At 40.8% G+C, this 230,686-nt stretch carries 196 protein-coding genes, 2 tRNA genes and 1 riboswitch (2 of these 199 running past the window's edge); of the genes, 119 read left to right on the forward strand and 79 right to left on the reverse strand.

Annotation, left to right across the window (positions count from 1 at the left end; translation table 11 throughout):
* From HWV58_RS04270 to HWV58_RS04350, 17 genes are all read left to right on the forward strand, one after another.
* On the forward strand, positions 1-790 hold the 3' portion of the coding sequence (locus tag HWV58_RS04270; protein ID WP_175632902.1) for an NADH-quinone oxidoreductase subunit D. Its footprint begins 425 nt before the window's first position; only the last 790 of its 1,215 coding nucleotides appear in the window; its start codon lies beyond the left edge, outside the window; it ends in the stop codon at positions 788-790.
* Positions 783-1,298, forward strand: coding sequence for an NADH-quinone oxidoreductase subunit NuoE family protein (locus HWV58_RS04275; protein WP_124558028.1), 516 nt, complete (start codon positions 783-785; stop codon positions 1,296-1,298). Before HWV58_RS04270 ends, HWV58_RS04275 begins: the two co-directional genes overlap by 8 nt.
* 77 nt (positions 1,299-1,375) lie before the next feature.
* A complete protein-coding gene (gene nuoF / locus HWV58_RS04280; RefSeq protein ID WP_175632903.1) occupies positions 1,376-2,743 on the forward strand; it encodes an NADH-quinone oxidoreductase subunit NuoF in 1,368 nt (455 codons plus the stop codon).
* A gap of 99 nt (positions 2,744-2,842) precedes the next feature.
* Positions 2,843-3,853, forward strand: a complete 1,011-nt coding sequence (locus tag HWV58_RS04285; RefSeq protein ID WP_124558026.1) for a 2Fe-2S iron-sulfur cluster-binding protein — start codon at positions 2,843-2,845, stop codon at positions 3,851-3,853.
* A complete protein-coding gene (nuoH, locus tag HWV58_RS04290; RefSeq protein WP_175632904.1) occupies positions 3,853-4,890 on the forward strand; it encodes an NADH-quinone oxidoreductase subunit NuoH in 1,038 nt (345 codons plus the stop codon). Before HWV58_RS04285 ends, nuoH begins: the two co-directional genes overlap by 1 nt.
* A 2-nt stretch (positions 4,891-4,892) precedes the next feature.
* A complete protein-coding gene (locus HWV58_RS04295; RefSeq protein ID WP_039472989.1) occupies positions 4,893-5,396 on the forward strand; it encodes a NuoI/complex I 23 kDa subunit family protein in 504 nt (167 codons plus the stop codon).
* A gap of 145 nt (positions 5,397-5,541) precedes the next feature.
* The gene (locus HWV58_RS04300) at positions 5,542-6,045 is read left to right on the forward strand and encodes an NADH-quinone oxidoreductase subunit J family protein (protein WP_124558023.1); all 504 of its coding nucleotides are present in this window, start codon (positions 5,542-5,544) and stop codon (positions 6,043-6,045) included.
* On the forward strand, positions 6,045-6,374 hold the full coding sequence (gene nuoK, locus HWV58_RS04305) for an NADH-quinone oxidoreductase subunit NuoK (protein ID WP_039472993.1): 330 nt from the start codon (positions 6,045-6,047) through the stop codon (positions 6,372-6,374). Before HWV58_RS04300 ends, nuoK begins: the two co-directional genes overlap by 1 nt.
* Before the next feature lie 13 nt (positions 6,375-6,387).
* Complete coding sequence (nuoL, locus tag HWV58_RS04310; RefSeq protein ID WP_394354231.1) at positions 6,388-8,292, forward strand: NADH-quinone oxidoreductase subunit L; 1,905 nt, start codon at positions 6,388-6,390, stop codon at positions 8,290-8,292.
* 20 nt (positions 8,293-8,312) lie between these two features.
* Entirely contained in the window at positions 8,313-9,776 is a 1,464-nt protein-coding gene (locus HWV58_RS04315) for a complex I subunit 4 family protein (protein WP_175632905.1), read from the forward strand.
* A gap of 3 nt (positions 9,777-9,779) precedes the next feature.
* Positions 9,780-11,153: an NADH-quinone oxidoreductase subunit N gene (locus HWV58_RS04320; RefSeq protein ID WP_175632906.1), complete on the forward strand. Its 1,374-nt coding sequence runs from the start codon at positions 9,780-9,782 to the stop codon at positions 11,151-11,153.
* Positions 11,154-11,200: 47 nt separating this feature from the next.
* Entirely contained in the window at positions 11,201-11,860 is a 660-nt protein-coding gene (locus HWV58_RS04325; RefSeq protein WP_124558020.1) for a DedA family protein, read from the forward strand.
* A gap of 2 nt (positions 11,861-11,862) precedes the next feature.
* Positions 11,863-12,414 (forward strand): inorganic diphosphatase, encoded by a 552-nt coding sequence (locus tag HWV58_RS04330; RefSeq protein WP_124558019.1) that lies wholly within the window; start codon positions 11,863-11,865, stop codon positions 12,412-12,414.
* 116 nt (positions 12,415-12,530) lie between these two features.
* A complete protein-coding gene (locus HWV58_RS04335) occupies positions 12,531-13,841 on the forward strand; it encodes a hemolysin family protein (RefSeq protein ID WP_449415944.1) in 1,311 nt (436 codons plus the stop codon).
* 8 nt (positions 13,842-13,849) lie between these two features.
* A complete protein-coding gene (locus HWV58_RS04340; protein ID WP_175632907.1) occupies positions 13,850-14,554 on the forward strand; it encodes a 16S rRNA (uracil(1498)-N(3))-methyltransferase in 705 nt (234 codons plus the stop codon).
* 119 nt (positions 14,555-14,673) lie between these two features.
* On the forward strand, positions 14,674-15,258 hold the full coding sequence (locus HWV58_RS04345; protein ID WP_235972647.1) for a DUF4159 domain-containing protein: 585 nt from the start codon (positions 14,674-14,676) through the stop codon (positions 15,256-15,258).
* Between the two features lie 2 nt (positions 15,259-15,260).
* Positions 15,261-15,761, forward strand: a complete 501-nt coding sequence (locus tag HWV58_RS04350; RefSeq protein WP_175632908.1) for an acetyl-CoA carboxylase biotin carboxyl carrier protein subunit — start codon at positions 15,261-15,263, stop codon at positions 15,759-15,761.
* Between the two features lie 205 nt (positions 15,762-15,966).
* On the opposite strand, the gene HWV58_RS04355 is transcribed toward HWV58_RS04350, so the two are convergent.
* On the reverse strand, positions 15,967-17,658 hold the full coding sequence (locus HWV58_RS04355; protein ID WP_175632909.1) for an SUMF1/EgtB/PvdO family nonheme iron enzyme: 1,692 nt from the start codon (positions 17,656-17,658) through the stop codon (positions 15,967-15,969).
* 606 nt (positions 17,659-18,264) lie between these two features.
* Between HWV58_RS04355 and porV the strand changes: the two genes are divergently transcribed.
* Together porV and ispF are read left to right on the forward strand one after the other, a co-directional pair.
* Positions 18,265-19,455, forward strand: coding sequence for a type IX secretion system outer membrane channel protein PorV (gene porV / locus HWV58_RS04360; RefSeq protein ID WP_175632910.1), 1,191 nt, complete (start codon positions 18,265-18,267; stop codon positions 19,453-19,455).
* Between the two features lie 47 nt (positions 19,456-19,502).
* Entirely contained in the window at positions 19,503-19,982 is a 480-nt protein-coding gene (gene ispF / locus HWV58_RS04365; protein ID WP_175632911.1) for a 2-C-methyl-D-erythritol 2,4-cyclodiphosphate synthase, read from the forward strand.
* Between the two features lie 130 nt (positions 19,983-20,112).
* Here ispF and HWV58_RS04370 read toward each other — a convergent pair whose 3' ends face one another.
* From HWV58_RS04370 to HWV58_RS04420, 11 genes are all read right to left on the reverse strand, one after another.
* Positions 20,113-20,295, reverse strand: coding sequence for a hypothetical protein (locus HWV58_RS04370; RefSeq protein ID WP_175632912.1), 183 nt, complete (start codon positions 20,293-20,295; stop codon positions 20,113-20,115).
* Between the two features lie 86 nt (positions 20,296-20,381).
* Positions 20,382-23,789, reverse strand: a complete 3,408-nt coding sequence (locus HWV58_RS04375; RefSeq protein WP_175632913.1) for a glycosyltransferase — start codon at positions 23,787-23,789, stop codon at positions 20,382-20,384.
* 201 nt (positions 23,790-23,990) lie between these two features.
* Positions 23,991-24,860 carry a pirin family protein gene (locus tag HWV58_RS04380; protein ID WP_175632914.1) on the reverse strand — a complete coding sequence of 290 codons (870 nt, stop codon included), beginning with the start codon at positions 24,858-24,860 and terminating at the stop codon, positions 23,991-23,993.
* A gap of 81 nt (positions 24,861-24,941) precedes the next feature.
* Positions 24,942-25,472, reverse strand: a complete 531-nt coding sequence (locus HWV58_RS04385) for a YceI family protein (RefSeq protein ID WP_175632915.1) — start codon at positions 25,470-25,472, stop codon at positions 24,942-24,944.
* Positions 25,473-25,701: 229 nt separating this feature from the next.
* Positions 25,702-26,289, reverse strand: coding sequence for a Crp/Fnr family transcriptional regulator (locus HWV58_RS04390; protein WP_175632916.1), 588 nt, complete (start codon positions 26,287-26,289; stop codon positions 25,702-25,704).
* A 12-nt stretch (positions 26,290-26,301) separates the two neighbouring features.
* Positions 26,302-26,460 (reverse strand): FeoB-associated Cys-rich membrane protein, encoded by a 159-nt coding sequence (locus tag HWV58_RS04395; protein ID WP_166208511.1) that lies wholly within the window; start codon positions 26,458-26,460, stop codon positions 26,302-26,304.
* A gap of 267 nt (positions 26,461-26,727) precedes the next feature.
* Positions 26,728-27,915: an ATP-grasp domain-containing protein gene (locus HWV58_RS04400; RefSeq protein WP_175632917.1), complete on the reverse strand. Its 1,188-nt coding sequence runs from the start codon at positions 27,913-27,915 to the stop codon at positions 26,728-26,730.
* 192 nt (positions 27,916-28,107) lie between these two features.
* Positions 28,108-28,935, reverse strand: a complete 828-nt coding sequence (locus HWV58_RS04405; protein ID WP_175632918.1) for a type 1 glutamine amidotransferase — start codon at positions 28,933-28,935, stop codon at positions 28,108-28,110.
* 7 nt (positions 28,936-28,942) lie between these two features.
* Complete coding sequence (locus HWV58_RS04410) at positions 28,943-30,043, reverse strand: carboxylate-amine ligase (protein WP_039473039.1); 1,101 nt, start codon at positions 30,041-30,043, stop codon at positions 28,943-28,945.
* A gap of 26 nt (positions 30,044-30,069) precedes the next feature.
* A complete protein-coding gene (locus HWV58_RS04415) occupies positions 30,070-31,125 on the reverse strand; it encodes an ATP-grasp domain-containing protein (protein WP_175632919.1) in 1,056 nt (351 codons plus the stop codon).
* A gap of 166 nt (positions 31,126-31,291) precedes the next feature.
* A complete protein-coding gene (locus HWV58_RS04420; RefSeq protein WP_175632920.1) occupies positions 31,292-31,999 on the reverse strand; it encodes an esterase family protein in 708 nt (235 codons plus the stop codon).
* Positions 32,000-32,172: 173 nt separating this feature from the next.
* Between HWV58_RS04420 and HWV58_RS04425 the strand changes: the two genes are divergently transcribed.
* Positions 32,173-32,985 (forward strand): alpha/beta hydrolase, encoded by an 813-nt coding sequence (locus HWV58_RS04425; protein WP_175632921.1) that lies wholly within the window; start codon positions 32,173-32,175, stop codon positions 32,983-32,985.
* A 21-nt stretch (positions 32,986-33,006) separates the two neighbouring features.
* Here the strand turns inward: HWV58_RS04425 and HWV58_RS04430 are convergent, their stop codons facing one another.
* Both HWV58_RS04430 and HWV58_RS04435 read right to left on the reverse strand, forming a co-directional pair.
* The gene (locus HWV58_RS04430) at positions 33,007-33,447 is read right to left on the reverse strand and encodes a DUF1801 domain-containing protein (protein WP_175632922.1); all 441 of its coding nucleotides are present in this window, start codon (positions 33,445-33,447) and stop codon (positions 33,007-33,009) included.
* A gap of 184 nt (positions 33,448-33,631) precedes the next feature.
* Positions 33,632-34,309: a TIGR02117 family protein gene (locus tag HWV58_RS04435; protein WP_175632923.1), complete on the reverse strand. Its 678-nt coding sequence runs from the start codon at positions 34,307-34,309 to the stop codon at positions 33,632-33,634.
* A gap of 146 nt (positions 34,310-34,455) precedes the next feature.
* Here HWV58_RS04435 and HWV58_RS04440 point away from each other — a divergent pair, with 146 nt between their 5' ends.
* Entirely contained in the window at positions 34,456-34,908 is a 453-nt protein-coding gene (locus tag HWV58_RS04440) for a VOC family protein (protein ID WP_175632924.1), read from the forward strand.
* Here HWV58_RS04440 and HWV58_RS04445 read toward each other — a convergent pair whose 3' ends face one another.
* Complete coding sequence (locus HWV58_RS04445; RefSeq protein ID WP_175632925.1) at positions 34,909-36,669, reverse strand: caspase family protein; 1,761 nt, start codon at positions 36,667-36,669, stop codon at positions 34,909-34,911. It lies immediately after the preceding gene.
* 42 nt (positions 36,670-36,711) lie between these two features.
* On the opposite strand from HWV58_RS04445, the gene HWV58_RS04450 reads away from it, so the two are divergent.
* On the forward strand, positions 36,712-38,085 hold the full coding sequence (locus HWV58_RS04450; protein WP_175632926.1) for a tetratricopeptide repeat protein: 1,374 nt from the start codon (positions 36,712-36,714) through the stop codon (positions 38,083-38,085).
* Positions 38,086-38,102: 17 nt separating this feature from the next.
* Here the strand turns inward: HWV58_RS04450 and HWV58_RS04455 are convergent, their stop codons facing one another.
* Positions 38,103-38,330, reverse strand: coding sequence for a hypothetical protein (locus HWV58_RS04455; protein WP_175632927.1), 228 nt, complete (start codon positions 38,328-38,330; stop codon positions 38,103-38,105).
* Positions 38,331-38,528: 198 nt separating this feature from the next.
* On the opposite strand from HWV58_RS04455, the gene HWV58_RS04460 reads away from it, so the two are divergent.
* The 6 genes from HWV58_RS04460 to HWV58_RS04485 all read left to right on the forward strand — a co-directional run bounded on the left by HWV58_RS04460 (position 38,529) and on the right by HWV58_RS04485 (position 45,487).
* Positions 38,529-39,116, forward strand: a complete 588-nt coding sequence (locus tag HWV58_RS04460) for a Crp/Fnr family transcriptional regulator (protein WP_175632928.1) — start codon at positions 38,529-38,531, stop codon at positions 39,114-39,116.
* Positions 39,117-39,192: 76 nt separating this feature from the next.
* Positions 39,193-39,972 (forward strand): alpha/beta hydrolase, encoded by a 780-nt coding sequence (locus HWV58_RS04465; RefSeq protein WP_175632929.1) that lies wholly within the window; start codon positions 39,193-39,195, stop codon positions 39,970-39,972.
* 219 nt (positions 39,973-40,191) lie between these two features.
* Positions 40,192-41,994, forward strand: coding sequence for a translational GTPase TypA (typA, locus tag HWV58_RS04470; protein ID WP_175632930.1), 1,803 nt, complete (start codon positions 40,192-40,194; stop codon positions 41,992-41,994).
* Between the two features lie 173 nt (positions 41,995-42,167).
* Positions 42,168-43,085, forward strand: coding sequence for a lysophospholipid acyltransferase family protein (locus tag HWV58_RS04475; RefSeq protein ID WP_175632931.1), 918 nt, complete (start codon positions 42,168-42,170; stop codon positions 43,083-43,085).
* Positions 43,086-43,144: 59 nt separating this feature from the next.
* Positions 43,145-44,335: a serine hydrolase domain-containing protein gene (locus HWV58_RS04480; protein WP_175632932.1), complete on the forward strand. Its 1,191-nt coding sequence runs from the start codon at positions 43,145-43,147 to the stop codon at positions 44,333-44,335.
* Positions 44,336-44,443: 108 nt separating this feature from the next.
* Complete coding sequence (locus HWV58_RS04485) at positions 44,444-45,487, forward strand: hypothetical protein (RefSeq protein ID WP_175632933.1); 1,044 nt, start codon at positions 44,444-44,446, stop codon at positions 45,485-45,487.
* 65 nt (positions 45,488-45,552) lie between these two features.
* Here HWV58_RS04485 and HWV58_RS04490 read toward each other — a convergent pair whose 3' ends face one another.
* From HWV58_RS04490 to HWV58_RS04500, 3 genes are all read right to left on the reverse strand, one after another.
* Entirely contained in the window at positions 45,553-46,113 is a 561-nt protein-coding gene (locus HWV58_RS04490; RefSeq protein ID WP_175632934.1) for a type 1 glutamine amidotransferase domain-containing protein, read from the reverse strand.
* Positions 46,114-46,337: 224 nt separating this feature from the next.
* Complete coding sequence (locus HWV58_RS04495; protein ID WP_175632935.1) at positions 46,338-47,084, reverse strand: glycosyltransferase family 2 protein; 747 nt, start codon at positions 47,082-47,084, stop codon at positions 46,338-46,340.
* Positions 47,085-47,219: 135 nt separating this feature from the next.
* Complete coding sequence (locus HWV58_RS04500; RefSeq protein WP_175632936.1) at positions 47,220-48,500, reverse strand: glycosyltransferase; 1,281 nt, start codon at positions 48,498-48,500, stop codon at positions 47,220-47,222.
* Between the two features lie 129 nt (positions 48,501-48,629).
* On the opposite strand from HWV58_RS04500, the gene HWV58_RS04505 reads away from it, so the two are divergent.
* From HWV58_RS04505 to HWV58_RS04515, 3 genes are all read left to right on the forward strand, one after another.
* The gene (locus tag HWV58_RS04505; protein ID WP_175632937.1) at positions 48,630-51,824 is read left to right on the forward strand and encodes a S41 family peptidase; all 3,195 of its coding nucleotides are present in this window, start codon (positions 48,630-48,632) and stop codon (positions 51,822-51,824) included.
* A gap of 271 nt (positions 51,825-52,095) precedes the next feature.
* Positions 52,096-52,845, forward strand: coding sequence for a class I SAM-dependent methyltransferase (locus HWV58_RS04510; protein ID WP_175632938.1), 750 nt, complete (start codon positions 52,096-52,098; stop codon positions 52,843-52,845).
* A 6-nt stretch (positions 52,846-52,851) separates the two neighbouring features.
* On the forward strand, positions 52,852-54,375 hold the full coding sequence (locus tag HWV58_RS04515) for a rhomboid family intramembrane serine protease (RefSeq protein ID WP_175632939.1): 1,524 nt from the start codon (positions 52,852-52,854) through the stop codon (positions 54,373-54,375).
* Here HWV58_RS04515 and HWV58_RS04520 read toward each other — a convergent pair.
* On the reverse strand, positions 54,372-55,823 hold the full coding sequence (locus tag HWV58_RS04520) for an alpha-L-fucosidase (RefSeq protein WP_175632940.1): 1,452 nt from the start codon (positions 55,821-55,823) through the stop codon (positions 54,372-54,374). The two genes, HWV58_RS04515 and HWV58_RS04520, sit on opposite strands and share 4 nt — an antisense overlap.
* Before the next feature lie 144 nt (positions 55,824-55,967).
* On the opposite strand from HWV58_RS04520, the gene HWV58_RS04525 reads away from it, so the two are divergent.
* Positions 55,968-56,663 carry a hypothetical protein gene (locus HWV58_RS04525; RefSeq protein ID WP_235972648.1) on the forward strand — a complete coding sequence of 232 codons (696 nt, stop codon included), beginning with the start codon at positions 55,968-55,970 and terminating at the stop codon, positions 56,661-56,663.
* Positions 56,664-56,721: 58 nt separating this feature from the next.
* Positions 56,722-57,129 (forward strand): hypothetical protein, encoded by a 408-nt coding sequence (locus HWV58_RS04530; RefSeq protein WP_175632941.1) that lies wholly within the window; start codon positions 56,722-56,724, stop codon positions 57,127-57,129.
* Positions 57,130-57,174: 45 nt separating this feature from the next.
* On the opposite strand, the gene HWV58_RS04535 is transcribed toward HWV58_RS04530, so the two are convergent.
* The 8 genes from HWV58_RS04535 to HWV58_RS24470 form a co-directional block, all read right to left on the reverse strand.
* A complete protein-coding gene (locus HWV58_RS04535) occupies positions 57,175-57,945 on the reverse strand; it encodes a ThuA domain-containing protein (RefSeq protein WP_175632942.1) in 771 nt (256 codons plus the stop codon).
* A gap of 42 nt (positions 57,946-57,987) precedes the next feature.
* On the reverse strand, positions 57,988-58,422 hold the full coding sequence (locus HWV58_RS04540) for a low molecular weight protein-tyrosine-phosphatase (RefSeq protein ID WP_175632943.1): 435 nt from the start codon (positions 58,420-58,422) through the stop codon (positions 57,988-57,990).
* Positions 58,423-58,503: 81 nt separating this feature from the next.
* Positions 58,504-58,944, reverse strand: a complete 441-nt coding sequence (locus HWV58_RS04545; RefSeq protein WP_175632944.1) for a hypothetical protein — start codon at positions 58,942-58,944, stop codon at positions 58,504-58,506.
* A 111-nt stretch (positions 58,945-59,055) separates the two neighbouring features.
* On the reverse strand, positions 59,056-59,862 hold the full coding sequence (locus tag HWV58_RS04550) for a S1/P1 nuclease (protein WP_175632945.1): 807 nt from the start codon (positions 59,860-59,862) through the stop codon (positions 59,056-59,058).
* Between the two features lies 1 nt (position 59,863).
* On the reverse strand, positions 59,864-60,379 hold the full coding sequence (locus HWV58_RS04555) for a fumarate hydratase (protein WP_175632946.1): 516 nt from the start codon (positions 60,377-60,379) through the stop codon (positions 59,864-59,866).
* 6 nt (positions 60,380-60,385) lie between these two features.
* Positions 60,386-60,733 (reverse strand): hypothetical protein, encoded by a 348-nt coding sequence (locus HWV58_RS04560; protein WP_175632947.1) that lies wholly within the window; start codon positions 60,731-60,733, stop codon positions 60,386-60,388.
* Positions 60,734-60,833: 100 nt separating this feature from the next.
* On the reverse strand, positions 60,834-62,231 hold the full coding sequence (gene fumC, locus HWV58_RS04565; protein ID WP_175632948.1) for a class II fumarate hydratase: 1,398 nt from the start codon (positions 62,229-62,231) through the stop codon (positions 60,834-60,836).
* Between the two features lie 57 nt (positions 62,232-62,288).
* The gene (locus tag HWV58_RS24470) at positions 62,289-62,423 is read right to left on the reverse strand and encodes a hypothetical protein (protein WP_262890319.1); all 135 of its coding nucleotides are present in this window, start codon (positions 62,421-62,423) and stop codon (positions 62,289-62,291) included.
* A 15-nt stretch (positions 62,424-62,438) separates the two neighbouring features.
* Between HWV58_RS24470 and rsgA the strand changes: the two genes are divergently transcribed.
* A complete protein-coding gene (gene rsgA, locus HWV58_RS04570) occupies positions 62,439-63,359 on the forward strand; it encodes a ribosome small subunit-dependent GTPase A (RefSeq protein WP_175632949.1) in 921 nt (306 codons plus the stop codon).
* 134 nt (positions 63,360-63,493) lie between these two features.
* Positions 63,494-64,447: a Smr/MutS family protein gene (locus HWV58_RS04575; protein WP_175632950.1), complete on the forward strand. Its 954-nt coding sequence runs from the start codon at positions 63,494-63,496 to the stop codon at positions 64,445-64,447.
* A 120-nt stretch (positions 64,448-64,567) separates the two neighbouring features.
* Here the strand turns inward: HWV58_RS04575 and HWV58_RS04580 are convergent, their stop codons facing one another.
* The 3 genes from HWV58_RS04580 to HWV58_RS04590 all read right to left on the reverse strand — a co-directional run bounded on the left by HWV58_RS04580 (position 64,568) and on the right by HWV58_RS04590 (position 66,574).
* Positions 64,568-65,260, reverse strand: a complete 693-nt coding sequence (locus HWV58_RS04580; protein WP_175632951.1) for a pirin family protein — start codon at positions 65,258-65,260, stop codon at positions 64,568-64,570.
* Between the two features lie 2 nt (positions 65,261-65,262).
* Positions 65,263-65,721 (reverse strand): hypothetical protein, encoded by a 459-nt coding sequence (locus tag HWV58_RS04585; protein WP_175632952.1) that lies wholly within the window; start codon positions 65,719-65,721, stop codon positions 65,263-65,265.
* 121 nt (positions 65,722-65,842) lie between these two features.
* A complete protein-coding gene (locus HWV58_RS04590) occupies positions 65,843-66,574 on the reverse strand; it encodes a dioxygenase family protein (protein WP_175632953.1) in 732 nt (243 codons plus the stop codon).
* A 233-nt stretch (positions 66,575-66,807) separates the two neighbouring features.
* Here HWV58_RS04590 and HWV58_RS04595 point away from each other — a divergent pair, with 233 nt between their 5' ends.
* The 13 genes from HWV58_RS04595 to HWV58_RS04655 all read left to right on the forward strand — a co-directional run bounded on the left by HWV58_RS04595 (position 66,808) and on the right by HWV58_RS04655 (position 80,666).
* Positions 66,808-67,107 (forward strand): hypothetical protein, encoded by a 300-nt coding sequence (locus HWV58_RS04595; RefSeq protein ID WP_175632954.1) that lies wholly within the window; start codon positions 66,808-66,810, stop codon positions 67,105-67,107.
* Between the two features lie 136 nt (positions 67,108-67,243).
* Positions 67,244-70,546: a preprotein translocase subunit SecA gene (gene secA, locus HWV58_RS04600; protein ID WP_175632955.1), complete on the forward strand. Its 3,303-nt coding sequence runs from the start codon at positions 67,244-67,246 to the stop codon at positions 70,544-70,546.
* Between the two features lie 227 nt (positions 70,547-70,773).
* A complete protein-coding gene (locus tag HWV58_RS04605; RefSeq protein ID WP_175632956.1) occupies positions 70,774-71,145 on the forward strand; it encodes a PEGA domain-containing protein in 372 nt (123 codons plus the stop codon).
* Positions 71,146-71,264: 119 nt separating this feature from the next.
* On the forward strand, positions 71,265-71,492 hold the full coding sequence (locus HWV58_RS04610) for a hypothetical protein (RefSeq protein ID WP_175632957.1): 228 nt from the start codon (positions 71,265-71,267) through the stop codon (positions 71,490-71,492).
* A 136-nt stretch (positions 71,493-71,628) separates the two neighbouring features.
* Complete coding sequence (locus tag HWV58_RS04615) at positions 71,629-72,072, forward strand: SPOR domain-containing protein (RefSeq protein WP_175632958.1); 444 nt, start codon at positions 71,629-71,631, stop codon at positions 72,070-72,072.
* Entirely contained in the window at positions 72,059-73,243 is a 1,185-nt protein-coding gene (locus HWV58_RS04620; RefSeq protein ID WP_175632959.1) for a M20 metallopeptidase family protein, read from the forward strand. Before HWV58_RS04615 ends, HWV58_RS04620 begins: the two co-directional genes overlap by 14 nt.
* A 109-nt stretch (positions 73,244-73,352) precedes the next feature.
* A complete protein-coding gene (locus HWV58_RS04625; RefSeq protein WP_175632960.1) occupies positions 73,353-74,294 on the forward strand; it encodes a hypothetical protein in 942 nt (313 codons plus the stop codon).
* A gap of 59 nt (positions 74,295-74,353) precedes the next feature.
* The gene (locus HWV58_RS04630; protein ID WP_175632961.1) at positions 74,354-75,919 is read left to right on the forward strand and encodes a serine hydrolase; all 1,566 of its coding nucleotides are present in this window, start codon (positions 74,354-74,356) and stop codon (positions 75,917-75,919) included.
* A 19-nt stretch (positions 75,920-75,938) separates the two neighbouring features.
* Positions 75,939-76,598, forward strand: coding sequence for an SGNH/GDSL hydrolase family protein (locus HWV58_RS04635; RefSeq protein WP_175632962.1), 660 nt, complete (start codon positions 75,939-75,941; stop codon positions 76,596-76,598).
* Between the two features lie 85 nt (positions 76,599-76,683).
* A complete protein-coding gene (locus HWV58_RS04640) occupies positions 76,684-76,983 on the forward strand; it encodes a GIY-YIG nuclease family protein (protein WP_175632963.1) in 300 nt (99 codons plus the stop codon).
* A 159-nt stretch (positions 76,984-77,142) separates the two neighbouring features.
* A complete protein-coding gene (gene dnaG, locus HWV58_RS04645; RefSeq protein ID WP_175632964.1) occupies positions 77,143-79,140 on the forward strand; it encodes a DNA primase in 1,998 nt (665 codons plus the stop codon).
* 100 nt (positions 79,141-79,240) lie between these two features.
* Positions 79,241-79,606: a YraN family protein gene (locus HWV58_RS04650; protein ID WP_175632965.1), complete on the forward strand. Its 366-nt coding sequence runs from the start codon at positions 79,241-79,243 to the stop codon at positions 79,604-79,606.
* Positions 79,584-80,666, forward strand: coding sequence for a glutaminyl-peptide cyclotransferase (locus HWV58_RS04655; RefSeq protein WP_175632966.1), 1,083 nt, complete (start codon positions 79,584-79,586; stop codon positions 80,664-80,666). The genes HWV58_RS04650 and HWV58_RS04655 overlap by 23 nt, the downstream gene beginning before the upstream one ends.
* Positions 80,667-80,709: 43 nt before the next feature.
* Here the strand turns inward: HWV58_RS04655 and HWV58_RS04660 are convergent, their stop codons facing one another.
* The 4 genes from HWV58_RS04660 to HWV58_RS04675 all read right to left on the reverse strand — a co-directional run bounded on the left by HWV58_RS04660 (position 80,710) and on the right by HWV58_RS04675 (position 83,004).
* Positions 80,710-81,240 carry a DUF4251 domain-containing protein gene (locus HWV58_RS04660; protein ID WP_175632967.1) on the reverse strand — a complete coding sequence of 177 codons (531 nt, stop codon included), beginning with the start codon at positions 81,238-81,240 and terminating at the stop codon, positions 80,710-80,712.
* Between the two features lie 97 nt (positions 81,241-81,337).
* Complete coding sequence (locus HWV58_RS04665) at positions 81,338-81,976, reverse strand: prealbumin-like fold domain-containing protein (protein ID WP_175632968.1); 639 nt, start codon at positions 81,974-81,976, stop codon at positions 81,338-81,340.
* A 72-nt stretch (positions 81,977-82,048) separates the two neighbouring features.
* The gene (locus HWV58_RS04670) at positions 82,049-82,408 is read right to left on the reverse strand and encodes a TfoX/Sxy family protein (protein WP_175632969.1); all 360 of its coding nucleotides are present in this window, start codon (positions 82,406-82,408) and stop codon (positions 82,049-82,051) included.
* Complete coding sequence (locus tag HWV58_RS04675; RefSeq protein WP_175632970.1) at positions 82,405-83,004, reverse strand: hypothetical protein; 600 nt, start codon at positions 83,002-83,004, stop codon at positions 82,405-82,407. The genes HWV58_RS04670 and HWV58_RS04675 overlap by 4 nt, the downstream gene beginning before the upstream one ends.
* Positions 83,005-83,089: 85 nt before the next feature.
* On the opposite strand from HWV58_RS04675, the gene HWV58_RS04680 reads away from it, so the two are divergent.
* The 4 genes from HWV58_RS04680 (at position 83,090) to HWV58_RS04695 (ending at position 86,930) form a co-directional block, all read left to right on the forward strand.
* Positions 83,090-83,698 (forward strand): ribonuclease HII, encoded by a 609-nt coding sequence (locus HWV58_RS04680; protein ID WP_175632971.1) that lies wholly within the window; start codon positions 83,090-83,092, stop codon positions 83,696-83,698.
* A 21-nt stretch (positions 83,699-83,719) separates the two neighbouring features.
* Positions 83,720-84,922, forward strand: coding sequence for a glycosyltransferase family 4 protein (locus tag HWV58_RS04685; protein WP_166208564.1), 1,203 nt, complete (start codon positions 83,720-83,722; stop codon positions 84,920-84,922).
* Positions 84,923-85,049: 127 nt separating this feature from the next.
* The gene (gene gcvT, locus HWV58_RS04690; protein WP_175632972.1) at positions 85,050-86,129 is read left to right on the forward strand and encodes a glycine cleavage system aminomethyltransferase GcvT; all 1,080 of its coding nucleotides are present in this window, start codon (positions 85,050-85,052) and stop codon (positions 86,127-86,129) included.
* Positions 86,130-86,213: 84 nt separating this feature from the next.
* Positions 86,214-86,930, forward strand: a complete 717-nt coding sequence (locus tag HWV58_RS04695; RefSeq protein ID WP_175632973.1) for a 2-phosphosulfolactate phosphatase — start codon at positions 86,214-86,216, stop codon at positions 86,928-86,930.
* Here the strand turns inward: HWV58_RS04695 and HWV58_RS04700 are convergent.
* The 4 genes from HWV58_RS04700 to gldB form a co-directional block, all read right to left on the reverse strand.
* Positions 86,927-87,841 (reverse strand): omptin family outer membrane protease, encoded by a 915-nt coding sequence (locus HWV58_RS04700; protein ID WP_175632974.1) that lies wholly within the window; start codon positions 87,839-87,841, stop codon positions 86,927-86,929. The two genes, HWV58_RS04695 and HWV58_RS04700, sit on opposite strands and share 4 nt — an antisense overlap.
* 73 nt (positions 87,842-87,914) lie before the next feature.
* The gene (locus tag HWV58_RS04705) at positions 87,915-88,709 is read right to left on the reverse strand and encodes a M12 family metallopeptidase (RefSeq protein WP_175632975.1); all 795 of its coding nucleotides are present in this window, start codon (positions 88,707-88,709) and stop codon (positions 87,915-87,917) included.
* A 310-nt stretch (positions 88,710-89,019) separates the two neighbouring features.
* Positions 89,020-89,790 (reverse strand): patatin-like phospholipase family protein, encoded by a 771-nt coding sequence (locus HWV58_RS04710; RefSeq protein ID WP_175632976.1) that lies wholly within the window; start codon positions 89,788-89,790, stop codon positions 89,020-89,022.
* 92 nt (positions 89,791-89,882) lie between these two features.
* Positions 89,883-90,917 carry a gliding motility lipoprotein GldB gene (gene gldB, locus HWV58_RS04715; protein WP_175632977.1) on the reverse strand — a complete coding sequence of 345 codons (1,035 nt, stop codon included), beginning with the start codon at positions 90,915-90,917 and terminating at the stop codon, positions 89,883-89,885.
* A 30-nt stretch (positions 90,918-90,947) separates the two neighbouring features.
* Here gldB and HWV58_RS04720 point away from each other — a divergent pair, with 30 nt between their 5' ends.
* Together HWV58_RS04720 and HWV58_RS04725 are read left to right on the forward strand one after the other, a co-directional pair.
* Positions 90,948-91,631, forward strand: a complete 684-nt coding sequence (locus HWV58_RS04720; protein WP_175632978.1) for a porin family protein — start codon at positions 90,948-90,950, stop codon at positions 91,629-91,631.
* A gap of 116 nt (positions 91,632-91,747) precedes the next feature.
* Positions 91,748-93,388, forward strand: a complete 1,641-nt coding sequence (locus tag HWV58_RS04725) for an NAD+ synthase (RefSeq protein ID WP_175632979.1) — start codon at positions 91,748-91,750, stop codon at positions 93,386-93,388.
* A 306-nt stretch (positions 93,389-93,694) separates the two neighbouring features.
* Here HWV58_RS04725 and HWV58_RS04730 read toward each other — a convergent pair whose 3' ends face one another.
* From HWV58_RS04730 to rsmI, 6 genes are all read right to left on the reverse strand, one after another.
* A complete protein-coding gene (locus HWV58_RS04730) occupies positions 93,695-94,111 on the reverse strand; it encodes an OsmC family protein (protein ID WP_175632980.1) in 417 nt (138 codons plus the stop codon).
* Between the two features lie 109 nt (positions 94,112-94,220).
* Positions 94,221-94,745 (reverse strand): signal peptidase II, encoded by a 525-nt coding sequence (gene lspA, locus HWV58_RS04735; RefSeq protein WP_175632981.1) that lies wholly within the window; start codon positions 94,743-94,745, stop codon positions 94,221-94,223.
* Between the two features lie 6 nt (positions 94,746-94,751).
* Positions 94,752-95,189: a DinB family protein gene (locus tag HWV58_RS04740; protein ID WP_175632982.1), complete on the reverse strand. Its 438-nt coding sequence runs from the start codon at positions 95,187-95,189 to the stop codon at positions 94,752-94,754.
* A complete protein-coding gene (lnt, locus tag HWV58_RS04745; protein WP_175632983.1) occupies positions 95,182-96,810 on the reverse strand; it encodes an apolipoprotein N-acyltransferase in 1,629 nt (542 codons plus the stop codon). Before lnt ends, HWV58_RS04740 begins: the two co-directional genes overlap by 8 nt.
* A gap of 126 nt (positions 96,811-96,936) precedes the next feature.
* Entirely contained in the window at positions 96,937-97,584 is a 648-nt protein-coding gene (locus HWV58_RS04750; protein WP_175632984.1) for a PH domain-containing protein, read from the reverse strand.
* Between the two features lie 39 nt (positions 97,585-97,623).
* Complete coding sequence (gene rsmI / locus HWV58_RS04755; RefSeq protein WP_175632985.1) at positions 97,624-98,337, reverse strand: 16S rRNA (cytidine(1402)-2'-O)-methyltransferase; 714 nt, start codon at positions 98,335-98,337, stop codon at positions 97,624-97,626.
* Positions 98,338-98,471: 134 nt separating this feature from the next.
* Between rsmI and serS the strand changes: the two genes are divergently transcribed.
* Positions 98,472-99,743, forward strand: a complete 1,272-nt coding sequence (serS, locus tag HWV58_RS04760) for a serine--tRNA ligase (RefSeq protein WP_175632986.1) — start codon at positions 98,472-98,474, stop codon at positions 99,741-99,743.
* Positions 99,744-99,943: 200 nt separating this feature from the next.
* On the opposite strand, the gene HWV58_RS04765 is transcribed toward serS, so the two are convergent.
* The 5 genes from HWV58_RS04765 to fabV form a co-directional block, all read right to left on the reverse strand.
* On the reverse strand, positions 99,944-100,258 hold the full coding sequence (locus tag HWV58_RS04765) for a hypothetical protein (protein ID WP_124562554.1): 315 nt from the start codon (positions 100,256-100,258) through the stop codon (positions 99,944-99,946).
* Positions 100,259-100,354: 96 nt separating this feature from the next.
* Positions 100,355-101,044, reverse strand: a complete 690-nt coding sequence (locus HWV58_RS04770; protein ID WP_175632987.1) for an SIMPL domain-containing protein — start codon at positions 101,042-101,044, stop codon at positions 100,355-100,357.
* Positions 101,045-101,565: 521 nt separating this feature from the next.
* Entirely contained in the window at positions 101,566-102,018 is a 453-nt protein-coding gene (locus HWV58_RS04775) for a cold-shock protein (protein WP_175632988.1), read from the reverse strand.
* A gap of 147 nt (positions 102,019-102,165) precedes the next feature.
* Positions 102,166-102,699, reverse strand: a complete 534-nt coding sequence (locus HWV58_RS04780; protein ID WP_175632989.1) for a GNAT family N-acetyltransferase — start codon at positions 102,697-102,699, stop codon at positions 102,166-102,168.
* A 114-nt stretch (positions 102,700-102,813) separates the two neighbouring features.
* A complete protein-coding gene (fabV, locus tag HWV58_RS04785; protein WP_175632990.1) occupies positions 102,814-104,007 on the reverse strand; it encodes an enoyl-ACP reductase FabV in 1,194 nt (397 codons plus the stop codon).
* Positions 104,008-104,541: 534 nt separating this feature from the next.
* On the opposite strand from fabV, the gene HWV58_RS04790 reads away from it, so the two are divergent.
* Complete coding sequence (locus HWV58_RS04790; RefSeq protein ID WP_175632991.1) at positions 104,542-105,249, forward strand: DUF2490 domain-containing protein; 708 nt, start codon at positions 104,542-104,544, stop codon at positions 105,247-105,249.
* Positions 105,250-105,334: 85 nt separating this feature from the next.
* Positions 105,335-106,225: a hypothetical protein gene (locus HWV58_RS04795; protein WP_235972649.1), complete on the forward strand. Its 891-nt coding sequence runs from the start codon at positions 105,335-105,337 to the stop codon at positions 106,223-106,225.
* Positions 106,226-106,242: 17 nt separating this feature from the next.
* Here HWV58_RS04795 and HWV58_RS04800 read toward each other — a convergent pair whose 3' ends face one another.
* The 9 genes from HWV58_RS04800 to HWV58_RS04840 all read right to left on the reverse strand — a co-directional run bounded on the left by HWV58_RS04800 (position 106,243) and on the right by HWV58_RS04840 (position 117,053).
* Positions 106,243-106,614: a helix-turn-helix domain-containing protein gene (locus HWV58_RS04800; RefSeq protein ID WP_175632992.1), complete on the reverse strand. Its 372-nt coding sequence runs from the start codon at positions 106,612-106,614 to the stop codon at positions 106,243-106,245.
* Positions 106,615-106,991: 377 nt separating this feature from the next.
* Positions 106,992-107,873, reverse strand: coding sequence for an archaemetzincin (locus HWV58_RS04805; RefSeq protein WP_175632993.1), 882 nt, complete (start codon positions 107,871-107,873; stop codon positions 106,992-106,994).
* A 3-nt stretch (positions 107,874-107,876) separates the two neighbouring features.
* Positions 107,877-108,326: a DinB family protein gene (locus HWV58_RS04810; protein WP_175632994.1), complete on the reverse strand. Its 450-nt coding sequence runs from the start codon at positions 108,324-108,326 to the stop codon at positions 107,877-107,879.
* A 10-nt stretch (positions 108,327-108,336) separates the two neighbouring features.
* Positions 108,337-109,092: a hypothetical protein gene (locus tag HWV58_RS04815; protein ID WP_175632995.1), complete on the reverse strand. Its 756-nt coding sequence runs from the start codon at positions 109,090-109,092 to the stop codon at positions 108,337-108,339.
* Positions 109,093-109,140: 48 nt separating this feature from the next.
* Positions 109,141-110,013, reverse strand: a complete 873-nt coding sequence (locus tag HWV58_RS04820) for a DUF4261 domain-containing protein (protein WP_175632996.1) — start codon at positions 110,011-110,013, stop codon at positions 109,141-109,143.
* 217 nt (positions 110,014-110,230) lie between these two features.
* Positions 110,231-110,962: a head GIN domain-containing protein gene (locus tag HWV58_RS04825; protein ID WP_175632997.1), complete on the reverse strand. Its 732-nt coding sequence runs from the start codon at positions 110,960-110,962 to the stop codon at positions 110,231-110,233.
* Between the two features lie 445 nt (positions 110,963-111,407).
* Positions 111,408-113,060, reverse strand: a complete 1,653-nt coding sequence (locus HWV58_RS04830) for a M1 family metallopeptidase (RefSeq protein WP_175632998.1) — start codon at positions 113,058-113,060, stop codon at positions 111,408-111,410.
* 71 nt (positions 113,061-113,131) lie between these two features.
* Positions 113,132-114,997, reverse strand: coding sequence for a CocE/NonD family hydrolase (locus tag HWV58_RS04835; RefSeq protein ID WP_175632999.1), 1,866 nt, complete (start codon positions 114,995-114,997; stop codon positions 113,132-113,134).
* Positions 114,998-115,181: 184 nt separating this feature from the next.
* Positions 115,182-117,053: a CocE/NonD family hydrolase gene (locus HWV58_RS04840; RefSeq protein WP_175633000.1), complete on the reverse strand. Its 1,872-nt coding sequence runs from the start codon at positions 117,051-117,053 to the stop codon at positions 115,182-115,184.
* A 251-nt stretch (positions 117,054-117,304) separates the two neighbouring features.
* Here HWV58_RS04840 and HWV58_RS04845 point away from each other — a divergent pair, with 251 nt between their 5' ends.
* From HWV58_RS04845 to HWV58_RS04880, 8 genes are all read left to right on the forward strand, one after another.
* Positions 117,305-118,135, forward strand: a complete 831-nt coding sequence (locus tag HWV58_RS04845) for a DUF6515 family protein (protein WP_175633001.1) — start codon at positions 117,305-117,307, stop codon at positions 118,133-118,135.
* Positions 118,136-118,334: 199 nt separating this feature from the next.
* A complete protein-coding gene (locus HWV58_RS04850; protein WP_175633002.1) occupies positions 118,335-119,492 on the forward strand; it encodes an esterase-like activity of phytase family protein in 1,158 nt (385 codons plus the stop codon).
* Positions 119,493-119,504: 12 nt separating this feature from the next.
* Positions 119,505-120,179: an HAD family hydrolase gene (locus HWV58_RS04855; RefSeq protein WP_175633003.1), complete on the forward strand. Its 675-nt coding sequence runs from the start codon at positions 119,505-119,507 to the stop codon at positions 120,177-120,179.
* A gap of 138 nt (positions 120,180-120,317) precedes the next feature.
* On the forward strand, positions 120,318-121,724 hold the full coding sequence (gene lpdA, locus HWV58_RS04860) for a dihydrolipoyl dehydrogenase (protein ID WP_166208615.1): 1,407 nt from the start codon (positions 120,318-120,320) through the stop codon (positions 121,722-121,724).
* A 352-nt stretch (positions 121,725-122,076) separates the two neighbouring features.
* Positions 122,077-123,624 carry a choice-of-anchor I family protein gene (locus HWV58_RS04865; protein WP_175633004.1) on the forward strand — a complete coding sequence of 516 codons (1,548 nt, stop codon included), beginning with the start codon at positions 122,077-122,079 and terminating at the stop codon, positions 123,622-123,624.
* A 462-nt stretch (positions 123,625-124,086) separates the two neighbouring features.
* On the forward strand, positions 124,087-124,905 hold the full coding sequence (gene thiD / locus HWV58_RS04870) for a bifunctional hydroxymethylpyrimidine kinase/phosphomethylpyrimidine kinase (protein ID WP_175633005.1): 819 nt from the start codon (positions 124,087-124,089) through the stop codon (positions 124,903-124,905).
* Positions 124,902-125,555 (forward strand): thiaminase II, encoded by a 654-nt coding sequence (tenA, locus tag HWV58_RS04875; protein WP_175633006.1) that lies wholly within the window; start codon positions 124,902-124,904, stop codon positions 125,553-125,555. The genes thiD and tenA overlap by 4 nt, the downstream gene beginning before the upstream one ends.
* Before the next feature lie 111 nt (positions 125,556-125,666).
* Positions 125,667-126,872, forward strand: coding sequence for an MFS transporter (locus HWV58_RS04880; RefSeq protein ID WP_175633007.1), 1,206 nt, complete (start codon positions 125,667-125,669; stop codon positions 126,870-126,872).
* Between the two features lie 125 nt (positions 126,873-126,997).
* On the opposite strand, the gene HWV58_RS04885 is transcribed toward HWV58_RS04880, so the two are convergent.
* From HWV58_RS04885 to HWV58_RS04905, 5 genes are all read right to left on the reverse strand, one after another.
* Positions 126,998-127,801, reverse strand: coding sequence for a hypothetical protein (locus HWV58_RS04885; RefSeq protein ID WP_175633008.1), 804 nt, complete (start codon positions 127,799-127,801; stop codon positions 126,998-127,000).
* A 346-nt stretch (positions 127,802-128,147) separates the two neighbouring features.
* On the reverse strand, positions 128,148-131,342 hold the full coding sequence (locus HWV58_RS04890; RefSeq protein ID WP_175633009.1) for an efflux RND transporter permease subunit: 3,195 nt from the start codon (positions 131,340-131,342) through the stop codon (positions 128,148-128,150).
* An 84-nt stretch (positions 131,343-131,426) separates the two neighbouring features.
* Positions 131,427-132,494 carry an efflux RND transporter periplasmic adaptor subunit gene (locus tag HWV58_RS04895; RefSeq protein ID WP_175633010.1) on the reverse strand — a complete coding sequence of 356 codons (1,068 nt, stop codon included), beginning with the start codon at positions 132,492-132,494 and terminating at the stop codon, positions 131,427-131,429.
* Between the two features lie 2 nt (positions 132,495-132,496).
* Positions 132,497-133,837 (reverse strand): TolC family protein, encoded by a 1,341-nt coding sequence (locus tag HWV58_RS04900; RefSeq protein ID WP_175633011.1) that lies wholly within the window; start codon positions 133,835-133,837, stop codon positions 132,497-132,499.
* 85 nt (positions 133,838-133,922) lie between these two features.
* Complete coding sequence (locus tag HWV58_RS04905) at positions 133,923-134,534, reverse strand: TetR/AcrR family transcriptional regulator (RefSeq protein ID WP_124562579.1); 612 nt, start codon at positions 134,532-134,534, stop codon at positions 133,923-133,925.
* A gap of 166 nt (positions 134,535-134,700) precedes the next feature.
* On the opposite strand from HWV58_RS04905, the gene HWV58_RS04910 reads away from it, so the two are divergent.
* The 5 genes from HWV58_RS04910 to HWV58_RS04930 all read left to right on the forward strand — a co-directional run bounded on the left by HWV58_RS04910 (position 134,701) and on the right by HWV58_RS04930 (position 138,125).
* Complete coding sequence (locus tag HWV58_RS04910) at positions 134,701-135,138, forward strand: sterol desaturase family protein (RefSeq protein ID WP_175633012.1); 438 nt, start codon at positions 134,701-134,703, stop codon at positions 135,136-135,138.
* Between the two features lie 74 nt (positions 135,139-135,212).
* Positions 135,213-135,887, forward strand: coding sequence for a hypothetical protein (locus HWV58_RS04915; protein ID WP_175633013.1), 675 nt, complete (start codon positions 135,213-135,215; stop codon positions 135,885-135,887).
* Positions 135,888-135,959: 72 nt separating this feature from the next.
* On the forward strand, positions 135,960-136,406 hold the full coding sequence (locus tag HWV58_RS04920) for a hypothetical protein (RefSeq protein ID WP_175633014.1): 447 nt from the start codon (positions 135,960-135,962) through the stop codon (positions 136,404-136,406).
* 39 nt (positions 136,407-136,445) lie between these two features.
* Positions 136,446-137,462, forward strand: coding sequence for a UDP-N-acetylmuramate dehydrogenase (murB, locus tag HWV58_RS04925; RefSeq protein ID WP_175633015.1), 1,017 nt, complete (start codon positions 136,446-136,448; stop codon positions 137,460-137,462).
* A 132-nt stretch (positions 137,463-137,594) separates the two neighbouring features.
* Complete coding sequence (locus HWV58_RS04930; RefSeq protein ID WP_025142035.1) at positions 137,595-138,125, forward strand: RNA polymerase sigma factor; 531 nt, start codon at positions 137,595-137,597, stop codon at positions 138,123-138,125.
* 428 nt (positions 138,126-138,553) lie between these two features.
* On the opposite strand, the gene HWV58_RS04935 is transcribed toward HWV58_RS04930, so the two are convergent.
* A complete protein-coding gene (locus tag HWV58_RS04935) occupies positions 138,554-140,035 on the reverse strand; it encodes a phytoene desaturase family protein (RefSeq protein ID WP_175633016.1) in 1,482 nt (493 codons plus the stop codon).
* 209 nt (positions 140,036-140,244) lie between these two features.
* Here HWV58_RS04935 and HWV58_RS04940 point away from each other — a divergent pair, with 209 nt between their 5' ends.
* From HWV58_RS04940 to HWV58_RS04950, 3 genes are all read left to right on the forward strand, one after another.
* Entirely contained in the window at positions 140,245-140,775 is a 531-nt protein-coding gene (locus tag HWV58_RS04940) for a hypothetical protein (RefSeq protein ID WP_175633017.1), read from the forward strand.
* A complete protein-coding gene (locus tag HWV58_RS04945) occupies positions 140,776-141,489 on the forward strand; it encodes a lycopene cyclase domain-containing protein (protein WP_175633018.1) in 714 nt (237 codons plus the stop codon). It abuts the gene before it with no gap.
* 275 nt (positions 141,490-141,764) lie between these two features.
* On the forward strand, positions 141,765-142,007 hold the full coding sequence (locus tag HWV58_RS04950; protein ID WP_175633019.1) for a cytochrome b5 domain-containing protein: 243 nt from the start codon (positions 141,765-141,767) through the stop codon (positions 142,005-142,007).
* Here the strand turns inward: HWV58_RS04950 and HWV58_RS04955 are convergent.
* Positions 141,994-142,821 (reverse strand): helix-turn-helix domain-containing protein, encoded by an 828-nt coding sequence (locus HWV58_RS04955; protein ID WP_175633020.1) that lies wholly within the window; start codon positions 142,819-142,821, stop codon positions 141,994-141,996. The two genes, HWV58_RS04950 and HWV58_RS04955, sit on opposite strands and share 14 nt — an antisense overlap.
* A gap of 85 nt (positions 142,822-142,906) precedes the next feature.
* On the opposite strand from HWV58_RS04955, the gene HWV58_RS04960 reads away from it, so the two are divergent.
* The 3 genes from HWV58_RS04960 to HWV58_RS04970 are packed head-to-tail and all read left to right on the forward strand — an operon-like array spanning position 142,907 to position 146,901.
* Positions 142,907-144,244 (forward strand): TolC family protein, encoded by a 1,338-nt coding sequence (locus tag HWV58_RS04960; RefSeq protein WP_175633021.1) that lies wholly within the window; start codon positions 142,907-142,909, stop codon positions 144,242-144,244.
* Between the two features lies 1 nt (position 144,245).
* Positions 144,246-145,313 (forward strand): HlyD family secretion protein, encoded by a 1,068-nt coding sequence (locus tag HWV58_RS04965; RefSeq protein WP_175633022.1) that lies wholly within the window; start codon positions 144,246-144,248, stop codon positions 145,311-145,313.
* Positions 145,306-146,901, forward strand: a complete 1,596-nt coding sequence (locus HWV58_RS04970; protein ID WP_175633023.1) for an MFS transporter — start codon at positions 145,306-145,308, stop codon at positions 146,899-146,901. Before HWV58_RS04965 ends, HWV58_RS04970 begins: the two co-directional genes overlap by 8 nt.
* Positions 146,902-147,250: 349 nt before the next feature.
* Here HWV58_RS04970 and HWV58_RS04975 read toward each other — a convergent pair whose 3' ends face one another.
* Positions 147,251-148,171 (reverse strand): PfkB family carbohydrate kinase, encoded by a 921-nt coding sequence (locus HWV58_RS04975; RefSeq protein ID WP_175633024.1) that lies wholly within the window; start codon positions 148,169-148,171, stop codon positions 147,251-147,253.
* A 144-nt stretch (positions 148,172-148,315) separates the two neighbouring features.
* Between HWV58_RS04975 and HWV58_RS04980 the strand changes: the two genes are divergently transcribed.
* The 22 genes from HWV58_RS04980 to HWV58_RS05085 all read left to right on the forward strand — a co-directional run bounded on the left by HWV58_RS04980 (position 148,316) and on the right by HWV58_RS05085 (position 178,165).
* Positions 148,316-148,389: transfer RNA gene (locus HWV58_RS04980), tRNA-Asn, on the forward strand.
* Positions 148,390-148,913: 524 nt separating this feature from the next.
* The gene (locus tag HWV58_RS04985; RefSeq protein WP_175633025.1) at positions 148,914-149,825 is read left to right on the forward strand and encodes a cellulase family glycosylhydrolase; all 912 of its coding nucleotides are present in this window, start codon (positions 148,914-148,916) and stop codon (positions 149,823-149,825) included.
* Positions 149,826-150,406: 581 nt separating this feature from the next.
* The gene (locus HWV58_RS24260) at positions 150,407-154,273 is read left to right on the forward strand and encodes a collagen-like protein (RefSeq protein WP_217706948.1); all 3,867 of its coding nucleotides are present in this window, start codon (positions 150,407-150,409) and stop codon (positions 154,271-154,273) included.
* Positions 154,274-154,291: 18 nt separating this feature from the next.
* Positions 154,292-155,881 carry an L-type lectin family protein gene (locus tag HWV58_RS04995; protein WP_175633026.1) on the forward strand — a complete coding sequence of 530 codons (1,590 nt, stop codon included), beginning with the start codon at positions 154,292-154,294 and terminating at the stop codon, positions 155,879-155,881.
* A gap of 25 nt (positions 155,882-155,906) precedes the next feature.
* On the forward strand, positions 155,907-157,208 hold the full coding sequence (locus HWV58_RS05000; protein ID WP_217706949.1) for a gliding motility-associated C-terminal domain-containing protein: 1,302 nt from the start codon (positions 155,907-155,909) through the stop codon (positions 157,206-157,208).
* A gap of 78 nt (positions 157,209-157,286) precedes the next feature.
* Positions 157,287-158,255, forward strand: a complete 969-nt coding sequence (locus HWV58_RS05005) for a PorP/SprF family type IX secretion system membrane protein (protein WP_175633028.1) — start codon at positions 157,287-157,289, stop codon at positions 158,253-158,255.
* A gap of 42 nt (positions 158,256-158,297) precedes the next feature.
* Entirely contained in the window at positions 158,298-160,256 is a 1,959-nt protein-coding gene (locus HWV58_RS05010; protein WP_175633029.1) for an OmpA family protein, read from the forward strand.
* A gap of 204 nt (positions 160,257-160,460) precedes the next feature.
* The gene (locus HWV58_RS05015; RefSeq protein ID WP_158674122.1) at positions 160,461-160,619 is read left to right on the forward strand and encodes a hypothetical protein; all 159 of its coding nucleotides are present in this window, start codon (positions 160,461-160,463) and stop codon (positions 160,617-160,619) included.
* A gap of 533 nt (positions 160,620-161,152) precedes the next feature.
* The gene (locus tag HWV58_RS05020) at positions 161,153-161,722 is read left to right on the forward strand and encodes a helix-turn-helix domain-containing protein (protein ID WP_175633030.1); all 570 of its coding nucleotides are present in this window, start codon (positions 161,153-161,155) and stop codon (positions 161,720-161,722) included.
* A gap of 79 nt (positions 161,723-161,801) precedes the next feature.
* Positions 161,802-162,692 carry an alkaline phosphatase gene (locus HWV58_RS05025; RefSeq protein WP_175633031.1) on the forward strand — a complete coding sequence of 297 codons (891 nt, stop codon included), beginning with the start codon at positions 161,802-161,804 and terminating at the stop codon, positions 162,690-162,692.
* 158 nt (positions 162,693-162,850) lie between these two features.
* The gene (locus tag HWV58_RS05030; protein WP_175633032.1) at positions 162,851-164,230 is read left to right on the forward strand and encodes a DUF5690 family protein; all 1,380 of its coding nucleotides are present in this window, start codon (positions 162,851-162,853) and stop codon (positions 164,228-164,230) included.
* A 63-nt stretch (positions 164,231-164,293) separates the two neighbouring features.
* A complete protein-coding gene (locus HWV58_RS05035) occupies positions 164,294-165,457 on the forward strand; it encodes a TIGR03364 family FAD-dependent oxidoreductase (protein WP_175633033.1) in 1,164 nt (387 codons plus the stop codon).
* Positions 165,458-165,562: 105 nt separating this feature from the next.
* Positions 165,563-168,790 (forward strand): SusC/RagA family TonB-linked outer membrane protein, encoded by a 3,228-nt coding sequence (locus HWV58_RS05040; RefSeq protein ID WP_175633034.1) that lies wholly within the window; start codon positions 165,563-165,565, stop codon positions 168,788-168,790.
* A 20-nt stretch (positions 168,791-168,810) separates the two neighbouring features.
* A complete protein-coding gene (locus HWV58_RS05045; RefSeq protein ID WP_175633035.1) occupies positions 168,811-170,379 on the forward strand; it encodes a SusD/RagB family nutrient-binding outer membrane lipoprotein in 1,569 nt (522 codons plus the stop codon).
* A gap of 199 nt (positions 170,380-170,578) precedes the next feature.
* A tRNA-Asn gene (locus HWV58_RS05050) sits at positions 170,579-170,655 on the forward strand.
* A gap of 394 nt (positions 170,656-171,049) precedes the next feature.
* Complete coding sequence (locus HWV58_RS05055) at positions 171,050-171,367, forward strand: hypothetical protein (protein ID WP_175633036.1); 318 nt, start codon at positions 171,050-171,052, stop codon at positions 171,365-171,367.
* Between the two features lie 134 nt (positions 171,368-171,501).
* Positions 171,502-173,889, forward strand: coding sequence for a TonB-dependent receptor (locus HWV58_RS05060; RefSeq protein WP_235972650.1), 2,388 nt, complete (start codon positions 171,502-171,504; stop codon positions 173,887-173,889).
* Positions 173,890-173,899: 10 nt separating this feature from the next.
* Positions 173,900-174,370 (forward strand): DUF4625 domain-containing protein, encoded by a 471-nt coding sequence (locus tag HWV58_RS05065; protein WP_175633037.1) that lies wholly within the window; start codon positions 173,900-173,902, stop codon positions 174,368-174,370.
* 32 nt (positions 174,371-174,402) lie between these two features.
* Positions 174,403-175,641, forward strand: coding sequence for a hypothetical protein (locus HWV58_RS05070; RefSeq protein WP_175633038.1), 1,239 nt, complete (start codon positions 174,403-174,405; stop codon positions 175,639-175,641).
* A gap of 19 nt (positions 175,642-175,660) precedes the next feature.
* The gene (locus HWV58_RS05075; protein WP_175633039.1) at positions 175,661-176,578 is read left to right on the forward strand and encodes a DUF4625 domain-containing protein; all 918 of its coding nucleotides are present in this window, start codon (positions 175,661-175,663) and stop codon (positions 176,576-176,578) included.
* 260 nt (positions 176,579-176,838) lie between these two features.
* A complete protein-coding gene (locus tag HWV58_RS05080) occupies positions 176,839-177,288 on the forward strand; it encodes a DUF2059 domain-containing protein (RefSeq protein ID WP_175633040.1) in 450 nt (149 codons plus the stop codon).
* Positions 177,289-177,469: 181 nt separating this feature from the next.
* Positions 177,470-178,165, forward strand: a complete 696-nt coding sequence (locus HWV58_RS05085) for a glycosyltransferase family protein (protein WP_175633041.1) — start codon at positions 177,470-177,472, stop codon at positions 178,163-178,165.
* A 46-nt stretch (positions 178,166-178,211) separates the two neighbouring features.
* Here the strand turns inward: HWV58_RS05085 and HWV58_RS05090 are convergent, their stop codons facing one another.
* Positions 178,212-178,601 carry a hypothetical protein gene (locus tag HWV58_RS05090; protein WP_175633042.1) on the reverse strand — a complete coding sequence of 130 codons (390 nt, stop codon included), beginning with the start codon at positions 178,599-178,601 and terminating at the stop codon, positions 178,212-178,214.
* Between the two features lie 10 nt (positions 178,602-178,611).
* Here HWV58_RS05090 and HWV58_RS05095 point away from each other — a divergent pair, with 10 nt between their 5' ends.
* From HWV58_RS05095 to HWV58_RS05105, 3 genes are all read left to right on the forward strand, one after another.
* Complete coding sequence (locus HWV58_RS05095; protein ID WP_235972651.1) at positions 178,612-180,381, forward strand: helix-turn-helix transcriptional regulator; 1,770 nt, start codon at positions 178,612-178,614, stop codon at positions 180,379-180,381.
* 303 nt (positions 180,382-180,684) lie between these two features.
* A complete protein-coding gene (locus tag HWV58_RS05100) occupies positions 180,685-187,923 on the forward strand; it encodes an MBG domain-containing protein (protein ID WP_175633043.1) in 7,239 nt (2,412 codons plus the stop codon).
* A 33-nt stretch (positions 187,924-187,956) separates the two neighbouring features.
* A complete protein-coding gene (locus HWV58_RS05105; RefSeq protein WP_175633044.1) occupies positions 187,957-188,823 on the forward strand; it encodes a PorP/SprF family type IX secretion system membrane protein in 867 nt (288 codons plus the stop codon).
* Positions 188,824-189,684: 861 nt separating this feature from the next.
* On the opposite strand, the gene HWV58_RS05110 is transcribed toward HWV58_RS05105, so the two are convergent.
* Complete coding sequence (locus tag HWV58_RS05110) at positions 189,685-190,098, reverse strand: VOC family protein (protein ID WP_175633045.1); 414 nt, start codon at positions 190,096-190,098, stop codon at positions 189,685-189,687.
* A gap of 594 nt (positions 190,099-190,692) precedes the next feature.
* Positions 190,693-193,005: a 5-methyltetrahydropteroyltriglutamate--homocysteine S-methyltransferase gene (metE, locus tag HWV58_RS05115; RefSeq protein WP_175633046.1), complete on the reverse strand. Its 2,313-nt coding sequence runs from the start codon at positions 193,003-193,005 to the stop codon at positions 190,693-190,695.
* A 181-nt stretch (positions 193,006-193,186) separates the two neighbouring features.
* Positions 193,187-193,353, reverse strand: a riboswitch (cobalamin riboswitch).
* Positions 193,354-193,509: 156 nt separating this feature from the next.
* Between metE and HWV58_RS05120 the strand changes: the two genes are divergently transcribed.
* Entirely contained in the window at positions 193,510-193,971 is a 462-nt protein-coding gene (locus HWV58_RS05120; protein WP_175633047.1) for an Lrp/AsnC family transcriptional regulator, read from the forward strand.
* Positions 193,972-194,317: 346 nt separating this feature from the next.
* Here the strand turns inward: HWV58_RS05120 and HWV58_RS05125 are convergent, their stop codons facing one another.
* On the reverse strand, positions 194,318-195,139 hold the full coding sequence (locus HWV58_RS05125; RefSeq protein WP_175633048.1) for a glycoside hydrolase family 16 protein: 822 nt from the start codon (positions 195,137-195,139) through the stop codon (positions 194,318-194,320).
* A gap of 233 nt (positions 195,140-195,372) precedes the next feature.
* Here HWV58_RS05125 and HWV58_RS05130 point away from each other — a divergent pair, with 233 nt between their 5' ends.
* Positions 195,373-196,731, forward strand: a complete 1,359-nt coding sequence (locus HWV58_RS05130) for an alkaline phosphatase family protein (protein WP_175633049.1) — start codon at positions 195,373-195,375, stop codon at positions 196,729-196,731.
* An 85-nt stretch (positions 196,732-196,816) separates the two neighbouring features.
* Here HWV58_RS05130 and HWV58_RS05135 read toward each other — a convergent pair whose 3' ends face one another.
* Together HWV58_RS05135 and HWV58_RS05140 are read right to left on the reverse strand one after the other, a co-directional pair.
* The gene (locus HWV58_RS05135; RefSeq protein WP_175633050.1) at positions 196,817-198,163 is read right to left on the reverse strand and encodes a hypothetical protein; all 1,347 of its coding nucleotides are present in this window, start codon (positions 198,161-198,163) and stop codon (positions 196,817-196,819) included.
* Positions 198,164-198,180: 17 nt separating this feature from the next.
* Positions 198,181-200,580 carry a TonB-dependent receptor gene (locus tag HWV58_RS05140; protein ID WP_175633051.1) on the reverse strand — a complete coding sequence of 800 codons (2,400 nt, stop codon included), beginning with the start codon at positions 200,578-200,580 and terminating at the stop codon, positions 198,181-198,183.
* Between the two features lie 80 nt (positions 200,581-200,660).
* On the opposite strand from HWV58_RS05140, the gene HWV58_RS05145 reads away from it, so the two are divergent.
* The gene (locus tag HWV58_RS05145) at positions 200,661-201,659 is read left to right on the forward strand and encodes a helix-turn-helix transcriptional regulator (RefSeq protein ID WP_175633052.1); all 999 of its coding nucleotides are present in this window, start codon (positions 200,661-200,663) and stop codon (positions 201,657-201,659) included.
* Between the two features lie 22 nt (positions 201,660-201,681).
* Here the strand turns inward: HWV58_RS05145 and HWV58_RS05150 are convergent, their stop codons facing one another.
* From HWV58_RS05150 to HWV58_RS05170, 5 genes are all read right to left on the reverse strand, one after another.
* A complete protein-coding gene (locus tag HWV58_RS05150; protein ID WP_175633053.1) occupies positions 201,682-202,182 on the reverse strand; it encodes a GNAT family N-acetyltransferase in 501 nt (166 codons plus the stop codon).
* Positions 202,183-202,419: 237 nt separating this feature from the next.
* Complete coding sequence (locus tag HWV58_RS05155; protein ID WP_175633054.1) at positions 202,420-204,150, reverse strand: DUF4091 domain-containing protein; 1,731 nt, start codon at positions 204,148-204,150, stop codon at positions 202,420-202,422.
* 149 nt (positions 204,151-204,299) lie between these two features.
* The gene (locus tag HWV58_RS05160) at positions 204,300-204,506 is read right to left on the reverse strand and encodes a helix-turn-helix domain-containing protein (RefSeq protein WP_039479388.1); all 207 of its coding nucleotides are present in this window, start codon (positions 204,504-204,506) and stop codon (positions 204,300-204,302) included.
* A 2-nt stretch (positions 204,507-204,508) separates the two neighbouring features.
* Complete coding sequence (locus HWV58_RS05165) at positions 204,509-205,033, reverse strand: DUF2975 domain-containing protein (protein WP_175633055.1); 525 nt, start codon at positions 205,031-205,033, stop codon at positions 204,509-204,511.
* Between the two features lie 72 nt (positions 205,034-205,105).
* Positions 205,106-205,906, reverse strand: a complete 801-nt coding sequence (locus tag HWV58_RS05170) for an AraC family transcriptional regulator (RefSeq protein ID WP_175633056.1) — start codon at positions 205,904-205,906, stop codon at positions 205,106-205,108.
* An 85-nt stretch (positions 205,907-205,991) separates the two neighbouring features.
* Between HWV58_RS05170 and HWV58_RS05175 the strand changes: the two genes are divergently transcribed.
* On the forward strand, positions 205,992-207,053 hold the full coding sequence (locus HWV58_RS05175) for an SDR family oxidoreductase (RefSeq protein WP_175633057.1): 1,062 nt from the start codon (positions 205,992-205,994) through the stop codon (positions 207,051-207,053).
* 70 nt (positions 207,054-207,123) lie between these two features.
* Here the strand turns inward: HWV58_RS05175 and HWV58_RS05180 are convergent, their stop codons facing one another.
* Complete coding sequence (locus tag HWV58_RS05180) at positions 207,124-207,879, reverse strand: SDR family oxidoreductase (RefSeq protein ID WP_175633058.1); 756 nt, start codon at positions 207,877-207,879, stop codon at positions 207,124-207,126.
* 132 nt (positions 207,880-208,011) lie between these two features.
* Between HWV58_RS05180 and HWV58_RS05185 the strand changes: the two genes are divergently transcribed.
* The 14 genes from HWV58_RS05185 to HWV58_RS05250 form a co-directional block, all read left to right on the forward strand.
* Positions 208,012-208,425, forward strand: a complete 414-nt coding sequence (locus HWV58_RS05185) for a winged helix-turn-helix transcriptional regulator (protein ID WP_175633059.1) — start codon at positions 208,012-208,014, stop codon at positions 208,423-208,425.
* A gap of 64 nt (positions 208,426-208,489) precedes the next feature.
* Positions 208,490-210,025: a SulP family inorganic anion transporter gene (locus HWV58_RS05190; protein WP_175633060.1), complete on the forward strand. Its 1,536-nt coding sequence runs from the start codon at positions 208,490-208,492 to the stop codon at positions 210,023-210,025.
* A gap of 600 nt (positions 210,026-210,625) precedes the next feature.
* The gene (locus HWV58_RS05195) at positions 210,626-213,559 is read left to right on the forward strand and encodes a SusC/RagA family TonB-linked outer membrane protein (protein ID WP_175633061.1); all 2,934 of its coding nucleotides are present in this window, start codon (positions 210,626-210,628) and stop codon (positions 213,557-213,559) included.
* Positions 213,560-213,590: 31 nt separating this feature from the next.
* On the forward strand, positions 213,591-215,105 hold the full coding sequence (locus HWV58_RS05200) for a RagB/SusD family nutrient uptake outer membrane protein (protein WP_235972652.1): 1,515 nt from the start codon (positions 213,591-213,593) through the stop codon (positions 215,103-215,105).
* 92 nt (positions 215,106-215,197) lie between these two features.
* Positions 215,198-216,307: a fasciclin domain-containing protein gene (locus HWV58_RS05205; protein ID WP_175633063.1), complete on the forward strand. Its 1,110-nt coding sequence runs from the start codon at positions 215,198-215,200 to the stop codon at positions 216,305-216,307.
* A 36-nt stretch (positions 216,308-216,343) separates the two neighbouring features.
* Positions 216,344-217,432: a DUF5007 domain-containing protein gene (locus tag HWV58_RS05210; protein WP_175633064.1), complete on the forward strand. Its 1,089-nt coding sequence runs from the start codon at positions 216,344-216,346 to the stop codon at positions 217,430-217,432.
* Between the two features lie 21 nt (positions 217,433-217,453).
* Positions 217,454-220,603: a SusC/RagA family TonB-linked outer membrane protein gene (locus HWV58_RS05215; protein WP_235972653.1), complete on the forward strand. Its 3,150-nt coding sequence runs from the start codon at positions 217,454-217,456 to the stop codon at positions 220,601-220,603.
* A gap of 11 nt (positions 220,604-220,614) precedes the next feature.
* Positions 220,615-222,138 carry a RagB/SusD family nutrient uptake outer membrane protein gene (locus HWV58_RS05220; protein ID WP_175633065.1) on the forward strand — a complete coding sequence of 508 codons (1,524 nt, stop codon included), beginning with the start codon at positions 220,615-220,617 and terminating at the stop codon, positions 222,136-222,138.
* A gap of 27 nt (positions 222,139-222,165) precedes the next feature.
* Positions 222,166-222,915 (forward strand): hypothetical protein, encoded by a 750-nt coding sequence (locus HWV58_RS05225; RefSeq protein ID WP_175633066.1) that lies wholly within the window; start codon positions 222,166-222,168, stop codon positions 222,913-222,915.
* 32 nt (positions 222,916-222,947) lie between these two features.
* The gene (locus tag HWV58_RS05230) at positions 222,948-224,567 is read left to right on the forward strand and encodes a DUF5008 domain-containing protein (RefSeq protein WP_175633067.1); all 1,620 of its coding nucleotides are present in this window, start codon (positions 222,948-222,950) and stop codon (positions 224,565-224,567) included.
* A gap of 31 nt (positions 224,568-224,598) precedes the next feature.
* Positions 224,599-226,293 (forward strand): DUF4983 domain-containing protein, encoded by a 1,695-nt coding sequence (locus tag HWV58_RS05235; protein WP_175633068.1) that lies wholly within the window; start codon positions 224,599-224,601, stop codon positions 226,291-226,293.
* A gap of 30 nt (positions 226,294-226,323) precedes the next feature.
* Positions 226,324-227,766 (forward strand): PA14 domain-containing protein, encoded by a 1,443-nt coding sequence (locus HWV58_RS05240; protein WP_175633069.1) that lies wholly within the window; start codon positions 226,324-226,326, stop codon positions 227,764-227,766.
* Positions 227,767-227,790: 24 nt separating this feature from the next.
* Complete coding sequence (locus HWV58_RS05245; protein WP_175633070.1) at positions 227,791-228,624, forward strand: PKD domain-containing protein; 834 nt, start codon at positions 227,791-227,793, stop codon at positions 228,622-228,624.
* A 220-nt stretch (positions 228,625-228,844) separates the two neighbouring features.
* Positions 228,845-230,686, forward strand: the 5' portion of a protein-coding gene (locus HWV58_RS05250) for a glutaminase family protein (protein WP_175633071.1). Its footprint extends 633 nt past the window's final position; 1,842 of the gene's 2,475 nt are visible here — the first part of the coding sequence; the start codon lies at positions 228,845-228,847; the stop codon falls past the right edge of the window.

Consider the following 230,686-nt stretch of genomic DNA (forward strand, 5'->3'; position numbering starts at 1 on the left):
CCAGTTCCGTGAGCACATTTACGAAATTTTTGAAGAGGTTTGCGGAGCACGTTTAACCACAAACATTGGCCGAATTGGTGGTTTTGAAAGAGATTTCAATGATATCGCCTTTGCTAAAATCAATAAATTCTTAAAAGAATTTCCGGTTGCTTTAAAAGAGTTCGAAAACCTTTTAACACGTAACCGTATTTTTATCGACAGGACTGCAGGTGTTGCGGAAGTAACCAAAGAAACAGCTTTAGAATACAGCTGGACTGGTCCACTTTTACGCGCTACGGGTGTAGATTATGATGTTCGTGTAAGCGATCCATATTCTTCTTATCAGGATTTCGATTTCGAGGTTCCAGTAGGTACGAGTGGCGACATTTACGACAGATATCTGGTTCGTAACGAAGAAATGTGGCAAAGTGTACGCATTATTGAACAGGCTTTGGAAAAATTGAAATCAGAAGAAAAAGGTATTTTCCATGCCGATGTTCCTGAATTCTATCTTCCTCCAAAACAAGAGGTTTACAACAATATGGAAGCATTAATCTATCACTTTAAAATTGTGATGGGCGAAATTGATGCGCCAAAAGCAGAAGTTTATCACGCTGTAGAAGGTGGTAACGGCGAATTAGGTTTCTATCTGATCAATGATGGAGGACGTACACCGTACCGTTTACACTTCCGCAGACCAAGTTTTATAAATTACCAGATGTTTGCGCCAATGAGCGAGGGCATGTTATTGTCTGATGCCATTATCAACATGAGTAGTATGAACATTATTGCAGGAGAATTAGATGCTTAAAGTAGAAGAACAAACACCTGTAACGTTTTCATCAGAATTGCTGGCCAAATTTGATGAAATAAAAAGTCGTTATCCGGAAGGAAAACAAAAATCAGCTTTGCTACCCTTATTACACCTGGTGCAGGCCGAATTTCTTTGGGTTCCAACATCGGCAATGGATCAAGTTGCTGCGTATTTAAATATTCAGCCAATTGAAGTATATGAGGTAGCAACATTTTATACCATGTACTTTTTAAAACCACAAGGTAAATATGCTTTGGAGGTTTGCCGTACAGGGCCTTGCTGCCTGGTAGGTGCCGAAAAAATATTAAGCCACTTAGAAGACAAGTTGGGCGTAAAAGAAGGTGAAGTAACTGCCGATGGCCTTTTCAGCTTTAGAGGAGTTGAATGTTTGGCCGCATGCGGTTTCGGTCCGGTGTTACAAATTAGTCCGGAATATACTTTCTATGAAAACCTAACTACCGAAAGTGTAGATAAACTGATTGAAGATTTGAAAAATAAGTCCTAAGTCGCAAGTCTTAAGTCGGGAGTTAATTTAGACTCAAGACTATGGACTATTTGACTACAGACTATAGACTAATTAAAATGTCTCGAAAACTGTTACTTGAGCATATAAACGTACCAGGCATCAATACACTTGAAGTCTATCGCCAAAAAGGCGGGTACCGTGCCGTTGAAAAAGCCCTTAAAACTTTAACACCTGAAGAGATTGTTGAAGAAGTTAAGAAATCAGGCTTACGCGGTCGTGGTGGTGCGGGTTTCCCAACGGGAATGAAATGGAGCTTTTTGGCTAAGCCAGAAGGTGTTGCACGTTATCTGGTGTGTAATGCTGATGAGTCTGAGCCCGGAACTTTTAAAGACCGTTACCTGATGACATACATTCCACATGCTTTAATTGAGGGAATGATTGTTTCGAGTTTTGCTCTGGGAGCCAAGGTTTCATACATCTATGTTCGCGGAGAGATGATGCCTCAGATCCGTATCCTGGAAAAAGCGATTGCAGAAGCAAAAGCTGCAGGATGGTTAGGTAAGAACATTTTAGGAACTGGTTACGATTTAGAATTATATGTTCAGCCTGGTGGAGGTGCTTACATTTGTGGTGAAGAAACCGCTTTGTTAGAATCGCTTGAAGGTAAAAGAGGTAATCCACGTATTAAACCACCTTTCCCTGCTATTGCAGGTTTATATGGCTGCCCTACGGTAGTTAATAACGTAGAATCGATTGCTGCTGTAGTGCCAATTATCAATGATGGAGGCGATGAGTATGCTAAAATCGGTATTGGCAGAAGTACAGGTACCAAATTAATTTCAGCATCGGGTAATTTAGTAAAGCCTGGCGTTTATGAAATCGAATTGGGTTTACCGGTAGAAGAATTTATCTATTCTGATGAGTATTGTGGCGGTATTGCCAATGGGAAACGCCTGAAAGCAACAGTTGCAGGTGGTTCATCGGTGCCAATTTTGCCAGCTAATTTAACTTTAAAATATGCCAACGGCGAACCTCGTTTAATGAGTTACGAATCCTTATCAGAAGGTGGATTTGCGACTGGAACGATGTTAGGATCGGGTGGTTTTATTGCTTTTGATGAAGATCAGTGTATTGTTCGCAATACCTGGAATTTTTCTCGTTTCTACCACCACGAGAGTTGCGGACAATGTTCACCATGTCGTGAAGGTACAGGCTGGATGGAAAAAATCCTCCACAAAATCGAACACGGTCATGGAAGCATGGAAGATGTTGATTTATTGTGGGATGTTCAGCGTAAAATTGAAGGAAACACGATTTGCCCCTTAGGTGATGCAGCTGCATGGCCAGTGGCAAGTGCTATCCGTCATTTCAGAGATGAATTTGAATGGCACATTAAAGAGCCGGTTAAAAGCCAGAGCCAAAATTATGGTATTGCAAATTATGCAAACCCGATTGAAAAAGCTCCTGTAACGGAAGAGAAATAAAATCGCATTGGTTCGTGTTTTCACGAAACGAAAGCTAAATAAATACAATTGGTTCGTGGTGGCACGAACCAAGTAGAAAATAAAAGAATATCATTAACCATGAGTGAAAAAGTTAAGGTTACGATAGATGGGATAACAGTAGAGGTTGATAACGGAACCACCATCCTGAATGCTGCAAGGCAAATTGGAGGTGATATCGTTCCGCCAGCCATGTGCTATTATTCTAAGTTACAAGGCAGTGGTGGTAAATGCCGTACCTGTATTGTTAAGGTAACAAAAGGGTCGGAGAAAGATCCCCGCCCAATGCCAAAATTGGTTGCTTCTTGTCGTACAACTGTAATGGATGGGATGGAAGTGCTTAATATTACTTCGCCCGAAGTTTTGGAAGCACGTGCAGGTGTAGTAGAGATTTTGTTGATTAACCACCCTTTGGATTGTCCGGTTTGCGATCAGGCCGGTGAGTGCGATTTACAAAATTTAGGTTACGAGCACGGTTTGCAAAAAACACGTTATGAGTTTGAGCGCCGTACTTTCGAGCGTATTGATATTGGCGATAAAATTCAGCTGCACATGAACCGTTGTATTCTGTGCTACCGCTGTGTTTTTACTGCAGATCAGATTACCAACAAGCGTGTTCACGGTATTTTAAACCGTGGCGATCATTCAGAAATTTCTACCTATATCCAGCAGGCGGTTGATAACGATTTCTCAGGAAACGTAATTGATGTTTGTCCGGTTGGTGCTTTAACCGATAAAACTTTCCGTTTCAAAAACCGTGTTTGGTTTACCAAACCAGTTGATGCACACCGCAATTGCGACCATGAAAAATGCAACGGTAAGGTAACCCTTTGGTATAAAGGAGAAGATGTGATCCGTGTTACTGCGCGCAAAGATCAGTTTGGCGAAGTAGAAGAATTTATCTGCAATACCTGCCGTTTCGATAAAAAAGCTACATCCGACTGGACAATCGAACATCCAACACATATTGATGATACTTCGGTAATTGCATCTAACCACTACGAAACATTAAAACCATTGCCGGTAATTAAGCCAAATGCAGCGTTACAGGCAGCGAATGAAATTGAATTACATAAAACAGTTAAATACTAATGGATACAGGTTTTATCATAGAAAAATTTATTCTAGTAGCGGTAATTTTCGGTATCAGTTTGGTAATTGCCATGTATTCTACCTATGCTGAACGTAAGGTTGCTGCATTTTTGCAAGATCGTTTAGGACCGGACAGAGCTGGTCCCTTTGGTATTTTACAGCCTTTGGCCGATGGTGTTAAGATGTTTATGAAAGAGGAGATTATCCCAACTACATCAAACCGTTTCTTATTTATTGCAGGGCCGGGTTTAGCTTTACTTTGTGCCTGTATTGGTACAGCAGTTATTCCCTGGGGTAGTCCGATAGAAATTGCCGGAAAAACAATCCCTTTACAGGTTACTGATATTAATGTAGGTGTTTTATACATTTTCGGTGTGGTTTCTTTAGGCGTTTATGGCGTAATGATTGGTGGTTGGGCATCTAACAACAAATATTCTTTGTTAAGTGCTATCCGCGCGGCATCACAAAATATCAGCTACGAGATTGCAATGGGTTTATCCATCATTGCATTGCTTCTGATGACGAATACCCTAAGCTTAAAAGCTATTGTTGAACAGCAACATGGCCTTAACTGGAATGTGTGGTATCAGCCGCTTGGGTTTTTGATATTTATGGTATGCTCGTTTGCTGAAACCAACCGTGCTCCTTTCGATTTACCTGAGTGTGAAACTGAGTTAATTGGTGGTTACCATACCGAGTATTCATCTATGAAATTAGGTTTCTACCTGTTTGCCGAATACATCAATATGTTTGTATCATCGGCTGTAATGGCAGCTTTATATTGGGGTGGTTACAATTACCCTGGTATGGATTGGGTTGCAACACATGCAGGAACAACCTGGGCACCACTTATCGGTACTGCCGTTTTCTTTGGAAAAATATGTGCATTTATCTTTTTCTTCATGTGGGTACGCTGGACCATCCCGCGTTTCCGTTACGATCAATTGATGAATTTAGGTTGGAAAGGCTTAATTCCTTTAGCTATTGCCAACATTATAATAACTGGAGTTGTGATTGCGATTATTGAGAAGTTTTAATTATGGAATCATTAAGTAATAAGAAAAAAGTACTGGAACAAAAGCCACTGAGCTTTATGGAACGGATGTACCTTCCGGCAATCGTAAAGGGAATGGGCATCACCATTAGCCACTTATTCAAAAAAGAGGCTACAGTAAGATATCCGGAAGTAGAACGCGAATTCTCAACCAACTTTAGGGGGATGCACTCGCTAAAGCGTGATGAAAACGGTAAAGAGCGTTGTACTGCCTGCGGTTTATGTGCTTTATCTTGCCCGGCCGAAGCAATTACCATGATTGCTGCAGAACGTAAGCCTGAAGAAAAACATTTATACCGTGAAGAAAAGTATGCTGCAACTTATGAAATTAACATGTTGCGTTGCATTTTCTGTGGATTATGTGAAGAAGCCTGCCCGAAAGAGGCTATTTATTTAGACGGACCAATTGTACCTGCTGATTATTTGCGTAAAGATTTTATTTACGGAAAAGATAAATTGGTAGAGGCTCCGTTAGAAATGAAAAAATAATAATATTGTTCGTGAGGACGCGAACCATATAACTGAGATAATCGTCATGCTGAATTTATTTCAGCATCTCTTGTACAAGATCCTGAAATAATACCGATAGCTATCGGATCAGGAGGACGAAAAACAAATTAAAAACAACAAATTAATGAGTACACAAGTATTCTATTTCGTAGCCACATTAAGTATCCTCTTTTCACTGTTGGTGATTTTTGCTAAAAATCCAATCCACAGTGTATTGTACTTAATCCTAACTTTTTTCACATTTACGGTGCATTATGTACTGTTGAATGCTCAATTTCTGGCTGTTGTAAACTTCATTGTTTATATGGGAGCCATCATGGTATTATTCCTCTTCGTACTGATGTTGCTCAACCTGAATAAGGAAACAGAGCCATCAAAATCTCCATTAATTAAAATTGTTGGGGTAATTGCTGGCTGTTGCTTAATTGTAACCTTAATTGGTTCGTTAAAAGCGGCAAGCATTAGCAGCCCGTTAATTTTAAAAAATCCGGGATTAGGTTTGGTAGAAAACTTAGGTAAAGAGCTTTTCGGACCATTCTTGTTACCATTCGAATTATCATCTCTGTTACTGTTGGCAGCAATGGTTGGAGCCGTTTTATTATCTAAAAGAGATGAGGTAGAAGCATAATGGAAAATTTAACTACACAAATGGCAGGCGTTCCGCTAAACCACTACATCTATTTAAGTGCAATTATTTTCACTATTGGTGTAATTGGCGTGTTAACCCGCAGAAATGCAATCGTAATCTTTATGTCGGTAGAGTTGATGTTAAATGCAGTTAACCTGCTTTTAACCGCTTTCTCTGTGCATAGCAATGATCCTTCCGGACAGGTTTTCGTATTCTTCATTATGGCTTTGGCTGCTGCAGAAGTTGCAGTAGGTTTGGCCATCATCGTAATGGTGTACAGAAATACAAAATCGATAGATATTAATGTTTTAAATCGCCTTAAGTGGTAAATATATAATAAGAATGACAATAGAACAATTGATTTGGTTGGTTCCGTTACTTCCTTTTTTAGGTTTTGTAATTAACGGACTAGGCAGAAAATCTTTATCTAAAGGACTTGTTGGAATCATCGGAAGCGGCGTAATTTTAGCTTCTTTTATCATCAGCGTAGTTATTTTCTTTAGTTTACAAGGCGATACCCAAAAATCTCACGAAGTATTTTTATTCGACTGGATTAGCGCTGGCGCATTACACATTCCTTTATCATTTTTGGTCGATCCGTTAAGCTCGATCATGCTTCTGATTATCACAGGAATTGGTTTTTTAATCCATTTATATTCTACAAGCTACATGCACGATGACGAAGGATTTGGTAAATTTTTCAGTTACCTTAACCTGTTTGTATTCTTCATGCTATTATTGGTATTGGGGTCTAACTACATCGTGATGTTTATCGGTTGGGAAGGTGTTGGTTTATGTTCGTACTTGCTAATTGGTTTCTGGTATACCAACAGTGCCTATGCATCAGCAGCTAAAAAAGCTTTCGTAATGAACCGTATTGGTGATTTAGGCTTTTTGCTGGGTGTATTCCTAATATTCAATTTCTTCGGAAGTGTTGAATTCTCTAAAATTTTCCCTCAGGCAGCTAATATGTTGCCAGGTAAAGATACCCTGGTTTTGATTACCATTTTATTGTTTATCGGTGCCTGCGGTAAATCGGCGCAATTGCCATTGTTTACCTGGTTACCAGATGCGATGGCCGGACCAACTCCAGTTTCGGCGTTAATCCACGCAGCTACGATGGTAACGGCAGGTATTTACATGATTGCGCGTTCGAGCGTATTGTTTGATCTGGCTCCGTTAACCCAGCACATCATTGCAATTGTTGGTGCTGCAACCGCTTTAGTTGCTGCCATTATCGCCTTAACACAAACGGATATTAAAAAGGTACTGGCTTATTCAACTGTATCTCAGTTGGGCTATATGTTTTTAGGTTTAGGCGTTGGTGCTTATACTGGTTCGTTCTTCCACGTATTAACCCATGCCTTCTTTAAAGCTTTATTGTTCTTAGGCGCTGGTTCGGTTATTCATGCCATGCATCACGAGCAAGATATGCGCCACATGGGTGGATTAAGAGCTAAGCTTAAAACTACTTTTGCCACCATGATGATCGGTACCATTGCAATTGCAGGTTTACCACCATTCTCTGGTTTCTTCTCAAAAGATGAAATTTTGGCACATGCCTTTCAAGCCAGTCCAGTACTTTGGGGAATTGGCGTGTTAACCGCATTCTTAACCGCATTTTACATGTTCAGGATGATGTTCCTTACTTTCTCTGGAAAATACCGCGGAACACACCACGCTGAAAGCCATATTCATGAGTCGCCAGCTGCAATGACATTGCCTTTGGTAATCTTAGCGATCCTTGCTGCAATTGGTGGAGCAATCAACTTCCCGCACATTTTTGGCGGTAACGAATGGCTGGCACACTGGTTAACGGGAGCAGGTGTTGCCCAGCACGAATTGGATTTAAGTCATTCTACCGAACTCGCTTTAATGGGTACTTCGGTTGCGGCAGCAGTTATTGCTTTATTGTATGCTTATACTAAATATGTAAAAGGTGCACATGTTCCGGTTGCTGATGAGGCACCGCGTTCTGCATTGGCTAAATTATCATACAACAAATTTTATTTAGATGAGATTTACGATTTCATAATTACAAAACCTTTAGATATCCTTTCGAAATTCTTTTACAGGATTATCGATAACAAGTTTATTGATGGTATTGTAAACGGATTGGGATGGAGTACAAATGAAGCCAGTAAAGGCCTTCGCCTGTTACAGAGCGGAAACGTTGGTTTCTACCTGTTTATGATGGTATTCGGTATCATCGCGTTATTGATCTATACATTTAGTTACATATTATAAAAAGGGTTCAAAAATAAATAATGGAACAACTTTTACTACTTATATTTCTTCCGCTTGCGGGTGCTATTATTACAGCATTTGCAGGTAAGTCGGCTAAAATAGTGTCGACCGTATTTTCGGTGGTTTCCTTAGGGCTGGCTTTGTTTATCGCATGTAACTTCATTCCGAATGCAAGTACACAGTTTGAAGCGAATTTACCATGGATTGCTGATCTGGGCATTAATTTCCATGCAGGTATTGATGGTATTAGCATGTTGGTGGTATTACTTACCAACTTATTAATCCCGATTATCATCCTATCGAGCTATAAACACGACTACAAAAATCCAGCTGCTTTTTACGCATTAATTTTATTTATGCAAACCGGCTTGTTACTGGTGTTTACAGCATTAGATGCTTTCCTTTTCTATATTGGCTGGGAAGCGGCATTAATTCCAATTTATTTCATTTGCGCATTCTGGGGTGGAAAAGACCGTATCCGCATTAACATGAAGTTTTTTGTGTATACCATTGCCGGTTCGTTATTTATGCTAATGGGTATTATTTACCTGTACTTACAAAACCCGGCACATAACTTTGATATCCAGGCTTTTTATGCTTTAAATTTGGATGCAGCACAACAAGGGTGGATTTTCTGGGCTTTCTTTATTGCTTTTGCGATTAAGATGCCAATTTTTCCTTTCCATACCTGGCAGCCAGATACCTATACTGCAGCACCTACACAAGGTACTATGCTATTATCAGGTATTATGTTAAAAATGGGTATTTATGGTGTAATCAGATGGTTATTGCCAATCGTACCTGCAGGCGTTCAGGATTGGTCTTGTTTAGCTATTAGCCTATCTATTATCGGTATCGTTTACGCTTCTTTAATTGCCTTTACACAAAAGGATGCCAAACGTTTAGTAGCTTATTCATCAATTGCTCACGTAGGTTTAATTTCGGCGGGTATTTTTGCATTAAACCAGCAAGGTATGCAGGGAGCAATGGTTCAGATGTTGAGTCACGGTATTAACGTAGTAGGTTTATTCTTTGTTTTGGATATTATTTTCTCTCGCGTTAAAACCAATAAAATTGAAGAACTTGGCGGTATTGCCAAAGCAGCACCACACTTGGCAATTGCTTTTCTGATTATTGTTTTAGGAACAGTAGCTTTACCAGGAACAAACGGCTTTATCGGCGAATTTTTATTGTTGCTGGGTGTGTACAATGTTGGCATTTGGGCTGCTGCAATTGCGGGCTTAACCATCATTTTCGGCGCTGTTTACATGTTGCGCATGTATCAGAATGTAATGCTTGGCAAAACCAACGAATTAACCATCACTTTCACCGATATCCAGGGATCAGAGAAATTTGTCCTGTATTTGATCTGTGCTTTGATTATCGTTTTGGGTGTTTATCCGAAACCATTATTGCACTTAACAGAGGCATCTGTACAACATTTATTAGAACAGGTAAATCAAAAATTAACATCAGTAAAATAAGCAATGAATATTATAATAACCATTAGTATAACAGCTTTTATTGTACTTTATGCAGGTTTGTTTAAAGCAAATAAAGCATTATTGCCGCTTACCGTTGTTGGCTTACTTACTGCCTTAGGCTTTACTTTTTGTGCCTGGGGTGGCAATGCTGTTCATTTCGGAATGATGCAGACTGATAATTTCGCCCTTGCATTTTCTGGCGTTTGTATAGTTGGTACACTTTTGATTTTCTTATTAACCCAAAACTATTTTCACGCTAAAAGCGATAACGTTGCCGAATATTATACCTTAATCCTTTTCGCCCTTGCTGGGATGATTATGATGGTATCGTATAAAAACATGGCGATGCTTTTTGTTGGTCTGGAAATTATGTCGGTAAGTTTATATATCCTTGCCGGTATCCGTAAAAGAGATTTTGCCTCAAACGAAGCTTCGTTAAAGTATTTCTTAATGGGTGCTTTTTCAACAGGTTTCCTGTTGTTTGGTATTACTTTAATTTACGGAGCTACAGGTTCTTTCGATTTAGATAAAATTCAGGCTTACCTGGTAAATAACAGTACTGCAGTTTCACCGATCTTTTATCCGGGCGTAATCCTGATGATGATTGGTTTATGCTTTAAAATAGGTGCAGCACCTTTCCACTTCTGGACACCGGATGTTTACGAAGGCGCACCATCTTTAATTACCACCTTTATGAGTACGGTAGTTAAAACTGCTGGTTTTGCTGCTTTTTTACGTTTGTTTGCCGGACCTCTTGAGCCTTTACACGAGTTCTGGGTAATGCCGTTAATCGTTATTGTTTGCCTGACTTTATTCATCGGTAACGTAACAGCCTTGTTCCAAAAGAACTTTAAACGTATGCTGGCTTATTCAAGTATTTCGCATGCAGGATACTTATTGTTTTCTTTAATAGTTATAACTAAAAATTCTGGCAACAACGTATTGGTATATGCTGCCGCTTATACCTTTGCTTCGATCATTGCCTTTGCGGTATTAATTCTGGTAAAACAGAAAACTGGTAGCGACAGCTTCGAAAGCTTTAACGGTTTAGGAAAGAAAAACCCATTGGTGGCTTTATGTTTAACTGTTGCAATGTTATCATTAGCCGGAATTCCGTTAACAGCTGGTTTTATCGGTAAATACCTGATGTTCCTGAATGTAATGACCGAGTATAAAACCTTATTGGTAGCTTTTGCTATTTTAAATGCATTGGTTGGTTTCTACTACTATTTCAGGGTTATTGTAGCCATGTGGTTTAAAGATGGCGCAGATACAACCCTTACGACGCCTATACAATACAAAGTGGTACTATTGGTTTCAGTGGTAATTACACTTGTTTTGGGTATCTGTCCGGCAATAATTTTAAACCTGATATAGGTATGCTGTTGTTTAATAATTATTTGTAGTTTTACGAATAATTGAATATGCACGATTTTTGGAATAACCTGCATCAGCTAATTGATCCCGAGAAATTATTGAGGGAGGGCGGTTTCTATCTCGTTGTATTCGTAATCTATGCAGAAACCGGCCTGTTCTTTGGGTTCTTTCTCCCGGGCGATTATTTACTGTTCCTGGCTGGCATGTTTGTTGCTACCGGTAAACTGGATGTAAATATTGCTGTGCTTTTAGCCGGTTTATGTGTTGCGGCAATTTCGGGTAATTTTACGGGCTATTGGTTCGGACGTAAAACCGGGCCGGTATTGTACACCAGAAAAGATAGCTTCTTTTTTAAGAAACGTTATTTAAAAGCAGCAGAAGACTATTACCATAAACAGGGCGCATTCGCATTAATAATGGGCAGGTTTGTTCCGATTGTAAGAACTTTTGCACCTATTTTTGCGGGGGTAGTAAAGCTCGACTTTAAAAAATTTGCACTTTATAACGTAGTTGGAGGAACACTTTGGATCTGTTCTCTAACTTTATTGGGCTATTTTTTAGGTCGCCGCTTCGAAAAAGAAATAAACGATTATTTATTATATATTATTATTGGCTTTATCCTTATAACAACTATACCATTATTAATTACCTTTGTAAAAAGTAAAGTAGTGAAAGGTCCTGAAGAGGATAAAACAGATTTAAATTAGAAATGGTAAAAGACGATCATCACGCGTGGCATAGCGTATCTCCTGGAAACAATGTTCCAGAAATTGTAAACGCAATTATTGAAATTCCAAAAGGTTCAAAAGCAAAATACGAAATAGATAAAGAATCAGGTCTGATTAAATTGGATAGGGTTCTTTTTTCATCAGTTATGTATCCGGCTAACTATGGCTTTATTCCGCAAACTTATTGCGATGATAAAGATCCTTTAGATATCCTGGTTCTTTGTTCAGTTGATGTTTACCCAATGACTTTAATTGAAGCTAAAGTAGTAGGCGTAATGCACATGGTTGATAACGGCGAGCAGGACGATAAAATTATTGCTGTTGCAGCACATGATATGTCGGTAAACTACATCAACGATTTAGACCAGTTACCTCCACACCAAATGAAAGAAATTGTTCGCTTCTTTCAGGATTATAAAGCATTAGAAGATAAAAATGTAACCATCGAACATTTATTAGGTGTTCGTTATGCGCATAAAGTAATTAAAGAAAGCATAGAACTTTATAACACAACATTTAGAGAATTAGCTTAATGGATTTACCCACGGTCTGTTTGTTTTTAAATTCAGCGTTAAGTACAATACTGCCAACCCCAAATGTAGTTCTTGTAGCTTTACAGGAGCCCGATACCGGATCAGTTGGCTGGCGTTTGTTTTTCGCCTTATTTTTGGTGCTTTTAAACGGTTTCTTTGTGGCAGCAGAGTTTGCCATCGTAAAAGTCCGGGCATCACAAATAGAGATAAAAGCAAAATCAGGCAGTCGTGTTGGTAAAATGGCTAAAAGCATCATCCATAACCTGGATGGTTATTTAGCCGCCACTCAGCTGGGTATAACGCTTGCATCACTTGGCTTAGGTTGGGTTGGTGAAGGCGTTATGCATACCATCTTTAAAAACCTTTTCGATAGTTTAGAATGGGGACTTAGCGATGCTTCCATCCATACGGCATCAACAATTGTAGCTTTCTCGTTAATTACGATCATGCACATTGTTTTTGGCGAGCTGGCCCCAAAATCGTTTGCCATACAAAGGCCCGTAGCTACAACTTTATTCGTATCGTTACCGCTTCAGTTGTTTTATGTGGTATTCAAGCCCGCAATCTGGACTTTAAACAGTTTAGCCGCAGTTATTCTTAAACCATTTGGTATCGATACTGCTGGCGGTCACGAATCGCTGCACAGTACAGAAGAACTTCAATATTTACTCGATCAGGGTAAAGAAAGTGGTGCACTCGATAACAATGAGCACGAACTGATTAAAAACGTGTTCGATTTCAACGAGCGCGTGGTGAAGAACATTATGGTACCCCGAACTAAAATTTCGGGTATCGAACTTACTTCAGATAAAGAAGAGGTAATCGACACGATTATCAAAGAAGGCTATTCGCGTTTACCGGTGTACGATGATATTATGGATAAGATCGTAGGTATTATCCATGCCAAAGATATTTTGCCTTTGGTTGCAGCCGGTAACCAGCACTGGACTTTAAATGACATTATCAGGAAACCATATTTCGTAACGGAGACTAAAAAAATCAATGATCTGATGAGTGAGCTGCAAAGCAACCGCATTCAGATTGCCATTGTTTTGGATGAGTTTGGCGGAACTGCCGGTATGGTAACCTTAGAGGATATTGTGGAAGAACTTGTGGGCGAAATTCAAGATGAATACGATGAAGAAAAACCACTGGTTGAGAAAGTATCGGACAACGAATTTATCGTAAATGCATTTGCAACAGTTTATGATGTAAATGAGCACCTGCCACACGATTTACCTGAAGACGAAGATTTCGACACAATAGGAGGTTTGGTTTCGCATGTTTTCGGGCGTATACCTGAAGTTGGCGAAAGCAACGAATCGTATGGTTATTTGTTTACCATTCTTAAAAAAACAGAGCAGAATATCGAAACCATTAAGCTCGAACTGGTGATTAATCAAGCAGATATGGTTGATAATCACTAATTTCAACCATGCATATTTTTTACACACCGGATATCACCCAAAATACCTATACGCTTAACGAAGAGGAAAGCAAACACTGCGTTCGGGTACTTCGTTTAGCCGTTGGTGCTGTGGTTAACCTGGTTGATGGTAAAGGCGGTTTCTATACGGCCGAAATTACTTCCGATAATCCTAAAAAAGTTGCTTTATCGATATTAAAAGTAGAAACTGAGTATCATAAACGGAACCATTACCTGCATATTGCTGTAGCACCTACCAAAAATATCGATCGTATCGAATGGTTTTTGGAGAAAGCTACGGAGCTGGGGATTGATGAAATTACCCCCATTATTACCGATCGCTCTGAGCGAAGGGTAGTAAAAGAAGACCGCTTGAATAAAGTAATCACCTCGGCGGTAAAACAGTCTATAAAAGCATATCACCCTAAACTGAACGATGCCATTGCGTTCGATGCTTTTTTGAAACAACCTTTTGAAGGTGAAAAACTAATGGCACATTGTATTGATGAAGGAGAGAAGCAGTATATTTCACAGCTTGTGGCACCACATCAAAAATATCTGATCCTGATCGGTCCCGAAGGAGATTTCACACCAGAAGAAGTGAATTTAGCTTTGAACAAAGGCTTTAAAGCATTAACTTTAGGTGATAACAGGTTGCGCACCGAAACTGCTGCGCTGGCTGTTTGTTTTGAAATCAATTACCTTAACCGATAACCAGTTTGAAGTTTTCAGTTTTTAATTTTCAGTTTTCGAGATTCCGGACATGGACTGCATGCTTTGTGCTTTTAGTTTCCTGCATAAGTCTTTTCGCTTTCATTCCCCCAACCTACCGCATGGCGAAGCTGAAATATAACGGGGGTGGCGATTGGTATGCAGACCGTACCGCACTTCCAAATCTGATTGCTTTTTGCAACGCCAACCTTAAAACTAATTTTTACGCCGAAGAAAGCATAGTAGAAGTTGGATCGAAGGAACTGTTTAATTACCCTTTTGTTTATATGACAGGGCATGGTAATGTGGTTTTTAGCGATCAGGACGTTAAAAATTTACGACAATACCTTATTGGGGGTGGTTTCCTGCATATCGACGATAACTACGGTTTGGATAAGTTTATCAGGCCGCAAATGAAAAAGGTATTTCCTGAACTTAGTTTTGTGGAATTACCGGCAAACCATGTCATTTACAATCAGAAATTTAAATTTCCGGCTGGCTTGCCCAAAATACACGAGCACGATAATAAACGCCCGCAGGGATTTGCCCTGATCTATAAAGGCAGGATGGTCTGTTATTACACTTATGAATGCGATTTAGGGAACGGTTGGGAGGATTTCGGTACTTACCCTGAAGATACACAGGAAACACGCGCTAAGGCGCTTAAAATGGGCGCAAATCTGGTTCAATATGCTTTAACCCAATAAACATGTACAAAGTAAAAGTCAACGATCAGTTTTTATTCGAGGTAGAAAATAAGGATTCAGCATTTTTAGTAAATGGCGACCCCGTTCAACTTGATTTAAGCGAAATAAACAACAGCCACGCACATATTTTATATCAGCATAAATCTTTCCGTACAGAAATTGTGGAGGTTAATAAAGCGGAGAAAACCTGCAGGATTAAAGTAAATGGAAACACTTACCAGATTAGTATTGAAGATCAGTTTGATGCCTTGCTGAAGCAACTCGGACTTGATAACCTAACGGCAAATAAAGTATCTGAAATTAAAGCACCTATGCCTGGTTTGGTATTAAAGGTTCTGGTAGCTGAAAATACTGAAGTTAAAAAAGGCGATAACCTGCTCATTTTAGAAGCAATGAAAATGGAGAACATCCTGAAATCTTCTACCGATGGTACCGTTAAAAAGGTTTTGGTAGTGCAGGGCGATAAAGTAGAAAAGAACCAGGTGTTGGTTCAGTTTAAGTAGCGTTTTTGCGAGGCACGAAGCAATCTTAATGCGTATGCAAGGTAGCGATCGTTGTGGGCTTGCCTGCCTGTTTGCAGGCAAGCTTCGTCGGCTGAAAAAGCCTGCTCACAATGACGACTTTGGATGGCTTACGATCGCCTTAAACTAATTACAAAATATAAAACATAAAAAAGTCCCGGCTGTTTAAAACCGGGACTTTTCTTTTTTATTTACCTCTGCTTACCCTGTAAGGTTTTTGCGGAGGGTTTTTAAAGCTTCTTTTTCCTGCTGTGCTAATTTCTGGTGCACCAAGCATCGTCATGGCGCAACGGAAACCAACTTCGGCTGATGATTCATCCTGTTGCATAAAACGACGGGTTGCCGGGTTTAACCAGTAAGCCATGTCGTTCCACGAACCGCCTTTATAGACTCTCGATTTATCGTTAACCAACGTTACACCTTCTTCATTTAACAAGGTATTCTGTCTGTCGCGATACCCTCTTTGGTCGGCCTGGTAGCTTGTAGAAGCAGTGGCTCCCTGAGGATCTGTTGATTTAGAAATCGAATCGGCACGTTTAGTTTGCGCTTGTTTCTCTGCCCAGGTTTGTTTGCGGCCTGAATATGCATTTTCCTTAATCGGATTGCCATACTTATCCAGTGCAATTTTGCCGTTTTGAGCATCTTCTAGTTTTTTATTGGTGAAATAGTTACCACGGTAAGGGTTAAATGCATCAGCATCGGTAAATGTACCCGTTCTGTATACGTCGTTTACCCATTCGTTCACGTTTCCAGCCATGTTATACAAACCAAAATCGTTTGGTGTATATTGGATAACCGGAACAGTTAAATCACCTTTATCATTCAATGAACCGCCCACACCCATGTAATCGCCGGGTGCCCTTTTAAAGTTGGCCTGAATCATACCTCTGGTTTTCTTTTTGGCCGAACTTACGCCTAAACCATTCCATGGGTAGATTTTATTTTGGTTAATATTTTCATATTCTGTATTACCAATTAAACCTAAAGCGGCGTATTCCCACTCTGCTTCGGTTGGTAAACGGTAAGGCTGCATAATTACACCATCCTCTAAAGTCGCATTTCTTCTCGGCTGACTGTTTCTTCCACCACCTGTAGCTGCTGTTGAAGCGCCTGCTGTAGTAGTTGCCGAACCAGACCTGGTATTGTAGTCAACTGGTGCGTTCCTACCTTTATCATCATACTGGCCGTTTAAATAAGCATCAGTATTAAATGGTTTGTCAGGTCTTTGGGTTGTAGCTGCTGCAGTAGCATTATTGTTTCTGCCTGTGTTTCCACCAGCTAAAGTTCTATAGTCGGTTAAGATACCTTTTTCACGTAAGATAAATTCGTTTGCTCTGGAAGTTCTCCATTCGCAATAGCGTGAAGCCTGTTCCCATGATACACCTACAACAGGATAATCGCGGTAAGCCGGGTGCCTTAAATAGTTGTCTACGTAAGGTTCGTTGTAAGATAGCGCACGACGCCAAACCAAAGTATCGGGAAGCTCATTGTAATAATACTCACGATCTTCAGGATAATTGTACCTGATCCAATGTAAATACTCTAACCAATCGGTGTTCGAAACTTCTGTTTCATCCATGTAAAAAGACGGAACGGTAACTTGTCTTTTGTAGTTGTAGATATTAGGCTCAACACCTGCCACCTCAATGGCACTACCACCAACTACCAAAACACCACCTTCAATCGGGATCAAACCAGGGCCTGGTGCACGCTTGTATTGCGTAGCTACGGCAAAAGCACCAGATTGATTCTTTTTGCTTTTCCTATCTGCATAGGGAATACCTGTTTTGCTAGAACTGTTCCCACCTTTAGAGCTACAGCCAGAAAGGAGGGCGGCTAATGATAAACAAGTAAAAGAATATAGTATTAGTTTTTTCATATAATGCAACGGGATATAGCCTAATGGCCTTTCAACCGATAAAATTAAACAATTTTAAATGAATATATAAATAATGTGACAATAAAATATCTAATATATTTTTAAGCCATAACGTGTTATTTTTCTGCGTATTGTGTCTGTTTACTTTTTCAACGAAATTTTAGCTAAATAATTATAAATAAGCGAGATAATTTTTAAGTTCTTTAAAAACACTGCCAGTTTTTTCTCAATCTGCGAGTATGCAAGGAAATAGGCTTTGGCTCATTTTGTATAGGTTCTGAGCTGAAACAGTAAAGTGGTGGAATCAGAAATTCTTTTCAATAAAGCTGAATGGCAATTAAACACTGTTATTCGAAAATTTTGTTCACCGAATAAAAAACTATCGAAAATTAAGTTTATAATTGAATAAGATAATCGTGCTAAATTGCTGTTAATTTAATATTTAGGTTAAATGCAGTCACAGCGATATGTAAAAATCGTAGGTTTAATTAGTAATTAATGATAGAATTCGTAATTTGGTGAAATATAATTTTTGGTTTTACGTTACAAGATATATTCTCTAGTATTTGCTAAGTACCAAAATCTAAAATTACGGACCTTCAAAGGATGAATTTCAAGTATATCAGTAAGCTTGCTTTTTCTGCACTCTCCATGGCATTGCTGTATGGCAAAACAAATGCTCAGGTAACCATAGGGAATACACAGACAAATGGAAGTGAATCGAACAATATTGTAACAGCAGTTCCGTTCCTGCTTATTACGCCCGATGCCCGTGCCGGCGCAATGGGCGATGCAGGTGTAGCTGTAGCCGGAGATGTAAATTCGGCCAGTATTAATGCTTCGAAGCTGGCATTTTTGGATAAACCTTATGGCTTTTCCGTTTCTTACAGCCCCTGGTTAAAAAGCCTGGTGCCCGATATTAACCTGGCTTACTTAAGTGGTTTTTATAAATTAGACGATCGCAATACCATTGGCGCTTCGTTAAGGTATTTTTCTTTAGGATCAATTCAGCTTACCGATATTAATCAGCAGGATTTGGGTATTTCAAACCCTAACGAGCTGGCTTTTGATGTTTCTTTTGCCCGTAACTTTGGCGAAGAATTTTCATTGGGAACTTCTGTAAGGTACATTTATTCTAATCTGGCTTCTGGTCAGTTTTCATCTTCAGGACAGGTACACAGTGGAAATGCTCTTGCAGTTGATGTTTCCGGATTGTACAAAACCAGTACCTCGATGTTTGGTAAACAGGCTATCCTTTCGGCCGGTGCCAATATTTCTAATATCGGTACAAAGATGAGCTATTCAGATGGTGGCCAGAATTTTTTCCTGCCCACTAATTTTAAACTGGGCGGCGCATCAACCATTATTGTTGATGATTTTAGTACCATTACCCTTGCACTCGATTTTAATAAACTATTGGTGCCTACACAACCGATATACGATTCGAACAACAATATTGTAAGTGGCAAAGATCCGAACCGCTCGGTACCTTCAGGTATTTTTGGTTCGTTTAGCGATGCACCGGGAGGATTTAGCGAAGAGCTTAAAGAGGTTGGCATTTCAACCGGACTGGAATATTGGTATAACCAACAATTTGCGGTAAGGGCTGGATACAACTACCAAAGCCCGATGAAAGGCGATAGCCGCTATTTTACCCTCGGTCTTGGCCTGAAATACAACGTTTTTAACATCGATTTCTCATATTTATTGGCCAATGCGCAAACTAGTCCGCTGGCTAATACCTTACGTTTTGGTCTTTTGTTTAACTTTGGCGACAAGAAAGCAGTTAAAAATTAATCCTTTTAACGATTTCTGTTACAGTTTAACAATTAACCCAAATTTCAATGAAAATTAGAGTAGGCTTCGGATTTGATGTGCACCAGTTAAAAGATCAGCACCCTTTTGTAGTAGGAGGTGTAACGCTCGATCACCATAAAGGGGCTTTTGGTCATTCTGATGCAGATGTATTGCTGCACGCCATTTGCGATGCACTTTTAGGTGCGGCCAACCTTCGCGATATTGGTTTCCACTTTAAAAATACAGATGAAAGATGGAGAGGAATAAGCAGTTTAATCCTGTTGAAGGAAACCGTTAAATTGTTGAGTGAAAAGGGCTGGCAGGTAGGTAATATCGATGCAATGCTTTGTTTAGAAGCGCCGAAAATCAATCCGCACATCCCGGCAATGCAGCAGCACATTGCTGATGCGATAGGTATTTCTACCGAAGATATTTCTATTAAAGCTACAACAAACGAGCAAATGGGCTTTGTAGGCAGGGAAGAAGGCGTTGTAGCCTATGCCGTTTGTCTCATAGAAAAAAACTAGATATTCAAAGAAGTCAATTTTATAGCGCACTGATTATTAAGCTTGAGTTCTTTTTTTACTGTCTATGATGGAAACCTTAGACTACGGGCGGTTAGGTAAGAAATTGGTAAACCAATACAAAATATCAGTATTACAGCATTGATAATCGCCAGGCTGCTTTGCCCATAATTGCACTGGCAATGTATTGAAATATCCCAGTGAAGTTCATTTTTGCAAGGAATATTACTGTTGCCAGTCCATCTAATGTGCCCGCAATTAATGCTGTAATAAGTAGGTTTCCTAATGAAAGTACATTTTGGTTAGCTTTTTTCATGCATTAATCTTTTATATAGGCCAGAGGATAAATTTAACGGTTCTAATGCACAATCAGTGATTAAAACCGTTAAATAATTCAATTTTCTATAAGGCTACCTGCTCTTTCACATTACCGGTTCTTTTTAATGTTCCCCATGTTTCCAGCTCGCCTTTTATGGCTCTTCTAACCGACCGGAACAAAACAATATACATTAGTTGGCGCCAGAAAAAACGTTGAGGAAAAAGATAAAGCAGGTTTTTATATTTTTCTTTTTCCATTCTGAAAGCCATAGCCGCAAAAACCATATCTACTACGATAAAGATAATGTAGTAGAAAAGTACCTGGCCAAAACCATTGTGTAAACTTAAAATACCCGAAAAACCCGTTAGCGTAAGGTTGTTGATAGCACTGAGCGAAAATAAACCACTGATAAGCGATATGAGCATAAACAAATCAGCTAACGGAGAGAACAAAGGCAAAATAATCTGATAAATGAGGATGTTAGGCATACCCACCATACCAAAGTAGCCGTATTTTTTATTCAGTAAGGTTTTTCTGTTTTTCCAGAAACTTTGCATTACGCCAAAACTCCAGCGGAAGCGTTGCTTTAACAACATACTTACTGTTTCGGGTGCTTCGGTATAAGCCACTGCTGTTGCACAGTTTTTTACTTCGTAGCCGGCTTTTAAAATGCGCATGGTTAAATCGCAGTCTTCGGCTAACGTATCGATGGTGAAACCGCCAACTTCTAAAATTACATTCTTCCTGAAAGCACCAATGGCACCCGGTACTACGGTTATGGTATTCAATAAATCAAAAGCACGCCTGTCCATATTCTGGGCGGTAATGTACTCGATTGACTGCCATTTGGTAATAATATTGTGGGCATTACCAACTTTAACCGTTCCAGCTATTGCGGCTATTTTGTCGCTGTAAAAATAACGCATCAGTTCGGTTACCGCATCATTTTTAAGCTGGGTATCGGCATCAATGCAAACTACAAAATTGGCACTGGCTTTTGATATCCCATAGTTTAGGGCTGAAGCTTTACCTCCATTGGCTTTGCGGTAAACCTTTACTTGCGGGTGATTTCCAAACTGTTCGTTAATAATTTCGAAGGTTTTATCTTTCGAGCCATCATCTACAAAAATCAGTTCAAAATCTGGATAAGTGGTTTTTAAAAGGCTGTTAATGGTTTGAACGGCCGTTACTTCTTCATTGTAAGCCGGAATAATGATGCTTACTTTTTCAGTGGGATTTTGTACCAGTTTGGGCGCATTTTGTTTGCCTCTTTGTCGCTGCCTGATAGCGAGATACGCAATAAATAATGTTCTTAATATGGCGAGTACAATGGCTACCGAAAAGATGATATTCAAAGTCATGTTGCCGTAGTAAAAGAAATTGATGAAAAAGTAATCACCCGATCCCGAAAAACCGCTATTGGCTGTTGATTTAACTGCAGGCATCAGTTCTGAACGTTTTTTACCCATCAAATCGCCAACGGTTGTAAAGGTATAGCCTTTTGCTTTAAAGAATTTGATAATCCTGGGCAGGGCTGCAACTGTGGCCTCACGGTTACCTCCGGCATCGTGTAGCAGTAAAATATTGCCGTTATCCTGCTGTTTAACCACTTCGTTAAAAATCTGATCGGCAGTTTTTCCGGGTTCCCAATCTTCAGGGTCGATGAATTCGCCAATATTGATGTAATTTTCTTTACGGCTCTGCGCAACCGGTAAAATTTCGGAAATGTTCTGCGGTTCGGCATCGGCATTAAATGGCGCACGGAACAAAATGGTACTGTGCCCGGTAACCGCTTCAATTAGTCGGCGGGTAGCATTCAGTTCAAATTTTACGCGTCGCGGGCCAATAGCCGACATATCCGGATGGAAGAAAGTGTGGTTACCAATTTCGTAGCCATCGTTATATTCCTGCCTCAACAATTCCATATTCTGCTCGGCCATAATACCAACCACAAAGAAACAGCCGGGGACCTTTTCTTTTTTCAGGATATTGAGCACCTGTGGTGTATACACCGGATCGGGGCCATCATCGAATGTGAGTGCAATTTTTTTATCGGCTTCACCGAATCTTTTAATTACGTACTGCTCGGGTAAGCGGATGTATTGCTGATCGGCGATAGAAAAATTGGTTGGGTTGAGCGTAAATTTGACCATACCAGGCTGTGGGGTCGAAATCAGATCAAGAATTTCTCCGTCGCCGATGTACGAAATACCACCCATATTTAGCGAAGCTATTTTTCGCAGGTCGAAAGGTTTTTTCTTTAGGGTGTCTAAACTCAAATCGTTTGAAATAAAGCTCCATAAGCGTTTATCTTCAGATCCTAAACGCCACAGGGCAACGCCAGCAATATTCCAGTCGTCGGCTTTGCGGATTAAGTTAAAATAAGTGGCCGCATCGGTAAAATATACATTGTGTTTTATTCCGCTGCCATCGCTATAGCTGTAGTTTAAGTTGGCAGATTCGGGATCGTAATTGATTTTGCTTTTGTAGTTTACCGCATTAATCATGGCATCTTCGTAAGTAACCGATTTGCCAACACGATTTTGCGGCCAGTCGTAACCATAACAGGCGAGGGCCAGAATCACTTTATCGGCATCAACCTTACTGCAAATGTTATCCAGTTTTTCTTCTACCCATTCCTGATGTGAAATATCTCCCGCATTACTTTGTTCGGTGTGCTGATCGTAAGCCATCAACACAAGGTAGTCGTTGTATTTTTGAAGAATTTCGGGCTTGTAGTCGTCATTTTCCGGCGAAATATCCTGTGAAACGATTAGTTTCTGGGCGTGAAATTGGGTGTATAGGTTTTTCATGAAGGCATTAAAACCATCGCTGTTTTCGAGATTAAGCTCTTCAAAATCAATATTGATACCTTTATAACCATATTTTTTGGTAACGCTGATTAAATCGCCAATCAATTTTTCCTGTGCCTGCTGGTTATTTAACAGGCGTTTTACAGCTGCACCATCCCAATGGTCTTTGTTATAGTTCGAAACTACTGCAATGGCCGATTTTTTACCGGCATGGATAACTTTCAATGCAGCAGTATCGGCTTTATCCACAATCGAATCGCCGTTTAAGAAGAACGATTCGGTAGCCACCATATCTAGATGACTAATGTTTCTTTTTAAATCGGAAAGGGAGTTTTCTTTGGTAGCGGCCCAGCTTACATAGAAAGCCATATTGATGCGCTTGCTGTTGCCACGGTGGGTTAAAAGGCGGCGCTCACGGTCTTTCTTAATTTTTTCGAGCTGCGATTTCTCTATCGAAAAAGCTTTGTACTGTTGTGATTTCTTTAACTTATCTAACTGTTTTTGAGTTAGCGGTGTGTTGGTGTTAATAAAAGGCAAATTTGGTGCCTGTACCGACGATAAGGTGTAAACCACGCAAATGATTGCGATGATGAAGACTAAAAAGAAAGTGCGGCTAACCCATGTAAAGGTGTTCCAGCGGGTTTTAGTCTCAGTTTGAAATATTTGTTTTCCGGACATTTTTCTGTTCTGATTAATAGTCAAATGTCAATAACGAATATGAAGATTTTGTGAAAATGAAAATGGGGAGAAGTTTTTGTTTGTTATGCTATCAGGCTTTAAACTAATGGCTTCCGGTGTTGAGGCATAAAAAAACCGGCACATCTTCGATATGCCGGCTTAATATGAACATGCTGATTAAGATCAGCAAGAGGGATTATTTTATTCTTCTAAATACCCAAATCTGCCCTGGTTATAATCTTCAATGGCTTGTTGTATTTCGGCTTCTGTATTCATCAAAAACGGGCCATACTGAACAATAGGTTCATTTATTGGTTCGCCACTTAATATCAGGATCACGCTATTTTCTAATGCTTCGATTTCGATTGCTGTTCCCGTATTTTCAAAATGAACAAAGCTATCTACAGCGGCATTTTCACTACCATTTATTTTTATAGCACCTTCAATTACCGCAAAACCAGTGTTAAAGTTAGCCGGGAAAATAAAATTTGCCTTGGCTCCTTTATTTAAACGCGCATTGTATACTTCAATGGGAGTAAAGGTATGGGCGCTTCCTTTTATGCCCTGGTAATTGCCGGCTATGATTTCGATTTTACCTCCATTTTCTGGTAAATCGAAATGGGCCATATCCGCTTGTTTTATCGCCTGATAGCCGGGTTTCCCCATTTTATGTTTTGCAGGCAAGTTTACCCAAAGCTGTACCATCTGGAACGGACCTCCGGTTAAACTGTATTGTTCTTCGTGATATTCTTTATGCAAAACGCCGCCTGCAGCTGTCATCCATTGCACATCGCCGGGGTAAATTACGCCACTATTGCCAGAGCTATCGTGATGTGCTACTGCACCATGATACGCAATGGTTACGGTTTCGAAACCCCTGTGCGGATGTACCCCCACGCCACGAGGTTCTTTCCGAGCCGAGAATTCGATTTTTGAGCCATAATCCATTAAAAAAAATGGGCTCATATCGATCTCATATCCGCTTGGGAAAAAATTATGTACCCTAAAGCCATCGCCCACCATGTGTGGAGCGGGTGCTTTAAGTATGTTTTTTATTTGTTTTGTGTCCATTACCTTTTAATTTTTAATAAGGCATGGCGCATAGCGCAGGGAGCACTTTAAAAAGCTCCATGCACTTTGCTCTATGCTAAATTATGCTTGTTTCACGAATTGCAATTCGCCTAAAATGCGCACTTCTTCACTTACCATCACACCACCGGTTTCTAAAGCTGCATTCCAGGTTAAGCCAAATTCGCTACGGTTAATTTTTCCGCTTAAAGTAAAACCTGCTTTTGTATTTCCCCACGGATCGGTAGCAATACCACCAAATTCTGCAGTTAATTTTACAGGTTTGGTTTCGCCTTTAATGGTTAAGTCGCCATTAACGATGTAGTCGTCGCCGTCTTTTTTTACCGAATTAGATTTGAACTCAATGTGTGCAAATTGCTCGGCATCGAAAAAGTCTCCGCTTTTTAAGTGATTATCACGATCTGTATTTCCGGTATCGATTGAGCTGATATCGCCTTTGAAAGAAATTTCTGCATTTTCAAATTCATCACCCTCTGATGATAATTCTGCTGAGAAAGATTTTAAGCTACCGGTTACAGTAGTAATCATTAAGTGTTTTACTTTAAATTGTAATTCGCTGTGGGTTGGATCTAATGTCCATTTTGTAGTTGCCATATTTTTGTTTTTTGAGATGTTTAATATTTACAACACAAAAGTACAGCCTGGGTTTTACACGCAAATTGATGTATGGTAAGTAATTAGGGGGGAGGGGAATGGTTGAATGTTGTAATGTTAGCTTGGCCAAATCATTCACTCATTCAAAATTCAGTCATTCGTTTATTTGTTGGCCTGTTGAAATGTTAGTTTATCGAAATCATTCAATAATTCATTCATTCAAAAATCGTTATGGTTTAAAATGCTTATTGGCCAGTTCTTTTCTCACGCGGCTGAGTGATTCTGGTGTGATACCCAAATAAGAAGCAATCATCCATTGTGGTACACGCAAAGTAAGATTTGGATAAAGTTTAATGAAATCGAGGTACCTTTCTTCGGCGGTGGCGCTTAATAACATGTTAATCCTTTTCTGCATAAAGCGGATCGAATTATTGAGTAGCCTGATTTGCATGGGTTGCAAGCACGGCACTTTATTGGCCGCCTGTTCCATAAAATCGTTGGGCATTAGTACAGCTTCTGTTGCTTCAATAGCATCGATAAAAAATATCGAAGGTTCGTTGTTCATGCTGTTGCGGTCGGAGATCAGCCAGTTTTCGGGTGCAAACTGTAAAATATGCTCTTTGCCTTTTACATCGATAGAGTAGGCCCTTAATAAACCTTTACCCACAAAGAAGCCGTGTTTGAGGTTATCGCCAGTATATTGAAGGATTTCGTTTTTCTCGAATTTCTTTACTTTTAATCCAGCTGAAATGCTTTCAAACTGCTCATCAGTAATTTCTATTTTTTCTTGCAGGTACTTCTTAAACTGAAGGATCATAAAAAGGGGATGCTACTTTTTTACAGGTTTAATATCCGAAAAATCTACACCACATTTGCAATTACCACCGCAGCCATCCTTTTTTACCTGTACAGATTTAAAAACCAAACGGCCAACATATACCAATGCTACCGCAAAAAGTAAAAAGACTAAAATCGTTTGAATATCCATAACACAAATATAAGGGCTTTTGGGGTTTGGGTGTTCAATTGAATGTAAATTAATGGTTTTTTACCACAAAGCACACTGAGTTTTACACCGAGGGCGCGGAGCTGTTTATCGCCATCTTTTTTACACTATGGATCTGTAGCCACGGATTCACGGAAAACACGGAGAGAAGTGTCGAAGTGTTTTTTAATGTTACTAGAAAGATTATAACTCTGTGTAGCTTTGTGCTTTTTCTTTGTGAGCTCTGTGGTAAAAAAACGCGGTTAAACGCTATATTTCCATGAAGCCCACTGTTCCGCCTACCCAATCAAAATCGGCATTATAGCGTACGCCAATCATTTTTCCTCTGCTTAAACGGGCCAGGTTTATACATAATTGCGGTTCGCCACCATCCGGCCATAAATACATCATCCTGATTTCAGCTTTTACACCTCCATCTGGTGCCTGCACCGCAGGCTCGTAACTTACTTTTCTTTGTAAAATCCAGTTTTCGGGGTCTTTAATGCTGGTAATATCTGCAGCGCTGACATCAATGATTACACCCATCCCAGCGAAAGAGAATAAGGGCTTAAGCACATAGTTTTCTAAGTCGGCTGGAATGGTTTCCACTTCGCTTAAAAAGCGTGTTTCGGGTACAAATTCGCTCTTTAAAAAGGGCATGGTATATTTACTTATCCGGTAAAACCAGTTGGGGTGTGTTACCCATTCAATATCCAGTTCTTCGCGCGGATCGAAACTTTTTTTAAAAATTTCGGTATCGTTAGCCACTTCATCAAATATCAATCGGTTATAAATCCTTTTGAGTTGAACCAGCCTACCGTTTTCTTCGTAAAACAATTGCTTGCCAACTTTTTTAATATCTGCTAAAGCCAAAATCTTAATGCCCAGCATCTTTTGGGTAACGAAAAAATCGATAGCCGTTTTTTGGTTGAGTGCATCAACATCCATCAGTGCTACTTCTTCGGGTAGATGCCGGCCAACAATTACTTCCTTCAGTAGAGCAATGTATCTTTCTTCGTTAAAACCATTTAAAAAATGATTTACGGTATCGTCTATCCCAAAACTGCTTTTAAAAGTTTTGGCCAAATGGTGCTGAAAGCCATATAAAGATGGAAAGCCCTGCATTTCGATTAGCATAGGCGTAAGTGCCCCGGCTTCGTTTTTACAGATGCCGAAATCGAAAGTTAAGAAGTGAGGCTGTTCATTTTCATTGGGTACCTGCCAGTCTGCTGGGATTGCTTTTTGGGTAAGTGCTTTAAAGTTGGGCTGCTTAATGAGGTTGATAATTTCTTCTCCGGCAGCAATCAATTTTTCCTTTAATGCCTGCGGAACAAAAATTGGGGTTTCTGCAACCCGGAAAGGAATTTCGGGATAACCTTCAGCAAGACGGGTTAAAAATGCCTGGTACTTTTCTGTAGTAAATTGTTGATTGTACTTTTGGCGTTGTGCAGGTATCATAGGTTTTATTTGATTTTTGTTATCTAAAACTTAATTTCGATCCGATAGCTACCGGATGAAGCATCACGGCACGGAGAAAACGCTATGTTTTTTCCAAAAAGATTTCTCCGCTGCGGTCGAAATGACGATTACTGTAAAAAAGATTGCTTCATTCCAAATCTCTGCCCAGCGCTTCAGTTCGCAACCACAAGACTATACCTCCTGCAAATTCCCGATGGCTTTATGCAGAAAATTAGGCAAAATAACCTTTTGGGTTAATACTATCCTTGCCGGATCATCTAAACTATTTAGCATATCCAGGTATTTTTGTTCGCCATGCATATCTGCAATGGCTTTTTTTCTTTCATCCTGAAGCAGGTACATTTTCATGCCCACCGGATCGGCTTCCGGATGAAACTGGGTGCCGATAATTTCATCAGAAAAGCGGATCGACATCATACAGCGTTCCAAATCCACATGTTTACGCTCCTTTTCAATAGCTAAAAGTTTAGCACCCTTCTTCTCAAAAGCTTCAAAATCGGGTTCGATAACCTGCCAGTCGCGGCTATCTACAGAATAGAATGGATTGGTGATGCCTTCAAAAATTTCATCTTTTTCTCCTTCATCGGTTAGCGTAATCGGGAAAATGCCAAATGCGTTCGAACGCCTTTCGGTAACATTGCCTAACTGGTATTTCCGGCAGGCCAGCTGAAAGGAGTGACAGATTAAGAAAGCATATTTCTTTTTTTCTTCATTATTCTGGTTAAATGCCTCAATCTGATCGAGCAGGTTAAAGAAATCATTTTCCCATTTTTCGCCTTCACTTTCAACCGGGCTTCCCGGGCCACCGCTCGAAATATAAGCATCGTAATCAATGCCAGGTATTTCGCCTTTTTGCCTTAAATCAAAAATATCAAAGGTTAAATCGATATTGTTTTCGTTTCTAAAACGGGATAAAATTTCCTGAATTCCCCGCATACCCTGATTAGGTGCGCCGTTATTCATGTCAATAACAGCTACCTTTAAGCCTCTTTTATCCATTGTAAAATTACTTTGCGCCTATAAGTGTTTGAGTAGTAATGTAATCTACTACGGCTTCAAAGTTACCAGTTTGTTGGTAAACGGCCAACTGTCTGTCTGCACCGGTACCGTGCTCTAATATTTTGTGTACATAATTGATGTCATCGCGGCAGCCTAAATCATCTACTACGTCATCCACAAAATCCAATAATTCCAGAATCAGGTTTCGGCAGTTTATTTCCATTTCTTTACCAAAATCGATCAGGTTGCCATCGATACCATAACGGGCAGCGCGCCATTTATTTTCGTTAATAAGGGCACGGGAGTAACTGATAAACTTCATGTTTTGCAGGCGTAATTTATAGAGCTTGGCACATAAAGCCTGAAATAGCGCTGTAAAAGCCATGGTTTCATCAATCAGCATGGGGCAATCGCAAATGCGGAACTCAACAGTATCAAAGAAAGGATGCACGCGGATATCCCACCAGATTTTCTTGGCGTTATCCATGCAATTGGTTTTGATAAGGAGCTTTACGTAGTTATCGTAATCTTCGATGCTGTTAAAAATATCCGGAATTCCGGTACGCGGAAATTTATCGAAAATTTTTGTCCTGAATGATTTATAACCGGTATTACGCGACTCCCAGAAAGGGGAGTTGGTAGATAATGCAAACACATGCGGCAGGAAATATCTTACCTGGTTGGCAATGTGGATAGCCAGCTCACGCGATTGAAAACCAACGTGTACGTGCAAGCCAAAAATTAAGTTTGAACGGGCGGCTTCCTGCAGTTCGTTAACAATTTCGTTGTAACGCGGGTGTTCGGTAATTAATTGTTTTTCCCAATGCGAAAATGGGTGTGTACCGGCGGCACCAATTCTTAAACCTTGCTCTCCGGCCAGCTGCGATACGGTATAGCGCAACTGGGAAATTTCTTTACGGGCTTCAGTAGTGGTTCGGCAAATACCGGTACCCACTTCCACCACTGCCTGGTGCATTTCTGCTTTAACCTGGTCTTTGTGTATTTTTTGTGCGGCCTCTACAATTTTTTGTTCGTGAGAGGTAAGTTCTCTGGTAACGGGATCAATTACCATGTACTCTTCTTCTATGCCCAGCGTGAACTCATTCATATTAATGCGTATTTATTTTATCCCACTTATTTTTTTGGAGTTGTTTTTTTAGGTTTTGCCACTGCTTTTTCGGTTGTGGCTTTCTGAGCATGAGCCTTTTTAGGAGCTGCTTTCGGGGCAGATTTAGCAATTAAGGGATTCCCAGCAACAGAGGCCTTAATGTATTCGCCCCAGGTTAGATTGTCTTGTCCGTCTTTTTGTGCTTTGGCTCTTTCAATGGCATAATTTGCAGTAGTTTCTACAACCCAGTCGAAATTTTCCTGTCCAACACTTTTAACATCAGCATCAGGCGCAGGGTTACAGAAATCAATCGCAATTGGCACACCATCGCGCACAGCAAATTCTACGGTATTAAAATCGTAGCCTAAGTATCTGCATAGTTTTAAGGTATATTCTTCTACGGTTTTAAGTAATTTCGGATCGGGCGATTTACCTTCGGTAGCGTATCGTAAATGATGCGGATTGCGTGGGTCGTATTGCATAATGCGTACATGCTTACCTCCAATGCAATAACACCTGAAATATTCTTCAAAAATAATTTCTTCCTGCAACAACATGACCAGTTGTTTGGTACCGCTGTGTTTGTCAAAAAAATCTTCTTTATCATGTAATTTATAAACATCACGCCAGCCACCACCGTCATAAGGTTTCATGTATGCCGGAAAACCGGTGTATTCAAAAATAGCATCCCAATCCAGTGGCATGGCCAGGTTAGAAAAAGATTCACTTGTAGTGCCATCAGGATGTTCTCTCGAAGGAATTAAAGCTGTTTTAGGCACAGGAACCCCAATCTGTTCGGCCAGTGCATTGTTAAAAAACTTTTCGTCGGCACTCCACCAGAAGGGGTTGTTAATTACGGCAGTTCCAGTTATGGCTGCATTTTTTAAAGATGCGCGGTAAAACGGTACATCCTGAGATATTCTGTCGATGATTACAGAGTAACCCAGCGCAGCATTCTGAAATATTTTGTCGATTTTAACAGCTTCGGCTACAATGCCTTTTTCTGCTTTTTGATTAATCCTTTCGATTACGGCTTCAGGAAAAGAGCGTTCCTGTCCAAATAAAATCCCTATTTTTTTCATTATGTGAAATTTTGTCTTTTAATGGTAATGAAGCGATCGTGAGCGGTAAGGTTGTTTTTTATGCTTGTTTGCTCACGATGGTTTCATTGGTACATTTTTAGTTTTATGATATAACCCATTAAGGTTAACTGATGAATCGGTTAATTGTTTAACTGCCAGTTGAAAACTACAGTTGTGCGATGTAATTTGGAAACATTTCACGCCATATTGGCCAGTCGTGATCGGCATTGGGTCGGATATCAAGCCAGTGGTCGATTCCTTTTTTGCTTAATATTGCCGACAGGCGTTCATTATCTGGTCTGCACATATCGCGATCAGTAGTGCCCAATACAATTTTCATGTAGTGCAGTTCGGGATTACTGTTGTTTAACAGAAAATCGACCGGATTGTTAAAGTACACGTCATCATTGTAAAAACCATCTAACTGACCGGTAATATCAAACGCACCGCTCATGCTAAACATGTGGCTAACCAGCCAGGGATGCCTGAAAGCAAAGTTTGCGGCATGGTAACCGCCAAAGCTACAGCCTGCAGTAATAATTTTGCTGTGCCCGGTTTCCTGCCTGGCCAGCGGTGCAACTTCTTCCAGCAAATACTTGTCGTACCAGATATGGTTTTTTACCCTATCGGCCGGGTGAATGCTTTTGTTGTACCAGCTCAGCTTGTCAACTCCATCGGGACAATAGATTTTGATTTTGCCTTCATTAATAAACCCTTCTACAGCATCTATCAGTTTGAAATCTTTGTTTTCAAAGTATCGCCCCATGCTCGTGGGGAACAACAGGATGGGGATACCACTGTGACCAAAGATGAGCATGTCGATTTCGCCGCTGAGGTTAGGGCTGTACCATTTCTTATGTTCTTCTTTAACCATAACAAAAAATTGAATGATTTAAGGTAGAAATTAAAATCTATAAAAAGAATACTTTAAACGGTAATTTAAAGGTGTAATGTAAAAATTAACCTTTGATAATTAATAGTTTATAGAGATTTGTACCTTTGCACCCTAATTCTGAGGCGGCAGCCATGTGATAGGGATTTTTGATTATGATGTACACAACAATTTTACCGTTAAAAATTAATACAAACAGTTATAAGATACAATCAGCTCATTTAAAGCACGAGGTAGAGATTGATATTTATACTCCCGAAGGTATTTTGGGGAATGAAAAAATAGAACTTCTGTTATTGAATGATGGACAGGATGTTGCCAAAATGAATTTTAACCAGATTTTGGAACATGCACACCATGGTAAAAGAAATCACAGGTTAATTGTTGTGGCCATTAAAGCATCGGAAGAACGTTTGCTTGAGTATGGTGTAGCTGGTGTTGCCGATTTTAAAGGTCGCGGAGCGAAAGCCAATTTGTACACCGATTTTATCATTAAAGAGCTTTTACCTTTTGCTAAAAAGAAAATTGCCATGCCAATTACCGGAAAAATAGGTTTTGCAGGCTTTTCTTTAGGTGGTTTATCTGCTTTTGATATTGCCTGGAATAATCCATCAGCTTTTGATGTGGTGGGTGTTTTTTCGGGTGCATTTTGGTGGCGCAAAAAAGACCTTACCGATGGTTATACCGATGCCGACCGCATTATGCATGCCCGGATTGAAAGTACTGCCAGCAAACCTGAAATGAAATTCTGGTTAATGACCGGTACCGAAGATGAAAAGGCCGATCGCAATAAAAATATGATCATCGATTCGATTGATGATACCATTGATGTGGTTAAATTGCTCTTAAATAAAGGATATAAAAGACCGGATAATCTTTTTTACTACGAAAAAGTTGGTGGTAAACACGATGTTCCAACCTGGGAAAGTGTAATGCCTGCATTTTTAAGCTGGGCATTTGGCTATTAGGTTTAAGCAGCTATCCCCTCACTATTTTTTCTTAATTTTTGAAATCCGCTGACCTATAATTTTTGTAGGTTTTTCCATGTCTTTTATGGCCAGGGCTATTGCATCTTTAATCAGTTGTTTTACGGCTTCGTTTCTATATTCTGCAGGGTGTTTAACTGGGATATGCCTGATGAGGTTTCCGCTTCCGGCCAGCAATTGCTGCGGGTCTTTTAATAAAGCGCCTTTATTGAAACCGAGGTTTAAATGGTTGCTATAAATCGGGATCATACAGAATGAATCGCTCAGTTTATCTGAAAGGGAGTATACCGTTGTAAGCGCATGGGTATGGTAAAGCAGTTCATTGGCTTCAGGATGGAGCTCCAGTATGAATGTGCGTAAATCGCAAAAGAGGTCGATAAGCTCTTTCTCCTTAAAATTTAATAAATAGCCAAAATCAGGGTGTATAGGTTTAACTCCTGCCATTTTACTTAGTTTTGATTACTCGGGTGTTTAAAAGTAACGAATTTTTGCAACACCTCAGCAGTTCATCTGTGGCTTTAAATTTTACCTAAAGAATTAAGCAAAAACATAAATCTCCAATCCCGGAAGGCATAAAAAAGTATGTAAAGCAAGCTGTGAAAGCATTGTACGCCTGCTTGCAGTTAAATTACCTGTATTTGATGAAAATCCCGGTATCAAAAATTGTCCACAGACAGCTTTTTTGCCCACAAGCCTTTAGTGCGGCGTTTGTCCAGGTGTTGCAGGTTTTAAAAATGCTGTAACTACCTTTTGCTTCGTAAAAGGCATCGCCAATATCGTAATGTACGGGTGTTTTGATAGGAATTAAATGTCCGGCCTTATCTTTTTCGAAGCTGTTCAGCACATAATCAATCAGGCGTTTATATTGTTCACGGCTGATCATGATTTTTTTACAGTCGTTATCTTCGCTTATATTTTGATAATAAGTGGTGTGCATAGCCGATGTACTTAATCCGGAAATCGCCCTGATTGCCGTGCCCAGTTTAAGATCTTCAAAACCAGGTGTTTCGATATAGAACTTTTTATCGCCCCAGCCCACTGCCACGTATTGATAGCTGCTATCTGCCTCTAAAGTATTTTGATAGCTGATTTCTTTCGTCCAGTTTATTTGATCGCTAATCGCCGGCATCACAATATCGGTATGTACACCGTTGGTCATGATGTAGATGGCAACCTCGGATTTATTTACTGGTTTAGCGTTTATGGTAATGCGCGATAAACAAAAGGCAAGCAGGAAATAAAATCCGATCAAGCCAATCAGAAACAGACTAAAGCGTGCGGCATATTTAAGAAACCTTCTATTCATTTAATTAATTCGAAATTTATCCTTAATACAAATTTAAGCTTTCGGGTAACCCAAATGGCAAGGTTAAACAGGGATATCAATTTTATTGATGTGTTTATCGAAGATCGTGATTTTTTATGCAGATGCCGTATCGCTACCTTCACTTTATGATTAAAGGACTATTTGAAACACACATTTATGTAGAAAACCTGGAAAGATCTATCGATTTCTACAGCACTACTTTGGGTTTAACCCAGTGCCATTATGAAGCAGAACGGCGGATTGCCTTTTTCTGGATTGGTGAGCCTAAAGGGGCCATGCTGGGAATTTGGGAGAAACCAAAGCACGAAATTGATATCAGGCATTTTGCATTTAGGTGCGAGCTAGCTGATGTGCTCAATAAATCAGTCAGTTTTTTAGCGCAACGCAACCTGAAGCCTTATAATTTTTTAAAAAGTGATGATATGGTTCCAATGGTGTTTGCATGGATGCCTGCTGTAGCCATTTATTTTAACGACCCTGATGGCCATGCTTTAGAGTTTATTGCCATTTTACCTGGCGAGGGGCGACCAGAGTTAGGCGTTATTACTTATGAAAACTGGTTGATGATAAATCAATAACTACTTCCGTTTGGCATACATATTAATCCATCGCGTGCCTTTACTCCGTATAGCATCGTAAGTAATTTGTTGTATCTCATTTGTAAGCGCAGTTAACGCCAATTTATTTAGCATTAAGCGTGGGGCTGTTGCACGATAACCATAAAAACGAATGCGGCTAATTGCTCCCGAACTGATATCTGGTGGTAGCGGCTCGTGATAGGTAAAAATAAAACGGGGTTTTTTATTATCTTTAGAAACAACTGCGTAATTTAAATAGAGTACCAGGTTTGCCTCTTCCGGCGAATTTACCAACTGTATACTTTGTTCCTTTTCCAGTTTTGTTGTTATCGCATTCGCCAGATCTTTTGGTATTGACATCAGCACATAAAACCCGCCCCGTTTGGTCATCGCAGAGATTTCGCGATGTGGATTTAGCTGGTTGCTGTACAAAAAAGTTGAGCTGTTTATGTCAAAAGTCCAGTTGAAATAATCCTGGTAGCCTTTATCTTTGGTGTAAGGCAATATTTCTTTGTTGAACATCGTCGTAAATTCGGCTGAATTAAGGTTTGCGGCAGGGATAAAAATTTTAAGCAAAGGAGCTGAAATTCTGTAGGGATCTGATCGAACAAACACATCTCCTTTTTTAACTTTTAAAGCCGGATTTATTGTGGCTATGGAGCTATCGGAAAACACCTTTAAAATTGTAAGGCTGATTTTATTGTCTTTTGATTTAAAGATATTTCCGAAGGCGATTTCATTATTATAGCCTGCATTCAGTGTAATTTTACTGTTTCCTGTGTTAATACAAGTCGCCGTAAATAATGGCGTAATTTTTTGTAAGGGTAAGCCTATAAAATTGGTGTACCTTCTTAAACTATCGAAATGATAAGTTGGGTCTTGTTGCAAACGTTGCTTAATGTCGACCTCGTTTGTTATCCTGGATATTACTTCTGAAAAAGAAAGGTCTACTTTACTTCTTTCGAAAACACTGATCAGCGATTTGGTAAATGCACCATGCGACCGACCCGATTCATCATAAATTTCCAGCGCCTTTTCTGCATTTGTGCAGGCCGAAAGTGAGGCAAAACGCGAGTTTTTGGTTTCTGACGGTCTAGGAATGTTGGCTGTATCGGCAATTGTTAGTGTAGCAGTCATATCAAAAGGGATGCTTCCACGCGGAACATCCTTGTTTCCTTCAATTTCGTTATAACGATAACCATTGTGCATAGGTGGAGCTTCTTTTCCCATGGCAATATTTCCGCTATAACAGCAATCGAATAGGGTAGTCAGGATTAATTTTTTTTCTACGAAGCGGTTAAACAAGAGCTTTAAAGTATTGTCTTTTACCAGGCATCCGTGGTTGGGTGCGTAAAGGTTGCTCATGCAAATGGCCTGACTATAACCCAGTTTGAAAGGATTTTTTAAGGTTGCCGGATTATCGATGTAAACCCCATGGCCACAAAAAAAGAAAACTACCGCATCACCTGCCTTGCCTTTATTCAATATTTCGAGCATGGCATCCGTCATGTTTTTCTCTGTAGCGGCAGCATTTAACAGCATGGTAATATTTTCTTTTGGAAAACTGAAACGGTTTAAAAGCAATGATTTTATGCTTAGTGCATCGTTTACACAGCCTTTTAGATTGTGCCTGCTGCTTTTTACTCCCGGTGCATCAAAATATTCGTTTATCCCTATAACAACGGCATATTTATTTTGCGCTATACCATTTAGGGGTAAAAAGAAAATGAAAAATATTATTATGATCAGGAACTTGCGCATATCATTCATTTTTAATTAAATTTAGTTTTTAAATAACTGATAATGAAAGTAATAACTATTTTTTGTGCAATATGCTTTACATGTTTTACAGTTTTTGCACAAACCAGGGAAGTAGATAGTTTATATGAAAATTTATCCTATCAGAAAACAGATACCGGCAGAGTTATTGCACTTTATAATCTCAGTTATTATTACCATAAGTATAAGCCGGATTCTGCCATGTTGTTGGCAAAACAGGCTTTTGATCTATCTAAAAAGATCAAATTTTTAAGAGGCGAATCGTGGGCTTTAAACAGTATTGCAAATGCTTTTCATTCCCTGCATAATTATCCAAAGGCGATAGAATATTTTATTGAGCAGATAAAAATTGAAGAAAAAAGAGCTATACCAGAAAATATTGGGAGTGCTTACCTGAGTATTGCACTGGTTTATAACAGCGAAAAAGAAGTGAAAAAAGCTTTGTTTTATGCCTTCAAGGCCGATTCTATTGCAAAAGCGAACAAGCTGCCCGAACTTGCATTATACGCAAAGCTCAATATTGGAGATATTTATGAGAAGGCAGATAGCCTCTCATCAGCCATGGTATATACACAAAATGCCTATGAGTTATCGCTGCTTCAAAAAAACGGACTGATAACCGGAACTTCATTAAATAATTTAGGCAACATTTACATTAAGCGGGCCGATTTTGCACAGGCCTTTACTTATTACAAAAGAAGTATACCGTATTTAACTGCAGTTGAAGATTATAATACACTGGCTGAATGTAACTTAGGTTTAGCCAAAATTTACCGCGAGCAGGGGAAAATAGATTCTGCTATTTATTATGCGCGCTATGTGTATCAACTGGCCAGTAAAAATGAATTTTTAGCGAGGGCTGTAGATGCTAGCGCATTTTTGGTAAAGCTTTATAAAAGCCAGGATAAGATCGATAGCGCATTTGCTTATCAGGAAATAATGATTAACCTTTCTGATACCATTGATAGTAAAGAACGGGCAAAAGAAGTGCAAAGCATTACCATTGCCGAAGAAATGCGCCAAAAAGAAATTGTAGAAGCCCGGGAAAAAGAAGCTGAAGAAAGGCAACAGAAATTGCAGCTGCTTGCCATTGGTATCCTTATCCCCATCTTCTTTTTCATCAGCATATTTTTGAGCAGAAGAAAAGTAAATAAAAAGCTGATCGAGTTTTCGGGCATTGTTTCGTTGTTAATGCTGTTCGAATACCTTACACTGTTTATTCATCCCTTTGTTGCCGAAAAATCGCACCATTCGCCATTGATAGAAATTGTAGTTTTTGTGGTTATTGCATCCTTACTTACACCAGCCCACCATAGAGTAGAGCACTGGTTGATTAATAAGTTAAGTAAAATACGAGAACACCACCAGCAAATGAGGCAACTTAAAAACAATGACTAATAACCTGGATCAGCGACTTATTTTTTTGGAGGTGGCGCCTGACCATTTCTTCCTCCTGTATCGGTAGTGTCTTTCATTTTTGATGATGACATTACTTTTGTGCTATCAACAACTACTGTATCAGTCGTTTTTACGATAGTTGTGTCTGTGGTGGTTTCGGTTTTCTTTTCGTTGTTACAGCTTTGCAGCGATAGTGCCGATCCAAGTGAAACAACAATTGCCCCGGTTAAAATGATTTTTTTCATCTGGTTTGAGTTAAGTTTCTTGAAAGTTACAGCTTAAAATTTGTTTAGTAAATGGTTGTAAATCATTTTGTTGAAATGTGTAAACTGTTTCTGCTTGCTTAATAAGCGAATATTAAGCTTAAAATGTTAACCGCAGTTATTGCTATTTGGAAAGCAATAGCGATATTTAGTATTCAAAGCTATTTAACCTCCTAAGCCATGCAAGAAATAGATGTTGTTGCTTACGCCCTTTCTCAATTCGCTAAAATGGACAGTGCGGCCTTCGAACTTTCAAAGCTCAACTGGAAAATAAAACGATATAAGAAAGGCGAATTTTACAATGAACATAGAACAGTTTGCAAATTTCTGGGCTTTATAATAGATGGGGTATTCCGTTCTTATGTGGTTGACGAAAAGAGTGGTGAAGAAAAAAATGTATTTCTCTATTCGGGCAACCAGTTTGTAGTTACCTTTAAAAGTTTCATTAATCAGCAACCCTGCGATTACCACACGCAGGCCATGACTGATGCATTGGTGGTTTACATTCACATCGATGATTTACTGCAGCTCTACCAGCAATCGCACCAATGGGAAACCTTTGGGCGGCTTTTAGCACAAGAAGCATTTAATATTGCCATGGATAGGGCAGAGAGTTTTGTGTTTAAAACGCCCGAGCAGCGTTATCTGGATCTGATTAAATATCACCCACAGATTTTTAACAATATTCCGCTCTATCACATTTCTTCTTATTTAGGCATTCAGGGACCATCATTAAGTAGGATAAGAAAAAGACTTACAGGTAAATAACGATTTTAACCTGGGTTAAAATTATTGCTGTTTTTATGGCGGAGATTTGGGGTATCAAATTAAAACTAAAAACAACATGAAAAATTTAAAATCAAAAACAATCGTATTGGTACATGGCCTTTTTGTAAACAACAAAAGCTGGGAAAACTGGAAAACTTTCTTTGAAACCAAAGGGTATACCGTTTATGCTCCTGCCAATCCATCGCACAGTGGCAATCCCGAAGCACTAAGGAAAAATATCGATCCCAATTTAACCCAGGTCAATTTTGTTGATGTAGTCAATAACCTCGTTCAGTTTATTGATACCTTACCCGAAAAACCAATTCTAATTGGCCATTCCTTAGGCGGTTTAACTGTTCAGAAATTGATGGACCTTGGTAAAGGCGAAGCAGGTGTAACGATTGATGGCGCTCCTCCACAAGGTGTTATTCCATACGAATGGAGTTTCTGGAAATCCAATTTTACTGTGGTTAACCCATTTAAAGGCAACTCCGTTTTTATGCCGACTAAAGCCTGGTTTCATTATACATTTGGTAATACCTTGCCAAGAGTAGAATCAGATAAGGTATTTGATGAATTTGTAGTTCCCGAAAGCAGGGCAATTGCATGGGGAACATTAAAAAGCTATGCAAGAATAGATTTTAAAAAAGCCCATCAGCCACTGTTGTTCATAGCCGGCGAGAAAGATCACATTATGCCAGCAAGCTTAAATAAACGAAACTACGAAGCCTACAAAAATCAGGATAGTACTAGCGTAACTGATTTTAAAATGTTTAACGGCAGAAGTCATTTTATTTGTGGTGAGCGTGGCTGGGAAGAGGTGGCCACTTACATTTATAACTGGATCAGAAACTAACGTCGCTTTCCGTTTATGCTGGTAATGGCAAATTTACAATATTGCTTCTGAAATTGTTGGTAGAAGTTAAAGCGCCCAGGTTCGCCATTAATTGTTGCTTTGGCTTTTCTAATTAAAAATGAGATAATTGCAACATTATCATAGCATTAAATAGTGAGTTGTATAGTAGAAATCCCATTTTTAAACACTATCTTTGCGCCAAATTTATAGGCGCATTTTATGCAAAAGATTAGAAATATAGCTATTATAGCACACGTTGACCACGGTAAAACCACATTGGTTGATAAAATTTTACACTCTTGTTCTGTTTTTCGTGATAACGAACAGAAAGGAGAATTGATATTGGATAACAACGATTTAGAGCGTGAACGTGGTATCACTATCGTATCTAAAAACGTATCTGTTCAATATAAAGACGTAAAAATTAACATCATTGACACTCCTGGTCACGCGGATTTTGGCGGTGAGGTAGAGCGTGTATTAAAAATGGCTGATGGTGTACTTTTACTTTGCGATGCTTTTGAAGGTGCAATGCCTCAAACACGTTTCGTAACACAAAAAGCTTTGGCGCTGGGTTTAAAACCAATTGTGGTTGTAAACAAAGTAGATAAAGAAAACTGTCGCCCGGAAGAGGTTTACGAACAAATTTTTGAATTGTTCTTTAACCTTGAAGCAACTGAAGATCAATTGGATTTTCCGGTTATTTACGGTTCATCTAAACAAGGATGGATGAGTACTGACTGGCAGAAACCAACAACTGATATTTTTGCTTTGTTAGATGCTGTAGTAGAAAATATTCCTGCTGCACCAATTAACGAAGGTACTTTACAAATGCAGATCACCTCTTTAGATTATTCTTCTTTCGTAGGTCGTATTGCAATTGGCCGTGTTCACCGTGGTACTATTAAAGAAAACCAACCGGTTACTTTAATTAAGCGCGATGGTAAAATTGTTAAATCAAGAGTAAAAGAACTTTATACTTTCGAAGGTTTAGGTAAAGTTAGAACTTCTGAAGTAAGTTCAGGAGATATTTGTGCTGTTGTAGGTATTGATGGTTTTGATATAGGTGATACTATCGCTGATTTCGAAGCACCAGAGCAATTACCAGTTATCAGTATCGACGAGCCAACAATGAACATGTTGTTCACCATTAATAACTCACCTTTCTTTGGTAAAGAAGGTAAATTAGTTACTTCTCAACGTATCAAAGATCGTTTGATGAAGGAAATGGAGAAAAATTTAGCCCTTAAAGTTGTTGAAACTCAAGGTGCAGATTCGTGGTTAGTTTACGGTCGTGGTATTCTCCATTTATCAGTATTAATCGAAACCATGCGTCGCGAAGGTTATGAGTTGCAAGTTGGTCAGCCACAAGTTATTGTTAAAGAAATCGACGGTAAAAAACATGAGCCTGTTGAAACTTTAATTGTAGATGTACCTGCAGAAGTTTCTGGTAAAGTAATCGAATTGGTAACGCAACGTAAAGGTGAGTTATTGATTATGGAACCAAAAGGTGATTTACAACACTTAGAATTCGAAATTCCATCTCGTGGTATCATCGGGTTACGTAACAACGTTTTAACAGCTACTGCTGGTGAAGCAATTATGGCTCACCGTTTCAAAGCTTACGAGCCTTGGAAAGGTACAATCCCTGGTCGTTTAAATGGCGTTTTAATCTCTATGGATAAAGGTACAACTACTGCTTATTCAATTGATAAATTACAAGATAGAGGTCGTTTCTTCGTTGATCCGGGAGTTGATATTTACGAAGGTCAGATTCTAGGAGAGCACATTCGCGATAACGACTTAGTAATTAACATCGTTAAAGGAAAAGCTTTAACCAACATGCGTGCTTCTGGTACCGATGATAACACCCGTATTGCACCAGCAATTAAATTCTCGCTAGAAGAATCTATGGAGTATATCCAGGCTGATGAGTACATAGAGGTTACACCGCAAAGCATGCGTTTACGTAAAATCTTCTTAACAGAGCAACTACGTAAAATGAACGGTAGTAAAAACTAATAATTTCTAAATCTCCAAAAAGGGATTTAAATATATACAGCCCATTTCTTAATTGAGATGGGCTTTTTTTATGCTAAACCTTAATACGCGGAGGGATATAAAAATTAACAATTAAATGGCGGTTAATTTTCGTTTCAGTCCTAAATTTGTAAATTTATATCCTAATCTTTATCATGCTTAATAAAGAATTATCCTACGTGGGTATATTTTTCCTTAATATGCTCTCCCTTTTGCCATTGTTTGTTTTATACAGGTTGGCTGACTTGTTTTATGTGCTTTTGTTTTATGTTTTCGGTTACCGCCGTAAAGTGGTGAAAGAAAACCTGATGAATGCATTCCCCGAAAAAGACCCTACCGAAATTAAGACCATAGAAAAAAAGTTCTACAAGTTTTTAGCTTCGCTTTTTATTGAAGTAATTAAAATGAAAAGCATCTCTAAAAAAGAACTGAATAAACGGGTAGTTTTTAAAAATGCCGATCTGGTAGAGGCCTATCTTAAAAATAACGAAAGTGTAATTTTCTGCTCATCGCATTATGGCAATTACGAGTGGGTTTGTATGGCCATAGGCCTAAACTTTTCGGGCGGGCATTATCCCATTTACAAGCCATTGAGCAGTGAAGCTTTTGATAACTGGTTTATTAAAATGCGAAGCCGTTTTGGTAACCACATGGTTTCGATGCGACAAACATTAAGGTCAATTCAAGCAACCAAAAATGAAACAACCATGTTTACTTTTGGTAGCGACCAGGCACCTACAAGAGAAGATTCGAGTTACTGGACGACCTTTTTAAACCAGGAAAGCGCCATTCAGTTGGGAGTAGAAAAGATTGCTAAAAAAACAAACCGGCCAATTTTTTACCTCAAAATAAATTACCTGAAAAGAGGTTATTATGAAGTAGATTGTGTGCCAATATGTTTAAACCCTACAACAACTGTTGAGTTTGAAATTACAGAACTTCATACCCGCTTCCTGGAAGATATGATAAGGGACACGCCGCCTTATTGGTTGTGGAGTCACCGTAGGTGGAAATATAAAAGGGAAGATAATGGACCAAGAGCCGCCGTGAAAGGTCGAAATTTAGAAGCTTAAACCATCTAAATGTTGGCTTAATATCTAAATTGTATTAATGGGTATAATGTCTGCAAGCAATGAAAACCATCAAAAAAATACTCTTAATTTTCATTTACGCCTTTTTTTTATCCCTATTTGGGTTATTCCTATGGCATCCATATCTGCTTAAAGTATTAAAGTACCGTACACCAGGTGCCGAAACTTATAAAGTTTTTCCGCAGGAAATTGTACATAAAAGTGATTCAGCTTTTCATTTTATCCGGCTGGCAAGTCAGCGGAATGATCTGGATACACTTCATGTTTTAGACGGGAAAAACCAATCGGTTCCCTTAAAAGATTATCTGAAAAACGGAACAATTAATGCTTTTTTGGTTATTAGAAATGATAGCGTGTTGTACGAAAGGTACGATAAGGGGTATAGGGATAGCACCTTAACCACTATATTTTCTGGTGCAAAAAGCATGATTTCCATTATGATTGGCCAGGCTTTGAGTGAAGGAAAAATCAGGCACTTAAGCGATAAGGTGACCGATTACATACCAGAGTTAAAGGCTAACCCTGCATTTGAACAAATTACACTGAAAAATCTGTTGGATATGAAATCCGGACTGGATTTTCAGGATGCTATTGGAGGCATATTAAAGGCTTTCTTTTCTGATGAGGCTAAATATTATTATACCGATGATGTTCAGGCTGAGCTGATGAAAGTGAAGCTGGTGAATAAACCCGGTACAGTTTGGAAATACAAGAGTATCGATCCGATTTTATTGGGTTGGGTGTTGAAAAAGGCAACAGGGCAATCGGTTACCCAATATTTCGAATCACATCTTTGGAAGAAGATAGGATCCGAGTATAATGCTACATGGGGTTTAGATCAGGTAAATGGAATAACCAATACCGCCAGCCGTTTTCAGGTTACAGCTATCGATCTGGCTAAAATTGGTCGATTGTATTTAAATAAAGGTAAATACAATGGCCGGCAGGTGGTACCGGAGGCTTGGGTAGAACAATCGGTAACGATTGGTGCCGAAAAACCCGCTTCGGCAAAAGGTTGGCAGCAATCTGCCCATCATTACCTCTGGTGGATTCCGCAGGCTGGCGAAAATGGCGATTACGCAGCCGAAGGGATGCTGGGGCAGCGTTTGTATGTCGATCCGAAAACGAATACCATTATTGTGCAGTTTGCCGATCATGGCGCTGGTAATTACCCTTATCGCAGAATAAGCCGGTATTTAAGTGGCTTGCCATTTAGCTACCCTAAGCCTTAACCGCGAAGTGCGCAAAGAAAATAGGCGCAAAGTACGCAATTTAGTTTCGCTTAGCGTAAAACTTAGCGTTCTTTGCGGTTAAATTTTTAAACTGTACATTGCCTTTGCATGGAAAACAACGACGTAAAAATTTCGAAAAAGAAACCGATATTTCCGGTAACGCCTGCTTTGCAGAAATATTTGCGTACCTACCAGCGTGAGGCTAAGCTGCCTATTTCGTATCAGGATTTGATGCAGTTCAACGAGGCTTTTCCGTTAATGGATAAGTTTGGCAAGGATTCGCTTTGGGAAGGACCTATTTATGCCCAGGATTTAATTGAAAATCTGCATAACGGGCTGAAAGAAGTTTATGCAAACTTAAAGGCATCGGGCAATTTGCGTATTGTAGAGCATAAATACATCGATAAAATTGAATATTGTACTTTTGGGAATACGCATCCGTTCCGCATCAGGATTGTAAACCGCTTAAATGATGTTTACGATTATTTCTATATCAAAAAAGCTGATGCTTCGCGTATTTATGGCCTGGAGATGGAAGAAATACTGTCGCCTAATCAGGTTAATTATCTGGTAGATGGTGATACGCTGGTAGAAGAGCATATTGCAGGTATCCCCGGTGATGTATTTACCAAAGGACAGTTGTATGCACCCGAATTTAACCCAACACGTATAGCAAAAGAGTTTGTAAAGTTTAACGAGCGTTGTTTAATTATGCTTTTGGGCGATATGAGGGCCTATAATTTTGTAGTTCAGATTACACCCGATTTTGATGATATTCAGTTCCGTATCAGGGCAATCGACTTTGATCAGCAGTTTTACGAAGGGAATCTGAAGGTTTACCTGCCGCAGTTTTTTAAAGAGAACCTGCCTTATGTAAAAATGAGTATGGAGCAGCTTACCGATAAAACGGTGCTGCAATATCAGCAGGAAGAAAGATCTTCTATCGTACATCGGGTTAGGAGCGAGCGCCACCGTTTAACTGATTTGAGGGATGTATCTAACAAAGAGGAGCTAACTACACCCGAAAATATTGCTATGCTGAAACAGGGCATGAGCGATTATTTTAAAGATGCCAACTACCTGAAGTGCAATACCATGACCGATATTATTGAACTGAACATTAAAAATATTATCAGACAGGTTAAACTTTAAACAAGAAACGGCTGGTAAAATTACCAACCGTTTTTGAGTGAATCTAGAAAGAGCGTCCAAAATTTTTAGGCATGCTGGCCTTCGTGAACTCCTTCGGCAAATTCCTCTACAATTTTATCGTTAAATGCGGGTAAGTCTTCTGGCGTACGGCTGGTAACTAAACCCTGGTCTACTACAACTTCCTCGTCAGACCATAAGGCACCTGCATTGATTAAATCCTGTGAAATATTTTTAACAGAAGTCATTTTGCGACCCTGAACTACATCTGCATTAATCAGCGTTTGTGGTCCATGGCAAATAGCGGCAACAGGTTTACCATCGGCAAAGAAAGACTTTACAAAAGCGAGGGCATCGGCATTAACACGCAGCTGATCTGGATTAATTACCCCGCCCGGTAAAAGTAAGCCGTTGTAATCATCGGCATTTGCTTCTGAAATGGTTTTATCCACATCTACTTCTATCGACCAATGATCGTGATCCCAGGCTTTTATTTTACCGCTTTTTGAGGAGATGATGTGAACAGTTGCGCCTTCTTCTTTTAACCTTTTTACGGGTTCTGTTAATTCTACTTCTTCAAATCCACTTTCTGAAAGAACAGCAATAATGCGGTTACTTAATCGTCCCATAATCTTTTCTGTTTTTAATAGGTATGTATTAAAGACAGTTTGGGGAAGTTATTGTTTTTAGAAAGTTGAGATTGCGATTATTATGGTTGATTTAAATGGGCACTTGTCACCTTGAGCCTGTCGAAACGTTTTGATATCTATTTTAGATGAAATCGTTGGATAAATCCAAATAAAATTTATAGATGCTGAAACAAGTTCAGCATTGCGCTGATGCAATGAAAGGGCTAATCATTAGTTCTTCGGTGCTTAACAAAATACAAAGCTAAATTGCCCGCAATAACCACGTGGTTGAAGATGTTAGGTAATAAACCATAGTATTTGCTAAAGATATTAAACCGCTCTTTTAAACTTTCGCGGTGTTTTTTCTTACTCATGCCACCAACCAGATATTTGGCTACATAACGGTGTACATTTACGATATTGGAGGCTTTTTTAGCTGCTTTGATAATCCAATCGATATCTGAGCTGTATTTATAATTTAAATCGTAAGGCACAATAATGCTGCGGCGGATATAAATGGCCTGATGACTGATATTCATGCCGTATTTAAAGCTGGTCCAGTCAAATTTTTCGGGAGCTTCGTGTCTTCTGCGGCCTAAACTTTCCCAGTTATCATTGTACATTTCGGTTTCGCCATAATAAATATCCGCGCCTGGTGAACTGGCAAAAACTTCTTCCACTGTATGCAAGTCGTATATTTCATCCCCCGAATTCATAAAAAGCACATAGTCGCCAGTAGCCAGGGCCAAGCCTTTGTTCATGGCATCATAAATACCTTTGTCGGGCTCAGATACGATTTTCGAAATCTGGTCTTTATATTGTTCAACCACCTGCAGCGTTCCGTCAGTGGAGGCACCATCAATTACGATATATTCTATTTTTTTATAAGTCTGGTTTAAAACAGATTTTAAGGTACGTTCAATATCACGAACGTTATTGTACACAATGGTAATGACAGTTAATTTTGGCAAGGGTTGGGTTTTTTGGATTGGAGTAAATTTAATAAAGATTGTGTAATTTTTGTTTACTGTCAGTGAAAATGAAATTGGCCAAACATTTTGAATGGGTCCATATTATATGCTAAGCTGAAAGGTAATTTCTAGCGGTTATTTCGGCTGTAAATCAATCAAAGTTTCGTACAAATGAATATGTTCTGCAGCAATTACTTCTTCCGAAAAATCGGTGAGGATGCTTAACCGTGCAGCTTTTTGAATCTCATCTTTATTGGGGCGGTGGTAAAGCCACTCAATACCATTAGCCAGATCTTCGGCATTCTGGTATTCGGCCAGATAACCGTTTTGCATGTGTTTAACCATATCCGGAATGCCACCTGTAGTAAAAGCCACCACCGGAGTGGCACAGGCCAGACTTTCCATTACGGTGTTGGGCAAATTATCTTCCAGCGAGGGGGTGATAAAAGCATCAGCTGCTGAATAGCATTTGGCCAAATGGTCATCTTTATTGATGGTGCCCAAAAAAGTAGTTTTAAACGGGAATTCGGGCATTTCGGCATTCTCCTTATTGCCGAAAATAACAATCTCAATATTTTCTTTTTGAATGCCGGAACGGCGCGCTAAAATTTCTAATGCTTCTATTAAATAAGGTGTTCCTTTATGCTTATCGTTTTTTGAGGGCATAAAGCCACTCATCAGTACAAATTTATCTGGATTAATTTTCAGGATTTTTTTTGCTTCGGCCTTTACATAAGGCTTAAAAATTTTGGTTTCGATGGTGTTCGGAATAACGGTGGTTTTTCTGGTGCCCAGCAAACTGCTGAATTTTACCGATGCTGCCATCCACTTGCTCGGCGCTACAATATGAAAATTTAATTCGGTGTAGGCCTTCTGTTTCCTCATCCAGGTTTTATGCGAAATATCATGCTTGCCACTGATTTTTAAAATCGGGCAATTCCCACACTGCTGGTGGAAATGCTCGCAGCCATAGCGCACGTGGCAGCCGCCGGTAAAAGCATTGCTATCATGGAAAGTCCACACAATAGGTTTTTCCAGCTCATCCAGCTGCGCTAAAAATTTAGGGTTCAGAAAACCGTGGTTAACCCAATGTAAGTGGATAATATCGGCATTTTTAACATCGGGATGGTTGATAACCGAACGGCCAAACCATTGCAAACTAAAGGGTGTTTTTACCGATTTGCTTAACCATTTTGAAAAATACCTTTCTGATAAGATATTGTAAACGGCCCTGGCTTTTTGCAAAGGCGATTTACTAAAAGTGTCTATTTTGGGGTTTTGCCCAAATTTATAGTAAACCAATACTTTTGAATCGATTCCACTGGCTTTTAAAGCATTGCTCAGGCGTAAGCAGGCACGGCCTGCTCCACCATTTCCATCATAGGTATTTAGGTGTACTACTTTCAAATCAATCAAAAATACATTTTATTGTTTACGATTATAAAATCTGTTGCGTAATTTCATCCACATATTTTACCGTTCTAAAGGTTAGGCATGCCTTTTATCAAAAAAGGACTGTCTTTCCGGAGCCAAACTAACTTAATCATGATTAAATCCTTACTAAAATCACTTGCAGCCCTGGCTTTTTTATGGCCGGCGCATTCATTTGGCCAAAACCAAACTTATTTTGCTGCATATCCAGCTTTAACGCCCGATGCACAGACAATAGTATTTAGCTACGATGGCGATATTTGGAAAGTTCCTGTAAAAGGCGGTGTGGCATCGCGCATTACAGCCATGCAGGGCGAAGAAATTAATCCTAAAATATCTCCTGATGGAAAGTGGCTGGCATTTTCATCTAACCAGTTTGGTAATTACGATGTTTACCTGATGCCTGTTGCCGGTGGGGATATTAAACAGTTAACCTTTAACGATGCGTCGGATGAGGTTGATAACTGGAGCTGGGATTCGAAAACCATTTATTTTACCTCTGGACGCTACAATTCTTTTTCGAGTTATAAAGTAAATATAAACGGAGGTACGGCGGTGCGCTTATTCAACAATTACTTTAACACTACACACCACATCGCCGAATCGCCAGGTGGGGAGTTGTTCTTTAGCGATACCTGGGAAAGTATGCGCTTTGCCAACCGTAAACATTACAAAGGAGCTTACAATCCCGATATCCAGTCTTATAACCCGAAAACAAAAAACTATAAACGTTATACCGATTATATTGGCAAAGATTTCTGGACCAGTGTAGACCAGAAGGGAAATGTGTTTTTTGTATCGGATGAGGGAAACGACGAATACAATCTCTATACCTTTATCGGGGGTAAAAAAACAGGACTCACGAATTTCGATACCTCTATTAAACGTCCGTTCGTTGCTGCAAACGGAACTACCGTAGTATTTGAAAAAGATTATCAGTTGTACACCTACGATGTTGCAACGAAGAAAACGGAAAAAGTAAACATCAGTACATCTCGCAACCAGGTGTTGAGCAAAGAGCAGGAGTATGATGTGCGGGGCAATATTTCGGCATTTGATGTTTCAACCGATGGCAAAAAAATGGCTTTCATTTCGCGTGGCGAAGTTTTTGTAAGCGATGCTGATGGGAAGTTTATCCGCAAAATAACCAACAGTGGCGAGCGCGCAATGGAATGCAAGTGGCTGGCCGATAACAAAACGATTTTATTTAGTCAGACGGCTAACGGCTATCAAAACTGGTTTACCATAACCGGAGACGGCAAAGGAACGATAAAGCAATTAACGAAAGACAGGGCAAATAATCGCGATATTACCTTGAATAAGACCAAAACCATTGGCGTTTATTTAAGCGGTAGAAATGAACTGAAACTAATTGACCTTAAAAATTTTGAAAGCAAAACACTGGTAACCGATGAGTTTTGGGCTTTGCAAAGTGCCGCACCAAGTTTTTCTCCCAACGATGAATATGTACTTTTTACTGTTTACCGCAATTTTGAGCAGGATATTGTAGTACACAACATTAAGGGGAATAAAACCATTAATTTAACCAATACAGGTGTTACCGAAACCGGCCCGACATGGTCGCCAGATGGGAAATACATTTTCTTTACGAGTGCACGTACCAAGCCTTCGTACCCTACGGGTATGTCTAATGCCCATATTTACCGCATGGCTTTAGATAATTACGGAGAGCCTTTCCGTTCGGATAAATTTGACGACCTCTTTAAAGAAACCAAACCTGCTACTACAGAAGTAAAGCTTAATCCGGCGACTCAAAATGATAAAAAGGCAAAAACAGATACGGCCAAAAAGAAAACAGAGGTTAAGCCTACGCCAAAACCAGCAAACATAATTACCATTAATACCCAGGATATTCTGGATAGGATTGAGTTGGTTGGGCCTTCTTTTGGTGGTCAGTATGGAACGGATGCTTATGCCAAAGGCGATAAAACCTATGTGTTTTATTCTTCTAACCATGAAGGCGGTGCTCCGGGTTTGTACCGTACTACTATTGAGCCTTTTGAAGCCAATAAAACCGAAAAAGTAGCTGATGGTGGCGATTATTCACTGATTCAGGCTGGTGATAAGTTTTTTGTGTTAACGCGGGGAGTAATTAACAAGTATACTTTAGAGGCCAATAAGCTGGATAGGGTAGACCATGGCTACAAATTTACCAGGAACTTAAATGCCGAGTTTAACCAGATGTTTTATGAAACCTGGGTAGGGCTTGATGAAAATTTCTACGATGAGAAATTTCACGGGGTAGACTGGGATAAAATGAAAAACCGTTATGCCGCTTATTTGCCCTATGTAAATAACCGCAGTGACCTGCGCATCCTGTTAAACGATATGCTTGGAGAGCTCAACTCATCGCACATGGGCTTTAATAGTTTGGGAGCCGAAGAGCGTAAAAACTTAACCTATGTAACCAATGAAACCGGAATTATCTTCGACGATGAAAATCCGTTAAAAGTAGCGCGTATTGTAGCTAAAAGTAATGCTGCCCACACCGGTACAAATATTTTAGCTGGCGATATTTTAATAGAAGTAAACGGAGTTAAGGTAGATGAAAACATAGACCGCGATTATTATTTCAGTAAACCTTCTTTAGATCGCGAAATGACCCTGACCTTTAACCGAAATGGCAAGCAGGTTTTCGTAAATGTACATCCCGAAAGTACCGGTGCTTTAAGAGGTAACCTGTACGATGAATGGATTACCCAAAACCATAAAAATGTAGATAAATGGAGCAATAACCGTATTGCCTATTCGTACATGAAAAATATGGGTACCGGAGAGCTGGAAACTTTCCTGCTTGATATGGTGGCTCAGGAAGAAAATAAGGAGGCCATTATATTAGACCTTCGTTACAATACCGGAGGTAATGTGCACGATGATGTGTTGAAATTCCTTTCTCAGCGTCCATACCTGCAATGGAAATACCGTGGCGGGAAATTGGCACCACAAAGTAATTTTGGCCCAGCTGCGAAGCCGATAGTACTGTTAATTAACGAGCAATCGTTAAGTGATGCCGAAATGACTGCAGCTGGCTTTAAACAGTTAAAACTGGGTAAGATAATCGGTACGGAAACCTATCGCTGGATTATTTTTACTTCAGCCAAAGGTTTGGTAGATGGTTCTTCATACCGTTTACCATCGTGGGGTTGTTATACCATGGATGGTAAAAACATAGAAAAAGAAGGCGTTAAGCCCGATATTTTTGTGAAAAATACCTTCGAAGACCGCCTGGCTGATAAAGATCCGCAATTGGAAAAAGCCGTTGCTGAGATTTTGAAAGATTTGAAGTAGGGTTAATCGGGTATGGTGAGGAAAGATTGTTTTATTGTCGGATTGTTAGCTTGCTGGCAACCGACAATAAAGCTATAGAATGCTCTCACAGTTTAAACAATTAACCAATTTCAACGATTAACCAACTTGCATCAACTTAGCAATGAATCCAATTTAACAATCAAGCAATCGAAAGCTTTCACAGTTTAAACAGTTAACCGATTTAAACAATTAACCATTTTAGGCAGTTAACCAAATTTTTCCGTTTCTTTGGAGCTGGAATTTTTAAAATATGGCAAATTTATTAACCGACAGGGCTTTTTGGGTAAATTATTGGGAAAGTAAAAAAGGACTTGCGGTTCGGCTACCATCAAACTATTTGTTTCATCGCCAGCTGGCTGATGTAATTCAGCAAAACCAGGTTAAAACGGCTATAGAATTGGGTGGTTTTCCGGGATACTATGCAGTGTTTTTAAAAAAATATTTCAAACTGGATGTTACCTTATTGGATTATTTTGTACATCCGCCTGTTGTAAAAGAGCTGTTGGAAAAAAATGAATTGACTGAAAAGGATATCCACATCATTGAAACAGATTTGTTTAATTACACGCCCGAAAAACAATACGACCTGGTACTCAGCTGCGGTTTAATTGAGCATTTTAACGATACAGCCGATATTATTAACCGCCACATTGCCTTTGTAAAACCCGGAGGAACTTTATTTATCACCTTGCCTAATTTTAAAGCGGTAAATGGCTGGTTCCAGAAGAATTTCGATAAAGAGAACTACGATAAACACAATATCGACAGCATGAATCCGGTATTGCTTCAGAAAATTTGCGAAGACGCAGGGTTGAAAGAAGTAAAATCGGGCTACTTTGGCCGTTTTAGTGTTTGGCTCGAAAACGAAGACCAAAAATCAGCTGGTGTGCGTGTTTTCAAGAAAGCAGTGTGGTTAGCAGGAAAAATATTTACGAAGATTATTCCATTCGAGAGCAAAAATCTATCTCCATATATTATATTAGAGGCGAAAAAAAACTAGCGCTCTATGGCAATCAGTTGGGGTTACTCGCCTAAAATTGAAAAATATATCCCTTTGGCCGATTTTCCGGCCGATAAATATTTAATTATTGCCCGTAAGGTAATTGAAAACCTGGGCTGGAAATTAAGCCACATTTCCAAAACCGGGATTATAGCTTATACACCAATCTCTTTTCAATCGTACACTGAAGAGGTTTCTATTCGTATTCATGGCAATTTTGCCGTAGTAAAAAGCGAGTGCGTAGGTATTCAGATGCTTTTTAACGATTACGGGAAAAACGACCTCAATCTGGAGAAGTTTTTTAATGAATTTGAATACGTTCAATTCCACTTGCAGGATGTTTGGAGCGAAAGTCTGGCCGCATTCCATACCTTAATTGCCACACAGGATGATACCTATTTCGAGAAAGCTCCGCTAACGGCAAAGAATAAGATTAAAAACATCCTTTATCTTTTTCTACCTCAAAAGGGCTATCTGGTTACACCTATTCTGGTAATTTTAAATATTATCTATTATGTAATAACCCTTGTATTTGTCACCATTGTATTTAAACTCCGTAGTGAAGATGCGATTGTTTCGGAGGTAATTACAAATGCTTACTTAAACCTGGGGGCAAACAGCCGAGAATTGGTTTTAGAAGGCCAGCTCTGGCGTTTAATTACACATCAGTTTATTCATTTAAGTATCTGGCATGTGTTTTTTAATCTCTACGCACTCATTTATATTGGCCTTATGGTTGAGCATAAATTGGGCTCAGTTAAATTTCTGGTTACTTATCTTTTAAGTGGTATTTGTGGCGGTTTGGTGAGCATCATTTTCCATAAATTTGGTTTTATGGCCGGTGCATCAGGAGCCATTATGGGTATTTTTGGCGCTTTTATGGCCTTAAGTGTGAGTAAGGCATTCGAAAAGAATGCAAGTCGTGCACTTTTGATCAGTACTATTGTCGTAACCGTCCTTATGCTTTTAAATGGCATAGGTGGTAACGTAGATAACAGCGCACATATTGGCGGACTGGTTTCGGGCTTTGTAATTTGTTATTTGCTTTTTAATGAAAAGTTAGGGAGCTATAAAATCACTTCTGGCTTACAGTATGGGTTATCAAGTATGATTGTTGTGATCTTTGCCGCTGCGGTTTTAATCCTTACGCCAAATTATCAGAACAGGAAGTTTTACAAGCTACAGTTTGCCTTTGACCTCAATATTTCCGATTTTAATAAAGTCTATTCAATTCCAAAAGATCTTTCGAAAGCTGAAAAGGTAAAGATGATTGAACAATATGGCATACAGGTATGGCGCAAGAATAAACAGATTGTTGCCGAAATGAAGAAGCTCAAACTCGAAAGGAAGGAAAACTATAGAAGAGATTTTGATGGTAAGATTACCAATCTGGCCATCAAAATCTCTGAACTTTTACATCGCGAATACCAGGAAGAAACATCAAGATACCGTGATGAAATTGAGCAGCTTACCGACGAGGTGAATATCATTCGTGGTGAAGCCAGCACAAGCGAATTTAACCGCGATTAAGCGGTTTTTTTGTAAAGACCTATTTCGCTTAAAGTAATGCAAACAGGCGATTTGGTGATGTTGATTTTCACTTTATTTGTGGTAACCGCCGCATCGAGTTGAATTAATCTTTTGGCACCTATACTGGTTCCATCATAAACCTTTTTCCACGCTCCGTTTTCAAAAATCTCAACGGTATAGGCTTCAATTCGTTGTCCTAATTGAATATATTCCTGGAGGCTAATGATGTCGAAAGTTTTTGAAGCGGGTAAATTGAGTTCAATTGTAGCTTCGTGCACCTGATCTGTTGTAGCCCAATAGGTTGCTTTGTTATTATCCAATAATGCAGCTGCATTGTATTTGCCACCCCTGCTATTGCTCAGTTTTAGTTTTGCATTTTTAGCCAGATTATTGGCAAAGGTATGTTTAACCATATCGCCGAAGGTTTTTAGCGAGGCAACATCGTCGGCATGGAGCTGTCCACGGGTATCGGGAGCTAAACCAAGGTCTAAACCGGCACCGCGACCAACGCTTTTTAAATATAAATCAAAAAGTGTTTCAGGGCTTTTAGGTTTTTCGTTGGCGTGGAAAAACCAACCTTTTCTCAGCGGAACATCACACTCTGCCGGCATCCAGAATTTACCATTTCTGATGCCTTCCGGGCTTTGCGGGTAATTGGCTTGTCCCGGAACGGCAACACTCTTCCCATCAGGTGCCATTGGGGTAAAAGTAGCCCAGCTTGTTTCGGCTGCGTGCCCGTCTTCGTTTCCTACCCAGCGGATATCTAAACCAATATCGCTAAATATGTTTGCCATAGGTTGCATTTTACGGGTAATGGCCCAGGTGTTGTTCCAGTCGTAATAAGTGGTGTTGTCGATCGAACGCTTTTCTCTTGCTCCGCCATAATAACCATCTCCACCATTTGCACCATCATGCCAGCTCATAAAAAGTGCACCAAAATTGCTGTACAGTTCTTTTAACTGGGCCTGGTAAATGGCCAGATACTTATCCGTTCCGTAAAGGGCATTGTTCCGGTCCCATGGCGAACAATATACGCCAAACTTTAAGCCATTTTTGCGTACGGCCTGCTCAACTTCTTTAACCAGGTTGCCTTTACCACCTCTAAAAGGACTTTGGCTGATGTTATAACGGGTTGTTTTGGTTGGCCACAAAGCAAAGCCATCATGGTGTTTAGCTACTAGGATAATGCCTTTTAAACCTCCTGCTTTTGCGGCTTGGATAATCTGATCGGCGTTAAAATCGGTTGGGTTAAATGTTTTCGGATCGGCATCGCCAAATCCCCATTCTTTATTTTCGAATGTAGTGGGGGTAAAATGGATTAAACCGTATACTTCAGTATCGTGCCATGCCAGCTGACGTTTAGAAGGTAGTGCCCCATAAGGTTTGGGCGGGTTTTGGGCATAGGTTGCTGCCGAAAGAAATAAAAATAGAATCAATAAAGGTCTCATATTGGTTGTTGCTTAGGCTGACTAAAATACATAAAATAACGGTTGAGCGATTAGAATTAACTAATATTTAACCGGTTGCTCATCTAATTGCCAAATTATTTTTCCATCTTGATCGTTACATACGGGCCTCAAACATTTAATTTTATGATGCGTTTACCTACTATGATTTCCATGCTCCAGATTCCTCCAGACGGAGGTACCATATATACCGAAACAAACCTTAGCCAGTTTTTTCCTGAGCCTTTTAATACGATAACCAGTGCGTTCTTTTTGGCAATTGCTTTATACTGGACTCTTAAATTGCGCGGGAATTTTAGTCAGCATAAATTTTTAAGCGGTGCTTTGGTATTACTTTTTATCGGAGGTATTGGCGGAACAACCTATCATGGTTTAAGACGCTGGCCAGTATTTATTCTGATGGACTGGATGCCAATTATGCTGCTTTGCCTTTCGGCCGGAGTTTACTTTTTAGCTAAACTAACCAGGTGGTATTTTGCGGTTTTAATTGTGGCTGTGTATGCCTTTTTTCAGTTTTATGTGCGGCAACTCTTTAGTCATGGCGATTTTCAAGTATTTATTAACATAAACTATGCATTTATGGCCGCCCTGGTATTATTCCCTGTGTTTGGCTATTTGGTAAAAACCGACTGGAAAAATGGCAAATGGGTTGGGTTTGCATTAATTGCCTTCATATTTGCCCTTACTTTCCGCATTGCTGATAAATGGGAGATATTTACAATAGGCACCCATTTCCTGTGGCATACTTTCGGAGCCATGGCTTCTTTCTGTATGCTCAACTATATTTACCTGGTGAACATTAAAAAAACAAAACTTAATTAAAAATTCATTCTTAATAGTTGTATTAGTTCTATATTTAGGTTAATAAATTATTTTAGAAATGAAGAAACTATTGATCTTATCAGCCCTGGTATTGGGTTTAAACTTAAGCTCGAACGCTCAGAGTATTTTAAATAAGGTTGGAACGGCCGCGGCTGCTGCAAGTGGCTTTGATGCCAATAGCTTAACCTCGAGCATTCTAGGCAAGCTTACGCCTGCATTGAGTTTAACTCCGGCGCAAAAACCAACTGTAACTACCATTATTAAAGATTTTTTGGTGCAGAAAGCCACTATCATGGCTACACAGAAAACAGATCCTGCCGCTTATACGAGCAAATTCGGTAAATTGTATGCTGGTTTAAAATCTAAATTGGGTACAGCCTTAACCGTTGCTCAATTGGCGAAATTTACTTCGTTAAAACCTGCTGCACCAAGTGCAAGCAACGTTTTATCGCAATTGTTCTTTTAAAAAAAAAACGCCTGTCAAACTTAATTAGCAGGCGTTTTTTTTGGCTTAAAGCAGTTTAGATTTTGCTTTACTGTAATCCAGTTTCTTTTGTTTGCCTATAGCATATTCTATGCCTCCCCAAAGGTGGTTTAAGAATTTTTCTTCTGCCCATGCTTCGTTAGTATGCCCCATCGAAGTGTAAAATGCCCGGCCACCATCGAAATTGTGGTACCAGCTAAACGGATGGAAAGCACCGTTTTTACCACCTTTGTAAGATTTCTCATCCAGGGTGATTAAAACTTTAATATCGGGGTTGATATCTTTAAAGTTATAAAGCTCATCTTTGTGCAACCAAACCGAATCAGTGAAAAATTTGGTTGATGGATGGTTTTTATCTTTAATTACAAATCTGGCATCCTGTATTGCCGGGTGACTGGTAAAATAAGCTCCAGCAAGTTTTCCATACCATGGCCAATCGTATTCTGTATCGGTTGCCGCGTGGATCCCTACATAACCACCACCTGCCTGGATATACCTTTCGAATGCCGCTTGCTGGGCATCGTTTAATACATCGCCTGTGGTGCTTAGAAAAATGATTGTAGCATATTGCTTAAGGTTTGCTTCTGTAAAAACATCGGCATTTTCGGTAGTGTCTACTTCAAAATTGTGGCTTAAGCCCAGTTTTTGGATGGTTGTTTTGCCCACCCCGATAGAACCGTGCCTAAAACCTTTGGTTTTCGAAAAAACCAGGACTTTTGCAGGCTTTTTTACTGCGGTAAATGCCTGAAATAAAATAACGGTTGCAATTAATAAGCACAGTGAAAGGAATTTTTTCATTTTCGATTTGGCTAGTGTGTGTTGTTATAGTGAAAGCTAAAATTAAGAAAGTTGTTTGATAATTTCTAAACATCTTGCTTCGACCTGCTTACAAACCGGGGCAAATAGGGCATTATCCCAATAAGGGTCTGTAACTTCGTCGTTATCTAGAAAAAGTTGAATCTTTTTTTCTTCTGCTTCGGTTCTGGCCAAACTTTTAACATCTTTCAAATTATTCCTGTCCATAACCAAAATCAAATCGTATTGGCTAAACATGCTTTGGTTAAATTGTTGCGCGCGTTGTTTACTGATGTCGTAACCAAAGGCTTTGGCGGCTGCTATACTTCTGTGATCGGGTGCCTGGCCAATGTGCCAGTTGCCGGTACCTGCTGAGGCGATTTCCCAGTTCAGGTTTTGTTTCTCAGTTAGGTGGCGCATAATGCCTTCTGCCAGTGGCGACCGGCAAATGTTGCCCAGGCATACCATTAAAATTCTCATAATATCAGGTTCTTAATAGTTTTAAGGCTATTCTGTGCAATATTATTCTTTTTTTGGTATTACCTCATGATGATTTCAAAATTATTTAGACTTTGCCACAAATAAGTAAGTTACCGTATAGGTTTTACCATCTCTTTCGAAAGTTTGTTTTTGAGTAATGGTTTTGCCATTTAAAATTACAGTTTCATCGTTGCCAAAGCCCGTATTCAATGTAATTTCATTTCCGTTTTTAGTCCATTTGGCTTTATGAAAAGAAATCATATCACATAATGCTCCGGTAGAAGTAAAGGCATAAGATCCATTTGCTGAAAATCTTAAAGTATAATTGCTGTTGAGGCATGATGAATCATCTTTATCAGTTTTAAAATTGGTTACTGTACTGCCGTTAATCTGTATTGCCGGATTAACCATTGCCGATTCTAATGGCCAGTTGTATCTTGTAATATCAACATTAGCTTCATCATTTTTCTTTTTGCAGCCTAATGCCAGGAATAAGGTCAAAATTAAGAGTAGTTTTTTCATCACGTTTTTTAGTTTGTTTACCTTAAAACGAGTGGGTTAGGCAATACGCTACAAAAAAAATGCTCCAGCTTTTTTTATAACCGGAGCACTCAAATTCGAAATTCTATATAATTAGCCGTAAATATCGTTTAGCATTTTGGCTAAGCGCACACCGCCTTTTAACAATTGATTATTAAGTGTATCTACCCAATCAAAGTTGTAACGGTAGCTTAATTTAGCATCGGGCTTAGTGGTGTCGTAAATTTTGTTGCAAATGTTGTACGATTCGAAAATGCAATCTTTTAAACTGGTATTTTGCCAGTTGTAAAGCTGAACCGCCGAAGCATGATTGATGGCCTTAGCATATTCGGTATAGCTTAATTGCTGGTATTCAATTAGCTGCTCATCCCAAACGCGGTGGATATTCGATTTTTCGTTAAACCACAATACTGAAATGCGGTTACCACCCAAATCTTCTTTACGCGCTACGTGCATGGGTTGGCATAAATCACCAGCTAGGTGTACCAACATGCGCAATGCTAGTTTCTTTTCATCAGGCGTGCTACCTGCTTTCTTTAAAACGGCAATTAAATCAGGGATTTTGGTATATAAGCTTACCGATTTGTCGGTTTCCAGGAAATTAAATACGCCTTCCTTGTTCAATCCGGCTGGCAGGTTAACAAAGTGCCAGTTGTACATGTAATTGTAGGTCGAATCTGATTTGATAAAATCGCCCCAATTGGCGCACATGGCCAGGGTTTCGTAACCTAAAATATCCTGAACGGCTTTGCGGGTTTTAGCTTTTAGGTAACTATCGGCAATTTCGCCAACCACCCGGTGTCCAATAGTGCCCCAGGCACTTACCTGTGCAGGTGTGTAAGCTAAAAATCCTACGATTATAGCTGCAGCTAGTTTTTTTCTAATGGATGTTAAGATCATTCTATAGTTCTTTTTGGATGCAGGTAACTTTTTCTTTCAACGTCATTTTGATTTCGCGTTGATCGTTTATGCTTTCGAGCGTAAGGCTATCTGCCGAACGTTTTTTAATCAGGAAGTTTTTTTCGTACCGGCCAATTCGATAACAGCCTGATATTTTTTGTTTATAATTGGCATGGGTAAAGGTTGCGCCTATAATTAAAGTATCGCCCCTTACCGCGTAAACACCTTTTGCATATTCTTTCCAGATGCCGTTGTTGTAGCAGGAATCTTCGTAAAAATTAACCTTACTGTGGGTAACCAGATCGATATAAACCGAATCGCAGGTAATTTTGAAATGGTGTTGGGTGTAATTGCTCAGTTTATTGCTAAAAGCGACTGAATCTTCATTCCAAACGCCCTGCATAAATGCTTCGCCTTTGCCCTGGATATTAGGCCTTGGGCTACAAGCGATCTGTAAGATGGATAATGTAAAAAGGATAGTGTAGAAATACCTTAAACGGGGATGCAGTTTGTTCATGGTGTTTTAATCGTTGCGCTTAGGGAACTGATCATGGAATACATTGTTCTTTTTAACGGAGTTGTGTATCAAAAGCAGAAAACCTACTGCAAAACAAAGACTGGCTAAGGCACCAATAATACCCGTTAACGTGTAATATTTTGAAATTTCAGTGTAAGGGATATTGTTGCTGCTAATCCAAAATGGTATCAGGAGATAAAATAAGTGTATCAGTATGCCAATTCCTGAACCAATGGTCATTAAAACTGCTTCAACTGATTTTTTTTTGGTTAAAAAATAGCAGCAGGTTCCAAATACGAGGCATGGCGCGATAACAGATAGCAGGCTCATGAGTACATTAAGTATTGAAGTCATTTTTGTCTGTTGTTTAATTAGCCATGTTGATTTAGACCTGTAAATATATTTTAACTGAAAAGCCATTCCCACACAGGCGGGAATGGCGATCTTCTTTAGTTTATTTCAAGCTACCTACCATATCTTCCGGACGAACCCACTCATCAAACTGTTCGTTGGTTAACAGGCCTAGTTCTACAGCTGCTGCTTTTAAAGTTTTATTTTCTTTATGCGCTTTCTTCGCAATTTTTGCTGCGTTTTCGTAACCCACGTGTGGGTTTAATGCGGTAACCAGCATTAACGAATTTTGCAAATGTTTTTCAATTTCCGGCAAGTTAGCGGTAATTCCTTCTGCACATTTATCGGTGAAAGAAACGCAGGCATCGCCAATTAAACGTGCCGATTGCAATACGTTAGCCGCAATTAATGGTTTAAACACATTCAGCTCGAAATGACCTGACATGCCCCCTACTGAAACGGCTACATCGTTACCAATTACCTGGGCACATACCATCGTTAAGGCCTCAGGCTGGGTTGGATTAACTTTACCCGGCATGATAGATGATCCTGGTTCGTTATCCGGAATAACAATTTCGCCAATACCGCAACGTGGGCCAGAGCTCAACATACGTACATCATTAGCTACTTTCATTAAAGCAACGGCAGTACGTTTTAAAGCGCCAGAAAGTTCAACCATGGCATCGTGTGCAGCTAAAGCTTCAAATTTATTTGGCGCAGTAACGAAAGGTAAACCCGTTAAATCAGCAATTTTTTTAGCCACTAAAACATCATATCCTTTCGGGGTATTTAAACCGGTACCTACTGCAGTACCACCCAAAGCCAGCTCAGCAACCATAACCAAAGCATTTTTAATGGCCCTGATACTGTTATCAATCTGCTGTACATAACCAGAAAATTCTTGCCCTAAGGTAAGCGGCGTAGCGTCCATAAAGTGGGTACGTCCGGTTTTGGTAATTCCGGCAAACTCCTCCACCTTTTTAGCCAAAGCGTTTCTTAAATGGGTTAAGCCCGGGATAGTATTTTCTACGGTTAATTTATAGGCTGCAATGTGCATTGCAGTTGGGTAGGTATCATTTGATGACTGCGATTTATTTACATCATCATTCGGGTGAAGTACTTTTTTATCATCAGCCAGCGCACCACCGTTAATAACGTGTGCACGGTTTGCAATCACTTCGTTTCCGTTCATGTTACTTTGCGTACCAGAACCGGTTTGCCAGATCACCAATGGAAACTGATCATCCAATTGGCCGGCAATAATTTCATCGCAGGCTTTTGCAATTAATTCAGCTTTATCGGCCGAAAGCACACCAAGTTCGGTATTGGCAAGCGCTGCTGCTTTTTTCAGGTATCCAAAAGCATGGATAATTTCTTTTGGCATCGAACCTTCTGGGCCGATTTTAAAGTTATTGCGTGAGCGTTCGGTTTGTGCACCCCAGTATTTGTCGGCAGGCACCTGCACCTCGCCCATGGTATCGTGTTCTATTCTGAAACTCATTATATTTTAATTTTTGTTGTGGCAAATTTAGGTTTTTTGACTTTTAAAGCGTTGTATTTATGTAAGATATTTAGTGTATTGCGCAATATGTGGAGAAAATGTAGCCTGTGTTTCTGCTTTCGGCGGTAAAGGCGGACTAATGCCCGAATTTTTATCCTTACCGGCGGCTTCTACCAATGAAATCATATTCATACCTTTACGGCAAATATGCAGGGATTAGTTATTAAATCTACAGGAAGTTGGTATAACGTGCTGGCCGATAATGGCGAGCGTTACGATTGCCGCATTGTAGGCAAGTTCAGGATTAAGGGTATTAAAACCACCAACCCGATTGCGGTTGGCGACCGGGTGAAGTTTGAGCTGGAAAGGGATAGCAATCAGGGCCTGATTAATGAAATGCTGCCCCGCAAAAACTACATCATCCGCAAATCGATAAACCTGAGCAAGCAGGCGCAGATTTTGGCCGCTAATTTAGATATGGCCATTCTGGTGGTTACTTTAGCTTCGCCGCGTACCTCTTTGGGCTTTATTGATCGTTTTTTGGTTACTGCCGAAGCCTATGATGTACCAGCAGTTTTGGTATTCAATAAACTCGATCTGTTTAGTAAAGAGGGACTGGAGATTCTTCAGGAATTTAAAGATATTTATCAAAATATAGGTTATGCCTGTTACGAGGTATCAGCTTTAAAGGGAATTAATATCCCGGTTATTCAGGAGTTGATTACCGATAAAATTACCTTGATTTCAGGTCATTCGGGCGTAGGTAAATCGAGTTTGATTAATGCTTTGTTGCCCGATCGCGATTTAAGAACAGGTGAAGTGTCAGACTGGAGCGATAAAGGGCAGCATACCACAACATTTGCCGAAATGTTCGAATTGCCGCAGGGTGGTTTCATCGTAGATACGCCCGGGATTCGTGAGTTAGGTGTAATTGATATTGAAAAAGAAGAGCTTGGTCATTTTTTCAGGGAGATTTTCGAAACGTCGCATAATTGCCGTTTTAACAACTGCCGCCATGTTAACGAACCAGGATGCGCAGTTATTGAAGCCGTTAATGAAGGCGAAATTGCCATCTCAAGATATGAAAGTTACCTGAGTATTTATCACGGAAACGATACGAGGCACTAGTCGTATAAAGCTTAAAGCAGTTAAAGGCCTTTTGCCTACTTGAAAAGAGCCTGATGTACTTTGTGCCTTAGTGGTTAAAATAAATAGAAACGATATTAAATAAATGGAGAGATCTCTTTTGAGATTTGGGAAATATGAAATTTAAACTGGGAGATTTTGTGCGTTTTGTGGATGAGAAACGTGAGGGTTATGTTACCCGGGTTATCGATGCCCAAACTTTAGGGGTAACTGACGAAGATGGTTTCGAAATTCCGGTTGCAGTAAGCAACTTAACATCTGTACATGGCCATGGCGTTGTGGCAGAGGAAATAGATGTACCCAAACCTATTCAGGTGAATGTGCCAGGCCTTACTGAAATAGAGAATGGTATTTATGTTGCCGTAGCCACTGATGATAAGGCAGGTAATGTGGTGCATTTTCATCTGCAGAACCAATCGCCAAATACTCTATTGGTGAGCCTGAACACTGAAAGGAAGGAGAAATATGCCAGCGCTTATCATGGTGTTATTGCCTCTTACAGTTCCACCCTCGTATACTCGGCTGCTTTGGCTGATTTAGATCTTTGGCCTGAGTTTACTTTTCAGGTTTTGGTGGTGAGTACGGCCGATGCCAAACCTATCGATCCATTGGTGATCCGCAAGAAATTCAGGGCAAAAGATTTTAGCACTGAACAAAAAGCGTTGCCTAACCTTAAAAATAAAGGCTGGCTGATTCGCCTGGATGACCTGGTGCCGGTAACAATCGATGCGCAAAAATTAAAGGAAAGCTTTTTTAAATCTGCCGACGAAAAGAAGATGGTTGATGCACCTGCAAAGGAGATCGATTTGCACATCGAGAAATTGCGCGATGATCATCACTTTTTAGAAGCCAGCGAAATTTTGCAGATTCAGCTCACGCACTTTCAAAATGCGCTTGATGCAGCAATTGTGCACCATTTCGATAAGATGATTTTTATCCACGGTTCAGGCAATGGTACTTTACGTGATAAAATTCATAAACTGATTAGCAAAAATCCACACATTAAAACCTATATGGATGCCCGGAAGGAAAAGTTTGGATATGGTGCTACGGAGGTAGTTTTTAAGTAATTCTGTACTGTCATGCTGAATTTTTTTAAGAATGATTGAATTTTGAATGATTGAATGTCTGAAGCGTAATGCTGATTCATTCATTCAAAATTCACTCATTTTAGCATTCAAAAAGGAATGTTAGTACCCAAATTCCAAAACCACCACAATCGCATTATTGCTCAATGCTTCCAGCTCAACCTTTGGTAAATCCCAAAGCGCAAGGCCATCGCGGGCATGGAGTAATCGGCCCTCAATTTCAAAGGCACCATCTATAACAAAGCAGTAAAATTTGCTGTTGCTATGCTGCAGGGTGTAAACAGCCTCCTCGCGACCGGCAAAAATCCCGGCACTTAATTTAAATGGCAGTTTTGGGTTGGAAATGAGTTCGATTAACTGGTTCTGGTCTTTTTCAAAGTCGAACTGATAAAGCATTTCACTCGGGCGCAGTAAAAAGAAATCCGTTTTTATCCCCAGCTGCAGATAGTTAATGGTATCGTTAGGGTAGGGGTTACTAATTTCCAAAACTTCACCTTTACCCAGGTTTAACACTTGTACTTTACCAGTATCAATCGAAAATTCTTTGTTTCCCTGCACCACATCAATGCCGCCGGTAATGGGAAAGAAAATTTGAAAAGAATCTTCTTTGGAGAGGAAAAAGGAAACTTTCCCCCCTGCTAACGATTCGTCATTACAGAGAAAAAGGTTTTCAAGTGGCTCCCTGTGCTCGCTGTAATATTTTTCGAAATTAAAGGTGCTATACCTTCGGATTGTTGAATTTTCCGTCAGCCCACGCTGATCGGCCAGGTAAATTTTTCCGGGGCTAAGTTCCATGCTTAATCGATATTTTTTATAGAGTGGATGCTAACAAATGGCTGGATGGTAAAAATATTGGTGAAAACCTCTTCTTCAGTGGTTTCTTTATATTGCGATACCAGCAACTGATCGCCGATCGTATCATGCCAGATCAATGGCTTTGAAAAGAAGTTGATGGCAATTTTATGCTTATCCAGATGGTTGATATCGGAATTGATGATTTCGAATTTAAAATGCTCAAAAGTTAAAAACCGTCTGCCCAGATTATCTAAAACATCAGGAATTATCCCGTTTAACTGTCGCAGGTAGCCTGTAATAGCCGCACTAACCAAAAAATGGAGCTTTTCGGCATCAGGTACATGTAATAGTATTTCTGCAAATGAAGTAAACTGTTGTTCCTGGTTATAAAATTGCGATTGCATTTTGAACTCAGCAAAACTGTCTTCATGCACAAACTTACTCCATGGATTATTATCCATAGCATCGATTATTTTTCGATAGCATAAAACGATCACTTTTTTTGGCATGGCATAAAATTAAAAAAGACGTTAAGAAAACCCAACGTCTTTAATGAAAATAAAACAAATAATAAGGATGATATTATGCTTTAACGTTCAATTTAAATGTAAGATCGAACCCTGAGGTTAATGTTCCTGTTACTGTGGCAATTTCTACACCTGTTTTGTCGTCGCTAAAAACATTGTCGGCATTGTTGTACGTATAACCTGTCATTCCCTTGCTATAACCATTTACCAAAGCCAGCGAAGTACCGCTGCCTTCGGGAAAAGCAATTTGTGTTACATTTAACGATGTTCCTGCTGCATTATACACATGAACATGAATATGTGTTGCCCGGCCACTGTACCAGCCCGGAAAAATAGTAGTAAAAGTTACCAGCCCATTGGCATCGGTAGTTTGGCGGCCACGTAAAAAGTGTACCGATTGATAATTGGTACTTTGCATCCCTGTGCCGCCATATTCAGAATAATTGCCTTCTGCATCGCAATGCCAGATATCAACCAGGGCACCAGCCAGCGCCGCACAACTGTTATTCAGGTTGCCAATGGTTATCTTAACCGTCATTTTGTAACCAGTACGCCCATCGGTAATATCGCTACGCACGTACGATGCAGGTACTTTAGTAGGGAAAGGCCCCTCAGTTTCGGTTGGGGCTACAGTACAGGTTCCGTTGCTGCTGGCAGTTGTACCTGCTGTTCCCGAGCCTGATGTACTGGCGCCATCTGTTATGCTGCTTTTTTTGCAGGCTTCGATAATTACCGGAGTAGAAACTGCTCCAATCATTAAGCTTCTGATGAAATTTTTTCTTTCCATAGGGTTGACTGTTTTGCTTTGTTGATATAAAGGTAAAACCTTGAAGCTAAGTAACAGCGATGTGACGATGTATGCCGATTTTGTATCGTTTAATCACAAAAAAAAAGAGCTTGTGTTATACCTTAATAGTGTGTAATGACCGGAAGGCCAAAAGACACCGAAATTTGAGGTACGCTTTTTGCGATAATCGAATTTCTTTTTATAAAAGATTAAAACTAGCTTTGCCGCTATTAATGAAACACCTGGTTACCATATCTCTTGTATTTTTTAGCTTAACGCATTTGGCCAAAGCCGAGCGCGTTGAAGGGCTTAGAATATTAAACGAATATTGTAATGAGTATAAAATCAGTTCAAATGCTACTGATAAAAGCACTGTTCAGTTCAACGAACAGCGCAACCCTTATTTATTATCGTACACCCGACTTGCTTTAATTGGAACCCAACCCCAATTAAAAGTCGCAAAATATGTAAGCGTAAATCAGGTAGTCACCGATTTAACCATCCGTAAAAAACCGAAGAACAACAGTCCCTAGTACACTTCGTTAAAAGATCTTTTTAAGATTTTGAGCCCCCATTTATATCAATAACTGCCAAACTGACTTAATACTGACAGTGGCTTAGTTGTTGTAACACACCATTTTTTAATAAATAAATACAATTTAAAATATAATGTTAGGATTTTTAGCGAAGATTTTCGGAAGTAAATCAGAAAGAGATATAAAGCTTATTCAACCACTGGTTGTTAAAATAAACGAACACTACAGTAAACTTTCGGCGCTTAGCCATGATGAGTTACGTGGTAAAACCATCGAATTTAAAAGCAGGATTGCAGATTTTTTAACTGAAATTGATGGAAAAATTTCGGCCCTTAAAACTGAGGCAGAAAACGAGGAGTTAGATCTTCACGAAAAAACGGCTATTTACGATCAGGTTGATGCTTTAGGTAAAGACCGTGATGCGGAATTGGAAAAGGTATTGTTAGAAATCCTTCCAGAGGCTTTCGCAGTAGTTAAAGAAACTTCGCGCCGTTTAAGCGAAAACGATTATTTAGAGGTTACTGCAACTCAGTTTGACAGAGACTACGCTGCAAGAAAAAACAATGTTAAAATTGTTGGCGATAAAGCACAATGGGCCAATAAATGGGATGCCGCCGGAAACGAGGTAGCCTGGAACATGGTACACTACGATGTACAGTTAATTGGTGGTATTGTATTGCACAGCGGTAAAATTGCCGAGATGGCTACAGGTGAGGGTAAAACCCTGGTAAGTACTTTACCGGCTTACCTAAACGCACTTGCCGGACAAGGTGTACACATCGTAACGGTGAATGATTACCTGGCACGCAGGGATAGTGAGTGGAATGGCCCGTTATTCGAATTCCACGGTTTAAGCGTTGATTGTATTGATAAACACGAGCCAAACTCTGAAGAGAGAAGAAAGGCTTATGCAGCAGATATTACTTACGGAACCAACAATGAGTTTGGTTTTGATTACCTGCGTGACAATATGTCGCAAACGCCAGATCAGTTGGTGCAGCGCAAATTGCACTTTGCAATGGTGGATGAGGTCGATTCAGTTTTAATCGATGATGCCCGTACCCCATTAATCATTTCGGGCCCGATCCCGCATGGCGATCAGCATGAGTTTTACGAACTTAAACCACGCATTGAGCGTTTGGTTAATGCACAAAAAGCTTATGTTACCCAGGCTTTAAACGAAGCGAAAAAATTAATCAATGCTGGTAATACCGGTACCGAAGAAGGCGAAGGCGGTTTGGCTTTATTACGTGCTTACCGTGGTTTACCAAAAAATAAGGCTTTAATTAAGTTTTTAAGCGAGAGCGGTGTTCGTGGTTTGTTGTTAAAAACAGAAAACTACTACATGGCCGATCAGTCTAAGAACATGCCGAAGGTAGATTCGGAATTGTTCTTCTATATTGATGAGAAAAACAACCAGGTAGAATTAACCGAAAAAGGTATTGAGTTAATTACCCAATCGGGCGAAGACCCTCATTTCTTTGTACTTCCTGATGTAGGCACTGAAGTGGCTGAGTTAGAAAAATCTGACCTTCCTTTAGAAGAAAAGGTAGTTACCAAAGATGCCCTGATGCGCGATTATTCTGTTAAAGCAGAGCGTATCCACTCGGTAAACCAGTTGTTAAAAGCCTATACCTTATTCGAAATTGACGTAGAGTATATCATCGATGAGGGTAAAATTAAAATCGTTGATGAGCAAACCGGCCGTATTATGGATGGTCGCCGCTACTCTGATGGTTTGCACCAGGCGATTGAAGCTAAAGAAAATGTAAAAGTTGAAGATGCGACCCAAACTTACGCAACTGTAACCTTGCAAAACTATTTCCGTATGTACCACAAGCTTTGCGGTATGACGGGTACTGCAACAACTGAAGCAGGTGAGTTCTGGTCGATCTATAAACTGGATGTGGTTGAAATCCCGACCAACAGAAATATTTCGAGACAAGATCAACAAGATTACGTTTACCGTACAGTGCGCGAAAAATACAATGCTGTTGCCGACGAAATTGTAAAACTAACTGAAGCAGGCCGTCCGGTATTGGTGGGTACAACTTCGGTTGAGATTTCTGAGTTGCTAAGCCGTATGCTTAAACTTCGTGGTATAAAGCACAACGTATTAAACGCGAAAATGCACCAGAAAGAGGCTGATATCGTTGCCGAAGCTGGTCAGGCCGGAACCGTTACTATTGCAACCAACATGGCTGGTCGTGGTACCGATATTAAATTGGGCCCAGGTGTTAAAGATGCGGGTGGTTTAGCGATTGTAGGTACTGAGCGTCACGAGTCGCGTCGTGTAGACAGGCAGTTACGTGGTCGTGCCGGTCGTCAGGGTGATCCGGGTTCGTCTCAATTCTTCGTTTCATTAGAAGATAACTTAATGCGTTTATTCGGTTCAGAAAGAATTTCGAGCATTATGGTGCGTATGGGTATCGAAGATGGCGAGGTGATCCAGCATTCTATGATTACCAAATCTATCGAGCGTGCGCAAAAGAAAGTAGAAGAAAACAATTTTGGTATCCGTAAACGTTTATTGGAGTACGATGATGTGATGAACTCGCAGCGTACCGTAATTTACGCTAAACGTAAAAATGCTTTGTTTGGCGAGCGTTTAGATGTAGATATGAACAATATGGTGTTCGATGTTGCTGAAGATATTGTAACCGAATACAAAACAGAAGCAAACTACGAAGGCTTTAAGCTTGAAGTAATTAAAAACTTCTCATTGGATACAGCAATTACCGACAAAGAATTTTCATCAACCGCTATTCCACAGTTAACTGAGCGTTTGTTTGAAGAAGCTGAAGCGTTTTATGCACGTAAATCAGAAGCCATCATTCAGCAGTCGTTACCGGTATTAACACAGGTTTACGAAGAACGCGGTCAGCACATTGAGCAGATTGTAGTTCCGTTTACTGATGGTATCCGTGGTATTCAGGTAGCTGTTGATCTTAAAAAAGCAATCGATAATAAAGGAAAAGAAGTGGTTCGCTCATTTGAGAAAACCATTGTACTCGCTTTAATTGATGATAGCTGGAAAGAGCATTTACGCGAAATGGACGATTTGAAACAATCAGTTCAGAATGCAGTTTACGAACAAAAAGATCCATTGGTAATTTATAAAATGGAAGCTTTCAACTTGTTTAAAGATATGCTTAACGCAGTAAATAAAGAGGTGGTAAGTTTCTTATATAAAGGTGGTATTCCGGTTCAGCAAGAGCCAGATCAGGTTAGGGAAGCACCAGCTCCGGTAAAACAGCCTAAGTTGCAAACCACTAAACAGGAGTTTGGCAGAGAAGAGCCTGGTATTGAGTTTGGCGATACCCGCGAGGCCGTTCCACAACAACCAATTCGTAAAGAAGCAGCCATTGGCCGTAACGAGCCATGCCCATGCGGAAGTGGTAAAAAATACAAAAACTGCCACGGCGCTAATTTGTAATTAGCACATTATAATACATCAAGCCCCGACATTTTTTGTCGGGGCTTTTTTTATAACTAAATTTTTAAGTTTCAGGATTAGTTATATCTTTATCAAACAAACAGAGTCATTGGTAAACTGGTAGGCAGTTTATCTGTATGGCCATTAAAATGGAGCTGTAACCAAAAAAAAAACGGGGCGTAACCGAAAAGCCATAAGAGTAGGAGCACATACACAAATACACACAAATGAAAAGAATCTTTAACATTGCCGCTGTTTCAGCGACACTGCTGCTATCTGGCTGCGCCACTGTTTTTACAGGGACAAAACAAACCGTTCAAATTAATTCTTCACCACCTGCTGCCGATATTGAGGTAGATGGTGTTAAGGTGGGAGTAACCCCAATGGCAGTTCCCTTAAAAAAAGGTTTTACAGGTCAAACCTTAACGCTGAAACTTGATGGCTATGAAAGCAAAACATTCCAGCCGCAAACAGCTTTTAATGCTGTATCTGTGGTAAATTTCCTGTTTATTCCTGGTTTTATTATAGATGCAGCGACAGGCTCGATGATGAAATACGATCCAAAGGTTTATGAACATAAATTTGAACCTAAAAAATAAATTAATTTGATTCCATTAATGGAAATAATTCGAAAAGCCAGATTTTGAAAAGGATCTGGCTTTTTTATGTGAGCATGTTTTATATTGATAGCAGGCTTTATTTTTAGTATTTTTGAGATATGGAAACATTAACCATAAAAATTCCAGAAGATAAAAGCACAATTGTACGGCAGGTACTTAAAGAACTTGGTGTTACAATTCTCGATACCAATTCTAAAAATAAAACCTTGGTTCTAACTGCAGAATTACAACAAGAAATTATTTCATCTCAGCAACAAGTCAGTAACGATCTGTTAGTAACCCAATCAGACTTAGATGATGAAATCGATAAGTGGTTAGCGCAATAATTCAGAACCGAGGGCTCGCTATTGCAAATACCAACAAATTAACAATTTGCACAACCCATAAAGAATGCCGATTTTTGTAACAAATCTGGCATTCCTGTTTTTAAAACAATTTTCGTCTGCCTGATGTAATACCATCATGAAAATATTTTATACGTTAATCTTCAGTTTACTACTATTTAAAACATCTTTTGCACAAAAGGGAGAGGTTATCGTAATAAAAGATCCCTTAATTGATAGTTTAATTGCGAAACGGCTTGAAGTGTATAAAACTTCGGGCGAGGTAAAAACAGGCAAACCCATTGTTTCTGCCTACGGCTACCGGGTGCAGATTTTTTACGGATCAGACCGGCGGGAAGTTTTTAATGAGCAGGCACGGTTTAAAGGACTTTACCCTAAATTAAATACCTACCTCATTTATAAAGAACCCAACTATTATGTTCGTGTAGGCGATTTCAGGACCCGCCTTGAGGCACAACGCTTAATCAACGAACTCAGACCAAATTTCCCTACGCTGTTTATTTTCAGGGAAAAAATCAATGCCCCAAATTTAGATACCAATACTACTGATGATCAAAAATAAAGTACAGGAACTGGCCGCAAACATTTTTAACGATGTTGTAGGCTATCGTCAACATATACACGCTAACCCCGAACTATCTTTTAAAGAATTTGAAACCTCTTTATATGTTAAGGATAAATTAAAAAAATGGGGAATCGAATATACCGATTGCGCCAATACCGGTGTAGTAGGTTTAATTAAAGGCAACCTGCCATCTGATCAGGTAATTGCTTTACGTGCAGATATGGATGCTTTACCGATCCACGAAGCCAACGATAAGCCTTATGCCTCGAAAAATCCTGGTGTAATGCATGCCTGTGGGCACGATGTGCACACCTCTTCGCTTTTAGGAACGGCTTACATTTTAAGCCAGCTGAAAGATGAGTTTGGCGGAACCATTAAGCTAATTTTTCAACCGGCAGAAGAGTTGTTGCCAGGTGGTGCAAGCATCATGATCAAAGAAGGCGTACTCGAAAATCCAAAACCACACCATATCGTTGGTCAGCATGTTATGCCGCTAATTGATGCAGGTAAAGTGGGTTTTCGTTCGGGTATTTACATGGCCTCAACCGATGAACTTTATGTTACCGTTACCGGAAAAGGTGGTCATGGCGCACAGCCACACCAAAATATCGATCCAGTGGTAATTGCTTCGCACATTATCATTGCCTTGCAGCAAATTGTTAGCCGCAATGCCGATCCGCGTATTCCTTCGGTTCTTTCCTTCGGTAAGGTAACCGCAAGTGGTGCTACTAATATTATTCCAAATGAAGTAAAAATTGAGGGTACATTCAGAACGCTGGATGAAGATTGGAGAGCAGAAGCGCATAAACGCATGAAAAAAATGGCCGAAGGAATTGCCGAAAGCATGGGCGGAAGCTGCGATTTCGATATTCATAAAGGCTATCCTTTTTTAATCAACGAAGAAAAGCTAACGGCTAATGCCAGGGCTTTTGCCGAAGATTTCTTAGGCAAAGAAAACGTAGTAGATTTGGATATCTGGATGGCTGCCGAAGATTTTTCTTTCTACTCGCAGGTAACAGATGCCTGTTTTTATCGTTTAGGAACAGGGAATGCTGCGAAAGATACACAGTATTCAGTGCATACACCCCGATTCGATATCGATGAAGATGCACTAAAAATCTCGACGGGCTTAATGGCCTACATTGCTTTAAAGCAACTAGGAAATTAATGATGTAAAATGTAATTATGGGAGATGGATGAGGTGGTTTTTTTACTGCATCCATTTTCCAGCTCATATTCTTCATCACCCGTCTTCCATCATACATTATCCATTTTCCATGAAAAAGATATTTTTGTTTTTACTGTTAACGTTAGCTTTTTATACCGGTTTTGCCCAGGAAATCCAACGGTTTAATCCAGATACCATTAAAACCATTACGCTCGATTCAACTGTAAACATTAAGGCCGAAAAGCTGAATATCGAAACTTTCATCAATAAGGTAATAAACGATACTTCATTTTATCAGTCGTTCAGGGATATGAAACGCTACAGTTTCATTGCCGAGAACCGCATTTACAGTTACGATAAAAAGAACAAGGTTGATGGTAAGATTTACCGCAAAATAAAGCACAATAACAGCGGACCTTATAAAATGGAATACCTGGTAAAGCAGGATACCGGGAAAATTTATAAGAAGAACGGGAAGTACCAATTGTATACCGTTGAAATGTTCGATTACATTTTTATGAACGCCTACAATACCGATTTTGTACCTAATGCCCCGGCATCAGTTGGAAAAAGTGGTACAAATGAAAGTTATAAAGATAAACTCAAAACACTGATTTTTAATCCCGGCCGGCCGGTTAAAGTACCTTTTATCGGCAGCAAAACCGAAATTTTTACTGCCAATATGCGCCAGTATTACGATTATGGTTTTACCAGCGGTACCTATTTAGATTCTATTCCAGTTTACCGTTTTAAGGTTTCAGTTAAGCCCGGTTTAAGCAGCTGGACCAAAGATGGAATGATGATTAAAGAACTGGTTACTATTTTCGATAAACGTAATTTCAATATTCTGGGTCGTTACGTAGATATGAAATACAGCAATATGCTTTTCGATTTCGATGTACAGATGAATATTGAAATGGGGTATTTCGGCGATGATAAATTACCAACTAAAATTACCTATCAGGGCAACTGGGATTATCCTTTCAAAAAGGAAGAACGCGCCAGTTTTTTAATTGTCCATAAAGACTACAAACTCGAAAAGGGTAAATAAGGATGAATGATCGCCTGAAAGATTTATTATCTTTAAGCGAATAATTTAAATCTCTATCCATGCAATTACTCTCGCGTGCCAAACTGGTACTGTTTTTATTTTTATTTGCTGTTAGCCAGCTCAATGCTCAGGTTTTAACCTCGAAACAGATCGACAGCATTTCTGAAAAAACGTTAAGTGCCTTTAATGTTCCGGGTTTAGCTGTTGCGGTAGTTAAAGATGGGCAGGTAATCCATGCAAAAGGTTATGGTGTGCGCTCATTAAAAAATAATCAAAAGGTAGACGAAAATACGCTGTTTGGCATTGCTTCAAATTCGAAGGCCTTTACAACTGCAGCGTTGGCTATATTAATTGATGAAAAGAAACTCTCATGGGATACCAAAGTAACCGATATTATTCCCGAGTTTAAAATGTACGATCCCTATGTAACCTCCGAATTTAATATTCGCGATTTACTTTCACACCGCAGTGGTTTGGGTTTAGGGGCTGGCGATTTAATGATCTGGCCCGATTCGTCAACCGTAAGCAAGAAACAGATTATCCATAATTTACGGTATCTAAAGGCTGTTTCTGGTTTCCGCAGCAAGTGGGATTATGATAATCTGCTGTACATCGTGGCTGGAGAAGTAATTGAGCGGGTTTCGGGCAAAACTTACGAAGACTTTGTAGAAAGCCGGATTATGCAGCCATTGGGAATGAACAGAAGTGCTACCTCCTTTAACCGCTTAAAAGATAAATCGAACAGCATTGATGCCCATGCGCCGGTAAACGGAAAAATTACCGCTATTCCAAAAGATTTTTCGGAAAACAGCAATGCCGCCGGAGGGATTAATACGAGTGTAAGCGATTTGAGCAAATGGGTAATTACCCAGCTAAATGGTGGTAAGTATGGCGAAAAGCTCGATAAAACCTTGTTTAGTAAGCAAGCCCAAAACCAAATGTGGACCATGCATAGTGTTATCACCGCTGGTAAAGGTGCTTACAATAGGCATTTCTTTGGTTATGGCCTGGGTTGGTTTCTGAGTGATGAAAAAGGCTATCTTGTTGCCGAACATACCGGAGGCTTAGCCGGAATGGTGAGCGAGGTAACTTTAATCCCCGATCTTAAATTGGGAATCATCGTTTTAACCAATCAGCAATCGGGTGGGGCATTTTATGCCATTACGCAAGCGATTAAGGATGGATATTTCGGTATTACCGGGAAAGACCGTATTAAAGAACATGTGTCGAATGAGCAGGACGAAAAGGATGAAGCTAAAAAGGTAACCGATAAAATATGGGCTGATATTGCTGCCGCCCAAAAAAATGTAGTAAGCAAGGCTGATGAAAAAAAATATCTGGGTGTATATAACGATGTCTGGTTTGGCGATGTAACCATTAGCAACCTGAATGGCAAAATGCATTTTCAGGCCAAAAATTCGCCCAAATTAAAAGGCGATATGGTGTTTTATAAAGGCAATACCTTTATTGTGAAATGGTACGACAGGAGTTTGGATGCAGATGCCTTTGTAAACTTTAGCCTCGATAATGAAGGCAATCCACTTAGTATTAAAATGGAACCCATTTCGCCATTAACCGATTTTAGCTTTGATTTTCAAGACCTCGACTTAAAAAAGAAACCATAATTTAAACGAATTAATAAATATGAAAACCCTGTTCAGAACCACTGTTTTACTTAGTATTTGCTTAATTGCTTTAACATCAATGACATTTAAACCCAAACGCATCATCTTTTTTGGCGATTCTATTACCCAGCAAGGTGTATCTAAAAATGGCTATGTAACCTTAATCAAAAAATCACTCGATTCTACCAAGTACGATATTATTGGTGCAGGGATTGGTGGTAATAAAGTGTACGATTTATACCTGCGTTTGGAAGATGATGTGCTAAATAAAAAACCTGATTTGGTGGTGATTTATGTGGGGATTAACGATGTGTGGCATAAACAATCCTCTCATACCGGAACCGATTACGATAAATATTTAAAATTTTATCAGGCTTTAATCAATAAAATTCAAGGTGTGGGCAGTAAAGTTGTGCTCGTTACCCCATCAGTTGTTGGCGAGAAAAAAGATGGTACGAACGAGCTGGATGCCGATTTGAATAAATATGCTGCCGGAATCAGAGCCTTGGCTGCCAAAAACAATCTGCCAGTGTGTGATTTGAGAAAAATTTTTGCCGATTATGAAGCACAAAATAATCCTGAAGATAAAGAAAAAGGAATTTTAACCGTTGATAGGGTACACCTGAACGAAACCGGTAACAAACTGGTTGCCGATCAGTTATTGCCTTTGGTTAGATAAGCTTTCGTCATTGCGAACAGAAGAAAGGGATTTGCGGTGGAGTGAAGCAATCTTTACTGTTTAATGATGAACTTAAAATAGTATAATGGAAAGAGGTGGAACGGTTTACATCATTACTAATTTTACTCATACCGTATTATACACCGGGGTTACTTCTGATATTATGTTTAGGATAAAGGAGCATAAAGATAAAGAGTACCCAAATTCTTTTTCTGCAAAATATAACGCAAATAAACTTGTGTATTTTTGTTCTTATGATTCAATAGAGGAAGCGATTGCAGAAGAAAAGAGAATTAAAGGCGGAAGTCGGTTAAAGAAGATAAAATTAATACAGGCCATGAATCCTGAATGGAATGATTTGTGGGAGATAGTGAAAGAATGGTGAACGTCATTTAATTAACGTTTCGTCATTGCGAACTGAAGAAGAGGGATTGTGTGATGGAGTGAAGCAATCTTTCCAGCAGGTAATAACAGTTTAAAAATAAAATAATAGCATAAAAGATTGCTTCGTCGTGCCTCCTCGCAATGACGATCAACAGAAAGTATGATAAACCGCGAAACGATAGATAAGATAATGGATACCGCCCGTATTGAGGAGGTAGTTGGGGATTTTGTGCACTTAAAAAAACGCGGAACCAGTTTAATTGGTAATTGCCCCTTTCATGGCGAAAAAACACCTTCCTTTCACGTTTCCGTAACCAAGGGTATTTACAAATGCTTTGGCTGCGGTAAAGGAGGCGATTCGGTGCGTTTCATCATGGATCATGAAAAATATTCATATCCCGAAGCACTTAAATTTTTAGCCAATAAATACAATATCGAAGTAGAGGAAGCCGAACTTTCTCCCGAAGCTGCCGAAGCCCAGAGTGCCAAGGAAAGCCTTTACATCGTATCACAATATGCCAGTGCATTTTTTGTGAAACAACTTTGGGATACCGATGAAGGGCGGGGGATTGGATTAAGCTACTTTAAAGAACGTGGCTTTAGAGAAGATATCCTTAAAAAGTTCGAGGTAGGTTACTCGCCCGATGTTTGGGATGCGCTAACACAAAGTGCTACAAATGCAGGGCACAAGCTCGAGTTTTTAGAATCGACCGGTTTATCCATTAAAAACGACAACGGCAAAATTTACGACCGTTTCCGTGGGCGGGTAATGTTTCCAATCCATAACTTTACTGGCAGGATTATCGGTTTTGGTGGACGTACGTTAAAAACCGACAAAAATGTTCCGAAATATGTAAACTCGCCTGAAAGCGAAATTTACCATAAATCGAATGTGCTTTATGGTTTGTTCCATGCAAAAAAAGCCATCCGCGATTTAGATAACTGTTACCTGGCCGAGGGCTATGCCGATGTACTTTCCGTGCACCAGGCAGGCATTGAGAATGTGGTGGCCTCATCAGGTACTTCGCTTACCGTAGAGCAAATTAAGCTCATTGGGCGTTTTACCCAGAACATTACCATTTTATTTGATGGTGATGCCGCAGGGATTAAGGCATCGCTGCGCGGTTTAGACATGATTCTGGAAGAAGGCTTAAACGTAAAAATCGTTTCCTTCCCCGATGGGCACGATCCTGACTCGTACATGCACCATGTTGGGGCAGGTGCTTTTAAAACCTATCTGGAGCAAAACCGGAAAGACTTTATCCTTTACAAAGCCAATGTATTGCTGAAAGATGCCGGAAACGACCCGATAAAAAGAGCAGGTATTATCCGCGATATTGTGGAGAGTATTGCCAAAATTCCCGATCAGATTAAGGCATCAGTATTTATCCGCGAGTGCAGCAGTTTGCTCGAAATAAGCGAACAGGTCTTATCAGGCGAGCTAACTAAAATGCGTTCGGCTAAGCTTAAAAAGAACTTTGATAGTAACCAGCGAAGCAATCAATCGGCTGCTCCAAAACAGTCATTCTCTTCTTTTTCTCCTGGTCCGCCGGAGCCGCTTGGCCCACCCGATGATTTGTGGGATGATAGTTCCGGCCCGATGGGCTACGAGCCACAGGAACCTGTTAAAGAAGAAGAGTATCAGGAAAAGGAAATTGTGCGCCTTTTGCTGGCTTATGGACACGAATTTGTAAACTGGGACAAAATAGACGATATGTATATTGGTCCGTTTATTATGCAAAACCTGGCCGATGTAGAGTTTGACGATCCGCTTTGCAAAAAAATTATTAATTATTATAAATCAGAGATCGATAACGGTCGCTTGCCTACAGCCAATCACTTTATTACGCATAAGGAACGCGAAATTGCCGATTTGGCCATTACCTTATCAAGTTCAGAACACGCATTAAGTGAAAATTGGCTGAATAAGCACCTGATTTACGTTAAAGATGAATCAATGAACCTGAAAGCAACGATTTTGGGCGGAATTTTTCACCTTAAAAAGCGTAAAGTTGAAAATATATTGATGAGCCTTTTAAAAGAAATTAAAGAAGAGAAGGATGCCGATAACCAGATGATTTTGATGCAGCGTTACGGGGTGATTAAAGGGGTAGAACGCGAAATTTCTAAATTTTTAGGTTCGGTTATTGTGAAATGAGGATTGAATGTAGAATGAGAGAATTATTGAATGTATTTGACAACGATATGCTTAAATTCAATCATTCAAAATTAAACCATTCAAAATTCAATAATTAAAGATGGCGCTCCATAATGATTTAGGCCGTTTAGGCGAAAGTATTGCCAGGAAATATCTGGAAGACAAGGACTACGAGCTACTGGATGAAAACTGGACCTACGGTAAATCAGAAGTCGATCTTATTGTTTATAAAGATGGGATAATGATCTTTGTAGAAGTGAAATCGCGTAGTTCGGTTGCTTTTGGGGAGCCCGAAGATTTTGTCGGCAAAGCCAAACAGATACAAATGGAACTTGCCGCCAATGCTTATATAGAAATCATGAATCATCAAAATGATATCCGTTTTGATATTATTGCAGTTACATTTACCAAAAATAAAGATTATACATTAAACCATATTGAAGATGCATTTTGGCCTGAAGACTAACGCTATTAAAAAAATTATATACCTCGGTTTAACCTGTGCAGTGTTTAGTGCCTGCAAAAACGATGCTAGTACCAATTACCGCAGTTTTCTATCTCCCATGATTGGTGTTAACGTGCCCTTAGGCAACGAGATCGATGTAAAGGTGCAGTTTGGCAGCGGAGAGCCCATAGATTCGGTGGTTTACTTAATCGATACCATAAAAGTAATTGCCAAAACAGATACCGGAGCCGTTAAGCTTAAAACCGAAGGACTTAAACTGGGTAACCACCTGTTAACCGCGAAAATTTTCGGAGCAGGTAAATCAGAAGATATTACATCCAATATCAACTTGCTGGCAGCTAAGGCACCCGTAGCATATACCTATAAAGTAATAAAAACCTTGCCACACGATACCGCTTCATATGTAGAAGGTTTGGAATACCACAACGGCTTTTTTTACGAAAGTGCTGGCGATTACGGTCATTCGAGCCTGCGTAAAGTAGAACCTTCAACCGGTAAAATATTACAGAAAACCGATTTGGATAAACAATATTTCGGAGAAGGGATTACAGTGGTAGGAGATAAGATTATCCAGCTTACCTACCGCGAGAAAGTAGGTTTTGTGTACGATAAAAATACCTTAAAAAAACTATCAGAATTTGCCTACACCACCGGCCGGGAAGGTTGGGGACTTGCTTTTGATGGCGAAAAAATATTAAATACCGATGGTTCGAATACCATCTTTTTCCTGAATAAAGATAACTACCAGAAAATTGGTTCTATTGATGTATTTGATGATAAAGGGGCTATTCAGAACCTGAACGAACTTGAGTACATTGATGGTAAAATATATGCCAACGTGTATACCACCAATAATATGCTGATCATCAATCCCCAAACAGGCGTTGTAGAAAGCAGCATAGATTTATCGGGATTATTGCCGGCCGATTATTTCAAAACAGAAGATGCAAGGGCCAATAATGTACTTAACGGCATTGCTTACGATAAGGTTGGTAAGAGACTCTTTGTGGCAGGTAAGAAATGGCCACATATTTTCCAGATTGAACTGATTAAAAAGTAACCAAAAAGGCCGGATTTTAGTAAAAATTCCGGCCTTTTTGGTTTTAATCTTTTTTCTTGGGCTCATCCAGATAGCCATTAAAAAGAATGGGTTGCTTGTTTATACTGGTAGCCGTTAAAGAGGCATAACCATTGGTAGAAATATTAATGGTAAACCGGTAATTTTCCTTGCTTACATCCTTAGTATTAATCTGGATGGTATAGGCTCCTCTTTTATTTTTGGTTTCGGTATAACTAAAATCTTTCGAAGTAAATTTAATTCCGCCCTGTGTTGGGTCCATGGGGGCCGAAAATGCTCTGCCGTAATAAGGCAGGTAAGCTACAATACTATCTTTAGTTACCCTAACATCGTATTGCGAACCCGAAAGGTTAATACTCGATCCTCCCTGCCCGCCGGGCATCATCATCAGTACTTTATTGATGTCGTTATTAGCCATTGGGATAGCCGTATTGGCTACAAATATATAATTCTTATCGCCAACAATCCGGGTAGTGGTTTCTTTGTTTGTTTGGGCAAACAACTGAGTAGCAAAAGAAATAAATGCCAGGCTCAATATTAAATTTAAACGTTTCATAATGTGTGTTTTTAAATGTTTAACAATTTAAAGATGCGCCAATACGGAATATTCCATAATGGTGCCAAGAATGAAATGCTTAGTAAATTTAACGAATTTAGTTCTTATATAAAGGGTTTACGCCTGTAGAATTACTCGACTTATAAAGGGGATTGCTCTTTTCAGTTTCTGATGCGCCAAGTGCTGTGAATTTATAGTTTCCCGGTTCCAGGTTGTTTAGTGCTATCGTTCCGTTTTCATCCGTAATCAGGGTAATTAAACTACCACCTGGATTTTTGCCACCCTTAACAATAATGCCGCCAATTGGCGAGCCTGCAACCCTCGATTTAGGGTTACTTGCTGGTACAGAAATAACCAGTTTAAGGTTCCCGGCAGTGGGATTTTCAAATTGTATTTCTCCTTTTTCGTTTGTGGTGAGGTTAATGGTATTATCGCCTGTATTTTTACCTCCTTTAACCACAATACCGCCAATGGGCTGACCTGCAACAAAACTGACTTCACCAGTGGTAACATTGAGTTTGCCTTTTATTGATTTCATGATGCAGGGGAAATGCGATTCAGGATAATTGAGTTTACAATAATCGCAGTAGTGCCCTTCTGGAGCGGCCATTTTTAATTGCTGCGGTGCAGCTTCTTTTATAGCAGATGAAGTTGAGGTGGCAGATCTTTGTACTTGTGCAAAAAGAGCAAATGAAATGGATAGCAGAAATACCGCTATTGCAGCACATTTTTTCATAATATTTGATTAGAAGGATAAAATTAATCAAAAAATGTGGCTCTTGCTACTTTTTGCCCGGTGGTAAATGGGTTAATGGGCTTTTTTTGCCTTATTCTTCTTCGATGCTTTGGCAAAGGGATTATATGCCAGGGCAAGTTTAATCCAGTAATCGAGTTCATCGTTCCGGTTTAAAACATCGGCCGATACCAGGATGTAACCCTTCATGGGGCGGCCACCCATTACCATTTGTTCCCAGCCATCTTTATCGCTCAGGCTATCTAAAGTATTCGGGTCGAGGCGCACCATCATGTCGTTTCTGGAAATACCCAGGCACATTTTACCGTTAACCATAAAAACCAAACCGCTAAACATCACTTTCTCCTCTACATCGCTTAAATATTGCAAACGCTCGGCAATACGCAGTGCCAGGGCTTCGTTGTAAGTTCTCATTGTTCGTCTTTATAGTTTACTGAAACAAGTTTTATTCCATTCGAGGTAAAGAAATCTTTAAGTTTATCAAATTTTTCGGTGCAATTTTCACCAAAATGAACGTTTTCTGAACTCGCTCTTGTGCGGTGGCAATCAAAACAGATTTCAATAAAGGATATTACCTTTCTCTCTTTATTAAAGAATAAAATAGCATTATGCGGGTCATAACAGCTCATTCTGGTAGTTATAACACCATATTTTTTGGAGGTATAGCCGGTATTGTAAAATAAATCAGTTAATTTATCAATGTCCTTTAATGAAAGTTTTACTTCCTCTTTAACCATCCCCATGTCTATAACCCCTTCTTTAAGAGGTAGATGACTTGAAAATTCAGAAATGGTGTCCTGAAAAGAAATTATAGAAATAAACTCTGTTTGGTTAAAAGGATAGAACTGTTTTCTTTGTGCAGCATTATATTTATTGGTATGTAAGCAATGAGAGTTTTGCTCCATCAACAAGTCTTGCTCTTCTATCGATAATTTTTTTGATTTTTTTGTTTGCGCAAATAAAGCACTACTAATGCAAATCAGACAAAGAATATTTAAGATTTTTAACATTTTAGAAGCTTGTAGTGTTTAAAACTAATTTACATCTTTATAAACCATTTTTCAATAAACTACCGTTATTCTTTAAATTTACAAAATGTTATTAAACTGCTATCAGGAAGAATTTTTAGAAGCTGGATGTGATGAAGCCGGGAGAGGTTGCTTAGCGGGGCCTGTATTTGCTGCCGCAGTAATTTTACCTAAAGGTTATGTGCTTGAAGGCTTAAACGATTCGAAGCAGTTATCGCACGGGCAGCGCGATTTGTTAAGGCCAATTATTGAAAAAGAAGCTTTGGCCTGGGCTGTGGCATCCTGCGATCATGAAGAAATAGATCGTATTAATATCCTCAATGCCTCTTTTTTGGCCATGCACCGTGCAATTGAAAAACTAAAAGCACAGCCAGGCTATCTGGTTATTGATGGTAACCGGTTTAAAGCCTACCCCAGCATTCCGCATAGCTGCATTGTAAAAGGCGATGGTAAATATTTAAATATTGCCGCGGCTTCTATTTTAGCCAAAACCCACCGCGATGAATACATGACCAATTTGCATGTAGATTATCCGCATTACAACTGGCAAAAAAATAAAGGCTACCCAACCATTGCGCACCGAAAAGCAGTTTTGGAAATCGGTTTGTCGCCTTTTCACCGCAAAACTTTTAATGTAAGTGAGCCTCAGCTCGAGCTGTTTTCAAAAAACGCCTAAAATTTCGTATTTTCACAGCACGTGAAGATTCTGTTAATTACTAAGCGGGTTCCCTTTCCGCCAAATAGTGGTTATCCGATTGTGGTTTATAACACCATAAAAGGCCTGCTGCAACTTGGTGCAGATATTACTTTGTTTAGTCTTAACCCCAGCAAAGCCCGTGTTGATATAGAAGATATTTACGATCCGGTATTTGAACAGATTAAATACCATACCTGCGATCTGGATACCGAAGTAAATATTTGGTCGGCCTTTTTTAATATTTTCACTAACGAATCCTACAACGTTTCCAGATATTATAACGAAGATGCAGCCCGACAGCTGGAAAGCCTGCTTCGGGAAAATGCATTTGACATTATCCAGTTTGAAGGTCTTTTCGTTGTTCCTTATTTAGATGTAGTTAAGGCCAACAGCAACGCCAAGCTGATTTACCGGGCCCATAATATCGAATTTACCATGTGGGAGCGTCTATCACACTCCGAAAAATTCCTCATCCGGCGTAAATATCTTGCTTTTCTGGCCCAGCGGTTAAAGGCTTACGAAACCGACCAGATTAATCGTTTTCACCAGATTTTTGCCATTAGTGAACCCGACAGGCAAAGTATATTGCGGTTTGGCTGCGAAGTCCCCATGTCGGTTTTTCCGGTAGCCATCGATCTGGAAAAATATAAGGTAGATAAAAGTAAAACCAGTTTTCCTACACTTTTTCATTTAGGAGCTATGGACTGGAGGCCAAACCAGGAAGGTTTAGAGTGGTTTTTAGATGATATCTGGCCGGATATTGAAAAACTGAATAAAGACCTGCGCTTTTACATTGCGGGAAAAAACATGCAGAAACATTTTTTTGAGTATGATTCTGAAAACCTGATTGTTGAAGGCGAAGTTTTCGATGCGATAGAATTTATGAACTCGAAGGCAATTATGATTGTGCCTTTAATTTCGGGAACAGGTATGCGGGTAAAAATTATTGAAGGCATGGCCATGAAAAAATGCATTATTGCCACTGCCACTGCTGCCGAAGGTATAAACTGCCGTCATGGTCACGATATTTTAATCGCCGATTCGGCTGATGAGTTTTACCGTTCTATACTGCAATGCATCATTAACCCTAAACGCTGGATGGAAATCGGCGAAAATGCAAGGAAAACCGTAGAGAACGACCACGGGGTACATTTAATCTCTTCAAAAATGTTAAAGATTTACGAAGAACTGATTGGTATTTAGCATAAAATCAGGCAACAGCAGCATCGAAATCCGTTCATGCATTTTCAAAAAACAGCTAAAATCTCCTGAATTTTAGCCTTAAACATTGTCATTTTCTTAGTACTTTTGCCGCAACTAAAAAATTAGCATGAAAAATACCGCATTAACAGAAAAACACATCGCTTTAGGCGCTAAAATGGTTCCATTTGCTGGCTATAATATGCCGGTTACTTACGAAGGTATAAACGCAGAACATGCAACTGTTCGTAATGGAGTTGGTGTTTTCGATGTTAGCCACATGGGTGAGTTTATTTTAAAAGGTGAAAATGCATTAGACCTTATTCAACGTGTAACCAGTAACGACGCTTCGAAATTACACGATGGTAAAGTGCAGTACTCTTGCCTGCCTAATAAAGATGGTGGTATTGTTGATGATTTATTGGTGTACCGCATAGATGAGAAAACTTATATGCTGGTTGTAAATGCATCAAATATTGAAAAAGACTGGAACTGGATTGAGCAGTTTAATACCAATGGTGTAGAAATGCATAACATATCCGACCAGACTTCTCTTTTAGCTATTCAGGGACCAAAAGCTGCTGATGCTTTACAAAGCTTAACAGATGTAAACTTAGCCGCTATGGAATATTACACTTTTGTTAAAGGTACCTTTGCCGGTATTGAAAATGTAGTAATTTCAGCAACAGGTTATACCGGTGCAGGTGGTTTTGAGATTTATTTCGAAAACCAATACGCCGACCAGATTTGGGATGCCATTTTTGAAGCCGGAAAAGCACAAAATATTAAACCAATTGGCTTAGGAGCACGTGATACGTTGCGTTTAGAAATGGGTTTCTGCCTTTACGGAAACGATATTGACGATACTACTTCGCCAATTGAAGCAGGTTTAGGCTGGATTACCAAATTTTCGAAACCATTTACCAATTCTGAAGCTTTGCAGGCCCAAAAAGAAGCCGGAATCCAGAAAAAACTCGTTGGTTTTGAAATGATCGACCGTGGTATCCCGCGTCACGATTATGAAATTGCTGATGCTGAAGGAAATGTAATTGGCAGGGTAACTTCGGGTACACAGGCACCTTCGTTGCAAAAAGCAATTGGAATGGGCTACGTAGCCAAAGATTTTGCTAAAGAAGGAACTGAGGTTTTCATCAACATCCGCAATACACCTATTAAAGCAAAAGTGGTTAAATTCCCTTTTTATAAATAAGATTTGAGATTATAGATATGAGATTTTAAATGGCTTGACCATCAAGATCTCATATCTCCAATCTTGATACTCCAATCTCGTCAAATGTCAAAAAAAATAGAAGTTTGCTTAACACCCGCTTTGATCGATTTATACGATATTGAGCAAAGTATTGTGGTGGTTATTGATATTTTAAGGGCTACATCATCTATTACTTATGGGATAGATAACGGCGCAGAAGCTATTATTCCGGTAGCCCATGTAGAAGATTGCTTAAAATACAGCGATAGTGGATTTTTATTGGCTGCCGAAAGAAACGGTGAAGTTGTGGCAGGTTACGATTTTGGAAATTCGCCCTTTTCTTATACCAGCGAAAAAGTTGGCGGAAAAACAGTGGTTTTAACCACAACCAATGGCACCAAAGCCCTTCACCTGGCTCAAAAGAGAGCTTTTCAGGTGGTAATTGGCTCTTTTCTGAATTTGGATGCGCTTTGCGATTACTTAAAAAGCCAGGATAAGCACGTATTGTTGTTATGTGCAGGCTGGAAAGATCAGTTTAACCTGGAAGATACCTTATTTGCCGGTGCTGTTGTAAATCAGCTACGCAAGAGTTTTGAGCATTTTGATGATTCGAGTGTTGCGGCAGAGGATTTGTACCTGCTGGCTAAAGATGATTTACGAACCTACTTACATAAATCATCACACAGCCACCGTTTGGCCCAACTTAACATAGAAGAGGATGTTGTGTTTTGCCTGCAATTAAATATTTGTAAGGCCATCCCTGTTTTGCAAGGGGAAAGTTTAGTTGCTTTAAAACATTAAAAGCTAAAATTCAAGCCCAGGGCAATTGTATTTGCCCTGAAATTAGCCCCGTTAAATTGTGTTTCTTCTGGTTGCTTGTTATTAAAATAGGCCCTGTCTACACCGCTGTAAGTATTGATGTTATTAATCTTATAATCGAGCTCCAGTTGCAGCGTTTTGTTTAGCGGAACGGCCAGATTAACATTTCCACTAATGGAAAAAGAATTTGCCGCATGCGTAAAGCTAACGGGTTTCTGAAAATCGGGGATTAAATTCCAGTTCGCCTTTGCCGAATAGGTATAAAAACCACCCAAGATACCTGCAGTTACACGGAATGATTTGGCCTTAAAAGTTCCCTCAAGCCCAAAGTCAAAACCCTTGTACCTGGTTTGATAAGTAGAATTTAAGCCTGCACTAGTGATGTTACTGGCACTTTCTAGTAAATGAAATTTTTGCTGATGGTAAGATAAGCCGATAATAGGATTAACTGCAAACTGATCGAAACTAAACAGTTGGTAGCTAAGTTGTAAGCTGCTATTGAATAGATAACCCTTATTGGCGTTGAGCAGATCGAAGTAAAAAGCATTTTGCCGGTTATCGTCAGCATAATCAGTATCTTCTACTTCGCCTTTGGTAATATTGCCATATTGATTGCTGGTTTTTACCGTTAACCGGTCGGTAATATGATATTTTATGTCAAGCCCAAAACTCGGGCCTTTAAGGTTTTTCCAGATCAATTCTGATAAGATGTTGGGGCTTGTACCCGAAGCATTGCCGGCAATAGACCAATCTGATTTAGCTTGCTGGATGCCAATCGAAGGTTTAATTTCCCATTTTTTTTTGGTGTTTTGTGCTAATGCAGCTTCGCAAAAGAGTAGTAAAGTTAAGCAGGTTAATAAACGGTTAATGTTATGCTGGAAAATAAGCTGCATATTCTGTTTTTGGTTTTAAACAACAAAATACACATAGTGGTTTACTAAACCACCATGTGTAAATTTATTTATTTTAAAAAGGATATACTGAGGCGATAAATGATTTGTCGGTAGCAGAAAGTACAGTATTCCATCCCACTTCAAAATCACCAATGGTTAATTCGTTCGGAACCGAATAGTGCATGATTGAATATTTATCATACGAACTGTAATTGGTTTGTGTAGTGCTGTATTTAGCAAACAGGTTGTTGTCTACATCAGCCTGGCTCCAGTAATTTGGCGCTGCCGCGTAATAAGCATAAACAGCTGGTTTATCCCACGGAATAGATACAAGCGGATGCTGATGTTCGTGGATCATACCTAAAGCATGGCCAAATTCGTGTATCACCACACGGCTATATTCCGAATCGGCAGTTGATGCAGTAAGCCAGCCAAAGTTCATGGTAGCACCAGTACTTGGAGTCGATTTTCCAATGTAAGACCACGAGCCATCGCCACTTACAAAGCTAACCCTGATTTTAGCAGTATTATCGTTGGTTACAAAGTTGAACTTAATGTTGGCGTATTTTTCCCATTCTCTGGCATACTGTATTACTTTGTTTCTAATGGTCGAAGTGCTGCCATTTAAACTCACTTTAATTGTAGTGCCCGCAGTCCATTTTGTTGATTTTAATACGGCACCCCTTGGCGTAGTACCATCTAATGATCTTTCAGTACAGATCTTGATATCACCAAGTGGATTAACACTTAAGCTTTCGGGTTGATCTAAGGTTTCGGTTTGGGTAGGTTTTTCTTTTTTACAAGAATAAAGAGACAAAGTAAGGCATAAGGCAATAAGTGCTGCCTTATTTAATTTTAAGAAATTCATGTTTTAGGTTTTTAGGTAAAAATTAATGATCTGTGTTTTTTGACTGAAAAATCAAGTTAGAAAATAGTAAACACAGGGATTCTCCGCTTCTGTTGAAGCATAATCTGATAAAAATACATAGGTAGACGTTTAGGTTAAAATACCGTGCATTTTGCAAAGTATAATCCTAAAGTAAAATAATATTATATAAACACCAAAATAAATGTAATATTTTTATTGCATATGTGTAATCGTTACACTATGTTATGGTTGGATAAAAATATTCATGTTTGTAGTTTTAATATTACTTATTAGGGAGCTTGTATACCCTTTATTTTGTGATCAGGTCAGAAATAGTAGGACTGTTTTTAATGGTAATTAAGGCTTCTTCATGCGCAAGCCAGTAAATATCTTCAGCCCTTTTCATGTCGAAAGTGCTAATCGCTCCCAAACCTTTAGGTTCGATAAGTACATTACAGAATTTTGCTTTTCTTTCCATGTCGTGGTTAATAGACATGATGCCTGCACGCCCCATTAAATTGGTAATGCCCGTAATTTTATCAACCGGTTTTAAGTGGTTGCAAGACGATCCGATAATAAAATCGCAGTCTTCCATTAAAGGTTCGACCGGGAAATTGTTTAAAATACCTCCATCTACATACATCTGCCCATCAATCATAATCGGCTTAAAAATACCGGGTATGCAACTCGATGCATGGATGGACCTGATTAGTGGCCCTTTTGTAAAATATACCAGCCGGCCTTCGCTAAAGTTTACTGCTGCTATGGTTAACGGAATTTTTAGCTTTTCAATGGTATCTTCAGGGAAGTATTCTTTTAAAATTAGTGAGGTATTTTCGATATTAATTAAGCCGAGCGAACCTACCGCTGGCCGTACAAAACGCCATAACTTGGTTTTAAGGAAAATATTTAGTCCCTCTTCAGGATCTATACCAGCGGCAAAAAAAGCTCCGGCTATTGCTCCCGCACTTGTTCCGCTTATGTGACTAAAGGTAATGCCTAAATTGCTAAAGGCTTTTAAAACACCTAAATGCGCTATTCCTCTAATGCCTCCGCCCGATAATACAATGCCAACTTTCATAGGTTTAATTTAGGTAATTACTTTATTGCTTAATGGTTGTATTAAATTGTTTTCGGGTGGCAAACTATAAATTGCGAATTGAAAACTGCCAACTAATTCTGTTGTTTCGGCTTGTATTTCGATTTATTTAAAATTTTCTGTGCATCCTGTTCGGCCATGAGCTGTTGCAGGGTTACATCAGGATTTTCTTTCATATACTTCTTCACCATTTGCCATCCAATCCACACACCCAATTTTGGTGCCGAATCTCTGTTTTCACCTAAACCAGGTGTAAAAGGACCTTCTGATAAAAAGACCTGTATTTTTTGGTAATCAGTTTCGAACAAAAAATTGTTCGCTAAAAAATAAGCCCAAATATCACCTTCGAAATGCTGAGCCCATTCCAGCTGTTCTGTGCTGTAACCAATTTTAACCGAATCGGGTAATTGTTCGGGCAATACCTGATCAAGAAAGTAAAGGATTTTTCCCTGAAAAACCATTTTCGATAATAGCGATTTATTTGCATCAGGTTCGGCAAAAAGTTCTTCGTGAGCATAGGTTTCAGCTACGCGTGGCACTATATATTCTGGCGCAAACCTTCTTGACAGGTACAACGGAACACTTTGAACAATGGCTTTGTAAAATTTACTGTCTTTACCCAAAAACATATCGAGGCCAATGCCCAGATAGTTATCGCCAACTGGCATTTGGTAGGCAAAACCCGAAGCAAAAGCAATAAATTTTGGGGTTTTGGCTTTGGGATAATAGTATTTGATGTATTTGAAAGTTTCGGTTAAACCGGCTTCCTGGGTTTTAAGGTTAGGAAAAACACTATCTACCTCTTTGGTTAAATCGGTATAAGCCTGATCGCGGTAAAGTGTAGATAATGATTCGGTATTTTCATATTTGGTATCGAGGATCTTATGCAGAAAATCGTCATAAAATATGCCATACTTCGTACTTAGCGCTTGGTTTATCTCAACAGGATTTTTGCTTTTTCCTGCAAACAGCTCTTTATCAAATCGTTCTATTTTAATATCTACCGCAATATTGCTAACATCGGGCCTGTTGCTTTGCTTACAGGAAATAAATGCAATGGCAAAAAGAAAAATTAGATAAATTTGCCTATGTTTTACGTTATACATCATGTAGAACAAATATATATAAACACCTATAGCATGAAAAGAATATCGACCATTTTAATTTTGTTACTCTTCAGTTTCGGCGCCTGGGCGCAAAACTCTACCTTAACCAGTTACGGTTTCAGGTTAGGCTTAACTGCTACCCCAACCGTTGGCTGGATTAAACCCGAACAGGGAAAAACAAATGGTGTGGCTTTAGGATTCTCCTACGGTTTAATAGGAGATTTTAATTTTGCCCCGAATTACAGTTTTTCTACCGCTTTAACCATTACCAGCATCAACGGTAAAAGTACCGAGGTAAATGTATCACCCTATTACATGCCGCCTTACGTAGTTGGTGGAAATGCACCCAAAGCTTACGATTTAAAATATAAACTTCAATATGTGGATTTACCCTTAACCATCAAATTGAAAACAGTTAAAGCAGATGGAAAACGTTGGTATGGCCAGTTTGGATTATCGAATTCCATTAATATCAGTGCCAAGCAGAATGCAGTAAGTGGCAGTGAAGTTGTTGGTGATAATTTAAACGTATCAGACCATATTAAGCTTTACCGTGCCGGTTTAATAATTGGTGGTGGAGGAGAATTTGATGTTTCGGGTAACACCAGTATTTTAGCCGGTTTAACTTTTAACAATGGCTTTACCAATATCGCAACTGATGGTAGCCGGAATGTTAAAAATCACTACCTGGCACTTAATTTTGGTGTATTCTTCTAATCCTTGATACTCCAACTTCATCCTTGCTACTTCAATCCTGATACCTAATACTCGTTACCCAATATTCAATCTTGATACTTAATACCTACTAACTACGCTTTAACCCCGATCTCTTTATGAAAATCGCTTTAGCCCAACTCAATTACCACATCGGAAACTTTGAGGCCAACACCAAAAAAATAACCGAGCATATTCAACTGGCAAAAGATAAAGGTGCCGATCTGGTTGTTTTTGCCGAACTGGCGATTTGTGGTTATCCGCCGAGGGATTTTTTAGAGTTTGACGAGTTTATTGTGCTTTGCGAAAATGCAGTACAGGAAATAGCAAAACATTGTACCGATATTGCCTGTATTGTTGGCTTGCCGATAAAAAATGAAGTACTTCAAGGTAAGGATTTGTTTAATGCAGCCTATTTTATTGAGGGTGGGCAAGTAAAAGGAGTTGTAAGAAAAGCTCTTTTACCTACCTATGATGTATTTGACGAGTACCGTTATTTTGAGCCTGCTACACAATTTGGTTGCATTGATTTTAAAGGTAAAAAAATTGCGCTCACGATTTGCGAAGACCTATGGAACATCAACGATAACCCGCTGTATGTTTCCAACCCAATGGATGAACTCATTAAAGAAAAGCCTGATTTAATGATCAATATTGCGGCTTCTCCTTTTTCGTACACACACGACGATGAGCGTATAAAGGTACTGGCTGATAATGCCAAAAAATACCACTTACCTGTATTTTACGTGAACCAGGTTGGTGCGCAAACCGAAATTATTTTTGATGGAGGTTCGCTGGTTTTTGATGCCGACGGAGCCATGAAGGCCGAAATGAAGTATTTTGAAGAAGATTTGCAGGTTTTTGATCTCGAAGAGGTTGAACATGTGCGCAATAAATATCCTCAGGCCGAAAGGTTGAGCGATATTGAGCAGATTCATGATGCGCTAATTTTAGGAATTAAGGATTATTTCCGGAAATCAGGTTTTAGTAAGGCTGTGCTTGGCTTATCAGGCGGAATCGATTCGGCGGTGGTATGTGCACTGGCTTGCAGGGCGTTGGGTGCCGAAAATGTAATGGCCGTTTTAATGCCTTCCAAGTTTTCATCCGATCATTCGGTACAGGATGCCTTAGACCTGGTAAATAACATTGGCTGTATGCACGAAATTATCCCGATTAAGGAAGTTGCAGAAGCTTTTGATCAGATACTGGCACCGGCATTTAAAGGCTTGCCGTTTAACCTGGCAGAAGAAAATATTCAGGCGCGTATCCGCGGGATTATTAATATGGCCATGAGCAATAAGTTTGGCTATATATTACTCAATACCTCCAATAAAAGTGAGTGTGCTGTAGGTTATGGTACTTTGTACGGCGATATGTGTGGTGCAATAGGGGTGATTGGCGATGTATATAAAATGCAGGTTTTTCAGCTGGCCAGATACATCAATAAGGAACGCGAAATTATTCCGCTTAATACCATTGTTAAACCACCTTCGGCAGAGCTAAGGCCCGATCAAAAAGATTCTGATTCGCTACCTGAATACGAGATCCTGGATAAAATCCTTTATCAGCATATCGAAAAGAAACAGGGATCGAAAGCCATTATTGCACAGGGATTTGATGCGGCACTGGTACAACGGATATTAAAAATGGTTAATATTGCCGAATTTAAACGTTACCAAACGCCACCGATTTTAAGGGTTTCGCCTAAAGCTTTTGGTATGGGTAGAAGGATGCCTATTGTAGGGAAGTATATGGCTTAGGCTGTAAGGTATTGGAAGGTTTGAACGTTGGTTGAATTGTTGGAATGTTAAATTGCTTTATAATTCCTTTCTGAATAGAAATTTGCAATAAGGAGGTAGATTTGTAGGATGAAGTATCTCAGACAGGTGCTTCGAATTTATGAATTCCAGAATCCCACAAGGAGGTCGTCATCTCGATCCGATAGCTATCGGATGAAGCGTAGCGAAATGCCTGCCCGTACAGGCGGGGAGAGATCTGTGTGATAGATTTCTCGACTGCGTTGCACTCCGCTCGAAATGACGACCTCTTGAAGTTGTTATTAATTCTTATGCTAAAGTAGCATCAACCGTAATGGTGGTATTTAATAATTTAGAAATCGGGCAGTTTTTTTCTGCATCAGCCACTAATTCATCAAATTTATCTTGCGATAAACCCGGTACCGAAGCTGTTAACGTTAAATGCGATTCTACAATCTCTCCTTTTGAAGGATCGAGGTCAATCTCACATTTGGTTTCCAGTTTATCTGCAGTAAAACCTGCTTCAGTTAAGTTCGCTGATAATTTCATGGTGAAACATCCGGCATGTGCCGCTGCAATTAATTCTTCAGGATTGGTGCCCACACCTTCTGCAAAGCGCGAGTTAAAAGAATATTGTGTATTGTTTAAAGTAGTACTTTGTGTAGTAATGTTACCAGTACCTTCTTTAATAGAACCTTGCCAAACGGCCGTTGCATTTCTTTTCATGGTCAAAATTTATTTTTGGTTGATTTTTGATTGTTTAACAGCTAAAGATAATTATATGTTTGTATACGGAATGAAAATCTTTGTTAAGAAATATGCCTGTTTAACTTAATTATTCAATTTCCGAAATAGTTTCTTCTTCAGGCCGGGTGATTTTATTCCTAAATGATTGTATCAGTAAAATACCTACACCGATCATAATCGAAATATCGGCGAAATTGAATACACCCGTTTGAAAAATATAAAAGTCCATGTGCATAAAGTCGGTAACCGAGCCATGCACAATTCTGTCGTATAAATTACCGATTCCTCCTCCAATTAAAAAGCAGAGTGCAATTTGGATACTGATGGGAAGGTTGCGTTTAGCAAAAAGAAAGTAAAGGCCATAACCTAAAAATAACAAGGGCAGCCCTGTTAAAATAATCAGTCTGAAAATATAGGGCATCTCATCTCCCAGACTCAGAAAAGCCCCGCTGTTTTCTACACGGGTTAAGGTGAAACGTTCTTTAATGATACTGATGTGTTCGTAATCGCTGATGTTGGCGCGCACGATTTTTTTGGATATCTGGTCGCAACCAAAATTTAAGGTTAATAATAAGAGCAATACCGACCAGCGTAGGTTTTTTATTTTTTGCATAATTTTTTATCTGATAATATCGGCATCAACCGGTGTATAGCCTAAATGCCTGCTTAACGACATAATTTGCCCTTTATGATGAAACTCGTGGGTAATAACGTGGGTAAATAACTTCAGGGGATTTACAATTAACGTTTCCCCGTTTCTTTTTAGCTCAATTTCCTGTTGTTCATTTCCTTTAAATTTTTCAATAAATAAGCCGATGTACTCATCTACCTGCTTAAAATAGCTTTGACAGTTGCTTAAAAAATCCTGTTCAATGCCTAAAGCGCGTTCGCCAATCCAGGCACTATAGGTTTGGCAAATATGTACCAGTAAATTTCGGATAGAACCTCTGCCGAACGAACTGTTTTCGGTTAAAAAATCCTGTTCGGATATAGTCCCAATATAAGTTAACAGGGTATTTCTTGAGGACAAAACGAAATCATATTGTTGTTTAAGCATGGCCCGATTTTCTGATCCACTTTCTATATGGAATAATTAAAGCTAAAAGAATAGCAGCAAGGCTCAGGAATTTTGCAATAATATCTCCGCTTTTTACGTAAAAGGTTATTTCATCATTCAGGTTAATATTTGCTTTTATGGCTGTTCTTGTCCACCACTTGGTGCTTTGGGTTACATCGCCACGCTGGTTAATGAAGCACGAAATACCTGTATTGGCCGAGCGTGCCACATCGCGGTGTGTTTCGATAGCCCTGAGTTTAGCATACATTTCATGCTGATCTTTACCCGAGGTATTTCCCCACCAGGCATCATTGGTAATAACCGCAATAAACTGGGCACCATCTTTAACCGATTGGCCAACCCATTCACCCCAAAGACTTTCATAACAGATTACCGGCGCAACGCCAATACCGCTTTGTGCGTAAAGTACTTCTGGCTTATCTTGCCAGCCCCAGCCACCAACAGTTCCACCAAGTTGAGCGAATACACCATCCATAAAAGAAAATACTTTTGGGAAAGGCATTTTTTCTACACCAGGCACCAGCTTCGATTTATGATAAAACTGTACGTTCGCAGAATTCTCTACCTGCATGGCTGTGTTAAAATTATCCCAATACAGGTTGCTTTGCGAGTCGTACTTTGCCGAAACAGTTTTTTTTGTCTGGTAAACCTTTATACTTTCTATCCCGGTAATAAGCGTTCCGTTTTTGTATTTACTTAAGAAGTTTTGCAGTGCAAAGAAATCTGGATTTGATCTGATCCGATCCTCCTCGGCACGGTTAGGGATAGCCGTTTCCGGCCAGATAAAATATTCGGTGTTGGTTTGGCCAATTGAGTCGGAAAGATGTGTTAAGATTCTCACCTGCTCGGCAGTAGGTATACTCTCTAGTTTTTGATAAGGATCGATATTGGGCTGAACCACCACTACATTGCTGGGTGTTCCTTTTTGCTCAGCGTTAAAGTATTTTGTTAAAGAAATGGCAACCGGAATAATAACAACCAATGCCCAGATACCCAAAGTCCTGAACTTTAAATAGCCACTTTGTGTTTTTAATTTTTTGTAGGCTTCGAAAGCAATGATATTGCTGGTTAATATCCACAATGAACCACCGTAAACCCCGGTGTAATCATACCATTGTGCCAGCTGGTGCATACGTGCCAGGCCGTTACCCAGCGTCATCCAGGGAAAAGCCAGATCCCAGGTTTGTTGCAGATACTCTAATGCAATATAAAAGGAGATTAAGCCAATGTATGCTACAGTTTTATTAACGTACCTACCTAAACGGTAATAAAGCCAAACCGAAAAAGTCATTAACAGTGCACCCAAACCGTATGGGATTAACGATACTGGTATAGCTACGATAGGGTTGTTATATGCACTAATGGCATTGTAAACCCAGTAAATAGCCGCTGTATTCCAAACCAGGAACGTTAAGCCTGCAGTGAGGAAAATCCGCTTGCCTGTTTTTTTATGATCACTGTTCGCAATACTGTCAATTGCAATTAACAGCGGCACCAATCCGATTAATAACAGTGGTGTGGTAAATGGCATAGGCGGCCAGGCTAGCCACAGTAAAAATGCACTTAAGAGGGCGAGGAGGTAGGTTTGCTTGGATTTCATATAAAATTACTTGTCATTCTGACGTAGGAAGAATCTCTACACAGCAGAAAACTGACGCTGTTCTTGTTAATATAAGGCAGTATTACTATGTCAGAGATGCTTCTTGCCTCAGCATGACAGTATTGTTTATAAACTATCTAAAATATTTGCTTTTTTAGCTTCGTACTCTTCTTGTGTAATCAGGTGTTTATCGTACAAAGTTTTAAGCTTACGTAGTTTTAATGTAGTTTCATCTTCAACTTCTTCTACCACTTCGGCAATCTGGATAACCGGTTGCTCGGGTTCTGGTGCCGGAGCGGGAATTTCGGCAAAAGGCTGTGCACTTAAATTAATGGGAGAGGCTGTTGCACGGTTTTCTTCCAGTTTTTGCTGACGCAACATTTCTTTATACTCCTCCAACTGCTGATTTGCCGCCTGGTGTAATTTGCGTGCCTGTACTTTTGGAATAAATTCGGTTACAATATTTTCGCCATGTTGTGGCACACAGATAAATTTAGAACCGAAAAACTCTTCTTTAAACGAAACTTCTTTAATGCTTTTCCACGAAATATCTTTAAAATTCATGGTTAAGCCCAGGTTGCCCGGTTCGCAGTAAAAGATTCTTTTGTTCGAAATGGCAATGCTATCGGGTAACAAGTTTACAGCCGGCTTTTTCTGCACCGCTAAATATAAAAGCTCTTCGCCTGTAGTTAAAAGATCGTTTAATTTTCCAATCACCTTTTCAACCGCTTTTGGGTCTTGTTCGTCGCTCAGAAATCTATCTATACTCGTCATAATATTTTTTAAAATTGATGTGTTGTTTGTGTTCAGATGCTAATCTTCGGCATCATCATATTTGTTTTTGTTCTTTGTTGCCGGTTTCCCCGCTATGCAAATTACAAATTCTCCTTTTAAAGTATTGTTTTCAAAATGTGATTTTATTTCAGCTAAAGTGCCCCTCACAGTTTCTTCAAACATCTTGGTGAGCTCTCTGCTTACTGATGCCTGCCGTTCTGCTCCCAAATATTGTGCAAATTCTTCTAAAGTTTTTAATAAACGGTGCGGACTTTCATAAAGTATAATGGTACGCTCTTCTTCGGCCAGTTTTTTAAATTTAGTTTGCCTGCCTTTCTTAACGGGTAAAAAACCTTCAAAACAAAAGGCATCTGCAGGTAGTCCCGAATTAACCAAAGCCGGAACAAAAGCAGTTGCCCCCGGAAGGCACTCTACGGCGATATCGTTTTTAATGGCCTCGCGCACGAGAAAGAAACCGGGATCGGAAATGGCAGGAGTACCGGCATCTGAGATCAGGGCAATTTTCTGCCCTTCGTTTAAAAACCTGATAATTTCTGAAGTGGCCTTATGTTCGTTATGCTGGTGATGTGCGAAAACCCTTTTATCAATACCGAAATGCTTAAGCATGGGGGCGCTGGTACGGGTATCTTCGGCTAAAATTAAATCACATTCTTTTAGGATCCGGATTGCCCTGAAAGTCATGTCTTCCAGGTTGCCTATTGGCGTGGGTACGAGAAATAGTTTGCCATCCATTGTATCAGGTATTGGGTTCAGGTATCAAGTATCAGGTATCAAGTAGGGAGTATCGGGTTATTGAGCTGCGGATGGTTGAAAACTGCAAACTAAAAACTGAAAACTCTTTCTATCTTTGTAAAAAAAATAAAATAATGCTGCAAGTTAACTATATCCGCGAAAATAGAGAGAAAGTTTTAGAACGTTTAAGTGTACGTAATTTTAAACAACCAGAACTGGTAGACGAAATCATCAAAATTGATGAAGAACGCCGTTCCACTCAAACTTCGTTGGACAGTATTTCAGCAGAAGCGAACGCAGCCGCCAAACAAATTGGCGATTTAATGCGTGCGGGCAAAAAAGAAGAAGCTGAGGCAATTAAAACCCAAACGGCTTCTCATAAAGAAAATATAAAAAATCTTGGCGATAAATTAAATGAGCTGGAAACGGCGCAGCACAATCTGATTGTTCAGTTGCCAAACCTGCCTTACCATTTGGTAAAACAAGGCTCAACTGCCGATGATAACGAAATTGTGCTTACACATGGCGAACCGGCCAAATTGCCAAACAAGGCTTTGCCGCATTGGGAACTGGCCGCTAAATACGATATCATTGATTTTGAGCTGGGTGTTAAAATAACAGGAGCTGGTTTTCCGGTTTATAAAGGAAAAGGTGCCAGGTTGCAACGCGCACTTATCAATTTCTTTTTGGACCATGCTACAGCTGCAGGTTATAAAGAAATGCAGGTGCCACATTTGGTAAATGCTGCTTCGGGTTTCGGTACGGGTCAGTTGCCGGATAAGGAAGGGCAAATGTATCACTCAACAGTTGATGATTTGTATTTAATTCCAACGGCCGAAGTTCCGGTAACCAATTTATACCGCGATGTGATTGTTAAGGAAGAAGATTTGCCTGTTAAAAACACAGCCTATACGCCTTGTTTCCGCAGGGAAGCAGGTTCTTACGGTGCACACGTTCGTGGCTTAAACCGCTTACACCAGTTCGATAAGGTAGAAGTAGTACAAATTACACATCCAGATAAATCGTACGAAACTTTAGAAGATATGAGCCAGTATGTTCAGTCGCTTTTACAGGAACTTGGTTTACACTACCGCGTTTTACGTTTATGTGGTGGCGATATGGGCTTTACATCAGCCATGACTTACGATATGGAGGTGTGGAGTGCAGCCCAGGAACGTTGGTTAGAGGTTTCTTCTGTTTCTAACTTCGAAACTTACCAGACCAACCGTTTAAAACTACGTTTTAAAGGTAAAGAAGGTAAAGCGCAGCTGGCGCATTCATTAAACGGAAGTGCATTGGCATTGCCACGTATTGTAGCTTCTATTTTAGAGAATTACCAAACTGAGAATGGCATTAAAATCCCTGAAGCTTTGGTGAAGTACACCGGCTTTGATATGATTGATTAACTTTTTATTAATCGTCATTGCGAGGCACGAAGCAATCTTAATACGCCATTAAATGTTGGGCAACCAAGTCATGAATTTCTGTACTGACCGGGGAATAAGATTGCTTCGTCGTTCCTTCTCGCAATGACGATATACTTAATAAAAAAAGCTTTGCATCACTGCAAAGCTTTTTGTTTTTATATAGATAGATGTAATTTCGATTATAAGATCAGGATCAACAATAAGATGATGATGATAATGGCACCAACTGAAAGGTAAACACCACCAGAGATTGCGCGTGCCTGTCCTTTTAGTTCTCTTAATTCGCTGCGTAATGCTTTACGTTCTGCTTTAGTCAGGTTCGATTTGTCCATGTCTCTGATTTCTTCAACACGGGTTTTAATCCTTTCTAATTTTACAGCCTGCTCTGCAGTTAATTCGGTTGGGTTTTTAGCAGGTTTATCAGCTGCCTGAGCCGAATTAAAACTAATGCCTAAAGCAAAAACCAAGGCTAGCGTGTAGATGAATTTTTTCATAATATTAATTTTTTTAGTGTTCGACCTCTAACTAACAAAAAACCTACCAAAATGTTCTGGTAGGTTTTAAAAACAGCTAATTAAATGTTAAATGTGTTATTTGATTTCGAAAACCACATTAACACTGAAGTTTAACTTAATTTTTTTGAAGTCGATTTCAGGTGCGGCATCTGCAGATTCGGCCATTGCCGACTTCATCATGTAGTTTCTGTAAACAGGCTGTACAACATTGTCGCCACCATCCTGTATTTCAATTACGCTACCTAATTTATCGCCCAAAGCTTCTACCATGTAAGCCGCTTTTTCTTTTGCAGCCAATAGTGCTTTAATTTTCAGCTCTTTTTTCAGGCTTTCAATTTTGCTGTAATCGTAGCTTTCGATATTGGTGTTCGCAATACCTTTGGCATCAATTGCCTCGATGATGGCGTTAAACTTGTTTAAATCGCTAACTTTTAGGCGGTATTGTTTGCTGGCTAAAAAATCAGGATTTTTCTTTTTCTCTGTAGCATAGTTCCAGCTGCTTAAATTGCTGATGGTTAAATTTTCTTTCGCAATACCAGCTTTTTGAACTGCTGCATACAGTTGTTTCTCTAATTCAGTAATTTCTACTTTTTTCTTACCATTCAGGTATTCTTTAAGCGATATGCCGATGTAAATAATATCGGGTGTAACTTCTGTTTCGGAGGTGCCGCTCACATTAATTTTTCTGCGTAAATCTACTTGTTGAGCCATCGCTGTCGATAATCCTAAAAATGCAACTAATGCAAGTGCTATTAACTTTTTCATAATTCAAATTTTTCTTTGTGTGTACTGTAAAGATGTAAGTGCTGCACAAATTCCACACCGTGATTAAAATATTTTTTGTTTTCCCTGATAACGGGCTTCACTTTCAAATAGCTACAATCGGGCCATTATTTATTGAAGTGTAGACCGATTTATTGATCTATCTTGTTTATTTTCAGTTGGATATATTTTGGTGAAATATAGGCCAAAACAAGATTTTTTTAGGCCGAAAAGGTTAAAAAACAATTATAAAATATTTTTAAAATTTTGGTGGTGATGCCCCTCGTTGAGCTAAGATTGTAGCCAAAGCATGGCTTATACCTGTACTTAAAAAGGTTGATCTGGACTGAAAAATGTAAAATGGGTAGCGCGTGTTTTCTCAATCGAGAAAAATTATGCGCAAGGTTTTATGCTTAAATAGACGGAATTATATAGGGTTATAAAACCGAGCGCAGCAGAATATTTCTGCAGAATTTTAATCTTATTGTATCCTAAAAAAGATACAAATGGAGCGTGTTTAGCGGTTAAACTTTTGAAACTTTAACGGCAGTTGGTCCTTTTTGGCCCATTTCAACTTCGAAAGTAACTTTATCACCTTCTTTAATCTGTGTGATTAAACCATTGGCGTGAACAAAGATGCTATCCTGAGTTTCGGTGTTTTTAATAAAACCGTAGCCTTTACTATCGTTAAAGAAAGTAACTGTTCCTTTTTTAACCGGGCTTTCGTCAATAATATCCTCTTGTCTTGAAATACCAATCTGAATGTCTTCAGTATTGATTACTTTCTTTTTGCTTGGATCGGGTGGAGTAGAAGAGATGTTTCCGTTTTCGTCAACGTAAGCCATCATGTCTTCAAGCGTTAAACCTTTTTTAGCATTAGCCTGACGTTCTTCTTTTTTTTCTTGTTTCTCTTTTTGTTTCTTTAATCGTTTTTTTTCGTTCTCTTTTTTACTGTATGTTGCCTGAGATTTAGCCATATTTTATTTAATTGTTTTGTTTTAGAAGGGTGAGTGGAATGGAGAATTATGCAAAGATAACAATACTTAAGCATAAACACGATTTTATTCGGGAATGCGCAGTAATAAATTATCTCTGTTTTGTTTGCCAAATTCGCATTAAATCAGTTAGATAGCTGCCCAGCCTGCTTTATCTATCTGGTAAACGAAATTCAGTTTTACTGGTTCGCCGTAATAAGCTACTTCTAAATCGCCAACTTTGGTAGCTCCTAATTTCTCTGCAGCTTTCTGCGAACGGAAATTGGTAGCACCAATATGCAGGATTACCCGATCTACAAACTGAAATGCATAATCGAGCATCAGTGTTTTTAGTGCGCGGTTGTGCCCCTTGCCCCAAAACTCGCGACCGATAAAGGTGTAACCCACAGCAACTACACTGTTTTCTTCATCAAGATCATAATATCTCGAACTTCCCACAATTTTGCCAGTTTCTTTTTCGTAAACAATAAATGCGCCTTTCGATTCGATAGCGCCTTTAAAGAAATTCTGGAAAACAGCTCTCTGGTAACGGTCTTTGTTGGGATGCTGTTCCCAGATCAGCGGATCGGATGCTACCGCATACAAGGCTTCAAAATCAGTTTCTTTTAAGGGAACAATTTGAATTAAATCGTTCTCCAATGTTGGTTGTAAATCGAATTGCATATGGTTTGCTTATAAAAACGGCCGGCTAAAAAGCCAGCCGTTTGTGGTGTATTTTACTGTAGAGCCCCTGAAACCAAGCCGAAAGCTATCGGATCACGGTAACGGACTAGCGGTTTATTCTACCAGACCTTCAATTGCAACTACTTCGTTTGCTTCTTTCTGATAATCTACTTTATCAATTTCGAAACCGAAAAGACTTAAGAAATCAGATCTGTAACCTGCTAAATCGCCAATGGCTGGTAAAGTTTCGGTTGTAGCCTGCTCCCAAAGTTCGGCCACTTTTGCCTGTACATCTTCGCGCATTTCCCAATCATCGATCCTGATTCTGCCTTTTTCATCAACAGGAACCGGGTTGCCGGTAAATAACCTGTCGGCATATAATCTCTGGATTTGCTCAATGGTACCTTCGTGGATGCCTTCGGCTTTCATTACTTTGTACAATAAAGAGATGTACAACGGAATAACCGGAATAGCTGAACTGGCTTGGGTAACCAATGCTTTATTTACCGATACATAGGCTTTACCGTTAATATCTTTCAATTTATCGCCAATGGTAAAGGCTGTAGCTTCTAAATCGTCTTTTGCACGACCAATGGTACCTTTGCGGTAAACCGGCTCGGTTAATGCAGGACCAATGTAAGAGTAAGCCACTGTTGTAGCTCCATCAGCTAAAAGGTTCTCTGCTTTTAAGGCATCGATCCACATGGCCCAGTCTTCGCCACCCATTACGGCAACGGTGTTGGCAATATCTTCTTCGGTAGCTGGCTCGATCGAAACCTCGCTAACGTTACCGGTATGGAAATCGACAGTTTTATTGGTGTAAGTTTCGCCGATTGGTTTTAAGGTAGAACGGTGTAAAACTTCTGTATCAGGGTGTTTTCTAACCGGTGAAGCTAAACTGTAAATCACTAAATCTATCTGACCTAAATCAGCTTTGATTAATTCGATTGTTTTAGCCTTGATTTCTTTAGAGAAGGCATCGCCATTAATGCTTTTTGCATATAAACCAGCTGCATGTGCTTCTTTTTCAAACGCGGCACTGTTGTACCAGCCTGGTGAAGCCGTTTTACCTGCTGAAGGTGCTTTTTCGAAAAATACGCCAATGGTAGAAGCGTCAGAGCCAAAAGCAGCAGCAATTCTTGAAGCTAAACCGAAACCGGTTGAAGCACCAATTACCAATACTTTTTTAGGACCGTTGATAGCTCCTTTTGATTTTACATATTCAATTTGATTCTTTACGTTTTGAGCGCAACCATCGGGATGTGCTGTTAAACAGATAAAGCCCCTCATTCTAGGTTCGATAATCATTTTTGTTCTTTTTTACGTTTTGTAATGTTAAAATAAGGGCGCTTTAAAGGCCTCCTGAAAAAGCCGTTGTGCCCAAATCTTTAACGAAGATAAATTTTTAATTGTTTAACATTAAATGAATTTTAAATATTGAAGGTTTTTAATGGGGAGAGGGTTTGTATTTTTAACCGCAAAGGGCGCAAAGTTTTCGCAAAGAAACGCAAAGCTGGAGGATGGTTTAGGCGATTGGACTCCGGACCTCTGACTTTTTTTACCACCGAGGGCATTGAGTTTTACACAGAGGAAACAGAGGGTTATTGTTTAACTGTAAAGCGCGCAAAGCTGGGGGGGATTAGACTTCCGACTCCTGACTTCCGACTTTTTTAACCGCAGAGGGTACAGAGGTTTTCGCAAAGCGCGCAAAGCTGGAGGAATAGTTATTGGCGATTGGGCTTCAAACCGCTGACTCCGGACCTCGGACTTCTAACTCCAGACTTCCGACTATCACATATTTCTTTTATTTTAGCGGCACACAGATAAAACCGGTAACCATTAATGAAAAAGCTATTACTGCCCATCTTATTTATTTTGATGGCATTTGGGAAACTATCAGCACAGACTCAAAATCAGAACTCTGGCTGGTTTATGTTTTTAAACAATACTAAATTTAACGATAAATGGGGATTGCAATTTGATCTTCAAATCCGTTCGGCCGATGATTGGGGCTACGTTCGCAATACTTTGGTACGACCCGCTGTTCAATATTTCATTAACAATAAAAGTAATGTGGCCCTGGGGTATTTATGGCAAAACACCGAATTAAGGTTGTTGGGTTCTTCTAATAATTCTTTAACCGAACACCGCATTTTTGAGCAATATATTTATAACCATAAAATCAGTTCGGTATTTACCAGTCACAGGTTTAGACTTGAGCAACGTTTTATAGAGCGTTCTAACAACGATGACTTGTTTTCGCAGCGCTTCCGTTATTTCGTGCGGTTTATTAAACCTTTGCAAAAAGCTCAGCCAACTTTTACCAAAGGTGCTTTTGTGGCTTTGCAGAATGAAATTTTCTTAAACCTGCAGAACAAAAGCCAGCTTAATAATAGTGTTTTCGATCAGAACCGCGCATACCTGGCTTTGGGCTATCGTTTTTCGAAACAGTTTGATATTGAGGCAGGTTATATGAACCAGGCGCAACATGGGGCTACAGCTAATACCGTTAATAACATTATCCAGTTGGCGCTGTACACGAGGTTTTAATGTTTTAAAGTCATTTTTTGTATAGCAACTCTTACAAAGTGTTAAAGCAGTTGTATTTGATCTTGCTTTTTGCTCAATTTGCCGCGTGAAAAAATTTACCATTCTATTTTTAGCACTTTTGTTTGGCAAGCGGATGCATGCACAGGAGATTACAAGCTCTTCGGCCAACCAAACGCCGACCTCGAAAAGTTTATTTAATCCCGAGCACAAACGGAATTTCTCGCGTAAGGGCAATTTTTATTTTCACTGGGGATACAACAGTTCCTGGTATGGTAAAAGCGATATCCGCTTTCAGGGGCCGAACTATGATTTTACACTGAAAGACGTTGTGGCGCACGACAGGCAATCGAAATTAAGCTGGGATTATCTAAATCCATCTTTGATTACCGTGCCACAATACAATATCCGCGTAGGCTATTTTATAAAAGATAATTACAGTATTTCTATTGGCTGGGACCACATGAAATATGTAATGGATATTCCGCAAACAGTAGCCATTAGCGGGCACATCGGTCCCAATATTTCGCACGATAATGCACCAACCGGCGCATTGGCCGGCGATTATAATGGACAAAGCATAAATGTTAAGGAAAGCATGCTTACTTACGAGCATACTGATGGTTTTAATTACGCCAATATCGAGGTAGAACGTTACGATGATATTTGGGTAGCACCAGGAGGTAAAACCTCTTTAACATTAGAAACCGGTTTAGGTGGCGGACTAATGGTACCACGTTCTGATGTGCGTTTGTTTGGTCAGGGCCGTAATAACCATTTCAGCATTTCGGGCTATGGGGTTTCGGCGAAAGTTGGACTTAAATTCTACATCTGGAAAAACTTTTACCTGCAAAATACCACCAAGTTTGGAGCTACTAATTTAACCAATGTACATACTACCGGCTGGGATGAATTGGATAAAGCGAGTCAGAAGATTAACTATATCGAAAACATCTGGTTGTTCGGAGTTCAGTTTTAAAAGATAATGAAGGAGGCTTAAGCCTCCTTTTTTGTTTCCGCATCATCTTTCTGTTCTTTAATTGCCGCCGCAATTTTTGCAATATCTTTAAAGGGAATATCAGCAATGAGGTTGTGGATGTTCGCTTCTTCTTCGCGCCTTATTAATTTCTTTAATGGATGCTTGTCGTTTAGTATTTCGTTTTTATCGGGGTACCAGACAAAAAGATCGGCAGGTTCGCAAATTAAAAGTTTGCGTAATTTCTCGATATGATCTAACCTGATTGACCGGGTTTTACCATGTAGAATGTAGTGTGCCGAGTGTGGTGTGAAACCTGCTTTAGTGAGGTAGGTATGGGGACGTTCGATGCCCCGGGCCGTAAAAATTGGAATTACATTTAAAAATAACATATTGTTAATCGGTTAAGTGATAAAAAACGGTATTCAGTTTATCAGGGATGATTAAACAATAGCTATAGCGGACGTAAAAACCACAAAGTACCATTGAATATGATAAATATAGTTAGAAAGATTATAAAACAAAACTACAATTATTAAAACCGCAGGTGCTAAAACATAAAATTCAGTTCAAGGTATATAGCATGGCGTTGTTAAAAATTAAAATGACGTTTAAAGAAAATACAATACAGATTTTATTGAGTAAAGCGAAGTTCTTAAAACATAAATGGCAGGATGTAAAAAGTAGATTAACGATTTAAAAACATAAAATGTTTATGTTAAAAGGTCAAAGTTCTATGTAATAAATAAAATTTAGTTACCAATATTTATCACTGTAGTTCAGTAGTTTTTAAATCTGCGTTAATTTGCTGAAGCTCCTTGCCGAGTTTGTTTTGGTTAAAGAAGGCCGCGAGTGCTTTCAGCCTTTTCCTATTGTCGTATTTCAGGTTTGAATTTAGCTTTTGCTGGCATTTTGAACATAGTCTGGCCGTGCTTCTATCGGTTTCGGCTAAACTATTGGCTCCATTCATTAAACAATTGGCTTCAACGCAGTGGGTTAATCCGAATATATGGCCGATTTCATGTGAAGCGGTTTTTAGAAGTCTTTCGAGGCTTAAAGTAAATTGCTCATTTGTAAGGGGCTTTTTATGAAACCGGTAAATCGAGTTTACAGCCAATCCTTTATCATAAGATGCCAGCCCGAACACGAAATTCCATTTATCATTCGGGAACAAGTCCATTTCGGTTATGCCAAGCATGGCGATTGCATCTTTTGGCCTCCCAAGGGCTACAACAGTATCGCGGATATAGGTGGCTAAGAGTTGTTCGTGTTGCTGGCTTATCCTCCGGGCATGTGGTGGCACAATATTGTTGTTTACTTTGGGCAGCAATACTGTATTGAGCTGGAAAAACTTTTCTAAATACCCACGGGTAAGCTGAATTTGCTTCCACTCAAGCACCGAAAATTCTCCAATTGGTTTTAGATAAATAGTTTTTACTGTTTTGTTGGGCGTAAGTGGATGACTATTATGGTAATTGGCCAGGGTTTGAATTCGTTCCTGATGATTAAAAAGCCAGTCGCCTTTTTGTGGCTTTTTTAGCGGGATATCATTTTGAGCCACTGCACTAAAATAGCTGGAATTGCTGTTGCAAGAGGCCAGTGCTACAATGGTAAACAGGTGAAATAAAAGATAAGGAACCGCCTGTTTCATATTCTAATTTACATCCAGCAACCTTCTGTGGTAATTAATTTGCCCCAGGTGATAGGCGAGATGGGTAGCCAGATGGGTAAGAAAATAAGCGGTTGAGGTTTTTCCTTCAAGTACCAAAAGGGGATATTCGGCCTCCAGCTCTTCGGTCGTGATTTTATCGAGTGTTTGGTTTACAATATCGACGGTTGCATCTATCTTGATAAGCAGTTCTTCGCGGGGTACATCTTTTAAAGAAAACTCGAGGTCGCGGTTTCTGATATAACCACTGTTTCCAAGCGCAGCACCTATGTAAGTATTTAAATTGCCGATTAAATGCAGACAGAGGTTACCCGCCGAATTGGCTATGCTTTGATCGATGATCCATAAACTGGCCTCGTTTTGGTATGATTCAATTTCCGTTTTCAGTTTATGCAGATCGCGGCTGAAGAGTTTTTTTAGGATTTGGTTTAGCATGGTTACAAAATTAAGGAGTCATTCTTTTTGCGTCCTGAGATAAAATTTCTTTACCAGCCTTAGTAATTTCAAGGGTGGCGGGGGCTGCACCAGTTTCGCCCATTACGGTAATGTAACATGTGTATACGTAATCGCCGCTTTTAAACTGATAGTTATGATTACCGCCACTTCCATCGGGAGTAAATTTGCCGTTTTTAATAACCAAAGCTGGTTTATCGCTCATTTTACTTTTTATTGGCCAGGAAGTATATCGGAAATTGAAATTACCCAGATTATCAATCCTGATTCTGTACTTTGCTGTTTCAAAAAGAAGTACAGGCGCTTCAAAAACCTGGATTGTTGGATGTAATTTTGCTTTTTCGACTGCAATTAAACGAGCCCTTTCCGCGCTTTCTAATTTTGACTGATGGTTTACGCTGATTAGGTAGCCATCATAATCCAGCCATACATCGCCATTTAGCAACATAATTCCACGCCAACCTACATCATCCCAATTTGTTTCAGGGTTAGAACTGATAATCTTCCTGGTCAATTCTACATCGAAAATGGCTTTGTATCTTTTTATAAATTCCTGCTTGTTTTGAATAGGCGGAAGGGGGTATTCTCTTTTTAAGGGAAACCTGATTTTGATACTTAGCTTTTCAATGTTATCCTTTTTGATGCAGTCTATAAAATGATTAACAAGCGGGAGATATTTTTTATCGAGCTTTTGGCTGTAAGCTGATACATGGATAAATAATAATAGGCATAAAAACAGCTTTTTCATAGCTTGGAGCGAGTAGTTTAAGCAAATATAAATGTTATTAAATCTCTTTTACGCCGGAATTACATTTACCACCATTCTTTCGGGGGCAACCAGTGAAAGCTGTTTTACACATTTCCATTTCGAGCCTGTTAATCCTTCCATGGTGTCTACTTCTTCAATAATGTCGCCATATTCGTAAACGTGATAGGCGTAACTCCACAGTAAATTGGCCATTTCATTTTCATTAAATGCTGTAAACCTAATCTGGAAATCGGGAAGGCCTAGCGCATGCATGCCAATGGTGTCCATCAGTAATTCGCGGTTTTGAGGATCGTTACTTACATTGAAAAGCCTAACGTTGCAGAAGGCATACAGTGCCTGTACTTTATCGGTTTCCCAAAGGTTGGTAATGGCAACCGGGTTTAATATTTTATCGCCGTGAAAGGTATATACTGCACTGGGTTCTGTAACCTTGATTACAGCCGTAAGGAAATCCATAAACAGATTTACACGTGCTTTGTAGGCTAAGCTTCTCGACATTAAATCGGTAATCAGTATTTCGTATTGGCAGCTTTGCGCTATCTCATTGGCTTCCGGCCAGTGCCAGTTTTGAGTAAAAGCGGTATCGGGAAGGCCGACTCCAGCTTCATTCCTGTCGGGGATCAGGATGTTGAGCTGTGCAGGGAGGGTAGCGTCGGTCAGCTGAACAGGATAATCGGGAAAGGAAAAAATAAGGCTGCTTATAGAAAATGAATGATCTACGTTGGCGATTTGCTTTTTTACTTCCGCTAAAATCTGATCGGCATTGAGGTTGGGTTTGCCTGAAAATAAAAGCTTGGTCATCAGCATTTCCGGGGAGTTCTGAGGTTGGTTATCTTCAGCTATCGGTTCAATATCTGCTGTTATTGTGTTTTTCTTTTTAAATGGGTTGAATAAATTCATGCCTAAATTTAGCATGTTTTGGATATAGTGGGAGATTCTTTTTCATTTTTGCGAATATGATTTTCAATTACGATTTGTTATAGCCTATCTTATTAAAAATGGCATTTAATATTTACACAGTTGGCTCGTTAAAAGGATTGGTATATGCAAAAATGCAAATCATAAAAAAACGCCCCTGATTGCGCAGGGACGTTCTTTAAATAAGGTTTTATCAGGTTTACACTTTTCTTACTTTTCCTGAGCCGATTACAGTTTTATCAACTGTTGGGTTGCCAGAATAGTTTACACTTCCTGAGCCGCTGATTACCGCTCTGATGCTTTCGTCAACCGCGATATTAACCGTGCCTGAACCACTGATGGTTGTAGAAAGTGTTTTTACAGCAAATGATTTACCGGCAAAAGCACCCGAGCTGCTAATTACCACTTTAGCGTGATCGGCACCACCTGTAATGTTGATAGAACCTGATCCGCTGATAACACCGCTATAATTATCTACATCAGCCGTGGCTTTGATGCTGCCAGAGCCACTAACTGTAGTGGTTAGGCTACCTGTGCTGATTTTTCCACTAACGGTTATGCCACCATCGCCACTAACGGTTAGGCTGGCCAGTTCTTTTGCAGTAACGTAAGCTGTTATTTTTTTGCCATCATATTTGTTAGACCAGCTTCTAATGCTGGTTTGTGGGCGGATTACCAAAACGCCGCTTTTTACTTCGGTAACGATGGTTGCAATTGCTTCGGCATCTCCTTCTAAACGGCAGCTTTCGGTATTACCCAAGGTTACAATTACGTTAATTGGCCCTGCCGAGGCTACACCATTGAAGTTTTTAACCTCGCGGTCGTCTTTTAGGGATTTAGCGGCATTGATGGGTGTATGTGCTGATGCTGCTATATTAATGCCAGAAGTTAATGTAAATGAAGCTAGTAATAGGGCAAATAATTTTTTCATGGTTATAGATTTTATAGGTCTTTAATAATGATGAATAATCGGTTTTGAATATAAGACGGCAGTTTGGCTAAAAAGTTGCACCCGGTGAAAAATTTCGTGCTAATTTGGTGTCAGATTTTTAATGTCAGATGGGAACATCTGACCTCATCTAAAGGTTCCAGAACTAGATCGTCATTCCCGCGCAGTCGGGAATCTTAATGCAATGGGCTTTAAGATTCCCATCCGATAGCTATCGGATCAAGTTGGGAATGACGATCGTCTAAACTTAGGATCTCCATAGGTTATTGTACTTAACCCTTCTTAAATGTTAATATAAAATAGCGGGTCGTGTTTGAAATTGTCCACAGTTAGGCCTGCATCAACCGCAATGGTTTTCAAATCGTTGGTAGGTTTAATTAACCTGAGAGAAGTCAAGTTTTTAAAACTTGACTTCTCTGTAAATGTGCTAACCCTTCTTAATGTTAATATAAAACAGCGGGTCGTGTTTGAAATTGTCCACAGTTAGGCCTGCATCAACTGCAATGGTTTTCCAATCGTTGGTAGGTTTAATCAATGTATAAGTACCTGCCTTCAAAGTAACACGTACCGGCATGTCGAAGCCCTTAACATCGGTTACCCAACGGTAAGAAAGCGTATTGTTACTGATTTTATATTCGAGCACCGGAATTTTGGTGTAGCGCAAATACTGATCGAATATCTTATCTAATTTTAAACCGCTTTGTTTGGCCATGTATTGCTCAATCTGTGCTGTAGTAACTGTTTGGTGATAAAAGGTTTTGCCTAAGCCACGTAAAATCTGCCTGAATTTCTCATCGTTGTTAATTAACTGGCGAATGGTGCTGATAAGGTTCGCTCCTTTAGGATACATATCGCCCGAGCCTTCTTTGTTTACCCCATACGGACCAATAACCGGAATATCGTTACGAATGCTTTTTTGCAATCCAATTACATATTCATCTGCAGCGGCTTTGTTCTCGGTACACTCGGTAAATAATACTTCAGAGTAATTGGTAAAGCCTTCGTGGACCCACATATCGGCAATATCTTTCGAAGTGATGTTATTGCCAAACCACTCGTGACCACTTTCGTGGATGGTGATGAAATCCCATTTTAAGCCATGCCCGGTGCCACTTAAATCGCGGCCCAGGTAGCCTTGTTTAAACTGGTTACCATAAGCCACAGCGCTTTGGTGCTCCATGCCCAGGTGTGGTGCTTGCACCAGTTTATAACCGTCTTTATACCAGGGATAGGGACCAAACCAGTATTCAAAACATTTTAGCATGGGTTTTACATCTGCATCCCAATGCGGGCGTGCTTTTGCACTGTCGGTTTGTAAAGCCCAGTAATCGATGGTGAGTTTTCCGTTTTCGCCATTGTAGCTATCTTCCCAGTGCGAGTATTTACCAATGTAAAAACTTACATCGTAATTGTTAATGGGGTTGCCCACAAACCAGTTGTATTGCTTATAACCATCTGGCTTGTCAACTGTGTTTCTTAATCTGCCATTTGATATTTCTTGTAAAGTTTTAGGTACTGTAATGCTGATGAGCATACTGTCTACCTCATCGCTCTGGTGATCTTTATTTGGCCACCAGCAACTGGCACCCAGTCCCTGGCAGGCTACCGAAACAAAGGGGTTGCCAGCGCTGTCTTTCTTGAAAATGAAACCGCCATCCCAGGGTGGTGTTTTGGCCACAACCGGATTACCCGAATAAAAAACAGTGAATTTATCTTTGCTTCCTTTTTTTACTGCCTTTGGGAAGATTACAAAAACAGCATTGTATTCTCTTTTAAAAGCTAGTTCGGCACCTTTGTATACTACTTTTTCTACTTTAAGGTTATCGAAAAGATCGAACTGGAGCTTGGTGAAATCCTGTGTAGCAGTGAAAGCAAATTCGTTGCTTCCGCTAACCGATTTTTGGTCGATATCGATTTTAACATCCAGGTGGTAATAGTTGATATCGTAACAGGTACGCAAGGGTGTAAGGGTTCCGCGCAGGCTATCAGCACGCGAGTTTACCTGGTTTTTGCCCAGCATTTGCGCCTGCAGGCCTGAGATACTGCACGCGAGCGCTAAAATGGTGAATAGTTTTTTCATTTGTTTTTTATTAATCGTTTAAAACGATTGGTTATTTACGAACGCGTTAGAAACGCGCGCGAATAGGCTTGTTATTTAATTACATCAACTTCGATAAAGCTATCGTTAAAAACGGTTTGCGTAGCTTTAATATAGTCGGCTTCGGTTGCTTTATAAGGATTATCTACAAATTTTTGAGGATTGCGGGCAAACAACGGAAATGCGGTGCTCTGTACCTGAATCATGATGCGGTGTCCTTTTTTAAAGGTGTGCAATACATCCTGTAACTGGAAATTCACTTCTGTTTTTTGGTTGGCCACCAAGGCTTCAGGCTTTTCGAAACTGTTACGGAAACGTGCCGGCATTACTTCCGAACGTACCATTTGCCAGTAATTGCTCAAAGTGATGTTTTTGTTTGGCATATAGGCGTTGTTGGGTTCATCGGCTGGGTAAACATCAATCAGCTTCACAATAAAATCTGCATCGGTACCCGTTGTGGCAATTTTAAGGTGCGACATGATCTCGCCACCTAAAGTAATATCGTTATCCAAAACATCAGTTTGGTAAACCAAAACATCGGGACGGCGGCCTGCAAAACGCTGATCTTCGCTCATGTAGTTATGTGGGGTAAAACCAAGTGTAGTGGTTAAATCTTCGGTGTAGGGCACCGGTTTAAGCGGATCACTGATATAATTAACTGAGCCTGTTGTGGCCGGAGCCGTCATACTCAGTTTACCATCAGCGCCTAAATAGAGTTTTTGTTTGCTTGCCTTTTCAGTAGGCCATTTGCTAAAGGTTTCCCATTCTTTTTTGCCGGTATCGAACATGTATGCCTCTGGTAAGCCCGAGTTTTTATCGCCATTGCCTTTTAAAAAGTGGTTGAAGAATTTAGCTTCGATATTTTTTTGGTAGAAAGTGGCAATGCTATCGCCAAAATACACGTTACTGTGCATGGTGTGACCGGTTTCGCGGCTCCATCTTCCATGGCCAAAAGGCCCCATTACGATAGTGTTGTAAGCATTCGGATTTTTCTTCTCGATGGTTTTGTAAATGTTTAGTGGACCTGATAAATCTTCGGCATCGTACCAACCGCCTACTACCATTACCGCTGGTTTAACGGTGCTGTAGTGTTTTAGCAAACCACGTTTTTGCCAAAATTCATCGTAATTGGGGTGGTTTACCGTTTCCTGCCAGAAAAAATTGTCTTTATAATATTTGTCGGCATTGGTTAAAGGGCCCAGATCTAATGCAAATTGATAACCATCTTTGGTTTTAGCGTTAATCATCTGGTTGTTGTACCAGGCTTTAGAAGTAGTATCGGTTTTCTGTACCCCAAATACCGGGAAGGTAAAAAAGTAACTCTGTAAAAATGAGCCATTGTGGTGGAAATCATCAAAAAAGAAATCCGAAATGGGAGCCTGTGGCGATGAAGCCTTTAAAGCAGGGTGGTTACTTAAAATACCTGCTGCGGTATAAAAACCAGGGTAAGAAATTCCCCACTGGCCAACCTTTCCGTTGTTATTGGCTACATTTTTAACCAGCCAATCGATGGTGTCGTAAGTGTCAGAACCTTCATCAACATCTTTTTTGTTTTTTTTATTGTCGATTACGGGTGTCATATTGGTCCAGGTACCTTCGCTTTTCCAACGGCCACGAACATCCTGATAAACCACAATGTAACCTTCTTTCATCATCAGTTCTGATGGTCCTAAACGGGCAGGGAATTTATCTTCGCCATAAGGGGCCACACTGTAGCAGGTGCGCTGCATCACCATAGGATATTTTTTATCCTTAGTTGCATCTTTAGGGGTATAAATGGCGGTGAAAAGTTTTGTCCCATCGCGCATGGGGATATAAACTTCTTTTTTGGTGTAGTTGGCTTTGGGGTAATTGGCATCTCCCTGTGCAAAGGCAGAAGATGCCGAAAGCAGGATGATAAAGAGTTTAAAGTATTTCATTTTTTAAGAATAAGTAAGTTGGTTGCATTTGGTTGGTGGATAAACGAACCAATGCGGTGGCAATGTTTATTTATTGAGATTAAAGTTAGTATTTAAATTTCTTTATTTGGATGCGATCCTTCGACAGGCTTAGGATGACAGTTTTGCCCTTCCGGTTCGTGCGGACACGAACCGGGGAGCGGAATTATTTCAACACCGAAATCGTAATAAACGAACTGTTAAAGGTGTCGTGGTAAATTTTATGGGTTGCTTTCTGGAAATCGCCGGGCTCTGCCTGGTAAATATCCATAAACTTTTGCGGATTGCGGTCTGCCAGAGGGAACCATGAATTCTGAATCTGGATCATGATTTTGTGACCTTTTTTAAAGGTATGTGCTACATCAGGCAATGGATAATTTACTTTGGTAATGGCACCGGGTACAAAAGGCTCGGGTTTTTCAAAGCTGTTGCGGTATTTGCCGCGCATAATTTCGCCGCGTACCAGCATTTCGTAACCGCCCATAATCAGGTTTTTAGGGTTAGGTGTAGGGTTTGGAGCATCTTCCGGGTAAACATCAATCAGTTTCACCACATAATCGGCATCCGTACCAGTAGTAGAAACTACCAGGTTGGCTAAAACAGGCCCGGTTAAAGTAATATCTTCTGTTAAAACATCGGTTTGATAAGTTTTTACGTCGGGCCTGCGGGCTGCAAAGCGCTGGTCGTCGATCATGTACTCGCGGGTACGCTTCGCCTGAACGCCATCCTGATAGGGTACCGGATTATTCGGATCGCTTACATATTCATCCCAGCTATCGGTACGGCCTACTTTTTCGAAAGCCAGTTTTCCGTTAGGGTGTAAATAGAGGTTTTTCGTTTCTACATCCTGTGGTGGCCAGGTGCTAAATTTTTTCCATTCGTTGCTGCCGGTTACAAAAATATTGGCTTCGGCGGGGTTAAAATCGCCTTCGCCTTTTAAATAATGTCTAAAGAAAGGCAATTCGTATTGTTGCTGGTAATCGATACTGGTGGTTTTGCCAAAATTAATATCGCCCAGGTAAGAACCATCGCTGCGCACCCAGCCCCCATGGTACCACGGGCCTGCTACCAGAATGTTGTTTGCACCAGGGTTTTGTTTTTCAATAGCTTTATAAGTGGCAAATGTACCGTAGGCATCTTCGGCATCGAAGAAACCACCAACGACCATCACAGCAGGTTTAACATTGGTTAAGTGTGGGGTAATTAAGCGTGCTTTCCAGAAGGTATCGAGATTGGGATGTTTAAATAAATCGTTCCAGAATTTAATGCTGTCGGCAAAATAACGGGCTTTTAAATTTTTAACCGATCCGGCTTCCAGGTAAAAACGGTAATTATCCTGAATGGGGAACTGAAAACCTTTCGGGCCTTTATCTGGCGTAATTGGTTTTGGACGCGGCACACCAAAGCTGCCCATAAAACTAAAGGCATCCATTAAAAACAAGGTGCCACGGTGGTGAAAATCATCGCCCACAAACCAATCGGTAACGGGTGCCTGTGGCGAAACTGCTTTTAGTGCCGGATGGGCATTGGGCAGCGAAGTAGTGGAATAAAAACCCGGATAAGAAATACCGTAAATACCGGCATTGCCGTTATTTCCTTTTACATTTTTAACCAGCCAGTCGATGGTATCGTAGGTGTCGGTACTTTCATCAATCGCTGTTTTGGTTTTTTTACCGCTTACCTGCGGACGGATATCGGCAAAGGTACCTTCACTCATCCAACGGCCGCGAACATCCTGGTAAACAAATATGAAACCTTCGCGCATCATGGCCGGAAAATTACCTAAGCTCAATTTGTACTGATCTGCGCCATAAGGAGCCACAGTATAAGGCGTACGGTTAATTAAAAAGGGATATTTTTTGGATTGATTTTTGGGTATGTAAATGGAGGTGAATAGTTTAAGCCCATCACGCATGGGAATCTGGCGTTCTATTTTGGTGTAGTGCTCTCTAACGTATGCCGAATCGCTCTGCTGGGCCAGCAATTCATTCGAAATAAACAAACAGATTAGGAGACTGAAAATTCTGGGAAAGTTCATTTAAGTTTAGTTTTTAGGAATAAAATTTAAAGATAGCAGATTCGGGTACGATTCTAAAAAAACATCCCGTAAAAGGTTTGTTAGTAATGAGGTAAAATGGAAGATGGAAAAGGGAGGATGGATGGTGGAAGTGGATTTTACTAATATAGCGTCTTCGTCATCATGGTATCAAAATTTAGTTAAATATTGTTAAGGGATAATCTTTTAAGAATTTTCATCGTCATATAGATAATCGAATTAAACACAAAATAATGAACAGGTTATTGAATAAAGGATTGGTTGTTTTCGCTGCAGCAGCGATGATTGCAACTTTAAGCGTAGAAAGTGTTTCTGCCCAACGGCCAAGCAGGAGTGGTGGCTCTGGTGGTGGTAGCAGGTCGGGTTCAATCGGACCTTCAAGAGGAGGAGGTTCTATTTCCAGACAGCCATCTATGCAAGCTCCAAACCGGGGCAGCTTTTCGCCAGGCAGGGTAGGTGTCAGGCCAGAACGTCCGGGTTATAGTTACAACAGACCGGGCTATCGCCCAGGTTACAGGCCGGGCTATGGTTACCGTCCGGGGTTTGGCAGACCTTATTACAGGCCATATTACAGTTATTATAATTTCTATCGTCCGTTTTTAGGTTTCAGGATTGGTGTGCTGCCTTATGGTTACTATCCGTTCTGGTTTGGTGCCAATCAGTTTTACTATTCTGGCGGATTGTTCTATCAACAAAATAACAGTCAATATGAAGTGGTAACCCCTCCGGTTGGAGCCGAAGTTCCGAGCTTACCATCTGATGCAAATCTGGTTACCATTAACGGAGTAGATTATTACGAGTATAAAGGTGTGTACTACACCCAGAAAGAAAATGCCGATGGTAAAACGGTATATGTGGTAGCAGGTAAAGACGGTATTTTGAATACAACTGACGGCCCTGTTGATACGCACCAGATTGGTGATATCATTAACCAGTTGCCTGAAGGTTGTCGCGAAGTAACCATTAAAAACGAGAAATATTTTGTTTCGCCTGATGATGTGTACTACGAAGAAATTGTAGACGGCAATAACATTACTTACCGTGTAATTGGTAAGTTGTTTTAAGCAAATCCCCAGTAGTGATCAAGAGTTGTCAACTTTACTAACCAATTTACCAGAAAGTTGACAACTCTTTTGTACAAACTGATAGCCAAAACAGATAAACGATCAGAAATGCGCTCAGAAGAGACCCTGAAATAAATTCAGGGTGACGCGTATTACAGCCGCTCAAAAATCGATACTTTTACAGCCTAAATATTCCGATTTGAAACCTGTATCTCATCTGCTTATTATTCATGCGTTTTTTGCCGTGATGCTCTCTTCTTGTTCTGCAACAAGGCAGGCTGCGAAGCAAAAAGAAACCAGCATTTCGTCGGTTAAGTTTTTAGATGAATACGTAATGCCGTTAAACCATACCTTTCAAAATACAGTAGTTGGCGGTTTATCGGGTATTGATTACGACGAGGCCAGCAATCAATACTATCTCATTAGCGACGATCCTTCACAGTTAAGTCCGGCAAGAATTTACACTGCGCAAATCACGATTAAAGATAATAAGATTGATACTGTGCAGGTAACAGGGGTAAATTTTATCCAGCAGCAAAACGGAAAACAATATCCGCAATACCGTTCAGATAAGACTTTAAAAGCAGATGGTGAGTCGGTTCGTTATAATCCTAAATCGAAAAGTTTTATCTGGAGTAATGAAGGTGAACGTGTATTAAAAAACGGAGATACCATTACTGTTCAGCCAGCTTTAACCTTTATTACTAAGGAAGGCCGGTATTTAGATACGATACCTTTGCCTGCGGGCTTTCATTTTACAAAAGGAGAAAACGGACCACGCAAAAATGCCTTGTTTGAGGGCGTAACCTATGCTGATCATTATAAAACCATTTATGCCAGTTTAGAAGAACCGCTTTACCAGGATGGGCCGCAGGCCGCTTTTGAATTTGATAAAGCGCTTACCCGGATTTTAAAGTTTGATGCCATAACAAAGCAAAATACAGCACAGTATGCTTATAACCTGGGGGCGATGCCGGTAAAACCAACCGTAGAAAACGACTGGAATGTAAATGGCATATCTGAAATTTTAGCGGTAAACGATCACACTTTACTGGTGATGGAACGTGCCTGGGCTAAAGGGCACGACGATCATACGTTTATTAAACTGTTTCTGGTTGATTTGAACGGAGCAGAAAATGAAATCGATAATACTGGTTTTATTCAAAACCCACCCAAACCCTTAAAAAAGAAATTGCTTTTTGATTTCGATTCCCTTAACAGGCATATCGATAATTTCGAGGGCATCACCTTTGGTCCAAAATTATCAAACGGCAACCAGTCGCTGATTTTTTGCGTCGATAATAATTTCAGTAAATCGCAAACCCAGCAGTTTTTCCTGTTCGAGGTTATTCCTTAGTTACAATTTATAATGAGTAAAATAAAAGCGCTGCTCTTCGATTTAGACGGTACATTGATTGATTCGGAGAAATTTCATTTCGATTGCTGGAATACATTTTTATCCCCCTACAATGTTCAAATTGATTTTAAGGACTGGTTAAGCAATTATGCGGGAATCCCGCTGCCCAAAAATGCAAAAACCATAATAGACCGCTACAAAATTGATGAAGATTTAGATGGCTTTATTGACCGAAGGGAGAAAGTAACGTTTGAGGGATTTAGGACAACTGATATCCGGTTAATGCCACATGCCCTGGAGTTTGTACAGTTTGCTTACGAAAAAGGGCTTACGCTTGCAGTGGTTACAGCCAGTCCGAAATTGGATGTAGAAGCTGTTTTTGAACGCAATGGTCTGGCAAAATATTTCCGTTTGTTTATTACGCGGAGCGATGTAAGTAAATCAAAACCTGATCCTGAAAGTTATAACCTGTGTGTGGAGCGCCTGGGTTTGCAAAAAGACGAATGCCTGGTTTTTGAAGATACTATCAACGGGGTGAAATCGGCTATGGCTGCAGGCATTACCTGTTTTGCTGTGCAGGCCAATGTGCGGGCGCACCAGAAATTAAGGGTGGCCGATCAATTGTTCCTGAATATGGCTTATGCCCAAAAATATATCATTGAAAATGAGCTCATCGCCATTCATTAACTTTAGTCGGTTCATTTAACTGTCAAATCTCTTAACGGCCTGCTAAACTAAGGGCATATTGGCTATTGGGTTACAGCAACGCTTGCAGCTTTTAACCTTTTTTCCCTACATTTGGCTAATCAAAATTCTCAAGAAATTATGCAATACGATGTCGTTGTTATCGGTTCAGGACCGGGCGGTTATGTAGGCGCAATCCGTTGTGCTCAGTTAGGTTTAAAAACTGCAGTAGTAGAAAAATATAAAACTTTTGGAGGTACTTGCTTAAATGTTGGCTGTATTCCGTCAAAAGCGCTATTAGATTCTTCAGAGCATTACCACAATGCTGCCCATACTTTCACTACCCATGGTATCAACTTAAAAGATTTAAAAGTTGATATGAAACAAATGATCGCCCGTAAAGACGATGTTGTTGCTCAAAATACAGCAGGTATCACCTATTTATTCAAGAAAAACAAAATCGATTCTTTCGAAGGTGTAGGTTCTTTCGTAGATAAAAATACCATTCTGGTAACCAAAGCTGATGGTACTACCGAAACTTTATCGGCTAAAAACGTAATTATCGCAACGGGTTCTAAACCTACTGCTTTGCCGTTTTTACCAATCGATAAAAAACGCATCATTACCTCAACCGAGGCTTTAAACATTAAAGAAGTGCCAAAAACAATGGTTGTAATTGGTGGTGGCGTTATTGGTTTAGAGTTAGGTTCTGTGTACGCACGTTTAGGTACAAAAGTTTCTGTAGTTGAGTTTTTACCTTCAATTATTGGTACCATGGATGCTGGTTTAGGTAAAGAACTTCAACGTGTGTTAAAGAAAACTTTAGGCATGGAGTTTTACATGGGACACAAAGTTACAGGCGCTACCACCAAAGGTAAAACGGTAACTGTTACTGCCGATACACCAAAAGGCGAATCTATTTCTTTAGAAGCAGATTATTGCATCGTAGCTGTAGGTCGTACCGCTTATACCGAAGGTTTAGGTTTAGATAAAATCGGTATCACTGTTGAAGAAAGAGGTAAAAAAATTCCGGTAAACGAACATTTAGAAACTTCGGTTAAAGGTGTTTATGCCATTGGTGATGTGATTACCGGTGCAATGTTGGCGCATAAAGCCGAAGATGAAGGTACTTATGTTGCTGAATCAATCGCCGGACAAAAACCGCATATCAATTATAACTTAATCCCAGGTGTGGTGTATACCTGGCCGGAAGTTGCTTCTGTTGGTTTAACTGAAGAGCAATTGAAAGAAAAAGGAACAAAATATAAAGCAGGTTCATTTCCGTTCAAAGCGAGTGGTCGTGCTAAAGCCAGTATGGATACCGACGGTTTCATTAAAGTATTGGCCGATGCCGCTACTGATGAAGTTTTAGGTGTACACATGATTGGTCCACGTGCAGCTGATATGATTGCTGAGGCTGTTATTGCAATGGAATTCCGTGCATCAGCAGAAGATATTGCACGTACCTGCCATGCACACCCAACTTATACTGAAGCGTTAAAAGAAGCTGCTTTAGCCGCAACTGATAACAGAGCGATACATATTTAATCAATCGGCTATGCTGAACTTGTTTCGGTAGCTGTTTGATGTTTATACTTATAAAATCCCGGTATTTATATCGGGATTTTTTGTTTAACTACTTTTTCGTCATCTCGAGCGGAGTGCAACGTAGTCGAGAGATCTATCTCGAGGTAGATATTTCTCTGCCCGAAGCAGGCGGGCGTTCCGCTGCGCTTTAGTCGAGATGGCGACCTGGGGGCGCTTTTGTCTTTCTGCTTTGAGCTTTTGTCTTTCCACTTTAAGCTTCGGTCTTTACACATTCTTAACCAAATGATAATCTACACTGCTTGAAAAACAGCGTTATACGAATTTATTTTGCGGTTCAGATAATAAACAAACGATGAACTGTAAAAAACTATTTGGTGCGATCCTGATTGCATCACTGGCATTTACTGCCTGTAAGAAAAACCCAACCGATGAACCGATTATAGATCCACCAACCGAAGCGGTAGTTCCCGAAAAAATCGACAGTTTTAAGGAAATTGCATCAATTGATTTGGGTGGAGAATTTGCTTCAGAAATTTCTGCATACGATCCCTCAACCAAACAGCTGTTTGTGGTGAGTAACGATGGCGGAACCAAGGTTGATGTGGTGGATATGAGTAAATACCCAACCGTTACCAAATTGAAAACATTAGTTTATCCAAACAATGCGGGCATTAACAGTGTTGCGGTGAGCAACGGTTTACTGGCAATTGCTTTAGATGGTGCCGATAAGCAGGGAAATGGAGATGTGTTAGTGTTAAAAACCTCCGATTTATCAGAAGTTAAAAAGATTACTGTGGGTGCTATGCCCGATATGGTAACTTTTAGTCCGGATGGAAATTACATTTTATCGGCTAACGAAGGCGAACCGAATCTGGCTTATACTGTTGATCCTAAAGGAAGCATTTCAATCATCAATATCAAAGATAATTATTCGGTAAAAACGGTAGATTTCTCGGCTTTCGAATCGCAGAAAGCAACTTTAATGGCAGGTGGTTTCAGGATTTATGGTTACAATGCCAGTTTTACCCAGGACATTGAGCCCGAATATATTGCCGTTAGTACTGATTCTAAAAAAGCATACGTTACCCTACAGGAAAACAACGGTGTTGCCGAAGTGGATATTGTTGCCGGAACCATTACCAAAATTACCCCTTTGGGCACCAGAGATATCAGTTTAGCCGAAAACGCCTTTGATGTAAGCGATAAAGACAGTAAAAAAGTTTTGGGTACATGGCCTATCAAGGCTTATTATTTGCCCGATGCAATTTCATATTTCAGCACTGGCGGTACTGCTTACCTTGCTTTGGCAAATGAAGGCGATACCAGGCAGGATTATACCCCTAAAGACGCTAAGGAAGAAGTGCGCGTAAAGGATCTTATTTTGGACCCGGTTAAATTTCCGAATGCAGCAACCTTGCAGTTAGATGCTAATCTGGGCAGGCTTACCGTAACCAATACTGCTGGCTATACCGTGGTTGGTGCCAATAAAGTATATCAGGAATTATTTTCAACTGGCGGAAGAAGTGTAAGCATCCTGAATGCCAATACCGGCGCCTTGGTAGCCAATATTGGTAAAGATTTAGAGCAACATGTAATTGATGCTGATAAATACGATGATGACCGTTCAGATAATAAAGGGGTAGAAGTAGAAAGTGTAACTGTTGCACAGGTAAACGGAAAAACTTTAGCTTTTATTGGTATGGAGCGCGCAGATGCAATTGCCATTTATGATGTTACTACTCCTGCTGCACCGAAATTTGTTCAGCTATTCTCTACCGGCGATGCACCCGAAGGCCTGTTATTTGTAAAACCAAAAGATAGCCCGAATGGCAGAAGCTTATTAATTGTTTCAAACGAAGCAGATGGAACAGTTCGGTTCTATCAACCTGATAAAATATAGTCGACTCTCTTATTAATTATTATGTTTTGGGCCCCGGTTTTACATCGGGGCTTTTTTGTTTTGCACTATTTCATTCGATAAACCGTCATTCCCACGGATTGGGAATCTTAATGCCTTAGATAAGCTGTATAAGCTATTGAATTGAACAACATCTGGCACCATAATAACCACGCTTTACCCTTTAAGCTTCCAACTTTTAACCCTATATTGCAGCACAAAATAAAACTTTAGGGGTGCCTTCAAATCTGTTGGCTGAGAATATACCCATTTTGAGGTTAAAGGTAGAAGGTAAAAAGGTAGAGGGTAATGTCCTTCAGCCTTAAAACCCTCCAGCCATCAACCTCAAATGAACCTGATCCGGATAATGCCGGCGTAGGAAATTAGTTTGTCTGCTGCGTACAATGCATTTCTGCATTTTGAAGACTCCTGAAGTGTTATAAACAAAGATGAAGTCTTACAACCATGAATTATATTAATATTTTAACCATAGCAGGCTCCGATAGCGGTGGTGGTGCAGGTATTCAGGCCGACTTAAAGACCTTTTCGGCGCTGGGCTGTTTTGGTACTTCGGTAATTACAGCGGCAACAGCACAAAATACGATGGGCGTAAGGTCTGTTCATGGTATTCCACCCGAAATGATTAAAGACCAGCTGCAAGCCGTGCTCGAAGATATACAGCCTGCTGCCATTAAAATCGGGATGATTAACCGGGCAGAAGTGGTCGATGTAATCGAAGCTGAACTTAAAGCTTATGGCAACAAAGTTCCTGTTATTTTAGATCCGGTAATGGTGGCTACCAGTGGTCATAAGCTTATTGAGCCCGATACCATTACACAGCTAATCGATAAGTTGTTTCCACTCGTAAGCCTGGTTACCCCAAATATAGATGAAGCCGTTATACTTGCCGAACAAGCCATTCAGAACCTCGATGATATGGTTGCTGCCGGGCGAAAAATTATCGGAAAAGGAGCAAAGGCAGTATTGGTTAAAGGTGGACATTTATCTGGTCCGGTTATTTACGATGTGTTTATTACCGGCGATGCGGAACCTGTGATTTTGGAGAGCGATTTTATTGTCTCCAAAAATCTGCATGGAACAGGTTGTACCTTATCTTCTGCTATTGCTGCCGAAATGGGTAAGGGCAATAATTTGCTAACTGCCGTTAAAAACGCGAAGCAATATATTGCCGCCGCTTTACAGGCGGGTAGCCAGGTTACAACAGGTGCCGGAAACGGTCCGTTGAATCATTTTTTTAACCCTTCAAAACTAATTATACAATGAAATGGAGCGAGCAGGCCTGGGAGTTAGTGAAACCCATCTATGATAAGATTTTAACCATGCCTTTTAACCAGGAGTTAAGTGATGGTACTTTGCCTAAAGAAAAGTTTATTTTTTATCTGGCACAGGATGCTTATTATCTATTGGAATTTGGCCGGACTTTAAGCACCATTAGTGGTCGTGTTGATGATGCGGAATTGGTGATGGCTTATGCAAGATTTTCTACCGGAGCTATCTTCGCTGAGCGTAGCCTGCACGAAAGTTATTTTGTAGAATTTGGTCTGGATAGTAAGGTAACACCATCGCCGGCAACACTTTTATATACCAATTATCTTTTAAACCAGGCAGCTTATGCCAGTGTTGAAGTAGCTGCAGCAGCAGTTTTACCTTGCTTCTGGATTTATAAAGCAGTTGGCGATCATATTTTTGCACAGCAAAAGGGAAACGAAAATATTTATAAAAGATGGATTGATATGTACGCAGGAGCCGAATTTGCCCAGGCAGTGACACAAGCCATTAATATAACCGATGATTTGGCCAGGCACGTAAGCCCTGCTACGCGGCAAAAAATGCTCGATACTTTTGAAATGGCCACGCGGCTTGAATGGATGTTTTGGGATAGTGCTTACCAACTGGAACAGTGGAAGATTTAGCAGTATTGTAACTTTTTCTGCAAATATTTTGATATAAACTTAAAAAAATGTCGGTATTTCCAATAGATTTAAGGAACTTTGCAGCTTAATCTTATTATTCATACATCAGTTTTGGAAGAAAGCACGCACGATCAGGCCCTATTAAATACACCAGAAAGTAAACCTGTAGTAGCGCATAGTTCTCCAAAACAAGTACGTTTTGCCATCTCAGCCTTTTATTTTATGCAAGGGGTTTGCTTTGCAAGCTGGGCCAGCCGGATTCCGACTTTTAAAGCCTTAATGAACTTAAATGATGCAGAATTAGGTTCTATTCTCTTTGCATTGCCTGCAGGTCAGATCATGACGATGTTTTTTTCGGCAAAACTAACCACACACTTTGGTAGCAAGAAAATGCTTCAGGCCACAGCGCCCATGTATGCTATTGCCTTAACCTTTTTGGCATTGGCAACTACAGGCTGGCAATTGGCTGCTTTTTTGGTACTGTTTGGCATAACAGGTAACCTTTGCAACATCGCCTTAAATACGCAGGGCGTTGCCGGCGAAAATTATTACGGTAAGCCGATTATGAGTTCTTTCCACGGTGCCTGGAGTATCGGGAATTTAACCGGGGCATTAATTGCATTGGGTCTGGTTAACTTAAAATTAGGAATGTATACGCATTTCTGGATTATCGCCGCTATATCTTTAACTAATGTGGCATTTAACGCTAAAAAATTACTCAACTACAATAAACCCGATACGCTGGCCGAAAAAACGAAATTTTTTACCATGCCGCAGGGGATCCTGGTTTTATTGGGACTTATCGCTTTTTGTAGTATGGCTACTGAAGGAACCATGTTCGATTGGAGTGCCATTTATTTTGAAGATGTAGTGAAGTTGCCACATAACCGTGCCATTATTGGCTATGCCTCTTTTATGTTTATGATGGCCAGCGGTAGATTTTTGGGGGTATATCTGATCGGTAAATTTGGTCGGAAAAATCTTTTGCAAATTAGTGGTGCCATTATATCAATAGGTATGGCACTTGCAGTAATCTTCCCGAATATTTTTGTGGCGATTATAGGCTTTATGTTAATCGGTTTGGGTGTTTCGAGTATTGTGCCGATGGTGTACAGCATTGCGGGTAACAACAAAAAAGTGCCTGCGGGTAAGGCTATAACCATGGTTTCAAGCATCGGTTATTTTGCATTCCTGTTTGGTCCGCCGCTAATTGGTTACATTTCTCAACTATCTAGCTTGCGCTATTCTTTTGGAATAATATCTGTTTTTGGTTTGTTAATCACCTTTGTAATTACCAAAATTAAGGAAATAAACTAATTTTTGGTTAGTTGTTTGAAGCGGTTAACTGGTTAATTGAATAGCATATCGTTATATGCTTTCATGCTAAAGAGATCCTGAAATAAATTCGATAGCAATCGGATCGGGGTGACGCGCTAGTAAATTTATTCTTTCTTCATCAATCCATGTTCTTTTAAAGCAGCAATGGCCAACTCTATCAATCGCAGGTTTTCATCCTGGTGACCGTGTTGTACCTCAACATTGATGTATGGAATGTTGTTCTGCATGGCATAAACGGAGAGTGAACCATCGTTGGAAACAAATTTCGATTGAAGAATTACATTTACATTCGCTTTTTTTAAGGTCGAGAATAATTTCGGTTCGGTTACGTATAACAGGTCATCGTTATCCATCTGGAAATTGATATAAACCGAATCGGCCGTACTGGCTAAATCGTATCCGGGCAGGTATGAAGAAATTCCAAAACCTCCGTCGGCATTATTGTGCAGGGTTAAAAAATATCCCGTTGATTTTGGATCGTAAAAATCTACAATTTGCTTACCTGCATTTAATATGGCTTTCTCCACTTCGTTCGAGCTATAAGCGTCCTTCTTCAATCGTGTATTTACCCCGACTTCAGTATAAATGGCATTTGGATCAATCCGGTATTGATCGTCCATATAGGTAAAATTATAGTCTCTTACTCCACCATACTGGCAGTCTATCAGTTCGCCACCACTCCAGCGGATATAATCGAAACCAGCCTTTACACCCGTATCTTCATTGTCGTGAACCACCAAAAAGCGAATCCCATTAGGCTTATAGCTATATTTTACCAGCGTAATGTTGAGGTTTGCTACTTTAACAAATACCGAATCCGATGTCATGGCCGGGAAAACTGGCGGATGCTGGGCTTTTACAATGAGGGCTGTGCATATAAGAAATAGGCTAATAACGGTTTTAAACATAATCACTAATATACAATGTTGATTCGCAATTTGTTTGGATACAGCATTGTAGGATTATCTCCGCGTAAAATTTGGCGTTTGCCATGGTGGTTCATGTTGATACAAACCACCGCATTCGCATGGTGTATCACTTTCCGTGTTTTTCGCGTGCTCCGTGGCAAAAGAATGGCTCGTGTTGAGACGAACCTTGGCGTTCGCAGGAATTTAAGAAATAACTTTCCGTGTTTTCAGTGTGCTCCGTGGCAAAAAGTAGGTGGTTCCTGGAGACACGAACCACGGCCAGTAACGACCATAAAAAAAGCCCCGATTTGCATCGGGGCTGATTGATTGTTAATTTGGAGAGATATTAATGTCCGTGATCTAAATCGTATTCATTTACATCTTTATGGTCGTATGGTTCAACCATTAACTCATCGATGGTTTTTCCTTTTTTATTGAAACCAAGGCGCTCTAACATTCTGTCGAATATTAAGTACACTACCGGTACTACAATTAAGGTTAAGAACAATGAACTGGTTAATCCACCTACAATTACCCACGCCAAACCATTTTTCCACTCGGCACCTGCACCACTTGCAAGGGCAATAGGAAGCATACCAAATACCATGGCAATGGTGGTCATTAAAATTGGACGTAAACGTGCGTGGTTGGCCAGTACCAGTGCTTCCTTAGTTTCTTTACCTTCGGCTTTTAAGTGGTTGGTAAAATCGACCAGGATAATCGCATTTTTAGCTACCAGACCCATTAGCATAATTAAACCTAAAATGGTAAAGATACCGATTGAGTTGTTGGTTAAGGCCAGGGCAAGTAAGGCTCCGATTACCGCTAAAGGTAGGGAGAACATTACCACTAAAGGATAAATGAAACTATCATAAAGGGCTACCATGATCAGGTAAACCAAAATAATAGAGGCTAACAAGGCAATACCTAAAGTACCAAAACCTTCTGCCTGGTTTTCCTGGTCACCGGCCCAGCTGTAACTAACACCTACCGGAGCTTTTAACTTACCGTTTTTCTGTAATTCCTCTAATTTCGCCTGAAATTCGGCAACCACCGTACCTGTAGGGCGACCAATTGACTGTGCCTTAACCGATACCGAAGTAGATTTGTTTAAACGCTCCAGCTGACTTGGTCCTGAACCTTCTGTAATCGTTGCGAACTGCGATAATTTAATTTGCTTACCATCATTATTTACAAAAATCAGGTTACGCACATCTTCCACATTCTGGCGGTTGAAGTTTTGATACTGAATATTGATATCGTATTCGTATTCGCCTTTTCTGTATTTACCATCTGTGTTACCGGCAAATGCTGTTTGCATGGTAGAACCTACTGTTTGTAAGGTTAAGCCCACTGCCGACATTTTATCGCGGTCTACCTGAACGTTAATCTCAGGTGTTCCTTTTTCTACCGATAATTTAATCTCGGTAGCACCCGGAATTGCGCCAAGTACTTTTTGTGCACCTTCGGCATATTTTAATGCGCTATCTAAATCAGAACCCATTACCACCAACTGTATCGGCGCATTTTCTGCAATACCTAAGATACTAATCGGCACGGTTTTTACTTTTGCACCTACAAGCTCTTTAGCCAATGCACGGCTCATTTTGGTTGCGAAAATATCTGAAGAAACACCTTCACGCTGATCGCGCTCAACCAATTTAACGTTGATTTCAGATTTATAAGCAGTTGCCTGTGTACCACCAAAATCACCTGTCGATTGACCAACAGTTGTAATTAACTGGGTAATTTCTGGTTGTTTATCTAAGAAAGCTTCTGCTTTTTGGGTCAGGAAGTTCGTTTGCTCTAAAGAAGCATCCTTAGGCAACTCTAACTGCACCAAAAACTCACCTTTATCAGATTTAGGGAAGAACTCGGAACCAATGAAACCGCCTGCTAATAATCCGCATGAGCTGAAGAACATCACCACAACGATAATCAGGGTTAAAGCTTTGTGGTTTAACGACCAGGTTAAGATACTGGTAATCCACAATGTGAATTTTTTGAGCTGTTTCTCAAACCAAAGGATAAAACGACCAAATAGGTTTTTGCCTTCAATACGCTCTAACTTACCGAAACGTGAGAAAATAAGCGGTACAATGGTAAACGATGCCACCAACGATAGTAAGGTTGCAATGATTACCACGATACAGAACTGGCGCAGGATGTTCGAAACCAAACCGGTACTTACTGCAATCGGGAAGAATACTACCACAATTACGAAAGTGATCGATACTACAGTAAAACCAATCTCACGCGTTGCATCAGATGCTGCACGAACTTTGTTCTTACCCATTTCCATGTGTCGCTGGATATTTTCCAGTACCACAATCGCATCATCCACCAGGATACCTACCACGAGTGACAGCCCCAGTAGCGACATTAAGTTTAGTGTAAAACCGAATAAACCGATACCAATAAAAGTTGCGATTAACGATACCGGGATCGATACCATTACAATGATCGCATTACGTAAGCTGTGTAAGAAGAAAAGCATTACGAAGGCTACCAAAATTACAGCTAAAATTAAATCGTGGATTACGGCATCAGCAGATTCTAAGGTGAAAATAGAACTGTCGTTAACAATTCTGATGTCTAATTTATTGCTTGCATATTCATTTTTAAGTTTAGCAATAATGGCATGTACGCCTTTACTCACTTCTACAGCATTCGCATCACTTTGTTTAATAATCTGAATCGCGATAGAGGCTTTACGATCGATACGGGCTAATTTTTCAGTTTCTTTTTGCGAATCCTGAACATCGGCCACATCGCCTAAACGGATTTGTGCACCATCTTTACCAGTAGTTAAAACCAGGTTTCTTAACTCTTCGATACTTCTGTATTTACCCGATAAACGGATTAAAACGTCCTGATTTTGTGTTTTAACACTTCCGGTAGGGAAATCAAGGTTTGACGAAAGAATCATTTGCTGTACCTGCGGAACCGCAAGACCATAGCCCTGTAGTTTATTGGCATCAAGCGAAACCTGGATTTCGCGCTCTGAACCACCCACTAAGTTTACCTGGGCAATACCACTAACCCTCGAAATTACCGGGGCAATACGTTTGTCGATTAAATCGTAAAAACTAACGTCGTCCATGTTAGCAGAGGCCGACATGGTAATTACCGGTAAATCATCAAGCGAGAATTTACTTAACGAAGGCGTTTTTACATCTTCGGGTAACTCGGCCAGGATGGCATTTACTTTACGTTGTGCATCATTTAGCGAGATATCGATGTTTGCCGCATCTGTTAAAGTGATGGTTACGGTTGATAAACTCTCGAAAGATACCGAGTTAATTTTTTTGATGTTCTCCATCGATGATACCGCGTCCTCAATTTTTTTGGTTACGGTATTTTCAACCTCATTTGGCGATGCACCAGGGTAAATGGTCGAAATAGATACTACGTTGTTCGAGAATTTTGGAAGTAACTCATAGCCCAACGAAAAGTAACTGAGTAGCCCAAGTAAAGTTAGTGCGGTAAATACCACAATAACCAGCGAAGGCCTTTTTATAGATATATCTGTTATCTTCATTTTAATTTTTTATTGCAATTGAAATAATATCGTCCTCCGACAGGCTCAGGATGACAAACTGTAAACTGATAACTGTCAATTGAACTATTTTACGATACTTACAGCAGTTCCGTCAGCCAGGTTAATTTGTCCGCTGGTAATTACTGTTTCGCCTTCTTTTAAGCCATCCAAAATCTCAACATTATCTCCTAAAATGCGGCCCGAAACCACATTGCGGATTTTTGAAGTGTTATTGGCTTTATCCAGCAAGAAAACCTGGTTGCTGCTTACACTACCCACAAATGAGGTACGTGGAATAAGGATGCTTGGAGCTTGTTTAGGGAATTTAAACACAGCGGTTCCGTACATACCAGCTTTTAAGGTGTTTTTATGGCTGTTATTTACTTCAATCTCGATTGGGAAGTTTAAGGTAGCATCGGCTTTAGCCGCAATAAAAGTTACCTTGCCCGAAAAATTATCAGTTGGGAAAACAGAAGATTTGATCGTAATCTGATCGCCAATTTTAAGGTTAGCCACCTGCGATTCGTTTACATTAACTTTCAGTTTCAATTTAGAAACATCAACCAATTCGAACATTTGCGTACCCTGGGTATTTACAAAAGCACCAACTTCAATGTATCTTTTGTTTACGATACCGTTAATCGGCGATTTGATATTGGCATCGCTCAATTTGCGTTGCGAGGCCTGTAAACGCAATTTTGCATTTCTTGTAGCCAGTTTAGCCTGGTCTAACTGTTGTTGCGTAACACCACCGGTTTGGAACGAACTCTGGTATCTGGCTTCATCGCGTACCGCATTCTGGTAGTTCGCCTCAGCAGTTTCCCTGTCGGTATTGATGATTTCTGCATCAATGCGTGCCAAAACCTGACCTTTGCTTACTCGGTCACCTTCATCCACATAAATGGCGGTAACACGACCTGCGTTTTCTGATAAGAAGTTTAATTCTTGTTTAGGGATAAAATTTCCGTTTGCACTGAAATCTAAATCCACAATTTTTTTCTGTACATCTGCAACCCGAACGGCAACTGCGCCACCACCTTTAGCAATGAAAGCAGTTTTTTCTTCGTTCTTCTTTTTGTTGTTTTTTAAGACATAAGCTATTGCACCAAGGGCAACAACAACTACGATGATTATGGTAATTACTCTTTTCATTTCTATTGTACTAGCGATTTAATATTTCCGTTTGATTTGATTAATTGTATTTCGGCTATTTTATAATTTAATAAAGCCTGTGTATAACTGTTTTGTGCCGAGGTTAATGCGTTTTCGGTATCCAAAAGATCGGTTAGCGAAGCTAAGCCGTTGTTGTAGTTATTTTGGGTACTTCTGTAAATCTCTTGCGCCAATTCAGCATTTTTACGTTGCGATTTAATGGTGTTTAAGTTATTGCGCAACTGTATTTTGGCATTTTCGTAAGCCAGGTTTAAAGAGTTTGTGGTTTCTTTTCTGCTTTCCTGTGCCTTTTTAATGTTTACATCAGCCTGGCGGATTTTAGAACGGGTTAAGAAACCGTTAAAAATTGGCACTTTTAAAGTCAGGCCTACTGCCGAAGCTCCGTATCCGATTGCTGCTGCATTGGATTTTAAGAAATCGAAACCATCGCTTTGGCTCGAGTAAGTATAATTACCCGTTAAAGCCAATGATGGATAATATTCAGCCACATAAGCTTTTCTTTGCAGCGATAATAGTTTATCCTGGTTATTTAAAAGTTTAACCTCTGTTCTGTTGGCCAGATCGATAGAATCTGTAAATACAGGTAGGGTAGTTACTTCCGTTAATTCGGTTGCAGGCAGGCTAATCGGCGTTGCAACGGGCATTCCCATCGAAAATTTCAACTGGTTTTCCAATTGGGTAATCGCATTAACAGTTTGCTCGCGCTGTGTATTCAGGTTAGTTAAATTAACACTTATACGATCTACATCGATTTTTCTGGCCAAACCATTTTTATACTGGTTGCCCACAATTTTTTCAACCACCTTAACATTTTTAATGTTGGTGTCGATTACGTTAAGCTGTTGTCTGTTTACCAAAACCTGATAGTAATTGTTGGCTACCAGTTCGATAATCTGCTCTTCTGTTAACTGCGAAGTAAGGTTATAATATTCTTCGCTCGATCGTGCAGCCTGCAAACCGGTAAAAACCTGCTGGTTAAATAATTGCTGCGAAAGCTGAACACCGGCAGTCGAATTCCAGTTCTGGCCCAATTTGATCGCCTGTGTTTGTCCACCGAAATTAGCTACCAACTGACCGATAATCGGGTTGTAGGTTAAGCCTACGTTTCCGGTAATTTGTGGTAAAGCTTGTGCCCTTACTTCTTCCACCTTGTATCTTCCACCTTCAATATCCAATTTGGCATTTCGCACTTTTGTATTGTTCTGGAGCGCAAAAGTGAGCGCGTCTTTTAAGGTAACCTGCTGCTGTGCAATTGCCAGCTGCGGTAAAACCGAGCCGATAATAACGATGAGCATTAATCTTACCATTTTTATTCTAAGCATAATGTATTGTTTTTTTGTTTTTGGGTTCTTCTCTGTTTTTTCAGCCATTAACCTGAGGCTGTTTATTTGGGCTAACGTTAAGCGCTTAATCTATGCACCTTAAACCCCTTACGAATATGGTGGTCAGGTTTTTTTGCTTCATCGTCATTTTATTTAATGCTTTTTTGTCGGGGAAGAGGTCTTTGCCGGTCTCCATAATACACATGGTACAAAGGCCCATTAAGCTTTCCAGGTACAATTCAGCAACATGGGCGGTATCATCGTGCTCAATTTCTCCTTTTGCTTTAGCCTGACTAAAAATCTCGGCGAAAAAAGCCTTTTCCGATTCTTTTAGTGCATGCAGCTTGCCTTTAATCACCTCATCGTTCAGTAAATCCGGAATTCCCTCCGTAATGCGGAGCATGTAATATTTTTGGAAAAAAGTGTTCCGTACATCAATCGTGTTAAAAAGAATTTCCTGTACCGGCAGTTCAGGGTTGTATTTCTTTTTGATCAGTTCGAAGAAATCGTTAAACACTCTTTCAATCACCCCCACAATCAAATGCTTTTTATCCGGGAAATAATAATAAAGAGATGGTTTGGATACAGATAGATCTTCGGCAATATCGTTCATTGTGGTTTTACCAATACCAAAATGGATAAAGCGTTTTATAGCACCATCAATAATTTGCTCTCTCTTTTTATCGGCTACAATCATTTTACTTTTCTACTTTCTGACTTTTTTAATATTTTAGTCAAAAATAGTGCTAAAAAATGATTTGTCATGAAATGTTTGGCTAAACCAGAAGTAAGCTTACAATTTCATGACATAAATATACAGTTTTTGCTGTTATATATCTTTACAAACCAGTTGTTTATATATTTTGTTCGTAGTAATTAACATATTAACTGTACTATTTACCATCATTGCAATGGAGTGCTTGTCGTGGTTTATACACAAGTATTTATTTCATGGTCCGTTGTGGTTTATGCACAAAAGCCACCATCAAAAGGCTAAAACTTTTTTCGAATGGAACGATCTGTTTGCGCTCTTGTTTGCCGGCCTTTCGTTACTGTTAATGTATCTTGGCAGGAAGAGCCTCGATTACCGCTTTTTTGTTGGACTGGGAATTACTCTGTATGGCCTGATTTATTTCATTGTGCACGATTGGTTTGTGCACCGGCGTTTTAAAACCTTTAAAAGCACTAATGCTTACCTGCTGGCCGTGCGAAAAGCCCACAAAATTCACCATAAAAACAGGGGGAGAGAAAAAGGAAAAGCCTTTGGGTTGTTGTTTGTAAGGAAAGATTTAATCTCCTAAACAAAAAAAAATATTTAAAATTATTCTAAATAACTATTTTGTTAGTTTATGTTTAAGCTTATAAATATCAACTGATGAAAAAACTTATTCTTTGCCTGTCGTTACTTTTTGTTGGCGCGCTGCATGCACAAACAATTAAATTCACCGTAGAGGGAGTAATTCAAAGCCCTAAGAATGCAAAATTTGCTTATTTGGTAAGTGATGCGCCGGTTGTTGGAAAAGCAGATTTGTTTTTGATTAAGCCAATGGATGGCGACCACTTTCAGCTATCGACGACATTCGATCTAGCGGGACAGCTTTTAAGAGAGGGTTTTATTTTTGTGGATGAACGGGGAGATATTACTTTAGCTGAAGTAAAAGCCAGGATAAAAGAGAAGGTGTGGTTTGTGGGTGGGAGCGCTAATCTTAAGCGGGTTTTTCTCGAAGATGTTAAATTGGATATTGAAAACCCTTATAATCTAGCATCTGCAAAGATAATTAGTGGCGGAATTTATCTTCAGCAAACCATGGATGCAAGAACCGCATTAAAAGAAAGAAAGCTTTTACGTTTTATTAAGCAAAATGCCGATTCGCCTGTGGCGCTAATCGAAGTAGGTAACTTGATGAGGTTCGGAAATATGCCTGGTTTTTTTAAAGAATTTGATTTTAGCTCACCAAAAGAATTATACAGTGCACTTTCGAGCCGGTTACAGCAGAGTGAAGAAGGAAAGGCAATTAAGAAGAAGCTTGATGAGCCATTAAAGAATTAATCGCTTCGCAACTCTGTTTTAGCTTTACCCATTTTTGGCAGGATGCTTGCTCTTTTTTAGTAAACCTGTACGATGAGAAAAACTTACCATGTATTTGTGCTTTTATCACTGATTGTCATCACATCCTGCGGCAAAAAAACAGATAAAGAATGCGCCATTGCCCTTGTAGAAAAGCAATACGAAAATAGTAGCCAGGAGCTGAACTTTGAGCAGGCTACGCTTGATAGCCTGTATAATATTTCACCCAAAGCCTACGCCGATAGTATTGCAAAAGGCCATGAACTCGATTCGACACTGGCAGTACTCGAAACTGAAATCGAACATTTTAGTCAGGCAGAATCAGATAGTGTAGGCTTGATTAGTGCCAGGCTGACCAAAGAAAGGTACAGTTTACTGGAGCTGGCTAAAACCAAACCAAAGTTTATTGGCTGGAAGTTATCAGGTGTGACTAAGGCTGGTGATATGGCAGCGCCTTTGAGTTTTAATTTTGATCAGGCGATTAGCAAAATCGTTCCTTAATTAATTTTTCTTTTACTTTTGCAGCATAACAAAATCAACATGCTTCAAATTCAGGAAAATATTTCGTTAAAACCGTACAACTCTTTTGGTATTGATGTTAAAGCCAGGTTCTTTGCCGAAATATTTTCGGAAGATGAGTTAAAGGCTTTGTTTCTGCATGAGCTGGTAAAAACTCAAAAGCTACTTGTTATTGGTGGAGGCAGTAATGTCCTGTTTACACAAAATTATCAGGGACTCGTAATCAAAATCAGCATTAAGGGCATCGAATCTAAAGTTGCCGGAGATCAGGTTGCGGTAACAGCCGGCGCGGGCGAGGTATGGAACGATTTTGTAAACCATTGCGTAAAACATGGTTTTGCAGGGGTAGAGAATTTAAGTTTAATTCCTGGTACCGTGGGAGCTTCGCCTATACAAAATATCGGTGCCTATGGAGTAGAGTTAAAAGATGTTTTTGAAAGCTGTACGGCATTCGAGATTAAGACGGGAAAGATCAAGACCTTCAGCTATGCAGATTGCCATTTTGGTTATCGCGAAAGTGTTTTTAAAGGCGAATTAAAAGCTCAGTACATTATCACCTCGGTTACATTCCGTTTATCGGCAGTGCCAAAAATCAATACTTCTTACGGCGCTATCGAAGCCGAATTGAATAACAGGGGGATTGCGCAGCCCACTATTGCTGATGTTTCTGCAGCGGTATCGCACATCCGTGTGAGCAAACTACCCGATCCATCCACCATTGGTAATGCCGGGAGTTTCTTTAAAAACCCTGTAATTGAAAAGCACGAATTTGCGGATATTGTAGCAAAACACCCCGATGTGGTGCATTATGCTACAGCCGATGATAAAATTAAACTTGCAGCCGGCTGGTTAATTGAACAGTGTGGCTGGAAAGGTAAAGTAGTGGGTCAAACCGGTACCTGGAAAAACCAGGCTTTGGTATTGGTTAACCATGGCTATGCCACTGGTACAGAAGTGTATAGTTTTTCTGAACAGATTATAGACAGTGTGAAGGCTACCTTTGGTGTTGAGCTGGAACGTGAGGTAAATATTCTGTGACGAAACAACTCATAGGCATAAACCAGTACTTTTAGGGCCGTGCCAGAAATTTTTGGTACTAAGTTTGTTTGGATTATAGCGAATGGACATTAATTCATTTGTTTTTTTTAATCTACCTAAAGCTTAAATATCATGACAAAATTCGAATTCAATCACCTCGTTAATCATCACTCCGTATCGCTTAGATCTTACGCTTTAAATTTTACAAAAGACGCAGAAGACGCAAATGATCTGGTTCAGGATACGATGTTGAAGGCAATTACTTATTACAATAAGTTTAAGGAAGGTACGAATTTGAAAGGTTGGTTGTTTACCATCATGAAAAATACGTTCATTAACAACTATCGCCGTTTAGTAAAAACAAATACTTTAATTACGCAGAGCGAAGATATTTCTTCGGCTAACCTTTCATACAGTGCAACTAAAAACCAGGCAGAAAGTAAATTTGTGCTGGGCGATATCGATAAAGCATTATCGCAATTACCGGAAGAATATTATGTACCCTTTATCCGTTATTTTGAAGGTTATAAATACCACGAAATTGCCGATATGCTAGAAATTCCAATCGGAACTGTTAAAACACGTATTCACGTAGCACGTGGTATACTTAAAAAATACCTTAAAACTTACTCGAAAGAAATTGCCAGTACCGAAATGGCTTAAGATACATCAATTGGAAAAACCAGGGGCTCAGATTTTATCTGGGCCTTTTTGTTATCACTCCCAAAGCGAAACGTCATTTCGGGCGTAGTCGGGAACCACGTTAGTGCTCAGCGAAGCTAAATCTGTCTCGAGATAGATTTCTCCGTTCCGCTATGCTGCAGTCGAAATGACGACCCTTTTATTTAATTATCGGTTGTAGCCAACTAATATAAGGTATTCCCAAAATCTCCTAAAAAGCAAAAGGCCCGGAAAATCCAGGCCTTTTTGCTTATCATATATTTGGTTAGTTGATTCTTATTTTTTCTTTCAACAATTTGCCTTCTCTCTAATTTCGAAACAAATGCAAACCTCGAACAATAATGCGTTTTAAAGGTTTTTTGCAGTGTTTTTGTTTTGTGGTTATAAAGATAAGGGAAATTTTAAATTTGTCAAGCTTTTTTTAACTTTTTTATTATTTCTTTTGCTACCACTTGTCCTGAGATGATTGCAGGGGGCACACCGGGTCCCGGAACGGTTAATTGTCCGGCATATAAAAAATTTGTTACATTACTTTTCATTTTCGGCTTAAGGAAAGCGGTCTGTTTCAAAGTGTTTGCTAATCCATACGCATTTCCTTTAAAGGCATTGTAGTCTGCCACGAAATCATCCATGGCGTAACTGCGTTTAAACAAAATACTGTTACTGATGTCGTTTCCGGTTAAATCTTTAAAGCGTTTAACCAATAAATTAAAGTATGCTTCCCTTTTGCTTTCGTTATCTTTTAAACCAGGGGCTATCGGAATTAAAAAGAAAAGATTTTCGCAGCCCTCGGGGGCCACACCCGGATCGGTAACCGAAGGACAGCAGGCATAGAATAAGGGTTTGGATGGCCACTGTGGCTCCGTGTAGATTTCTTCTGCGTGCTGATCAAAAGGCTCATCAAAAAATAAATTATGATGAAGGATATGGTCCAGTTTTTTATTCAGTCCGATGTAAAACAGCAGACATGATGGAGCCATGGTTCGTTCATCCCAGTATTTTTCATCATACCTGCGATAGGTTTTCTCAAACAGTTGCTGTTCTATATGATGGTAATCGGCATTGCCCACCACAAAATCACTTTTAAAGTTGCCCTTGTTTGTAATCACCTGCTCGGCAATATTGTTCTTAACTTCAATTTTGCTTACTGTGGTATCGAAGCTAAACTTTACCCCCGCATCGGTTGCTATTTGCTGCATGGCGGCAACAATCTGGTGCATACCGCCCATAGGATACCAGGTGCCCAAAACCAGATCGGCATAGTTCATTAAGCTATAAAGTGCCGGGGTGTTTTGGGGAGTGGCACCCAAAAACAAAACAGGGAATTCAAGCAGTTTCCTAAGCTTATCGTTTTTAAAGAGCCGGTGAACATGTTTACGCATATCGCCCAATAGCTGCAGTTTAATTCCACTAATGGCTAAGCGTGGATCGAAATACTCCATTACACTATGCGACGGCTTAAAAACGTACTCGTTCATGCCCACCTCATATTTATATTTAGCCTGATTTAGAAACGATTGGAGGTTTTTGCTGCTGCCGGGTTCGAGTTGTTCAAATAGCTGGTATAAATCATCCAATGTTGCCGGTACATCGACAGTATCGTTTTTGCCAAAATAAATGCGGTAGGAGGGACTTAACCTTTTAAGTTCATAGAAATCGGCGGTTGTTTTTTTAAAAAGCTGATAGAAATTTTTGAAAACATCGGGCATCCAGTACCAGCTGGGGCCCATGTCGAAAAGAAAACCATCTTTTTCCCAGGTACGGGCCCTGCCACCTGCCATTTCATTTTTTTCGATAACGGTAACCTCACAGCCTGCTTTTGCCAAAAGGGCGGCGGCAGCTAAACCTGCAAAGCCGGCACCAATTACAGTAACCCTGGTTTTTTTGTCCATGGTGTAAATAAAAGCAATTTTGGGGATTTTGTTTTCAGTAATTAGCAGGAGGTGTCAACATTATTTAGTGATTGAATAAATTACCATAAAGGAATTAAGAAAATTAAGTAGGATTCGACTAGAGGCTTAATACCCTTGATTTCTTAATGATAGAAAGATAATTGCATGCCAGACAAACTCTTAATAGATTTCTTACCTTTGCCCAGCTCATGGTTAAATTACGCATTTTATTATTCATTCTGTTTTCGGGTATTGGCATGGCACAGGCCCAGTTGTCGCCTAAAGAAATTGCACTGTTAAAGGCCAATATGGTTAAGGCCATTGAAAGTTCGAAACTTACCGATTCTTTATTCAAATCACTAGATAAGCTGTCCAATAAAACGGCGCTTATTACCGGCTATACTGGTACTTTAGAAGCCCTAAAAGCCAAGCATTCGTGGAATCCGTACAACAAAATCAAGTTTGTAAGCCGTTCGCTTAAAACCATGAAAAAAGCCATCGAAATGGATAAGGAAGATATGGAAATCAGGTTTATGCGGTTTTCAATCGAGTTTTATACTCCCTCATTTTTGGGTTTTAGTAAAGATCTGGCTGAAGACAAGAAGGAAATTGTTAAACATTATCAAAATGGAAACTTCGGACTGGCAGATAAGGAATTGGTACGTAATGTAGCCAAATTTATGATCGACAGTAAAAGATGTACCGATACGGAAATTAAAATTTTTAAGAAACACCTCTAAATGAACTACACCTACCTGCTCATTAACATCGCTGTAATTTTTTTTCCACTCGTTTTATCGTTCGATAAAAAGGTGCATTTTTTTAGTAAATGGAGGTTTGTATTTCCGGCGATCCTGCTCACAGGGCTTTTGTTTCTGATCTGGGATATGCTTTTTACCAAACTCAATGTCTGGTCGTTTAACCCCGACTATGTTATCGGTATCAATCTTTACGGGCTGCCTTTAGAAGAAATTCTCTTCTTTTTAACCGTTCCTTATGCCTGTATTTTTATTTATGAGTGTTTGAATGTGTACTTCCCTAAAAACGAATTGCAGAAATACAGCCTGGCCTTAAGTAATTTAATTCTTGGGCTTTGCATTGCCATTTTATTTTTTAGTTATTCGAGGTGGTACACCCTCATTAATTTTGGCTTCCTGCTGGTAGTGCTTGGTTATGTAGAATATGTAAATGTAAGGCTCAGGTTTATGTACCGGTTTTTCAGGGCTTATCTGGTTTCGCTTATCCCGTTTTATATCGTTAACGGATTTTTAACCGCCATTCCGGTGGTGATGTACAACGATAAGGAAAACCTTGGCTTTAGGGTTGGCACCATCCCTTTCGAAGATCACTTTTATTTAATGGGCCTGCTGCTGCTGAATATTTATTTTTACGAAAAATATAAGGATAGGGCTGAAAGTAAAAGCTTATTAATTGAAAATTCAAAACAGGTATAGCCCCGTTTTACATTTCAGGTTATATTTTGCCGTACAGGCAGAGGGTATTAACAGGGGTTTCTGCCCGATGCTAACCCTAAAAATGAAATGCTTATTGTGCCACTTAGCCCCGGTTGGAGCGGTACCCTGCTGCAACGAGTACGAGGCAGCGAAGCGTATAAGCGGAAAACGGGAAGTAACCAGCTGTTTTGCACAGGTTTTGCGCTTCGAAAAAATGTCAATACCTCATTTAACCATTAAGCACTTTTTAATTACCTTCATTGCAAATTAATTGAATGGATTTACCAGTTTATACCAAACAGCAGTTGGCTTTACGGAACGGAGAAGATAAACCGCAGATTTGGGTAGCCTACAAGGGGTTTATTTACGACATGACTGAAAGTAAGCTTTGGCGTAACGGTAAACATTATGAGCACTGGGCTGGTCAGGATTTAACCGATGAGCTGGCCGATGCACCACATACAGAAGCTGTTTTTGAAAAATTTACTCCTGTAGCTATACTGGCTAAACCAAATTGATTTTAGTTAAAGTAGCCTGCTTTAACTCTTTAAATTCTGAGGGTCTTTTACCTACCATTTTATAAAAAGTATTGCTAAACGATGAGATGCTGTTGTAACCTACTTCGTAAGCAATTTCGCTGATGGTTAAGTCGGTTTCGAGCAGTTTTTCCATTGCTTTTATCATTCTGGCCAATTTAAGGTATTGGAAAAAAGAAGTATCCATGGCTGACTGGAAAAGGCGCGAAAGCGTACGCTCGCTAAAGCCGGTAGCTTTACCTACACTTTCTAAACCCAGCTGATCGCTTGAAAGGTTATCGATAACAAATTTCAGTACGGGCCTTAAACGCTGGTTTTCGGTAGTTGGCAGGGCAATGGGCAAAGGATGCTCGCTTACCACCGGCAGAATGTTTTTTAGGGTATTCAGAAAATCGTATTCTTTACTGTTGGGATTGATGTTGCCGTTCCAGCGCTCAGAAAATAAAAACATTTCGAGCAAAAGGTTATTTACAGGGTAAATCCCGATTTGTTGATAAAAGGGGTTTTCGTGATCGGTTGTGGTATCGAAATAAATATTCCGTACTACTGCGGCCTGATAGCGGTGTTGTAAATGGTGCTCTACGCCTGCCGGAATCCACACGTAGTGCCGGGCCGGAAGGAAATAAGATTTCTCTTTGGTGTATAAAAATATAATGCCACCTTCTACATAGGTTAACTGCCCCTTCAAATGTGCATGGTCTTGAAATCGGTCTTCAAACCTGCTGTGCCAAACATACATGGTTTCTGGTTTTTCGTCGATTGCAAATAAAAGGTCTTCGTTGCTAACTTTTATCATTTGGCTGGTTTAAACAAATATCTGTCGGTTTAGATAAAACAAAGTAACAAATCTGTATCGAAATTTGCATCATTAATTAACGGATATGAGTTTTAGAAAATATAAAAACCGGTTTAGATGGTATGTGTACATGATTTTGTTGCCTGTTTTTGTTCAGGCACAAGAGGTTGCCACACCAAATAATTTAAACATTAACCAGGTTTGGGCACTGGCCGATAGCAACAGTAAAAAAATACAGGTAAAGCATTTAGGTGCCGAGGCGGCCGATGCCCATGTTAAAGTAAGCCAGGCCGAGCGTTTACCTGAGATAGCTGCTGAAGGGATTTATGCCCACGTTTTTCCGTTGCCCATTTACGAAAACGGCCTGTTTCATACACCGGCGCAGTTTCCGGTAGTGCCTACTTACTATAAAGCCGGTGCCGATGCTTACTTTAACATCTATAACGGAGGTAAAACCAATACTGAAATTAGTGCATCGAAAGTAGAAAGTGAGCTGAGTCATATTCACAGCAGCCAAAATAAGCAGGAGATCCATTACATTGCCGCGGTATATTTTTACGATGTTTTCCGTAATATTTCTTATCGCGTTTTATTGGAACAGGATATCAGGGACCGCGAAAAGCAACTGGCAGAAATTAACCAATTGTATAAAAACGGCACCATATTAAAAAGTGATGTGCTGCGGGCCGAGCTGCGTTTATCTAAACAACGCATGTTGCTAACTGAGATCGAAAACAGCATTAAAATTGCCAAACAAAAATTGAACATCCTGATTGGTCGACCCGACGATGCTCCTTTAAACCCACAAATAGCAGCTGGCGAAACGGATGCTATTGCCCTGAAACAGGTAGACGAATATTTTAACGATGCCAAAAGCTCGGCTTTCAAAATACGGATTTCGGAAAAAGAACAGGCTTTGGCGCAGTTAAAGCTGAGAAATATCAAATCTAATGTCATGCCATCGCTGGGTTTCTTTGGCGAGTATGCTTTTGCCTATCCGCAAATCCAATTTTATCCTTATGCCCTTTCGCTTTACAGTACAGGCATGGTGGGCTTAAAGCTGAAAATCCCGATTTCATCGTGGTATACCAACCAGCATAAAGTTAAAGAAGCGCAAATAAAGCTGCACCAGCAGGAAGTAGAAGACGAGGATGTAAAAGATAATATCCGCCAGGAAGTGCAGGAGAATTACATTCGTTATAAAGAGTCAGTACAGCGTATTGCCGTGGCCGAAGAGAACATTAAACAGGCTACAGAAAGTTACCGCATTGTGCAGAACACCTATTTCAATCAGCTATCGCTACTTACCGATCTGCTCGATGCCGAAACCCAGTTGTTGCAATCGCGCTTTGAACTAACCACCGCAAAGGTAAATGCCAAAATACAATACTATCAATTACAAAAAGCCATAGGAAATTTATAACATGAACACACAAAAACAAAGTAAGGCCGATAAAATAATTAGCAGGATAACCACCATCATAGCGCTGATTGTACTGGTAGTATTGCTGGTTTGGGGTGGTAAAACACTGCTGAGATATATGCGCTACGAAGAAACCAACGATGCGCAGGTTGATGAATACATTAATCCGGTTACGGCCAGGGTTAGCGGTTACATTCAAGCCGTAAAGTTTGAAGAAAACCAGGAGGTGAAAAAAGGCGATACCCTTGTGCTGATTGATGATGATGATTACGCTGTGCAGCAAGATGAGGCATCGGCTTCGTTGCTGAATGCACAGGCACAGGTATCGGTACAGCAAAGTAATATTAAAACGGCCCAAAGTAATGCCGCGGTAATGCAGGCTAAAATTGCTGCCGCCAAAGCCAAGCTGTGGAAACAGCAAACTGAATATAACCGTTATCAAAAACTGTTCGATGCCGAGTCTGCAACACGCCAGCAGCTTGAAACGGTTGAAAGTTTATTGCAGGTAGCGCAGGCAGAGTACCTGGCTGCAAAAGAGGATTATGCGGCGGCAGTTTCTAAAACAAACGATATAAAAGCACAAAGTGAAGTGCTGTCATCCGAAATAGAAAGGAGGGCTGCGGTGGTGAAAAGAAATAAGCTCAATACTTCGTATACCGTTATTGTAGCACCCTATGATGGTAAAATGGGCAGACGAACCATACAGGAAGGCCAGTTGGTGCAAACCGGACAAACCATAGCTTATATTGTTGATCGGAGTGCGGGTAAATGGGTGGTGGCGAATTTTAAAGAAACCCAGATTGCCAAAATGTATGTTGGCGAACAGGTAAACATAGAGGTGGATGCTTTTCCGGATCAATCTTTTGCAGGAGAAATCGAGTCGCTATCCGGGGCTACCGGATCGAGGTTTTCTTTATTGCCTCCCGATAATTCAACCGGAAACTTTGTTAAGATTGCACAACGCATACCTGTGCGCATCCGCATCAATAAACAGGATAAAGGCATTGATTTGTTAAGTGCAGGAATGAGCGCGAGTGTAAAGGTTAAAAGGGCTCAGGGTCATGACTAATACCAAACCCATATTTAAAGCAGGGGTACCCGAATGGCTGGTTATTAGCAGCGTTTTTGCGGTGCTCATATCGTCGGTGTTGCTTTTTGCATTATCAACTGCCGATGGAACGGCTGCCGCTGGTTATTATGGTGCTACTGCCGCTGATGTGCAATTTTCTTTGCTGATGTTTTATGCCGCCGTAGCCAGCTTTGCAGTTGTAGAACGCCGTTTTTTTGCCCGTGTTGTAACTAAAGATTACCTTTTAATCTGTATTGTTTTGGAAATACTGATTACTTATTGTTGTTACCACACGCGCGAAATAGGTCTGATTTTCGCCCTGCGTTTTTTGCAAGGTATTGTGAATTGTGGTTTAACCAGTATTGCGCTCAACCTGCTGTTTAACCGCTTAAAATCAGAACATGCCAAAGAAACCGGTTACACCATTTTTTATGGGATGATTCTTTGTGTTTCGCCACTTACAGCTTTGTTTTCAGTGCCGATAGTAGAAAACTATGAGTATAATGTAGTGTACAAAGCCATGATATTTTGTTTTTTGCCCAGCGCTGCATTGCTTTTTAGTGTATTAAACCGGGTGCACATTTTACCTAAAAGCCATTTGTATAAAATAGATTGGCTCAGTTTTGTGCTTTTTGCCACCATGCTGGTGCTAATCGCTTATGTATTGATATATGGGCAGCAGTACGACTGGCTGGAGGATAGTACCATCGTTACAGCCATACTGGCAATTTTATTGTTGTTTGCGGTTTCGATTGCCAGGCAGCGCACGTTGAAAAGGCCAGCGGTTGATCTGGCCATATTTAAATCAAGGAATTTTGCCATTGGGATTGTTTTTCTGGTTATCCTGTATCTAATTCGCGGTGCATTTGGTTTAACTTCTTCTTATTTTATCAGTGTTTTGGGGATGGATTCGTTGCATGCCAACGAGATCATGATCTTTAATATTGCCGGTGTAGTAGCCGGATCGCTTATTGCTATTCGTTTCCTCATCCGGCAAAAACATCTGCGCCTTTTATGGGTAAGTGGATTTGCATGTTTGTTCGTGTTTTTCTTATGGATGGGGCAGTTGTTTTCGAGCGAAGCAGGCACCGCTAATTTTTACCTGCCTTTGTTTTTACAAGGATTGGGAGCGGGGATGGTGATGTCGCCCATTGTGATGTTTATCATGTCGTCAGTTCCCGATCGAATGAGCCAGTCGGCGGCTTCGGTGGGTGTTTTTGTTCGTTTCTCTACCTTCTGTTTAAGCCTGGCTTTTATTAATTTTTTTCAGTTGTATTTTAAGGGGAAACATAATGATGATTTGAGGGCTAGTCTTTCTGTACTGGATTTTAATCTGCCCGAACGGTTAAAAGGCTATCAGTCTGCTCTAGCAAACAGGGGCATGTTGAGAGATGAAGCTTCGAAAGTGGCGGTTGGCCTGTTGAATAAAGCAGTGCAAAAGCAAACCTTTTTACAGTTCTGTGTAAGCTATTACGATTTAATTGCGATACTCTGCTTATTTACCATTTTGCTAATCGCGTTGCAACCCGTAATTAGTCGCACGGTAATTAATTTAAGGAATAAACAACCTGCTGCCGCAGGGTTTTAGGGCAGTTGGCAGTTTACAGTTGACAATTTTCAGTTTGCTATTTACAGTTTGCAGATTCTGGAAGGGTTTTCTGCTGCAAGCAGATGGAGGGGAGGTGTCGTACTGAGCCTGTCGAACAGGTTTTCTAATTCCTTCGGCAGGCTCATAGAAGGATCGTCATTTCGATTGGAACCAGCCGGTTTTTCACCAGTGGTGGAACGGAGAAATCTATAGAGACAGATTTAGCTCCGCTGAGCACTTCTTGGTTCTCGACTATGTTGCACTCCGCTCGAAATGACGACCCCGGAGGGTCTGTTATTAATATTGATTTTTATCCAATAAATTAACCCTCCTGATGACAACTTAATTTTTATTGCTCTATAGTAAAGGCACTCAGGTTTACAAACTGCTGAATACGTGCTGCAACTTCTTCTTCAGTTAAATTTAACAATCTTTCTGTTCCGAATTTCTCTACGCAGAAAGAAGCCAGGGCTGAGCCATAAATAATAGCGTTTTTCATATTGTTAAAGTTAATGGTACCCACTTTAGCTAAGTATCCGATAAAACCACCTGCAAAAGTATCACCGGCACCAGTTGGATCGAACACTTCTGCTAAAGGCAATGCCGGAGCAGAGAAAATCTGATCTTCGTGGAACAACAAAGCGCCATGCTCACCTTTTTTAATGATTAAGTATTTCGGACCCATCGCAAGAATTTTCTCTGCTGCTTTAACCAGTGAGTATTCGCCTGATAACTGACGGGCTTCGGCATCATTAATGGTTAAAACATCAACCAATTTAATGGTTTCCAGTAAGTCATCCATCATAATGTCCATCCAGAAATTCATGGTATCCATTACAATTAATTTCGGACGGTTTTTAAGGCGTTTAATTACTGTTTGTTGTACCTGAGGTGTAAGGTTACCCAACATCAGGTATTCGCAGTCCTGATAACTTTCCGGAATAATCGGATCGAAGTTTTCCAATACATTTAATTCGGTAATTAAAGTATCGCGGCTGTTCATGTCGTTGTGGTATTTGCCCGACCAGAAAAAAGATTTTTCACCTGCTTTTATTTGTAAACCTTCGGTGTCGATACCATGTTTGGTAAAGGTATCAATGTCCGATTGAGGGAAATCATCGCCTACTACTGCAACAATTTTTGCTTTATTATAAAAGTAAGATGCTGCTAAACTGGCGTAAGTTGCTGCTCCACCAACAATTTTGTCTGTTTTTCCGAAAGGTGTTTCAATAGCATCAAAAGCTACAGTACCTATGATTATCAGGCTCATATCTATGTATTAAATTTTTTTTAATTTTTTTTCACTGCAAATATTGCATAAATAATTTAAAAGCCCTAATATTGCATTCCCAAAACGAACAAGCAGATATTCGCTGCAAAGCTTAAAGAAATTTGTTTTTTTGGATAGCCGGATTCCTTCTTAGCTCAGCCGGTTAGAGCATCTGACTGTTAATCAGAGGGTCGCTGGTTCGAGCCCAGCAGAAGGAGCGAAACCCACAATGAAAATTGTGGGTTTTTTGCGTTTAAGGCTATAATTTTCCTCTGCGTAGATGAGAAGTGCTCAATAAAAGTGGTCATCAGAAAGGCATGGCGAATGTTGTGGTTTTAAAACTTCACGTATCGTGAAATATCAGGGCTTCCTCAGCCAAGTCGGGCATTACGATAATTATTACTTAACATGCTTTAGTGCTAATAAACAAATTTTACAGTAGTGCTTGCTTTTTATTCAGGGGCAAAGGAATGGGAATCAATTGCTTGCCTGTAATTGATGTCGTATTTTGTATTGATATATTTGGATAAGACAATTATTCAGCAAATTGTATATTTGGTGGAGGCTTGATTGGATTCTGGTTCGCTTTCCTCACAAATTTTGTCTATCCATATATGAAATTAATTAAAGCAGTTTGTTTTATTGTGCAGTTTTGGCTGCTTATGAATAGCGTAAATGCTCAGGGAACACAAAAAAATCCAAAACAGAAGTACAAACTGCTGAAAAAGCAGTAACAGAAGGGGTGGGAGTTGCAGGTATTGCAGGGGTAAACTGGGCCGATGGCCGGGATAATTTTGTTGATGGCTGGGTAATCCCTTCTGGATTGACGGCAAGTGATAATTATTCAACGGTATCGGCTAAGGCCAATACTATATTAACCGGATTTCAGAATAACATGTCTGGGGTTAATACTGTAAGGCTTCCTATTAATCCTTCTAGTGTACTGGAATCGTGGTGGGGGGCTTATACCGGTGCCATCGATAGGGCAATTAGTAAAAATATAAAAGTAATTCTTGCCTATTGGGAAGGTGCATCTTCACGTAATGGTACCATTGATAATACCACACAGTTTTGGAATATGTGGCAGGTTGTTGTTAATAAATACGGCAGCAATGGCAATGTATATTTCGAACCGATGAACGAACCGCATGGTTATTCGTTATCGGCATTAACTAGTATTTATGCCGAATGGCTTTCGCGTTACCCGAGTGTGGCCCGTGGCAGAATTATTTTGGGCGGAACCGGTTATTCGGATAATGTAACCGGGGTTGGAGCTGATGGCCGTTTCTCTAGCTGTTTATTATCTCTGCATAATTATGCTTTTTGGGCAACCAGATCTCAATCGGCATGGGAATCGGATTGGAGAAGCCGCTTTGTTAACTATGCAAGCCGTACATTGGTTACTGAATATGGTGCCGCAATGACAACTGGAAAAAATTATACAGGAGCGGTTGGCAGTGACAATGAAATTGCTTACATCGTTGGTTCTACCAATGTCTTCAGAAATAGTCGTGTAGCCAGCATTTACTGGCCAGGTTTAAGAGATGATGATGCTTATAGTATCCAAAGACGAGGCGGTAGCGGTACTAATATTACCTTGAGTACCACCAATGCATCTGGAGTAAGTCGCATCAGATACGGCTGGGGTCTATAAATAACACATAATTGATGAGAGGTTAATAGAAAACCAGTCACAAGGTTTTTTTATTCGAAATAGGTTGTTCATTAATCGGGCAACCTATTTTGCGTTTTAAGGGTTAATAAAACAGACCTTATTTAAGCCAACAAATATGGCCATTTTCATTTGCAATAACTGGTAGCTGATCTCTTGATTTTTGAATTCCAACTATTATGATTTTTGTATTTCTACTCTTACTGGTTTTAGATTAAATTGTAATCCTTGTGCAAAACGCCAGATAGCAAAGGTTTACCGGCGTTTATTCTGCGAAAATCTTCATTTGTTTAGTTTGTAATTTATTGTTTATTAGCTTGTTGTGGTTTGTAAGTATATGTGAGTATTTATAAATTTTAGTATGTTTTTTCTTAAATATTTCTTTGTGCTGTGAAATAAAACGATTTATTTCCCAATGGCGTCCCCATTGTAAACATTCCATATGTAGCGAATTGTTAATTGATACAGTTTAGCCCTGCTGTGTAATGTTGTAACTACGAGAATTGAAATTTTTAACGATTAGATCTGAGATCTGTCATGCTCAAAATAACAACGTATAACAAATGAAAAAACGCTTACTCCTTGGTTTAGGTCTGTCATTAAGTTTCTATAGTGCGCTAGCTCAGCAAAAAGTAACAGACGGTACTTCAACAGACAAAAAACTGCCTAACAAAGATGCCATATTAGAGCTTGAAAGTTCGAATAAAGGTTTACTTCATACCAGAGTTGCTTTAAAAATTACTACTGATGCATTTCCACTATCAGCACACATCGCTGGTATGATGGTTTACAATACAGCTACCAGCAATGATGTTATTCCCGGAATTTATTATAACGATGGTACAAAATGGAATTTGGTTAAAGGATCAAAAGGCGATTCAGGTTCCATTTTGGTCGAGTCTCAGCCCGAAAAAGATGGTGTGCCTGGGAAACCAGGAGAGCCGGGTGGGCCTGGAGTGGGCGTTACCATTGTAATCAACCGCAGTGGTACCTGGGTGTATAACCCTGCTACCAATACCTGGACAAACATTAAAGGACCAAAAGGTGATAAGGGCGATAAAGGCGATGCAGGAGTAGTCGGCGTTCAGGGCATGCCGGGTACGAGTGGAACACCGGGTACTCCGGGTTCTGGCACTGCCGGTGCACCAGGAGCAGGTGTTACCATTGTAACCAACGACAGCGGTACCTGGGTTTACAATCCAACAACAAATACCTGGACCAATATCAACGGACCAAAAGGTGATAAGGGAGATAAAGGTGATGCAGGTGTAGTCGGCGTTCAGGGTATGCCTGGTACGAGTGGAACACCGGGTACTCCGGGTTCTGGCACAGCGGGTGCACCAGGAGCAGGTGTTACCATTGTAACCAACGACAGCGGTACCTGGGTTTATAATCCAACAACAAACACCTGGACCAATATTAATGGTCCAAAAGGAGATAAGGGCGATGCAGGTGTAGTAGGTGTTCAGGGTATGGCTGGCGCGAGCGGAACTCCGGGAACCCCGGGTTCTGGCACAGCGGGTGCACCAGGAGCAGGTGTTACCATTGTAACCAACGACAGTGGTACCTGGGTTTATAATCCAACAACAAACACCTGGACCAATATTAATGGTCCAAAAGGAGATAAGGGCGATGCAGGTGTAGTAGGTGTTCAGGGTATGCCTGGCACGAGCGGAACTCCGGGAACCCCGGGTTCTGGTACTGCCGGTGCGCCTGGTGCGGGTGTTACCATTGTAACCAACGATAGTGGTACCTGGGTTTATAATCCAACAACAAACACCTGGACCAATATTAATGGTCCAAAAGGAGATAAGGGCGATGCAGGTGTAGTAGGTGTTCAGGGTATGCCGGGCACGAGCGGAACACCGGGTACTCCGGGTTCCGGTTCTGTAGGTGCACCTGGTGCGGGTGTTACCATTGTAACCAACGATAGCGGTACCTGGGTTTATAATCCAACCACAAATACCTGGACCAATATTAACGGACCAAAAGGCGATAAGGGCGATGCAGGAGTAGTAGGCGTTCAGGGTATGCCTGGTACGAGTGGAACACCGGGTACTCCGGGTTCTGGCACTGCCGGTGCACCAGGAGCAGGTGTTACCATTGTAACCAACGACAGCGGTACCTGGGTTTATAATCCAACCACAAATACCTGGACCAATATTAACGGACCAAAAGGCGATAAGGGCGATGCAGGAGTAGTAGGCGTTCAGGGTATGCCTGGTATGAGCGGAGCTCCCGGTATCCCGGGTTCCGGTTCTGCAGGTGCGCCTGGTGCGGGTGTTACGATTGTAACCAACGACAGCGGTACTTGGGTTTATAATCCAACAACAAACACCTGGACCAATATTAATGGTCCAAAAGGTGACAAAGGAGATGCTGGTGCCGACGGTAAATCAGTAACCCTAACCAACAATACCGATGGCACAACAACCATTACCGATGGATCAGGCGGAACGGTGACAATTAAAAACGGTAAGGATGGTACTAACGGCACAAATGGTGCCGACGGTAAATCAGTAACCTTAACCAACAATACCGATGGTACAACCACCATTACTGATGGATCGGGCGGAACGGTGACAATTAAAAATGGTAAGGATGGTACTAACGGCACAAATGGTGTTGATGGTAAATCTGTAACCTTAACGAACAATACTGATGGTACAACCACCATTACCGATGGATCAGGAGGAACAGTAACAATTAAAAATGGTAAAGACGGAGTTGATGGGGCAGCTGGTCCGCAAGGCCCTGCAGGAGCCACTGGTGCTCAGGGTTTAAAAGGTGATAAGGGAGATACGGGAGACATTGGAGCGGCTGGTGCTACCGGTGCAACGGGAGCAATTGGTCCGCAAGGCCCTGCAGGAGCCACAGGTGCTCAGGGGTTAAAAGGTGATAAGGGAGATACGGGAGACATTGGAGCGGCTGGTGCTACCGGTGCAACGGGAGCAATTGGTCCGCAAGGCCCTGCAGGAGCCACTGGTGCTCAGGGGTTAAAAGGTGATAAGGGAGATGTTGGGGCGACGGGTGCTGTAGGTGCTACCGGTGCAACAGGAGCAATTGGTCCGCAAGGCCCTGTAGGAGCCACTGGTGCGCAAGGTTTGAAAGGTGATAAAGGAGATGTTGGGGTGACGGGTGCTACCGGTGCAACGGGAGCAATTGGCCCGCAAGGCCCTGTAGGAGCAACTGGTGCGCAAGGTTTGAAAGGTGATAAAGGAGATGTTGGGGCGACGGGTGCTGTAGGTGCTACCGGTGCAACGGGAGCAATTGGTCCGCAAGGCCCTGCAGGAGCTACTGGTGCGCAAGGTTTAAAAGGTGATAAGGGAGATACTGGAGCGGCTGGCGCTGTAGGTGCTACCGGTGCAACTGGTGCAATTGGTCCGCAAGGCCCTGTAGGAGCCACTGGTGCGCAAGGTTTGAAAGGTGATAAAGGAGATGTTGGGGCGACGGGTGCTGTAGGTGCTACCGGTGCAACGGGAGCAATCGGTCCGCAGGGCCCAGTAGGAGCCACCGGTGCTCAGGGTTTAAAAGGTGATAAGGGAGATGTTGGAGCGACGGGTGCTGTAGGTGCTACTGGCGCTACAGGTGCAGCGGGTCCACAAGGCCCGGTTGGTCCGCAAGGAGGTATCGGTTTAATTGCTAACGGTTTAAATACCACCGTTTCCGGTACAGGAGTAACTGGCGATCCATATAAGATTAATACGCCAAATACAACTTTAACACAAAATACAGGTACAGGCGATATTACCTACACCAATGAAGCCGGTACTGCTTCAACTGCGAAATTAAAAAGTGCAAATACCCCTAATATATTAAAAATAGGAACCGATGGCGGTTTGTTATTGGTGCCAACCGATGTGCTGTCGGCTACAAATGCCAATAACGGTTTAACCGTAACCAGTGGTGTTGTTCAATTGGGTGGTGCATTGATTAAACCAACGGTGATTACTACCGATGCAACTAACACCCTGGCCATCAGCGGTACACAAACAGGTAACAGTACTTATGTGTATAATGGAAGCTATACTTCAACTGCAGATCGTATTGTGGTTGCAGATCCGACTTCAGGCGTACTAAAACAAGTTAAAGCAGCGATGCCGAAGTTCTTCTATGCACCATCTGTGGTGGTACGTACGCATGATGCTGCGGGTGTTGTTTTATCCGGAACACAAACCTTAAATATCTATACTTTTTATACGCAACAGTTTGGATTTACAGCAGCAGCAGGTCAGGCCAGAAGTAATAGTGCCTCGGTACTACCCACATTAGCGGCCAGCGATCTCGATTATTTTATTACCTACTTCGATACAAATGTTTTCAATACCGTTACCATTTCTGCTGCAGGGATAATCAGTTATACGGTAAAATCGACCGCTGTACCCACAGAAGCTACATTTATGAATATTGTGTTTAAGGTTAAAGATTAACAGGCTATCCGAAAGAAGATGAACAATATATTCAGTAAAATTTATCGTTCCTGGTGCGGTCAGTTTAATCGCACCAGGAGTTGGAGCAAGATCCTGGTAATGGCAGTGGGAAGTATCTTATTAAGCATCCCTTCTGCCCGTGCACAGTTATTTGGCGATTTTCCATACAACCAAAGTTTTTTAAGCACTACGCAACCTGCCGAGGTTACCAAACCCACCGGATCGGGAACAAATGCAGCAACCTTTACCAGCACTGGTTTACAATTAACACCGGCTGCACTCAGTCAGTTTGGTGCCGTTTTTATTAACGATAAACAGTTTAATACCTCTGTCGGGATTAAAATTTCTTTTGAATATGCCATTTACGGTGGTACAGGAGCAGACGGGCTGTTGCTTTTTTTATATGATGCTGCAGTAGGGAGTCCGGTTATTGGTGCCAAAGGCCGGGGAATGGGTTATGCCTATGTGAGGGCCAGAGATGCCTATAGTACCGAACGGAATGACGGTTTAACGGGTGCCTATCTGGGTATCGCTTTTGATGCTTTTGGAAATTCCAAAAACAGGGTATTTCAGGGAGATGCACGTTTAAATGGAGTTACAACCGTTACGGATGCAAACCCGGTATGGAATAATGCAGCCAGCCATGTAACCTTGCGGGGAGCCAGAGGTAAATTTATCAGCAATAATGGCCTGGAGCTTGGTCGTACGGGCTATCCGGTTTTGAGAACGCAAAGTACGCTTTCTCCACTCGCAGCCACCAATGGCGGGGCGGTTATCAATGCAACAGGTACTTATAGTTTCGTGGGTGGAATAGCTGATAATTTTAATTTAAGGTCTGGTGCTTATACTACAGATCCGGCTGATCCCAATTATCGCAAAGCATTTATTGAACTCTTTCCCAATGCGCTGGGTGGTTTCAATGTAACGGTTAAAATTCAGCATCAGAGTACAGTTACCACAGTAATTGATAACTACTGGTATCGTGCAGATCCCAATTTCAGCTATACCGAAAATGCCAATCCGGTTACTACCGATTACAATACCAGCGATACCCGGGGAACCAGCACCATTCAAACTTTAGATAGCAGGGTACCAGCCATGTTCAGAATTGGTTTTGCAGCCACAACCGGTGGTTTTACCGATATCCATAAAATATGGAAGTTAAATGTAGTACTCCCTTATGCTGCAGAGGCTGCGGATGATCAGGCCAGTACCTGTAAAGTAACGCCGGTAGTGATCGATCCTTATGCAAACGATGTGGCTTACACCGGGCCTACTACCGGTACGCCAACGGCTTCTAATGCCAATATCGATTTTAATGCTTTTCAATTTCTTAATGCCGATGAAACACCGGCTGCAACTCCATACACTGTTACTACTACGCAGGGAACTTTTACTTATAGCACCAGTACGGGTAAGGTAACTTTTGTGCCTGTGGCTGGTTTCGTGGGCACAGCGGCTATAGCCTACAAAATTAAGGGTAAAAACAATGGTACCAATCAGCCTTATGGCGATGAGGGCTTTAGGTCGGGAGTAGCTACTATTTATGTCGCAGTTAAAAAATGTCAGGTCATTACCAATCCGATGTTGCCTTCGGGTAACGAGTAACTGCCGAAGCGATAATTCATTCAACATGAAAATAAAAACCTTACAAATATTAATTATTATACTCCTGCTTTTGCTGGGCTATCAGATCGAAACCCGGGCGCAGACAGGATCGGGGAGTAGTACTGCTGATAATTCAACTGTTCACATTGCTGCCGGAACAACCGAAATGCGTTTTTCAGAAAACAGTTATTTTGGCCCAAACGCCAACTGGACTATCGATGGGACACTGGCCATTTATAGCAAAAATGTATGGATTGCTCCTGGTGCAAAATTTAGCGGAACAGGCAAAATCATCATTTATAATCCCGGAGATAACCCTTACTATAGCGATATGGCTGCAGGGCCAACACAAATAGACGGGAACAATGGCGATTTTATCAACCTGATTGTCGAACACCGTAACACCGATAATATCAGGCTGGCCAATGTGGATGATCCGGGCTATAATACCCAAAATCCGGCTGGTGCAGATGCTGCAGCATTAAACATTGGTGGTACCTTGGATATGGCTGCTAACGGGGCCGATATCATTCTCAATGGGAATAATTTAGCCTTTAACGCAGCAGGTAAAATTAGCAATTACAGTTTATCGCGCATGGTGGTTACAGAGAATAGTCTTAACGGGCACATGATTAAAGACCTCAGTGCCAATACCTCTTTTGTGTTTCCAATCGGTATTGCAGAAGGCGATTATACCCCGGCTACTTTAACTCCTAAAAATGCAGCAAGGATATTTGCCAGCGTTCAGGATAGTCGGCCAGAAAATGGCCTTACAAGCATTGATAAAATACGGGGAATGGATAGGGTATGGAATTTATACGCTGCTGTTCCGGTAAGTGCAACCATTACGCTACAGCACAACTCAGTTACCAATGGTGCAGAATTTAACGATGCAAAAGCGTCAATTACGCAATACTTAGGCCAGGGCAAATGGGATCAGGTAAGTAGTACAAATCCTTCACCGGGTGTGCATACACGTAATAACGTGGGCATGGTAAATGATATGCTGGCCAACGGGGCTTATTTCACCAAACTTTCATTCAAGGGCAGTGATTTGATGATCCCTAACCTATTTACCCCAAATGGCGATGGGAATAACGATACATTCGAAATCCGCGGACTCGGGCTTTTTGGAGAAAACGATCTCGTTATCGTAAACCGCTGGGGTAATGAAGTGTATAAATCCAATAGCTACCAAAACAACTGGACTGGTGAAGGCCTAAACGAGGGAACATATTATTACGTGTTGCGGGTGAAAGAAAATTCAACTGCGCCATGGCAGGTTTATAAAGGGTACATCACCTTAATAAGAGCATTTAAAAGATAAGCGGTAGCCGGTTGAATGTGGCGTGGCGCATTCAAGATCAATTCATATCCTACCAAAAACCTACGCAAGCAAATGATCATGATAAAAAAAATATTCACCATAGCTGGCTTAATTTTCCTCTCCAAATTTTCTTTTGGTCAGCAGGATGCACAGTTTAGCCAATACATGTTTAACGGTATTTATATTAATCCGGCCTATGCTGGCTACCGTGAGCAGCTCAATGTGCATGCTTTTTACCGCAACCAGTGGACAGAAATAACAGGAGCGCCCAAAACCATGTCGGTAGCGTTAGATGCTATTGCCAATAACGGCAATGTAGGTTTGGCCCTCCAGCTCTCCAGCGATAGGTTAGGGGCGCAGCGCAACCAGTCGGTTTATGCCAATTATGCCTACCGTATTCGTTTAAATGCAGATGGCACTTCCAGGCTGGCGCTTGGTTTAGGTGTTGGGGCAGTTCAATTGGGTATTGATGGGGCAATGCTAAATCCAAACGATTTTGAAGTTTACCAGCCCACAGGCATGGAAAGCACCATTGTTCCCGATGCGAGGGCAGGTGTTTACTTTGCCAACGATAAATTTTACGCAGGCATAAGTGCCGATAACCTGGTTTCTCAGTACATCGATATCGATCGCTATGCTTTTATCCCGCAACCTAAACCACACTACTACCTTACCGCTGGGATGTTAGTCCCGCTGGCGCAGGATGTGCTGTTAAAACCGTCCTTTTTGTTGAAAGACGATCGTGGCGGGCCAACCAGTATTGATTTAAATGCCTTTGTGATTTTAAACGAAAAGTTCTGGCTGGGGGCCTCGTACCGTTCGGGAATAAAACTCTATGATAAAAGCTACCTGCAAAAAGACCTGAGCAACATGAACTCGGCTGTTGCAGCAGTACAGTTTTTCCCGACAGAAAATTTGAGAATAGGTTATGCTTACGATTTTTCGCTCGGTGCGCTACAGCAATATAGCGGTGGAACACACGAAATATCGATCAGCTACTTCTTCAATAAAAAGAACATGAGGATGTTAACCCCAAGATTTTTCTAAGCCATGGTTCATTCATCAATACCAAATATGACCACCACAAGTATGACAAGATTTTTATCTGTTTCTATCATAACTATATTTTTCTTGCTTTTAAATACAGGTGCAAAAGCCCAATATGTGCTAAACGCTGCCGATGCCCAGTTTGAGCTTTTCAATTACAGCAAGGCCATAGATCTTTACGAGCAGGCCTACCAAAAAAAGCAAACAAAATATGCTGCCGAGAGGCTGTACCAATGTTATTCGCTGGTTAACGATTATAAGCAAGCCGAAAGCTGGAGCGCTATTGTGGCCGGTATGCCAGAAGCAAAACCCGAAAATATACTGGCTTATGCCATAGCCTTGCAGCAAAATAGTAAATACAGCGAAGCTAAACAGCAGTTTCAAAAATATGGATCATTAAATAAAAACCTCAACCCCGCCGAATTAAACCGCTGGTTATTCAGCTGCGATTCTGCTTTGTACTGGATGAAAAATCCTAAAGAAGTTGTAATTACAAATGCAGGCAAACTCAATACGCCTCAATCAGACTGGGGATTAACGGCCTATAACAGTAGTGTTGCATTTGCTTCAGATCGCGGAACTATTGCTCCCCTTCAAACAGGTTCAAATCGGCCTTTCTTAAAGTTTGATGGTGCCAGGCAGCCCGATAAGACCATTTACGGCTGGACCGGAAATCATTATTTAAGGCTTTATATGCAAAACGGACAGGATGATAGTGTGCGTGTTTTCCCGATTCAAACTCATACAAATTACCACACGGGGCCGGCGAGTTTTACCAAATCAGGTAGGGAAATGTATTTTACGCTAACTAAAATTCCGCCGAAACCGATTTTTGTAAAAGGAAAACTGGCTACTGTTAATGTAGAAATATACTCCAGTAAATTGGATGAGCAAGGAAACTGGACAAATCCCCTTCCTTTTAGCTACAATAAAGTAGACGAATATTCGGTTGGCGATCCTTTTATCAGCGCCGATGGTAATACCTTGTATTTTAGTTCGACAATGCCTGGTGGCGCCGGAGGAGCAGATATTTATGTTTGCCAGCGAAGTGCAGATGGTAACTGGAGTGTTCCTGTTAATTTGAAGGCGCTTAATACCCCGGGCAATGAGCGCACCCCGGTATTGGGTGATGATCAGTTTTTTTATTTTAGTAGTGATGGTCGCATAGGAATGGGTGGATTGGATATTTACAGCGCGAAAATGCAACAGATGCAATTCAGCGACATTAAAAACCTGGGCTACCCCATTAACTCACCGCAAGACGATTTTGCCTACGTAAAAACGTCAGCATTGAACGGATATCTCAGTTCAAACCGTGTAGGTGGACAAGGGAACGATGATATTTACAGTTTCGCAGCACAACAGCTACTGGCGTTCAAACTCACCGGAATAGTTTTCGACAAGCACAACAATCTTCCCTTAAGCGATGCGATAGTTACCTTAAATAAAGTACAAGGGCAGAGTTTGAAAGTGCAGACCGATCATACCGGCGCATTTAAGTTCAATTTAGAGCAATTGTCAGATTATCAGCTCACAGGCGAGAAAACGGCATATCGAAATGATCTGGCTCAACTGAGTACCAAAGGTCTTACGACCAGTACAGTGATAGAACACAACCTGTATTTAGAAAAAGCAGAGCTGGATAAAGCCATCAGGCTCGAGAATATTTACTATGATTTCGATAAATCCAATATCCGGCCAGATGCCGCCATTGAGTTAAATAAATTGGTTAAGATAATGAAAGATAATCCAACCATCTGGATCGAATTGGGCTCGCATACCGATAGCCGTGGTAACGATCAGTATAATCAATGGTTATCGCAAAGCAGGGCCAATGCAGCTGTGCAATGCATTATTGATCAGGGAATTGATAAAAATCGGATTACCGCTAAAGGCTATGGCGAAACCATGCTCCTTAATAAATGCGCCAATGGTGTAAAATGTACGGAGGCAGAGCATCAGTTAAACAGAAGAACCGAATTTAAGATTGTAAAACTATAAAACGCTGTTGTGCGGCAAGGTGCTTTTGGTTGGGGATGACTTGAAAGCCCTTGTTAGCATAGCTGCGTTTTTATGGCTGGTTGCGGGCATCTGCTTCCGCTCTGAAAAAATACCCTAAAAAAATTAAACTTTCTGCGTTTACAGCCGTCCAAATTGTACACACAGCATAAAGCTTGATTTATTATTTACTTAAAAATTTAGGTTATGAAAAAGATTGTAAATGCATTGCTCTTATTGGTTATGGTTGTAAATTTTAGTGCCTGCGTGGTGCATACCCGTGGGCCCAGAGGAGAGTGGGTGCGCGGGCACTATGTAATCGGTCCTCATGGCGGCCGTTATTGGGTGCATGGCCATTACCGTTAACAAAGGGCATAAGGACTGAATGATTGAGTTTTGGAGGAAAAAATGGTTCGCTGTTCAATCATTCAAAAATCAATCATTTTCTTATTTGCCTTAACTTCTTAATGTTAAAAAATAACTTCATCATTGAGGAATTAAGGACATTAAGTGTTTTGTCTATGTTCCAATTACATTCAATCATTCAAAATTCAATCATTTTCTTATTTGCCTTAACTTCTTAATGGGAAAAAGTAATTCATCATTAAAGAATTAAGGACATTAAGTGTTTATGGTTATATTCCAATTACATTCAATCATTCAAAATTCAATCATTTTTTATTTGCCTTAACTTCTTAATGGAAAAAAGTAATTCATCATTAAGGAATTAAGGACATTAAGTATTTAGGGTTATATTCCAAATGCATTCAATCATTCAAAATTCAATCAATCCCTCCCTCAAAACTCATGTTTAAAAAACGTTTACGTAACGATTGTGATTTTTGAATAAGATTACAGGAATAAAATAATACATTAGCAGCATCAATCTTATTTAATATATGCAGGAAGAAATTCTTTTACAGATAAGCGGAAAAATTAAAGAACGTCGTAAAGAACTTGGCATTACCGTGCAGGAACTTGCCGATAAGGCATCGGTAAGCAAGGGACTTATTTCACAGATCGAAAATAGCCGTACCATACCATCGTTAATGGTGCTAATGGATATCATTAAAAGCCTGCAGATTGATTTGAACAGCTTTTTTAAGGATATCAATTTCCATAAAAAGGATGCACCTGTTCTGGTGAAGCGAAAAGACCAGTATCAGCAATTTGAAAAAGAGCAGGCCATGGGTTTTAACTATTCGCGTATCCTCACCAAAAACATTAAATTTTCTACTGCTGATTTTGTGTTGCTCGAGCTGGAGGTAAATGCACACCGCCCGATGGTTAAAACTGAAGCTTTCGAATTTAAGTACATGATTGAAGGTAAGGTAGAATACCAGTTCTCTAAAAAGAAAATTATACTCGAAAAAGGAGATTCGATGCTTTTCGATGGTAGACTCTCCCATACACCCGTTAATATTGGCGATGGAAAGGCATTAATGCTCGTTATTTATTTTTTTGAGTAACAAAATGATAAACAATGTTTATTAATACTTAACAAATTTTTACCTTCATGTTTATAAACACAAAAATAAACAAATGAACATGAAGAAAATTTTATCAGCTGCACTATTACTGCTGTGTATGTGCCTTTCAGTAATGGGGCAATCAAAAAAAGTTAAACACGTTGTTTTAATAGGCTGTGATGGTTTTGGTGCGTATGCATTACAGGAAGCCAAAATGCCAAATCTTAAAGCGTTAATGAGCAGCGGCTCCTGGACCGATAAGGCCCGTTGCGTATTGCCATCTTCGAGTGCCGTAAACTGGGCTTCGTTATTAATGGGAGCCGGACCAACCGAGCATGGTTATACCGAATGGGACAGTAAAGTGCCCGAAATCCCTTCAGCAACCAAAACACCCTATGGTATATTTCCTACCATATTCAGCGTAATCAGAGATCAGAAAAAAGAAGCTAAAACTGCTGTAGTTTACAGTTGGGGAGGTATTGGCTATCTTTTCGAAAAAGAGGCCGTTAATATTGTGGTTAACGGAAATGATAAAGACGATTTTTGTACCGACACTGCCGCGACGATTATCAAAAAAGAAAAACCTTATTTTACCTTTTTGCATTTAGATGAGCCTGACCATACCGGGCATGCCATTGGGCACCGTACGCCCGAATATTACAAACAACTGGAGCTGGTAGACCAACGCATCGGTAAAATTGTACAGGCCGTTAAAGATGCCGGGATAGCAGACGAAACCATCATATTGGTTACTGCCGATCATGGAGGTAAAGGTAAGGGACATGGGGGCAAATCGCTTGATGAGGTTCAGATTCCGTGGATTATTGCCGGCCCAGGTGTGCGCAAAAACCACGAACTTAAAGATGTAATTATTACCTACGATACCGCTGCTACTTTAGCCTGGATTATGGGATTAAAGCAGCCGCAAAGCTGGCGCGGGAAACCAGTGCAGGAGGCATTTATAAAATAACACTTGCTTCGGCCGGTGTAAACTTAACAATTTGATAACTTAACTTTTGTTTACAAATAATAAACTATGTTTACTATTGCGATGTTAAATAAAAGAGTTTATGGCTATCAGGTTAAAAGCGTTAAACAAAACATGCGCAATCGTTAAAAAAAGGTATTATGCCGGTAATAAATTTCAGCAGGCTCAAATTAATAAGCTCGGCAGTTAAAATGAGCCTGCTGCATGTTGCCCGCAAAAAAGCACTTAACTGGCCCTATTGGTTAATTACTGTGCTTGGTGGTATTGCTGCTTTTGGCTGCTATACCAGTATGTATGCTTTCAGGAAAGCCTTTGCCTCGGCCACTTTCGAGCATCAGGAGTTTCTGCATGTCGATTATAAAGTATGGCTGGTGGTTGCGCAAATGGTGGGTTATACGCTCAGCAAGTTTTATGGCATCCGCTTTATCTCCGAATCGGGTAAAAATAACCGGGCGCGGAGTATTATCCTGCTTATAGTTTTTTCATGGCTGGCCTTACTCGGCTTTGCATGCGTGCCTGCCCCTTACAATATTGTTTTCCTGCTGCTTAATGGTTTCCCTCTGGGGATGATCTGGGGTTTGGTATTTAGCTATTTGGAAGGTCGCAAAACCACCGAATTTATGGGGGCATTAATGTCTATCAGTTTAATCTTTGCTTCGGGCTTTGTTAAAACGGTGGCGCGCACGCTAATGTCGGTGGTTGGGGTAAGCGATAACTGGATGCCTTTTCTCACCGGACTTGTTTTTCTGTTGCCGCTCTTCTTCTTTGTTTTTTGCCTGGAAGTAATGCCTCCACCATCAAAGGAAGATAAGCAATTGCGTACCGAACGTGTACCCATGAATGCCAAACAGCGCACTAAATTTATTGCTGCTTTTTTACCGGGCATTGTGCTCACCATTATTATTTATGTGCTGCTTACCTGTATCCGCGATATGCGCGATAATTTTGAAGTAGAGATCTGGAACGGCTTAGGTATTCACGATAACCACATTTATACCCGAATCGATACGCTGATTTCGGTAGTGGTACTGGTGATGATCGGATTGTTGATCCTGATTAAAGATAACCTCAAAGCCTTTACCGTTATCCACATCATGATTATAGCAGGCTGTTTGCTAATTGGCTTTAGTACATTCCTTTTTGATAGGGGCTATGTAGGGCCGGTTAGTTGGATGGCGCTTTTAGGTATGGGGCTTTACATGGCCTATATTCCTTATAACGCCATTTTCTTTGAGCGTATGATTGCCAATTTCCATTACAAGAGCAACATTGGCTTCATTATGTATGTGGCCGATTCTATTGGTTATGTAGGCAGTTTCTCGGTGTTAATGCTGCACGAATTTGGTGAAACCAATGTAAGCTGGATGCATTTCTTTAAACAGTGTTTAATTACCGTACCACTTATTGGCGGTGTGTGCAGTGTGCTTTCGCTCATTTATTTCAGGCGAAAAACCCTGCTGACGAATAAAAAACAACAGCCCCTGCCGGCTAAACAGGTGTGGAGCAGTATTTCAGAATAACGATTAATATAAATTTGTGCCGGCCGGAAATTAAAACCAGTGCGGCACCCGAATAAAAATTCAATGACAAATAAACATTTCGATCTTATTGTAGTTGGTGGTGGTATATTGGGTACTTTCCATGCTTACCATGCGCTGCTTGCCGGTAAAACAGTATTGCAGTTAGAAAAAGATAATTATCCGGTAGGTGCTACCGTGCGTAACTTTGGTCAGGTGGTACCATCGGGTATGGAAGCCGAGTGGTTTGAGTATGGTGTAGCCGGACTTGAAATCTATAAATCTATCCAGCAGGAATTCGATATTTCAGTGCGCAACAACGGCAGTGTTTATATCGTATCCGATGCCGATGAGCAAACCTTAATACACGAGCTAAAAGCGCATTACGATACTTTAGGTTACGAAACCGAACTGCTTGGACAGGCTGCAATCTTAAATAAATATCCATCCATAAAATCTACTTATGCAAAGGAGGCCATATTCTTTCCGCAGGAAATTAGTGTAGAGCCGGAATTGATGATTTATCGCCTGCAGCAATACATGCAAACGAAGTTTGAAAATTATCAGTTGCACTACAATAGCCCGGTAACCGCTTGCCAGCGCAGGGGCAGCGGGGTAGAAGTAGGCTTAAAAAACAACAGTGTGCTTTTTACCGGCGATAAAGCTGTAATCTGTAATGGTTACGAGTTTAAATTGCTTTATCCCGAATTGTTTAGCGAAAGTGGTATTGTTGTAAGTAAACTGCAAATGATGCGCACGGTGCCACTGGCCGATGTAAAGCTATCGGGAAATATTTTAACAGGCTTAACTACCCGCAGGTACGAAAGTTTTGAGCATTACTGCCCTTCTTTCCACTCGATAAAAACACCCGAACATTACGAAGAACTTAAAAAATGGGGTATTCATATCCTGTTTAAGCAGGCGGTAGATAACAGCATTATTATCGGCGATTCACACGTATATGCAGATGTAAACCATTTCGACGACCTGGGTTTTGATCTCGGTCATCACATTAACGAATTAATGCTCGAAGAAGCCGCGCGGATTGTTGATTTTGACGTGCGCAAGCTGCAAACTACCTGGGCTGGCTTTTATCCGCAACACCCCACTAAACACATTGTAACCTACGATTTAGATGATTGTATCCATATCCGTACCGCCATTGGTGGCAAAGGTATGACCGCCAGCGCCGGTTATTCGGCTGAAAGCATTAAGAATATATTTAGTTAACAAATGCTAAACAAAATCATGGTGTTTTGTTAACTAAAAGTTGGTATTAGGCTAACATGCACGTCTTAATATTGCATCTATAAACCTTAAAAATTTTATAGATAAATGAAACATCTCTACAAGATGAAGACATGCATGGTAGCCTTACTGCTGCTCTGCCTCACGCCTTATTTTACATGGGCGCAAACAAAAATAGCAGGTCTGGTTAAAGATGATGCACAGCAACCCATCCCCGGGGTAAGTGTGCTGGTAAAGGGTACTAAAAAAGCCACTTCTACCGATCTTTCAGGTCGCTTTACCATTGATGTCAAAACTGGCGAAACTTTAGTGTTTAGCTCAATTGGCTTTCTTCAGCAGGAAGTTGAAGTAAGCGGAAACAACCTTACCGTAACCTTAAAAACAGATTCGAAAAATTTAAATGAAGTTGTGGTTACCGCACTTGGTATCCGTAAAGAAAAACGTAACCTTGGTTATGCCATTCAGGAAGTAAAAGGGGCCGATCTGGTAAAAGCCAGAGAAGCCAATCCGGTAAATGGTTTGGTGGGTAAGGTTGCCGGTTTAACGGTAGGTGTATCTTCCGAACTTTTAGGCCGTTCGTCGCTTTACCTGCGTGGTAACAATGTAAATCTGGTAGTGGTAGATGGGGTGCCGATTAATTCGGATACCTGGAACATCAACCCTGATGATATTGATACCTACACCGTATTAAAAGGCCCTGCAGCTGCGGCGCTTTACGGTTATCAGGCCTACAACGGTGCTTTGTTAATTACCACTAAAAAAGGAAAGCTGAACGATAAAGGCTTTGTGGTAGAATTAAATTCAAGCACACAGTTTAACAAGGGTTTTATTGCCTTGCCTAAAAGCCAGGATGAGTACGGCCCCGGCGAGCACAGTGCCTATGCTTTTGGTGATGGAAAAGGTGGTGGCTTAAACGATGGCGATTACGATATCTGGGGCCCAAAATTTGAAGGCCAGCTTATTCCGCAATACGATAGTCCGGTGGTAAACGGCGTGCGCCAGGGTACACCATGGGTAGCCCGCGGAAAAGACAACTTAAAGCGCTTTATCCAAACCGGATTGCTTTCGGCCAACAACATTGCATTATCTTCGGCTACCGATAAATACAATTTAAGGGTATCGGTTTCTAATAATTATCAAAAAGGGATTATCCCGAATACCCAGCTCAACATTAATAATTTTAATGTGAGCGGTACCTATAACATCAGCCCTAAATTAAAGGCTGAAGCTTATATCAATTACAGTCGTCAGTTTTCTGATAATATTCCGGATGTAAACTATGGCCCCAACAGTGTAATTTATAATATGACACTTTGGGGTGGTGCCGACTGGAATATCGACGATATGAAAAATTACTGGCAAGCCGGTAAAGAAGGCATCCAGTCTGTTTATGCGGAGTACCAGCGTTACCACAACCCATATTTTATGTCGTATGAGTGGTTAAGAGGCCATAAAAAGAACGATATTAACGGATATGCATCATTAAACTATAACCTGGTTAAAGGTTTGGATGTGATGTTGAAAACGCAGATTTCTACCTACGACCAGTTAAGAACAGAAAAAATGCCATTTTCGGCACACCCTTACGGTCGCGAGGAAGGTTTGGGCGATTACCGCGAAGACCGCAGGAGTATGTTCGAGAATAATACTCAGCTACTTTTAAAATACAATAAAAACGTTGGCGATCTATTCGAAATCAGTGCCTTTGGTGGTGGTAATGCACGTAACTTCAGCTACAACTCCAGCTTTACCACAACCGATTACCTGAACGTACCTAATGTGTACAATTTCTCTAACTCTAAAAACCCGGTAAAGGCATTTAACTTTAATTCGAAAATGCTCGTATTAAGTGCTTTTTATTCAGTCGATATCAGCTTTAAAAAATACCTGAATATCAATACTACGGGCCGTATTGATAAAAACTCTGCCTTGCCAATGGGCAACAATTCGGCATTTTACCCGTCGGTTTCTTTAAGCTCGGTAATATCTGATTATGTAAAAATGCCTGCTTTTATTTCTTTTGCGAAAGTAAGGGCATCATACGCTAACGTTAAAGATCCGGGTTTAGGTACTTTAGAATATATTGGCGCTACGCCGCTGCAAACATATCCTTTGGGTTATGGTGCCGAATATACTTCATCGTATGGTGGTCCGGGTTATGGCTTGTCTTCGCCATATAGCGTTAGGCCAACTTTTAACAACCAAACCGGTGCTTTTTATACCGATAACCTGATCGATTTAAATGCGGTAAAAGCGCAAAGCCGTACCAATTATGAAGGCGGTATCGACCTTAAGTTTTTAAAGAACAGACTGGGTTTTGAAGCCACTTATTTCCGTTATATCGACGGACCAAAAATCATCAGGCAAAACATTTCGCCTGCTACAGGTTACCAAACCAATACCATTAACGGCCGTAAAACACAAAACAGCGGTGTGGAGTTAAGTTTATCAGGCACGCCGGTGCTTACTGATAAGTTTGGCTGGGATGTACTGGTAAACTGGTCTACCTATAAGCAAATTTACAAAGAACTTGCGCCGGGCGAAACTTCGGTAGATCAGTTTTTCAAGACAGGCGACCGTATCGATAATATTTATGGTTCGGTGCTGGCTAAATCGCCAAACGGACAGGTAATCCACACTTCGAGCGGTACGCCCATTTCGTTACCGGTTAACCAGCTGCTGGGCCATGCCGATCCAAACTGGGTATGGAGTATCAGTAATAAGTTCAGGTACCAAAATTTCTCTTTCAGCTTTCAGTTAGACGGAAAAGTTGGTGGTGTAATGCAGGATTATGTGCGGTTGAAATCCTTTCAAGGGGGGCGCCAGATCGAAACCATACAGGGCAAAATGGGCGAAGCCAGGTATCAGGATTATGTACACGTAAACGATCCGAACTATAAAGGTACCTGGGTAGGCGATGGAGTGGTTGTAACCAACGGAGCCAAGATTAATTTCGATCCGGTTACAGGCGTTATTACCAATTACAACCAGCTTACTTTTGCACCAAATACCACTCCGCAACTGCTGCAGGATTACCTGGGCGTTTTTTACGGAGCGAAAGAAAATACCATGATGAGCCGTACCTATGCCAAACTGCGCGAGATAACCTTCGGTTATCAGTTGCCTAAAAAGCTACTGGCCAATACTTTTATCCGTTCGGCCAATATATCGGTAGTAGGGCGTAACCTACTTTATTTTATCAATTCTACCTATAATGATGTGGATGTAGATCAGTATTCGGGAAGAGAAGGTACTTCTACCTTGCAAACGCCAACTACCCGGAGTGTTGGTTTTAACCTCAATGTTACTTTCTAGCCATTCAAAAATACAAGATCATGAAATCAATATATCGCATACTGTTTCTTTTCATCGCAATGGCGGCTGCCACCACGGGATGTAAAAAAACTTTCGAAGAAAATTTTAATAATCCCAACCAGGCCGAGCATGTTCCGCCAAACTTATTAATCAATGGTATTTTGTACAATATGTACGAAGCGCCGTTTTCGGGTTCCGAACGCTGGAACCAATACACCGCGGCAAATTATTTCTATTATGCCAACAACAATTACGACTGGACAGGTGCATCTTTAGATTACACTACTTTAAAAAACGTAGTTAAAATGGAAGAAGAAGCCAGCCGTTTAGGTGGCGAGGTAGCTAAGCCTTACCTGGCGCTGGCCAAATTCTTTAAAGCTTATTTCTTTGTTAAAATGAGTTTAAAGGTTGGCGATTTACCAATGACGGAGGCTTTAAAAGGCTTCGCTAACCTCACCCCAAAATACGATACTCAAAAAGATATCTTTAAGCAATCGTTAAGCTGGTTAGATGAAGCCAACAACAGCCTGGCAACCCTGATTGCTGCAGGTAACAAAGAGCTAAAAGGCGATATTTACCTTAAGAATGATTTGTTGGCCTGGCAAAAGGTGGTTAATACCTTTAGGTTAAGAACTTTGATTCAGCTGAGCAGCAGGGTTGATGATGCCGATTTGCAGGTGAAACAGCAGTTTGCAACCATACTGGCTAACCCAACAAAATATCCGGTAATGGATAGTATGGCCGATAATCTGCAATTTGTGTACAACGAAAGTTTTAACAAGTACCCTAACAACAAAGATAATTTCGGTAATGATGCCTTGCGTTATAACATGGCCGGAACGTATTTAAATACGCTTTCGGCACTTAAAGACCCGCGGGCGTATATGGTGGCCGAACCTGCAAGAGGAATTGCTGAAGCCAATGCTTATGCACTTACCGATTACCGCAATTTTGTGGGTGCAAGTTCAGGCGAAGATCAGGGGGTGATGCTGGATAAAGTACAGAAAGGTTTGTACTCGCTTATTGGTCGTTACCGGTATTACAGTGGCTATACGGCCGAAAATACTTTTATTATTGCCTATCCCGAATTATGTTTCATTAAAGCAGAGGGGATAAACCGTGGCTGGGCTACCGGCGATGCCGAAAGCTGGTATAAAAAAGGCATTCTGGCTTCTATTGCTTTTTATGGCATTCACGATGGTAGTAATACCGTTACTTTTTTGAAAAAGGATGGAAAACTGGGCGAATTTGAAACCTATGCTGTTAATTTTTCTTTCGAAACCGATTATTACGCACAAAACTCTGTTAAATATGCTGGCAATACTGCCGATGGTTTGAAACAAATCCTGACCCAAAAGTACCTGGCTTACTTCCGTAATTCAGGCTTCGAAGCCTACTATCAAAACCGTAGAACAGGTGTGCCTGAGTTTCAGACCGGACCTGGAACAGGTAACAGTCAAAGGATTCCTAAGCGTTTTCAGTACCCGGATATTGAGCGCACCACCAATGGTGATAACCTTAAACAGGCTTTAACACGCCAATATAACGGCACTGATGATATTAATCAGGCTCCATGGATTGTTAAATAGGTGTTCTTAACTGTTTGGTAATCAGTTTGAAAATAGCAAAATGGCCTTTCTGGTAAAATGAAAGGCCATTTTGTTTAATAATTTTTGCAGTATTGTTTGCATAAACAATTAAAAAGCGCTAATATTGCACTCCCAAAACGAACAAGGGTATAAGATACTGCAAAGTATGCACCATTCGTTTAAGGAAAACAACCAGCATTCCTTCTTAGCTCAGCTGGTTAGAGCATCTGACTGTTAATCAGAGGGTCGCTGGTTCGAGCCCAGCAGAGGGAGCCAAAACCCGCAACGAAAGTTGTGGGTTTTTTGCGTTTAAGGCTGGGCGAGAAGTTTATCCTGAGCAGTGGCGAGAAGTTTTATAGAATGATTATCCCCAGAATCCCTTATTTCCAAATAATTGAGAATTAGGAAGTACTCTTCAAAGATAATCTTAAACCCTCTTGCATTAGGATTCCCGCCTGCGTGGGAATGACGGGGATTTTTATTTGATCTTTCAAGGGTAGCGGATCGGATAGCTACCGGGTGCAGTCGGGATGACGATCATTTTTATTGATCTGTTAAGGACAGTAATTTTAACAAGTTATTGAAGATAATCAAGGCTTAGTTTGCATTATTAAATTTATTAATGCAATTTTGTTGCAATTTGAAAGAGGAAGCTACATATCTGCAATATGTGAAAAGTGTTTTAGCGGTTTGGCTAATGATACTTTTTGTGGGCACCTCATTTTTCCAGATTTTTCACCACCATCATCAGGATTTACCCACGCATAAACACGACAACCAAACATCCGTACAGAAATGGGTTAAAAGTTGTGAAGTGTGTAACTGCGTGGCACATCATCATGCGGCAGCAATTTTAACCGCTCATCATTTCGAATTAACAGCGCCGGTAAAACCTACTGCTCCATTTGCAGGCAGGTATTATATTGGTTGCTATAAATTTACGCTACAAGGCTTTACCAACAAAGGCCCTCCAGCCATCATTTCCTGAAACCTCGTTTCATAAGCTTAGCAACGCCCAGTCCGGGCGGTTTTTTCCTATTCCCCAATTTTTAACCGGTTAACCGAATTCATTTCGGTTGGCTTAATCATTCGCGTTAGCGTATCAATTTTTCTATGAAGAAAATGATGATGCTATTATTTAGCACATTCTTTTGTCTTGGCTCATTTGCCCAAACCTACCCGGTAAATGGCCTCGTTACTGATGGTTCTCATCATCCACTTGCAGGGATAACCGTAAAATTAAGCAAGACTAATGTCTATGCATTGAGCGATTCTTTGGGCAAATTTTATTTTCAGCTTGTCAACGGATCGTACGAAATACAGGTAAATGCAATGGGTTTTCATCCCCTTACCAGCAAAATCGTGGTTGATGGGAAAGCCATTCAAAAGGTTTTAAAACTACAAGCACATACCCGTGTGCTGAAGGAAGTAACCATCAAAAGTAAAGCGAATGAGGAGCGCATGAGAGAGGAATCGTTAAATGTAGAAATCGTAAAAGCCGATTTCATTCAACGCAATTTGGGCGGAAGCTTAATGAATACCCTGCAACGCTTACCGGGGATCAAAACTATTGGCATTGGTTCCGGGCAATCTAAGCCTTTGATACGTGGCCTAGGTTTTAACCGGGTGGTGGTAGTAGATAAAGGAATAAAACACGAAGGGCAGCAATGGGGAGCCGATCACGGGTTAGAAATTGACCAGTTTGCCACCGAAGAAGTTGAGCTTATAAAAGGCGCTGCCTCTTTTGCTTACGGTGCCGATGCCATTGGCGGTGCCATCAATATCAAAGCGCCAGCTATGCCTGCACCCAATAGTTTTGGAGGCGATGTAAACTTAATTGGCAAAAGCAATAATGGTTTGTATGGCACTTCGGTACGGCTATTTCAAAGAAAGGAAAAACTCTTTTTCGACGGCCGGTTTACCTATCAGAATTATGGCGATTACCGTGTACCCACAGATATTTTGTATGTGTATGATTTTGCAGTTGGCCTGCACAAAAACTACCTGAGGAATACCGCAGGCAGGGAAACCGGCATCCATTTCAATACTGGGTATGTGACTGAAAAATTTAAAACCATATTTTATCTGAGCAACACGTACAGCAAAAGCGGATTTTTCGCCAATGCCCATGGTTTAGAACCAAGAAGAGTTGATACAGAATTACATGATGCCAGTGCCCGCGATATCTTGATGCCCTCACAACAAGTAAATCATTTCAAATTGATTAATAGAAGTACTTTGGTAACGGGGAATCATCACCTAGAATTGGAATTGGGTTATCAGCGTAATTTCCGCCAGGAGTATAATCACTATGTTAATCATGGTTATATGCCAGCAGTTTATCCGGCTACGATGAATATCCCAATTGATCTGGAAAGGGAATTCGATAAACAGGTTTACTCGCTCATGGCAAAAAATCAGATCAAGCTGGGGAAACACCTGTTGCAAATAGGCCTCAATGGCGAAATGCAAGACAATTTGATTAATGGCTGGAGCTTTTTAGTGCCTGCCTTTCAGCAAAAAAGTTTGGGCTTGTATGCTTACGATAAGTTTAAAGTAAACGATAAACTGCTGCTGCATGGAGCGCTAAGGTATGACATGGCACAACTGAATTTGTTCGGTTATACGGATTGGTTCTTTTCTGAAACGGCCGGCGGTTCGCAGGAAAAGTTGTTAAGGGCAGCTAACCTGGGCCGAAACTTCAACAGTCTGGTTTGGTCGGTTGGGATGAACTACAATGCCGGTTTGTTTGAATTAAAAGCAAATGTAGGGAAGAGTTTTCGCATGCCTATAGCAAAGGAATTGGGTGCAAATGGTGTAAACTACCATTATTTCAGTTACGAAAAAGGTAATCCAAACTTAGGTCCGGAGCAATCTTACCAGGCAGATTTTTCAGTTGCATTTAAGACAGAAAAATGGCTGGCCAGGTTAAGTCCTTTCTTCAATTATTTCCCCAATTACATTTACTTAAACCCAACATCGGCACACGATTATTTCTATGGTGCAGGTAATCAGGTTTTCGAATATGCAGAAAGCGAAGTGATGCGCTACGGAGGCGAAGCGCAGGTAAAATATCAGTTCGGTAAACAGTGGAGCTCTGAAGTATTGGTAGAATACTTATATGCCAGGCAATTGTCGGGAGATAAAAAAGGATATACTTTACCCTTTTCTCCACCTGCTTCGGCATTATTTAATCTAACCTATTCGCCGCAAAAGTTTTTGGGTAATGCAGATACTTACTTCTCGTTAGATTACCGCATTACTTCGGCGCAAAATAACATTGTGCCGCCAGAACGAAAAACAGCAGGTTATAATCTGTTTAATTTCCAGGCAGGTACGAGACTTCACATTGGACAATATCCGCTTAGCATCAGCGCGCAGGTACAAAATGTGTTCAATACCAGATACCTCCATCACACCAGTTTTTACCGCTTAATCAGCTTGCCCGAGCAAGGCAGAAATGTAGTGCTGTCTGTAAAAATACCTTTCAATTTCAATCATCACCACTAATTAAAAACCCATGAAAAAACAACAATTTCCATTACTCGTTTTAGGCCTTCTCCTTTGCTTCTCGGCTTGTAAAAAAGAGAGCGAAGCAATCGATACCGAATATCCGGTAATTGATGTAAGCGGAACGGCTTTTCCTCAGCAGTGCTCGGTAATTAAACGAGGTGAAAAATTCGTTTTCAAAGCAAAGCTGAGCGATAATGCCGAACTCGGTTCAGTAAGTATCGATATACACCACAATTTCGATCATCACAACCACAGTACAGAAGTGAATGAATGCAATTTAGGTGCGGTAAAGCAACCTGTAAAGCCATTCTTGTTGATCAAGGATTTTCCGCTGTCAGCAGGTCAGAAAACACACGAAATAGCACAGGAAGTGACTGTGCCAGCTGATGTGGATGCAGGCGATTATCATTTCCTGATTCGCCTTACGGATAAAGCCGGGTGGCAAACGCTTAAGGGGTTAAGTATCAAAATCAATTAACAAATCATCAATTTATTTTAAAACACAAAAAAATGAACACTAAAAACAAACTTAAAGCTGCTGCATTATTTATATTATTTACGGTTGGTTTTGCCGCTTGTAAAAAAGATACCGATACACCAACACCGGAACCTGTTGTTACCGCAAAAGAGCAAAAATTTGTACGGGTGTTAGTGAGCGATGAAACATCGACCACCTTAACTCAAATAGATCCCTTTGCAGCTAAAATATCCACTTTTACGGGAAAATATCCATTAGCCAATATTTATGGAACGGCATCTGGCCGCTATGCTGCTGTGTTATATGGCGCGCAAAACCTGGTAGAGGTTTTTGATAGCGGTTTGCAATCTCACGACGATCATGTGGATGTTGATGGTATCGCCAAATGGGCTGCTATTACTGCCAATGGTATTAAGCCCACCCATTTTAAAAGTAAGGGAAATGAATCTCTAATTTTTAACGATGGGGATGGTACACTGAGTGTGGGTAACGATGCGGATTTCAATACGGCAAATGCAAAATTTAAAGTTGTAAATGCAGGCTTATTGCCACACCATGGTGCTATGGCGCAATTTACCAATGGCAACTACGCCATTACTGCTACCAATACCGCAGGGGCATCTCCAACTAAGGTAATTGTTACCGATAAAAACGGAACATTAGTGCATGCAGCTACACAAAATGTTGGCAATATACATGGCAATGCAAGTGATGGGCAAAATGCCGTATTTGGTGCTTTTACCACGCCAGCAGCAACTGCCGGTGGCGTTTTGGTAGTAGAGCAAAATGGTACACAACGCGTTATCCCTAATCCCGATGGTTTTGGTGCATTTCGCCTGGCAACAATCTTGTATGCAGAAAGTGCCAAAAAATTTATTGGATATGTAGCCACAAAAGGTGCTTACCTGATTGATCTTACAGCCAATCGCATTAGCCCAATTTACGCCGGAGCAGATGCCTTTCAATGCAAGGTAGATTATGCAGGTAAAAACTTATTGGTTTTAACGCTTGATGGCAAACTGAGAATTTACGATTTAGCTTCTGGCAGCTTGAAAAAAGAAGGCGCAGCAATAACTGCAGTTGTAGCTACCGATACGTATAAGCCAGTTTTAGAAGCTACTGCAACATATGCCTACGTAGCCGTTCCGGGAGCTGGTGAAGTGCAACAAATAGACTTAACCGATTTTACCAAAGTAACCAGACACAAAGTATCTGCCAGACCAGTGAGGCTAACCTTATTTGGTTTTGAAAGCAGCGCCGGACATAACTAAGAACCCCAATACAATTAAAATGAAAAATTCAATCAGTAAATCATTTACATTGTTACTGCTGCTGGTAGTTTTTGCAACAAGCTGTAAAAAAGATACAGCGCCAACTATTGCTTCGCCAACAGCTACCAATGTGGAAATAGGGACAGCAAATAACAAGCAGGCCATAAGGGGAAGAGATTTCCATTTGAATGCAGATGTTATAGCTGGCGACAAAATAAAGGGGGTAGAAGTTAAGATCTTGCAAAAAGCCGGACAAACTTATACCGCAACATGGAAACTTGAAATGACCTGGGACCAATACAAGGGTGCAAAAAACACCAATGTACACAAGCATTTTACCATCCCGGCAGATGCACCGGAAGGGAAATATGATTTCTCTTTCATTGTGTTGGATGAAAACGGAACAAAGCTGGAAATCAAAGAAGATTTTATCATCATTGATGCAGCAAATATGCCCGTTGATCCTAAAATCGGACGAGATATATTCTCGCGAAACGGCACCATGATTTACTACATGGACACCTTTGTAGAGCAAGAGCTTATTTTTAAAAAAGGCGACGAATTTACCGCTCACGCTCAGGTAAGTGAGATAAAGGGTGATGGAATTTTGTACACCGTTCTCATCAAAAGAAAAGCTAATTATTTTCCAGAATCGGTAGACAAGCTTGACCTGAACAAAGCCATCGTAATTTCTAAAGTCGAACACAAAGGACTTCCGAATGCATCAAAAGTATCTACGCTAAAACAGGTAAATGGAGTTTACGGTGGCGAAACCATCACCATAGGTGCAGAAAAAGATGGCAATGAACCCGTGGCAAATCCGATCAGCGGCGAAAAAGCCTGGGAATCGGGAAAGTATAGTCTGGTGATTCTTTACAAAAACAGTACTTACAACATCAGTACCTACAAATCAATACCTGTTACGATAGTTTATTAAATTGAAAAAGAAAAGCAGTCTTTTTAGTATTTCGATCAGGTTGATGCTGATCATTACCTTCCTGTTAGGCATGCTGTTCGGGGCTGTTCTGGTCTTGCATCTGAATTAGTACTTGGCAAAGCGGATAACGAAAGTTATTCGCTTTGTTTGTTCAGTGTTGAATATTGGATCGTTATCATGAGCTTAGCATAGGGTTAGTTAATTTATTGTTGAAAAAGTTTTAAATAGATAAAAAACCTATAGTTTTACCGAAAAAAAACATGAAAACATTTATTTTAACAGTGCTTCTCGCATTTGCTACAACATTTTCTTTTGGTCAGCAGAGCAATTACAAATCATCATTAACAAAGCTAATGCAGGTCTCAGGTTCGGAAGTTGCCTATAAAGGTATTTTAAACCAAATGATTTCTATGTTTAAGCAGCAGCAATCAAGTGTCCCTAAAGAGTTTTGGGATGAATTCACTGTTGAAATAAATAGAGATGGCGTAAGTCAGCTTGTTGATCTGGTTTTACCAATATATCAGAAGCATTTAACAGAGGCAGACCTGCTGGGAGTAATTGCTTTTTATGAGACACCTGTAGGCAAAAAATTCGCAGAAAAAACTCCTTTGATCACTCAAGAGTCTATGCTTGCAGGTCAGGAGTGGGGTAAGCAAATAGGCCAAAGGGTGCTAGACAAGCTTAAAGCTAAGGGATATTTGAAGCAATAGCCCTCCTGTTTGATCTTAGCATCTGGCTAAAGCCAGATGCATAAATCTAAAATCTCTGGGTAGCGGATATCAAAAAAGCAAGCAACACATCCATTGCTTGCTTTTTTATAGTTTGTGTTTTGCGTTCAGGAATGCCGTGCGATTCGTACCTTAGGATGATAAACCAACAGCTATTTAACTCATGAGTAATAATCTATTAACGGCTCTTATTTCAATTCCCGAAGAAGCGGGATTTATTTTTCCTGGCAGGCATTTCGAGTATATATGCGGCAAGCCACTCTATAACGTAATGATCAATAAGCTTGAGGGGATCGGTCGGATCGGAAAGATTCTCATTAACACCGATTCCAGACGTATTCAAAGTTATTATGATCGTTCTGCTAAGGTAAAAGTGGTTAATGTATATCAGGCCGAACCTCAGGAAACCGAACTGGAACTCACTTCCGACAGGTCAACTGCCGCATTGCTTAGCCATGTGGATGGAGAACATTTTCTGCAGCTGGGGCCTATTTTCCCTTTCCTGAAACCTCAAACCATCGAAGACGCGATCGAAACTTATGATAAATATGTACTCAATCCCGAAGATTGGAAATGCGATTCTGTTTTTACCATGAAGGTTTTGAGTCGCAGGTATTACGATAGCGACAGGGATTTTATCCGCGAAGACCGGCCGAACACCTTTGTAGAGGATGGTATTTTGCACCTGTTTAACCGCACTACATTTTTGGCCCGTGGTAACCGAAAGGTAGGTGAAAAGCCTTTTGCCTATAGTATTGATGATATCGAGAACCATGCCATTGATTCGGAAGAAAATTACCGGATCGCTGTTCTTATTGATGAGAACCGCCATCGATTCCCCCGGTTTTTCGGCAGGTAGGGTAAATAATTGGCGGGTTTGTTCTGCATGTTTCGCTAAGGGTAATTTATTTCATAAAATCAATATTAGTGACAGCCCCTTCGGAGTAGTCATTTCGAGCAAAGTACAACGTAGCCAAGAACCACGCAGTGCTCAGCGAAGCTAAATCTGTTTCTATAGATTTCTCCGTTCCACTACCAGTGAAAAACCGGTTGGTTTCAGTCGAAATGACGAATCTTCTATGAGGGCTGCTGATGGTAGTTCGCATTAACCTGCACTTCTGCTCTATGGCTTTTGGGAAATTGGCAGAAACAAAGCAGCAATCTTCATTGGGCTTTAGTTGTTTTGGCGGGGATAGGGTCAGTACTTTCTGGTTTTCCACTTTTTGCTGTATTTTAGCAAAATACTGATTCAAAGTATTAATGCTTAGTCGCTCGCTATTAACCTTTCTTGGCATACTGTGCTGTTTGTTTGCTACAGCGCAACAAAACGATATTGAACCATTGATTAAGGCCTGGCGTACAGCAGATACCAGCCAAACCCACAGGGCAGAAGAAACCTATGCCGAACTCAAACATCGGCGGGAAGTAGTAGAAAGAATGACGGTAGGCAGGAATCAGGAATGGAAACGCTTATTGCTTGAACAGCAGAAAAGGGTTAGCGCATTGTATGCCTGGCTTGCCAACAATCCCAACGACAGATTAAAAGTAAGGATAACCATGTACGAGATTCTGGGCAAACTGGAACTCAGCGTGAAAAGAACGCCACAAGATTCGGTAGCGATTTACAACAGCGTTAAACTGGCTCATAAATTAAAAGACGAGCAGCTAAAAGCCGAAGTATATACCCTTTGTGCCGAGGTTGGCCGGGGTAGCAACAGGTATGTACTCTATAATTTAAAAGCCCTTGAACTCGAACGAAAGATTGGTTTAACGCATTTTAAGTATGTACATAACCGTTTTTTTAATGTAAGCCTTGGTTTATATCAGAGCAATAATTACCGGCAAAGCATCAATTACGGCTTGCAGTGCCTGTCGTTTAAAAATACGGCAAAAAAAACATGGGATCCCAGGGTTTACCTCTTCCAGCTCGATGTTGTAGGCGCAGCTTACCTTAAACTCGGCCAGTATGATAGTTCACGATATTATTATCAGCAAATAATTGATACGCTGACTAAAAAGCCAGATCCCGTTTCACAGGTTCATGTTTTATGGCTGGGCATTGCCAAAGGTAATATCGGCCATTCCCTTATCTTACAGGGTAAGGAAACGGAGGGCATCCCGCTGGTAAACCAGCAGTTAACGAGCGCCAGGGAGATGAAATCTTACAACAACATGGCCATTGCACAAAATATCCTGGCCAGTCTCGATTTTAGAAATCAATACTATAGTGAGGCTGTTGCCAAATGGAAGCTGGCTTACCAATGGGCATTGCAGAGCGAATATTATGTGATAGAACAAAAGCTATTGTCGCTAAAAGGCCTTGCCGATAGCTATCGTAAACTTAACCAGGCAGATAGTGCCTATAAGTACAGCGATCTGTACAACAAATTAAACATGGAGCGCCTGTCAGATCTCAGCTCGATGCAACTATCGGCCATTAAAGCTAAAATGGAGTTTGATGATCTGCAAAATAACCTCGAAGTAATTAATGCCCGGCTAACCAAAGAAAAGCTAACGCGTAATTTTGTACTTGGGGGTGTTTTTTTATTGATGGTTATTACTTTGCTACTTTATAACAGGCAAAGGCTTAAAGATAAACACGGAGCAGAAATGCTGCGTCAGCAAAGAACGGCTGCCGAGAAAGAGGTGAGTGAAGCGCGCGATAAGATTAAGGTTTTTACACAACACATCCGCGAAAAGGAAAAACTCATCAAAAACCTTGAACAAACCATCAGGCACAATAATGGAACCGATGCAGCCGAAAAGGAAATCATTAACGAAAGTTTGCTGCATTATGTGTTGCTTACCGATGAGGAATGGAGCAGGTTTAAAGAAGCTTTTAATAAGGCTTATCCCATATTCTTTCATCGGTTAAAAGAGTTAATCCCCCGCATTAATCCGGCAGAAGAGCGTTTGGCCAGTTTAATCGGCCTGCAATTAAACAACAGGCAAATTGCGAATATGCTGGGCATTAGCGCCGATAGTGTGGCACGAAGCAAGCGACGCTTAAAAAAACGTATCGATCTGCCCGATAATGTACTTCTGGAAGACTATATCTTAACCTTAAACGACTAATCCTTTCATCAAAGCGCATCGGTTTCTTCTAACCCGATGCCTGCCACCTCAGGCCCAACGATATTTCAGCATGTAGCGCATTTTTCAGGAATGCCCCTAAATGCTCTGTTAGGGGCATAATGTATCAGTTGTCCGCTTTTTGTCCGCCCTGTAAAACATATTCCTATAAGGTTTATGATAAAATTTGCGCATGCCTAAATCCAAAAGAAAGTTAAGTATTCCGCTTGTGATCATTTTGGTGGCACTATGCCTTATGATTCTGATTTGGCTATATTTTTCTTACCGCATATTAAAAATCTAAATATGAAAAAAACGCTACTATTTTTTCTGTTGTTTATTGCTGTTCATCCATTAATGGCTCAAGATGTTTGGTTGCAAAATCATTTCTCGCCAAATTCAGGGTCGGCGTTAAGTAATTTCGAAACGGTAACGGTATTGATTAACAATAACTCGGGTGTAATTATGCCCTCAAATACGATAACCGTTAATTATTCGATTAACGGCGGTGCAACAGTATCGCAACTGCTAAGTACAAATTTAACAGCTGGTGCCAGCTGGAATTTTTCTTTCAATACAAAAGCAAATCTGTCTGCTCCCGGAATCTACGTTATAAAGGTATGGGTTGCGCGGGCTGGAGATACAAACTCATTGAACGATACTTTACAATGGACCGTACAAAATGGTTGCCCGTTAACCATGAATCAACCTGCAAACCAGCAGGCCTGTAACGGAACAAGTACAACTCCGTTTAATTTTACCAGTGGCATTTCCAATGTGGTTTATAGTTGGACGAATTCAAATCCGGCCATAGGTTTGGCAGCAAGTGGCAAAGGCAACTTGCCATCGTTTAATGCCGTAAATAGCGGAACAGGTCCGGCTGCCGCAACCATAACCGTTACACCAAAACTCGAAACGAGCCAAACCTACAGTTACACCGGAAACATGCAAACATTTGTAGTGCCGCCAGGTGTAACCAGCATTACGGTTGATGTAAAGGGTGCACAGGGAGCAAGCGCGATTTACAACCAGCCGGTTACAAAGCCCGATGATTTAGGCGGGAAAGGAGGTAGGGTGAAAGCCGGATATCCGGTTACACCGGGGCAAACACTTAATATTTTTGTGGGCGGTATTGGCTACAATGGTGGTGGTACCGGAGCAGGATCGATAGCACAACCCGCCGGTGGGGGTGCTTCCGATATCAGGATAGGCGGAACAGCATTAGCCAACAGGATAATTGTAGCTGGTGGTGGCGGCGGTGGTGGAAACAATTGTAGCACCAATGCCGAGCCTGGAGGAGCGGGAGGAGGTTTAACTGGTGAAACGGGTTATCAATGTGGCAACCAGTCGGGTACAGCGGTTGGGCAAGGTGGAACACCATCGGGCGGTGGAGCAGCAGGTACCACACCTGCAACAGCAGGACAGCTGGGCGTGGGTGGCAATGCCGGTGGCCAGGGCACAGCCTCCGGTGGTGGTGGCGGCGGTTATTATGGCGGCGGTGGTGCCGCTTATGGTGGTGGCGGCGGAGGCAGTAGTTATACCGATCCTTTGGCCACTGATGTAGAACATACACAGGGTTTTCAAACAGGCTTAGGCGAAATTATCATTACTTATGAGCTGCCATGTGCCAATCCGGATACCAAAACTTTTACTTATACCATCAGCCCTACAGCAACTGTTGTGCAACCGGCCGATCAAAGCGTATTTGGTGGAAGCAATACCACAGCAATCAACTTTAACAGTCCTACAACTGGCGGATATCTCACGTTCGACTGGATCAATGATACCCCTGCCATAGGCCTTACGTCAAATGGCACCAGCAATATTCCTGCTTTTGTTACAACGAATACAACCAATGCACCGCTTACTGCTACTGTTACAGTTACACCAAAATTAATCAGCGGCATTTTAGATATTAATCAAACCGTAACAGGCAATTGCGTAGCGAATATCTCGCAAGTTAATATTGCACAATCTTTCAAAGCAGGGGGCAATTCTATGGCAGGAGCGGGTGTTTTACTAAATTCATTGGGAGGCAATGGAACCGTTACTGTTTCTCTGTGGGATAAACTGCCCAACGCAGGGGGCGTGCAGCTGGCCACAGGTACCGTAGCATCTTCTCCAAATTCGTGGGCAGATGTTTATTGGTCGCCGGTTGCAGTTACTCCGGGTACTACCTATTATTTAGTGCTTTCGGGCACAAACACAGCCAACTGTTTTGCCGGCAACATTAGTAATCCATACCCCGACGGACAGGTATATGCCAATAGCGGCTATCAATCGTTTCCAACTTTTGATTTTGCCTTTCGAACTTATGTTCCCGGTTCGGTAAGCTGTACGGGTACACCGCAAACTTTTAAGATTACCGTAAAAGCGCTAAAACCCGATGCGAATGGTATCATGTATGTGAAAAAAGGAAGCAGTGGCAATGGCGATAGTTGGGCAAGCCCAATTTCAGAACTGGCTGATGCATTAGTGGGGGCCAAAAGCCTGAATGCTGCTACACCAGGCAAGGTAAAACAGATTTGGGTAGCTGGAGGTATGTATAAGCCGATGTATAACCCGGCAGATAATGCTTTTGGTATTCCGGCGGGACGGAACAACACCTTTTTACTGGTTAAAGATGTGCAGGTATACGGTGGCTTTGCCGGTAGCGAAAACGCGCTGCCGCAACGCGATTTAAGCATCGCTGCCAATGAAACCATATTGAGTGGCGATTACAATGGCGACGATGTTCTTTCCGGCTATGGCACAACACTAAATTTAACCGGAAATACAGAAAATGCCTATCAGGTGGTGATGGCAGCAGGCGATGCCGGAACTGCCTTGCTTGATGGCTTTACCATCAGCGGAGGTAATGCCAATGGCGGCAACCTGCCGCAAATTAATGCACAACAATTTTTGGTAAGCTCGTGGGGAGGCGGCATGTACGTATCTAACAGTCCAACCTTGGCGGTAAACAAACTTCGTTTTGTAGGCAACAAGGCCAGTACGGGAGGTGCTATGGCCATTAACGGTGCTGCTGCTGCACCTCAAATGCAAGCGCTTGTTTTTGCCCAAAACTATGCCGAACAATCGGGAGGGGCATTATACGGCGCTCAAAACATGAACTTAACCAATTGCTCCTTTATCGGAAACAAATCAGCCGACCTGGCGGGAGCCCTGCTAAAAGCAGGAGGTATTTTATTGGCCGATCGGTGCTTTTTTGCCGGAAATGCCAGTGCAAACAGCGGTGGGGCTATTTATGATCAAAGCGCGCAGGGTAATACCTATATCAGTACGGTATTTGCTGCCAATCAATCGGGTAACAAAGGAGGTGCTTTATTTGTAGGTAATATTTTTAACACCCGCACCAATAGCTTTATCAACTGTACTTTCTCAGGAAATACGGCAACTCAGGGGAGCGCAACTGTAGAGTGGACCAGTGCCACCACCACCTTCCAGCAACAGCTGGCCTTTGTGAACTCGATTGTAAACGATGGCGAAAACGCTGTTGGTGCCGGAGGAGAAGTTAAGGCTTATCTCAAAAATACCCTGCTTAAACAAAGTACAGCAGTTTCAGCCAATGTTATTTTACAAGGTAATTCGGCCAGCCTGCTCAACATCGATCCCTTGTTTACCGACGCTGATGGTGCCGATAATTTATTGGGCACATCCGACGACAACCTCACCTTAAAATCGACCAGTTTAGCCGTTGGAGCAGGCGATAATAGCTTGTACACCGGCAATATCAATACCGACAAAGACCTGTTGGGTAATACGCGCTTAACTGGAACTCAAATAGATCTGGGTGCCTACGAAGCCTTGGTGCAGGCACAAACCATTACGGCAGCTAACCACACCAAAACTTATGGCGATGCAGCTTTTGAACCCGGTGCAACAGCTAGTTCGGGATTAAGCGTAAGCTATGCATCAGCAGATAACAACATAGCCGAAGCTTTTCAGGATGCTGCTGATGGGAATAAATGGAAACTGAATATCAAAAAAGCCGGTACGGTAAACATTACGGCCAGTCAGCCCGGTAATGGTGCTTTTAGTCCCGCTGCAGATGCGGTATTCAGCCTGGTAATCAGTCAGCGACCGGTAACAGTAAGTATTAAATCTACTGCGATACTTAGCAAGGTGTACGATGCCGGTACTGCAGGAACGGTTCTTCCAACCGATCTTACCCTGGCCAGTGGCGATGTGATTAATAACGACGATGTGCAGCTGAGCCTGAACTCCAGTGCAGCGCAGTACGATACGCCGAATGCCGGAACCGGAAAGACAATTACCTTGCCCATAAACCATGTTTTATTAACCGGTTTACAGGCAGGAAATTATAAAGTAGCCAATATTAGCGATCTCTCGAACTCCACCGCTTCAGTAACGCCAAAACCATTAACCATTACTGCCAATAATTTCAGTAAAGTGTTTGATGGCTTTGGCTATAGTGGTGGTAACGGGGTAAGTTATGGTGCTTTTGCCCTTGGCGAAGACCCGGCTGTACTTTCAGGAACACTTAGCTACAGCGGTACATCGCAGGGCGCTATAAGTACGGGCAATTATACCATTGTGCCTGGTGGACTAAGCTCGGCCAATTATGCCATCAGTTATACGAATGGTCAGCTGGTTATTTCACTCAACAACGTAAATATTTTAACCTTTAACAGTCAGACAGCAGGTAGCCTGGTTAATAAAACCTATGGCGATGCCGATCTCAATGCATCGGCCAATGCCAGTTCTGGTTTGCCGGCAAGTTACCAAAGCAGCAATTCATCGGTAGCAACAGTAAATGCTTCGGGGCAGGTAAGCCTGTTGGGTACAGGTACAACCACTATTACGGTAAGCCAGTCTGGCGATACAAATTATGGGCCGGCTACACCGGTGACTTTTCAGGTACAGGTAGCCAGAAAAACACTAACGGTTACAGCAAACGATTTTAGTAAAACCTATAATGGAGTGGCTTATACCGGAGGTAATGGCGTAAGTTATAACGGCTTTGTAAATGGCGAAACAGCAGCTGCACTTAGCGGAACCATCCGCTACAATGGCAGCTCGCAGGGTGCCCTTAATACCGGAAACTACACCATTATACCCGGCGGATTAACCTCGGCCAATTATGATTTCGATTACCGGAACGGCACACTCAGTATTGTGCCATCTGGTGCCAATGTAATTACTTTTAACAATCAGGTAACAGGTGCTACTTTGCTGCTAACCTATGGCAATCCGCTTGTCGATGCAGCTGCTGTAGCTTCATCAGGTTTGGCCGTAAGTTACACAAGCAGCAATCCGGCAGTAGCGCAGGTAAATGCTTCAGGGCAGGTACAAGTTCTGGCAGCAGGAATTGCAACCATTACAGCCAGTCAGCCCGGCGATGGTAACCATGCCGCCGCTACGCCGGTAAGTTTTACCATCAGTGTACAACAGAAACCGTTGACCATTACTGCTAATAATTTCAATAAAACGTATAACGCGATGGCTTACACCGGAGGTAACGGAGTAAGCTATAACGGATTTGTAAATGGCGAAAACGAACAGGCTTTGCAGGGTGCCCTAAGTTATATGGGTACGGCCATTGGTGCTAAAGAGGTAGGGAGCTATTTTATTAGCCCAACTGGATATACCTCCGGCAACTATGCCATTACTTATCAGGATGGAAGCCTAACTATAACCAAAGCAAGCTTAACCATTACGGCTCAGGCTAAAAGTAAAGTTTACGGCGACGCTGATCCGGCATTAACTTATACGGCTACTGGTCTGGTTGGTAGCGATGCCATTACAGGTGCTTTAAGTCGCGCAGTGGGCGAAAATGCAGGTATTTATGCCATTGGTCAGGGTACACTTTCCGCCGGTGCCAATTACAGCATCAGCTATGTGCCGGCCAGTTTCAATATTAGCAGCAAAACACTTAGCATTACCGCTCAGCCTAAAAGTAAAGTTTACGGCGATGCTGATCCGGCATTAACTTATACGGCTACTGGTCTGGTTGGTAGCGATGCCATTACAGGGGCTATAAGTCGTACGGTTGGCGAAAATGCAGGTACTTATGCCATTGGTCAGGGTACACTTTCCGCTGGTGCCAATTACAGCATCAGCTATGTGCCTGCCAGTTTCAATATCAGTGGTAAAACGCTCAGCATTACTGCTCGGCCTAAAAGTAAAGTTTACGGCGACGCTGATCCTGCATTAACTTATGCGGCTACTGGTCTGGTTGGTAGCGATGCCATTACAGGCGCTTTAAGTCGTGCGGTGGGCGAAAATGCAGGTACTTATGCCATTGGATTAGGAACGCTTAACGCCGGTGCCAATTACAGCATCAGCTATGTTCCGGCTAGTTTCAATATTAGTGGTAAAACGCTCAGCATTACTGCTCAGGCTAAAAGTAAGGTTTACGGCGATGCTGATCCGGCATTAACCTATACAGCTTCCGGTTTGGTAGGAACCGATGCCATTACAGGTGCCTTAAGTCGTGCTGTAGGCGAAAATGCAGGTACTTATGTCATTGGATTAGGAACGCTTAACGCCAGTGCCAATTACAGCATCAGCTATGTGCCGGCTAGTTTCAATATTAGCAGCAAAACACTTAGTATTACCGCCCAGGCTAAAAGTAAAGTTTACGGCGATGCTGATCCTACATTAACTTATGCAGCTAATGGTCTGGTTGGTAGCGATGCCATTACGGGTGCTTTGAGTCGCGCTGTGGGCGAAAATGCAGGTACCTACACCATTGGATTGGGTACACTTAACGCAGGTGCTAACTACAGCATCAGCTACTTGTCGGCAAACTTAAGCATTACCAAAGCCCCACTTTTAGTAAGCGCGAATCATGTGGCCATGTGCGAAGGGAATAACCTGCCTGTTTTTGGGGTAGCTTATTCGGGTTTTAAAAATGGTGATACCGAAAATAGCCTCAGCACCAAACCAACAGTAGCTACGGTGGCCAATAGCAGTTCGGCTGCAGGTAATTACCTGCTTAATCCGGCAGGGGCAGTTAGCAGTAATTATACCATCAGTTATGCAACGGGTAATTTAACCATTAATGCATTGCCCGTTGTTAGTATTACCAGCAATAAAGGACTCAGCATAAGTAAAGGAGAAACGCTAAATCTTTTGGCAACTGGTGGCGGAAATTACAGTTGGAGTATGGCAAACGGGATTACAGGTGGCCAAAACAGTGCTATGTTAACCATCAGGCCGGGCCAAACCACTACCTATAACGTAACGGTTACCAATGCCAGTGGCTGTACCCGTTCGGCTAATCTTACCATCGAAGTCCGCGATGATTTTGAAGCCGTAAAAGCCAATAACATCCTCACACCGAATGGCGATGGGGTGAATGACCTTTGGGTTGTTGAAAACATAGATGCCTATCCGAACAACACCGTGCAGATCTTCGATCGTGCCGGAAGGGTGCTGTTTTCTAAAAAAGGATACACTAACACCTGGGATGGCACCGTTAACGGGCAGGTATTAACCGAAGGTACTTATTATTACATTATAGATTTTGGGACAGATAAGCTTAAGAAAAAAGGTTTTATTACGCTGGTTCTACAGCAATAAGGATTTCCGGTTCACAGTTAATATAGCTTCACGATGAAAATAAAATGTTCGATATTATTCACCGCTATGCTGATTGGTTTTTCGGTTGGCTTAAAAGCACAATTGAATCCGCTTCAGGCACAATACTATACCAATCGCTATTTGGGTAATGCGGCAATGGCCGGAATAGAAAAAGGCCTGGCCTTAAATCTGAGCCACCGCTCGCAATTTAGTGGTATGCCCGGGGCTCCGGTATCGCAGAACCTCACGGCCGATTATGGCTACAACAGGGTAGGTATGGGGCTAAATGTAACCCTCGATAAGGCGGGTTTGCAAAATTTTGTGCGGGTACTGGCTAGTTACGCCTACCATTTGCCTTTAAACGAAAGCTCGATCCTGCATTTTGGCCTTTCGGCCGGAATTATGAACCAGCGTTTGGCCACCGACGAAATTAGTGGCAATCCAAATGATTACCTGGTGGGGCAATACAACCAGCGTCAAACACATTTTGACGGTGATTTCGGATTGGCCTTAACTACCGGAAAGATCAGTATTGAAGGCGCTTTACCAAATTTAAGAAACCTGTTCTGGAACGATAATGGCAGACTGGCCGATCTGCCTACCTTTTATTCGGCAGTGAGTTATAAAATCCCCGTTAACGATGCCGAGCTCGAACCTAAAGTGGCATACAGGGGGATTAAAGGCTTAGCAAATATTTGGGATGCCGGTGCCCAGCTGAGTTTAGTAAAAAAGCAAATTATGCTTAACGGCATTTATCACAGCACAGGCAGTACGAGTTTTGGAGTAGCCCTCGATTATCAGAAAAAGTACCTGATCTGTTTTTCGCACACCTTGCCAACCAGTGCTTTAGCCAATTATGCCAATGGCGATTTCGAAATTAACTTAAGGCTTAGGCTTTAAGTCTGCAGGCACTGAAGCGATTTTTTTAAATCCGGTAAGGGTTAAGCTTTTATACGAAGGCGTTAATTCATTTTTTTTAAATATATAGTTGTCATCCCGGAAGCACATAAGCCCTCAAAACTGGGGGCTTTTTGCTGTATAATCCGCTCGTAATTTTACTGTATTTTCAAGCCTGGTACATTTAAGATATTACGGAATTGTAACAGATCTGCTTCGGGTCATTGCGAAGCAATTCCGAAGATTATCCAAAGAAGTTCCGAAGGAACTCCGAAGAAATAGCTAAAAAATAGCCTTTTTATGCTGCACTAATTTTAAGCAGCTGTTTAAAAATGAATAAAAAATTCACCGGTCTACCATGTGGGTGGAGACACCCATTTCTAGGAAATGCAGATGGGTGGTGTCTCCACCGCCCATTTGATATTTTTGCAGAAATTTAAACAGTTTCTAAATCAACGCCATGATAAAAAGGATAGATCTGTAGCTTAATGAATCTGCGGATTGCGTACCACTGACGTTATTTAATTATTATTTATTAATCTGTGATTTATTCGTTTATGTCGTTCCGTCCAACAGGGCCATAGCACGGTATCACCGTTCTACTCAAATACGGCCTAATAAATTTTTCGGGCTCCACTGCCCCAGCCATTTCACTGGCTTCGAAAGAAAAATTTTCAGCCGGTGGTTTTTGTTTTTTCATATGCCTCTAAGTTTTTAATTGTATTCAAGCTAGCTACGCTGGTCTTTTTGGCAGCAAAAAGAAAGAGCCCTTCGGCGGCGGTGAGCCGAGGCAAGAAAGAGCAAATAAAATCAATTAAACTTTACTTAAATTGATTTTTATACCAATAAATTATCCATCAGGCATTATCCCTGGTGTTCGGGCGTACCGTTAGGGTCCATCCATACATATTCCCAGTGGTGCCCGTCCAGGTCGTCGAAACTGTGCTGGTACATAAAGCCATAGTCGGTAGCAGGATTTGGTATGGTAGCACCGGCAGCCACAGCTTTGTCTACCATTTCGTTAACTGCATCTTTGCTGTCGGCCGATAAAGCGATGGAGGTTTCTATTGCCTTGTGGGCATCTACAATTTCTTTCTGGGTAAAAGTCTGAAAAAAGGGTTTGGTAAGCAGCATCACATAAATGGTATCGCTAATGATCATACAGGTTGCCTTCTCGTCGGTAAATTGGGGATTAAAAGTATAACCAAGTTTGGTAAAGAATGCTACAGAACGGTCGAGGTTTTCGACTGATAAGTTTACAAAAATTTGAGTTGCCATAATTGTTTTGAGTTTGAGTATACCCAAAGGTACGGCTATGCTTGCTTGGTGTAAATGTGTAAAAACGACAAGTTAAGGGGTTAAACGCGACTAATGATTTTAATTAAAACAAGGTTTGCCGGTTTAGCTTAATGGTAGATTTTCTACAGTAGTGAGGTGAGATGTTTTTCACCATCTAAGGACATTTAGAAAGATGGCACGATTGCCAGTTTTATTTCATCACCTAAGACATATAAGCTCATGCAAGGGGAATTGCACCTACATGAAACTTATATGTCTGATATGGTTTTATTTTAGATGGTAATATATGAGTTGTAATCATCAATATTAATGACATTCCCCTTCGGAGTCGTCATTGCGACTGAAGTGCAACCTGAACCACGCAGTGCTCAGCGAAGCTAAATCTATTTAAAGATCTCTCCATTTCGCTGCGCTTCAGTTGAGATGACGGTTCTTCTATGGGGGTTGTCAATGGCGAAGGATCTGCTTTAATACCATACGAGGCGTTTCGATAGGTGATCAATGCTGATTTTGAACGAGAGAACAGCCATTATGGCCATTCAATCATTCAAAACTCAACCATTCAAAATTCCATTACGCCAGTACTTCTTCGCGCATTTCCTGGGCTGCTGCTACCATTTCAATCAGTGCTTTTTTGGTTTCATCCCAGTGGCGGGTTTTTAATCCACAATCAGGGTTTACCCAAAGCTGATCGGCCGGAACCACGGCTTTCGCTTTCTCTAAAAGCTGCACCATTTCTGCCCTCGAAGGTACCCTTGGCGAGTGAATATCGTAAACACCAGGGCCAATTTCATTCGGATATTTAAAGTCGGCAAAAGCATCAAGCAATTCCATTTGCGAACGCGAACACTCAATGGTAATTACATCGGCATCCATATCGGCAATATGCTGTATAATATCGTTAAACTCCGAGTAGCACATGTGGGTGTGGATCTGCGTTTCGTCTTTTACGCCGCTTGCCGAAATTTTAAAGGCCGTAACCGCCCATTTCAGGTAAGCCTGCCAATCTGTTTGGCGCAACGGAAGGCCTTCGCGTATGGCTGGCTCATCAATCTGAATAACTTTGATTCCCGCTGCTTCAAGTTCAACCACTTCATCGCGGATGGCCAGTGCAATTTGGTTACAGGTAACCCAGCGTGGCTGGTCGTTACGCACAAAAGACCACTGCAGTATCGTAACTGGACCAGTTAACATGCCTTTTACCAGGGTTGGTGTTAACGATTGTGCAAAGGCTGTCCAGTAAACCGTCATAGCTTTAGGGCGGTTTACATCGCCGTAAATAATAGGAGGTTTAACGCAACGGCTACCGTAGCTTTGTACCCAGCCGTTTTTGGTAAAGGTAAAGCCGTTAAGCTGTTCGCCAAAATACTCCACCATGTCGTTACGCTCGAACTCGCCATGTACCAATACATCAATGCCAATTTCTTCCTGCCAGCGAATGGCTTCTTCGGTTTCCTTTTTTAATAATGCATCGTATTCGGCAGGTGTAATTTCTCCCTTTTTAAATTGCGCCCTCCAGTTTCTAACTTCGGTTGTTTGCGGGAAAGAGCCGATAGTTGTAGTAGGGAAAAGCGGCAGTTTTAAAATATCCTGTTGTGTCTTTTTCCTGCTCGAAAAGGCATTTTCACGTTGTGCATCCTTATCGGTTATTGCACTAACCCTTTGCTTCACTGCTGTGTTATGGATCAATGCAGAGGTTCTGCGGCTTTCAATGGCATTTTTGTTCTCCGTGAGTTTCGCTAATGCCTCCTGCGTAGGCGTTTCTTCAGTCAATGCTTTCAGCGTAACTACCTCATCAATTTTCTGTTTGGCAAAGGCCAGCCATTGCTTAATTTCAGGCGTAAGGGTTTTCTCGTTGGTTTCGAGGTTCAGATCGCAAGGCGAATGCAATAATGAGCACGAGGGTGCAATCAGCACGCGCTCGCTGCCCAGTTGGGCCATTGCCTTTTTGATGATGGCTAAAGATTGCTCAAAATCGTTTTTCCAGACGTTTCGGCCATCAACCACACCCAATGATAGGGTTAACGTAGCCGGAATGGCATTTAATACTTCATCCAGCTGCTTGGGGCAACGTACCAGATCGATGTGCAAAGCCTGTACCGGTAAGCTGGTAGCCAGTGTAAGGTTATCTTTTAAGCCTTCAAAGTAAGTGGCTACCAATACTTTTAGCTGCGGAAATTGTTTCCTGATTTCGGCATAAACATAATTGTAGGCAGCGCGGGCTTTTTCGTTAATATCTAAAGCTAAAAAAGGTTCGTCAAACTGGATCCACTCCGCTCCCTGATCTTTCAGTTCTGTTAAAATCTGCAGGTAAACCGGTAATAGTTTTTTAATCAGGTCGATTTTATCGAAACCGGCTTCTTTTTCCTTGCCCAGCAACAAATAAGAAACAGGACCAATAATTACGGGTTTACTGTTAATGCCCAGCTGTTTTGCCCTTACAAATTCGTTTACAATTTTACCCGAGAAGAGACTAAACTCCTGGTTTTTATAAAACTCAGGCACAATATAGTGGTAATTGGTGTCGAACCATTTGGTCATTTCCATAGCCGTAATGTCTAAACCATCTTTCTGGTAGCCCCGGGCCATGGCAAAATACAAATCGAGTTCGTTATTGGTTTTCTGTAATACCACCTGGTTGTAACGTTTCGGAATGGCTCCTACGGTTAACGACATATCCAGGATCTGGTCGTAATAAGAAAAATCGTTTGAAGGGATCAGGTCGATACCGGCATCTTGTTGTAGTTTCCAGTTCTGATCGGCAATGTTGCGGCCTTTGCTCAGCAGCTCGGCCAGGGTAATTTTTCCGGCCCAATATTGTTCGCTGGCCTTTTTCAGTTCTCTGTTGCTCCCGATACGCGGGTAGCCTAGGTTGTGGGTTTGCATTGTTTCAACTTTTTAAATGGTTAATAATCATTGTAAAAAGCCCTGGTTAATTTCATAATGCAATAGTGAAGGAAGGATGAAGGAGCGCAAATACCACGAAACAAGCGGGCACAACAATTCCATAATGGTTTTGTACCAGTGTAACAGCATTTGTCTGACATCGGGCTTCAATCGCGAAAGCATTGTCAATCCGGGAGAGCAAGGTATCCTGACTTATAACCGTTTTATCACCTATTGATGTTTTTTGATAAAATCTTAACTGTTACTTACAGTTGCGCGACAGTTCGTGATTTGCACACGATTCCCTTTTCACTTCCGGTTGTTGAAATATATACAAGAACTTTTTTGCTTACAATCAGTTTTTAATTCTTTTCAAAGGTAGTTAAGCAGGTGTTAAAACTATTGATTGTGAAATAATAAGATGAAATACCTGTTTTGTCTTTATTTTTTAGTGTATTTTTCTTTTTAGTGATTAGATTTGGTTCCGTAAAAGAAAAATATTCTATGAACGAGCTTGACGAAACCGACTTATTGCTGTTGAAAATTTTAGGGCATAACTCCAGTTACACCACAAAAGAGCTGGCAGCGCAGGTAAACTTATCGCCATCGCCAGTTTTTGAGCGCGTAAAAAGGTTAGAAAACAATGGCTATATTAAAAAATATATCGCCATACTGGATGCAGAGAAATTTAACCAGGGTTTTATTGTTTTTTGCAACATTAAACTGAAACAGCACGATAGGAAAATAGGGCACCACTTTGTTGCCGATATTTTAAAAATAGATGAGGTGACCGAATGTTATAATGTTTCGGGCGATTATGATTTTATATTGAAAGTGTATGCCAGGGATATGAAACATTACCAGGATTTTGTTTTTAATAAGCTCGGCTCAGTAGAAAGTATTGGCAGTACGCACAGTACTTTCGTAATGGCCGAGATTAAAAATTCCCATAACATTAGTTTTTAAGGGGCTGTGGCATCTTTTTTTGTCTATGCGTTTGCCCCATTGCTTATCCTTGCCTCGGCTCGCCGCCGCCGAAGGGCTCTTTCTTTTTGCTGCCAAAAAGACCAGCGTAGCTAGCTTGAATACAATTAAAAACTTAGAGGCATATGAAAAAACAAAAACCACCGGCTGAAAATTTTTCTTTTGAAGCCAGTAGGATGGCTGGGACGGTGGAGGCCGAAAAATTCGTTAGGTCGGATTTGAGTAGAACGGAGATACTGTACTATGGCCTTGCTGGGCGCAATGCATAATTATGCCGCTGATTAATTGATGATTATTAAATAACGTCGATGGTTGCCTGTTGAAATGCCTATTTAAACTGGTAGGTTTTAACATAATCAAATACAACCTCGTCTGGATATACACCCTTGGTATAGTCGCCACCAAAACCCGTTAATTCGGTACTTAAGATCATGTATTCTGAAATACCCGACAGACCTTTACTGGTGCGGAATACTTCGGTTCCATCGATAAAGAAGACGTATTCTACATTGTTCCAAAGTAAACCAAAAGTGTGAAAGTTATTGTCGTTAATGGTTTCGCTTGGTACAATTTTACTTTCGCTTTTATGGGTTGCACCGTAGCCTCCCCAATGTACTGTATGATAAGTGGCGTTTGGATTCGGCTTCAGGTATTCAAAAATATCGACTTCTGCACCTACTGCGAGGGCATTATCTGGCTGTGAACCCATTGTATTTGTTTGTAGCCAAAAAGAGGAGTGTGTACCCAGCGATTTTTGCATTTTCGCCCTGCATTCAAAATAACCATACTTCTGGGCAAATTTACCATCGGTACACAGTTGCCCAACATAATATTTTCCATCAGTATCTTTAATCGTTTGTATAACCAGATTTCCTTTGCCATCAAGAGAAATGGTTTTATTGCCCGAAACAGTAGCATATCCCCTTACGGTTCCATCAGCCCGGTAAGCCCATTTCGTTGCATCGATTGCTGTTCCGTTAAAATCATCAATAAAAACAGGTGTCATCTGGCTAATAAAGTCGGCTGGTTTTAAAGGTTTTTGGAGAAATGGATCTGTTTTTTGCGGAAGCGCTGGTACTTCGGGAACATCATTTTTCTTGGCGCAGGATAAAAACAGAATAGCGACTAAAATTGAAACTGAGTTTTTCATAGTATATCTTAAATTTGGTTACAGGATAAAGTTGTATCTTTTCCAGGATAAGCAGGGGTCAAAATCCTTAATAAATGGGGCGAAAAATGCAAAGATATTATGGAAGGCTTATTCCAGCGATTGTAACTGCCTGTGGCTAGGAAGCCGCTTATTGCCTGTAATCTTAACATTTTCTTAATGTTCACAAAACTTAAAGGGTACACTGTCCAAATACCTTTGCCGGAAAAAGTTTTATGAAACGAATAGTTGCCCTAATGGCCTTATTGTGGCTTTCGGCTGGATATGTAGCCGCTCAGGAGAATCATGTGGTATTGATCAGTATAGATGGTTTACGCCCCGAATTTTATTTAGACCCGCAATGGGGCATGGTTAATGTACGTCAGGCCATGAAAAACGGCGCATACGCAGAGGGTGTAAGGGGCAGTTTTCCAACGGTTACCTATCCTTCTCACACTACCATTGTAAGTGGGGTATTGCCGGCCAAACATGGTATTTATTACAACACGCCCGTAGAGCCACTGGGTATATCGGGCAAGTGGTTCTGGTACTATAAAGATATTAAAGTGCCTACCATCTGGACAGCAGCTAAGGATGCGGGCTTAAGCACTGCAGGTGTAAGCTGGCCGGTTACCGTTGGTGCACCAATTACCTATAACCTGCCTGAGTATGTAATTCTTCCACAGGGTAAGGGAGAAAAAAAGGACGAGATTAAAGCCATGTCTTTAGAGTCGAACCCTAAAGAACTTTTTCAGGAAGTGCAGGATTTTGCGGTTGGTAAATTTAATACAGAATATGGTGCGTCGGTTGATTTTTATACCAGCGACCAGAATAAATCGCGCATGGCTGCCTATATTTTAAGAAGATATAAACCATCTTTCCTGGCTTTGCACATTGCACTTTTAGATCATTTTGAACACGAACAAGGCCGCGATGGTGATAAAGTAAGATCGGCAATTGTTGGTGCTGATGTAGCCATCAAAACCATTATGGATGCCGTAGAAGCATCGGGTATGAGCAAAAACACTACATTTATTATTACAGGCGACCACGGTTTTGTTGATATCCACACGCAGTTTAAACCGAATGTAGTATTAAGCAAGCTTGGTCTGTACGATGATGCCAATAAGGAAGGCTGGAAAGCTTACTTTCAGCAAAGCGGCGGATCTGCCTTTTTACACCTTAAAGATCCAAACGATAAAAAGAGCGTAGAGCAGGTAAAGAAGGCATTAAGTCAGCTACCTGAGGGCATCCAAAGAACCTTCCACGTATTGGATAAAGAAGGGATTGCTAAAGCACAAGGCGATCCAACCGCTGTTTTAGCATTGGCTGCAAATCAGGGTTTCAGTTTTGGCGCTTCGGCCACAGGCGATATGCTTGCTCCGGCCAACGGTGGTACACATGGTTACCTGCCAACAGATTTTAAAGAGATACAAACCGGTTTCGTTACTTTCGGTAAGGGAATTAAAGCAGGTGCTGTGCTGCCTTTAATTGGTCAGGAAGATATTGCACCTTTAATTGCAAAATTACTTAACCTGAACCTGAAAACAGACGGTGTTTTATATCCGGGCATACTGACTCCAGTAAAGAAATAACGGGCAGGTAATAATTAGAAAACGGCAAGGGCTTCGAAAATATATTTCCGAAGCCCTTGCCGTTTACGCTGTTTTTTTAACAGGTTTAAAATACACCAATGTAGTGGTTTCCTGTTTTGTTAATCAGTTTAGCACCTTTGCTTACGTTACCTGTTCTGCTGTTAATGATGTAAATGTTGCCATCTTTACCAACTGGTGTTACAGCTACAAAAACTTCATCGCCATTTACTACCCAACCCTGATATTGAAAAAAGTAAAGATCAGGTTCGTAAGGTAAGGTGATCTGTTTAGCAGTTTTGGCATTTAGATCTACCCTTGCAATAAAGCTTTGTTGTTCATCTGGATTAAAAGCAGAAGCAGCTGCTCCATCATGCGTGTACATGATAAAGGCAATTCCATTTCCGGCGTATGTCCAGCTTTCGATGTAGGCTCCTTTAACACCTAAAGCTGCGTCTAAGCTAAATTTATAGGCGTTGTCGTATTCGTTATTTGGACTAATGCGCAAGATATGGGATCCTGCCTCTTGTGTAGCCTGATAAATGTAACCATCTTCTGCAAGGTAAGAATTGAAATTGCGATAGCCATTGGTGTTACCTGTGCTCACGGTAGAACTGATTAAAGTTGGGTTCTTTAGCGATGGATAATCAACCAGTAACGATTTTGCAGGGATTTTAACAGTACCCGAATTATCAGCAAGGCCTGTTGCGGTATTGTACTTGCTTTTAGAAACACCAATAATTAACTTATTACCCGCTTTGTTTAATACCGGGCCGTCTAAACGCCCAATGTAAAAACCTTGCGCCTCTTCGGTTGCTAACAGTGGAATTTCATACTGCTCGTAAGTGTTAATGCCTGCAGCCTGCAAGTTTAACGACAATACTGTTGATTTTGCCCTTGCATATTTATAGGTTATTCCATCGGCTTCGGTAGTAATTTTTACACCCGAAACGTTTACTGCAACGCCGGTTTTATCGTTGTCGAATAGTTTTACCCATCGTGGTGAAGTAGTAGCATAGCTGGAAATATTTACCTTATCGCTTAATTCAGCGTAGCTGCTACCACCGTTTACTTTATACTTAGAAAACTCTCCTCCGTTTGGTCCGGTGTAAGCAATGTTAAAGAGTGTACTTCCATCAAGTGATGACTGTAAACGGGCTGTACGCTGCGACCTTACCGGAAAGCCATTGGTATAAACATCAATAGATTTGTTGGGGTCTTTGGCATCGTTTACACTTACCGAATACACCATTGTTCCGCCATTACCATCGCCCGGTGTAGTACCCATCAAGGCACCCGAAAGGGTAATCCAGCGGCTGGAGTTGCCCAGGTTCTCTTCTGGCGCTGGTGTTTCCTCGTTTTTCGAACAACCTGAAATCGTGGTTGCCATCGCTACAGCTCCAAGCATCAGGAGCTTTAAAAATTGCTTTTTCATATTAATGATTAATTAGATTAAAAATTGTTAATGGTATAGTTAAACTTTAAATAGAATGCTCTCCCAGGTTTTTGGGCAGCAAAATTATCGTAAGCCTCTTTGTTAAATATATTTTTGGCATCGAAACTGATCACCATCCTTTGGTTTGGGAAACGGTAGCTGGTGCCTAAATCCTGTATAAACTGGGTGGGGGTAATGTTAAATTCGTCGCGTTTAAGCTGCCAGATGGTTTCGAAGGGGTGTACATAGCCAAAATTGTAATACAGGTTCAAAGCCGATTTTTTCTGCAACAGATTATTTATGCGGTATTGTACATTGCCGTTTGCGGTAAAGAAAGGTTCGTTTGGAATCTGATTGCCGTTAAAGAGCGAAGCCCCATCCTGAAGCAATGCATTGAATTTCGAGAGATTCAATACCACATTCAGTTTGCGGTAGATGTAGTTTACTTCGGCTTCGAATCCGATCGATCGTACGCCTGATAGGTTTACGTTGTTAGAGGTTTCCATATTGGTAACGTTCCGGTCGCTTGATAAAAGCACGATTTTATCTTTGGTGTTACGTAAAAAACCACCTCCTGAAATTGAAATGCGATGTTGGTTGAAGTGAAAGGCACCAGCACGGAAGCCCAGGTTAAAATTATTGCTGATCTCCGGGCGGATTGATGGATTGGCAATTAAATTGTCGGCCTGGTTACCGAATATCTCCGATTCGCCGGGCATTCTTACTGCTTTCTCGGCCGAGGCAATTACAACGAAGTTAGGTTTAAGGGAATATGAAGCAGCAAATCCATAACCCGTGGTATTTCGGTCGTCGCTGGTTATCCTTTCTACTCGGGTAGGCTGCCCGTTTACATTTTGCTGTACAGGATCTGTCCGGTCTATTTTTTGCTGATAGTATTTACCAAATAAACTGGTTCTTAAACGACCTTCAAATGCTTCCATTTCGTATGATAAAGCCGAAACATTTTTAGTCAGGTCGCTGGTCGACAGATAATTTCGCTCCAATATGGTTCTCAGTTCATCCATATCCTGTCGGTCTACCACATAAAACATATGGTTAAAAACTACTTTGTGGTTTTCGGCAATATTGTAACTTAAACTGGCGCGTAAAGTGGCAATCTGCCTGCTGATGTTGTTCATGGTTGGGGCAGCCTGTTGTGCGCCACCCAGTGTACGCAAAGGCTCACCTTTTATGCCGATTACTTTCTGCCCGTCCCAGTTATAACGGTAACTTACGGTATCCTGAATGTATTGGTGCCTGTCGCTGTAAACACCGTTAAAGCTAAAGTTTAAGCCTTTTAAAAACAGGTTGTTCTTTTTATAATCGAGGCCGATTACATGTGCCTGCGATTTTGAAAACCTGCCCATATAAGGCCTGCTCATGTACTGGCCATGCTGTACCTCATCATAAGTATCCGATACATTATAGTTTACCATCAGGTTATCGGCCCATTTTACGTCGGTAAAACCCAGTTCGAAACGGCCACCATACGATTTATAGGCATCGTTAAACCGCTTTCCCCTGGTTTCGATCATTTGGCCATTGGGCTGTTCGTTACGTACAAACTTGCCCCATACTTCGTAATCGTTATCAGAGTAGCTGTAAAAACCTGAGCCGCGTAGCGTAAAGCCAGATTTGGCATCGCGGTACATGCCGCTTAAATCAGCCTGTTGGGTATTAAAAGAACCATACGAAACTGAAGCGTTTAGGTTGTTGCGCAAGCCGCCTTTTTTTAAGATCACGTTAATACCACCACCCAGGTAATCGCCGGAAAGGTGCGCGGGCAATACGCCTTTATACACTTCTATCCGCTCAATCATCGAAGGTGGAATATTGTTGAGGTTAAAAGAAGAACCATAGGTAGAGATTTCTATCCCATCAATAAAAATTCCGATGGCACGGCCCGACATTCCGTTTAAGTTGTAATTTGCTTCAGAACCGATACCGCCGCTCTGGCGAACCCTAACCCCAACAGTTCTGTTTAGGAGTTCGTTGGTTTGTAAATTCCGTAATGATGCTGCTTTGGTATCAATTACATTCACGGCAAAACCCGAAGTTTCGATCTTCCTTTTTTCTGTTTTACCCTGCACGGTTACCTGCTCCAGCTCACGATCGGAAATGCTTACCACCTTTGGGTTTAGTACAGTTTTGACTTTGTTTACATTAACTGCAAAGTTTTTGCTGCGTATTTCAACCGAGCTGATAATCAGGGTGTAGCTGCCGTATTTTACTGCCGTCATTTCATAGTTGCCATCAGCATCTGTCATGGTTTTTCTGTCGAGCTCCTTTAATAATACGGTAGCACCGCTAACCGCTTCTCCCTGCTCGTTGGTTATCTTGCCCAACAGGGTACCGGTTTGAGCAGAAGCGATAGAAGTAATGCAGGAAATGATGAAGAGTAGTAAACAGTGTTTCATTAAACAGGGTAATTTTCTATATTTGTTCTTTAGAATAGGTCTTAATAAGGATAACCTTGCCGCAAAGATAAAAGCTGAATATGACGCAATCGGGAGAAGAACTAACGCTTAAGGGAGAATATCAGCACGATATAGAAAGCGTGTTTTCGTTTAATAAGGCGATTGCTTTCAGCTATAATATGGATGCAGCAGACCGGAAGAAGATCGAAATCAGGATGAGCCACCCCGATGATAAGGCGTTAGAAGTTTTTCAGATGATTTTTGTGCTGAAAGGCAATGTTACGCTCGAGACTACCGATGCATTGGATAAGGTAAATATCAGCGTACATCAGCATAACCTTTGCAGGGTAGCCATTCAATCAGGACGCATGGTGATGAGCGATAGTAGAGACGAAGTGGTTTGCATTAACCTGAGTGCTGCATTTTTAAATAGGTACGTACCAGTTAACCATCCGGCACATCGCAGGCTCATGGCTGTACGCACAGGCAAGGAGGCCCCGGTTATGCTTTCACCGGTAAACTTGTCTGTTACGCCCGAAATTGGTGCAATTTTACAACGGCTGAGCGATGCAGCTCAAAGTAATTTCTGCGATCAGCTGCTGCTCGAATCTAAAGTAATTGAACTACTGGCGCTGCAACTCGGGCAGTTTGAGCAGCTTCAAGACAGTATAAGTATGCCAAAGCTTAAAACTGAAGAATTGGAAAGGATGCAGGAGGCACGGGAAATTTTAATACACCATGTTGGCGGAAAATTGTCGTTACGTGATCTGGCCCACCTTGTGGGCACCAATGAGTTTAATCTTAAACGCGATTTTAAAACTGTTTTTGGCAATACTGTATATGGTTACCTCAATCAGTTTAAAATGGAAAAAGCCAGGTCAATACTGCTTGCGAAAGACATTACCGTTGCCGAAATTGCTAAAAAAGTGGGGTACAAGCATGCTACACACTTTACCAGTGCATTTAAGAAATACTTTGGGTACTTACCCAATAAAATTAAAGCAGGCAAATTATCGTTATTGATCTTCGTGGAAGATATTATTGTTCTTTTTGATAATTTCTTTTGCTCCATAGTGTAGCAAAAAATTTAATAACTGATTTCTACAATAATTTCTGATAGCAGAAAAAGCGTAATCCCGGACGTTTGGCCAGGCTAATTTCGCCGCTAAATGCATAACCTAATTTGGGGAATAAAGCCTGTGTCGCTTTATTCTCGCTATTGGTATCTACCCTTAAAATGGTAATATTACGCGATTGTGCTACGGTTTCTGCCTGTTGCATTAAAGCCCGGGCAATGCCTTTACCCTGTAAATCGGGGTCTACGGCCAGGCGATGGGTTACAATTGCTTCTTCGGTAATGTCCCAGCCGGCATCGGTATACTCAGGGTCCTGATCGGTTGTGATGGCAGTAACCCCTCCAATTTGGCCGTCTATTTCAGCTACCCATAATTGTGATAAAGCAATATCCTTTGCAAATACCTCAGGGTTTGGATAGTCGTTTCCCCACTGGAAATTTCCTGCAGCCTGCATTAGCGGAACTACTTTGCGTACCAATTGCATTATACCTGCTATGTCTGCCGTTTCGGCCAATCTGATTGTCATGGCGCAAAGATAAGGGAATGCTCAAAATAAATAAACCACAGATGGAAAGGATGCACACAGATAGGGCATTAAATTCCACGTCTGAACAGCAGGGCAGGTCTTTGCATCCGTGGCAAAAAATAATGAATTGGTATACTGAGTCAAAAAAATAAATCGCTCATAAAAAGAATAACCACAGATTCAAATAAATGATCTGTGGTTATCTGTGGCAAAAAAACAGGAATTCTTTTATCGCGATTAGTTATTCAAAATCTCTTTGGTTTTGGATAAAGTTTCTGCTGCAGTTGTTTTGGGCAGGTTACTGATCTCGAACTGTTTTAAAGCATTTTCAAGCTGTTGCAGTTTATCGCTTTGATTTTTGTCTGCATATTCTTTTCTAAGCAGTTTTATTTTTTCAAAATCCTGCGCACCCTCAATCATTTTTTCGAAACGTACCGAACTAAACGGTCCCGGGTAAACCAGGTAAGTATCGCCGGCGGGCCATGCCGTAAAACGAGTATCGGTTAACGGACTTTTGGTCCAGCTGTTAAAGGCCCAGCGCAGGTAACCATCCATATTTTTGTTGGCCGTGTACCAGCCCATCCAAACCGACTCTGCCGGCGATGAAAAGCTAAAAGCATTTGGGTAAGGTTCGGTACAGCAGGTATACCAGGTGCTTATTTTACCTGCAGCATGGCGGTTTTTCAATACTTCGGCCGGGTATTCCCATTTAGAAGCAATGCAGTAGTTAAAAATATCTTTTTCAATTTCCTGGTGATATTCGCCGGCTAATGCGATTTTCCATTCGCTATCAATCGATTTTAGCAGGCTGATTACGCTTTTCATGGCAGGCATCGGCCTTTCATCCATGGCAATATACGTTTTGCCAAACCAGTTTTTCTGTTTCAGGTGACGGGTAAAATCTTTAAGCATGGTGCCCCAGAAAAGGTTATAACCCGGGGTGCCAATGGCCTCGGTAAAAACAGCCTCTTTGTTGGTACTCTCGTCGAAATAGCTGAATGCAATTTTCCAGGGTACCATACTGTAGCAGTTAATGCGCTGGTTAATGCCGCAGCTCATGGTAAAAGCTACATATTTATCAAACAGGCTGTAATCGTAACTCCAGGTGCCATCTTTTTTCTTTGTCCATTTAATCAGGCTGGGGTAGTCATCGTAAGTTTGGTGACCCCAGGGTTCGTTTACAATGCTGGTAGTAATGGTTTTTTGTCCCGCATTGGCCAGCATTTTATAGTAATCTTTCATTAAAGCAAAATGCTCGTCGCTCCATAATTTTACCTGGTGCACCCTTGCAATTGCTGCCGGATGTTGCCAAAGGTCTAAATCATAAGCCCACTGCTCTGGCGAAGTTAAAGTTCTGTTTACCACCCTAACCGAAACTTCGAGGCTATTTGCTTTATCGCCATTAATGCTAACGGTTCCTTTATAAGTACCTGCTTTTGCCCCCTGCGGAACTTTGATCGAGAGCCAAACCGGTTGGGTACTGTTAGGTGTTAGCGTAAGCACTTTTGTTTTGGTATCGATAAGGTCGGCAACGTACGATGAATCAAAATCTTTCGCTTTCCGGTAACCGCAACCATCTCTGAATTCGTCGGTAATTACATATTTGATAAAACCTGCTGATAGGTTTTCCTTTTTGATGGTATTACCTTCAGGGCTTTTTAAGTCGCTTATATTCAGGCTTACCGGGGCGGTGCCTTTTGTCCAGATCAGGATTTGGGTGTTTAGGGTTTCGCCTTTCCAGCCGTTCAATGCCCAGCTTTTATTGTTGTTTACTGTTGGCGGCACTTCGCGCGGAAAGCGTTGGTTGCTGCTTGCAAAGCTTAGGTTTAAACCGGCAGGTACTTTCGCCCATTGGGCAGTAACAGCATCTGTACTTAATTTGGGTACTTTTTGGAGCGCCAAACTGGCATCTTGTGCATTAACCGTTGCAGCGGTTAATAGGGTTAAAATAAATAGAGAAAACTTCATAATCCACAAGTTAACAAATTGTAAATCATACTGTAGAAAGCATTTTTAGCGCAATCGTTTGTGTGAATGTAACAAAGATGATGCAAGGATATAGAAGGTTGGAAGGTTAGGAGGTTGAAGGCTGGAAGGTTGATGGAGCAATTAAAATATCACTCACTGGTATATTCCAATAAATCGCCGGGCTGGCAATCCAATGCTTTACAAATGGCCTCTAACGTGCTGAACCGGATAGCCTTTGCTTTTCCTGTTTTAAGGATAGACAGGTTGGCCAGGGTTAAATCAACTTTTCCCGAAAGTTCATTCAACGACATTTTTCGTTTGGCCATCATCACATCTAAGTTTACGGTAATCGGCATAATTATACAGTCAGTTCGTTTTCGGCCTGTAATTCTACCCCACGTTTAAATATCTGCGAAATAATAAATACCAGTCCGGCAATAAATAAAAATTCAACGGCGGCATAATCAGCCTCCGGTTCACCCATTTGTTTCAATAGCCAGTTGGCATGGATGTGGTTCAAAAGTGAAACAAACCAGGTGGCCAACAGCACATAACCAATTAAAGCAATCCGTTGTGATACGGCTGCCGTAAAAGGATTGGCTAAGTTAACTTTTGATAAGGTTTTTATCACCAGAAAAGCAATAAAAGCTTTCATACCGAGTAAAGAAAACATAAAATATACCTTAATACTGTATTGCCAGAAACCAAGTTGCATGAGTTTATCTAAAGTTGCCCCCAGATAGAGGTTTTTGGTGATTTCGGGTTTAATGCAAGTTATTACATAAGAAACCAAAAGGGTGCCTGCTTCTACCATTAAACCAATAAAGGCTATCCAGGTTAAAACCAGCATAATGTTGAGGATCTTTTCGGTTGGCGTTTTCATGCTTATTGATATTTCTGATTAACACTATCAAATATCAATAATATTTTATTGATAAACAATAAATTTATTTCATTATTTAGATTTGGCATCTTTACGAAGCAGTTTGCTAACATGGCTTTCATCGGTAAGCTCAAATTCGGCTGCAATTTGCTTTAGTCCGAATCGACCGCTGGCCATTCGCTGTTCGATTAAATGTTTGCGGTAATCGTTAATGTAGCTGCGAAGTGTAAATCCGGTGTTTCGCTTAAAATATGGCCCGATATAATCTTCAGATAGCTTAAAGTGTGCTGCCATTGCGCTTGCTTTTAACTGCTTAGGCTGGTAAATGTGCTTATGCAGGTAACAGAAAAGAGCCTGTATATCTTTTGTACGCTGGCTATTGCTTTTAATTTCGGGCATGTTGCGCTGCATAATATGCGATAGGGTAAGGATTTGCGCCCAGATCAGCAATTCATTCTGCAGCATATTGTGCTTTAATGCCAATATAAGTGCAATTGTCTGGCTGGCAATCTGCTGGTCTTCTTCCGGGAAATTAAAACCTGAAAGGTGGGTTTCCCGGCTCTTGATCAGGTATTCCAATTGCCTGATCCCTAACGGGCTAACTTCGCTTTGATGGATGTAGATATCGGTAAATTTGATATAAACAAAATGTGTCTTTTCATCGATCTCAAAATAGTGTTCATCATCAGGACCGATTAAAAACAGGTTCCCCGATTGATAGGCAACAGGTAAATGGTTAATGAAATGAATACCTGAGCCAGATTTGACATAAATCAGCTCATAGTGGTTGTGCCTGTGCACAGGATGCGGCCATGCTGTTGCCTCGAACTCCGAAACCACAAGGGGTTGAAACTGGATGTATCGCTTGATCATAGATTTATACAAATTTATCAAAGTATTTTACAAAAGCGCCTGGTGGGTTATGCTTCACCTTTGCATAGTATTAAAAAAAACAGCAATGAAAAACATTAAAACCGCACTCGTAGTAGGTGCAAACGGGGTAATTGGAAGCAAGCTGATTGAGCATTTGGAAAGTTTGGACAATTGGAATATTATTGGTTTATCGCGTAGAGGAGGCTTAAGCACAAATAAAACACAATACCTCGCTGTTGATTTACTGAACGAGGCAGAAAGCAAACAGCAATTGAGTAAACTGCGCGAGGTAACACATATTTTTTATGCTGCTTACCAGGACCGGTCGGATTGGGCCGGCCTTGTTGCCCCAAACATGGCCATGCTGGTTAATGTAGTTAATGCAATCGAAAGTGTAGCGGATAACCTGCAACACGTAAGTTTAATGCAAGGCTATAAAGTTTATGGTGCACACTATGGGCCATTTAAAACACCTGCAAAAGAAAGTGATGGTGGGCACATGCCTCCTGAGTTTAATGTAGCACAGCAAGAATTTTTAACAGATCGTCAAAAGGGTAAAAAATGGACCTGGTCGGCACTCAGGCCTTCTGTTGTTGCCGGAACAGCTTTGGGCAACCCCATGAACCTCGTGATGGTTATAGCCGTATATGCTTCAATTTCGAAAAAATTAGGTATACCCCTTCGTTTTCCGGGTAAACCTGGAGCATATGATAAGTTGATGGATATTACCGATGCCGGATTACTGGCAAAAGCTACAATTTGGGCTGCTACAAATGAAGCATGTGCCAACCAGGCTTTTAACATTACCAATGGGGATTTAATCAGATGGAACGACCTTTGGCCAAAAATTGCTAGCTACTTTAAAATGGAAACTGCTACTCCCTTACCAATGCCTTTACAGCAAGTGATGGCCGATAAGGCCGCAATATGGACAGATATACAGGCCAGTTACGGTTTAGCCAATACGAGTTACGAAACAGTATCTTCATGGGCTTTCGGCGATTTTGTTTTTTCATGGGATTACGACTTCTTTTCTGACGGAACCAAAGCAAGAAGGCTTGGCTTTAATGAATATATAGACACTGAAAAGATGTTCTTCGATTTATTTGACGAACTTAAGCGTCAGAAAATTATTCCTGAAATTTAGGGTTAGAAGAATGGTTTAAACTAAAAAGCAAAGCAACCGGCTGGCTACTTTGCTTTTTAATGGAGTATATCTAAAGGTTATACATCCCGCCATCCACAATCAACTCCGATCCTAAAATAAACGAAGAGTCATCGGAAGCGAAGAAGGTAATCGTTTTCGCAATTTCTTCGGCATCGCCAAACCTGCCTACCGGAATTTTTTGGGTGAGGCTGTCGCCCATTTGCTTTAAATCTTCGTTAGATAAACCAAGTTTATCGGTGCTGTGCAATGGTGTAACAACCGGACCAGGGCTCACGGCATTTACCCTGATTTTGCGATCGGTTAATTCGGCCGAAAGGTTTTTGGCCAGGGTTAGCAACGCTGCTTTACTGGCTGCGTAAACTGTAGCACCTGCCATACCAATGTGGGCGTTTATAGAAGTGTTTAATATAATCGAACCACCGTTATTGATTAATGGTAACAATTGTTGTAAACTGAAATAAGCACCTTTAAAATTGATGTTCATAATTTCATCAAATGTTTCTTCGGTCATGGAGGCCAGGGCATCAAACTTTCCTACTCCGGCATTTATCACAACAATATCGAGTGATGGTGTAATGGTTTTTACCTGCTCGGCCAGTTTGGTTACTTCTTCCATGTATGCGCTGTCCGAAATTATGCCGTAAGCATTGTTGCCCAGCTGGGCTATTGCTTCATTTACGGATTGCTCATTTCTGCCTGTGATGATTACTTTTGCACCCTGAGCTAAAAAATCTTTTGCTGTTGCGAAACCTATGCCGCTATTTCCGCCGGTGATGATGGCGGTTTTACCTTCTAATTTTTTCATTATCTTTATGTTTTAATAGATCAAAGAGACGGCTAATCTCAATATCCATCAAGTAGGTACTTTTTAGTTCGGTACGTACTTTTTTGTAAGAAATGACCTCATTTTCTTTAAATGCCTGTAGCAAAATTTTATATGACAAAGAAAAGACAAGCCTATTATACCTGCTCAATGGAAGCTGCCCTAAATGTAATCGGGGGGAAATGGAAACTCACCATTTTGAACCGTTTATTATCGGGCCCTAAGCGTTATGGCGAACTTCACCGCAGTGTGGCAGGCATTACCGAAAAAATGCTTACCCAACAGCTGAGGGAACTTGAAGAAGATCAGATTATAGAACGTACCATTTATCCCGTAGTGCCGCCAAGGGTAGAATATGCTTTTACTGAGTCGGGCAAAAAGCTGGGCGACGTTTTTAAAGCTTTAGAAATATGGGGAAGTAATTTTCAGCACCGCATAAATCCAATATCGGGCAATGCCGATCACGATAAAAGCTGTTACGCATTTAAAGAGGAAGAACAGCCAGACCAACTTATCCACAACCCATAAGCACATCCTGATTTAATTTAAAGGAAAATCAGATATTTGCAGCAGCTTATCTTTTTATCCCTTTATGAAACCCTACCTGCAGCTTTTCGATTTTTCGAAGAAAATTAATTACCGGACTGAAATTCTTGCAGGCTTAACCGTTGCCATGACCATGATTCCCGAATCATTGTCGTTTGCCATACTTGCAGGCTTCCCTCCGCTAACTGGTTTGTACGCTGCTTTTATTATGGGCCTGGTTACGGCCATTTTAGGTGGCCGGCCTGGTTTGGTTTCGGGCGGGGCAGGGGCGACCGTAATTGTGCTGATTGCTTTAATGAAAACGCAGGGTATCGAATACGTTTTTGCTGCGGTAGCCCTCGCAGGGGTAATTCAGATTTTAGTAGGCTTGTTCAGGCTGGGCAAATTTGTAAGGCTTGTACCTCAACCGGTAATGTTCGGTTTTGTAAACGGATTAGCAGTAATTATTTTCATGTCGCAATTGCAACAGTTTAAAACTTTGGTAAATGGTACCGAAGTATGGCTAAGCGGCCCATCTTTATATACCATGCTTGGACTGGTATTGTTAACGGTTGCCATTGTAATTGTTCTGCCGAAAATTACCAAAGCAGTGCCGGCATCGCTGGTGGCCATTATTGCTGTTTTTATAATTGTGCTGGGTTTCGGCATCCATACCAAACTGGTTAAGGATATTGCGTCTGTAGCGGGTGGTTTTCCTCCGTTTCATATCCCCAATGTGCCCTTAAACCTCGAGATGCTTAAAATTATCTTCCCTTATTCGCTTATTATGGCAGGGGTAGGCTTAACCGAGGGGTTGCTAACCTTAAATCTGGTTGATGAGATTACAGCCACCAAAGGAAACCGCAACCGCGAAAGTATAGCGCAGGGCGTGGCCAATATCTTAAATGGGTTTTTTACTGGTATGGGTGGTTGCCCGATGATTGCACAAACCCTGGTTAACCTTTCGGCAGGGGCAAGGGCACGCTTATCGGGCATTGTTGCGGCGCTAACCATTTTGCTTATTATTTTAATAGGTGCCCCGGTAATAGACCGTGTGCCCATGGCTGCTTTGGTGGGGGTAATGATGATGGTTGCCATTGGTACATTTGAGTGGATGAGTTTTAAGGTAATTAATAAAATGCCTAAGCAGGATATTGTAATCGGTATTTTGGTGGCATTAATTACCATCTGGCTGCATAACCTGGCGCTGGCTGTACTGGTTGGGGTAATTATTTCGGCACTGGTGTTTGCCTGGGAAAGTTCTAAACGCATCAGGGCTAACCAATATATAGATGAAACCGGTACAAAGCATTACGAACTATTCGGTCCTTTGTTTTTTGGCTCAGTGTCTAATTTCAATGCCTTGTTTGATATTGCCGGCGATCCTGAAAATATAACAGTAGATTTTAAGCACAGCAGGGTTTTCGATATGTCGGGGATTGATGCCTTAAATAAGCTAACTGAAAAGTACCAGGGTGCTGATAAAAAGTTACAGTTAATGCACCTGAGCGATGACTGTAAACGGCTGCTTAAAAATGCCGATAAAATTATTCAGGTTAATATTGTTGAAGACCCCACATACCGCGTGGCAACCGAAAGATAATTCCATCTACATTGCGGCTGCCAATCCGTTTTCCTTCCTCAAAGGGTAACATACTTGCTATGTTTTATCAAATCTTTTACACAGGCTGAAAGGCTTACGGCTTTCGTATCTTAAATGTTGCTTTTTGCTAAAACGTTTAACTAGTTCTGGAATTTGTAACTAAAAAGCGCCTGTTTTATTGTACGCTGAGCCTCAGTTTTTCGTTAAATCCTGTTTTATAGGATGTTAAAATATCAACATATTTTATCAATATTTAATTTTTTATCTGTCTGTTCGACAATTATTTTAAAATAATTAAATATTATGCTGTCATTTTATAAAAATTTCATAAAAATGACAATTCAATATTAAAACGTTTTAGTATTATATATATTTGATTTAACCAAATACTAATTATATGAGAATTACTAACCTTTACTACCAAACTACCAGTCTTCGTGACCTGAGATCCTTCTTGCCGTTTCCGAAAAATTAAGTTTTAGCAATCCATTTTTTTTACCAATTAAAGATCCATTAACTATGCGATACTTATGGGCGTGCCTTGGCTTTTTTGCAGCGTTTACGTTAAACGTTTTACCAGTTTTTGCTGGCGCTAATAAAATGCATAAAGGCTTAGCAATTAAACACTTTGTTCTTCAGGATACGACGAAAATCAAGTTCGTTTCCTTAAAAGATTCATTGAGAAAAGACAGCTTAAATCAGATTAAGCAAAAAACACTTTACAATAAGTTATCTGGCGGTGTACAGAAGAACACCAGAAACTTATCTCTTTTCCCTGCCATTTCATTACAGCAAAATTTAAAGGGCAATTATGCTGGTCTGTACGTTCAGGAGCCATCGGGCGAACCTGGCAGCATACAGAATATGTTTTTAAGGGGAGCCCCCATGCCGCTCTTATCCAAAAAGGATGTGTATTCTTCGCAACCTTTGGTGGTGTTGGATGGGATTCCACTCATAGGCGAACATCCCTTCGCTTTTGATATCCAGCAGTACGATTTTAACAGGATTGGTCCGGCTACCAATTTGCTAAGCACCATCGATATTAACAATATCGCATCGGTAGAAGTATTAAGCGATTTAGCCAGCACGGCCATTTACGGTCCAAGGGGTGTAAACGGCGTAATCCTGCTCAAATCAAAAACGCCTGATGGCATTGCACGCAGCATTAGCTTTAACTCTTATATCGGTATGGTGCAAAAGCCAAACGTTAATACCATCAATGGCAAGTACGAAAACGAATTCAGACAGCGCTTTTACGATATCTATACCACAAACGGCAGGTACTCTGACGATGAGGCTTATCCTGTTTATTTAAGCGATTCGTTAAATAATGTTTACAGCGGTAAATCAGACTGGACCGATTTATACTATAAAAATGCACTGGTTTATGGGATCAACCTTGGCTTAACAGGAGGCTCTGACAGGGCAAGTTTCAGGTTTTCACTCGGTAATACTAAAAGTGAGGGAGTGGCCGATGGAACAGGTTTAGATCGCTACAGTGCCATGTTTAACATCAACATGAAGCCCGTTAAATGGTTATTGTTTTCGGCAATGATTAACGGTAACCGTTTAAACCGTACCCGCAACAGGAGTTTAAGAGACCGTTTTGCACAGATTAATTATTTCCCTGATCTAAGCGCACCTCTGGCACCCAATAAAGATTATTACGCCAGCTACCTGAACGAGTACACTAAAGGTTTCGACGATAATAAAACCAATAGCATACAGGGCTTTGCCAAGCTGGTAGGTACTTTGGGTAAATTTAAAATAAGCTCATCGTTTAATGTAGATTATAACGAAGGGTACCGCGATGTTTTTTACGCCCGTACATTATTGCAGGGAAATAGCTATGCATCTAACTATTATGGCTTTAACCAGCGCTTAATGATGGATAATAAGGCTACTTACGATCTGAACCTTAAAAACGTACACGATTTCCACTTTGAGCTGGGCCAATCCATGATGTGGGATATTTATAAGTATAACAATGCTTATGCTTATAAAGGTGCCAACGATTATATCAAAATTAACCTGCTTGATTCTAAGCCATTAAATGACAACGGAAGCGCTAACGGTGGTTATTTAACACCAGTTGCGTTTCCGAGAGAACTTACTTACAGGTTTTTAGATAAAACAGCCGATAACCTGCTATCATTTTATGGTAAGGTAAATTATTCGTACAACGATAAATATTTCGTTTCGGGTACCCTGCGTCTTGATGGTTCATCGAACGCGCAGCCTACCAAACGCTGGTTTTACTCGCCTGTACTTTCTGCAGCCTGGAACATCAAAAACGATTTGTTAAAAGACAACAAAGGGATTGATGATCTGGTACTACGCGCCAGTGCCGGTAGAATGGGCAGAACCTTTACCTACGATAATTATGCACAGGGACCACAGTACACTGCATCAGTAGGTTATACCGGAAACTTAACGGTACCGGGCTACAATGCAATTGGTGTACTTACCAGGCCTTACTCTTTTGGTTGGGTAGGCTATAGTGTGCCATGGTCGTACTCCGATCAGCTTAACATCGGCGTAGATGTGGCGATGCTTAAAAACCGCCTGCATGTATCGGCCGATTTTTATACCAAAGCAGAGAAAAACCAGTTGGTGGGCATTCCATCGTATGCTGAGTATGGTTACAAGCAATCGATAGAAAGTGGCCTGAACATGAGCAATACCGGGGTAGATTTAACCATTAGCGCTTTGGTAATTGCACAAAGCAAATTCTCCTGGAATTCGGCCCTTAATTTTAACCACAACAGCAATAAATTAACTGCATTGCCAAGAGGTTTAAATGAAATTATTATTGGCAACAGGTTCTTAAAAGTGGGCCAGCCGGTAGATCAGTATTGGTTATTGGAAAATGAAGGCATTTACACAGCAAACAACCAGGTGCCGGTAGTAAACGGACAACCTTTAAAATACAATGGTACGCCTTTAAAAGCAGGCGATCCACGCTGGAAAGACCAAAATGGTGACAACATTATCGATGAAAAAGATAAAGTATTAAAAGGTCACTCATTACCGGTTTTATCGGGTGGTTTCGATAACGCTTTTACTTACGGTAACTGGAGTTTAGGTACCAACCTCTATTTCAACCTGGGCCGTAAACTGATTAACCAGGATATGGCTAACCGCTTTGATTTTGTAAACCGCGAAGGCAATACCGATGTATCGTCGGTAAAAGAAATCACTTTCTGGGAGAAAAGAGGCGATTACAGCAAATACCCGCTGTACAATCCATGGAGCACTGTAATTCCATACCGTACCGATCAGGACTTGTTTTTGGAAAATGCTTCATTCCTGAAACTGAGATCTGTTTCAATCGGATACGATTTAGGAACCGTACTGAAAAAGAAGAACATCAAAATCAACAAGTTTTTTGTATACGGATCGGTTAATAATGTATTTGTAATTACCCCTTATACAGGGCAAGACCCCGAGCTGGTAAGTTACGATGGTATTGATACCGGCTATGGCCAGCCTATACCAAGAACCTATACCCTGGGAGTTAAAATGGAATTATAATATGGAAAGCAATACGAACAAAACATCAACAATGATGAAGAAGATATTATACACATTTCTGCTGGCTGTAGTGGTTTTATCGGGTTGTAATAAAGCCCTGGAAACCGATTCGACCCGCGTTGTGGGCGAGAAAAACATGTGGAATACTGTAGAGGATGCAAGGGCAGGTATTATGGGCGTTTATGCGCTTACACGTGCTGCACTATCTGATAACAACAGCCACTGGATTTATGGCGACGTGAGGCCTGGGGAGTTTACCAGCCCGAAGAGGCAAGACCTGAAAGCCATTATCAGCAACAATTTAAATGCATCTTACCCGGTAGTAGAATCGCTTTCCGATTGGACCAGGTTTTATGCCATTGTAAATGGCGCTAACGTTTTTATGGAAAACGTAGCTCATGTAAAGGCTACCGATAAACGTTACTCGGATAACAACATGACGGTAGATATTGCTCAAGCCAAGTTTTTAAGGGCTTTTGCTTATTTCTACATGGTACGCATCTGGGGTGATGTGCCTTTCATTATCTCCTCAAATGAAGGGGTATTTGAAAACAAACCACGTGAAAACCAAGCCAAGATTTTAGCATGGGTAGAAAGTGAAATGTTAAAGGCCGCAGCCGATTTACCTTACATTTACAGTGGAGGGGACATTCAGCAACCCAGCAATTATTACAACGAAGACAGAAGTCGTTGGGGTGGTGCCTTAGCTACTAAAGTTACAGCATATGCGGTTTTAGCACATGTTGCAGCCTGGACAGCCGATTATTCGAATGTAGCCAAGTATGCCAAATTTGTAGAAGATAATTATGGCAAAAGTGGTGGTGGCTTTACTTCGAGCACCGATCTGTCTAACTCAAATGGCTTTTTCTACAATAAAAACACCAGACAAATGTTTGGCTTTAACTCCGATTACGGTCACATTGATGGTTCATCAACTGGTCACCTTGAAGAGTTAACACTTGCCGAACCGATTATTACCAAAGCTATCCCGGATATCTATTTACCTAAAGATTCGATTCTGAAATATTTTAACTGGCCAAATGATGAAAGGTTTGCGGTGGATACTTTAGGCCAATCGAAATACGACCGGTATTTTACCAATTTAAATGGTAAATATCCCATTTTCAGTAAAATAAAGGTAATTCAGGGAGGAAGTACCGACCCCAACTTCAGGTACTTTACCAGTGCGCTTATTTTTACCCGCTTAGAAGATATTGTGCTTTTAAGGGCCGAAGCACTATCAGTTTTAGGCGACCAGACCGGCGCTGCTAATGAATTGCTGAGCATCCTTCTGCGAAGAACAGTTCCGGGCACATCTATTAGTTTTAATGCGAATGGCGATTTGATCAAAATGATTTTTGAAGAAAGGCACCGCGAATTATTGGGTGAGGGGCAACGCTGGTACGATTTGATCCGCTACAATAAAATCAGGCAGAACGATGCCAAATTTATGAACCTGATCAATTCGGGCGGTATTTACTGGCCAATTTCGCGTAAGCTTTTGTTGCAGAATAATTTATTAACACAGAACCCTTACTGGCGCTAAACAATAAAGAAATGAAACCATTATCATCTTTCAAATCGCAATGCGAAATGCTTAAGCTCATAATGGCTTCATCACCATTAAAATATAATCAGATGAAAAAATTTGTAAAATATGCGGGAGCCATAACCATGCTTTTATTGCTCACCCTGGTGTATTCGGCTTGTAAAAAGAACGGAGGCTATTACGAAGCTGCCGGTGAAACTGCGCCGTTTTCAGGGAATATATATGAATATTTAAAAAGCAAGCCTGGTATATACGATTCGCTTATTGTAGCGGTCGACAGGATGGGCCTAAAAAAGACACTTACCGATAGTAATGTGACTTTGTTTGCCGTAACGAACCCTAGTTTTCAGCTGGCTTTACGTAATTTAAATGCCCTAAGAAAGCAATCGGATAAAGATCCTTTGTTTTTAGCCAATATTGATGGTGTACAGTTGGATACCATGATTTCTTACTACATCATTAGGGGGGTAAAGCCAACCGATTCGTTAAAACTACAGGATGGTTTAAATTTAACCAGTGTAAAGGTTGCTTACCCCATGCATGCCAAATCGGTAAAAGGATCGGCATCGGGCCAGGTAGGAGCCGGACCCGAAGTAATCGAATTCAGCAATACCAAAAAAAGCAAGTTTATCAGAAACTGGTCTACCAGTACAACTGCTTCTAATAATATCCGCACTAAAAACGGAATTGTACATGTAGTCAGTCCCGATCACCTTTTCGGTTTTGATGGCTTTGTTACCCGTTTAACATTTGTGCCGCCACCACCAAACTTAATGGTTACCGTGGGTGGAACTTTCTCTACCAACCGCGAAAATGGTGGTGGGCCAACCAGTGGCGAGAACTCTAAAAAAGTAATCGATGGCGATGACCATACCAAGTTTTTATGCGATTTACAGGGCTTTTTAACCATGCAGTTTAAGCTTAAAACGCCAGAGGTATCGTCGGTTTATACGCTAACATCAGCTAACGATGCTGTAGAAAGAGATCCGAAAGCCTGGACATACGAGGGCTCTCAGGATGGTGTAACCTGGACCGAACTGCATCGCGTTACCAACTTCTTTTTCGAAGAAAGGTATCAGCAAAAAGTATTCAGGTGTACCAATACTGTGGCCTACCAGTACTACAGGGTAAATATTACCGAGTTAAGAAGTGGTGGTGTATTCCAGTTGGCCGAATGGACAATTAATAAAACGAAATAGATGATGGAGTACGGAAAAAATAAATTAGAAAAACTTATGAAGTCAATCCTAAAAAAGGAACATCTTTTTGTAGCGTTTGCGCTGGTTGTTTTTAGCGGATGTAAAAAACTATACAATTTGCCTGACGAAAAAGATTACTTAAGTAACAATGTAAATTTTAGTAATAAAATTCTCGAGCCGATTATTGGCCGTAATAATTTAATAGGCGGCTTTAATAGCGATAACTCAACAGCCCCAATCACCTTCGAAATCGTAAATGCAAGGTATGGAGATGGAAGGCCGGTAAGCGATATCTTTAAAAAAGTACCTACTTACGTTTGGACTTCTCCATATACGGGTTTAGAAAAAAGTCTGGCCGAAATTGAAGCCAAAAGAAAACTGGAGGAGCATTCTTTATTGGAAATCCGTTCTTCAGGGCAGTTTATATTGTGGGCATCGGCAACAAATCAGCTCATTAACCCAAGGCCAACCGATAGTACCAATTTTTCGCAGGATACCCGTTTTTTCGATGTAAAAGTTAAAAATACAGGTGGCGAGCGATTAATTAAAGATTTCCAGATCAGGCCATTCAGAGAGCGCCCTTACGAGCCGTCGAACGATTTTAATGCGTTTACAGGCTTACCTGCTCCCGATCCTAAATTCCCACTCGATAAAAAATTAAGGGATTATATCCGCCCTTATTTAAACAACGTGGTTGGTGCCAGCAGCAATAAAAACCTGGTAAGCAATAACGACCTGAAAGATGTGGTTGTTTACATCCGTCCGTTTACAGGCGGTAATGGCCATTCGTTGCGGATTAAAGCTTTAAATAAAGATTCGGTAGAAATCAATCCTGCATTTTTTAACGAAACCGTGTGGGATAAAATGATCCATGGTTTTAACATGCAGAAAACCGATAAGTATGTACAGTACGATGTAGCTTATCCAATTCCACTGGTAGAAATACCAACCTCGTACGCCACTGGCGGTTCGAGGGCAAAGGCAGAACTGAGCTATTCGAGAGGTGCTTTCGGTGGTGGGCGTATCATTGCCAATTTCGGTGTTGATTTCGCCATTTACAAGGCAGGCGACTGGGAAATTGTATTTCACTTTAAAACAGATAACCCAAAATTTGTAAACGAGTAGGCAACATTTAGCGCTAATATTATGAGAAAAAATATACTTTTTTATGCATTGCTTATAGTATGCATAATGTTTGGCACAAGTGCTTATTCGCAGGATAAATACATCATTGTGAATGGTACGGTTGTCGATAAAGAAACAAAACAAGGGGTGCCGGGGGTTTCGGTAATTTTAGAAGAAACCAATAAAGGTTTAACCCAAACCAATGGTAAAGGCCAGTTTACGGTAAATGTACCGGTTGGCGGAACGCTTGTATTTAAATTTTTAGGATTTAATACCACAAAAACCAAAATAACCGGGGCAACTAATATTACCGTAACCATTAGCGAAGACCGCAAGGCGCTTGATGAGGTAATTATTGTTGCTTACCAGAAAAGAAGTAAAGAAACCACTACAGGTTCGGCCACTTTAATTCAGGCAAAAGAAGTTCAGGATATTCCGGTATCAAACGTAGAACAACTTTTGCAGGGTAAGGTTCCGGGCTTAAACATCCAGAACAATACCGGTGCACCTGGTTTCAGGGGTTCGGTACAGGTGCGTGGTCTTTCGAGCTTAAGTATTTCGGGTAGTGGTAACGAATCTTTCTTACAACCTACATCGCCACTGTACATTATTGATGGCGTGCCTTTAGATGCTGATAAAGCTGCCGAGTTTGGTTTTCAGAGCCAGGGCCCGGGTGTGAGTCCGCTTTCTTTAATCCCGCAAGAAGATATCGAGAATATCCAGATCCTGAAAGATGCCCAGGCAACTTCGATGTATGGATCGAGAGGTGCTTACGGGGTAATTATCATCACCACCAAAAGGGGTAACTCTAAAGTACCACGTATCAGATACGTAACCAATGCTTTCGTTAATGCGCCACCTAAACTGCGCGAAACATTAGGCGGAAATTCTGAGCGTTCGTTAAAAATCCAGCAGATTATCCTTAATGCCCAAAACGTAAATGATATCCGTGCCATCTCTAACACACCTTTTCTGGCCGATAGTTTAAATGCATACTGGAACAACTCTACCGATTGGCAGAGCGTATTTTATCAAACCACCTACAACCAGAGTCACAACTTGGCTTTAGATGGTGGCGACCCCACCTTTAATTACAAGGCCAACGTAGGTTACTATACCGAAAAAGGGGTAATTAAAAATACAGGTTACGACCGTTACAACCTGAACATGAACATGGAGTTTAAACCAAACGAAAAATTCAGGTTCTTTGGTTTCATTAACGGTTCGGTAGGTAAGCAAAATAAAGGTAATGGGGTAGGTTTACTTCAATCGGGTGTTGCTGCCAATGGCCAGGCTTCTACTTTATTGCCGCCTCCATCTTTCTATCAGGCATCGGGTGGGGTATTATCGGCTTTACAAACTTTAAACGATAACAATTCAAGGAACTTACGTACCAACGTAGAAGCGCGTTACGAATTTATACCAGGTTTGGCGGCTTCTTCTACTTTAAGTTACGATTACACTTCCGATACCGAATCAACATTTACACCGGCTGCTGCCAATGGCCAGTATGCTAAACTATACGATTACGTAGGCAGAAACTTTCAGCTATACAACCGTAATGGTATTACCTACGCCAAAACTTTCGGCGAAAAACACAACATTTTCGTAAACACCTTTAACGAGATTTATAAGCAAGGGGCACAGGCAGGTATTACCCGTCAGGAAAGATTACCTAACGATCAGCTTCAGGGTCCAACAGGTTACGATGCCTACAACTCAAGAGGTGGTGGTGTATTGAGCAATTACAGAAATGCAACCATTGCATCGTTTGCCGGATCACTTTCTTACGATTACGATAAAAAATATGTGGCCGAATTTTCATACCGTTTAGATGGTACCTCATCAAGCGGATTGGAGAACCCATATTCTAAAAACCCATCAGTAGGTTTAAGGTGGAATTTTAACAAGGAAAACTGGTTAGTCGATTCAAAATGGTTATCGTATGGTAGTTTGAGGTTAACCTGGGGACAAAACATTGTACCAACCGGAAACCTGCAAAGCATTTATGGTATTTATAACCTTAACGGTAACTTCAACAATAACCCTACTATTGGTATCAATTACGACCTGGTTCCGAACCCGAACCTTAAGCCAACCACAACTACCCAGTATAACTTTGGTTTCGATTTAGGTTTGTTTAACGACAGGTTATCGCTAAACTTCGATACCTATTATAAAAAGGTAGATAACCTGTTGTTCGATAGGTTCTTGTCAAATACGACAGGCTTTAACAAACTGGCCAGTAACGATTTGGGTATTGCCAACTATGGTAGCGAGCTAATGGTAACTTTTAGACCGGTAGTAAGCAAAGACCTCGATATTTCAGTATCGGTAAACGGCGCATTAAACCGCGATGTATTGTTAAAACTTCCGGCCGAATATAATGGCCAGTACATCAGGTTCGATGGTTCGGGTTATTTACAGCACAATGTTTTCCGTGTGGGTAGAAATACCTTATCTAACTATTTAAGAATTAACCAGGGTGTTTACAGCACCGATGCCGATGTGCCTGTAGATCCGGTTACGGGGAAAAGATACCAGAGCAATGGCCAGTTTTTCTTAGGTGGCGATCCGATTATTAAAGATGTAAACGGCGATTATATTTTAGATAGCCGCGATTACGAAATTACAGGTAACTCGCAACCATTGGTTACAGGAGGTTTATCAACCAATATCAGGTATAAAAACTGGGGCTTAAACGTGTATGCAACCTACACTGCAGACCGTACCATTTTAAACAATGCCCTGGCCGATAGGATTGCCATTATGCGTAACCCTTTCTCGCAAACTTCGGTAGTGCCTTTAAATGATCTGGATATCTGGAGAGCACCAGGCGATGTAGCCAAATACCCTTACCCTTATGATTATGCCCGGTTCGATCAGATTCAGCCTTTGCGTGCCGACCAAACCCTTTGGCAGGAAAGCGGAAGCTATTTGAAAGTGAGCAACGTAACGCTTTCGTACATGTTCGATAAAAAATGGATCAGAAGATTCGGACTTAACCAATTGCGGATTTACGCTTCGACCAATAACCTGGTTACCTTTTCTAGATACAGTGGGCCTAACCCTGAGAACGTAACCACATTAGGTCGCGATATTTCGAATGGTTACCCTGTACCACGTACTTATAACCTTGGTTTAAACTTAGAACTTAATACAGGCAACTAATCAATATTATTATGAAAAAAGTTATCATTTATACTATAATTATGGCGGCAACTTTCTGTTTGCCTTCCTGTAAAAAGTTTTTAGATGTACAGCCTCTCGATAAATTAACGGGAAACAATTTCTTCCAGTCAAAAGAAGACGTGGTGGCCAACATTTATAATTTATCGCGCATTGTTTTTGGCAAATACAACGAAACACACTTTGTTGGTGCAACCGGCGAGTACCGTTCGGGCGAAGTACTTTACGAAAGTCAGTCGGATTTGGCACCTGCACGTGAGTTTGTAGAAATTTTAGGTAAAAACAACATCTTGTTTTTAATTTCCGGAGGCAGGCCATGGGATTTCTACAACTTTAGCCGCATTACCGATTGGACTGCGTATTACCAGGCCATTCAGGGTGCAAATATTTTAATAGCCAAATTGGATGAAGGCGTTCCCGGCGTTTCAGAAGCCGAGAAAAATTCGTTCAAGGCCGAAGCAGCATTTATCCGCTCGCTCAGCTATTTCACTATGGTGCGCTTATATGGCAACGTGGTGTACTATACCGATGCATTTCACTCTGCCGCACAGCCTAGAGAAAACTTTGTTTCGGTATTGAACAAGTGCATCGCCGATTTAAAAACTTATAAAAACAGTATCGCCTGGACTTACACCGACCCATCATTAAAAGGTGTACGTGCAAGCAGGGGCAGTATTGTGGCATTAATGATGGAAATGAACATGTGGAATGCAGGTTTCGATCCTAACAATGCCCAGAAATATTATCAGGAAACAGCCGATTTAGGTAAAGAACTTATTGCAAGTAATGCTTACCGTTTATTGCCAATTAACGAATGGGCAACAGTTGTAAAAGGCCGTTCAGACGAGAGCTTATTTGAGTTTTACCGCAGTATTAACTACGGAGATGCAAACGCAAATATTGCGCCGATTGCCGATATGTTTCTACACTATCCGTACAAAAGACCAGAATATACACACCGTGTAAGTTTTGCCTACTACCGCGGAGAATACATGCAGAAACTCTTTCAGGATGGTAGCGACAAGCGGATTACAAGCTGGTTTAACGAAGATATTTTTGCCGATAACGGAAAGTTCATGATGCTGAAGTTTGCACAAAATTCATTTTCAACAGGAGAGGAAGATGCCAACCCCGATAACACCTTTATGGTTTTCAGGTATGGTGGCGAAATACTACTGGCTGCCGAAGCACTGGCAGACTTAGGCGAAGATGCAGAATCTATCAAACTCCTAAATATGGTTAGAGATCGTGCACAAGCTTCCAAATATACTGGTGGCGGAGGTTCGGCCCTTAAAGATTTTATCTTTTACGAAAGATCAAGAGAGCTGATTGGCGAAGGTCACCATTATTTCGACCTGGTACGTACCAAGAGGATTTTAAGCAACCAGTGGTCGTATAATGTATTAACGGCTGATAAATTTAGCCGCGGTGCCTGGACCTGGCCAATAAATTCTGGTGCATTAAACAATAACCCCTTTATGGTACTGAATGAGTACTGGGTTAACGGCGGTAATTAATTTGATTAAAAAGATTAAGAAGAAGATATGAAAAAGCTAATGATGATATGTGCGGCACTTTTACTCTTGTTAAACGCTTGTAAACGTGACGAATATTATATAGATGGCGGTAGGGCCAATCCCGATTATCAGGGCAATATGTTGCAATACCTGAAAGATAAAAAAGTTCCGTTCGATACCGTAGCACAAATTGTTAAGCTGGCCGGTATGGAAGATCAGTTTAGTAAAGAAAACTTTACCTTTTTTGCTTTCGACGACGATGTGATTAAAAGAACAATCGGAGATATCCATACCAACGACAGGAATAAAAACCCGAGGTTATTATCCTTAAACCAACTGCTTTACGAAGCTGGAAAAGATACCGTAAAAACCCTTGATCAGATTAGTCCGCTAATTTGGCGCAAATACCTGCAACGCTATATGTTTAAGGGAGTAAATGCATTAAAAGATTATCCGCAGATTGATATGGATTTAAAAAGCATTTACCCAGGTGCCCTTCATTACGATTACAATAATGATGTATCAAACATAGGAGTGGTTTATAACAGCGCCAATGGTATTAAGTATATCGGTTACAGGCAGCTGGTGTTTTCTTATATCCCCGATATTTCGAAACCGAACGACAACTGGTACATCAGTTATATCGCGTCCTCAGATATTAAGCCAACCAATGGCATGGTACACAGCCTGCGCTACCAGGGTGCCTACCTCGGCTTTAGCCTTTACGAGTTTTTTAACGACGTGTATAATACCGGTTTAACACCAAGTAACAAATAATTAGCCTGTTGTAATTTTAAAAGAACAAAAACATGAAAAAAATAAAATACATGCTAATCGTATTTTTTCTTTGCTCCTTAGTTATTCAGGGATGTAAAAAAGAAGAAGAATTGGGTAGCGATCCATATGCAGATGGAAAGGCCGCATTGGGTATAGGCATGAGCCAAACTTTACTGCCGGTACCTGCAGAAGGTATTGTAGGCACAACGGTTACCGTTAAGGCCACCGGGCTTTTGCCATATAAAGATCAGTTAACCTTTATGTTTAACGGCGAAAAAGCGCAGGTATTAAGCGTAACTGCAACCGAAATTACGGTTAAAGTACCCGATGCCGGAAGTACAGGTATTACTTCAATTGCCATTGGCGATCAGTTAATACTTGGTCCGCAGTTTACAGTAACAGGCATTATCAAAAATGATATCACCTGGAAAGCAACCTCTGGTACAAATGGTTATGTAAGCCAGTTTTACGAAATGCTGGATGGCCGTGCGCTGGTAATCGGTGCCTTTAACAACTACGATAATAAGGGGATTATTACCAACATTAACCGCATTGCCAGAACATCGTTAGACGGCGATTACGACCGTACTTTCAGAACGGGCAGAGGAGCGAATGGTTCATTATCGCGCGTAATCGAAATTGGCGGCAGGTTTATCATTGCCGGAGGCTTTAGCGGTTACAACCAGCGTACCGAAAACATCAGCAACATTACCAGTTTATACCCTAACGGAGCAATTGATACCATTAAAATACAAACCAAAAAGAAACCAACCTTAACCGATACGGTTACCCAAAAATGGTTTCCCAAATTTAATGGCGGTACAAACGAATTTATCAACCGCATTTATCCGCACCAGGGAAAAATACTGGCAACAGGTAATTTCAGGTACTATGTAAAACGTACTTACGATAAAGATAATTACGATTTTACACGCGATACGGTTATTCTGGATAGTACCGAAATCCGCCAGATCTTGAGGTTTAACCTCGATGGTTCACTGGATAAAACCTTCCGTTTCAATACCGGAACCAATAAAGGTAACGTAAGTGCCAACGGACCTATCGATACCTACATGCACACCGATGCCGCTAACCTGGAAAAACTAATGATTTTTGGTAATTTCAATACTTTCGACGGGCAACCTGCCGTAAGGATCTTAAGGCTTGCAGCCGACGGAACGGTAGATCAGAGCTTTAACCCGGGTAGCGGGGTAGATAATGGTATCGGCTCCCTTACCTATAATGCTACTACCCACAAGTATTTAATTACCGGAACTTTTACCCGCTACAATGGCAAACCTGCAAACGGAATAGCCTTGATTAACGAAGACGGAAGCTTAGACGAATCGTTTAGCGCTCGATCATTCGAAGGTGGCTATCCTGGTTTTGCACGTCAAATTACAGGCGGCCTGATTGTAGTAGGCGGAGGTTTTAAAAAATACAATAATGTAACCCGTAATGGTTTTATGGTGCTTACCGCAGCAGGTTTACTTGCACCCGGATATAATGCCACAGGCCCATTCTCCGGAAACCTGTCGGATGTGGTTGAAACCAAATCTGCGGATGGAAAAAAAGCATTATTGCTGATCGGTGGCTTTAACCGTTTCGATAATCAGCCCTATAACAATATTGTAAGAGTAACTATTGAATAAGCCCAGTTAAATATAAATTAAGATGAGCATAATGAAAAAATATAAATTATTGATCGGTTTAATGGCCGCAATAATTACAACAGCCATATTTTCTTGTAACAAAGATTTCGATAGAACGCTTACCGCTAAAGATGGTACCGATACCACAAAGGTAAGATACGGCAGCCGTAAGGTTTTGTATCTGGTTGTTGATGGGGCAAGAGGACAATCGGTAGCTGCGGCCAATATCCCGAATATTACCGCTTTACTGCCAACCTCTATTTACAGTTGGGTGGCCTTAAATGAGCCCGAGTCTACACAGAATGCCAGCAATTGGGCAAACATGTTAACTGGGGTAAAGAAAACCAAAAGCCTGGTAAACGATGATGCACTTACCAATAATAACCTGCAGAACTATCCGATTATTTTTAAGCGGATTAAAGAAAGCAGGCCGCAGACTAAAATTGCGGCTTATACCTCATCGGCGGTGTTTAAGAGCTTAACCACCGGTGCCGATATCAGCGATCTGGTAGCTGGCGATGATCAGGTAAAGGCAGCGGTAATTAATCAGCTGAATACCGATACAGCCTCTGTAGTTGTGGGGCATTTTACCGATGTAGATAAAGCCGGTATCGCGTCTGGTTACGATAATTCATTTCCTGCCTATAAAGCAGCTATCGAGAAATTTGATGCTGGAGTAGGAGAGATTATCACCGCTTTAAAGAAACGTAAAAACTACGCAAACGAAGACTGGCTGGTCGTAATTGCTTCGAGCGATGGCGGTGCATTTACACTTCCACCAAATGCTGATGATCAAACCATTTTTAGTAAAACAGCCAATAATGCATTTGTGATCTATTACAGTGCAAGCTATAAGAAAAGAATCCTCGTAAAGCCATTTACCGGTAACCGTTATCTGGGTAAAACAGTTAAGCTGGTTGGACAAAACATCAGGGCAGAAATTGCACCGGCAGATGCAAGCGTTTATAACATAGACGATACCACTAAAATGACCATAGAGCTTAAGGTGAAAAAAAACAAAGAGCAGTTTTTCTGGCCAAGTATTTTGGGTAAGCGGAACGAATGGTCGAGCGGGCACCCAAGTGTGGGTTGGGTAATTTATCTCGAAGACCGCTACTGGTATTTCGAGTGGAGAGGTACCAAAGATGGCGATTATAAACAATGCAGAGGCGGCGACCTTATTCAGGGCCGTTGGGAAAATCTTTCCGTTAAATTAGAGCAACGCGGTAGTCAAAGATTTATCCGTACCTATACAAACGGTACTTTTAACAACGAGGTAGAAATTACGGCTTCAGGTTCGTTAGCCAATTCGAACGCACTTAAGCTGGGTTATTTAAATGGCCAGGGCCACGGAGAACCCGATGTATATGTTACCGATATCCGTTTCTTTAAGCTAAGCGTACCAGATGGTGTAATTCAGCAATATGCCTGCGAAACCGCTATTGATCAAAGTCATCCTTCTTACAATTACTTAGTTGGTTACTGGCCTGCTACTGATGGAAACGGCGATAAAATGATCGATCTTTCCTCGCAGGCCCGCGATTTCAAATTGCAGGGAGCATACGTTTGGGAAAACTTTAACGATTTGATCTGTCCGCCATCTGCCAGTACTTTGGCGGTGTTGGTGCCCCAAACATCAGATATACCCGTTCAGATGATTAACTGGTTAAAAATAGCCAACAAGCAAACCTGGGCGCTTGACGGAAGAGTCTGGTTAGATCAATAAAATTTTGATGATCATTTAAAAATATCAAAAATGAAAAAAATTATATACTCCCTGCTAATGGGTTTAACCATCATTGTTGGTGCCTATTCTTGTAAAGAATCGCAGATAGAAGATTTGAAAATACCCGATCCGGCTGGTAAAAGTATTACAGGCGAGGGCATTGTAGTTGGTAATGTAACCATGGATAACCAGTTTGTGAAAGTGCCCTTCAAAATTTCCCTTTCGGGTATGGCTGAAGAAGCTTTCCAGGTGGGCCTAACCCTAAATAACGATACGGTTACCCAGTTAATCGGTAACGGAGGTTTAACCAACGCAATATTAATGCCTTCGGCAGCAGTAGAATATCCTAACGTAATTAATGTGGCTTATGGCACCGATAATGCCGAAGGAATTGCCATTGTACGCAGGTCGGTACTGGAGCGTTATTTAGGTAAGAAAGTGGTTTTCGCTTTAAAGCTTTCGGCACCGGGCAAAGGCAATAAAATTGCAAACGGTAAATCTACTATTCTTGTGGTGATTAACACATCCGATTTACTGAAACAAAGTGATGTACATTACCTTACTTTCCAGGGCGGTGGTACCTATACCGTTGTTCAGGGGCCAAATTATCAGGTAGGTCCGGCAGGAGTTACCATTCCATTAATTATCAGTTTGGATAATGCCCCCACAACAGCATTTAATGTTAAGGTTAAAGATAATATCGATACCATTGCTACCTTGCTTTCGGCAGGTACGCTTACAAACGCCGTTCACCTTGCAGCTAAAGATTTTACGCTCGATACTTTGGTAAGGTTTAATACCGGTGCAAGCAGTGCTACCGTGAGGTTATCTATTCCATGGCCGGTTTTCGATGCCAACATTGTAGCCAATAAGAAATTCGCTTTTGCATTAAGCCTTAGCGATAATACCAACCACGTAATTCACCCTACAAAAGGTAAGGTAATTGTGGTAATAGAACCGAGTGTAAATCTTGATAACAACTCGCCGATTATCGGCAACGGTACTGGTTTAATTGCCAAATACTATACCAATACCCAGCTGGCACCAGATGACGGGCGTGAGCCTTTTGCTACCCGCGTTGATGGTACGATTGAATTTTCGGGCGATGGTTGGCCGGATAACGTGAAAAATACTTCTGGTACAGCTTTAAGCCGTGATAATTTTGCCACAAAATGGTCCGGCGAATTTTTGGCACCTGTAAGGGGCGATTATATCTTCTATCAAACCCGTTGGGATGATGGATCGCGTTTATATATTAATGGTAAGGCCATTATCGACGATTACACCACACAGTGGGATAAACCTGAAAGAAAGGCTACTATTCGTTTAGAACGTGGTATCAGATACAGAATTGAAGCACACCACCGCGAAAATGTGGGTGGCCAGCAGGCTTACCTCGAGTACGAAGTGCCATCGGCCGGTATAACGGGTAAACGTGCTATTCCAAGAACACAATTATTTCCAACCCCATAAACATAAATAGATATGAAAAGTAACATGAAAAGATTATTCAACATCTGTGCGCTTTTACTGCTTATCGTTGTGTTAACGGTAAAATGCAAAAACAGCGATACCGAGGAGGTTGTTCCCGTAGTGGAAGAGCCCAAACCACTGGTAGCTTTCGATTATAAAATACCGGATCCGGCAAAATACCAGGAGGTACAGTTTACAGCCGACCCAAAAAATTATAAATCTTTGCTATGGCAGTTTGGCGATGACAGTACTTCGGTTGAAGTTTCGCCTAAACACGTGTACCGCTTTCCGGGTACTTACCGCGTAATTTTAACCATCCGTAACGGACAGGGCTACTCTGCAACCAAAGAGATCAATTTAAAAGTTGTCGATCCGAATTTCGACCCGACCAAATATGGCGAAAACTACATGAAAACCATTGGTGGTAAGTTTTCGGTTAACCTGGAGGCCGGTGCAGGTCCTAATTCTGCCGAAGGCTCTAGTAAACTTGTAGATCAGGACATCAATACAAAATTCTTACAGGCAGGTTTTGATGGGACGCAACGCTGTACTTTCGAACTTAATACACCACAGGTGGTTGGTGCCTACACCATGACTTCGGGGAACGATGCAGCCGACCGCGACCCAAGGTACTGGATTTTACAGGGCTCGCTGGATGGTATTCAGTTTACCGATTTGCACACCGTAACAGTTTGTCCATGGGCCAATGAGAACAGTGGCGTAAGCAGGAAACAGACAAAACTTTTCCACTTCGATAATTACATTGCCTATAAGTTTTACAGGCTTTACATCAAATCGAACAGGGGAAGCCGTATATTCCAGCTTGCCGAGTGGACAATCAATAAAAAACAACCATAAGTTAATATTCTCTCCACACCATTTGAAAATACATGAGGCCTAAAAACTTCATGTATTTTTTTTGGGAAGATTTTTTCAGAGATCAATAGTTTAAATTTAATTGTCATTTAGACAATTAAAAACCTGAATTCTCTCTTCTATTTAAATTATATTTTATACTTTAGTAAAACGTTTAACTAACGTTGTTTCTAACCGGAATATAAATTTCAATACACACATTATGAACAAAATCAAAACTTTAAAATTTTTAGGCTTACTGGGCTGCATGTTTGCAGGTGGTTTGCTAAAAGCGCAGGACCGAAAGGCACCAGCTTATCCCTTAATTACGCACAATACCTATTTCAGCATCTGGTCTAATACTGATAAATTAAACGAATCGTCTACCCAGCACTGGACAGGTGCCGAGCATTCACTTTTGGGGCTTATTAATGTAGACGGCGGGATTTACCGCTTTTTGGGTAAAGAAGCTACGAATTACAAAACCATAGTACCTGCATCTGACGAAAAGGGCTTTCAGGTAAATTATACCGAAACCGAACCACAGGGCGACTGGAAAGCAGAACACTATAACGCTGCTAGCTGGCAAATCGGTGCAGCACCTATTGGCGATGATGCAAAAACCGTTAAAACCTTATGGAAATCGCACGATATATGGGTGCGCAGAACATTTAATGTTGCCAACCCGAAATCAATAAACGAACTGTTTTTAAAAATAAACCACGATGATAACATTGAGGTTTACCTGAACGGCAAGAAAGTATATACCAAAGAAGGCTGGACAAATACCTTCCAGTACATTGCCTTGAGCAACAGCGATAAAAATACATTAAAAGCTGGTTCCAATGTAATTGCCATTCATTTAATTAACACAGCAGGTGGCCGCTACCTCGATTTCGGCCTGGTTGATAAATTAAAAGATAACGCAGAAAAAGTACAGCTGGCTAAACAAAAAAGTGTTGATATTAATGCTACACAAACCATCTACAACTTTACCTGTGGCAAAATCGATTTAAAAGTAACCTTTACATCGCCATTGTTAATGAACGATTTAGGTTTGTTTGCACGTCCGGTTTCTTACGTTTCTTACCAGGTAAAAGCCAACGATAGCAAAACACACCAGGTTAAGGTTTATTTAAGTGCATCAACCAATATTGCGGTTTACAGACCTTCGCAAGAGGTAACTACCAGCAAATACAACACGCCAAAATTGTCGGTTTTAAAAGCCGGTACTGTAGAGCAACCTGTGCTTCAGAAAGCAAGTGATGATATGCGGATTGATTGGGGGTATTTTTACGTTGCTGCACCAAAAACCAGCAATGCCATTCAGTTTGTAACTGCCGAAAAAGATGCCGCCGATGCTTTCAGAAACGGCAATGCTGCCTCAACAGCTAAACAAGGTAAAATGCTGGCGCTAAATACCCTTATTCCTTTTGGCAATGTAGGTAAATCGGCTGTAGAAAAATTTGTTGAACTGGGTTACGATGAGATTTATTCGGTACAATACTTTAACCAGAATTTAAGGCCATGGTGGAATACTTCGGGTAAGGAAACCATCGAAGGTCAGTTAACAGCGGCGGCTAACGAATATAAATCTGTAATTGCCAAATGCGAAACCTTTAATAAAGCAGTATATGCCGATGCATTAAAATCGGGAGGAAAAGAATATGCCGATTTGTGTGTCTTAGCTTATCGCCAGAGTATTGCCGCCCACACATTAGTGAAAAGCCAGCAGGGCGAAATTTTATGGCTATCAAAAGAGAACAATAGCGGTGGATTTATCAATACCGTTGATGTAACTTATCCATCAGCTCCATTATACCTGATTTATAATCCACAATTGTTGCAGGGTATGCTAAATGGTATTTTCTATTTCAGCGAAAGCGGAAAATATCCTCACCCTTGGGCTGCACACGATTTAGGGACCTATCCTTTGGCAAATGGCCAAACTTATGGCGAGCCAATGCCGGTTGAGGAATCGGGCAATATGATTATCCTAACTGCAGCTATTGCTAAGGCACAAGGAAATGCCGACTACGCCAAAGCACATTGGAAAACATTAACT

The sequence above is a fragment of the Pedobacter ghigonis genome, from assembly GCF_903166585.1.
GTDB classification, from domain to species: domain Bacteria; phylum Bacteroidota; class Bacteroidia; order Sphingobacteriales; family Sphingobacteriaceae; genus Pedobacter; species Pedobacter ghigonis.

Excerpts from the sequence above, each read along its gene's own strand:
- HWV58_RS04655 (WP_175632966.1), top strand. The coding sequence starts at position 79,584 with ATGCATTTTGGCCTGAAGACTAACGCTATTAAAAAAATTATATACCTC.
- HWV58_RS05125 (WP_175633048.1), bottom strand. The coding sequence starts at position 195,139 with ATGAAAAACTCAGTTTCAATTTTAGTCGCTATTCTGTTTTTATCCTGC.
- HWV58_RS05200 (WP_235972652.1), top strand. The coding sequence starts at position 213,591 with ATGATGAAGAAGATATTATACACATTTCTGCTGGCTGTAGTGGTTTTA.
- HWV58_RS04275 (WP_124558028.1), top strand. The coding sequence starts at position 783 with ATGCTTAAAGTAGAAGAACAAACACCTGTAACGTTTTCATCAGAATTG.
- HWV58_RS05090 (WP_175633042.1), bottom strand. The coding sequence starts at position 178,601 with ATGCCAAGAAAGGTTAATAGCGAGCGACTAAGCATTAATACTTTGAAT.
- fumC (WP_175632948.1), bottom strand. The coding sequence starts at position 62,231 with ATGAGTTTCAGAATAGAACACGATACCATGGGCGAGGTGCAGGTGCCT.
- HWV58_RS04435 (WP_175632923.1), bottom strand. The coding sequence starts at position 34,309 with ATGAATAGAAGGTTTCTTAAATATGCCGCACGCTTTAGTCTGTTTCTG.
- HWV58_RS04840 (WP_175633000.1), bottom strand. The coding sequence starts at position 117,053 with ATGAACTTTCCCAGAATTTTCAGTCTCCTAATCTGTTTGTTTATTTCG.
- gcvT (WP_175632972.1), top strand. The coding sequence starts at position 85,050 with ATGAAAAATACCGCATTAACAGAAAAACACATCGCTTTAGGCGCTAAA.
- HWV58_RS04325 (WP_124558020.1), top strand. The coding sequence starts at position 11,201 with ATGCACGATTTTTGGAATAACCTGCATCAGCTAATTGATCCCGAGAAA.
- HWV58_RS24260 (WP_217706948.1), top strand. The coding sequence starts at position 150,407 with ATGAAAAAACGCTTACTCCTTGGTTTAGGTCTGTCATTAAGTTTCTAT.
- HWV58_RS04480 (WP_175632932.1), top strand. The coding sequence starts at position 43,145 with ATGAAAACCATCAAAAAAATACTCTTAATTTTCATTTACGCCTTTTTT.
- HWV58_RS05080 (WP_175633040.1), top strand. The coding sequence starts at position 176,839 with ATGAAAACATTTATTTTAACAGTGCTTCTCGCATTTGCTACAACATTT.
- HWV58_RS04505 (WP_175632937.1), top strand. The coding sequence starts at position 48,630 with ATGATTAAATCCTTACTAAAATCACTTGCAGCCCTGGCTTTTTTATGG.
- HWV58_RS04610 (WP_175632957.1), top strand. The coding sequence starts at position 71,265 with ATGGAAACATTAACCATAAAAATTCCAGAAGATAAAAGCACAATTGTA.
- HWV58_RS05245 (WP_175633070.1), top strand. The coding sequence starts at position 227,791 with ATGAAAAGATTATTCAACATCTGTGCGCTTTTACTGCTTATCGTTGTG.
- HWV58_RS04515 (WP_175632939.1), top strand. The coding sequence starts at position 52,852 with ATGGCAATCAGTTGGGGTTACTCGCCTAAAATTGAAAAATATATCCCT.
- HWV58_RS04575 (WP_175632950.1), top strand. The coding sequence starts at position 63,494 with ATGAAATTTAAACTGGGAGATTTTGTGCGTTTTGTGGATGAGAAACGT.
- HWV58_RS05235 (WP_175633068.1), top strand. The coding sequence starts at position 224,599 with ATGAAAAAATATAAATTATTGATCGGTTTAATGGCCGCAATAATTACA.
- HWV58_RS04375 (WP_175632913.1), bottom strand. The coding sequence starts at position 23,789 with ATGTCCGGAAAACAAATATTTCAAACTGAGACTAAAACCCGCTGGAAC.
- HWV58_RS05185 (WP_175633059.1), top strand. The coding sequence starts at position 208,012 with ATGACAAAGAAAAGACAAGCCTATTATACCTGCTCAATGGAAGCTGCC.
- HWV58_RS04810 (WP_175632994.1), bottom strand. The coding sequence starts at position 108,326 with ATGCTAAACCAAATCCTAAAAAAACTCTTCAGCCGCGATCTGCATAAA.
- HWV58_RS04485 (WP_175632933.1), top strand. The coding sequence starts at position 44,444 with ATGGAAAACAACGACGTAAAAATTTCGAAAAAGAAACCGATATTTCCG.
- HWV58_RS04940 (WP_175633017.1), top strand. The coding sequence starts at position 140,245 with ATGGTTAAATTACGCATTTTATTATTCATTCTGTTTTCGGGTATTGGC.
- HWV58_RS05105 (WP_175633044.1), top strand. The coding sequence starts at position 187,957 with ATGAAAATAAAATGTTCGATATTATTCACCGCTATGCTGATTGGTTTT.
- HWV58_RS05175 (WP_175633057.1), top strand. The coding sequence starts at position 205,992 with ATGAAAAACATTAAAACCGCACTCGTAGTAGGTGCAAACGGGGTAATT.
- HWV58_RS04555 (WP_175632946.1), bottom strand. The coding sequence starts at position 60,379 with ATGAACAAACTGCATCCCCGTTTAAGGTATTTCTACACTATCCTTTTT.
- HWV58_RS04510 (WP_175632938.1), top strand. The coding sequence starts at position 52,096 with ATGGCAAATTTATTAACCGACAGGGCTTTTTGGGTAAATTATTGGGAA.
- HWV58_RS04960 (WP_175633021.1), top strand. The coding sequence starts at position 142,907 with ATGAGTTTTAGAAAATATAAAAACCGGTTTAGATGGTATGTGTACATG.
- HWV58_RS04730 (WP_175632980.1), bottom strand. The coding sequence starts at position 94,111 with ATGAAAAGAAATGCAACGGCCGTTTGGCAAGGTTCTATTAAAGAAGGT.
- HWV58_RS04725 (WP_175632979.1), top strand. The coding sequence starts at position 91,748 with ATGAAAATCGCTTTAGCCCAACTCAATTACCACATCGGAAACTTTGAG.
- HWV58_RS05135 (WP_175633050.1), bottom strand. The coding sequence starts at position 198,163 with ATGAAAAAGCAATTTTTAAAGCTCCTGATGCTTGGAGCTGTAGCGATG.
- murB (WP_175633015.1), top strand. The coding sequence starts at position 136,446 with ATGCTTCAAATTCAGGAAAATATTTCGTTAAAACCGTACAACTCTTTT.
- HWV58_RS04775 (WP_175632988.1), bottom strand. The coding sequence starts at position 102,018 with ATGGCTAAATCTCAGGCAACATACAGTAAAAAAGAGAACGAAAAAAAA.
- HWV58_RS04705 (WP_175632975.1), bottom strand. The coding sequence starts at position 88,709 with ATGAATTTCTTAAAATTAAATAAGGCAGCACTTATTGCCTTATGCCTT.
- HWV58_RS04615 (WP_175632958.1), top strand. The coding sequence starts at position 71,629 with ATGAAAATATTTTATACGTTAATCTTCAGTTTACTACTATTTAAAACA.
- HWV58_RS04830 (WP_175632998.1), bottom strand. The coding sequence starts at position 113,060 with ATGAAAAAACTATTCACCATTTTAGCGCTCGCGTGCAGTATCTCAGGC.
- HWV58_RS04475 (WP_175632931.1), top strand. The coding sequence starts at position 42,168 with ATGCTTAATAAAGAATTATCCTACGTGGGTATATTTTTCCTTAATATG.
- HWV58_RS05020 (WP_175633030.1), top strand. The coding sequence starts at position 161,153 with ATGCAGGAAGAAATTCTTTTACAGATAAGCGGAAAAATTAAAGAACGT.
- nuoF (WP_175632903.1), top strand. The coding sequence starts at position 1,376 with ATGTCTCGAAAACTGTTACTTGAGCATATAAACGTACCAGGCATCAAT.
- HWV58_RS04560 (WP_175632947.1), bottom strand. The coding sequence starts at position 60,733 with ATGACTTCAATACTTAATGTACTCATGAGCCTGCTATCTGTTATCGCG.
- HWV58_RS04640 (WP_175632963.1), top strand. The coding sequence starts at position 76,684 with ATGGAAAGAGGTGGAACGGTTTACATCATTACTAATTTTACTCATACC.
- HWV58_RS05070 (WP_175633038.1), top strand. The coding sequence starts at position 174,403 with ATGAACACTAAAAACAAACTTAAAGCTGCTGCATTATTTATATTATTT.
- HWV58_RS04665 (WP_175632968.1), bottom strand. The coding sequence starts at position 81,976 with ATGAAAAAATGTGCTGCAATAGCGGTATTTCTGCTATCCATTTCATTT.
- HWV58_RS04740 (WP_175632982.1), bottom strand. The coding sequence starts at position 95,189 with ATGCTTAAACAACAATATGATTTCGTTTTGTCCTCAAGAAATACCCTG.
- HWV58_RS04675 (WP_175632970.1), bottom strand. The coding sequence starts at position 83,004 with ATGTTAAAAATCTTAAATATTCTTTGTCTGATTTGCATTAGTAGTGCT.
- HWV58_RS04825 (WP_175632997.1), bottom strand. The coding sequence starts at position 110,962 with ATGAAAAAATTATTTGCCCTATTACTAGCTTCATTTACATTAACTTCT.
- HWV58_RS04885 (WP_175633008.1), bottom strand. The coding sequence starts at position 127,801 with ATGTTTAAAACCGTTATTAGCCTATTTCTTATATGCACAGCCCTCATT.
- HWV58_RS04900 (WP_175633011.1), bottom strand. The coding sequence starts at position 133,837 with ATGCTTAGAATAAAAATGGTAAGATTAATGCTCATCGTTATTATCGGC.
- HWV58_RS05155 (WP_175633054.1), bottom strand. The coding sequence starts at position 204,150 with ATGAAGTTTTCTCTATTTATTTTAACCCTATTAACCGCTGCAACGGTT.
- HWV58_RS04355 (WP_175632909.1), bottom strand. The coding sequence starts at position 17,658 with ATGAAAAAACTAATACTATATTCTTTTACTTGTTTATCATTAGCCGCC.
- HWV58_RS04540 (WP_175632943.1), bottom strand. The coding sequence starts at position 58,422 with ATGAGAATTTTAATGGTATGCCTGGGCAACATTTGCCGGTCGCCACTG.
- HWV58_RS24470 (WP_262890319.1), bottom strand. The coding sequence starts at position 62,423 with ATGAATATGATTTCATTGGTAGAAGCCGCCGGTAAGGATAAAAATTCG.
- HWV58_RS04935 (WP_175633016.1), bottom strand. The coding sequence starts at position 140,035 with ATGGACAAAAAAACCAGGGTTACTGTAATTGGTGCCGGCTTTGCAGGT.
- HWV58_RS04915 (WP_175633013.1), top strand. The coding sequence starts at position 135,213 with ATGAAAAAACTTATTCTTTGCCTGTCGTTACTTTTTGTTGGCGCGCTG.
- HWV58_RS04465 (WP_175632929.1), top strand. The coding sequence starts at position 39,193 with ATGAAAAATTTAAAATCAAAAACAATCGTATTGGTACATGGCCTTTTT.
- HWV58_RS04400 (WP_175632917.1), bottom strand. The coding sequence starts at position 27,915 with ATGATACCTGCACAACGCCAAAAGTACAATCAACAATTTACTACAGAA.
- HWV58_RS05030 (WP_175633032.1), top strand. The coding sequence starts at position 162,851 with ATGCCGGTAATAAATTTCAGCAGGCTCAAATTAATAAGCTCGGCAGTT.
- porV (WP_175632910.1), top strand. The coding sequence starts at position 18,265 with ATGAATTTCAAGTATATCAGTAAGCTTGCTTTTTCTGCACTCTCCATG.
- HWV58_RS04970 (WP_175633023.1), top strand. The coding sequence starts at position 145,306 with ATGACTAATACCAAACCCATATTTAAAGCAGGGGTACCCGAATGGCTG.
- HWV58_RS04975 (WP_175633024.1), bottom strand. The coding sequence starts at position 148,171 with ATGAGCCTGATAATCATAGGTACTGTAGCTTTTGATGCTATTGAAACA.
- HWV58_RS04635 (WP_175632962.1), top strand. The coding sequence starts at position 75,939 with ATGAAAACCCTGTTCAGAACCACTGTTTTACTTAGTATTTGCTTAATT.
- HWV58_RS04660 (WP_175632967.1), bottom strand. The coding sequence starts at position 81,240 with ATGAAACGTTTAAATTTAATATTGAGCCTGGCATTTATTTCTTTTGCT.
- metE (WP_175633046.1), bottom strand. The coding sequence starts at position 193,005 with ATGCAAACCCACAACCTAGGCTACCCGCGTATCGGGAGCAACAGAGAA.
- HWV58_RS04550 (WP_175632945.1), bottom strand. The coding sequence starts at position 59,862 with ATGATCTTAACATCCATTAGAAAAAAACTAGCTGCAGCTATAATCGTA.
- HWV58_RS04855 (WP_175633003.1), top strand. The coding sequence starts at position 119,505 with ATGAGTAAAATAAAAGCGCTGCTCTTCGATTTAGACGGTACATTGATT.
- HWV58_RS04680 (WP_175632971.1), top strand. The coding sequence starts at position 83,090 with ATGTTATTAAACTGCTATCAGGAAGAATTTTTAGAAGCTGGATGTGAT.
- HWV58_RS05165 (WP_175633055.1), bottom strand. The coding sequence starts at position 205,033 with ATGAAAACGCCAACCGAAAAGATCCTCAACATTATGCTGGTTTTAACC.
- HWV58_RS04950 (WP_175633019.1), top strand. The coding sequence starts at position 141,765 with ATGGATTTACCAGTTTATACCAAACAGCAGTTGGCTTTACGGAACGGA.
- HWV58_RS04895 (WP_175633010.1), bottom strand. The coding sequence starts at position 132,494 with ATGAAAAGAGTAATTACCATAATCATCGTAGTTGTTGTTGCCCTTGGT.
- HWV58_RS04385 (WP_175632915.1), bottom strand. The coding sequence starts at position 25,472 with ATGGCAACTACAAAATGGACATTAGATCCAACCCACAGCGAATTACAA.
- typA (WP_175632930.1), top strand. The coding sequence starts at position 40,192 with ATGCAAAAGATTAGAAATATAGCTATTATAGCACACGTTGACCACGGT.
- HWV58_RS05085 (WP_175633041.1), top strand. The coding sequence starts at position 177,470 with ATGAGTAATAATCTATTAACGGCTCTTATTTCAATTCCCGAAGAAGCG.
- HWV58_RS04800 (WP_175632992.1), bottom strand. The coding sequence starts at position 106,614 with ATGTTATTTTTAAATGTAATTCCAATTTTTACGGCCCGGGGCATCGAA.
- HWV58_RS04930 (WP_025142035.1), top strand. The coding sequence starts at position 137,595 with ATGACAAAATTCGAATTCAATCACCTCGTTAATCATCACTCCGTATCG.
- HWV58_RS05040 (WP_175633034.1), top strand. The coding sequence starts at position 165,563 with ATGAAACATCTCTACAAGATGAAGACATGCATGGTAGCCTTACTGCTG.
- HWV58_RS04545 (WP_175632944.1), bottom strand. The coding sequence starts at position 58,944 with ATGAAAAAACTACTCTTAATTTTGACCTTATTCCTGGCATTAGGCTGC.
- HWV58_RS05220 (WP_175633065.1), top strand. The coding sequence starts at position 220,615 with ATGAAAAAAGTTATCATTTATACTATAATTATGGCGGCAACTTTCTGT.
- HWV58_RS04845 (WP_175633001.1), top strand. The coding sequence starts at position 117,305 with ATGAACAGGTTATTGAATAAAGGATTGGTTGTTTTCGCTGCAGCAGCG.
- HWV58_RS05170 (WP_175633056.1), bottom strand. The coding sequence starts at position 205,906 with ATGATCAAGCGATACATCCAGTTTCAACCCCTTGTGGTTTCGGAGTTC.
- HWV58_RS04945 (WP_175633018.1), top strand. The coding sequence starts at position 140,776 with ATGAACTACACCTACCTGCTCATTAACATCGCTGTAATTTTTTTTCCA.
- HWV58_RS04650 (WP_175632965.1), top strand. The coding sequence starts at position 79,241 with ATGGCGCTCCATAATGATTTAGGCCGTTTAGGCGAAAGTATTGCCAGG.
- HWV58_RS05150 (WP_175633053.1), bottom strand. The coding sequence starts at position 202,182 with ATGACAATCAGATTGGCCGAAACGGCAGACATAGCAGGTATAATGCAA.
- HWV58_RS04815 (WP_175632995.1), bottom strand. The coding sequence starts at position 109,092 with ATGAAAAAGCTGTTTTTATGCCTATTATTATTTATCCATGTATCAGCT.
- HWV58_RS05010 (WP_175633029.1), top strand. The coding sequence starts at position 158,298 with ATGACAAGATTTTTATCTGTTTCTATCATAACTATATTTTTCTTGCTT.
- HWV58_RS04770 (WP_175632987.1), bottom strand. The coding sequence starts at position 101,044 with ATGAAAAAGTTAATAGCACTTGCATTAGTTGCATTTTTAGGATTATCG.
- HWV58_RS04300 (WP_124558023.1), top strand. The coding sequence starts at position 5,542 with ATGAGTACACAAGTATTCTATTTCGTAGCCACATTAAGTATCCTCTTT.
- HWV58_RS05160 (WP_039479388.1), bottom strand. The coding sequence starts at position 204,506 with ATGCCGATTACCGTAAACTTAGATGTGATGATGGCCAAACGAAAAATG.
- HWV58_RS05060 (WP_235972650.1), top strand. The coding sequence starts at position 171,502 with ATGATGATGCTATTATTTAGCACATTCTTTTGTCTTGGCTCATTTGCC.
- HWV58_RS04425 (WP_175632921.1), top strand. The coding sequence starts at position 32,173 with ATGATGTACACAACAATTTTACCGTTAAAAATTAATACAAACAGTTAT.
- HWV58_RS04585 (WP_175632952.1), bottom strand. The coding sequence starts at position 65,721 with ATGGATAATAATCCATGGAGTAAGTTTGTGCATGAAGACAGTTTTGCT.
- HWV58_RS04525 (WP_235972648.1), top strand. The coding sequence starts at position 55,968 with ATGATGCGTTTACCTACTATGATTTCCATGCTCCAGATTCCTCCAGAC.
- nuoH (WP_175632904.1), top strand. The coding sequence starts at position 3,853 with ATGGATACAGGTTTTATCATAGAAAAATTTATTCTAGTAGCGGTAATT.
- HWV58_RS04780 (WP_175632989.1), bottom strand. The coding sequence starts at position 102,699 with ATGCAATTCGATTTACAACCAACATTGGAGAACGATTTAATTCAAATT.
- HWV58_RS04595 (WP_175632954.1), top strand. The coding sequence starts at position 66,808 with ATGAAACACCTGGTTACCATATCTCTTGTATTTTTTAGCTTAACGCAT.
- HWV58_RS05120 (WP_175633047.1), top strand. The coding sequence starts at position 193,510 with ATGAACGAGCTTGACGAAACCGACTTATTGCTGTTGAAAATTTTAGGG.
- HWV58_RS04490 (WP_175632934.1), bottom strand. The coding sequence starts at position 46,113 with ATGGGACGATTAAGTAACCGCATTATTGCTGTTCTTTCAGAAAGTGGA.
- HWV58_RS04605 (WP_175632956.1), top strand. The coding sequence starts at position 70,774 with ATGAAAAGAATCTTTAACATTGCCGCTGTTTCAGCGACACTGCTGCTA.
- HWV58_RS04415 (WP_175632919.1), bottom strand. The coding sequence starts at position 31,125 with ATGAAAAAAATAGGGATTTTATTTGGACAGGAACGCTCTTTTCCTGAA.
- HWV58_RS04450 (WP_175632926.1), top strand. The coding sequence starts at position 36,712 with ATGAAAGTAATAACTATTTTTTGTGCAATATGCTTTACATGTTTTACA.
- rsgA (WP_175632949.1), top strand. The coding sequence starts at position 62,439 with ATGCAGGGATTAGTTATTAAATCTACAGGAAGTTGGTATAACGTGCTG.
- HWV58_RS04750 (WP_175632984.1), bottom strand. The coding sequence starts at position 97,584 with ATGACGAGTATAGATAGATTTCTGAGCGACGAACAAGACCCAAAAGCG.
- HWV58_RS04345 (WP_235972647.1), top strand. The coding sequence starts at position 14,674 with ATGGCGAAGCTGAAATATAACGGGGGTGGCGATTGGTATGCAGACCGT.
- HWV58_RS04380 (WP_175632914.1), bottom strand. The coding sequence starts at position 24,860 with ATGGACACAAAACAAATAAAAAACATACTTAAAGCACCCGCTCCACAC.
- thiD (WP_175633005.1), top strand. The coding sequence starts at position 124,087 with ATGAATTATATTAATATTTTAACCATAGCAGGCTCCGATAGCGGTGGT.
- HWV58_RS04890 (WP_175633009.1), bottom strand. The coding sequence starts at position 131,342 with ATGAAGATAACAGATATATCTATAAAAAGGCCTTCGCTGGTTATTGTG.
- HWV58_RS04295 (WP_039472989.1), top strand. The coding sequence starts at position 4,893 with ATGGAATCATTAAGTAATAAGAAAAAAGTACTGGAACAAAAGCCACTG.
- gldB (WP_175632977.1), bottom strand. The coding sequence starts at position 90,917 with ATGATGTATAACGTAAAACATAGGCAAATTTATCTAATTTTTCTTTTT.
- HWV58_RS04330 (WP_124558019.1), top strand. The coding sequence starts at position 11,863 with ATGGTAAAAGACGATCATCACGCGTGGCATAGCGTATCTCCTGGAAAC.
- HWV58_RS05110 (WP_175633045.1), bottom strand. The coding sequence starts at position 190,098 with ATGGCAACTCAAATTTTTGTAAACTTATCAGTCGAAAACCTCGACCGT.
- HWV58_RS04340 (WP_175632907.1), top strand. The coding sequence starts at position 13,850 with ATGCATATTTTTTACACACCGGATATCACCCAAAATACCTATACGCTT.
- HWV58_RS04710 (WP_175632976.1), bottom strand. The coding sequence starts at position 89,790 with ATGAAAGTTGGCATTGTATTATCGGGCGGAGGCATTAGAGGAATAGCG.
- dnaG (WP_175632964.1), top strand. The coding sequence starts at position 77,143 with ATGATAAACCGCGAAACGATAGATAAGATAATGGATACCGCCCGTATT.
- HWV58_RS04530 (WP_175632941.1), top strand. The coding sequence starts at position 56,722 with ATGAAGAAACTATTGATCTTATCAGCCCTGGTATTGGGTTTAAACTTA.
- HWV58_RS04620 (WP_175632959.1), top strand. The coding sequence starts at position 72,059 with ATGATCAAAAATAAAGTACAGGAACTGGCCGCAAACATTTTTAACGAT.
- HWV58_RS04920 (WP_175633014.1), top strand. The coding sequence starts at position 135,960 with ATGAGAAAAACTTACCATGTATTTGTGCTTTTATCACTGATTGTCATC.
- HWV58_RS05240 (WP_175633069.1), top strand. The coding sequence starts at position 226,324 with ATGAAAAAAATTATATACTCCCTGCTAATGGGTTTAACCATCATTGTT.
- nuoK (WP_039472993.1), top strand. The coding sequence starts at position 6,045 with ATGGAAAATTTAACTACACAAATGGCAGGCGTTCCGCTAAACCACTAC.
- HWV58_RS05065 (WP_175633037.1), top strand. The coding sequence starts at position 173,900 with ATGAAAAAACAACAATTTCCATTACTCGTTTTAGGCCTTCTCCTTTGC.
- HWV58_RS04995 (WP_175633026.1), top strand. The coding sequence starts at position 154,292 with ATGAACAATATATTCAGTAAAATTTATCGTTCCTGGTGCGGTCAGTTT.
- HWV58_RS05015 (WP_158674122.1), top strand. The coding sequence starts at position 160,461 with ATGAAAAAGATTGTAAATGCATTGCTCTTATTGGTTATGGTTGTAAAT.
- HWV58_RS05005 (WP_175633028.1), top strand. The coding sequence starts at position 157,287 with ATGATAAAAAAAATATTCACCATAGCTGGCTTAATTTTCCTCTCCAAA.
- HWV58_RS04590 (WP_175632953.1), bottom strand. The coding sequence starts at position 66,574 with ATGGAAAGAAAAAATTTCATCAGAAGCTTAATGATTGGAGCAGTTTCT.
- HWV58_RS04670 (WP_175632969.1), bottom strand. The coding sequence starts at position 82,408 with ATGAGAACTTACAACGAAGCCCTGGCACTGCGTATTGCCGAGCGTTTG.
- HWV58_RS04630 (WP_175632961.1), top strand. The coding sequence starts at position 74,354 with ATGCAATTACTCTCGCGTGCCAAACTGGTACTGTTTTTATTTTTATTT.
- HWV58_RS05140 (WP_175633051.1), bottom strand. The coding sequence starts at position 200,580 with ATGAAACACTGTTTACTACTCTTCATCATTTCCTGCATTACTTCTATC.
- HWV58_RS05145 (WP_175633052.1), top strand. The coding sequence starts at position 200,661 with ATGACGCAATCGGGAGAAGAACTAACGCTTAAGGGAGAATATCAGCAC.
- HWV58_RS04420 (WP_175632920.1), bottom strand. The coding sequence starts at position 31,999 with ATGGTTAAAGAAGAACATAAGAAATGGTACAGCCCTAACCTCAGCGGC.
- HWV58_RS04390 (WP_175632916.1), bottom strand. The coding sequence starts at position 26,289 with ATGATCCTTCAGTTTAAGAAGTACCTGCAAGAAAAAATAGAAATTACT.
- serS (WP_175632986.1), top strand. The coding sequence starts at position 98,472 with ATGCTGCAAGTTAACTATATCCGCGAAAATAGAGAGAAAGTTTTAGAA.
- HWV58_RS05230 (WP_175633067.1), top strand. The coding sequence starts at position 222,948 with ATGAAAAAAATAAAATACATGCTAATCGTATTTTTTCTTTGCTCCTTA.
- rsmI (WP_175632985.1), bottom strand. The coding sequence starts at position 98,337 with ATGGATGGCAAACTATTTCTCGTACCCACGCCAATAGGCAACCTGGAA.
- HWV58_RS04905 (WP_124562579.1), bottom strand. The coding sequence starts at position 134,534 with ATGATTGTAGCCGATAAAAAGAGAGAGCAAATTATTGATGGTGCTATA.
- HWV58_RS04865 (WP_175633004.1), top strand. The coding sequence starts at position 122,077 with ATGAACTGTAAAAAACTATTTGGTGCGATCCTGATTGCATCACTGGCA.
- HWV58_RS04395 (WP_166208511.1), bottom strand. The coding sequence starts at position 26,460 with ATGGATATTCAAACGATTTTAGTCTTTTTACTTTTTGCGGTAGCATTG.
- HWV58_RS04790 (WP_175632991.1), top strand. The coding sequence starts at position 104,542 with ATGAAAAAGCTATTACTGCCCATCTTATTTATTTTGATGGCATTTGGG.
- HWV58_RS05000 (WP_217706949.1), top strand. The coding sequence starts at position 155,907 with ATGAAAATAAAAACCTTACAAATATTAATTATTATACTCCTGCTTTTG.
- HWV58_RS05195 (WP_175633061.1), top strand. The coding sequence starts at position 210,626 with ATGCATAAAGGCTTAGCAATTAAACACTTTGTTCTTCAGGATACGACG.
- HWV58_RS05045 (WP_175633035.1), top strand. The coding sequence starts at position 168,811 with ATGAAATCAATATATCGCATACTGTTTCTTTTCATCGCAATGGCGGCT.
- HWV58_RS04805 (WP_175632993.1), bottom strand. The coding sequence starts at position 107,873 with ATGAAACAGGCGGTTCCTTATCTTTTATTTCACCTGTTTACCATTGTA.
- HWV58_RS04720 (WP_175632978.1), top strand. The coding sequence starts at position 90,948 with ATGAAAAGAATATCGACCATTTTAATTTTGTTACTCTTCAGTTTCGGC.
- HWV58_RS04350 (WP_175632908.1), top strand. The coding sequence starts at position 15,261 with ATGTACAAAGTAAAAGTCAACGATCAGTTTTTATTCGAGGTAGAAAAT.
- fabV (WP_175632990.1), bottom strand. The coding sequence starts at position 104,007 with ATGATTATCGAACCTAGAATGAGGGGCTTTATCTGTTTAACAGCACAT.
- HWV58_RS05190 (WP_175633060.1), top strand. The coding sequence starts at position 208,490 with ATGAAACCCTACCTGCAGCTTTTCGATTTTTCGAAGAAAATTAATTAC.
- HWV58_RS04520 (WP_175632940.1), bottom strand. The coding sequence starts at position 55,823 with ATGAGACCTTTATTGATTCTATTTTTATTTCTTTCGGCAGCAACCTAT.
- HWV58_RS05215 (WP_235972653.1), top strand. The coding sequence starts at position 217,454 with ATGAGAAAAAATATACTTTTTTATGCATTGCTTATAGTATGCATAATG.
- HWV58_RS05210 (WP_175633064.1), top strand. The coding sequence starts at position 216,344 with ATGAAGTCAATCCTAAAAAAGGAACATCTTTTTGTAGCGTTTGCGCTG.
- HWV58_RS04580 (WP_175632951.1), bottom strand. The coding sequence starts at position 65,260 with ATGGAACTTAGCCCCGGAAAAATTTACCTGGCCGATCAGCGTGGGCTG.
- HWV58_RS04440 (WP_175632924.1), top strand. The coding sequence starts at position 34,456 with ATGATTAAAGGACTATTTGAAACACACATTTATGTAGAAAACCTGGAA.
- HWV58_RS04835 (WP_175632999.1), bottom strand. The coding sequence starts at position 114,997 with ATGAAATACTTTAAACTCTTTATCATCCTGCTTTCGGCATCTTCTGCC.
- HWV58_RS05130 (WP_175633049.1), top strand. The coding sequence starts at position 195,373 with ATGAAACGAATAGTTGCCCTAATGGCCTTATTGTGGCTTTCGGCTGGA.
- HWV58_RS04460 (WP_175632928.1), top strand. The coding sequence starts at position 38,529 with ATGCAAGAAATAGATGTTGTTGCTTACGCCCTTTCTCAATTCGCTAAA.
- HWV58_RS05100 (WP_175633043.1), top strand. The coding sequence starts at position 180,685 with ATGAAAAAAACGCTACTATTTTTTCTGTTGTTTATTGCTGTTCATCCA.
- HWV58_RS05180 (WP_175633058.1), bottom strand. The coding sequence starts at position 207,879 with ATGAAAAAATTAGAAGGTAAAACCGCCATCATCACCGGCGGAAATAGC.
- HWV58_RS05035 (WP_175633033.1), top strand. The coding sequence starts at position 164,294 with ATGACAAATAAACATTTCGATCTTATTGTAGTTGGTGGTGGTATATTG.
- nuoL (WP_394354231.1), top strand. The coding sequence starts at position 6,388 with ATGACAATAGAACAATTGATTTGGTTGGTTCCGTTACTTCCTTTTTTA.
- tenA (WP_175633006.1), top strand. The coding sequence starts at position 124,902 with ATGAAATGGAGCGAGCAGGCCTGGGAGTTAGTGAAACCCATCTATGAT.
- HWV58_RS05025 (WP_175633031.1), top strand. The coding sequence starts at position 161,802 with ATGAAGAAAATTTTATCAGCTGCACTATTACTGCTGTGTATGTGCCTT.
- HWV58_RS05075 (WP_175633039.1), top strand. The coding sequence starts at position 175,661 with ATGAAAAATTCAATCAGTAAATCATTTACATTGTTACTGCTGCTGGTA.
- HWV58_RS04535 (WP_175632942.1), bottom strand. The coding sequence starts at position 57,945 with ATGAAAAAATTCCTTTCACTGTGCTTATTAATTGCAACCGTTATTTTA.
- lnt (WP_175632983.1), bottom strand. The coding sequence starts at position 96,810 with ATGAAATCCAAGCAAACCTACCTCCTCGCCCTCTTAAGTGCATTTTTA.
- HWV58_RS04765 (WP_124562554.1), bottom strand. The coding sequence starts at position 100,258 with ATGAAAAAATTCATCTACACGCTAGCCTTGGTTTTTGCTTTAGGCATT.
- HWV58_RS04965 (WP_175633022.1), top strand. The coding sequence starts at position 144,246 with ATGAACACACAAAAACAAAGTAAGGCCGATAAAATAATTAGCAGGATA.
- HWV58_RS04695 (WP_175632973.1), top strand. The coding sequence starts at position 86,214 with ATGTCAAAAAAAATAGAAGTTTGCTTAACACCCGCTTTGATCGATTTA.
- HWV58_RS04625 (WP_175632960.1), top strand. The coding sequence starts at position 73,353 with ATGAAAAAGATATTTTTGTTTTTACTGTTAACGTTAGCTTTTTATACC.
- ispF (WP_175632911.1), top strand. The coding sequence starts at position 19,503 with ATGAAAATTAGAGTAGGCTTCGGATTTGATGTGCACCAGTTAAAAGAT.
- lspA (WP_175632981.1), bottom strand. The coding sequence starts at position 94,745 with ATGCAAAAAATAAAAAACCTACGCTGGTCGGTATTGCTCTTATTATTA.
- HWV58_RS04445 (WP_175632925.1), bottom strand. The coding sequence starts at position 36,669 with ATGCGCAAGTTCCTGATCATAATAATATTTTTCATTTTCTTTTTACCC.
- lpdA (WP_166208615.1), top strand. The coding sequence starts at position 120,318 with ATGCAATACGATGTCGTTGTTATCGGTTCAGGACCGGGCGGTTATGTA.
- HWV58_RS04405 (WP_175632918.1), bottom strand. The coding sequence starts at position 28,935 with ATGGATAAAAGAGGCTTAAAGGTAGCTGTTATTGACATGAATAACGGC.
- secA (WP_175632955.1), top strand. The coding sequence starts at position 67,244 with ATGTTAGGATTTTTAGCGAAGATTTTCGGAAGTAAATCAGAAAGAGAT.
- HWV58_RS04320 (WP_175632906.1), top strand. The coding sequence starts at position 9,780 with ATGAATATTATAATAACCATTAGTATAACAGCTTTTATTGTACTTTAT.
- HWV58_RS04430 (WP_175632922.1), bottom strand. The coding sequence starts at position 33,447 with ATGGCAGGAGTTAAACCTATACACCCTGATTTTGGCTATTTATTAAAT.
- HWV58_RS04315 (WP_175632905.1), top strand. The coding sequence starts at position 8,313 with ATGGAACAACTTTTACTACTTATATTTCTTCCGCTTGCGGGTGCTATT.
- HWV58_RS04955 (WP_175633020.1), bottom strand. The coding sequence starts at position 142,821 with ATGATAAAAGTTAGCAACGAAGACCTTTTATTTGCAATCGACGAAAAA.
- HWV58_RS04370 (WP_175632912.1), bottom strand. The coding sequence starts at position 20,295 with ATGAAAAAAGCTAACCAAAATGTACTTTCATTAGGAAACCTACTTATT.
- HWV58_RS04700 (WP_175632974.1), bottom strand. The coding sequence starts at position 87,841 with ATGCAGCTTATTTTCCAGCATAACATTAACCGTTTATTAACCTGCTTA.
- HWV58_RS04455 (WP_175632927.1), bottom strand. The coding sequence starts at position 38,330 with ATGAAAAAAATCATTTTAACCGGGGCAATTGTTGTTTCACTTGGATCG.
- HWV58_RS04820 (WP_175632996.1), bottom strand. The coding sequence starts at position 110,013 with ATGAATTTATTCAACCCATTTAAAAAGAAAAACACAATAACAGCAGAT.
- HWV58_RS04410 (WP_039473039.1), bottom strand. The coding sequence starts at position 30,043 with ATGAATGAGTTCACGCTGGGCATAGAAGAAGAGTACATGGTAATTGAT.
- HWV58_RS05205 (WP_175633063.1), top strand. The coding sequence starts at position 215,198 with ATGAAAAAATTTGTAAAATATGCGGGAGCCATAACCATGCTTTTATTG.
- HWV58_RS04285 (WP_124558026.1), top strand. The coding sequence starts at position 2,843 with ATGAGTGAAAAAGTTAAGGTTACGATAGATGGGATAACAGTAGAGGTT.
- HWV58_RS05225 (WP_175633066.1), top strand. The coding sequence starts at position 222,166 with ATGAAAAAGCTAATGATGATATGTGCGGCACTTTTACTCTTGTTAAAC.